General features: G+C 47.5%; 212 protein-coding genes, 2 tRNA genes, 2 rRNA genes and 1 pseudogene (1 of these 217 cut by a window edge). 215 read left to right on the top strand and 2 right to left on the bottom strand.

All coding sequences use genetic code 11. The features are described from left to right. From PHR44_07450 to PHR44_06855, 120 genes and pseudogenes are all read left to right on the top strand, one after another. A protein-coding gene (locus tag PHR44_07450; GenBank protein ID MDD4910492.1) for a DUF3631 domain-containing protein crosses the window boundary here: on the top strand, nt 1–552 show its 3' portion. The gene continues 1,164 nt to the left of window position 1, outside the view; the window shows 552 of its 1,716 coding nt (coding positions 1,165–1,716); the start codon falls outside the window, past its left edge; it ends in the stop codon at nt 550–552. Nucleotides 553–955: 403 nt separating this feature from the next. Then, nucleotides 956–1,234, top strand: a complete 279-nt coding sequence (locus PHR44_07445; protein MDD4910491.1) for a hypothetical protein — start codon at nt 956–958, stop codon at nt 1,232–1,234. 166 nt (nt 1,235–1,400) lie between these two features. Next, the gene (locus tag PHR44_07440) at nt 1,401–3,044 is read left to right on the top strand and encodes a recombinase family protein (GenBank protein MDD4910490.1); all 1,644 of its coding nucleotides are present in this window, start codon (nt 1,401–1,403) and stop codon (nt 3,042–3,044) included. Then, on the top strand, nt 3,041–4,153 hold the full coding sequence (gene miaB, locus PHR44_07435) for a tRNA (N6-isopentenyl adenosine(37)-C2)-methylthiotransferase MiaB (GenBank protein MDD4910489.1): 1,113 nt from the start codon (nt 3,041–3,043) through the stop codon (nt 4,151–4,153). Before PHR44_07440 ends, miaB begins: the two co-directional genes overlap by 4 nt. Continuing rightward, the gene (locus PHR44_07430; GenBank protein MDD4910488.1) at nt 4,153–4,938 is read left to right on the top strand and encodes an SPOR domain-containing protein; all 786 of its coding nucleotides are present in this window, start codon (nt 4,153–4,155) and stop codon (nt 4,936–4,938) included. The genes miaB and PHR44_07430 overlap by 1 nt, the downstream gene beginning before the upstream one ends. A 7-nt stretch (nt 4,939–4,945) precedes the next feature. After that, nucleotides 4,946–5,899, top strand: a complete 954-nt coding sequence (gene miaA, locus PHR44_07425) for a tRNA (adenosine(37)-N6)-dimethylallyltransferase MiaA (protein ID MDD4910487.1) — start codon at nt 4,946–4,948, stop codon at nt 5,897–5,899. After that, nucleotides 5,883–7,217: a GTPase HflX gene (hflX, locus tag PHR44_07420; GenBank protein ID MDD4910486.1), complete on the top strand. Its 1,335-nt coding sequence runs from the start codon at nt 5,883–5,885 to the stop codon at nt 7,215–7,217. Before miaA ends, hflX begins: the two co-directional genes overlap by 17 nt. Before the next feature lie 11 nt (nt 7,218–7,228). Beyond that, entirely contained in the window at nt 7,229–7,564 is a 336-nt protein-coding gene (gene raiA / locus PHR44_07415; protein MDD4910485.1) for a ribosome-associated translation inhibitor RaiA, read from the top strand. Between the two features lie 99 nt (nt 7,565–7,663). Continuing rightward, a complete protein-coding gene (locus PHR44_07410) occupies nt 7,664–8,407 on the top strand; it encodes a DeoR family transcriptional regulator (protein MDD4910484.1) in 744 nt (247 codons plus the stop codon). A 15-nt stretch (nt 8,408–8,422) separates the two neighbouring features. Next, the gene (gene grpE, locus PHR44_07405; GenBank protein MDD4910483.1) at nt 8,423–8,923 is read left to right on the top strand and encodes a nucleotide exchange factor GrpE; all 501 of its coding nucleotides are present in this window, start codon (nt 8,423–8,425) and stop codon (nt 8,921–8,923) included. 113 nt (nt 8,924–9,036) lie between these two features. Further along, a complete protein-coding gene (dnaK, locus tag PHR44_07400; protein MDD4910482.1) occupies nt 9,037–10,935 on the top strand; it encodes a molecular chaperone DnaK in 1,899 nt (632 codons plus the stop codon). Continuing rightward, nucleotides 10,935–12,089, top strand: a complete 1,155-nt coding sequence (gene dnaJ / locus PHR44_07395; GenBank protein ID MDD4910481.1) for a molecular chaperone DnaJ — start codon at nt 10,935–10,937, stop codon at nt 12,087–12,089. The genes dnaK and dnaJ overlap by 1 nt, the downstream gene beginning before the upstream one ends. A gap of 41 nt (nt 12,090–12,130) precedes the next feature. After that, on the top strand, nt 12,131–12,388 hold the full coding sequence (locus PHR44_07390) for a zinc ribbon domain-containing protein (GenBank protein ID MDD4910480.1): 258 nt from the start codon (nt 12,131–12,133) through the stop codon (nt 12,386–12,388). Next, on the top strand, nt 12,381–12,746 hold the full coding sequence (locus tag PHR44_07385) for a VanZ family protein (protein ID MDD4910479.1): 366 nt from the start codon (nt 12,381–12,383) through the stop codon (nt 12,744–12,746). Before PHR44_07390 ends, PHR44_07385 begins: the two co-directional genes overlap by 8 nt. Beyond that, complete coding sequence (locus tag PHR44_07380; GenBank protein ID MDD4910478.1) at nt 12,743–13,801, top strand: radical SAM protein; 1,059 nt, start codon at nt 12,743–12,745, stop codon at nt 13,799–13,801. The genes PHR44_07385 and PHR44_07380 overlap by 4 nt, the downstream gene beginning before the upstream one ends. After that, nucleotides 13,802–15,079, top strand: coding sequence for a DUF1015 domain-containing protein (locus PHR44_07375; protein ID MDD4910477.1), 1,278 nt, complete (start codon nt 13,802–13,804; stop codon nt 15,077–15,079). A gap of 2 nt (nt 15,080–15,081) precedes the next feature. After that, the gene (gene accD / locus PHR44_07370) at nt 15,082–15,921 is read left to right on the top strand and encodes an acetyl-CoA carboxylase, carboxyltransferase subunit beta (protein MDD4910476.1); all 840 of its coding nucleotides are present in this window, start codon (nt 15,082–15,084) and stop codon (nt 15,919–15,921) included. 1 nt (nt 15,922) lies between these two features. Next, nucleotides 15,923–17,026, top strand: a complete 1,104-nt coding sequence (gene ugpC, locus PHR44_07365) for a sn-glycerol-3-phosphate ABC transporter ATP-binding protein UgpC (GenBank protein MDD4910475.1) — start codon at nt 15,923–15,925, stop codon at nt 17,024–17,026. Next, the gene (locus PHR44_07360) at nt 16,995–18,311 is read left to right on the top strand and encodes a sensor domain-containing diguanylate cyclase (GenBank protein MDD4910474.1); all 1,317 of its coding nucleotides are present in this window, start codon (nt 16,995–16,997) and stop codon (nt 18,309–18,311) included. The genes ugpC and PHR44_07360 overlap by 32 nt, the downstream gene beginning before the upstream one ends. Further along, nucleotides 18,304–19,311: a GGDEF domain-containing protein gene (locus PHR44_07355; protein MDD4910473.1), complete on the top strand. Its 1,008-nt coding sequence runs from the start codon at nt 18,304–18,306 to the stop codon at nt 19,309–19,311. The genes PHR44_07360 and PHR44_07355 overlap by 8 nt, the downstream gene beginning before the upstream one ends. A 43-nt stretch (nt 19,312–19,354) precedes the next feature. Next, on the top strand, nt 19,355–20,284 hold the full coding sequence (locus PHR44_07350) for an ROK family protein (protein ID MDD4910472.1): 930 nt from the start codon (nt 19,355–19,357) through the stop codon (nt 20,282–20,284). Continuing rightward, entirely contained in the window at nt 20,271–22,499 is a 2,229-nt protein-coding gene (gene lptD, locus PHR44_07345; protein ID MDD4910471.1) for an LPS assembly protein LptD, read from the top strand. Before PHR44_07350 ends, lptD begins: the two co-directional genes overlap by 14 nt. A gap of 17 nt (nt 22,500–22,516) precedes the next feature. Continuing rightward, a complete protein-coding gene (locus PHR44_07340; GenBank protein ID MDD4910470.1) occupies nt 22,517–23,809 on the top strand; it encodes a UDP-glucose/GDP-mannose dehydrogenase family protein in 1,293 nt (430 codons plus the stop codon). A 64-nt stretch (nt 23,810–23,873) separates the two neighbouring features. Beyond that, on the top strand, nt 23,874–24,353 hold the full coding sequence (locus PHR44_07335) for a dTDP-4-dehydrorhamnose 3,5-epimerase family protein (protein MDD4910469.1): 480 nt from the start codon (nt 23,874–23,876) through the stop codon (nt 24,351–24,353). A 47-nt stretch (nt 24,354–24,400) separates the two neighbouring features. After that, nucleotides 24,401–25,123: a sugar phosphate nucleotidyltransferase gene (locus PHR44_07330; protein ID MDD4910468.1), complete on the top strand. Its 723-nt coding sequence runs from the start codon at nt 24,401–24,403 to the stop codon at nt 25,121–25,123. After that, the gene (rfbB, locus tag PHR44_07325) at nt 25,120–26,076 is read left to right on the top strand and encodes a dTDP-glucose 4,6-dehydratase (GenBank protein MDD4910467.1); all 957 of its coding nucleotides are present in this window, start codon (nt 25,120–25,122) and stop codon (nt 26,074–26,076) included. The genes PHR44_07330 and rfbB overlap by 4 nt, the downstream gene beginning before the upstream one ends. After that, nucleotides 26,055–26,942, top strand: a complete 888-nt coding sequence (rfbD, locus tag PHR44_07320) for a dTDP-4-dehydrorhamnose reductase (protein ID MDD4910466.1) — start codon at nt 26,055–26,057, stop codon at nt 26,940–26,942. Before rfbB ends, rfbD begins: the two co-directional genes overlap by 22 nt. Next, nucleotides 26,927–28,216, top strand: coding sequence for a nucleotide sugar dehydrogenase (locus PHR44_07315; protein MDD4910465.1), 1,290 nt, complete (start codon nt 26,927–26,929; stop codon nt 28,214–28,216). Before rfbD ends, PHR44_07315 begins: the two co-directional genes overlap by 16 nt. A gap of 11 nt (nt 28,217–28,227) precedes the next feature. Further along, nucleotides 28,228–29,937, top strand: a complete 1,710-nt coding sequence (locus PHR44_07310) for a hypothetical protein (GenBank protein MDD4910464.1) — start codon at nt 28,228–28,230, stop codon at nt 29,935–29,937. A 2-nt stretch (nt 29,938–29,939) separates the two neighbouring features. Further along, on the top strand, nt 29,940–30,869 hold the full coding sequence (locus PHR44_07305; protein ID MDD4910463.1) for a glycosyltransferase family 2 protein: 930 nt from the start codon (nt 29,940–29,942) through the stop codon (nt 30,867–30,869). A 24-nt stretch (nt 30,870–30,893) separates the two neighbouring features. Further along, nucleotides 30,894–32,432, top strand: a complete 1,539-nt coding sequence (locus PHR44_07300) for a radical SAM protein (GenBank protein MDD4910462.1) — start codon at nt 30,894–30,896, stop codon at nt 32,430–32,432. 196 nt (nt 32,433–32,628) lie between these two features. Next, nucleotides 32,629–33,252: a winged helix-turn-helix transcriptional regulator gene (locus PHR44_07295; protein MDD4910461.1), complete on the top strand. Its 624-nt coding sequence runs from the start codon at nt 32,629–32,631 to the stop codon at nt 33,250–33,252. Nucleotides 33,253–33,298: 46 nt separating this feature from the next. Then, entirely contained in the window at nt 33,299–34,417 is a 1,119-nt protein-coding gene (locus PHR44_07290; GenBank protein ID MDD4910460.1) for a DegT/DnrJ/EryC1/StrS family aminotransferase, read from the top strand. Further along, nucleotides 34,414–36,114, top strand: a complete 1,701-nt coding sequence (locus PHR44_07285; protein ID MDD4910459.1) for a hypothetical protein — start codon at nt 34,414–34,416, stop codon at nt 36,112–36,114. The genes PHR44_07290 and PHR44_07285 overlap by 4 nt, the downstream gene beginning before the upstream one ends. Continuing rightward, nucleotides 36,111–37,127, top strand: a complete 1,017-nt coding sequence (gene neuB / locus PHR44_07280; protein ID MDD4910458.1) for an N-acetylneuraminate synthase — start codon at nt 36,111–36,113, stop codon at nt 37,125–37,127. Before PHR44_07285 ends, neuB begins: the two co-directional genes overlap by 4 nt. Beyond that, complete coding sequence (gene neuC / locus PHR44_07275) at nt 37,124–38,269, top strand: UDP-N-acetylglucosamine 2-epimerase (GenBank protein MDD4910457.1); 1,146 nt, start codon at nt 37,124–37,126, stop codon at nt 38,267–38,269. The genes neuB and neuC overlap by 4 nt, the downstream gene beginning before the upstream one ends. 11 nt (nt 38,270–38,280) lie before the next feature. Next, nucleotides 38,281–38,706 carry an acyltransferase gene (locus PHR44_07270; GenBank protein ID MDD4910456.1) on the top strand — a complete coding sequence of 142 codons (426 nt, stop codon included), beginning with the start codon at nt 38,281–38,283 and terminating at the stop codon, nt 38,704–38,706. Nucleotides 38,707–38,710: 4 nt separating this feature from the next. Beyond that, nucleotides 38,711–39,841 (top strand): DegT/DnrJ/EryC1/StrS family aminotransferase, encoded by a 1,131-nt coding sequence (locus PHR44_07265; GenBank protein ID MDD4910455.1) that lies wholly within the window; start codon nt 38,711–38,713, stop codon nt 39,839–39,841. Then, nucleotides 39,838–40,833: an SDR family NAD(P)-dependent oxidoreductase gene (locus PHR44_07260; protein MDD4910454.1), complete on the top strand. Its 996-nt coding sequence runs from the start codon at nt 39,838–39,840 to the stop codon at nt 40,831–40,833. The genes PHR44_07265 and PHR44_07260 overlap by 4 nt, the downstream gene beginning before the upstream one ends. Continuing rightward, nucleotides 40,826–41,749 (top strand): hypothetical protein, encoded by a 924-nt coding sequence (locus tag PHR44_07255; GenBank protein MDD4910453.1) that lies wholly within the window; start codon nt 40,826–40,828, stop codon nt 41,747–41,749. Before PHR44_07260 ends, PHR44_07255 begins: the two co-directional genes overlap by 8 nt. A gap of 2 nt (nt 41,750–41,751) precedes the next feature. After that, nucleotides 41,752–42,486 (top strand): acylneuraminate cytidylyltransferase family protein, encoded by a 735-nt coding sequence (locus tag PHR44_07250; protein MDD4910452.1) that lies wholly within the window; start codon nt 41,752–41,754, stop codon nt 42,484–42,486. Further along, a complete protein-coding gene (locus PHR44_07245) occupies nt 42,473–43,213 on the top strand; it encodes an SDR family oxidoreductase (protein MDD4910451.1) in 741 nt (246 codons plus the stop codon). Before PHR44_07250 ends, PHR44_07245 begins: the two co-directional genes overlap by 14 nt. Before the next feature lies 1 nt (nt 43,214). Beyond that, nucleotides 43,215–44,099 (top strand): imidazole glycerol phosphate synthase cyclase subunit, encoded by an 885-nt coding sequence (locus tag PHR44_07240; GenBank protein MDD4910450.1) that lies wholly within the window; start codon nt 43,215–43,217, stop codon nt 44,097–44,099. Then, nucleotides 44,099–44,743: an imidazole glycerol phosphate synthase subunit HisH gene (gene hisH, locus PHR44_07235; GenBank protein ID MDD4910449.1), complete on the top strand. Its 645-nt coding sequence runs from the start codon at nt 44,099–44,101 to the stop codon at nt 44,741–44,743. The genes PHR44_07240 and hisH overlap by 1 nt, the downstream gene beginning before the upstream one ends. Before the next feature lie 30 nt (nt 44,744–44,773). Beyond that, nucleotides 44,774–45,985 carry an N-acetyl sugar amidotransferase gene (locus PHR44_07230; protein MDD4910448.1) on the top strand — a complete coding sequence of 404 codons (1,212 nt, stop codon included), beginning with the start codon at nt 44,774–44,776 and terminating at the stop codon, nt 45,983–45,985. Nucleotides 45,986–46,017: 32 nt separating this feature from the next. Then, entirely contained in the window at nt 46,018–46,917 is a 900-nt protein-coding gene (locus PHR44_07225) for a radical SAM protein (protein ID MDD4910447.1), read from the top strand. Beyond that, nucleotides 46,895–47,767 carry a glycosyltransferase family 2 protein gene (locus PHR44_07220; GenBank protein ID MDD4910446.1) on the top strand — a complete coding sequence of 291 codons (873 nt, stop codon included), beginning with the start codon at nt 46,895–46,897 and terminating at the stop codon, nt 47,765–47,767. The genes PHR44_07225 and PHR44_07220 overlap by 23 nt, the downstream gene beginning before the upstream one ends. 8 nt (nt 47,768–47,775) lie before the next feature. Then, entirely contained in the window at nt 47,776–49,317 is a 1,542-nt protein-coding gene (locus tag PHR44_07215) for a lipopolysaccharide biosynthesis protein (protein ID MDD4910445.1), read from the top strand. 17 nt (nt 49,318–49,334) lie between these two features. Continuing rightward, a complete protein-coding gene (locus PHR44_07210; GenBank protein ID MDD4910444.1) occupies nt 49,335–50,099 on the top strand; it encodes an aldolase/citrate lyase family protein in 765 nt (254 codons plus the stop codon). Further along, nucleotides 50,096–51,277 (top strand): hypothetical protein, encoded by a 1,182-nt coding sequence (locus PHR44_07205; GenBank protein MDD4910443.1) that lies wholly within the window; start codon nt 50,096–50,098, stop codon nt 51,275–51,277. Before PHR44_07210 ends, PHR44_07205 begins: the two co-directional genes overlap by 4 nt. A 5-nt stretch (nt 51,278–51,282) precedes the next feature. Beyond that, nucleotides 51,283–52,347, top strand: coding sequence for a methyltransferase domain-containing protein (locus PHR44_07200; protein MDD4910442.1), 1,065 nt, complete (start codon nt 51,283–51,285; stop codon nt 52,345–52,347). After that, a complete protein-coding gene (locus PHR44_07195) occupies nt 52,331–53,032 on the top strand; it encodes an acylneuraminate cytidylyltransferase family protein (protein ID MDD4910441.1) in 702 nt (233 codons plus the stop codon). Before PHR44_07200 ends, PHR44_07195 begins: the two co-directional genes overlap by 17 nt. Further along, nucleotides 53,025–54,551 carry a radical SAM protein gene (locus PHR44_07190; protein ID MDD4910440.1) on the top strand — a complete coding sequence of 509 codons (1,527 nt, stop codon included), beginning with the start codon at nt 53,025–53,027 and terminating at the stop codon, nt 54,549–54,551. Before PHR44_07195 ends, PHR44_07190 begins: the two co-directional genes overlap by 8 nt. A gap of 6 nt (nt 54,552–54,557) precedes the next feature. Beyond that, complete coding sequence (locus PHR44_07185) at nt 54,558–55,502, top strand: class I SAM-dependent methyltransferase (GenBank protein ID MDD4910439.1); 945 nt, start codon at nt 54,558–54,560, stop codon at nt 55,500–55,502. Continuing rightward, nucleotides 55,490–57,226 (top strand): hypothetical protein, encoded by a 1,737-nt coding sequence (locus PHR44_07180; GenBank protein ID MDD4910438.1) that lies wholly within the window; start codon nt 55,490–55,492, stop codon nt 57,224–57,226. Before PHR44_07185 ends, PHR44_07180 begins: the two co-directional genes overlap by 13 nt. Nucleotides 57,227–57,238: 12 nt before the next feature. Beyond that, complete coding sequence (locus PHR44_07175) at nt 57,239–58,147, top strand: phosphoglycerate dehydrogenase (protein ID MDD4910437.1); 909 nt, start codon at nt 57,239–57,241, stop codon at nt 58,145–58,147. Nucleotide 58,148: 1 nt separating this feature from the next. After that, on the top strand, nt 58,149–59,033 hold the full coding sequence (locus PHR44_07170) for an NAD(P)-dependent oxidoreductase (protein MDD4910436.1): 885 nt from the start codon (nt 58,149–58,151) through the stop codon (nt 59,031–59,033). Continuing rightward, nucleotides 59,030–59,674, top strand: a complete 645-nt coding sequence (locus PHR44_07165; GenBank protein MDD4910435.1) for an HAD family hydrolase — start codon at nt 59,030–59,032, stop codon at nt 59,672–59,674. Before PHR44_07170 ends, PHR44_07165 begins: the two co-directional genes overlap by 4 nt. Next, the gene (locus PHR44_07160; GenBank protein MDD4910434.1) at nt 59,658–60,338 is read left to right on the top strand and encodes a cyclase family protein; all 681 of its coding nucleotides are present in this window, start codon (nt 59,658–59,660) and stop codon (nt 60,336–60,338) included. Before PHR44_07165 ends, PHR44_07160 begins: the two co-directional genes overlap by 17 nt. Beyond that, entirely contained in the window at nt 60,322–61,755 is a 1,434-nt protein-coding gene (locus tag PHR44_07155) for a cobalamin-dependent protein (protein ID MDD4910433.1), read from the top strand. The genes PHR44_07160 and PHR44_07155 overlap by 17 nt, the downstream gene beginning before the upstream one ends. Continuing rightward, on the top strand, nt 61,752–62,546 hold the full coding sequence (locus PHR44_07150; protein MDD4910432.1) for a class I SAM-dependent methyltransferase: 795 nt from the start codon (nt 61,752–61,754) through the stop codon (nt 62,544–62,546). Before PHR44_07155 ends, PHR44_07150 begins: the two co-directional genes overlap by 4 nt. A 14-nt stretch (nt 62,547–62,560) precedes the next feature. After that, a complete protein-coding gene (locus tag PHR44_07145; GenBank protein ID MDD4910431.1) occupies nt 62,561–63,685 on the top strand; it encodes a DegT/DnrJ/EryC1/StrS aminotransferase family protein in 1,125 nt (374 codons plus the stop codon). 5 nt (nt 63,686–63,690) lie between these two features. Further along, complete coding sequence (locus tag PHR44_07140) at nt 63,691–64,605, top strand: glycosyltransferase (GenBank protein ID MDD4910430.1); 915 nt, start codon at nt 63,691–63,693, stop codon at nt 64,603–64,605. Beyond that, complete coding sequence (locus PHR44_07135; protein ID MDD4910429.1) at nt 64,602–65,714, top strand: glycosyltransferase; 1,113 nt, start codon at nt 64,602–64,604, stop codon at nt 65,712–65,714. Before PHR44_07140 ends, PHR44_07135 begins: the two co-directional genes overlap by 4 nt. Next, a complete protein-coding gene (locus PHR44_07130; GenBank protein ID MDD4910428.1) occupies nt 65,711–66,649 on the top strand; it encodes a methyltransferase domain-containing protein in 939 nt (312 codons plus the stop codon). The genes PHR44_07135 and PHR44_07130 overlap by 4 nt, the downstream gene beginning before the upstream one ends. Before the next feature lies 1 nt (nt 66,650). Continuing rightward, nucleotides 66,651–67,352 carry a glycosyltransferase family 2 protein gene (locus PHR44_07125; GenBank protein MDD4910427.1) on the top strand — a complete coding sequence of 234 codons (702 nt, stop codon included), beginning with the start codon at nt 66,651–66,653 and terminating at the stop codon, nt 67,350–67,352. Beyond that, complete coding sequence (locus PHR44_07120) at nt 67,353–68,888, top strand: radical SAM protein (protein ID MDD4910426.1); 1,536 nt, start codon at nt 67,353–67,355, stop codon at nt 68,886–68,888. Beyond that, nucleotides 68,860–70,248 (top strand): radical SAM protein, encoded by a 1,389-nt coding sequence (locus PHR44_07115; GenBank protein ID MDD4910425.1) that lies wholly within the window; start codon nt 68,860–68,862, stop codon nt 70,246–70,248. The genes PHR44_07120 and PHR44_07115 overlap by 29 nt, the downstream gene beginning before the upstream one ends. Next, nucleotides 70,230–71,225 carry a GDSL-type esterase/lipase family protein gene (locus tag PHR44_07110; protein MDD4910424.1) on the top strand — a complete coding sequence of 332 codons (996 nt, stop codon included), beginning with the start codon at nt 70,230–70,232 and terminating at the stop codon, nt 71,223–71,225. The genes PHR44_07115 and PHR44_07110 overlap by 19 nt, the downstream gene beginning before the upstream one ends. Then, entirely contained in the window at nt 71,222–72,517 is a 1,296-nt protein-coding gene (locus PHR44_07105) for a glycosyltransferase family 39 protein (GenBank protein ID MDD4910423.1), read from the top strand. Before PHR44_07110 ends, PHR44_07105 begins: the two co-directional genes overlap by 4 nt. Nucleotides 72,518–72,526: 9 nt before the next feature. Then, nucleotides 72,527–74,281 (top strand): hypothetical protein, encoded by a 1,755-nt coding sequence (locus PHR44_07100; protein MDD4910422.1) that lies wholly within the window; start codon nt 72,527–72,529, stop codon nt 74,279–74,281. Continuing rightward, on the top strand, nt 74,238–75,596 hold the full coding sequence (locus tag PHR44_07095) for a glycosyltransferase family 39 protein (protein MDD4910421.1): 1,359 nt from the start codon (nt 74,238–74,240) through the stop codon (nt 75,594–75,596). Before PHR44_07100 ends, PHR44_07095 begins: the two co-directional genes overlap by 44 nt. A 7-nt stretch (nt 75,597–75,603) precedes the next feature. Continuing rightward, on the top strand, nt 75,604–77,181 hold the full coding sequence (locus PHR44_07090; GenBank protein MDD4910420.1) for a radical SAM protein: 1,578 nt from the start codon (nt 75,604–75,606) through the stop codon (nt 77,179–77,181). Beyond that, nucleotides 77,147–77,851 carry a glycosyltransferase family 2 protein gene (locus tag PHR44_07085; GenBank protein ID MDD4910419.1) on the top strand — a complete coding sequence of 235 codons (705 nt, stop codon included), beginning with the start codon at nt 77,147–77,149 and terminating at the stop codon, nt 77,849–77,851. Before PHR44_07090 ends, PHR44_07085 begins: the two co-directional genes overlap by 35 nt. A 13-nt stretch (nt 77,852–77,864) precedes the next feature. After that, nucleotides 77,865–78,797, top strand: a complete 933-nt coding sequence (locus PHR44_07080) for an NAD(P)-dependent oxidoreductase (protein ID MDD4910418.1) — start codon at nt 77,865–77,867, stop codon at nt 78,795–78,797. Nucleotides 78,798–78,805: 8 nt separating this feature from the next. Then, nucleotides 78,806–79,807, top strand: coding sequence for a kinase (locus PHR44_07075; protein MDD4910417.1), 1,002 nt, complete (start codon nt 78,806–78,808; stop codon nt 79,805–79,807). Then, nucleotides 79,807–80,538 carry a nucleotidyltransferase family protein gene (locus PHR44_07070; GenBank protein MDD4910416.1) on the top strand — a complete coding sequence of 244 codons (732 nt, stop codon included), beginning with the start codon at nt 79,807–79,809 and terminating at the stop codon, nt 80,536–80,538. The genes PHR44_07075 and PHR44_07070 overlap by 1 nt, the downstream gene beginning before the upstream one ends. Then, the gene (locus PHR44_07065; protein MDD4910415.1) at nt 80,523–81,995 is read left to right on the top strand and encodes a radical SAM protein; all 1,473 of its coding nucleotides are present in this window, start codon (nt 80,523–80,525) and stop codon (nt 81,993–81,995) included. The genes PHR44_07070 and PHR44_07065 overlap by 16 nt, the downstream gene beginning before the upstream one ends. Continuing rightward, nucleotides 81,995–83,011: a thiamine pyrophosphate-dependent dehydrogenase E1 component subunit alpha gene (locus PHR44_07060; GenBank protein ID MDD4910414.1), complete on the top strand. Its 1,017-nt coding sequence runs from the start codon at nt 81,995–81,997 to the stop codon at nt 83,009–83,011. Before PHR44_07065 ends, PHR44_07060 begins: the two co-directional genes overlap by 1 nt. Beyond that, the gene (locus PHR44_07055) at nt 83,001–84,065 is read left to right on the top strand and encodes an alpha-ketoacid dehydrogenase subunit beta (protein MDD4910413.1); all 1,065 of its coding nucleotides are present in this window, start codon (nt 83,001–83,003) and stop codon (nt 84,063–84,065) included. Before PHR44_07060 ends, PHR44_07055 begins: the two co-directional genes overlap by 11 nt. Further along, the gene (locus PHR44_07050) at nt 84,066–85,199 is read left to right on the top strand and encodes an NAD(P)/FAD-dependent oxidoreductase (GenBank protein MDD4910412.1); all 1,134 of its coding nucleotides are present in this window, start codon (nt 84,066–84,068) and stop codon (nt 85,197–85,199) included. A gap of 2 nt (nt 85,200–85,201) precedes the next feature. After that, entirely contained in the window at nt 85,202–86,416 is a 1,215-nt protein-coding gene (locus PHR44_07045) for a DegT/DnrJ/EryC1/StrS family aminotransferase (GenBank protein ID MDD4910411.1), read from the top strand. Further along, the gene (locus tag PHR44_07040; protein MDD4910410.1) at nt 86,413–87,363 is read left to right on the top strand and encodes a GDP-L-fucose synthase; all 951 of its coding nucleotides are present in this window, start codon (nt 86,413–86,415) and stop codon (nt 87,361–87,363) included. Before PHR44_07045 ends, PHR44_07040 begins: the two co-directional genes overlap by 4 nt. Nucleotides 87,364–87,376: 13 nt before the next feature. Continuing rightward, nucleotides 87,377–88,333: a glycosyltransferase family 2 protein gene (locus PHR44_07035; protein ID MDD4910409.1), complete on the top strand. Its 957-nt coding sequence runs from the start codon at nt 87,377–87,379 to the stop codon at nt 88,331–88,333. A gap of 7 nt (nt 88,334–88,340) precedes the next feature. Continuing rightward, entirely contained in the window at nt 88,341–90,251 is a 1,911-nt protein-coding gene (asnB, locus tag PHR44_07030) for an asparagine synthase (glutamine-hydrolyzing) (protein MDD4910408.1), read from the top strand. 16 nt (nt 90,252–90,267) lie between these two features. After that, complete coding sequence (locus PHR44_07025; GenBank protein MDD4910407.1) at nt 90,268–90,852, top strand: class I SAM-dependent methyltransferase; 585 nt, start codon at nt 90,268–90,270, stop codon at nt 90,850–90,852. Nucleotides 90,853–90,856: 4 nt separating this feature from the next. Continuing rightward, nucleotides 90,857–92,356: a hypothetical protein gene (locus PHR44_07020; GenBank protein MDD4910406.1), complete on the top strand. Its 1,500-nt coding sequence runs from the start codon at nt 90,857–90,859 to the stop codon at nt 92,354–92,356. After that, the gene (locus tag PHR44_07015; GenBank protein ID MDD4910405.1) at nt 92,340–93,575 is read left to right on the top strand and encodes a glycosyltransferase family 4 protein; all 1,236 of its coding nucleotides are present in this window, start codon (nt 92,340–92,342) and stop codon (nt 93,573–93,575) included. Before PHR44_07020 ends, PHR44_07015 begins: the two co-directional genes overlap by 17 nt. Further along, complete coding sequence (locus PHR44_07010; protein ID MDD4910404.1) at nt 93,572–94,666, top strand: glycosyltransferase family 4 protein; 1,095 nt, start codon at nt 93,572–93,574, stop codon at nt 94,664–94,666. The genes PHR44_07015 and PHR44_07010 overlap by 4 nt, the downstream gene beginning before the upstream one ends. Before the next feature lies 1 nt (nt 94,667). Beyond that, a complete protein-coding gene (gene asnB / locus PHR44_07005) occupies nt 94,668–96,563 on the top strand; it encodes an asparagine synthase (glutamine-hydrolyzing) (GenBank protein MDD4910403.1) in 1,896 nt (631 codons plus the stop codon). Further along, the gene (locus PHR44_07000; GenBank protein MDD4910402.1) at nt 96,564–97,277 is read left to right on the top strand and encodes a hypothetical protein; all 714 of its coding nucleotides are present in this window, start codon (nt 96,564–96,566) and stop codon (nt 97,275–97,277) included. Then, nucleotides 97,258–97,968 carry a glycosyltransferase family 2 protein gene (locus PHR44_06995; protein ID MDD4910401.1) on the top strand — a complete coding sequence of 237 codons (711 nt, stop codon included), beginning with the start codon at nt 97,258–97,260 and terminating at the stop codon, nt 97,966–97,968. The genes PHR44_07000 and PHR44_06995 overlap by 20 nt, the downstream gene beginning before the upstream one ends. After that, complete coding sequence (locus tag PHR44_06990; GenBank protein ID MDD4910400.1) at nt 97,926–99,173, top strand: glycosyltransferase family 39 protein; 1,248 nt, start codon at nt 97,926–97,928, stop codon at nt 99,171–99,173. The genes PHR44_06995 and PHR44_06990 overlap by 43 nt, the downstream gene beginning before the upstream one ends. A gap of 145 nt (nt 99,174–99,318) precedes the next feature. Next, nucleotides 99,319–100,080 (top strand): glycosyltransferase family 2 protein, encoded by a 762-nt coding sequence (locus PHR44_06985; protein ID MDD4910399.1) that lies wholly within the window; start codon nt 99,319–99,321, stop codon nt 100,078–100,080. After that, entirely contained in the window at nt 100,058–101,350 is a 1,293-nt protein-coding gene (locus PHR44_06980; protein ID MDD4910398.1) for a glycosyltransferase family 39 protein, read from the top strand. The genes PHR44_06985 and PHR44_06980 overlap by 23 nt, the downstream gene beginning before the upstream one ends. 92 nt (nt 101,351–101,442) lie before the next feature. Next, nucleotides 101,443–102,009: a winged helix-turn-helix transcriptional regulator gene (locus PHR44_06975; GenBank protein ID MDD4910397.1), complete on the top strand. Its 567-nt coding sequence runs from the start codon at nt 101,443–101,445 to the stop codon at nt 102,007–102,009. 34 nt (nt 102,010–102,043) lie between these two features. Further along, entirely contained in the window at nt 102,044–102,721 is a 678-nt protein-coding gene (locus tag PHR44_06970; protein MDD4910396.1) for a class I SAM-dependent methyltransferase, read from the top strand. 4 nt (nt 102,722–102,725) lie between these two features. Beyond that, nucleotides 102,726–104,516: an HAD-IIIC family phosphatase gene (locus PHR44_06965; protein MDD4910395.1), complete on the top strand. Its 1,791-nt coding sequence runs from the start codon at nt 102,726–102,728 to the stop codon at nt 104,514–104,516. Then, nucleotides 104,513–104,752 carry an acyl carrier protein gene (locus PHR44_06960; protein ID MDD4910394.1) on the top strand — a complete coding sequence of 80 codons (240 nt, stop codon included), beginning with the start codon at nt 104,513–104,515 and terminating at the stop codon, nt 104,750–104,752. Before PHR44_06965 ends, PHR44_06960 begins: the two co-directional genes overlap by 4 nt. Then, the gene (locus PHR44_06955) at nt 104,727–105,152 is read left to right on the top strand and encodes a MaoC family dehydratase (protein MDD4910393.1); all 426 of its coding nucleotides are present in this window, start codon (nt 104,727–104,729) and stop codon (nt 105,150–105,152) included. The genes PHR44_06960 and PHR44_06955 overlap by 26 nt, the downstream gene beginning before the upstream one ends. Then, nucleotides 105,142–105,858 (top strand): SDR family NAD(P)-dependent oxidoreductase, encoded by a 717-nt coding sequence (locus PHR44_06950; protein MDD4910392.1) that lies wholly within the window; start codon nt 105,142–105,144, stop codon nt 105,856–105,858. The genes PHR44_06955 and PHR44_06950 overlap by 11 nt, the downstream gene beginning before the upstream one ends. Continuing rightward, nucleotides 105,851–106,591, top strand: a pseudogene (locus PHR44_06945) (AAC(3) family N-acetyltransferase). The gene PHR44_06950 and the pseudogene PHR44_06945 overlap by 8 nt, the downstream one beginning before the upstream one ends. A gap of 69 nt (nt 106,592–106,660) precedes the next feature. Next, on the top strand, nt 106,661–107,914 hold the full coding sequence (locus PHR44_06940) for a DUF4910 domain-containing protein (GenBank protein ID MDD4910391.1): 1,254 nt from the start codon (nt 106,661–106,663) through the stop codon (nt 107,912–107,914). Nucleotides 107,915–107,916: 2 nt separating this feature from the next. Then, entirely contained in the window at nt 107,917–108,639 is a 723-nt protein-coding gene (locus PHR44_06935) for an NTP transferase domain-containing protein (protein MDD4910390.1), read from the top strand. A 24-nt stretch (nt 108,640–108,663) separates the two neighbouring features. Then, nucleotides 108,664–110,517 carry an asparagine synthase (glutamine-hydrolyzing) gene (gene asnB / locus PHR44_06930; protein ID MDD4910389.1) on the top strand — a complete coding sequence of 618 codons (1,854 nt, stop codon included), beginning with the start codon at nt 108,664–108,666 and terminating at the stop codon, nt 110,515–110,517. After that, nucleotides 110,508–111,218, top strand: a complete 711-nt coding sequence (locus PHR44_06925; GenBank protein MDD4910388.1) for an N-acetylneuraminate synthase family protein — start codon at nt 110,508–110,510, stop codon at nt 111,216–111,218. Before asnB (PHR44_06930) ends, PHR44_06925 begins: the two co-directional genes overlap by 10 nt. A gap of 2 nt (nt 111,219–111,220) precedes the next feature. Then, nucleotides 111,221–112,591: a glycosyltransferase gene (locus tag PHR44_06920; protein MDD4910387.1), complete on the top strand. Its 1,371-nt coding sequence runs from the start codon at nt 111,221–111,223 to the stop codon at nt 112,589–112,591. Nucleotides 112,592–112,616: 25 nt separating this feature from the next. After that, on the top strand, nt 112,617–114,461 hold the full coding sequence (locus tag PHR44_06915) for a hypothetical protein (GenBank protein MDD4910386.1): 1,845 nt from the start codon (nt 112,617–112,619) through the stop codon (nt 114,459–114,461). Between the two features lie 3 nt (nt 114,462–114,464). Beyond that, the gene (locus PHR44_06910) at nt 114,465–115,649 is read left to right on the top strand and encodes a Gfo/Idh/MocA family oxidoreductase (GenBank protein MDD4910385.1); all 1,185 of its coding nucleotides are present in this window, start codon (nt 114,465–114,467) and stop codon (nt 115,647–115,649) included. A 37-nt stretch (nt 115,650–115,686) separates the two neighbouring features. Then, entirely contained in the window at nt 115,687–117,168 is a 1,482-nt protein-coding gene (locus tag PHR44_06905; GenBank protein MDD4910384.1) for a radical SAM protein, read from the top strand. Nucleotides 117,169–117,174: 6 nt separating this feature from the next. Then, nucleotides 117,175–118,248: an Ldh family oxidoreductase gene (locus PHR44_06900; protein MDD4910383.1), complete on the top strand. Its 1,074-nt coding sequence runs from the start codon at nt 117,175–117,177 to the stop codon at nt 118,246–118,248. After that, on the top strand, nt 118,232–119,935 hold the full coding sequence (locus tag PHR44_06895; protein ID MDD4910382.1) for a radical SAM protein: 1,704 nt from the start codon (nt 118,232–118,234) through the stop codon (nt 119,933–119,935). The genes PHR44_06900 and PHR44_06895 overlap by 17 nt, the downstream gene beginning before the upstream one ends. After that, nucleotides 119,919–120,605: a hypothetical protein gene (locus PHR44_06890; protein MDD4910381.1), complete on the top strand. Its 687-nt coding sequence runs from the start codon at nt 119,919–119,921 to the stop codon at nt 120,603–120,605. The genes PHR44_06895 and PHR44_06890 overlap by 17 nt, the downstream gene beginning before the upstream one ends. Before the next feature lies 1 nt (nt 120,606). Further along, the gene (locus PHR44_06885; GenBank protein ID MDD4910380.1) at nt 120,607–121,626 is read left to right on the top strand and encodes a C-terminal binding protein; all 1,020 of its coding nucleotides are present in this window, start codon (nt 120,607–120,609) and stop codon (nt 121,624–121,626) included. A 1-nt stretch (nt 121,627) separates the two neighbouring features. Continuing rightward, nucleotides 121,628–122,632 carry a ketol-acid reductoisomerase gene (ilvC, locus tag PHR44_06880; GenBank protein MDD4910379.1) on the top strand — a complete coding sequence of 335 codons (1,005 nt, stop codon included), beginning with the start codon at nt 121,628–121,630 and terminating at the stop codon, nt 122,630–122,632. Then, nucleotides 122,629–123,378 carry an SDR family NAD(P)-dependent oxidoreductase gene (locus PHR44_06875; protein ID MDD4910378.1) on the top strand — a complete coding sequence of 250 codons (750 nt, stop codon included), beginning with the start codon at nt 122,629–122,631 and terminating at the stop codon, nt 123,376–123,378. Before ilvC ends, PHR44_06875 begins: the two co-directional genes overlap by 4 nt. Then, complete coding sequence (locus PHR44_06870) at nt 123,371–124,339, top strand: NAD(P)-dependent oxidoreductase (protein MDD4910377.1); 969 nt, start codon at nt 123,371–123,373, stop codon at nt 124,337–124,339. The genes PHR44_06875 and PHR44_06870 overlap by 8 nt, the downstream gene beginning before the upstream one ends. After that, nucleotides 124,329–125,684: a glycosyltransferase family 2 protein gene (locus PHR44_06865; GenBank protein MDD4910376.1), complete on the top strand. Its 1,356-nt coding sequence runs from the start codon at nt 124,329–124,331 to the stop codon at nt 125,682–125,684. The genes PHR44_06870 and PHR44_06865 overlap by 11 nt, the downstream gene beginning before the upstream one ends. Nucleotides 125,685–125,699: 15 nt before the next feature. Continuing rightward, a complete protein-coding gene (locus tag PHR44_06860; GenBank protein ID MDD4910375.1) occupies nt 125,700–127,613 on the top strand; it encodes a hypothetical protein in 1,914 nt (637 codons plus the stop codon). After that, nucleotides 127,585–129,117 carry a radical SAM protein gene (locus PHR44_06855; GenBank protein ID MDD4910374.1) on the top strand — a complete coding sequence of 511 codons (1,533 nt, stop codon included), beginning with the start codon at nt 127,585–127,587 and terminating at the stop codon, nt 129,115–129,117. Before PHR44_06860 ends, PHR44_06855 begins: the two co-directional genes overlap by 29 nt. On the opposite strand, the gene PHR44_06850 is transcribed toward PHR44_06855, so the two are convergent. Further along, a complete protein-coding gene (locus PHR44_06850) occupies nt 129,101–129,226 on the bottom strand; it encodes a hypothetical protein (protein ID MDD4910373.1) in 126 nt (41 codons plus the stop codon). The two genes, PHR44_06855 and PHR44_06850, sit on opposite strands and share 17 nt — an antisense overlap. Before the next feature lie 22 nt (nt 129,227–129,248). On the opposite strand from PHR44_06850, the gene PHR44_06845 reads away from it, so the two are divergent. The 91 genes from PHR44_06845 (at nt 129,249) to PHR44_06395 (ending at nt 224,424) form a co-directional block, all read left to right on the top strand. Next, nucleotides 129,249–130,901 (top strand): ABC transporter ATP-binding protein, encoded by a 1,653-nt coding sequence (locus PHR44_06845; protein MDD4910372.1) that lies wholly within the window; start codon nt 129,249–129,251, stop codon nt 130,899–130,901. A gap of 29 nt (nt 130,902–130,930) precedes the next feature. Continuing rightward, complete coding sequence (locus PHR44_06840; protein MDD4910371.1) at nt 130,931–131,968, top strand: polysaccharide pyruvyl transferase family protein; 1,038 nt, start codon at nt 130,931–130,933, stop codon at nt 131,966–131,968. Continuing rightward, on the top strand, nt 131,969–133,585 hold the full coding sequence (locus tag PHR44_06835; GenBank protein ID MDD4910370.1) for a hypothetical protein: 1,617 nt from the start codon (nt 131,969–131,971) through the stop codon (nt 133,583–133,585). It abuts the gene before it with no gap. A 19-nt stretch (nt 133,586–133,604) separates the two neighbouring features. Further along, on the top strand, nt 133,605–134,570 hold the full coding sequence (locus PHR44_06830; GenBank protein MDD4910369.1) for a glycosyltransferase family 2 protein: 966 nt from the start codon (nt 133,605–133,607) through the stop codon (nt 134,568–134,570). Then, nucleotides 134,570–135,283, top strand: coding sequence for a nucleotidyltransferase family protein (locus PHR44_06825; protein MDD4910368.1), 714 nt, complete (start codon nt 134,570–134,572; stop codon nt 135,281–135,283). Before PHR44_06830 ends, PHR44_06825 begins: the two co-directional genes overlap by 1 nt. 2 nt (nt 135,284–135,285) lie before the next feature. Next, nucleotides 135,286–136,281 carry a GDP-mannose 4,6-dehydratase gene (locus PHR44_06820; GenBank protein MDD4910367.1) on the top strand — a complete coding sequence of 332 codons (996 nt, stop codon included), beginning with the start codon at nt 135,286–135,288 and terminating at the stop codon, nt 136,279–136,281. Then, entirely contained in the window at nt 136,263–137,129 is an 867-nt protein-coding gene (locus PHR44_06815; protein MDD4910366.1) for an NAD-dependent epimerase/dehydratase family protein, read from the top strand. Before PHR44_06820 ends, PHR44_06815 begins: the two co-directional genes overlap by 19 nt. Before the next feature lie 132 nt (nt 137,130–137,261). Further along, nucleotides 137,262–138,005, top strand: a complete 744-nt coding sequence (locus PHR44_06810) for a class I SAM-dependent methyltransferase (protein ID MDD4910365.1) — start codon at nt 137,262–137,264, stop codon at nt 138,003–138,005. A 33-nt stretch (nt 138,006–138,038) separates the two neighbouring features. Next, on the top strand, nt 138,039–140,024 hold the full coding sequence (locus tag PHR44_06805; GenBank protein MDD4910364.1) for a hypothetical protein: 1,986 nt from the start codon (nt 138,039–138,041) through the stop codon (nt 140,022–140,024). Between the two features lie 14 nt (nt 140,025–140,038). Beyond that, nucleotides 140,039–141,892: a glycosyltransferase family 39 protein gene (locus tag PHR44_06800; protein MDD4910363.1), complete on the top strand. Its 1,854-nt coding sequence runs from the start codon at nt 140,039–140,041 to the stop codon at nt 141,890–141,892. A 119-nt stretch (nt 141,893–142,011) separates the two neighbouring features. Beyond that, a complete protein-coding gene (locus PHR44_06795) occupies nt 142,012–142,995 on the top strand; it encodes a radical SAM protein (GenBank protein ID MDD4910362.1) in 984 nt (327 codons plus the stop codon). Nucleotides 142,996–142,997: 2 nt separating this feature from the next. After that, on the top strand, nt 142,998–143,882 hold the full coding sequence (locus PHR44_06790) for a glycosyltransferase (protein MDD4910361.1): 885 nt from the start codon (nt 142,998–143,000) through the stop codon (nt 143,880–143,882). Next, on the top strand, nt 143,879–145,378 hold the full coding sequence (locus tag PHR44_06785) for a radical SAM protein (protein ID MDD4910360.1): 1,500 nt from the start codon (nt 143,879–143,881) through the stop codon (nt 145,376–145,378). Before PHR44_06790 ends, PHR44_06785 begins: the two co-directional genes overlap by 4 nt. A 2-nt stretch (nt 145,379–145,380) precedes the next feature. Further along, nucleotides 145,381–146,202, top strand: a complete 822-nt coding sequence (locus tag PHR44_06780; GenBank protein ID MDD4910359.1) for a polysaccharide deacetylase family protein — start codon at nt 145,381–145,383, stop codon at nt 146,200–146,202. Continuing rightward, complete coding sequence (locus PHR44_06775) at nt 146,195–147,325, top strand: GNAT family N-acetyltransferase (GenBank protein ID MDD4910358.1); 1,131 nt, start codon at nt 146,195–146,197, stop codon at nt 147,323–147,325. The genes PHR44_06780 and PHR44_06775 overlap by 8 nt, the downstream gene beginning before the upstream one ends. Nucleotides 147,326–147,330: 5 nt before the next feature. Next, a complete protein-coding gene (locus PHR44_06770) occupies nt 147,331–149,178 on the top strand; it encodes an ElyC/SanA/YdcF family protein (GenBank protein ID MDD4910357.1) in 1,848 nt (615 codons plus the stop codon). A 9-nt stretch (nt 149,179–149,187) separates the two neighbouring features. After that, entirely contained in the window at nt 149,188–150,435 is a 1,248-nt protein-coding gene (locus PHR44_06765; protein MDD4910356.1) for a DUF4330 domain-containing protein, read from the top strand. Then, a complete protein-coding gene (locus tag PHR44_06760; GenBank protein ID MDD4910355.1) occupies nt 150,432–150,869 on the top strand; it encodes a hypothetical protein in 438 nt (145 codons plus the stop codon). The genes PHR44_06765 and PHR44_06760 overlap by 4 nt, the downstream gene beginning before the upstream one ends. Continuing rightward, nucleotides 150,870–152,063, top strand: coding sequence for a glycosyltransferase family 4 protein (locus PHR44_06755; protein ID MDD4910354.1), 1,194 nt, complete (start codon nt 150,870–150,872; stop codon nt 152,061–152,063). Continuing rightward, entirely contained in the window at nt 152,060–153,022 is a 963-nt protein-coding gene (locus PHR44_06750) for a GDP-mannose 4,6-dehydratase (GenBank protein ID MDD4910353.1), read from the top strand. The genes PHR44_06755 and PHR44_06750 overlap by 4 nt, the downstream gene beginning before the upstream one ends. Beyond that, on the top strand, nt 152,994–154,823 hold the full coding sequence (locus PHR44_06745; protein MDD4910352.1) for a hypothetical protein: 1,830 nt from the start codon (nt 152,994–152,996) through the stop codon (nt 154,821–154,823). Before PHR44_06750 ends, PHR44_06745 begins: the two co-directional genes overlap by 29 nt. Then, nucleotides 154,813–156,057 (top strand): O-antigen ligase family protein, encoded by a 1,245-nt coding sequence (locus PHR44_06740; GenBank protein ID MDD4910351.1) that lies wholly within the window; start codon nt 154,813–154,815, stop codon nt 156,055–156,057. Before PHR44_06745 ends, PHR44_06740 begins: the two co-directional genes overlap by 11 nt. After that, complete coding sequence (locus tag PHR44_06735) at nt 156,054–156,800, top strand: glycosyltransferase family 2 protein (GenBank protein ID MDD4910350.1); 747 nt, start codon at nt 156,054–156,056, stop codon at nt 156,798–156,800. Before PHR44_06740 ends, PHR44_06735 begins: the two co-directional genes overlap by 4 nt. Nucleotides 156,801–156,806: 6 nt before the next feature. Then, nucleotides 156,807–157,748: an SDR family oxidoreductase gene (locus tag PHR44_06730; protein MDD4910349.1), complete on the top strand. Its 942-nt coding sequence runs from the start codon at nt 156,807–156,809 to the stop codon at nt 157,746–157,748. Further along, entirely contained in the window at nt 157,724–158,653 is a 930-nt protein-coding gene (locus tag PHR44_06725; protein MDD4910348.1) for an SDR family oxidoreductase, read from the top strand. The genes PHR44_06730 and PHR44_06725 overlap by 25 nt, the downstream gene beginning before the upstream one ends. A gap of 66 nt (nt 158,654–158,719) precedes the next feature. Then, nucleotides 158,720–159,136, top strand: coding sequence for a type II secretion system protein (locus PHR44_06720; GenBank protein ID MDD4910347.1), 417 nt, complete (start codon nt 158,720–158,722; stop codon nt 159,134–159,136). 153 nt (nt 159,137–159,289) lie between these two features. After that, nucleotides 159,290–160,309, top strand: a complete 1,020-nt coding sequence (gene pilM / locus PHR44_06715) for a type IV pilus assembly protein PilM (protein ID MDD4910346.1) — start codon at nt 159,290–159,292, stop codon at nt 160,307–160,309. After that, the gene (locus PHR44_06710; GenBank protein ID MDD4910345.1) at nt 160,306–160,878 is read left to right on the top strand and encodes a PilN domain-containing protein; all 573 of its coding nucleotides are present in this window, start codon (nt 160,306–160,308) and stop codon (nt 160,876–160,878) included. The genes pilM and PHR44_06710 overlap by 4 nt, the downstream gene beginning before the upstream one ends. After that, entirely contained in the window at nt 160,865–161,449 is a 585-nt protein-coding gene (gene pilO, locus PHR44_06705; protein ID MDD4910344.1) for a type 4a pilus biogenesis protein PilO, read from the top strand. The genes PHR44_06710 and pilO overlap by 14 nt, the downstream gene beginning before the upstream one ends. A gap of 1 nt (nt 161,450) precedes the next feature. Then, the gene (locus PHR44_06700) at nt 161,451–161,813 is read left to right on the top strand and encodes a hypothetical protein (protein ID MDD4910343.1); all 363 of its coding nucleotides are present in this window, start codon (nt 161,451–161,453) and stop codon (nt 161,811–161,813) included. After that, entirely contained in the window at nt 161,800–163,380 is a 1,581-nt protein-coding gene (locus PHR44_06695; GenBank protein MDD4910342.1) for a hypothetical protein, read from the top strand. Before PHR44_06700 ends, PHR44_06695 begins: the two co-directional genes overlap by 14 nt. 18 nt (nt 163,381–163,398) lie before the next feature. Continuing rightward, nucleotides 163,399–163,710 carry a TIGR03936 family radical SAM-associated protein gene (locus PHR44_06690; GenBank protein MDD4910341.1) on the top strand — a complete coding sequence of 104 codons (312 nt, stop codon included), beginning with the start codon at nt 163,399–163,401 and terminating at the stop codon, nt 163,708–163,710. Nucleotides 163,711–163,721: 11 nt separating this feature from the next. After that, nucleotides 163,722–165,173, top strand: a complete 1,452-nt coding sequence (locus PHR44_06685) for an Rne/Rng family ribonuclease (protein MDD4910340.1) — start codon at nt 163,722–163,724, stop codon at nt 165,171–165,173. Nucleotides 165,174–165,295: 122 nt separating this feature from the next. After that, nucleotides 165,296–165,607, top strand: a complete 312-nt coding sequence (rplU, locus tag PHR44_06680) for a 50S ribosomal protein L21 (protein ID MDD4910339.1) — start codon at nt 165,296–165,298, stop codon at nt 165,605–165,607. A 3-nt stretch (nt 165,608–165,610) separates the two neighbouring features. Beyond that, nucleotides 165,611–166,564, top strand: coding sequence for a GTPase ObgE (gene obgE, locus PHR44_06675; protein ID MDD4910338.1), 954 nt, complete (start codon nt 165,611–165,613; stop codon nt 166,562–166,564). Further along, nucleotides 166,539–167,612: a glutamate 5-kinase gene (gene proB, locus PHR44_06670; GenBank protein ID MDD4910337.1), complete on the top strand. Its 1,074-nt coding sequence runs from the start codon at nt 166,539–166,541 to the stop codon at nt 167,610–167,612. The genes obgE and proB overlap by 26 nt, the downstream gene beginning before the upstream one ends. Before the next feature lie 17 nt (nt 167,613–167,629). Then, on the top strand, nt 167,630–168,886 hold the full coding sequence (locus tag PHR44_06665) for a glutamate-5-semialdehyde dehydrogenase (GenBank protein ID MDD4910336.1): 1,257 nt from the start codon (nt 167,630–167,632) through the stop codon (nt 168,884–168,886). Beyond that, nucleotides 168,883–169,449, top strand: coding sequence for a nicotinate-nucleotide adenylyltransferase (nadD, locus tag PHR44_06660; protein ID MDD4910335.1), 567 nt, complete (start codon nt 168,883–168,885; stop codon nt 169,447–169,449). The genes PHR44_06665 and nadD overlap by 4 nt, the downstream gene beginning before the upstream one ends. 19 nt (nt 169,450–169,468) lie before the next feature. Further along, a complete protein-coding gene (locus PHR44_06655) occupies nt 169,469–170,863 on the top strand; it encodes a phosphoglucomutase/phosphomannomutase family protein (protein ID MDD4910334.1) in 1,395 nt (464 codons plus the stop codon). A 6-nt stretch (nt 170,864–170,869) separates the two neighbouring features. Beyond that, nucleotides 170,870–171,478 carry a lysophospholipid acyltransferase family protein gene (locus PHR44_06650; protein ID MDD4910333.1) on the top strand — a complete coding sequence of 203 codons (609 nt, stop codon included), beginning with the start codon at nt 170,870–170,872 and terminating at the stop codon, nt 171,476–171,478. A gap of 32 nt (nt 171,479–171,510) precedes the next feature. Continuing rightward, complete coding sequence (locus PHR44_06645; GenBank protein ID MDD4910332.1) at nt 171,511–173,061, top strand: 30S ribosomal protein S1; 1,551 nt, start codon at nt 171,511–171,513, stop codon at nt 173,059–173,061. Then, nucleotides 173,054–174,259, top strand: a complete 1,206-nt coding sequence (gene tyrS, locus PHR44_06640; GenBank protein MDD4910331.1) for a tyrosine--tRNA ligase — start codon at nt 173,054–173,056, stop codon at nt 174,257–174,259. Before PHR44_06645 ends, tyrS begins: the two co-directional genes overlap by 8 nt. Before the next feature lie 21 nt (nt 174,260–174,280). Beyond that, nucleotides 174,281–175,285 (top strand): hypothetical protein, encoded by a 1,005-nt coding sequence (locus tag PHR44_06635; GenBank protein MDD4910330.1) that lies wholly within the window; start codon nt 174,281–174,283, stop codon nt 175,283–175,285. A 100-nt stretch (nt 175,286–175,385) separates the two neighbouring features. Next, nucleotides 175,386–176,054 carry a polysaccharide deacetylase family protein gene (locus tag PHR44_06630; GenBank protein MDD4910329.1) on the top strand — a complete coding sequence of 223 codons (669 nt, stop codon included), beginning with the start codon at nt 175,386–175,388 and terminating at the stop codon, nt 176,052–176,054. A gap of 6 nt (nt 176,055–176,060) precedes the next feature. Then, nucleotides 176,061–177,890 carry a carbamoyltransferase gene (locus PHR44_06625; protein ID MDD4910328.1) on the top strand — a complete coding sequence of 610 codons (1,830 nt, stop codon included), beginning with the start codon at nt 176,061–176,063 and terminating at the stop codon, nt 177,888–177,890. Beyond that, nucleotides 177,890–178,279, top strand: coding sequence for an SxtJ family membrane protein (locus PHR44_06620; protein ID MDD4910327.1), 390 nt, complete (start codon nt 177,890–177,892; stop codon nt 178,277–178,279). Before PHR44_06625 ends, PHR44_06620 begins: the two co-directional genes overlap by 1 nt. An 11-nt stretch (nt 178,280–178,290) precedes the next feature. Continuing rightward, on the top strand, nt 178,291–178,449 hold the full coding sequence (locus PHR44_06615) for a DUF5989 family protein (GenBank protein MDD4910326.1): 159 nt from the start codon (nt 178,291–178,293) through the stop codon (nt 178,447–178,449). 13 nt (nt 178,450–178,462) lie between these two features. Beyond that, nucleotides 178,463–179,224 carry a DUF3108 domain-containing protein gene (locus PHR44_06610; GenBank protein MDD4910325.1) on the top strand — a complete coding sequence of 254 codons (762 nt, stop codon included), beginning with the start codon at nt 178,463–178,465 and terminating at the stop codon, nt 179,222–179,224. A gap of 15 nt (nt 179,225–179,239) precedes the next feature. After that, entirely contained in the window at nt 179,240–181,300 is a 2,061-nt protein-coding gene (locus PHR44_06605; protein ID MDD4910324.1) for a hypothetical protein, read from the top strand. Between the two features lie 3 nt (nt 181,301–181,303). After that, a complete protein-coding gene (locus PHR44_06600; protein MDD4910323.1) occupies nt 181,304–182,767 on the top strand; it encodes a radical SAM protein in 1,464 nt (487 codons plus the stop codon). Next, nucleotides 182,767–184,005, top strand: coding sequence for an O-antigen ligase family protein (locus PHR44_06595; GenBank protein ID MDD4910322.1), 1,239 nt, complete (start codon nt 182,767–182,769; stop codon nt 184,003–184,005). Before PHR44_06600 ends, PHR44_06595 begins: the two co-directional genes overlap by 1 nt. Continuing rightward, a complete protein-coding gene (locus PHR44_06590; protein MDD4910321.1) occupies nt 184,002–184,973 on the top strand; it encodes a glycosyltransferase family 9 protein in 972 nt (323 codons plus the stop codon). Before PHR44_06595 ends, PHR44_06590 begins: the two co-directional genes overlap by 4 nt. Continuing rightward, nucleotides 184,973–186,031, top strand: coding sequence for a glycosyltransferase family 9 protein (locus tag PHR44_06585; protein ID MDD4910320.1), 1,059 nt, complete (start codon nt 184,973–184,975; stop codon nt 186,029–186,031). The genes PHR44_06590 and PHR44_06585 overlap by 1 nt, the downstream gene beginning before the upstream one ends. Next, complete coding sequence (locus PHR44_06580; protein ID MDD4910319.1) at nt 186,028–186,795, top strand: glycosyltransferase family 2 protein; 768 nt, start codon at nt 186,028–186,030, stop codon at nt 186,793–186,795. Before PHR44_06585 ends, PHR44_06580 begins: the two co-directional genes overlap by 4 nt. Next, on the top strand, nt 186,792–187,829 hold the full coding sequence (locus tag PHR44_06575) for a GDP-mannose 4,6-dehydratase (protein ID MDD4910318.1): 1,038 nt from the start codon (nt 186,792–186,794) through the stop codon (nt 187,827–187,829). The genes PHR44_06580 and PHR44_06575 overlap by 4 nt, the downstream gene beginning before the upstream one ends. A 79-nt stretch (nt 187,830–187,908) precedes the next feature. Continuing rightward, nucleotides 187,909–188,463 (top strand): HAD family hydrolase, encoded by a 555-nt coding sequence (locus PHR44_06570; protein MDD4910317.1) that lies wholly within the window; start codon nt 187,909–187,911, stop codon nt 188,461–188,463. Then, nucleotides 188,460–189,569, top strand: coding sequence for a glycosyltransferase (locus tag PHR44_06565; GenBank protein MDD4910316.1), 1,110 nt, complete (start codon nt 188,460–188,462; stop codon nt 189,567–189,569). Before PHR44_06570 ends, PHR44_06565 begins: the two co-directional genes overlap by 4 nt. Next, nucleotides 189,532–191,388, top strand: a complete 1,857-nt coding sequence (gene priA, locus PHR44_06560) for a primosomal protein N' (GenBank protein MDD4910315.1) — start codon at nt 189,532–189,534, stop codon at nt 191,386–191,388. Before PHR44_06565 ends, priA begins: the two co-directional genes overlap by 38 nt. Before the next feature lie 6 nt (nt 191,389–191,394). Continuing rightward, on the top strand, nt 191,395–192,342 hold the full coding sequence (gene fmt / locus PHR44_06555) for a methionyl-tRNA formyltransferase (GenBank protein ID MDD4910314.1): 948 nt from the start codon (nt 191,395–191,397) through the stop codon (nt 192,340–192,342). 57 nt (nt 192,343–192,399) lie between these two features. Continuing rightward, entirely contained in the window at nt 192,400–193,422 is a 1,023-nt protein-coding gene (locus PHR44_06550) for a DUF4931 domain-containing protein (protein MDD4910313.1), read from the top strand. After that, complete coding sequence (galT, locus tag PHR44_06545) at nt 193,423–194,421, top strand: galactose-1-phosphate uridylyltransferase (GenBank protein ID MDD4910312.1); 999 nt, start codon at nt 193,423–193,425, stop codon at nt 194,419–194,421. It abuts the gene before it with no gap. Nucleotides 194,422–194,436: 15 nt separating this feature from the next. Further along, nucleotides 194,437–195,447: a type I glyceraldehyde-3-phosphate dehydrogenase gene (gene gap / locus PHR44_06540; protein ID MDD4910311.1), complete on the top strand. Its 1,011-nt coding sequence runs from the start codon at nt 194,437–194,439 to the stop codon at nt 195,445–195,447. Between the two features lie 102 nt (nt 195,448–195,549). Further along, a complete protein-coding gene (locus tag PHR44_06535) occupies nt 195,550–196,986 on the top strand; it encodes a hypothetical protein (GenBank protein MDD4910310.1) in 1,437 nt (478 codons plus the stop codon). A 28-nt stretch (nt 196,987–197,014) separates the two neighbouring features. Beyond that, nucleotides 197,015–197,707: a response regulator transcription factor gene (locus PHR44_06530; protein MDD4910309.1), complete on the top strand. Its 693-nt coding sequence runs from the start codon at nt 197,015–197,017 to the stop codon at nt 197,705–197,707. 3 nt (nt 197,708–197,710) lie between these two features. Continuing rightward, nucleotides 197,711–198,811 carry an ATP-binding protein gene (locus PHR44_06525; GenBank protein MDD4910308.1) on the top strand — a complete coding sequence of 367 codons (1,101 nt, stop codon included), beginning with the start codon at nt 197,711–197,713 and terminating at the stop codon, nt 198,809–198,811. 96 nt (nt 198,812–198,907) lie between these two features. Then, complete coding sequence (locus PHR44_06520) at nt 198,908–199,561, top strand: DUF2490 domain-containing protein (GenBank protein MDD4910307.1); 654 nt, start codon at nt 198,908–198,910, stop codon at nt 199,559–199,561. 88 nt (nt 199,562–199,649) lie between these two features. After that, nucleotides 199,650–200,504 (top strand): phosphate ABC transporter substrate-binding protein, encoded by an 855-nt coding sequence (locus PHR44_06515; GenBank protein MDD4910306.1) that lies wholly within the window; start codon nt 199,650–199,652, stop codon nt 200,502–200,504. Nucleotides 200,505–200,508: 4 nt separating this feature from the next. Further along, the gene (gene pstC / locus PHR44_06510; GenBank protein MDD4910305.1) at nt 200,509–201,372 is read left to right on the top strand and encodes a phosphate ABC transporter permease subunit PstC; all 864 of its coding nucleotides are present in this window, start codon (nt 200,509–200,511) and stop codon (nt 201,370–201,372) included. Continuing rightward, nucleotides 201,372–202,220: a phosphate ABC transporter permease PstA gene (gene pstA / locus PHR44_06505; protein ID MDD4910304.1), complete on the top strand. Its 849-nt coding sequence runs from the start codon at nt 201,372–201,374 to the stop codon at nt 202,218–202,220. Before pstC ends, pstA begins: the two co-directional genes overlap by 1 nt. After that, nucleotides 202,214–202,960, top strand: coding sequence for a phosphate ABC transporter ATP-binding protein (locus PHR44_06500; GenBank protein ID MDD4910303.1), 747 nt, complete (start codon nt 202,214–202,216; stop codon nt 202,958–202,960). The genes pstA and PHR44_06500 overlap by 7 nt, the downstream gene beginning before the upstream one ends. Further along, the gene (pstB, locus tag PHR44_06495) at nt 202,960–203,715 is read left to right on the top strand and encodes a phosphate ABC transporter ATP-binding protein PstB (protein MDD4910302.1); all 756 of its coding nucleotides are present in this window, start codon (nt 202,960–202,962) and stop codon (nt 203,713–203,715) included. The genes PHR44_06500 and pstB overlap by 1 nt, the downstream gene beginning before the upstream one ends. Before the next feature lie 17 nt (nt 203,716–203,732). Then, the gene (phoU, locus tag PHR44_06490; protein MDD4910301.1) at nt 203,733–204,401 is read left to right on the top strand and encodes a phosphate signaling complex protein PhoU; all 669 of its coding nucleotides are present in this window, start codon (nt 203,733–203,735) and stop codon (nt 204,399–204,401) included. Between the two features lie 159 nt (nt 204,402–204,560). Next, nucleotides 204,561–204,749 carry a DUF5678 domain-containing protein gene (locus PHR44_06485; GenBank protein ID MDD4910300.1) on the top strand — a complete coding sequence of 63 codons (189 nt, stop codon included), beginning with the start codon at nt 204,561–204,563 and terminating at the stop codon, nt 204,747–204,749. Beyond that, nucleotides 204,749–205,147: a hypothetical protein gene (locus PHR44_06480; protein MDD4910299.1), complete on the top strand. Its 399-nt coding sequence runs from the start codon at nt 204,749–204,751 to the stop codon at nt 205,145–205,147. Before PHR44_06485 ends, PHR44_06480 begins: the two co-directional genes overlap by 1 nt. A 421-nt stretch (nt 205,148–205,568) precedes the next feature. After that, nucleotides 205,569–206,096, top strand: a complete 528-nt coding sequence (locus tag PHR44_06475; GenBank protein ID MDD4910298.1) for a hypothetical protein — start codon at nt 205,569–205,571, stop codon at nt 206,094–206,096. Between the two features lie 105 nt (nt 206,097–206,201). Further along, a complete protein-coding gene (locus tag PHR44_06470; protein MDD4910297.1) occupies nt 206,202–207,425 on the top strand; it encodes an ATP-binding protein in 1,224 nt (407 codons plus the stop codon). A gap of 445 nt (nt 207,426–207,870) precedes the next feature. Beyond that, nucleotides 207,871–209,052 carry a phosphoglycerate kinase gene (locus tag PHR44_06465; GenBank protein ID MDD4910296.1) on the top strand — a complete coding sequence of 394 codons (1,182 nt, stop codon included), beginning with the start codon at nt 207,871–207,873 and terminating at the stop codon, nt 209,050–209,052. After that, nucleotides 209,052–209,819, top strand: a complete 768-nt coding sequence (tpiA, locus tag PHR44_06460) for a triose-phosphate isomerase (protein ID MDD4910295.1) — start codon at nt 209,052–209,054, stop codon at nt 209,817–209,819. The genes PHR44_06465 and tpiA overlap by 1 nt, the downstream gene beginning before the upstream one ends. After that, entirely contained in the window at nt 209,819–210,193 is a 375-nt protein-coding gene (gene secG, locus PHR44_06455; GenBank protein ID MDD4910294.1) for a preprotein translocase subunit SecG, read from the top strand. The genes tpiA and secG overlap by 1 nt, the downstream gene beginning before the upstream one ends. Before the next feature lie 31 nt (nt 210,194–210,224). Continuing rightward, complete coding sequence (locus PHR44_06450; GenBank protein ID MDD4910293.1) at nt 210,225–211,802, top strand: peptide-binding protein; 1,578 nt, start codon at nt 210,225–210,227, stop codon at nt 211,800–211,802. Then, nucleotides 211,799–212,776: an ABC transporter permease gene (locus tag PHR44_06445; protein MDD4910292.1), complete on the top strand. Its 978-nt coding sequence runs from the start codon at nt 211,799–211,801 to the stop codon at nt 212,774–212,776. The genes PHR44_06450 and PHR44_06445 overlap by 4 nt, the downstream gene beginning before the upstream one ends. After that, nucleotides 212,777–213,571 (top strand): ABC transporter permease, encoded by a 795-nt coding sequence (locus tag PHR44_06440; GenBank protein ID MDD4910291.1) that lies wholly within the window; start codon nt 212,777–212,779, stop codon nt 213,569–213,571. It begins immediately after the preceding gene. Further along, a complete protein-coding gene (locus PHR44_06435; GenBank protein MDD4910290.1) occupies nt 213,572–214,366 on the top strand; it encodes an ABC transporter ATP-binding protein in 795 nt (264 codons plus the stop codon). Further along, a complete protein-coding gene (locus PHR44_06430) occupies nt 214,363–215,124 on the top strand; it encodes an ATP-binding cassette domain-containing protein (protein ID MDD4910289.1) in 762 nt (253 codons plus the stop codon). Before PHR44_06435 ends, PHR44_06430 begins: the two co-directional genes overlap by 4 nt. Continuing rightward, on the top strand, nt 215,111–216,136 hold the full coding sequence (locus PHR44_06425) for a TraB/GumN family protein (GenBank protein ID MDD4910288.1): 1,026 nt from the start codon (nt 215,111–215,113) through the stop codon (nt 216,134–216,136). Before PHR44_06430 ends, PHR44_06425 begins: the two co-directional genes overlap by 14 nt. Before the next feature lie 61 nt (nt 216,137–216,197). Next, nucleotides 216,198–217,412, top strand: a complete 1,215-nt coding sequence (glgC, locus tag PHR44_06420) for a glucose-1-phosphate adenylyltransferase (GenBank protein ID MDD4910287.1) — start codon at nt 216,198–216,200, stop codon at nt 217,410–217,412. An 87-nt stretch (nt 217,413–217,499) separates the two neighbouring features. Continuing rightward, nucleotides 217,500–217,955, top strand: a complete 456-nt coding sequence (locus PHR44_06415; protein ID MDD4910286.1) for an N-acetyltransferase — start codon at nt 217,500–217,502, stop codon at nt 217,953–217,955. Nucleotides 217,956–217,966: 11 nt separating this feature from the next. Further along, nucleotides 217,967–219,118: an acyl-CoA dehydrogenase family protein gene (locus tag PHR44_06410; GenBank protein MDD4910285.1), complete on the top strand. Its 1,152-nt coding sequence runs from the start codon at nt 217,967–217,969 to the stop codon at nt 219,116–219,118. Between the two features lie 63 nt (nt 219,119–219,181). Beyond that, nucleotides 219,182–219,961: an electron transfer flavoprotein subunit beta/FixA family protein gene (locus PHR44_06405; GenBank protein MDD4910284.1), complete on the top strand. Its 780-nt coding sequence runs from the start codon at nt 219,182–219,184 to the stop codon at nt 219,959–219,961. Next, the gene (locus PHR44_06400) at nt 219,958–221,160 is read left to right on the top strand and encodes an electron transfer flavoprotein subunit alpha (protein MDD4910283.1); all 1,203 of its coding nucleotides are present in this window, start codon (nt 219,958–219,960) and stop codon (nt 221,158–221,160) included. The genes PHR44_06405 and PHR44_06400 overlap by 4 nt, the downstream gene beginning before the upstream one ends. Further along, nucleotides 221,161–224,424, top strand: coding sequence for an AAA family ATPase (locus PHR44_06395; GenBank protein ID MDD4910282.1), 3,264 nt, complete (start codon nt 221,161–221,163; stop codon nt 224,422–224,424). It begins immediately after the preceding gene. Here the strand turns inward: PHR44_06395 and PHR44_06390 are convergent. Then, nucleotides 224,418–225,578, bottom strand: a complete 1,161-nt coding sequence (locus tag PHR44_06390) for a diguanylate cyclase (GenBank protein ID MDD4910281.1) — start codon at nt 225,576–225,578, stop codon at nt 224,418–224,420. The two genes, PHR44_06395 and PHR44_06390, sit on opposite strands and share 7 nt — an antisense overlap. Nucleotides 225,579–225,913: 335 nt before the next feature. Here PHR44_06390 and PHR44_06385 point away from each other — a divergent pair. From PHR44_06385 to PHR44_06370, 4 genes are all read left to right on the top strand, one after another. Beyond that, nucleotides 225,914–227,472: ribosomal RNA gene (locus PHR44_06385) — 16S ribosomal RNA — on the top strand. Between the two features lie 160 nt (nt 227,473–227,632). Then, nucleotides 227,633–227,709, top strand: a tRNA-Ile gene (locus PHR44_06380). 91 nt (nt 227,710–227,800) lie between these two features. After that, nucleotides 227,801–227,873 (top strand) — tRNA-Ala (locus PHR44_06375). 155 nt (nt 227,874–228,028) lie between these two features. Continuing rightward, nucleotides 228,029–230,686, top strand: a 23S ribosomal RNA gene (locus PHR44_06370); the annotation flags it as partial.

The following is a 230,686-nucleotide window of genomic DNA, read 5'->3' as shown; positions in this document are numbered from 1 at the left end:
TTACAAAAGGACACCAGAGACCAGATGTATCAGTTTGTCCTTACTCATGCCGATGAAATCTATAAAAGGTATAACGAAGAGAAGCTGATTCGCGGCATTGAGCATTTAGGCAATCGCGACCTTGATATATGGGAGCCTATCTTTATCCTTGCAAACCTTATTGATGATTTGTCTAATTCTAAAGACCTCATTACTAAACAGATGACAGAATTTAGTTATAAAGCTATAGAGTCTAAGGCGGATGACGATATTGTACAGGATGAATTAACCAAAACATTGATTGTATTAAAAAACCTATTAAAAGATAAAGAACCATTTTTTCTTAAACCAAATCTCCGCGGATATAGGGCGAGCTATGTTTTGAGCTATTTTTCCAAATCTAAGGAGTTTAGTTTTGCATTGTTGCAAAACAAATTAACTCATATGCTGAAACAAATCGGTATAGTTTCTACCCAAAGGAGGTTTAAGGACGAGGGCCGGCAGAGAGTTTACATTTTTAATTTGGACAATCTTAGAAATTGGATTGAACGGTATCAAGTGCCACAGCCTTAACCCGGTTAATTTTTTAAGTCTTTAAGCCGTTATTCCGTAACCTATGTTTTTTGAAATATTTACAGTGTCTTAAAGTTGTCCGCGCTGTCTTGAAGATTTAAGACAGGTTGAGTCAACCTAACTTGCTATATAAAAGAGAGTTAAGCTAATTTGGCTTAAAAACTTAAAGATTGAAGAGGGTATGCAGAGGCCTTGGAAGAGGAGTCGATAAAAAGCTGGCAAAATAAAGAAATCTACAATTCTATCGTAACTTACTGATAGTAATCACTAACGAGGAGCGCGACAAATTGAATACAGGTGGAGGGCGGGGGGAAGGCCTCGGCTACAGATTTTTGTGGTCACGTGTGGGCTACTGTGGTCAATTTTGGCTCATTTGTAAGAGGGATTCAAGAGGGAGGGCAAAATGGGATTGTTTGTGCTGGGGCGCGTAGTTTGTACAAGAGGGATTAATGATGCGTTGGCCGACAACGCAAGCTTCGCAAAGTTTGTTACCGGCTGTCTGAAGCGGCATGTTTCGGGTGATTGGGGTGATATGGACGAACAGGACAAAAGAGAAAATGAATTCGCCATTGGCAAATACTTGCGCCTGTTTTCCTCGTACAATTATCGTGACAAAAAGATATGGATTATTACGGAGGCAGACCGTTCTTCAACTTGCGTACTGTTTCCGGATGAATACTAATTAAGGTATGAAATGCAAGCTACCATTGATACAGAACAAGGTGTTGAAATTAACGATACGGAATACCGGCTTGATGAGTTGGTGCATATTCTGCATCAGGCAGACGTACGGTTCCTCAATTTACTATTAGAAAAGATGCGAAAGAAAGACACTAAACAGGCCAAGAATGAAAGTTGCGATTTACATACGAGTTAGTACTGAAGACCAGGCAAGAGAAGGCTATTCCCTTGAAGTACAGGAGGAATACCTGTGTGGGTATGCTAAGCGTGAACAATATCAAGTGTATAAAATATACAAAGACGAGGGTATAAGCGGATATACAAAAGAGCGGCCTGCGCTTCAGCAGCTTCTTTCAGATGTTAAAAACGGAAAATTTGGTTTGGTAATAGTATATAAGATTGATAGATTTAGCAGACGGTTAAAAGATTTGATTTCATTGGTAGAGGAACTTGCAGAAAAAGAGGTTGCTTTTAAGTCAGCCACTGAGCCATTTGATACTTCAACCTCGGCTGGCAATTTAATGTTTCAGCAGTTGGGCAGCTTTGCTGAATTTGAACGGAACAGAATCAAGGAACGAGTTTTTCCCGGTATGATTAAAGGCGTAAAGGCCGGTCATTGGCAAGGTGCACGATTTGCACCGTACGGTTATCACTATAATAAGGAAAAGAAGCTGTTGGAAGTTGTGCCTGAACAGGCAGAGATTGTCAAAACTATCTATTCCATGTATCTGTTGGGCAAAACAACCTCAGAGATTACGGCCCATTTATATCACATGGGTTACAAAACCAGAACAGGGATAAAATTCCACAGCAAGTTAATCTGCGACATTCTCAAGAACAAGGTTTATACGGGCAAGTTGATATGGAACCGCCGGCATTACAGTAAGAAGGAAAAGACAAAAGGCGGTTATGGTAAAGGTTACCGTTATCTACCCGGAAAGGTCTCGGATACTGTTGAAGCCCAAGGCGCGCATACGCCCATAATAACCGATGAGGACTTTAAGAAGGTGCAGTTGCGTTTGGCAAACAACAGAAAACCAATTCGTAGAATTTTCAACAAGTACGAACATCTGTTAACGGGGATTTTAAGATGCGGAATTTGCGGAAGCAGCTATCTGGGGATGACGAATACCGCGAACCGAAAGACAGGGGAAAGAAAGAAATGGTACAGGTGCCGGCTTAAAGGCGAAACAAGAGGCATTGAATGTAATAACAGAAATATAGTGGCGGCTTCGTACGATGAATTTGCTCTTGAGGTATTAGAAAAGGCAGCAGCCCACAATGCCGTAAAAGAAAAGCGTTACACTGAGCTGCTTAAAGTGGCCGGAGACCCGTCCGATGAAATTATTGCGGCCTTTTACAATGCCCGCAAGGCCCTTAATGATAACCACGAAAAACAAAAGAAACTTACTGCGATTTATCTGGACGGTGGTATCAGTCAGGAGATTTACAAGGGGTCGCAGCAGCCCTTAAAGGACGAGGACGATAAATTAAAACGGCAAATCAGGGGTTTGGAAATGAAATTGATTGAAAAAGAAGCCTCTCAGGAATATAATAACCTCCTGACTTCTGTATTGAATAACCCCGCCAAAGCTCGGACTAATCTATCCATCTTTGAGAAGAAGGCACTCCTGAGATTGGTGTTTAAGAAAATCGTTGTGAAAGAAGGAGTTATAACAGAAGTTGATTTGTATGAACCGTTCAGAACACTATTGCCAAAGGAAGATATAGAATGTCTGTTAAGCCAAGTAAAACCCAAGATGCACATAAGGGCCTTAGAGTGTACGTACGCACGTTCGGGTGCCAGATGAATGCGAGAGACTCTGAAGTGATCTCCGGACTCCTGATACAGGCAGGATATCGGCTGGTTGAAGACGAAGCCGACGCTGACGTCGTAATCTTTAACACCTGCTCCGTGCGTCAGCACGCCGAGGATAAGGTCTGGAGCGCGGTGGGGAGTTTGGCCAAGGGCGGCAAAAAGATCATCGGGGTGGTCGGCTGCATGGCGAATTGTTACCGCGAGGGTATATTCAACCGCGCGCCGAATGTGGATTTTATAGCCGGAACGCGCGACATCGCGAAGATCCCGCAGATCCTTAAGGATTTAAACAAACACAGAGGATTGCTTGAGAAGAAGCGCTATGAATTGGACGGAGAATCGCGCGGCAACGAGATCTACCATACCGGTTTCCATCTGGACAAAGACCATGCCTTTGTTGTCATCAGCGAGGGCTGCGAGAATTTCTGCTCTTATTGCGTTGTGCCATATACGCGCGGGAAACTTACGCATAGGAACCCGCGGGATATCATTAAGGAGATAGAAGGAGATATTAAGGCCGGCATTACTAAAATTACGCTGCTAGGGCAGAATGTGAATCAATGGAAAGATAATTTGAAAACCGAGCCAATAAATTTTCCTCAGTTATTACGGTTAGTAAATGATGTAAAGGGGCTCAAACAATTTTCATTCATTACCAGCCACCCAAAGGACGCCGGCGATGACCTGTTCCTGGCGATGCGGGACTGCGATAAGCTCAAGAAATACCTGCACCTGCCGCTTCAGTCCGCCTCTAACAGGATCCTGAAGCTTATGAATAGGGGCTATACAAAAGAGCGTTATTTGGATATAATAACAAAATACAGGGAGATCGTTCTCGGCGGCGAACTGACAACCGATATCATCGTCGGTTTTCCCGGTGAGGCCGAGGCGGATTTTCAGGAAACATTTGATCTCGTAAAGAAGGTAAGATTTGATAAGGCGTATATATTCAAGTATTCAGCGCGGCCTCACGCGAAGGCGTCGCGGTTTCCCGATGATCTGCCGAGGTTAGAGAAAGAAAGGCGCCATAGAATGATCCTTGAATTGCAGAAAGAAATATCAAAAGAAAGTAAAAAGTTAAAAGTAGAAAGTCAAAAGTGATGAAAAGTAATTCAAGGCGGTTTAAAAAAATCTGTCTTATGTTTCTAAGTTTTACCTTTTTACTTTTTACTTTTACCTTTTCTTCTTATGCTCTGAACCTTGACAAGGCGGAAGTATATTTCTTAAGCGAGGACTATTTTTCCGCGATAGATGAGTGTGAGGCATTGCTCGCCCGGTATAAGGACCACCGCGAGCTGGACCGGCTCTATTATATTTTAGGTATAAGCTATATGAAGGCGGGCAACCTTCTCCGGGCGGGAGATATCTTTGATATCATAATAAACGAGTATCCCCAGAGCGAATTAGTCGCTGATGCCTGTGTTTCAAGAGGAGATGTGCATATGCTGGCCGGCGACCTGCGGAAGGCAAGGGAGAGTTACGCTTATATAGTCAAGGACCGCTCGGGCTCGGACATCAAGCCGCTTGCTTATTATAAGCTGGCGCAGGCCTGTATGAAACAAGGGGACTGGCAGGGATCCAGGACGTATTTTGACGCCCTAAGCCGGGATTTTCCTTTGAGTTTAGAATCGCGCCTTTCCAGGAGCGTTCAGGAGGGCAATGATTTTTTTACGGTCCAGGTCGGCGCTTTTCAAGGCAGCGCCAACGCGGAGAAGCTGAAGGGCGCGCTTAAGAAGAAAGGGTTCTCCAGTTACGTGGTAGAGGAGAACGGCGGTTCGGGAAAATTTTATAAGGTAAGGGTAGGCAAGGTAAAAAGCCGCAGCGAAGCCTTGAAACTGGAGCGCCAGCTCGCCGGACTCGGGTATCCTACCAGGATCTATCCCTGACCCTTAATTGGTAAAAGACATTATAAAAAAAGTAATATTTTTGATCGGCCCCACGGCAATAGGCAAATCTCATTTGGCCCTGCCGCTTGCCGGGAAGCTTGGCGCGGAGATCGTCTCCTGCGATTCAATGCAGGTGTATAAGGGCTTTGACATAATAAGCTCCAAACCTTCGCCTCATGACAGAAAGGCGTTTCCCCATCATCTGATCGATGTTGTTCCCGCGCGGCGCGCATTCAGCGTTTCCGATTACAGGAAAATGGCGCTTAAGAAGATAAAGGAGATACATTCCCGCGGCAAGATACCCCTTTTCGTGGGCGGCACAGGGTTATATATGAGCATACTTTTAGACGGGATATTCAAAGAGGCGGGAGGCGGGGGACAGGATATAAGGCAGGAATTGCTCAAGTCGGCGGAGAAAAGAGGCGGCGATTTTCTTTATAACAGGCTAAAGTCCGTTGACCCTTCTGCCGCCCAAAAGATCCACCCCAATGACCTGCGGCGCGTTGTCAGGGCGCTGGAGGTCTATGAGAAGACAGGCAGGCCCATATCTTACTGGCAGAAACAGCGCAAGGGCATTTACGGCGACTATGATGTAAAGGTGATCGGACTGGCCGCGGATAGAGGCCTGATCTATGAGAGGATAAACAAAAGAGTGGATTCAATGATCAGATCGGGCCTGGTTGAAGAGGTAAAGCGCCTTTTGGGAAAGGGGCTCAGCCGTACATCAGGGGCGGCAATAGGCATTACAGAGATAAAGGCGTATCTTGAAGGCGCGCTTACTCTTGACGAGGCGATAGAACTTATCAAGAAGAACACAAGAAGATACGCGAAGCGCCAGATGACTTATTTCAGGAAGGATAAGAGGATCAAATGGCTTACAATAAAAAGGCGGCAGCCAGCCGGCCGGATTGTGAGCGGTATTTTAAGGTTGGCGGAGAAGAATAATGAAAGAAACAATTGAGCTCAGGAAGAAGGAAAGGGCGTTGCTTGTCGTAGTGCGTTTTGATACTTCGACTGCGCTCAGTATCAACCCTGAGCGTAGTCGAAGGGTTGATACTGACAGGGACCAATGGCAGCCGGAGGATTACCTGGATGAGCTTAAGGAGCTTACCCGCACGACCGGCTGCCTGGCGGCGGGAGAGATGATAGTGGTGAGGGATAAGCCCACGCCGAATTTCTTTATAGGCAAGGGCAAGGTTGAGGAGATACGCGAGGCCTGCCTGAGCGGGGAGATCGATACCGTTATCTTCAGCCATAACCTGGGAGGGACTCAGCAGAGGAACCTCGAGGAGCTGATAGGTAAAAAGGTCATTGACAGGACGCAGTTGATCCTGGATATATTCGCCAGGCATGCCCGCTCTCAGGAGGGCAAGGCGCAGGTTGAACTGGCGCAGCTTGAATACCTGATCCCGCGGCTGACAGGCAAGGGCATAATGCTTTCGCGGCTGGGAGGCGGCATAGGCACGCGCGGGCCGGGCGAGAAGAAGCTTGAAGTTGACAGAAGGAGGATAAGGAAGCGCATAGAAAAATTAAGGGACGAATTAGGCCATATGCGCGATCAACGCGCCTTGATGAGGAAAAAGAGGCATGCATCCACCCTTGCCTCTGCCGCGCTGGTCGGCTACACCAACGCGGGTAAGTCCACCTTGATAAACTCACTTACATCCGCCGCGCAGGAGGTAAAGGGGCTTTTGTTTACCACGCTTGACCCTCTTTCCAGGGCGCTTACCCTGCCTAACGGCCAGCATATAGTCATTTCCGACACAGTGGGTTTTTTGCACCAGCTTCCGCACGGCTTAATAGAAGCGTTCAAGGCAACGCTTGAGGAAGTAATAGAGGCAGACCTGCTTATAAACGTGCTGGATATTTCCCACCGTCAGGCGCCGGAGCACAGAAAGGCGGTCCTTGAGGTCCTGGGCCTTCTTGGCTGCGCGGCCAAGCCGATGATCACGGCGCTGAACAAGATAGATAAATTAGACGACCGTTCCTGGATAGAGCGTTTTAAAGTGGAGTTTCCCGATTCCGTGGCCATATCGGCAAAGACAGGGGAAAATCTGGAAGGGCTGCTGCATAAGATCGAAGAAAAACTGTCTTTTATCCTCGCGCGGATCAAATTAAGCATACCTATGAACAGGTTGTCCGTATTGGATATGATCTACAAGGAGGGCAAAGTGCTCAGTGTTGAATACGGCCCTGAAGAAGCGATCGTGGACTGCGTGATCCCTGCCGTGGATGCCGACAAAATAAAAGGCCGGGCAGGGGTGAGGGTCATTAACTGATTGGAGGGTATATGCGGACTGATGTCATAACCAAGCGCCTGGAAGTCACGCCTGACGTGAGATCGTTCATAGAAGAAAAAAGCGGTAAGTTAAGTTGCCATCTCGCGCATTTTCCCGAAGACCTGCTGCGTCTTAAGGTATCGCTGGAGAGAAACCCTCATAAGGAGGAATATACCGCTCATCTCAATTTAAGCATGCCGCAGACAGTGCTTAAGTGCAGTGAAAATGCCGCGGACCTGTTCACGGCGACAAAATTCGCCTTTGAGGGCCTGATCAGGCGGGCCGAGAAATTGAAATCCAGGGGGCGGCAGGACAAGAAAAAGCTGGCCCATTTTAAGAGACAATAAGCTTAAAATTAAGTTTGACAAAGCATTGATTTATGCTAAAATCAAATTTTAGCATTCTCAACCCGAGAGTGCTAAAATTCCCTTACAGGGGAGGCGAGAATGCATAAATATGATTCTGACACGCGTAAATGGAGGGTGCTGGCCGCGGTTATCAATTCTTACATAAGGACAGCCATACCTGTAAGTTCGGACTCTATCTGCCGGAATTTTGACTATAGCCCCGCTACCATAAGAAATGTGCTTTCCCAACTTGAGGAAGACGGCTATCTGACCCATCCTCATACTTCAGCAGGCAGGGTTCCTACCGATAAAGGCTATCGTTACTATGTTGATTTCCTGCGTTCCCAGATGGACATCCTTAATGAGGAGAAGGAAAAGGTTTCAAGCGAAATAGACAGGATAGACAGGCGTATCAAGCGGCTTGAAGACGCCCTGGAGACCACTTCAGAGGCCATATTTCATATAACGCATACTACCGGGATCGTTTCTTCAGTTGACGACAGCGAGCATCTGTTTTTTACGGGCTTCAGCTGTTTCGCTGAACAGCCGGAATTCAGGAATATTGAGCGCTTAAGGGGCATCTTGAGAATATTGGAGGAAAAGCAGCGCCTCATAGACATACTTAACCGCGAGATAGAGGAGAACGTGAAGATATATATCGGCAGTGAACTTAATTGGCCGGATATGGATGAATGCGCGATAATCGTGTCAAAATACAACGTCAAGGACAAGCCGTCGGGAAGGATGGCGGTGTTCGGGCCGCGGCGCATGGATTACGAGCGGCTCATACCCACGCTTGGATACTTATCCGAGAGGGTGTCTGAGATATTAAGCCAATTTTAAGTGAGGACATAAGTTATGGAGCCCGTAGAAAAGACGGTCACCCTGAAAGAGGAAGAGCTCAACAAACTTAAAGAGGCCGCGTCTAAAGCGGAAGAGCATTACGATAAATTTTTGCGCCTTCACGCCGAATTTGACAACGCGCGAAAGCGCTGGGAGAAGGAGAAGGTGGAGTTTGCCAAATACGCCTGCGAAGAGATAGTTTTAAATCTGCTCAGCACCGTGGATAACCTTGAGCGGGCGATAGAGCTGGCCGAATCAAAGCATGAGGATTTTCAGGGTTTTTTGAAGGGTATGGAAATGGTGCTTGCCCAGCTTTATGAACTGCTCCGCGGCCACGGCCTGGCCCCTATAAACACAAAAGGCAGGCCCTTTGACCCCAATACCCAGGAAGCGCTTATGCAGCAGGAATCTAAAGACGTGGACGAGGGTGTCGTGATCGAGGAATTGCAAAAAGGATATATGCTTAACGGCAAGGTTATCCGCACTGCCAAGGTCAAGGTATCAAAGAAACCCTGAGAGTGTTGTGCTTCGACTCGTAAGAAGCATTAAAATTTTAAAGAGCAAAATTTTAATGCACTCGTCGAAGTTTCGCTAAATAAAAACTTAAGGTGCTCAAGGAGGTATAAGAAATGGCGCGTGTAATCGGTATCGATTTAGGAACATCAAACTCAGCGGCGGCTGTAATGGAGGCAGGCAGGCCTGTGATCATCCCTTCTGCTGAAGGCGCGGGCATTGCCTCGGGCAAGGCGTTCCCTTCAGTCGTTGCCTTTACCAAAGACGGGCAGCGGCTGGTAGGCGAGCCGGCGAGAAGGCAGGCAGCCATAAACGCGGAAGGCACTATTCAGGCGGCCAAGCGAAAGATGGGGGAGGATTTCCATTATAAGGTATTCGGCAGGGAATACACGCCGCAGCAGATATCCGCGTTCATCCTTCAGAAGATAAAGCAGGATGCTGAAAGCTATCTTGGCGATAAAGTGGAAGAGGCGGTGATCACCTGCCCGGCTTACTTTGACGATAACCAGCGCCAGGCAACGAAGGACGCCGGAGAGATCGCGGGCCTGAAGGTCCTGAGGATAATCAATGAGCCGACCGCCGCCTGCCTCGCGTACGGCCTTGATAAGGTCGGCAAGGAAATGAAGATCATGGTGTTTGATTTCGGCGGTGGAACGCTGGATGTCACCGTTATGGATATGTGGCACGATAAGGAGCATGGCGCCGGCGGATTTGAAGTCAAGGCCACCAACGGCGACACGCGTCTCGGCGGCACGGATATGGACAATGTGCTGATCGACTATATTGCCGATAAATTCAAGAAGGAAAGCGGCATTGATATAAGGAATGACAAGATGGCCCTCCAGAGAGTAAGGGAAGGGGCGGAAAAAGCGAAGGTTGAGCTCTCCAGCACGCTTACGACGGATATAAACCTTCCCTTTATTACCGCCGACGCGTCCGGCCCCAAGCATCTGACCATGTCAATGACGCGGTCAAAGCTGGAAGAACTGGTCGGCCCTATAATCGACCGCTGCAGGCACCCCGTAGAGCAGGCGCTAAAAGATGCCAACCTTACGCCTAATGATATAGATAAGATAATAATGGTAGGCGGCCCCACAAGGATGCCTGTTGTGCAGAAGTTCCTTGAGGATTTAGTGGGCAAGAAAATAGAGCGCGGCATAGACCCGATGGAATGCGTTGCTCTGGGCGCGGCAATCCAGGCCGCCATTATCAAGGGAGACGCGAAAGAGGTTCTCCTGCTTGATGTTACGCCTTTATCCTTAGGCATAGAGACCTTGGGGGGAGTATTTACAAAGTTGATCGAGCGCAACACAACCATACCCACGAGGAAAAGCCAGGTGTTTTCTACGGCCGCGGATAATCAAACAGCGGTTACGGTGCGGGTTCTTCAGGGTGAGCGCCAGATGGCCAACGATAATACTGAGCTGGGGAGGTTTGATCTGATAGGTATACCCGCGGCTCCCCGCGGCGTGCCCCAGATAGAGGTTGCCTTTGACATTGACAGGGATGGTATTGTGCATGTAAGCGCCAAAGACCTTGGCACAGGCAAGGAGCAGAGCATGCGCATAACCGCTCCTAAAAAGCTTTCCAAGGAAGAGATCGAAAAGATGGTCAAAGAAGCGGAAAAATTCGCCGCGGATGATACCAGGAAGAAAGAAGAGGTAGAGATAAGGAATCAGGCGGATTCCCTGGTGTATGCCACGGAAAAATCTTTAAAGGATTTCGGCGATAAGGTCTCTGCTTCGGATAAAGAAGATATTCAAAAGAAGTCCGATGCCCTGAAAGAGGCGTTGAAAGGGACGGATGTTGATAAGATAAAGAAGGGCACGGAAGAACTGATGCAGGCCTCTCATAAGCTTGCCGAGGAGGTATACAAGCAGGCTCAAGCCAAGCAGCAGGGCCAGGCGCAAGCGCAGGGGCAGCCGGAAGAGGCCGGCAGGGAAGAGCCGAGGCAGGACAAGAAAAAAGATGATGTGATCGACGCGGAGTATAAGGAAGAAGACGACAAAAAGTAATGTCTACCAAGCGTGACTATTATGAAGTGCTGGGCATAAACAAGGGCGCCTCTACCGATGAGATAAAGAAGGCGTATAGGAATCTCGCCTTGAAGCATCATCCTGACAGGGTGCCCGCGGAACAGAAAAAAGGCGCCGAAGAGAAGTTCAAGGAAATATCAGAGGCCTACGCCGTGCTTTCCGACCCTAATAAGCGCTTGCTTTACGACCAGTACGGCCACGCGGGAGTTGACCAGAAATATTCCTATGAGGACATATTCAGAGGGGCTGATTTCTCCAGTATCTTTGAAGGGCTTGGCGCCGGAGGCAGTATTTTTGAAGGGATATTCGGAGATCTGGGTTTTGATATTTTCGGCGCCGGCAGGGGCCGGCCGTCAGGCCGCCGCAGCAGGCGCGGAAGGGACTTAGAGTTCGCGGCAGATGTCACTTTAGAGGAGGCATACGAGGGGGTTGAGAAGGCGCTGGAGATCAGCCGCTATGAGCTCTGCGGCAATTGTTCCGGAAGCGGCGCCAAACCCGGCACTAAGAAGGCGAATTGCCCGAAATGCAGGGGCAGCGGCCGCGTCAGCGTCTCAAGCGGCTTTTTTCAACTGACGCAGACCTGCCCCAACTGCCGGGGAGAAGGCAAGGTTATTTCTACTCCCTGTTCAAAATGTTACGGAGAAGGCCGCGTAAAGCAGCAGCGTAAGATCAAAGTCAAGATCCCCGCGGGAATAAGCGACGGTTCTCACTTAAGATTAAGAGGCGAAGGCGAGGCGGGTGAGGCAGGCAGCGGGGACCTTTATGTGCTGGTAAGGATAAAAGAGCACCCCGTATTCAAACGTGACGATAACGACCTTTTCTACGAGGCGGCATTGACTTTGTCCAAGGCAGTGCTGGGAGGCGAAATAGAAGTACCCACTTTAAGCGGCATGGTCAATATGAGAATCCCTCCCGGCACGCAGAGCGGAAAGGTCTTCAGGTTGAAAGGCAAGGGTATGCCCGATGTCCACGGCGGCTCGACGGGAGATGAACTGGTCCGGGTGACGGTTGAAATACCCGCGCAGCTTAATTCAGAGCAAAGGCGGTTGATGGAAGAATTTGCCCGCGCCTCGGGCGAGAGCGTGGATACAAAAGAGAGTTTTACAGATAAGGTAAAGAAAGTGTTTCGGTAACTGATGGACCCCACACTTACGTGTGGGGAATTGGAGGAACAATGCCTACATACGAATATGAATGCGCAAGTTGTAAGCACAAATTTGAGGTTTTTCAGAACATAAATGATAAACCGATCGAGTCCTGTTCTAAATGCGGCAAGAGCGCCAGGCGCCTGATAAGCGCGGGAGGGGGTATAATCTTTAAGGGCAGCGGATTCTACGCTACTGATTACAGAAAGCCCGCGCCCCAAAAAGAAGGGGCGCCCGGTAAATGCCCTTCGTCTTCGCCTTCCTGCTCAAATTGCCCCAATGCCTGAGAATACATACGGCAGGTTTCTTCCCTGGCTGCCGGCATTAATATGGGCGGCCCTTATATTCTGCGGCTCTTCTATACCGGGCGCGGATATTAAGCCGTGGTTTGTTTTTCAGGACAAGGTGCTTCATACCCTGGTTTATCTGATTTTGGGCATATTGCTGCTGAGGGCATTCTATAAGGCCGCGCCGTCTTTATCAGATCAAAAGAAATACTTATTCAGTTTTATTCTGGTATTATTTTATGGCATAACCGACGAGTTACACCAGGCATTCGTCCCCCTGAGGGACCCTTCTTTCTTAGACGTCTGCTTTGACGCGCTCGGCGGTTTTTTAGCGGTCCTATTCTTTCACTTTAAATGAATTTTGACGTAAAACAATTCAGTTCCGATAAGATATTGAAACATCTGGACAGGGTGTCCGCCTGGACGAGAGGGGAGAACCCCCCTCCTATTACAGTTGAATTTGATATGTCCAACATATGCAACCATAGATGCCCGCAATGCAGCGGAATGTATTTCCGGGACAGCAAAAACGACTTACTTCCTGAAGGGCTGGCAAAGAAGATATTGAGGCAGCTTGCAAAAGCGGCGGTGAGAGGCCTGATATTTACCGGCGGAGGAGAGCCGTTATGCAACCCGAAGACAGCCGCCATGGTAGTGTTGTCCAGGAAGCTGGGCATGGATGTCGGCTTTATAACAAACGGCGCCCTGATAACAGAGCGCATAGCCGAGATCTTAATACAGAATTGCCTCTGGATACGCGTGTCGGTTGATGCCGCGAGCGCCTCCGTGTATAAAAAGACGCACGGGTCCGGCAGGGAGGCCTTTAACAAGCTGCTGAAGAAGATAAGAATGCTGGTAGAGAAAAAACGGCAATTTGCCGCCTCTGTCACGGTCGGCGTGGGCTTTCTTACCAGCAGGTACACCAGAAAGGACATGCGCAGGGCCGCGGAATTGTTTAAAGAGATAGGCGTGGACTATCTTCAATTCCGGCCGATGCAGATCCATAATAACGGCAGGTTTTACTACGATCTGCTGGACATAGAAAAAGAGCTGAATGAGGCGCTCAAAGAGGACTGTGAAGATTTCAGCGTTTTATTTTCCCGGCATAAATACGAGATGATGAAACATAAGGATTACGGCCGCAATTACGGCAGGTGCTTCGGCCACCAATTCGCGACCGTAGTGGGCGCGGACGGCAAAATGTACCTGTGCTGCCATATGAGGGGAAACCGGAAATATTGCATAGGCGACCTGAACAAGAGCGCCTTCAAGGATATCTGGAATTCGGAGCAAAGGATGAAGGCGGTGGGGCGCATTGATTTTGCCGATTGTATCCCGCTTTGCCGCGATAACACCTTTAATCAGATATTATGGAATATATCTCAACCCAGAGAACATAAGAACTTTCTTTAGATGGCCGACGTAAAGCCCTTTAGCGCTGTCCGTTATAATCGATCTAAGGTAAAAGACGCCGCCACGGTCGTCTGCCCGCCTTACGATGTTATCGGCCCGGAGGACACCGATACCTACCGTGGCCAAAGCCAATATAATATAATAAATCTTATCCTCCCCGGGGACAACGCTGCCGGAGATAAATATTCCGCCGCCGCCGGACAATTCAGCGAATGGTTAAGGGGCCGGGTGCTCCTCAAGGACGATTCCGAAGGGATATACTTTTTAAGGCAGACATTTTTGTTTGAGGGCAGGAAGGTAATGCGCGTCGGTTTTATCGCGCTGCTCAAGCTTTCGCAGGAACGGGGCATACTGCCGCACGAGCACACAAATCTCGCCCCGAAGGAGGACCGCCTTCAGCTGCTGAGAAAGGTGCGGGCGAACTTAAGCCCCATATTTATCCTGTTCAAGGACAAGGAAAAGATCATAGAGCGGGTATTTAATAAATGCGTTAGAAAGGGCAAGCCGCTTTTGAAGATCAAAGACAGAGAGGGCATAGAGAGCCAACTCTGGCGGCTTGAGGATAAGGAATCGATCGGTCTTGTAACCAGAAAGATGAGAAAGAAGCCGGTGTTTATTGCCGATGGCCACCATCGCTTTGAGGTGGCATGTAACTATCTGATGGAACAAAAGAAGGCCGACCCGGGGCTGGGAGACGATGCCCCCGTTAATTATATAATGTCTTATTTTACCGCCGCTGATTCAGACGGGCTGGTTATACTGCCTATTCACCGGCTTATCAGGGGCCTGGACAGGAATACCGTTTCCGGTCTGGAGGGGGCGCTTTCGCGTTACTTTGATATAGAGTCCGGCGTGAGCAGGCAGTCGGCGTTCTCGCTCCTTAGAAGATCACGCGATAATTGCTGCGCGTTTGTGCTGTATAGAAAGAATAAATTCTCCTATATTCGCTTGAAGGACGGGGTTATTTTAGATAGAATAATTGAGATCGATAAACCGAAGGAATTCAAGGGCCTGGACGTCACCGTATTTAATTACCTGATATTGAAGGGGGCGCTGGGCATTGAATTTACAGATTACGATAAGATATCTTATATGCATAGCGCGGATGAGGCGATAAACGCCGTGGACAGGGATGACGCGGAATTGGTTTTTATCCTGAATCCCATTAAGATAAATCAGTTATTAAAGGTGGCGTCAAAACTGGAGAAGATGCCCCCTAAGTCAACCTTCTTCTATCCGAAGATCCTGACCGGGTTGACTATCCATAAATTCGATTAGGCATGGCTCTATTCGGTAAACCGAAATATACCATAGTAAGATTCAAAAAGAAGGGTATTCCCGACGGGTTATGGACCAAGTGCGAGGAGTGCCAGCAGGCCATATATAATAAGGAATTGAAGGAGAATCTGATGGTCTGCCCCAAATGCGGCTATCATTTTCAGCTGGGCGCCTACGAACGTATTGAACAGATCTTAGACGCGGGGTCTTTCAAAGAATGCGACAGGGATATGGTCTCGCAAGACCCCCTGGATTTTAAGGGGCCCAAGACATATAAAGATAAGCTGGAGCAGGATGTCCAGGCGACGGGCTTGAAAGAGGCCGTGGTTACGGGCGAGGGCAGGATCAATGACAGGCCTGCCGTGATCGCGGTGACCGATTCGCGTTTTATAATGGGCTCCATGGGTTCTGTCGTAGGCGAGAAAATAACCCGCGCCATAGAAAGGGCGACGCAGATGAAGCTGCCCATGTTGATCGTGTCCGGTTCAGGCGGAGGAGCCCGTATGTATGAAGGGATGTATTCGCTTATGCAGATGGCAAAGACAACGGCCGCCCTTGCCCGGCACAATAAGGCGGGGCTGCTTTATATATCTTTGCTCACCGACCCGACCATGGCGGGGATCATGGCGTCTTTTGCCGGTATAGGCGATTGCATAATGGCTGAGCCGAAGGCGCTGATAGGTTTTACCGGGCCGCGCGTGATAGAACAGACAATACGCCAGAAGCTCCCCGAGGGTTTCCAGCGCTCCGAGTTCCTTCTTGAACACGGGCTTATAGATATGATCGTGCACAGGAAGAACCTTAAGGACACGGTCTCTCGGCTGATAGATTATTTAAGTTGATATGGCGCAGGTAAGCTTAAGAAATCTGACCAAGGTCTATCCGGGGAACATAGTTGCCGTAGACAAGGTGAATCTGGGCGTGGACAACAAGCAGTTTATGATCCTGGTCGGTCCCTCCGGGTGCGGCAAATCAACTATCTTGCGGATGATAGCGGGGCTTGAAGAGGCGACAGAGGGGGATATCTTTCTCGGCGATAAGATAGTCAATAATATGCCGGCCAAGGATAGGAACATAGCTATGGTTTTCCAGAACTACGCCCTCTACCCCCATATGACTGTTTTTGAAAATATGTCTTTCGGCCTGCGGCTGAAGCGTTACCCTAAGCAGGAGATAAAACAGAGGGTCAATGACGCGGCGGAGATCCTCGGCATAAAGAAGCTTCTGGACAGGCGGCCGAGGGAGCTCTCAGGCGGAGAGCGCCAGAGGGTTGCCGTGGGCAGGGCCATTGTAAGGAAGCCCCTTGTTTTTCTTTTTGACGAACCATTAAGCAATCTTGACGCCAAAATGAGGGTGCAGATGCGCACCGAGATCCATAAACTGCACATACGCCTGCAGACCACCATGATCTATGTCACGCACGACCAGGTTGAGGCGATGACCATGGGCGACAGGATAGCCGTAATGAAGGACGGGGTAATACAGCAGATAGACGACCCCGTATCCATATACGATTTCCCCAGGAATAAGTTCGTGGCGGGATTTATAGGTTCTCCCCCCATGAATTTTATGAACGGCCGTATAATCCAGAAAGACGGCAAGATCTATTTTGACGAGGGAAAGCTTCAGGTCAAACTCGTTGAGGATATGCATAAGAAGTTAACGCCGTATACAGGCAAGCAGGTGATTTTCGGCATACGTTCGGAAGACATATACGATAAGTTGTTCGTTTCGGAGGCGGCACCTGAGAATATCGTCAGGGTGAACTGCGAGGTGGTCGAACCCATGGGCTCCGAGGTATACCTTTACCTCAATACCGGCGTCCATACCTTTATCGCGCGCGTCGGCGCCCATGACCGCCCCAAGGTCAACCAGGATATGGATGTGGTTTTCGATATGAGCAAGGCGCACTTTTTTGATAAATATACCGAAGAAACCATTTGTTGATCTGCTTTACGGCAGAACCCCCCGCGCCGTAAGGGTAATCCTGGCAGTAAGTCTGGCCTTCCTTTTTTTCTTCTATCCCCTGCGTGCCGCGAACAATAAACCGGGCCTCTCGCCGTATATTCTTTTGATCTACGCGGCATTCCTCGCGTTATGCTATACCATCCACAGAAGAGAATCCGATAAAGACAGCCATCTTAAGGTAGAGCTGGAGAAATTTCAGGAAAAGAAGAATTATCTGGCCTCTGAATTCAATAACCTCACAGCCGTAAATACATCGCTTTATTCCAGGGTGGCAAGCTATGGATCGCTGAGGATGCTTGCTGAAAAGTTAGGCGGCAGCACGGATGTCGATGAAGTCATTTCCATTATTGTGGACAGCACTTACCGGATGACCGGCGGCAGGGGAAATTGTCTTTTGTACCTTACGGATATACGGAATCAGCAATTGGAATTGGTTGCCTCGCGCAAGGAATCAGCCGTAGTTATAAAGGCCAAGAAAGGGGACGTCTTTGACCGCTGGGTATTGAAGCATACCTCCGCCCTTATAGTGGAAGACATAAATAACGATTTCCGTTTTGACATAGAGGGCATGGGGCAGGAAGAACGGCGCGGCGTCACCTCGCTTATTGCCGCTCCGTTTATAAGCGACAGCAACGTAGTCGGCGTATTGAGGATGGACAGCGCGGCCGAAAGCGCTTTTTCTCTTGATGATCTGCGCCTGTTAAAGGCGATAGCCGACCTTGGGGCGGTGGCGATCGAAGACGCCCAGTTTTATCAGCAGACATTGCAGCTTGCGGTGCGCGACGGGCTTACAGGGCTTTACTTAAGGCGGTATTTGTCCGAGCGCCTGCAAGAGGAAGTAGATAAGGCCGCGAGAGGAAAAAGCGCCTTCTCCTTTCTTATGATGGATATAGATCACTTCAAGGAATATAACGACAGGTACGGCCATACAGCCGGCGATATAGTCCTCAGGCGGCTGTCCGAGATACTTCTGAGCGCCTGTCCACAAACCCAGGCGGTCGTATCGCGCTTTGGAGGGGAGGAATTCGCCGTTGTTTTGCCCGGTTCCTCCAAAGACGAAGCCGTAAGATTTGCCGAAGGCCTGAGAGAAAAGATATCTTCAGAGGAGGTAATCTTAAGAAGGGTACCTACGAGAGTAAGGGTGTCCGCGGGCGTGGCTTGTTTTCCCGACGACGCGGAAAGCGTGGAAGGCATAATAGAGGCCGCTGACCGCGCCCTTTACAGGGCAAAAGAACAGGGCAGGGACAGGGTGTGTAGTGCGTAACTTTATATTGCTGTTAATAGTATCGCTGTCCGGAGCGTGGCTGGTAATATTATTCCGGAGATACCGGCAGTCGCGCGGCATTAAGATCAAAAGCGAGATAAATGATCTGCGGGTATCCTGCGATGAGACAGGATCCAGCATAGAAGAGCTCAAGCGGGACAGCGCGCGTCAGGAGGAACGGCTTTCCTCCATAATAGCTCTTTATGACCTGGCCAGGGAGATAAATAAGTCCCTTAAGCCGCAGGAGGTCCAGGATACATTTAAAGAGCTGTTGAAGAGGCATGTTGATTACGGCGCTTGCGAGTTTGTCAAAGAATATTCGCCTGAAAAATACCCTCAGGCCCATGAGGTGTTTGAGCTTGAGTTGGGTACGGAGAAACAGGCGCTGGTTGTAAGCGGCATGGACCCGAAAAGCAGGGAGGCCTGCTCTATCCTTAAAAATCAGCTGGTCCTGGGCTTGAGGCGCGCCTACCTTTACGAAGAGGTCCAGCGGCTGGCGATCACCGACGCGCTTTGCGGTATATTCAGCAGAAGGTACGCGCTGGAGAGGATGGAGGGCGAGTTGTCGCGTTCAAAGAAATTTCAACTGAGTTTTTCCCTGCTTATGGCCGACCTGGATAATTTTAAACAGATAAACGATACTTACGGGCACCTGGCCGGAGACGCGGCCCTGAAAGAATGCGCCAGGATCATAAAGGATAACCTTCGTCAGGTAGACCTTATAGGCAGGTTCGGAGGCGAGGAGTTTGTGATCATGCTTACGGAGACCGCTACCGAAAAGACAAGGATGGTCTCAGAACGTATAAGAAAGGCCGTTGAGTCCACGGCATTCAAGGCCTACGATGAAAAGCTCAAGATCACCATAAGTATAGGCGCCAGCATATTTCCGGAGGACGCGGATAATCTCCATGATCTGATAGACAGGGCTGATTCTGCCTTGTATGACGCCAAGAGGTCCGGCAGGAACATAGTCCGCATATTCGGGCAGGATCAACGATAACTCTTGAAAATATTGGGGTTTTATCTTAAAATATAAAGTTAGGATGCCTAAGAAATTCATCTTTTCGGTTGACCTTGGCGGCACCAATTTAAAGTCGGCGCTTTTTGATGAACGCCTCAAACTGCTGGTAAAGACCGTCTATTCTACTTCCAGATACCGCAGCAAGGCCAGGTTGATAAATATAATAATTGAAACCATTAACAGTTTTATATCAAAGAGCGGATTATCAAAGGGTTCTCTTTTGGGTGTGGGGCTGGGGGTGCCCGGGCCAGTCGATTACGAAAAGGGAGTGGTGCATTTTTTCCCTAACATACCCGGGTGGAAAGATGTCCCTCTCGCGAAATTACTCAGCAGGAAGACAGGGCTGCCGGTGATCATAGATAATGACGTGAATTTGATGTGTCTTGCTGAAGGCCGGTTTGGCGCCGCTGCTTCCGCAAGGAACGCCTTATGTATTACATTAGGCACGGGCGTTGGCGGCGGGATCCTGATAGGCGGCAGGCTTTACAGGGGCAGCAGTTACCTGGCGGGAGAGATCGGCCATATGCCGCTGAATTTAGACGGGCCCAGATGCAACTGCGGCGGCAGGGCCTGCCTTGAGCGCTACGTAGGCAACAGGTATATAGCCCTGTATGCCAGAAAGGCCTTTGGCAGGCAGGTCTCCCTTGAGGAATTGAGTGTCCTGGGGAGGAAGGGCGACAAAAAAGCGATCAGGGTCTGGCGCGGTATCGGAGAATATCTGGGCGTTGCTCTCAGCAGCGCGGTAAACCTTCTTAATCCGGACACAATTGTCATAGGCGGCGGTGTAGCAGAGGCGGGAGAGGTTTTGTTCAAGCAGGTAAGAAGGATCATCGCGGAAAGGGCAATGCCTGATTCGGCAAAGGCGGTAAGGGTGGTCAGGGCCGAATTAGGCAGCGATGCCGGCCTTAAAGGCGCCGCACTATTAGTCAAAGATGAGCTTGCCAAAGTTTAGTTACCCGTTAATCATATTGTGCCTTGTTTCGCCTTTTGTTTTACTCCGCGGTATACGCGCCGCTGAAACAGAGGCCGCGCAGCCGGAGGCCGCGCAAGGACAGGGCGCGGAAGCCGCATCCGCGGCAAAAGAAACGCAGCCCGCCCAGGTCGAAAAAGAGGCGGTTGAAGTTAACGCGGATATGATTGAATATCAGGCGGCAAGCTCGGAGATAAAAGCAAAGGGGAATGTCGTCGCGATCTATAAGAATACGGTGCTCACCTGCGATAATTTGATGGTAAATAGAATGACAAATGACTGCATAGCCGACGGCAACGTGACAATAACGGATAAGAGCACAGATAGCGTGATAAAGAGCTCGGTAGTAATATATAATTTTGACTCAATGATGGGGACTATGCTTTCCGCCAGGATAAAATCCGATTTTATGTTCGGCAAGGGCCAGGAGATACAGAGGGCTTCGGAGAATCATTTTATAGTAGACAACGGATATATGACCTCCTGCAGTTTTGACCAGCCGCATTACAGGGTCACCGCCGATAAGGTGGACTTCTATCCCAAAGACAGGATGCGGCTTCAGAAGATCAGGATGAAGGTAGGCGAGCGGACCCTTATGTATATGCCGCGCTATCTTCATTGGCTTGACGATAAAAGGCCGCGCGTTACGGTGACCCCGGGTATGTCAAAGGACTGGGGGATCTTTGTCTTGAGCGCGTGGAGGTATTATGTCAACGAGAACATAAAGGGAAGATTCCATCTTGATTATCGCGAAAGAAAAGACCTTGCCTGGGGCCCGGACCTCAATTACGGCGATACCCCTTTCGGCAAAGGAAATCTGTCAACATATTATATGCGTGAGCGCAGTATCGCCACAAAACGCATTGTAAGGCCGGATAAGAAGAATTACGCCGAAAAGAGGAAGACCAAAGAGAGCGAGCGTTTCCGCGTACAGTGGCGGCATAAATGGGAAGTGGACGACAATACGAATTTATTGTTTGAGTACCATAAATTAAGCGACGCGAATATCATTAAGGATTATATCTACAGGGAATATGAGAAGGATTCCAATCCGCAAACGTACTTCTTAGGCACGCGTAGTATGACCAACGGCACGTTAAGTTTCCTGATAAAGAGCCGGGTGAATCGTTTTCAATCAATGACAGAGCAGCTTCCGGAGATTGCCTTTCAGAGCACGGAGCACAAGATAGGGTCAACCCCGCTCCTCTTTAATAACAGGTCCACATTTTCCAGTTTAAACAGCAAAGACGCGGCGCCTTCCGATGTGGATTATACCGTTAATAGATTAGATGAGTTCAACAGGTTTTCCATGCCGAGCAAAGTAGCGTTTCTTGAGTTTAAGCCCTTTGTTTCTTCGCAGCAGACCTATTATAGCAGGACCCGTGATGACGAAGAGGATATCTCTCCCCGCACCGTATTTTCCGCCGGAGGCGATCTAAGCACGAAGTTTTTCAGGATATTTGAGGTCAATACTAATGCCTTTGGCCTTGATATCAACAGGCTCAGGCACGTAATAACCCCCACCGCCTCTTACGCGTATACGCATGACCCCACGATCTCTTCAGAAAAATTGCGTTCGTTTGACGGCATCGACTCAATAGCGGGGGGAAACAGCATTTCTATCGGATTAACCAATAAACTGCAGACCAAGAGAGGGGAAAAGAATAAAGAAAAGTCGGTGGACCTGGCTACAATAGAGGTCAGTTCATCCTACGACTATCATCCCTCAACCGGCGCGGGGAGCAAATTTTCCGACTTCCTTTTTGACCTGGAGGTTATCCCTTACAGCTGGCTGCGCTTTGAGGCGGACACTACCTTTGACCATATATCCGACGAATTTGAAAACGCGAATTTAGACCTTTACGCGAAGGTAAGCAAATATACTTCTTTTGGTATAGGGCATCGTTATCAGAGAAAAGGGTCAAAGGAGTTAACCACCCAATTTACCCATAGAATAAACCCGAAATGGAAATTCAGCGTTTATGAGCGTTACCAATTTGCCAGCACGCATACAAAGGAATTTGCCGAACAGGAATATGTGCTCACGCGCGATCTGCACTGCGGGGAATTGGACATTACCTATAATGTGACCAGGAATAAGGGAGAGGCATTGTGGTTCATTTACAGGTTAAAGGCGTTCCCGGAAATGGAATTTGAATACAATAAAGAGTACCATCAGCCGAAGCCGGGGAGTTAGTTTTAATAAGGAGAGTCATGGATATCGCGATCGTCGGGACGGGTTATGTGGGCCTGGTTACGGGCGCCTGCTTTGCTCAATTGGGTAACCGTGTCATATGCGTGGACAACGATGAAAAGAAGATCAAGCGCCTGAAAAGGATGGATATCCCCATATATGAACCCGGCTTAGAAGAGATGGTCAGGGATAACGCGCGCGGCAGGCGCCTGTTTTTTTCTTCCAGCATCAAGGAGGCGGTAGATAGCTCGCAGGTAATATTTATAACGGTAGGTACTCCCTCGCGGGAAAGTGGAGAGGCGGATTTAAGCGGCGTGGAAAAGGTCGCGCGTAATATCGCCAAATATATGCGTTCCTATCGGCTCATAGTGGAGAAGTCCACGGTCCCGGTTGAGACAGGCAAATGGGTAGAGCATACAGTGGGGCTGAATAATAAAAGAAAGGTCAAGTTTGACATCGCATCCAATCCGGAATTCCTGCGGGAAGGCCAGGCGATATCCGACTTTATGCATCCGGACAGGGTCGTTATCGGCGTAGAATCAAAACGCGCGGAGAGGATATTAAGGGATCTTTATGAGCCGCTTGATTGCCCGATCATAGTAACCGATATCAAGTCCGCCGAGATAATAAAGCATGCCAGTAATTCTTTCCTGGCCGCGAAGATATCTTTTATAAATGCCGTATCGCAGGTTTGCGACAGGGTAGGGGCGGACGTGGTCAAGGTCGCGGAGGGAATGGGGCTGGACAGGAGGATAGGGCGCTCCTTTCTTGACGCCGGAGCAGGATACGGAGGCAGTTGTTTTCCCAAAGACGTTCAGGCATTTATCAATATCGCGCAGAAAATAGGGTATGACTTTGAATTATTAAAGGCGGTGGAACGGGTGAACGAGGAACAGAAGATAAATATCATGAAAAAGATCGAAAGTATGCTCTGGATCGTAAGGGGGAAGACCATCGCGGTATTGGGCCTGGCCTTTAAGCCGGACACCGATGACCTGCGCAACGCGCCTTCCATTGACATAATAAGGCGCCTTCAGAGCGAAGGGGCAAAGATCAAGGCGTACGACCCGCATGCCATGCGCAAGGCAAAGGATATGATCGCGGGCGTGGAATTTTCCCGCGACCTCTACGGTTGTTTCCGTTCCTGCGATTGCGCGGTATTTATTACGGAATGGCCGCAGTTTAAAGAGCTGGATCTCGCCAGGATAAAGAAACTTATGAGGCACCCCATAATTGTAGACGGGAGGAATATTTACGAACCCGATAAAATGAAGAAGATGGGGTTCCATTATTGCGGGATCGGCAGGAGATAGACCCCACACTTACGTGTGGGGCATGATGATACTACAGGCGTAAGCCTGTAGAGGAAATGAGCGTATGATAGAAGGCGTCAGGATTAAGAAGCTTAAGGTGATCTCCGACGAGCGCGGGCGGCTTATGGAGATATTCCGGGTATCGGAAACAGGTATCCAGCCGCGGCAGGTATATCTGACAACGGCATTTGAAGGGGTCACGAAGGACAAGGACAAGTTCCATCTGCATAAAGATCAGGCCGATTTCTTCTGCTGCATCAAAGGAAAGATAAAGCTCGTTTTAGTCGATATACGCGATAACAGCAGGACAAAGAACGAGCTCAACGAATTCGAGATCGGCGAGGGAAACTTTTGCCTTGTAGGTATCCCCAAAGGCGTGCTCCACGCATTTAAGAGTTTAGCGGGAGAGGCATTTATAATAAACTGCATTGATCCCGAGTACGATAGAAACAAACCGGATGAATTCCGCATAAAGAATGAATATTACGACTGGGATAATTTGAGGCCGTTACATCCGGACCCCACACTTACGTGTGGGGAATGAGGATTCTACAGGCGTAAGCCTGTAGAGGAAAATGGACGCGTGATAATATGAAAGGCGTAATTTTGGCAGGCGGGTTGGGTAAGCGTTTAGAGCCGTTGACCCGCATCACAAACAAGCACCTTCTACCTGTCTATTGCCGGCCGATGGTGTATTACCCTATCATGGCCCTTGTTGAGGCAGGCATTACGGATATCATGATCGTTACGGGCGGCAATAACGCCGGAGATTTCCTGCGGCTTCTGGGAAACGGTTCGGATTTCGGCTTAAAACATATTAACTATACTTATCAGCAAGGCGAGGGCGGGATCGCCGCGGCGCTGGCCCTTACGGAGCATTTTGCCGACGGAGACAAAATAGCGGTTATCCTGGGAGATAATGTCGTGGAGAAATCCATAAAGCGTTATGTTGAAAAATTCAGGCGGCAGAGAAGAGGGGCGAGGATATTGATAAAGAAGGCGCCGGACCCTGAACGTTTCGGAGTGGTGGAATTAAGGGGCAGGCGGATAGTTTCAATCCAGGAGAAGCCCAGGAATCCCAAGTCCGATTATATAGTCACCGGCATATATATGTATGATCCACGGGTCTTTGATATTATACGCACTCTCAAGCCGTCTAAGCGGGGCGAGCTGGAGATAACGGATGTAAATAATGCCTATATAGAGAGACAGGAGATGTTTTTTGATATATTAAGCGGATGGTGGACTGACTGCGGGACGCACGAATCGCTTCTCAGGGCCAATAATCTTATCGCGAGAAAAGAGCGGAAATGAGATATCTGATCACGGGCGGAGCCGGATTCATCGGCTCCAATTTTGTTAAATTCATATTGAATAAATACAAGGCGGCAGAGGTAATCAATCTGGATAAGCTTACATATGCCGGCAACATAGATAATATTGCCTCGCTTAAGGCCGATAAGAGGCACAGGTTTGTAAAAGGGGATATACGCGACAGGCGCCTGGTTACGGGATTGGCCGGGAAGGCGGATGTTATAGTTAATTTCGCGGCCGAGACGCACGTTGACCGTTCCATTAATGATTCAAGCTGTTTTATTGACACCAACATAGCGGGTGTGCGCAATCTGCTTGAGGCATGCAAGGGAAGCGGCGCCGGGCTATTCGTTCAGATATCTACCGACGAAGTCTACGGGAGCATAAAAAGGGGCAGGTTCCGTGAAGATTCTCCTCTTGCTCCGGGCAATCCCTATTCAGCAAGCAAGGCAGGAGCGGACCTGCTCTGCATGTCTTACGCCAACACCTACGGACTTCCCGTTATAATCACCAGGAGCGGCAATAATTTCGGGCCGTATCAATATCCTGAGAAGGTAATCCCGCTTTTTATCACCAATTTACTTAGGAACAAGAAGGTCCCGCTTTACAGCCGGGGGGAGAATATCAGGGACTGGATTTATGTGTACGATAACTGCGCCGCAATAGATACGGTTATCCGTAAGGGCAGGAAAGAAGGGGTTTACAATATTGCCAGCAATTCCGAGATTACCAATTTGAATCTCACAAAACTCATATTGAAGAAAATGAATAAGGGCCATAATATGATAAGGCGCGTGAAAGATCGCCTCGGCCACGATTTTAGATACAGCCTTGACACGCATAAAATCCGGACCTTGGGCTGGCGGCCAGAATATAATTTTAATGACGCGTTAAATCTGACTATAGGCTGGTATTCCGGAAATTTTGATTGGTGGAAAAAAAGAATAATATAAAGATACTGGTTACCGGGGCCGGCGGCCTTCTGGGCAGCTGCCTTACCAGCGCGCTTTCAGATAAATATATAGTAAAGGGTATCGGGCGCTCTGACTGCGATATCACGGATGCCAAAAAGGTACAAGAGGTATTTATCCGCGAGTCCCCGCGGGTCGTGATCCACGCGGCAGCGCTGACAGACGTTGATGCTTGCGAAAAAGACCCGCGATCAGCGTTCAATATCAACGCGGAGGGGACGCGTAACATAGCTCAGGCCTGCGCGGGATCAGGGACCGTACTTATATTCATAAGCACGGATTATGTTTTTGACGGTACCAAGCTGTCTGCCTATACAGAGGATGATGAGCCGAAGCCCATAAATGTATACGCGCAGTCAAAATTTGAAGCGGAAAAAATATGCGCGATGACGCTCAAGGAGTATTTGATCATCAGGACAAGCTGGCTTTTCGGCGCGCGGCACAAGGACTTTGTAGATACCGTGATAAAGAAGATAAGGCAGGGCGCGGATTTTAATATAATAGGCGATAAATACAGCATTCCGACGTATAGCGTTGATTTGAGCGGCGCTATCGCCGGCCTCATAGGGATGCTTCGCGGAGGGCGCGGCGGTGATCCGCGGGGGATTTATCATATCACGAATTCAGGCAAGTGCTCCTGGTATGAATTCGCCTTGAAGATAAAGGAATTCTACGGGCATAACGGCGTGAATATTTCTTCAACCAGGCTGGATGAATACGGCTTTGCCGCGAAGAGGCCCAGATGCACGGTGTTGGAAAATAAGAGATTCGCGCGGGCGGCGGGTTACAGGCTGAGGCCGTGGCAGGAAGCGCTAAAGGAGTATATTGAGAAATGCTACGTGAATTAGAGAAGAAGATAGGGAATAAGAGCGCGCTTGTGGGGGTGGTGGGGTTGGGATATGTGGGCCTGCCCCTTGCCGTGACGTTCGCGAAAAAGGGCTTTAAGGTGCTCGGTATAGATACCGACAGGGGCAGAGTTGATAACATCAACGCGCGGGTAAACTATATCTCCGACGTAAAAGACGCCGACCTCAAGGCCGTGGTAAAGGCAGGCATGTTTCACGCTACGCAGGATTTCAGGCAGATAGGGAAGCTTGACGTGATGCTCATATGCGTTCCTACCCCCCTTAAAAGAAAATACCACCCGGATATATCTTATATTTTGAAGGCGGTGCGGCAGATAGCCGGATACCAGAAGAGCGGGAGCCTGGTGATCCTGGAGAGCACCACGTATCCCGGGACCACCGAAGAGGTGATACAGCCCATACTTGAAAGCAAGGGGCTTGTTTGCGGCAAGGATTTTCTGCTGGCATTTTCTCCCGAGCGTATCGACCCGGGCAATAAAAAATTCCACGTAAATAAGATACCAAAGGTTATCGGCGGCACTACTATTGAGGCCACCCGCATGACCCGGTTATTTTACGGCAGCGCCCTTGCCAGGACAGTGCCGGTATCCTCGGCGCGGGTTGCCGAGATGGTGAAGCTGCTGGAAAATACCTTCCGGTTGGTGAATATCGGGCTTATAGATGAGCTTGCGATGATGGCGCACAAGATGTCCATTAATATCTGGGAGGTCATTGATGCCGCCAGGACCAAGCCGTTCGGTTTTATGCCGTTTTATCCCGGCCCCGGCGTAGGCGGCCACTGTATCCCAAAAGACCCCCTGTATCTTTATTGGAAGGCGAAGAAATACGGATTCAAGTCAAAATTCATAAAATTGGCGTCAGACATAATAACATATATGCCCAGGTACGTGGTTGAAAGGACTCGGGAGGCCGTCGGAGATTTAAAAGATAAAAATATTTTGATTATCGGTGTGACGTATAAAAAAGATGTCAGGGATTTGCGTAAGTCCCCTTCGCTTGACGCGATCGAATATTTCCAGAAGGCAGGCGCAAAGGTTGCCTATTACGATCCCCTCATCCCTTTCCTGAAAATAAACGGCATCAATTTAAAGGCAAAAAGATTGACCGCCGGATTATTAAGATCGCAGGATATGGTAGTTATAGCGACTGATCATTCGCGGATAGATTACGGTTATGTCCTGCGACATGCGAAGAGGATATTCGACTGCAGGAATATCTACAATAATCTTACCGATAAGAAGTTATCCAGAATCTAAGGCCTCCGGATATGGAGCATTCAACCGTTACCCCGTTTAAGACCGCCGTAGTTATACTGATAGTCCTGGGCGCGCTTGCGCTAAGCCTTCTCAGCCATTGGGAAATAAGCGGGGAAGGATGGGGATACTGGTTGTCTGCCAGGATGTTCGCTGAGTCAGGCAGGTTTGTCGTTCTTGACAGAAGCCCGCTTTACGCGCTATACCTGAACCTTTTCAGCTGGCTGGGATATCCGCTTTCGGTAACAAGCGAATACTTTATAACCACATTAATTACAGCCATAGCCCTGATTGTATTATTCAGGCCATATCTGGGGCCTTATTTATCTGCCTTTGCAGTCCTGCTGTGGATCCCTTTCCTGCAGAGCGCGGAACCCCCTGTGCAAAAATTGGCTCTGGCATTTAGCTGCCTGGCTATCGCAGCCAGAAGGGAACAGGCAGGCAGGTTCCGGCTGGCAAGTTCATATGCCTTGTTTGGCCTGGCGTATATGTTCCGCTGCACGTACATAATTTTTATCTTTATATTTGTAATATGGGATACCTTTAATTTTTTAAGACAAAAAGGCGCGAAGAATTTATTCGCGCAATTGATTCCCCGGCATTCCGATTGGCCGGTCATTCTAGTAATGGCGTTGTCGGCATATTTTATAGGTATGCAGTCAACGCACCGTTGGAACAATACATCATTGTTTACCGGGACGTGGTTTCCCGGAGACAACAAGAGGCTCTCAGACGGCGCCTTTATTCAAAACTATAACGAGGAATTCATCCGGCTCAAATACGGAACATGCGCTGATAAGGACATTTATTTTACAAATCGGGAGATCTTTGGCGGGGCCGCGACCATTACCGGGGCCATCCGCGCCAATCCGTCATTTGTAGCGGGGCAGGTCATAAGGAATATCAAATATCTTGTTCCCATAATAGCCGGCATGACGGAATTTCCCCGGACCGCGCGCGCGGGTATTTTCTTGAGGGTTGTCAGCTGGCTTTGCTCTTTATTTATGGTTGCGCTGGTCCTGTATGGCGCGTTTCGCGCGGTAGGGGGCAGCAGGCCGATGCTGCTGTTTTTACTCGGCAGTATTTTGCTCGTTGCCAGCACGGTTATCTCTATGCCAAAGACAAGATATATGGTGCCCGTTATCCCCGTGTTTATCATCGGCGCCTCCTGGTATGGCGCTAATTTGCGTAACGCCTTCTCGAAGAATAAAATGGCCGCGTCTCTGGGGTGTTTAGCCGTGCCCATAATGCTTTTTTTCTTTTCTAACGCGGACGGTTATTCACGCCTGAGGATAAACCTGATAAAGGATCTTGTTAAGGACGTCCGTCAAGGCGATCTTCGCCTGATGCAGAACTCCGCTTATCCGATGAAGGCCTCTTTTGAAATGCTTGGCCCTCTGGTAAGGGATTGCAGGGGGATAATGTCGCTTGAGCACACATTCATCGGCGCATTTATGGAGCTGCCTTTAGACAGGGTATACGATATATGGGAGATCCCGCCCTTCGGTTCTCTGGAAACTCCGCATTATAATGGGCTGCGGCCTGAGCGCGTTGACTGTGTTCTTGTATCCCGTAATCTGGCCGAAAATTCAGGATGCGCGACGAATTTCGGTATACGCTACCGGAATTACATAAAGCCCTATGTCAAACTATTACAGAAGCAGGGGGCCGGCGTATATGAAATACCGGGCCTGGGAACGCTGGTTAAACTCGGAGGAGATTAAGAATGCCTGAACATAAGATTTCTATCCTGATACCTTGTTATAATGAAGAGCCGGTGATCCGGGAAACCTACGTAAGGGTCAAGGGGGTCCTGGACGCCAACGGTTACAACAGCCGCGAGATCATATTTATCGACGATGGGAGTAAAGACGGCACGCCGGGTATTTTAGAACAGATAGCGGCGCAGGACAAGGGCGTAAAGGTGATCAGTTTTTCCAGGAATTTCGGGCATCAGGCCGCGGTATCGTCCGGCATTAAGAATTGCAGCGGCGACATAGCCGTCATTATAGACGCGGACCTGCAGGACCCTCCTGAGCTTATCCCTGAGATGATAAAAAAACATGATGAAGAGAAATGCAATGTGGTATACGGGGTAAGGACAAGCAGGAAGGGGGAGGGTTTTTTTAAGAAATTTACGGCAAAGTTCTTTTACAGGATACTTAACAGCCTGTCTGAGGTAAGGCTGCCCTTAGATACCGGCGATTTCAGGTTGATCGATAGAAAGGTGATCGAAGAATTCAAGAATTTACGGGAAAAGAATAAATATATCCGCGGTTTAATAAGCTGGGTGGGGTTTAAACAGGCCCCGATCTATTACCAGCGTGATCTGCGCGCCGCAGGCAGGACAAAGTATCCGTTCCGCAGGATGGTGAAGTTCGCGGGGACAGGCATATTTTATTTTACCAAGAAACCCCTGCAGCTGGCCATGGGAATGGGGTTTGCCAGCATAATCTTGTCTTTTTGCCTGGTCGCTTATGTATTTTTATCTGATTTCAGAAGGACCTCCGGCTGGGCCTCTACTTTGGTCATAATCATTTTCTTCGGCGGGATCCAGCTTTTGACCGTAGGCATATTGGGGTCGTATATTGGAAGTATCTTTGATGAAGTAAAGGGCCGTCCTGAGTATATAATAGAGAAAAAGGTCAATTTCTAGAATATAAACGGGGCCGCAGCGCTTATGGACATAACGCTTATCAATCCCGCGCAATTTTCTTCCCCTACGCAGGTTACCGACGGGGTCACACCTCCGCTTGGCCTGCTGTACATCTCATCGATTCTTAAAAAAAATAATTTTAGAGTGCATCTGATCGACGGCCTTGGCGAGAATCCCGGCCAGTATTATAAATATAAAGGCAGCGCCTATAGGGGCTTGCGGCCTTCGGAACTTATAGAAAAGATCCATCCTGCAACCAGGGTCATAGGGATCTCCTGTTTATTCTCAATAGCGCACGCGTTTGTAATGGACCTATGCAGATCGATCAAAGAGAGGCTGCCTAAGGCGGTCCTGGTCCTGGGAGGGGCGCATGCATCGGCCCTGCCCGAATACATGCTGATGTCCGGATGCGTTGATTTTGTTTGCGTGGGAGAGGCGGAGATCACCTTCCTTAAGCTATGCCGGGCATTGGCTGGAAATCAATGGGAAGTCGATCTTTCTGATTTGAAGGATATCCCCGGGTTATGTTTTAAGCATGGTTCCGGGCTTATTATCAATAAGGATATTGAGTTATTGCAGGATGTGGATTCCCTGCCTTATCCGGATTGGGATGCCGTTCCCATGAATAATTATTTCAGGTTCAGGGAGCCGCACGGCTGCACGAGGTCTGACAAGTGGACAGTCATGTTATTTTCAAGGGGCTGCCCCTATGATTGTTCATTTTGCACCACCCCCGGGATCTGGAGAAGGAAATGGCGCCCACGGGACCCTAAAAAGGTGGTTGAGGAAATAATATTCCTGCAAAAGAAGTACGGGATCGAAGAGGTCCACTTTGAAGATGAGAACATGAATACTGAGCCGGGCAGATTGCTGGCATTTTGCGATGAGCTTATCAGGCAGGGGGTTAAGATCAACTGGCAGCCGGCAAACGGAATAAGGCCGCATAGGATGAACGCGGAGATCATCTCCAGGATGGTTGAGGCAGGATGCACCAATATTATCCTGGCTCCGGAATCCGGCTCAAAAAGGGTGCTTGATGAGATCATCGGCAAGTCCCTGGATCTGGAGGAGATCATCAAGGTCGCCAGGATCGCGAATAGGGCCAAGATCAAGACGTCGGTATACTTCATTATGGGGTTCCCCGGAGAGAAAAAAGGCGATATTTTTAAGACATTAGGCTTGATGATGCGGCTGGCGAAGAACGGCGTTGATGAATGTGTGGCAGGGCTGTTTGCCCCTTTGCCGGGAGCAAAATTGTTTGATAAACTCCGCAAAGCAGGAAAAATAAAGGTAGACGAGGCATTCTTCGCCTCATTGATATCAATGGGCGACATCGGTAAGGCCAGGTCCTGGTCAGAGGATATCGCTGATTGGGAATTAAAGGTCTACCAGATCTCCGGTTACCTTTTGTTCCATGGAGTCAAGGCGGCCTTCCATCCGGTTAAAACCGGCCGCGTGGTATTGAATGTCCTGTCAGGCAGGCAGGAACTAAAAACGGAAAGGTTTATTTTGTCCAAATTCAGAAAGATCAAGATCCTCAACCGCCTTATGCAGCGCGCTTAATCCCGCCTTTTCTACAGGAGCAAAACCAATTGCATTTGAAGAAGATACGAGCTTAAGATAGCGGCTTTTTCCGGCTGATTTGAACGCAGAAGTCACTTGACAAAGCAGGGCAAAAGCCGTAAAATGGTAATCGTTCATTTTTAGAACGCCACCCCCCGGAAAACTCGGGTTTTTCAGGGCAACAGGCCAAAATTACATGCCGGAATTGCAAGACAAGTTTTTAAAACCTACCGAAAACTTACGCAATCTTCAGTTATTGGAGGAGATAGCTAAGGACTCCACTGTTTCACAGCGCAAACTTTCCCAGCGTTTAGGCGTAGCCCTGGGTGTGACCAATGCCTGCCTGAAAAAGATGGTCAGCAAAGGGCTGGTAAAGGCCCAAGGCATTAATCACAAGCGGATAGGTTACTATCTTACCCCTAAAGGTTTCAGCGAAAAAGCCAGACTGGCCTATCATTTTCTTCAACACACCGTCAGCTATTATTCCGCCTTAAGAGATAAGGTAACTGCCAGCCTTAACACGCTTTCTACCGCGGGGCATAAGCGCATAGTATGCTATGGGGCGGGCGAGGTCTTAGAAGTGGTGTTTATTATTATAAATGGCTCTGGTTTTGAGTTTTCGGTTTTAGGCATAACAGATGATGATGAAAATAAGCATAACAATAAGATGTTCGGATTTATTGTGCAGCCCCCGCGGATCATAAAGGAATTAAGGCCGGACGCGGTATTGGTTACGTCAATAAGATATAATGACGAGATCTTACACAGGCTCAATAACGACAAGGAGTTGTCAGGGATCAGTTTTTATTCAATGGCGTAAAATATTGACGCCGGAGAATGTGCTTTAGAGAAAGGAGAGGTTAGCGATAATGATTCCGCCGCTGGATTTAAGACTGCAATACCAGAGCATTAAAGGGGAGATAGACGGGGCTATCCAGAGGGTGCTGGATAGCGGCTCATTCATTTTAGGGGAAAATGTGCGGCGCCTGGAAGAGGAGGTGGCCTCTTTTCTGGGCGTTAAGTTCGCGGTAGGGGTCGCATCCGGCACAGACGCGTTGGAATTGGCCCTCAGGGCTTTAAATATCGGTGAGAATGACGAAGTCATTACTACGCCTTTTACCTTTCTTGCCACCTCCGAGGCAGTTTGTTCGGTGGGCGCGCGCCCGGTCTTTGCCGATATAGACCTTGATACATATAATATTGACCCTGAGGAAGTAAGGAGGAAAGTCACCAAAAAGACAAAAGCCATAATCCCCGTGCATCTTTACGGCCAGCCCTGCCGGATGGATGAGCTGATCAAGATCGCCAGGGATCATAATTTGATGATCATTGAGGACTGCGCCCAGGCAATAGGGGCCGAATATAAGGGCAGAAAAGTCGGCTCTTTCGGCGACTGCGGCTGTTTCAGTTTTTACCCCAGCAAGAACCTTGGCGCTTACGGAGACGGCGGAGTAGCGGTCACAGACAATCAAGATATCGCCGACAGGCTGCGCGTGCTGCGTGTCCATGGCTGCAGGGAGAGGTATTACTGTGTTACCCGCGGCCGCAACAGCCGCCTGGATGAATTGCAGGCGGCGATCTTACGCGTGAAATTAAGATATCTGAATAAATGGAATGAGCAGAGGATAGAGAAGGCCGAGGTATACAATGAGCTTTTCAAAAAGTCCGGCCTGTCTGAGGAGCTGGCCATTCCCGGGACGATCAGAGAAGGCAGGCATGTTTTTCACCTTTACGTTATCCGGCTTAAACAGAGGGACGAGCTCCTCAAGTTCTTAAAGGCGAAAGATATTATCGGCGCGGTTCATTATCCCCTGCCTTTGCACCTCCAGGAGATATATAAGGAGCTGTCTTACAAAAAGGGCGATCTGCCTAACGCGGAATTAGCGGCAGAGGAGGTTATTTCTCTGCCTTTGTATCCGGAGATCACTAAGGAGGAAATTACTGCGGTTGCGGAAGCGGTGAAGGAGTTTTGCTGCCGGTTATGATGTCTAAAAGAGGCGATTTTTATACTCCGGTATTTATTGTATTTCTGGCGCTGTTAAGCTACGGCAGGTTATATTTGTTCCATAACGCCGCCTGGGACGATAATTGCTGGCTTATATCGGCATATTCAAGCGGCAGCCCGGGTGAATTTATCAATATGGGTTTTGCGCAGATGAGAAGGATACCGCAAGGCGCATTCCTGTATTATCTTTTTAATCTTCATAAGGTATCGGACCATGCTTATATGATATGGCATTCCGCCGCCATATTCATAGAGGTCGTGTCAGCGGCCTTTATTTATATTTTTATCAGGGGTCTGTCCGGGAAAAGCCGCCTTTTGGCCTTTTTGGCTGCCGGTTGTTTTCTGGCATCCCCTTTGGATAGCTCAATGCCTGTTTACGCCAATCTTTATTATCGCCTGGGTGTATGCTTGAGCGTCATTTCCTTTTATTTGACATACAGGGCATTTACAGGCAGCGGGCGGCTGCGGTTTTTGTCCGCGGCACTGGGGATTTCAGCGGTTGCCTATCTGCTTATGGAGGGGACAGTGGCTTTGGAACCGGCAAGGTTTATTTTGATATGCCGCCTGCTTGCCCTGGATACAGGGAGCTGGAGAAGGTCACTGAAGAAGGCGATGACCGCCTGGTCGCCATTTCTGTTGTTGTGCGCACCCTTGGTCGTATATAAATTAAAATTCAGCCCCTACGGTATCTACGAAGGGGCATACGCGGGGAATTTTTCGGGGATGCTTAATTTAGCCAAATATCCGCAGGCGTTAAAATATCTTTTATTCCAGAGTTGGTATATTTTCGCAAGGCATTTTCCGTCTGTAAACGGCTGGTCGGTGCTATTGGGGGTAACTGCCGGAATTTTGAGCTTTTATGCTTTGAGGCGGATAATTATTGCAGAGCAGCGCAAGGATGACGGTGGTTGGTTCGGGTTTTCTATGTTGTTTGGCTCTGTATTGCTGGTCTTTCCGATGATTATGTATTTATATGTCGGCAATGCCGGTGCCCCTGGCTCAAGCTCAAGGCATGGCATAATACTGCAGTTTGGCTGGTCTGTTTTAGCCGCCGCCTTTTTATACTTGATATTCAGGGCGTCTGCCGGCTCAAATATCAGGGCGAGGCTGTATCGTGTTTTTCTGGCGTCTTTTTTCGGGTTGGGCGTCTTTTTCAACAATGTTAACCTTGACTTGTATTTCAGGGGATGGCAGGAAGAAAGCAGATTTTTTCAGGCGTTTAGGGAGCGTTTTCCCGCCCTTCCGCCGGAGGCGATGTTCTTTGCGGACGCCCAGGCCGCCATACCGTTTTTTAATATGGAGAACGGCTATTTTTATGCCGACCTGAATAATTATTATGATTTTGAGTTTCCCCTGAACCTGTTGTATGCGGCATCAGGGCAGCCGGAGTCATTCCGGAGATACAAGGTATGCACTGCCGCCGAACTTAAAAAGAGAAGATTGCCCGGCGGCCCGGATGACGGCAGATTGAGGCGGCTTTCGCATTGGGGAGAGGATGCCTTTGATTTCAGGAAGTTGATATTCATACATTACAGGGAAGGGGAGTTATTGGTAAATCGGGAGATCCTTTTAAAATATCCCGACGTCCCCTATCGTAGATGGCTTGATAAAGGTTTGCCTGAATTGCCGGCTGTTTCTTTTTATCCCTTGAGGCATAAATTTGAAGGCCGCTTATGAGTAAGGTTTTTATAATAGCAGAGGCAGGGGTTAACCACAACGGAAGCGTTAAATTGGCCAAACGGCTGATAGACGCCGCTTCTTATGCCGGAGCCGACGCGGTCAAATTTCAGACATTCCGGGCGCGCCGGCTGGCCAGCAGACTCGCTCTGAAGGCAGGGTATCAGCTCCGGGCCACAGCCAGAAATGAATCGCAGCTTCAGATGTTAGAAAAGCTGGAGCTTGGCCTGGATGCCCACAGAGAACTTATCCGTCATTGCCGGCAGAAACGGATAGCGTTTTTATCAAGCCCGTTCGATTTGGAGAGCATAGACCTGCTTAACGGGCTGGGGCTGAGGATATTCAAGATACCTTCGGGAGAAATAACGAATATTCCCTATCTAAGAAAGATAGGAGGTATAGGGAAAAGGGTCATTGTCTCTACCGGCATGGCAGACCTGGACGAGGCCAGACAGGCGTTAAATATTCTGGTGCGTTCAGGTGTTTCTAAAAACAATATAACCTTTTTGCACTGCACAACGGCTTATCCGGCTGCCTATAGGGATGTCAATCTTCTGGCCATGCTTACCATAAGAGACGCCCTGGGTGTCAACGTGGGATATTCCGACCATACGGAAGGCATCGAGATCTCTATCGCGGCAGTTGCCCTGGGCGCCACAGTAATAGAGAAACATTTTACCTTAGACAGGAATATGAAAGGGCCGGACCACATGATGAGCCTTGAGCCGGACCAGTTAAAGAGCTTGGTGGATGGGATACGGAATACCGAGAAGGCCATCGGTAACGGGGTCAAGGCGCCCACCAGGGATGAGAAAAGGATCAAAAGACATGTCAGGAAAAGCATAGTGGCGAAAATAGATATACCCAAGGGCGCCAAGATAACGAATGACGCGATCGATATTAAAAGGCCGGGCATCGGAGTCGCCCCAAAATACTTAGATAGAATAATAGGCAGAGAAGCCAGAAGGGGCCTTAAGAAGGATTCCTTGATAAGGTTTCATGATTTAATATGAGAAATATCCTGTATGTTTCCGGTACGCGGGCTGAGTATGGACTGATGAGGAATACATTGTCTGCCATTAAGGGGCATCCCGGCCTTAAGCTGGATATCGTTGCCACGGGCATGCATCTGATGCCGGAATTCGGCAAGACGGTTAACGAGATAAGAAAGGATAATATTCCCGTCCACATAATCAGGGCGGTATACAAGGGCAATGATAAGCGGTCCATGGCCGGATTTATAGGCGATTTTACCTCAAAGTTTGCCAGGGGTATCGGCAGGATCGCCCCCGACATTATTCTTATATTGGGAGACAGAGCGGAGATGCTGGGGGCGGCGATTACAGGCTCCTATATGTCAATACCCGTGGTCCATATTCACGGAGGAGAGGTTACTTCCACGGTTGACGAGACCGTCCGGCACGCGATAACTAAACTTTCTCATTTTCATTTGGCGGCTACCCGCCAGGCAGCCGGGAGGATAAAAAGGATGGGGGAGGATGCCTGGCGCATAAATGTTGTGGGCGCGCCTGGCCTGGATAATATCGTCAACGGCAGGTTCGCGACTTCCAGGGAGGGCCTGCCGCGCAGGTATGATCTGGACCTCTCTAAGCCGGTTATTTTGGCGATCCAACATCCGGTTACTATGGATGTTGATAATGCCGGGCGTCAAATGAAACAGACAATGGAGGCCCTCAAAGAATTGGGGCATCAGACGATCGTAATTTACCCTAACGCGGATGCCGGCAGCAGGGACATTATAGGCATTATTGAAAAATATAGAAGGTATCCCTTTATACGGATATTCAGGAGTATCCCTTATGGAGATTACCTGGGGCTTATGGGTCTGGCAGGCGCCCTGGTCGGGAATTCCAGTTCTGGGATCATTGAGGCCCCGTCATTTCATCTGCCGGCAGTTAATGTAGGCGCAAGGCAGCAAGGCAGGGAAAGGGCGGCTAACGTGATAGATACGGGGTATGATAAGAACGAGATCAAGTCCGCGATTAAGAAGGCGATTTTTGATATGAATTTTAGAAGGCGGCTTATGAAGGATAGGAATCCATACGGCGACGGCAGGGCGTCTGAAAGAATAACAAAGATCTTGAAAGGGCTCAGGATAAACAGCAGGTTATTAAACAAAAGGATTTCTTATTGATGAGGAGCGACATGGGCGCAAGATTCAAGGATTGGAAATACCCGAAAATAGAAGAAGGCAGGCCTACGAAATTCAACTGGTTGGTTCAGCATAAGGGCAATTTTAAGTTGGGTTACAAGACCGATATAGGGGCCTATACGTATATTAACGCCAAGAAGGGCGTGGCCATAGAGGATTATGTCCAGATAGGGTCTCATTGCTCCGTATACTCCGTTTCTACTATTGACAATAAACAGGGGCCGGTTACCTTGAGCAGGAATTGCAGGATCGGCAGCCACAGCGTGATAATGCCGGCGGTAAAGATCGGTGAGAATTCGGTCATCGGCGCCTTCAGTTTTGTAAATAAAGATATACCGGCCAATGTGCTGGCCTACGGGGTTCCGGCAAAGGTAGCGAGGAAATTGACCAGGAAAGAAATAGAAACATTTTCAAGGTAGGGATATGAAGCAGAAGGTGCCTTTATTTAAGATAGATTGGAATGAAGACGATGTAAGGGCTGCTGCCTCTGTTATCAGGTCAGGGATGTACTGGGCAGAGGGGCCGGCTATAAGGGCGTTTGAGAATGAGCTGGCCCGGTACATCGGCGTTAAGTATTGCCTGGCCTTCAATTCCGGCACTTCAGCTCTGCACGCCGCTTTATTGGCTTATGGGATCGGGGAGGGTGATGAGGTTATCGTCCCTTCTTTTACATTCATTGCTACAGCCAACGCCCCGCTTTTTGTCGGGGCCAGGCCGGTATTCGCGGATATAGAAGAGGAAACCTTTGGCCTGGATCCGGAGGATGTCAAGAAGAGGATCACTCCCAGGACCAGGGCGATAATCCCCGTTCATTATGGCGGCTGCCCTTGCGGCATAGAGGAATTAAAAAAGATATCAAAGAGGCGCGGCCTGTTCCTTATAGAGGACGCCGCCGAATCATTCGGCGCGATGGCAGGCGGTAAAATGGCCGGCGCCTTCGGCGATTGCGCCATGCTTAGTTTCTGCCAGAATAAAATAATCACCACGGGCGAAGGCGGCGCGGCTCTGACAGATTCTCCTAGGATATATGAGAAATTGAAACTTATAAGGTCGCACGGCAGGTCCGGGGCGGGCAATTATTTTGCTTCTTCAGAGTCGTTTGACTACGTTTCCCTGGGTTATAATTTCAGGATGTCAAGCATCGCGGCGGCAGTCGGCATGTCCCAGTTGAGAAGGGCCGCTAAGATTATCGCGCTGAGGCGGCAGAAGGCCGAGTATATGTCCGGCGGATTAGGACAGATCGAGGAGATCGCTGTCTTTGAGCCGCCGAAGGGCCATTTTAACGTATATCAACTGTACTCCGTGATAGTCAAAAGGCGCAGGGAGCAGCTGAGGGAATACCTTGCTTCAAAAGGTATCGCCACAAAGGTATATTTTGATCCTGTGCACCGTAGCCGCTTTTACGCGGGCCGTTCAAAACAGGCGGCCCGGCTGCCGGTTACCGAGAGGATATCAAGGCAGGTCTTGTCGCTGCCCATACATCCGGGATTATCCTGCGAGGAAATGGATCATATTGTAAAAACAATAAAGACATTTTTCAGGAGGAATAAATGAAGAATTTTTATGAAAATAAGATGATCCTTGTGACCGGCGGAGCCGGCTCCATAGGCAGCGCGCTTGTCAAGAAGCTGCTGGAGTACAACCCAAATACCGTAAGGATCATGGATACGGATGAGACAGAGCTGTTCCACCTTGGGCGTAAGCTGCCACGCGATAAGATACGGCTTCTGATAGGGGACATCAGGGATAAGGAGCGGCTGAGAAGGGCTGTTGAAGGCATAGATATAGTATTCCACTCTGCAGCGCTCAAGCACGTGCCGTTATGCGAACTTAACCCCTTTGAGGCGGTTCAGACAAATGTCTTAGGGACCAAGAATCTGATAGAAGCCGCTATGGATGAAAAGATCGATAGATTCATCACTATCAGCACGGATAAGGCGGTAAACCCGATCAACGTCCTGGGCGCGTCTAAATTGCTTGCTGAAAGGTTAACAGTATCGGCTAATTTATACAAGGGGGAAAGGCGGACGGTTTTTTCCTGCGTGAGATTCGGCAACGTCTTGAATTCCCGGGGGTCTGTCCTGCCTTTGTTCAAGGAGCAGGTAAAGAAAGGAGGCCCGGTCACTGTTACCGACGGGTCAATGACCAGATTCGTGATGAGCATTGATAAGGCCACCGAGCTGGTGCTTAAGGCAGCGCACATCTCAAAAGGGGGAGAGACATTCATACTGAAAATGCCCGCCCTGCTTATTCAGGACCTGGCTAAAGCGGTCATTGAGGAATTCGCCCCTAAATACGGGCGCGGTAAGGAAGAGGTCAAGATTGATTTCATCGGCAGGAGAGACGGGGAGAAGATGCATGAGGAGTTGATGAATGACGATGAGGCGGCGATAGTGAACGAACTGGATGATATGTACATTCTTTCCACGCTAAATCACGGCAAACACAGCGATAAAGGCAGCCGTATCGTATATAGATCCAATGAAGGCAAGGTCATGGCGGCCGGGGAAATAAGGGAATTGTTGAAAGAGGATATTTGTGAATAGGCGCGTTGAAGTTTTAGTGGCCGGTTACGGCTCTGCAGGGAAGCGTCATGTCGGGAATCTAATGTCGCTGGGGATCAATCCTTACGTGCTGACGAGGCATCCCGATGGATCAGGCGCCAGGTTTGTTGACAGCATCAAGGGCCTCACATCCAGAGATATCAAATATTGCGTTATTTCTTCCGTCACGTCCAGGCATTTGGCTGATTTTAAAAGTTGCCTGCGTAATTTGAAGCGGCTGAAGGGCGTGCTCATTGAGAAGCCGGTTGAATCCTCGGCCTTAAAAGGCAGAGAGATAAAAAGGCTGGCAGCCGGCTCAGGCGTCGGGGTATTTGTCGCTTACAATCTGAGGTTTCTCAGGGCATTTGACATGATCGCCGATTTTATAGCAGGGCAAAGGCGTAGCATCAAGATCGTTGAAATAGCGGCCGGGCAGGACTTGAGGGAATGGCGGCCGGGAAGGGAAACAGGGGATTCTTACAGCGCGCACAGGCGCCTGGGGGGAGGCGTTGATCTGGACCTTTCCCACGAGATCGACTACGCGTTATGGCTATTTGGCAGCGCCTTCAAGAAAAGGTTTTTATACAGGGCTAAGATCAGCGGCCTGGATATCCACGCGCCGGATACCTTTAAATTGATCTTAGATTACCGTGAATTTATTGTGGATATAACTCTGGATTATATAAGAAAGCCGGCTGAGAGGTATTTAAAGATAATCTGCGATAACTCCAGGAATCTTTATTATGACCTTATCACCGGCCGGCTGGAGATATCGGGAAAGACAGTCCTGAGGAATGATGCGATTGATGGATCCTACATCAGTATGCTCAGGGTATTCCTGGGCCTTGACCGCCGGTTGAAGCCCAGGCTGTGCTCTCTGGATCAGGCGTTGGATGTGTTAGGAGTTTTAGGGGTGTAGATATGGCGGCAGGCAGGCCCAATATATTATGCACGATTTGCGCGCGAGGCGGGTCCAAAGGGCTCAAGGATAAGAATATCCGCCCTTTAATGGGTAAACCGCTGATCGCCTATACGATAGAGCAGGCATTGAGATGGGGCGGGGCTGGGCGGGTTGTCGTGTCTACCGACTCAGAAAAGATATCTGATATCGCGAAGGATTTTGGGGCGCAGGTGCCTTTTATGCGGCCGGATAAGTTGGCCGCGGATAGCGCCCCCAAGCTTTTGAGCATAAGGCACGCGCTTGTCCAGAGCGAAAAGATATTCAAGGAACGATACGATATTGTCGTGGATCTGGATGTTACGTCTCCGATCAGGAGGATCAAAGACCTGGATGAATGCCTGAAGTTATTTCTTAGAAGTAAGCCCGCGATACTTTTCAGCGTGGTCAGGGCGCACAGGAATCCGTATTTTAATATGGTTGAAAGGAAAGGGGACGGATCGGTCAGGCGTTGTAAGGCCCTGTCCAGGAAGGTTTCCGGCAGGCAGGCGGCTCCTGAGGTATTTGATATGAATGCCTCGATATATTTTTACTCCAGGGATTTTCTGCTTGATACCAGGCATTCCATGCCTTTTGCCGGCAGGACGGAGATCTATATTATGGGCGCGTTGTCACGATACGACATAGACAGCGAGATGGATTTTAAATTTATTGAGTTCCTGATCAAGGAAGGACTGTGGAAAAATGAAATACGATGATCTTTTCTGCCTGAAAGGCAAGGTAGCGGTTGTAGCGGGGGGCGCGGGGTTGATTGGAAAGGAAATAGCGCGCGGCCTGTCGGCATTTGGCGCCTCTGTTGTGGCCGCCGATATCAATAAAAACGCCGGCCGGCATGTGGATATCGCCAATGAGCGGTCGGTCTCTTCTTTGATCAAGTTTGTGGATAAGAAATATGGCCGTATGGATATATGGGTCAACAGCGCTTATCCCAGGACCGGCGATTGGGCCTTGAAGTTTGAGGATGTGCCGGTATCGTCCTGGAGAAAGAATATCGATACGCACCTTAACGGGTATTTTATCTGCTGCCGGAATGCCGCCGAGTATATGAAAAAGAAGGGAGGCGGGTCCATTATTAACCTTGCTTCTATTTATGGCATGGTCGGGCCGGATTTCTCTATTTATAAGAATACCAAAATGACCTGCCCCGGAGCCTATTCCGCTATTAAGGGCGGAATAATCGCTTTCACGAGATACCTCGCTTCCTACTACGGCGGGCATGGGGTCAGGGTTAATTGTATTTCTCCGGGCGGTGTGCGCGACAGGCAGGCGGATGCCTTTGTGAAAAGATATTCAGACAAGACCCCTCTGGGAAGGATGGCAAAGGCGGTTGATATAGCGGGAGCGGCAATATACCTGGCATCCGACGCGTCGGGCTATGTAACGGGGCACAACCTTGTCGTAGACGGAGGGTGGACCGCGGTCTGATATGGCTAATGTGAGGATTATACCGAGACTGGATATCAAGGGCCCTAACTTAGTCAAGGGCATTCATCTGGAAGGCCTGCGCGTTTTGGGAAAGCCGTGGGATTTCGCCTGTAAGTATTATCTGGACGGAGCGGATGAGTTGATCTACATAGACGCGGTTGCCAGCCTTTACGGAAGGAATAATCTTTTAGAGATCGTAGAGAAGACCGCAAAAAATATCTTTATTCCTCTGACAGTAGGCGGCGGCATAAGGTCGATTGAGGATATCAAGAGGATATTGCGCTCCGGAGCCGATAAAGTCGCTATCAATACGGCGGCCATCCATAACCCGGATTTTATCCGGGAAGCGGCCGAGACGTTCGGTTCTCAGTGTATCGTGGTATCTATTCAGGCAAAACTGATCAATAATGCATATATAGCCATGACCGACAACGGAAGAGAGGCGAGCGGCAAAGAGGTGTTTAATTGGGCAAAGGAAGTAGTCGCCTTGGGCGCGGGAGAGATCCTTTTGACTTCCCTTGATAATGAAGGCACCGGCTTAGGGTATGATTTAGGTCTGGTAAGCCCGATAGCGAAAGAGTCGCCCATACCGGTCATTGCCTGCGGAGGATGCGGTAAATTTGAGCATATCCTGGAGGCCATAAGGCATGGGCATGCCGATGCTGTAAGCGCGGCGTCTATTTTCCACTATCAATATATGGAGCGGGATATCGACCCCGTTGATTTTAAAGAAGAAGGCAATATAGAGTTTATAAAGAGGAGCAGAGGCAGTTTGAATTTTATGCCTAACAGGATCAAGCCCGATTCTATAGCAGAAGTGAAAAAGAGACTGAGCGAAGCAGGGGTCAGTTGCAGGTGCATGCTGCAGGGAGCGGTTAATCCATAATGAACAATAATAAGGCCACCATAGTTGATTATGGAATGGGCAATCTCTTCAGTATTGAAAGGGCGATGGCCTATATCGGAGGCGAAACCGAGATCACCGGCGACCCTGTGAAAGTCCGCTCCGCGCAAAGATTGATATTGCCGGGAGTGGGCGCCTTTCGTGAGGGGATGCGCGAGTTAAAAGACAGGTCCTTAAGCGATGCGATCTGTGAATTTTCTGGAAGCGGCAGGCCATTATTGGGTATCTGTTTAGGTATGCAGCTGCTTATGAGCGAAAGCGATGAATTCGGTCTTTGCAACGGCCTGAATTTAATAAAGGGAAGAGTCCGGATCCTGGAGAAACCGGAAAAGGATAATTCGTTTAAGATCCCTCACGTTGGCTGGAGAGAAATTTATTTTAAGGAGGGCGCTTTGAATCCGGGCAGGTCTATTTTAAGGGATGTTGCCGACGGGAGCCATTTCTATTTCGTGCATTCTTTTATCTGTTCGCCGAATGAAGATAACAACATAATAGCGGAGTCGGAATATGGCAAGGATAGATTCTGCAGCGTACTTTGCAAAGATAATATATGGGGATGCCAGTTCCATCCGGAAAAGAGCGCCAGAGGCGGTTTAAAAATATTTGAGAATTTCCTTAAGATGTAGTTTTTTTATCCGGCACATTGGAGGCAGGGCATGTTATTCAGAAAAACGTTAGATAAACAGCTGGGCAGACTTCCAAAAGAGACCAGATTCTGCAAAAGCTGCGTTGTTTCGAATCAGAGGCCGAGGATCACTTTTGACGAGAATGGCGTTTGCAGCGCCTGTCGTTATGCGTACTTGAAACATAACACGATAGATTGGAAAGAAAGAGAGAAGATGCTCGTTGATCTGCTGAACAGGTACCGTTCAAAGGACGGGAGCTATGATTGTATTGTCCCCGGCAGCGGAGGCAAGGATTCCGGTTACGTCGCGCACCAACTGAAATATAAATACGGCATGCATCCTTTGACCGTGACCTGGGCCCCTTTTGAGTACACGGATATCGGTTGGCAGAATTATTTGAGTTTTAAAGATTCCGGTTTTGATAATTTATTATGCTTTCCCGATGGTGTTTTACATAGAAAATTATCCAGATTGTCCTTCGAGCTTCTGGGTGACGCGTGGGAGCCCTTTGCCTATGGGCAAAAGGCATATGCGTTTCAGATGGCGGTAAGGTTTAAGATCCCTTTGATGTTTTATGGCGAAAGCGGAGAGATCGAATACGGCGGGTCCAGCAAAAATATCAAGAATGCCTATGAGAGGCCTGAGGACTGGCAAGAACTTTATTATAAGGGTTCCGGCATAGACGATCTGATCCGGCATGGCTTAGAGGCGGGGGTCTTCAAGAAGGAGGAGATAAACGCTGATTCATTCCGCTTGTATAGGCCGCCGGAACTGGAAGAGTTGAGCAAGATAGGGGCGCAGATGCATTGGTTTTCCTTTTACAAGAAATGGGTCCCGCAGGAAAATTATTATTATTGTGTAGAGAATACCGGATTTAAGCCTAACCCCGAACATTCAGAAGGGACCTATTCCAAGTATGCCAGCCTGGATGATAAGCAGGACGGTTTCCATTTTTATCTTGCTTACATGAAGTTCGGTATCGCCAGGGCCACCTCGGATGCCGCGCATGAGATCAGGGACGGCCATATTACCCGCGAGGAAGGGGTTGCCCTTGTCAAGCGTTACGACGGGGCTTTCCCGAAGAAGTATTTTCAATGGTTTTTGAGATATCTCGGTATAACCGAAGAAGAATTTCACGAAGTAGTCGATTTTTACAGGTCGTTATCGCCTCATGTATGGACCAAGGTCAACAATGAGTGGGGGCTAAGGCATACGGTCTGGGGCGGCGGCGTAGACGATTGAGATGATGGCGGCACAACCAAAAAGGGGCGGGCATGATTCCTATTTACAGAGTTAAAACCATACAAATTGAAGTAACAAATGCCTGTAATATGCAGTGCGCGAATTGCACCAGGTTCGTAGGCCACCATAGCAAACCATTTTTCATGGATCTGGACATGGTCAGAAAGGCGATAGATTCGCTTGAGGGATATGAGGGCAATATAGGGCTGATGGGCGGCGAGCCCACCCTGCATCCGAAATTTCCCGAAATATGCGATATTTTTAAGGAAATGATACCGGATAAAGGACACAGGCAGCTTTGGAGCAATGGATACAAGTGGAAAGAGTATGAAGACAAGATTTACGATACATTTTGTCCGGAGAACATAGTATATAACGACCACAGCAGCCCGGCAGGGGCGCATCAGCCGCTGTTGATAGCCGCGGATGATATAATAGAAGATAAGGCGCTTATGTGGAGGCTTATCGGAAGCTGCTGGATCCAATACAGGTGGTCCGCTTCCATTACCCCCAAGGGAGGGTTCTTCTGCGAAGTAGCCGCGGCAATGGATCATCTGTTTGACGGCCCTGGGGGCTATCCTGTTGAGAAGAGGTGGTGGGATAAGAATCCGGAAGAATTCGTAGATCAGGTTAAACGGCATTGCCCGATGTGCGGCGCTGCCATCCCCATGCCCCGGCCGAGCAGCGGCGCGGCATCCGATATGGTATCGAAAAGCAACGCCTTAAGGATGGAAAAGGCCAAGGCGCCAAAATATCTGCAAGGTAAGGTTAATATCTTTGACAAAAAGATCACCGAAGAGGATATCCAAAAGGCCGTTAAAAAAGGCTGGACCCCGTGGAGCCATAGGGATTTCAAGCAGTGCACTCCGGAGCTGTGTTTAGACGAGAATAACCAACTGGTTAACATAAATGATCGTAAGAGAGAAAAATAATTCCGGTATAAGGCCTGTTAAGCGCAAACGGGGCGTTGAAGACAGGTTGATCAGCATGAGGGATTCGCTGTATTATGGCTTCGCCGAGCCGATAAGGCTGAGGATCGACCGCATACGGTACGGAAACCTGTACGCATCTATTAAGGAGGATCCGCTTATTTCTGTCTATGTCCCCACTTATAATCGCGGCTCCCTGCTTATGGAAAGGGCCGTATCTTCGGTGTTGAGCCAGACATATAAGAATTTCGAATTCATAATTGTCGGGGACTGTTGCACGGATAATACCGAAGAGCTGGTTTCCAGGATCAACGATCCCAGGATACGGTTCTATAATTTATCCCGAAGGCGGTATAGATACCCGCCTACGGCCGAGAATCATTGGCTTGCCGGCCCTGTTGTGCCGGCCAATAAGGCGCTGGAGTCCGTCAGGGGCAGGTGGATCGCCCGTATAGATGATGACGATACGTGGACGGCCGACCACCTCGATGCCTTACTGCGTTTTGCCCGAGAAGGAGATTATGAATTCGTGTCGGCCGCTTATGTGGAAGAGCGCCGCGGCAACAGGATGGTCAATAACGCCGCTAATGAGAACCCAAGGATCGGCGGGACCCAGACGTGGCTATATCGTTCTTATTTGAGGTTTTTCAGATACAATATTAACTGTTGGAGAAAAAACTGGAATCGCGTTAACGATACCGACTTGCAGGACCGAATGTTTCGCGCCGGAGTGCGTATGGGATTTCTTGATAAAGTAGTCGCTTATGTTTTGCCTCGCCCGGGCGAGGCGACCATAGGATTAGAAGCGTATAAACTTACGGAGGAAGATAAGTTGGCGCATTTTAAATTTTGATTTTAAAGATGGATTCATTAAATAAGAGATATTTTTATAAACTTTCAACCAATATCGCGGGATTTATTTTGAGTTTTGTCACCGCCGCTATTGCGCCGAGAGGCCTGGGCCCTAAACTATACGGTAACTTCAGCTTTTTGACTAATTTTTTCTCCCAGATCACCGGCTTTCTCGATATGGGCACATCCATGTGTTTTTATAATAAGCTGTCACAAAGGCCGAAGGATCACAGCCTGGCCGCCTTTTACAGGTATTTTATGGCATGCGTCACTTTGATCACATTGGCTTTTGTGGCCTTTGCCCATTTGACTTCGCTGCATATTAATCTCTGGCCCGGGCAGAAAATATTCTATATCTATCTGGCCGCTGGATGGGGCATCTGTAATTGGGCCGTCAATTTATTCAATAAGATGACGGATGCCTACGGCCTGACCGTTCCCGCGGAGAAGGCGAGGATCGTGCAGAAATTCTTAGGGGCTATTTTATTGATACTTCTGTATATTTCCGGCAAATTGTCTTTGAGCAGTTATTTTTATTATCAGTATTTTACCTTGATATTTATAGGCGCTGTATTTATCTGGATCATGGGGTCGAACGGATACTCTTTCAGGCAGGGCTGGAGGATCGGATCATTAAAACTAAAACAGTACTCAAAAGAGTTTTATCATTACAGTCATCCGCTTTTTATGACTTCCATAGTCGGTTTAGCCGTGGGCATATTAGACAGATGGTTATTGCAGGTTTTCGGGGGCAGCATACAACAGGGTTTCTATGGCTTCGCCTATCAGATAGGCACGCTCTGTTTCCTTTTTGTCGGGGCGATGACGCCGCTGCTTATGAGGGAGTTCGCCATCGGATTTGAAAATAAAGATTTAGGGCAGATATCTTCGCTTTTCAGGAAGTATGTGCCCTTAATGTATTCTATCACCGCGTTTTTTTCCTGTTTCCTGGCCATACAGGCGGCCAAAGTAATATATATAATCGGGGGGGATAAATATTACCAGGCGTTGATCCCGGTAACGGTCATGGCCTTTGCCCCCATACACCAGACCTACGGACAGATAAGCAGTTCTGTCATCCTCGCGGCAGGAAGGACTAAATTGCACAGGAATATAGACGTAATATTCATGTTGATCGGATTGCCGATCACATATCTTTTGATCGCCCCCAGGCATCTCTGGGGTGTTGATGCCGGCGCCACAGGCCTGGCCGTTAAGACATTATTGATACAGTTGATCACAGTCAATACCTATCTGTTCTTTAATATGAAACTCATCAAGATAAATTTTTGGAAATATCTGGAGCATCAGATAGCGAGTATCGTGTTATTTGTTCTGGCCGCTGTATTGGCGACTGCCTGTATAGACAAAATATTGTTGAAGGGCAGCGAAGCCGTTATTCTCAGGTTTTTATCCGCCGGTTTTCTATATTCTCTGATAGTTTTAGCCGTTATTTATTATTTTCCCCTTATTTTTGGCATGAATAAACAGGATGTGCGGATTTTAATATCAAGGGCCACTAAGGCCGTGAGCAGCAAGCTGGGGTATTAAAAATCAGGAGATCAGAGATGATAGACCTAAAAGAGAGATTAAGAAAAGGGCTTCTTACCGTGGGTTCCTGGATCACCGTGGGCCATGCTTCAATCGCGGAGATCATGGCCAGGGCGGGCTTTGACTGGTTGACAGTAGATATGGAGCACAGCGCGATAACACTTGATCAGGCCCAGGCGCTTATCCAGATAATCGAATTGTCCGGCTGCCTGCCTCTGGTAAGGGTGGGCGAAAACAACCCGGTCCTTATCAAGCGAGTTATGGATGCCGGTTCTCACGGCGTGATCGTCCCTATGGTAAACAGCAAAGAGGACGCGGTTGCGGCGGTAAGCGCCGTCAGATACCCTCCGGAAGGAAGAAGAGGGGTGGGCCTTGCCAGGGCTCAGGGGTATGGGATGGGATTTGAGAAGTATAAGAATTGGGTTAATAAGGGCAGCGTGGTGATCGCGCAGATAGAGCACATCAAGGCGGTGGATAATCTGGAGGAAATACTGAAGGTTGAAGGCGTGGACGGGTTTATCGTCGGACCCTATGACCTTTCAGGTTCTATCGGCAGGCCTGGAGAGTTTGAGCATCCGCGGGTTAAGGCCGCCCTGGCGCGCATTATGAAGGTCGCCAGGGATATGAAAAAGACAGCCGGATTCCACCTGATACCTCCGCAGGCGGAGCTGCTTACAGAGAAGATCGATGAAGGATACAGGTTCCTGGCATTCAGCCTTGATACGTTATTCCTGGGACATACCTGCAGAGAACTGATCAAGAAGATAAAAAAGATTAAATGATAAAAAATATAATAATATTGGCCAGGCAGAACCTGAACGAATGGAATTTCCGGCGTTACGGCATAAAGACGCTGGAAGATAACGGTTTTAAGGTGGAGTATTGGGATATTACACCTTTCTTGCATCCGGAGCTCTTTAAGCAATACAAGGCCTCGGATTACGTTGACTTTAAGGGGACGAAGTTCTTTTACGACGCGAAGACATTATATGGCCAATTATTGGATCTGGATCAGGATAGCGTGATCTTTGACGCCATAACCTTTCAATTCAAGCTGCTCGATCTATACAGGGTAATAAGCAGGGCAAAGGCGGAATATATCGTGGCGCTGCTCAACGCCATGCCGGACGTGAGGGACATTGACCGGCTCAACGGGCATAGGCGCGCTTCCGTCATTATGAGAAAATTAAAGTCATTGTCGCGGCATACTCCTTCAGGGCTTTATAAGAGATTGATACTGCCCCTGCTGCCGCTTGGATTGTTCGGCGTAAAACCGGCGCGGTTTTTTATGGCCGGCGGCGAAGGCTCGGTCAACAAGCATCGGCTGCCGCTGGGTAAAAATACGGAATTGGTCTGGGGACACAACCTTGATTACGACGTTTATCTTGAGGAGTCAAAAAAGACATCGCGGGAGCGCGATATCGCGGTATTTCTGGACATCTGTCCGGCGCTGGACTGGAATTATTTTTATGAAGGCGTGAAGAGCAATTATGATATAGACAGGTATTACGGGCTTCTCGACGATTTTTTTGGCGCGGTAGAGAGGGACTTGAAACTCGAGGTTGTTATCGCGGCCCATCCGCGTTCCCGTTACGATGAACTGCCGGATTATTATAAAGGGCGCAAGTGTATCAAGGGCAAGACCGCAGAGCTGATAAGGGAAGCGAAATTGGTGTTGACCCAATCCAGCACCGCTGTCAGCCTGGCAAATCTTTTTCTAAAGCCGGTTGTCTTTCTCGCGTACGACGGCATGCAGGACAGCAAGTTTATTGAAGTGTTGGCCCAGTTGCACGGTAAAAGGGCGGTGTATATAGATAAGGAATCGAAGATCGACTGGGAAAACGAATTGAAGGTCAGCCAGCCGCATTATCGGCATTACCGGCAGCAATTTCTTAAGTGCGATTGGTCGGAAAATCTGCCCCTTTGGCAGATACTGGCAAATCGCCTGAAACAGGTATGATGGCAATGAAAGACAAAACGTCCGGACAGGCAGCGGTTGAATTTCCTTTTTATTACGGCTTTAAGCTGGACCCGAAAAGGCGCAGGGCCTATTTTACATTGTTGAAGTATATCTTTGACGGTAAATACCGCCTGGAGCACGTTAAGAAATGCCTCTGCGGCTCTGATGACCTTGAGGTCTTGAGCGTGCAGGACAGGTTCGTACTGCCATTCGGGACAAAGATCTGCAGGCAATGCGGCCTGATCCAGGTATCACCCCGGCTTTCTTTCAATGACCTGCCGGAATTCTATGAGAAGGTTTACTATGACCTGATATTGGGCGAGTCAATAAGGGACCTGATGACGGTCAAACCCGATTCTGCCGAAAAGATATACGAATATCTGGACAGATACGTTACGCGTAAAGAGGCGGGCAGGCGCCTTGAGATCATAGAGATCGGCTGCGGCAGGGGAGCTTTATTGGACAAGGTCAGGAACCTGCTGGAAAAAGACGGGATCGCTGTAGATGTATGCGGTTGCGAACCTTCGGAAGATGCCTCGCAGATGGCCCGTAGCAGAGGCATTGATGTTTATAAGGGGCTGGCAGAGTCATTAGCCGGGAAAAAGGCGGATATCGTGATCTTGAGCCATGTGGTTGAGCATTTCGGCGATATAAAAAGCGAGTTTAACAAGATCAAGCCCCTTGTCAAAGAGGGCGGGTATTTATATGTCGAGGTCCCCGGCGTCTGTTACTTAAAGGACTACGATTATAACTATATAGTTTATTCGGCCTTTGTCCATAATTATAATTTTAACCTTCTTTCCCTGCGTTCCGTCATAGAGCCGTTGGGTTTTAAATTCATCGCGGGTGACGAATACGTGCGCAGCCTGTTCCGGTGCCAGCCGTCTCATGTCTGCGGCCTCGATCTTTCAAATAATTATTTTACTATCATAAGTACGCTGAAACAGTTGGAAGAAAAACGCCTGAGCATGAACAAAAGCAGGGCAGGCAGGCTGATAAGGTCCGCCTCCAGAATAAAGAGCGGGCTCCTTAAATTATTGAAAAGGGGATTCCATGGCTGTGAAGATTAAGGTGTTGGTCCCGATGAGGGGACACAGCGAGAGGGTGCCGAATAAGAATATACGCGATTTCTGCGGAAGGCCGCTGTTCCACAGGATATTTGACGCGCTGTTGAAGGTAAACTGCGTTGAGGCGATAGTAGTGGATACAGACAGCGGGAAGATCAAACAGCTCATTAAAAGCGGCTATCCTTCAGTCCTGCTCATAGACAGGCCTGTCCGCCTTAGCGGCGACCATGTTTCCATGAATAAGATCATCGGCCACGATATTTCGCTGTTGGAGGGAGAGCACTTCCTGCAGACACATAGCACAAACCCGCTTTTAATGCCGGCCACAATAGAGGATGCTGTGAAAACATACTTTGCCTCTTTAAAAGACGGATATGATTCATTGTTTTCCGTGACAGAGCACAGGGCGAGGTTCTATGATGATGATTTCCATCCTCTTAATCATGATCCCCGCAGGCTTATACGCACCCAGGATCTTTCTCCCGTATATGAAGAGAATTCAAACTTTTACATTTTTTCCAGAAGCAGTTTTGAAAATAAGGGCCGCAGGATCGGCTTGAAACCGTATCTGTATAAAATGAACAGGATCGAGGCGATAGATATTGACGAAGAAGAGGATTTCCGGATGGCGGAATCGATCTTCAAGTCGGGGGTGCTTAAACGGCAAGCGAGGGTAAAAAATGGCTAAAGTCAGTTTGATCTTTTATACCTATCAGCTCAATACGGTCGGCATTACCAGCCTCAGCGCCTACTTGAAGGCCAGGGGCCACCAGGCGCAGATCATTTATATGCTTTCTCCTTATGACCGTTTTCTCGATATCTTCCCCGACAGCGTGTATGAACAGGTAATGGATGCCTGCAGTGATTCCGATCTGATCGGCCTGTCGGTGACCTCAAACTATCATTTAGAGGCGGCAAAGGCCACAAAGAAGATCAGGAAATTGGGTAAACCCATTGTCTGGGGCGGCGTGCACCCCAGCTTATTCCCGGAGGGCTGTATCAAAGAAGCGGATATCATTTCCCGCGGCGAATCAGAGGAGGCCCTGCTGGAGTTAATGGAGCGTGTTTCCAGAGGAGAGGATTACTCCGATATCAAGAACCTTTGGGTCCGCACACACGATGGTAACGGAAATGAGGCCATCAAGGAGAACCCCCTGCGTCCATTGCTGAAAGACCTGGACAGCCTGCCCTATCCTGATAATGATTTTCAGTCGCATCTGATAGTGGAAGAAGGGGCGTTAAAGCGGATAACGCCGGAATTGATGAAGAAATATATGACCAGCGGCAATACCTGGGGAGGCCGCATTGATTATTACGTGGCAACGTCGCGAGGATGCCCTTATCGCTGTGCCTACTGCTGTAATAACGGCCTGCAGCAGCTCTACGGCGGGATAAGTTCCAGGAGAAAAAGCGCGGAGAATGTTATCAGGGAGATCGAGGCGGTATTGAAAAGGCATCCCTTCATTAATTATATCTTTTTAAGCGATGAGGACCTTTTTGCCCAACCGCTGGATTTCATCAAGCAATTTGCCGGCTTATACAAGTCAAGGATCAACCTGCCTTTTAAAATAGAGTTTACCCCTTCGGCGTTTAATGAGGATAAGTTCAAATTATTGGTGGATGCCGGAGCCGTGGAATGCCTGATAGGGGTCCAGACCGCTTGCGACCGAACAAACAGGGATATGTATCAGCGGCATATGAAGATCGAAAAGGTCTATGAGGTGCTGGAGGTCATCAGGTCCTATAAGGATAAGGTAAGGTCCTGTTTTGTGCATTTGATCGTCTGTAATGAAATGGAGCCGGCAAGCAGCACGCGCGAAACACTGGATTTTGTTCACAGGATAGACCCGTTTTTCAATATCAGGTTTTTCCCTCTGGTCCATTTCCCAGGCACTGCCCTCTATGAAATGGCCAGGAAGGCAGGACTGATAAAGGAAGACACATATCTTCGCTATCTGGCTGGAGCCGGATTAAACCAGTTGGAAGAGATACACCGCGCTGATTATTACACGGTCTGCTCCATGATCATCTACTTTATGAAGAGGTCGCATTCGTTAAGGCGCTTTCATAATGCGTTCTACAGGTTCTTTACAAACAGGTTAGTGGTCTTTATAGGGAGGCGCAGGGTATTTACGCGGCTTCTGGCGTCATCTTACCTATTTATGCAGCGGCTTACGCGTTTGAAGGCGCCCGTACCTACGGAGTAAAAGATCATGCAGGATAAGATAGAGATACTTAGCGCTGACCTTATGAAAGATCACCCGGATAAACTTAAGCTGGTCGAATACTGGGCAGGCGTGACCCATTATCCGATGGGCTGGCATTATTGGCTGGATTTTATATGGATATTGGATCATTTAGAAAAGATCAAACTGCCCAGGGGTTCATGGATAATGGATGCCGGGGCAGGTAACGGCGTGCTGCAGTTTATTCTGGCGGCGCGCGGATACAACGTCATTAGTCTGGATTTCGCGGAAAGGGACCTGCCGCCCGCGGCAGGCATGATCTTCAATGTGGAACAGCGCAGGCACGGTCTGGATAATTTTGAACACCGTTATAGAAAATTTATAAGCCATAAGAAAAAGAAGCCGGATTGGGGTGTTAAGGGTATTATAAAATATCTCGTTTATGAATTCGCGCCCACCTATATTAACCTGAATATGTGGAAGGAGGCATTCAAGTCCAGGTTCGGCAGCAACGCCTACGGAAAGATAGTGCGTGTCCTGGGGGACTTTACGAATCTGAAGGAGTTTGCGGATGGGGAGCTGGATTGTATTATCTCCGTTTCCGCGCTTGAACATGCCGACCACGCGGATATCAGCAAGGCAGCGGGGGAATTTAACCGTATCTTGAAGAAGTCGGCGTATATGTTTTTAACCGTCAGCGCGGCAAAGGACAAGGACTGGTATTTTCATCCTGCGCGGGGCTGGTGTTTTTGCGAGGATTCCATAAGGAAGATATTCGCCTTAGACGGCTGTCCGGCAAATTTTGTCGATTATGACAACCTGTTTAAAAAATTAAAGGATTCCAACGAGATAAAAAAGAGGGTCTCCAGGTATTATCTCGGCACAGCCGATAGCGGTCTGCCTTTTGGGATCTATGAGCCCAGGTATCAACCGGTGGGTATCGCCAAACAGAAAGAAAAATGTTTACGCTGAAGATATTAAAAGACAGTCAGGATAAGCGCTATAGGGCCGTGGATATCGGCAAGATCAGGGTTTCCGATATCCCCTGCATAAAAGAGGACGATATATGGGAATACAATGATTTATTCTCTGAGGTCGTTGGCAGGAATAGCAGCGCCATAGAATATCTGGTATCGCCTACTCTTACCAGGATAGAGGGGATGACTTTGTTTTATGACAAGGTCTGCAGGTTCATCTATTGCCTTGAACTCATTGATAAAACAGGGGAGAACATCGTCTTTAATAATCTTGACTATAAAGTTATCAGGGCCTTGATCGCCTATGCCGCGGGCAGGGGCATCGAGGTCGGCTATAATCCATACCGTTTGAAGTTATTCGGCCTGGCCGCGGGCATGAAGTTTATCCGCGACGCCGTCAAGGTCATTATAGTCAATACCTTTGCCATCGTCAGTTCAAGGTTTTTCTTTAAGATACCGCATGAGGCGGCATTTGACTGCGCGTTTTATTCATTTTGCGATTACCGCTCTTATCAGGAGGGCGGGCACAGGGATGAATATTTTGACCCGCTCCTGAAATGGCTGGCCGCAAAAGGCAAGCGTATTATGGTATTCAATCAGATCATGCACCACAACAAGATAAATGTCATTTTACGGCATTATTTTGACATATCCAGAACCCGTACCCCTTACAGGAATACCGTGAATTACAGGTATTTGACATTTAAAGATTTATTTTTATCTTTGGTGTACGGAATTTCTAAAAGGCCGAAGATCGCAGGCGGGATGCTGTTCAAGGGGTATGATATATCCGCTCTGGCGCGGCTGTCCTTAAGGGAAGATTTTTACGGCCTGGGCTGGATCAAGGCGTATCTGGATTACTTTTTTGCCAAAGATATCTTAAGCAGGTTTTCAATAGGCAGGATATTCTATCCTTTTGAGAATCATCCCTGGGAAAAGGCATTTATATCAGCCAGGAATGAGATGTCTTCGCCTGTAAAATTGACCGCTTTTCAACATTCAAGCGTATCTTACAAGCTCCTGCAGTATTTTCCCGGCAGGCATGAAAAGGGGGCCGCCTTTATGCCGGACAAGATATTTACGGGGGGCAGGATATTGAAAGACACGATGGAGGCCAGGGGGCATTTTGCCCCCGGTATCGTGGAGGAGGGCTGCGGCCTGCGTTACCAGCATCTTTTCCGCGGGCAGCCGTTTACCGGCAGGATGGGCTCGGCTAAAAAGGTCGCCTACGCCTTCTCTTTCGATTTTAAAAATTATGAGACGATTTTATTTCATCTTATGCGGATCTTTGACAGCAGTGAATATACCGTCTATCTTAAATTTCATCCGGATTTTGTCCACAATATAGATTTCGGGCATATGCTGCCTGAAAACTTTATTGATGCCAGGGGCATCCCCTGGCAGGACATATTCAAAGAGATAGACATATTGCTTTATGACGATAATACCCTGTGCATTGAGGCGCTGAAACACAATATCACTGTGGGATATTTCGCGCTTAACGGGCAGATGTATAATACAGACCGTTTATTCGGTTATAAGCGGAATAAAATAGTGGTCAGCTCAGTGGAGGGATTCAAAGATTATTTGAATATATATTATAATCGGGATCCGGCAAAAAGCGCCGCGGAAACCAAAGAAACAGAGGATTACAACAGGGGTTATATTAGTGATTATTTTTCGGAGATCACCGATGAAAGACTGGCAAGCTTTCTCTGAGAAAGGCGCGGCATGAAAAAAGTGGCCATTACCACCACGACCTTTGGGCAGGGCAGCGAAGAGCCGGTCATCCTGCTCAGGGGCGGGGGTTTTCAGATAACGATGAATTCTTTGGGGAGGAAATTAAAGAAGGAAGAGATCGGCGGTATCTGTAAAGGCGCCTGCGGTATTATAGCCGGAACCGAGATGTTTGACGAGGAGGTCCTTAAGGGCTTACCCGGCCTTAAGGTCATTTCCCGCTGCGGAGCGGGCCTGGACAATATAGACACGCGCGCCGCACAACGGCTTAAGATCAAGATATACAACACGCCCGATGCGCCGGCTCTGGCGGTCGCCGAATTGACGGTTGGCCTGGCCATCGCCCTTTTAAGACGGATAGTTCCCATGGACAGCGCGATAAGAAGCGGCGGCTGGAAAAAGATAACAGGCAATCTGCTTTGCGGAAAAAAAGTGGGGATAGTGGGGTTCGGGAGTATCGGGAGCAGGGTGGCGCAGCTATTGAATGGCTTTGGCTGCGAGATAAGATATACCGATCCGCAGAAGGACGACGGCATACGCGGTTTTAAGAGGGCGGCATTGGATGAACTGCTCGCATGGGCTGATATCGTGTCCGTCCACGCCTCTTTTGCCGGGCAGATTATCGGCCAGGCGGAGATCCGGACCATGAAGAAGGGCTCATACCTGTTGAATCTGTCCCGGGGTGGGGCGGTGGATCACGACGCCCTTTACCAGGCGCTCAAGTCGGGATATTTATCAGGGGCGGCTATCGACGTCTTTGAGCAGGAGCCGTATACCGGCCAGTTAAGGGATCTTGATAACGTTATTCTTACGCCTCACGCCGGTTCCTACGCGCGGGAGGCAAGGATTGATATGGAGTTACAGGCCGTTAAGAATCTTATAAAAGGTTTGGAGGAGGAATAAAATGAAGATCGTGGTATTCGGCGGTTCGGGTTTCTTAGGCAGCCATGTCGCGGATATGCTTAGCGAAAAGGGGCATGAGGTCACGATATACGACCTGAAGAAATCCAGGTATTTGAATAAAAAGCAGCAAATGGTAGTCGGAGACATCCTGGATGAGGCGCTGGTCAATAAGGCCCTGGATGGCTGCGAGATCGCCTATAATTTCGCCGCCATATCCGATATAGACGAATGCGCGGTAAAGCCGCTGGAGGTGGCAAGATATAACGTCATGGGTAATTCCGTGATCTTAGAAGCGGCCAAATCAGCGAAGATCAGAAGGTACCTTTTCGCCAGCTCTAGCTATGTATACAGCAACTACGGTTCTTTTTACAAGAGCAGCAAGCAGGCCTGTGAGTTATTTATACACAGCTATCACGAAAAATACGGCCTGCCCTATACTATTTTGAGATACGGTTCGCTTTACGGAGACAGGGCCAACGCCGGCAATAGTATCTACAAGATCCTGAAGGAGGCGGTCTCAACCGGGAAGATAACCTATCATGGGAGCGGTGATGAGGTAAGAGAATATATACATGCCAGAGACGCCGCGGCGCTGAGCGTTAAGGTGCTCGCCCCGGAATATGAGAATAAGAATATCATGTTAACGGGCAATTATCCCATGCGCTACAGGGATATCCTGGATATGATAAACGAGATGCTGGGCAACAAAATAGAGGTAGTATATACCCGCAAAGACAACGAGACCCATTACAAGCTCACAAACTATAACTATAAGAAGCCTGAGCCGGGGAGGAAGCTGGTCAGCGACCAGTTCATCGACCTCGGAGCCGGCCTGCTTGAGTGCATTGAGGAGATATCAAAAGACGTCGGCGAGAAGGTGGCATGATTAAGGCGGTTATTTTTGACTTTGACGGCGTCATCGTGGAGTCGGTGGATATAAAGACGAGGGCGTTCGCTCATTTATTCAAGGATTATCCCCGGCACATAGACGCTATCGTTGAGTGGCACTTGCTTCACGGCGGCATATCGCGCTTTGAAAAGTTTGAGCATATTTACAAGAATATCCTCCGCCTGCCTTTTTCTGAAGGGTTGAGCGAGGAACTTGGCATTAAATTCAAGGACTATGTGTGCCAGGAGGTAATAAGATGCCCCTTTGTTAAAGGCGCTCAGGAATTTTTAGCCAAGTATTATAAAAAGATATCGCTGTTTGTTGTTTCGGGCACTCCGCAGGAAGAGATCGCCTTTATTGTAAAGGAGCGCGGATTGGAGAAATTTTTTTGCGAGGTCTTTGGTTCGCCCGCTAAAAAGCAGAACCTGATTTCTGGGGTCCTTGAGAAATACGGCTTAGCTGCGCGAGAGGCGGTTTTTGTAGGCGATTCCATAGATGATCATGAGGCGGCGCAAAAGGCGGGCATCAGGTTTATCGGCCGGGTACGGGAGGGACAACGTTTTTCAGGATTAGAGGCAGATTCGCTTATTAATGATATGTTTGATCTGGAAAAATTGATCAATGGCCGGAAAGTATAGATTGCTATCGTATCCATTAGAAGAGGGCATGCCCTTCTACGGCGGAGCCGGGTTATTTGAAATAAAACCGGACAAACAGATAAAGAGAAATGACTCCTGCAACACATTTGAGGTCGGTCTTTCAAACCATGCCGGCACTCATATTGACGCGCCCAGGCATTTTTATGATACGGGCAGGCCGATAGCGGAATTTCCAATAACCGATTTTATTTTCAGCCGTCCGCATATCATAGATCGCCCGAAGGATAAGGACGAGTTGATATCCGAGGATGATGTGCGCGGGATACCAGATGGATGCGACCTGGTTCTATTCAGGACGGGGTTTTATAAATACAGGAAGGATGAGAAATATATGAAGCATAATCCCGGCATATCCGCTGAAGCGGCAAGGCTGCTTAGATCGGAATATCCCTTTCTCAAGGCGGCCGGCATAGACGCGATCTCATTTTCCGCCTTCCAAAACCGCGAGGCCGGAAGGCAGGCCCACGGGATATTGTTAAAGGAAGATGGTTTCCCCGGCGGCCCATTGTTTTTAATAGAGGGCTTGAATCTTGAAGGCAGGTTTGATGATCTGAGGGCTGTATACGCGGTCCCATTATTTATAAAGGGCGTTGACAGCGCCCCCTGCACTGTTTTCGGTGAATTTTATGAAAAGACAAATTAAAAAGGTACTTTTATTTGTTCCTCCGGCGTTTACCTTTAAGGATGATCCGGATATCAATCCGCTTCCTCCGTTAGGGCTGGCATATCTTGCCGCGGTCCTGGAAAATGAGAACATAAAGGTGAAGATCGTAGATTGTTTAATGGAGGGATGGGATAACAGGGCAGAAATAAAAGATAACATCATAAGGGTTGGTTTGGGCTTTGATGAGATCGCCGGGTTTATCAAAGATTTTTCGCCTGATATAGTAGGGGTGAATAATCTATTCACAAGGCAGAGGGAAAACGGGCATGCCATTTACAAATTAGCCAAGAAAATAAGCGGGGGCATTATTACCGTTGCCGGCGGCGCGCACCCTACTGTTATGCCGGAGGCGGTCTTATCCGACAAGAATGTCGATTTTGTGGTGATCGGCGAGGGTGAACAGACGTTCCTTGAATTGATCAGGGCCATAGAAGGCGAGAAAGAGGTCTCGGGCCTTGACGGAATAGCATATAGAGATAACGGCAGCGTAAAACTTATACCAAAAACAAGATTTATACAGGATTTAGATGCGTTGCCTTTTCCCGCGCGCCACTTGCTGGCCATGGAGAAATATTTTGGCTTGAAGTCCTCGCACGGAATGAGGCGCTGTGAAAGGTTCTCTCCCATCATTACCTCCCGCGGCTGCCCCATAGGCTGCACATTCTGCAGCGCCCACAGGGTATGGGGAAAGATGTTCCGCAAAAGAAGCCCGAGGAACGTCATTGACGAAATGGCGGAACTGAAGAATAAATACGGCATCGAGGAGCTCCTGTTCGAAGATGACAATGTTACTTTGGACGTCAAACGCAGCAATGAGATATTTGACCTGATGATAAAGGAGAAGATGGGTTTTAAGTGGGATACCCCAAACGGGGTCGCTGCCTTTTCTCTGGATGAGCCCACGATCGATAAGATGCAGGCGGCGGGCTGCTATAAGTTGAATATCGCGGTTGAGTCGGGAAGCGAGGATGTCCTTAAGAACATCCTAAAAAAGCCGGTAGATTTAAAAAAGGTTAAGTCGTTAATCAAATATGCAAAGAGCATAGATCTTGATGTTAATATCTTTCTCATAATCGGCATGCCGGGGGAAACGATTCAGCAGATGAAAGAAAGTTATCGCTTTGCAGAAGATTTAGGTATTTACGATCCCTTTGTTTCCGTGGCTGCTCCCTATCCAGGTTCAGAACTTTATACTATTTGTTTGAAGAAGGGTTATATCAGTAATGATTTTTTGGACGATCTATATATTACAAGTTGCAGTATTTCTACGGATGCTTGGGATGGAGAGGATATCAGGAGAGTTTTTAAACAAGGTTACAATCGTCTCAGGCTAAAATTGTATAGAAAACACCCCGTATTGTTATTAAACAGACTCATTGAGAAGATTCTCCGATGAAAATAAAATATTATACTAAAGGTCATAATCTGGATCTACTCAGGCAGGTAGATAATAAAGGGGAGATATTCAGTGCCGAAGAACATGCCTATGTAATGGAGAAAGAGTTTGCCGATAGATTTAAATCAAGGGAGGGCCTTTTGTTTTGGGCCTTGTCCGGAGATGGCAAAAGGCTTTCTGACATAGGCTTTTTAATGGACTATATTAATAAAAAGGGATTTACGAATATCCTTTCGTTGGGCGCCGGCAACTGTATTTCGGAATATTTACTTAGATTCGGACTTCCTGGGAATTCCAAAGTTGTGGCGGCTGATTTTGACCCTTATTTGATTGATAAGGCAAAAGAATTGTTGCCCGGTATAACTCCTGTCAGGTTTGACTTTTTTAAAGATGACGTGAGAGAGATTAAAGATAAACTGCTGCCCGGTGGAATTGATTTGGCAGTTTTTTTAGGCTCTTCATACGTTATGGATGACGATAATTTTATCCTCCTGTTTAAGAGATTGAAAGAAATAGGGTGTAAAGAAATAATGGATTTTCAAGGAGGGGTAATCTGTTTAGACAAACTTTTTAATTCATATTTATTGTGGCCTCTTAAAGAATCTTCTTTTATTAGGATGATGTTGGGGAAGCCTCTGGTTAAAAAAGACAGTTATAAGGGGAAGTTCAGCGGTTATCTCAGGAGCCGCGGAGAATGCAGAAGACTCTATAAAAAGGCAGGCCTGAGAATATTTAAAGAGCTATCGGCGGGAAGTTATAGGTATGTATCTATATTGCATGGCAATCCGTAATTCTGAAAGGCACTATGTCAACATATAAGGATTTAATACCGATATCCAGGCCATCGATAGGCAGAGAGGAGATTAACGAGGTGGAAAAGGTGTTTGTCTCTCGTTGGCTAGGACTAGGGGCGTGGACATTGAGGTTTGAGGAAGAGTTAAAGCGGTTTTTAGGGGCAGACAATGCCATCGCCGTCAATACCGGTACAACCGCGCTGCACCTTGCCCTGGATTCCATCGGGATAAACAAGGGTGATGAAGTGATCGTGCCTTCGCTGACCTTTGCCGCCTCGGCCCAGGCGATTATCGCAGCCGGCGCAAGGCCGGTTTTCTGCGATATAGAAGAGGACACTTTTAATATGGACGTCGGCGATATGCAGCGTCGCATCAGCGCGCGCACCAGGGCGGTAATGCCCGTGCATTACGGCGGGCTTGCCTGCGATATGGACAGGATATTGGAGATCAGCCGCGAGAAGGGGATCAGGGTCGTAGAGGACGCGGCGCACGCGTTCGGCTCGTCTTATAAAGGGAAAAAGATCGGCTCTTTCGGCGATGTGACCTGTTTCAGTTTTGACCCTATCAAGAATATCACCTGCGGAGAGGGAGGGGCGGTAGTTACCGTCGACAAAGAACTTATGCAGGTTATGTATAAAAAACGCATCCTGGGAATAGATAAGGATACCTGGAGCAGGTATAAACATAAAAGGGAATGGTTCTATAATGTGACCACCTCGGGCTACAGATACCATATGAGCAATATCAACGCCGCGATAGGCCTGGTGCAACTCAGGAAGATAGAGGGTTTTATCGATAGAAAAAAACAGATAGTCCAGAGATACGATAACGAGTTCAGGGGTATCGCCGATATCCTCCTGCTTAAACGCGACTATGCAGAAACCGCGCCTTTTAATTATGTTTTGAGGGTAAAGAGAGAAAGGGACCGCCTGATAGAGTTCTTAAAAGAACGCGGCATTGATTCGGGGGTGCACTATATCCCAAATCATATTCAGCCGTTTTTTGAGCCCTATAAGTCGGTTTTACCGGTGACGGAAATGGTCTGGCAGGAAATGCTCACCCTGCCCTTATATAGCGAGATGAGCGAAGAGGACCTCAATAAGGTCGTAGGCGCAGTGAAGGATTTTTTTAAATAGGTATTATGGGCACAGATAACCCGAAGGTCAGCGTCTTGATACCGGCTTACAATGCTGAAAAGTTTATTCAGCGTACTATTGACAGCGTTCTGAATCAGACGTTCAGGGATTTGGAATTGATAGTGGTAGACGACGGTTCAAGCGATAAGACCGCAGATATCGTCAGGCAGGCAGGCAGCAGTGATTCAAGGATAAGTTATTTTTATCAGGCAAATAAGGGCTTATCGCATACCCGTAACCGGCTGGCAGCTTTGGCAAAAGGCGAATTTATCGCTTTTCTAGACCATGATGATGAATGGCTGCCGGAAAAGATTGGAAAGCAGTTGGGGCTCTTTGAAAAAGGCGGGCAAACAGGCTTGGTATTCTCCGACGCCTACATTAAGAAATACGGCAGGACGATCGCCACTTGTTTTAAGGAAAGAAGGCCTTTCAGAGGGGATGTCTTTTATCAGTACCTGTTTTCCGATAACTTTGCCCCTTTATTCACGGTTATGATGCCAAGAAGCATCCTCTATGAGTTTCTGCCGTTTAGCCCGGACTACGAAGTGAATGAGGAATTTGACATATTTCTTAAGGTGGCGCGTAAGTATAGGTTTGATTATATAGATGAGCCCTTAGCCGTCTATCATATTCATGGGGGCAATACGATCATGTCTAAATCTCAAAGATTCATAGAGGAGAGTTTCCGCATATTGGATGACTGGATAGCGAAAGATCCGGAAATACTCAGGCGGTATAAAAGGCAGTTAAGAAACAGATACGCGCAGCTGTTTTATAAAAAGGGCCTTATGCTTTTGGAGCGCGGTAATAAAGCAGAGTCCCGTAGGGCTGCCCTTGATTCTTTCAGGCAGAGGGCCTTTAACATGAACGCCGTTAAATTGAGCGTTAAATTGATCCTGGGGTCAGGCAGGGCAGGATGAAGGTATTGTATGTGCATAATTCTCTGGACCTGGGCGGGGTACAGTCCGTACGCTATATGTTTTTAAAGCACCTGGACTCAAAGGTCTCAGGCGTGGATGTATGTTGCCTGGGCCGTAAGGGAAAGATCGGCGAAAAAATAGAGCGCCTGGGCTATAGAGTGAAGGCATTAAATGAGCCGTATGGTTTATCGCGGTTTTCCACCACACTTAAACTGTATAATTATATAAAAAATAATCATTTTGATATCGTCCACTCCGCTCTTTTTTACGCGAATTATCACGGCGCCTTAGCCGCGAGAATGGCCGGAATACCTTTTTTGATCACCGAGGAGCACGGTGAACACTACCTGCATTCGGGCATAAGGCATTTTATCTATCGCGTTGTGGGGCAAAAGACGGCTCAAAGAAGCAGTATGGTTATTTGTTGCAGCGATTATGTTAAACAGGGAGTTCGGCGCACTTACGGCCTCAAGGGCGATAATATGATAGTGCTTAAGAATTTGATAGATGATAAAAGGAATGAGATCAAGCGCCCTAAAGAAGAAGTCAGATCCGGGCTGGATATACCTTTTGATGCGGTTGTCATCGGGACAATATCTTCATTATATTGGATAAAGAATCAAAAGATCCTTATTGACGCCGTCAGGGATTTAAATAAAAATAATCTTTTCCTGGTTATGTCCGGAGACGGTCCGTTAAAGGATGATCTGAAAAATTACGCGCAAAAACTCGGCGTCGGCAACAGGGTGCGTTTCACCGGGCCGCGCGATGACGTAGCCGATATGCTTAATGCTTTTGATATCTTCGCGCTCCCTTCATTGAGCGAGGGGCTGCCTATATGTCTGCTTGAAGCGATGTCAGCGGGGTTGGCCTGCGTTGCCAGCCGCGCTGGAGGCATAACGGAAGTAATAGAGGATGCGGTTACGGGACTGCTTTTCGCTCCCGGGGATATCGCGGGGCTGACCGGCGCTTTGAAACGGGTCATTGATGATGGTGATCTAAGGCGCGTGCTCGGTTCGGCCGCGCGCCGTCACGTATTAAATAATTTTAAGCCGTCTGACTATGTTAACAGGGTCGTGGCTCTATACAAAGGATTGCTGGGGCAATGAAGAAGGGATTGCTTGATCATCTGGTCTGCCCGGAATGCAAAGGCCCTCTGACGCTGCGCGATGAGGTCATGGAGCAAGCAGAGGTGAAAACAGGGCTTCTTATAAGCGGCTGCGGAAAGAAGTTCAACATAGTCGATTTCATCCCGCGGTTCGTTTCGGAAGACAAGTATGTGAAGAGCTTCAGTTTTGAGTGGCAGGTGCATAACAGGACGCAGGTAGACAGTTTCAGCGGATATGATATTTCATCGCGCCAATTCCAGGGCAGGGTTGATTTTCCTCTGTCGCAGTTAAAGGGAAAACTGGTTTTGGATGCGGGTTGCGGCACGGGAAGATTTTCGGAGGTGGCCCTTAAGAACGGAGCGACGGTAGTGGGAGTGGACTTGAGTTTTTCCGTAGATGTGGCATTTAAGAACATGGGCAGGCATCCTTGCGCGCATTTTATTCAGGCCGACCTGTTTAACCTTCCTTTTGCCGAAGAGGCCTTTGACTTTATCTTCAGTTTTGGCGTGCTGCATCACACGCCTGACGCGGCGAAGGCATTCAGGCACATAGCCGGATTAGTAAAGCCGCGCGGCGAAATGTCTATTTTTGTTTATAGTTCCTATAATAAAGGGATCGTCTACTCTTCGGCATTCTGGCGTTTTTTTACGACCAGGCTGCCGAAAAGGATCCTTTATTACCTGAGTTTTATTGCCGTGCCTCTTTATTATCTTTACAGGATCCCGGTTTTAGGCAGCATCTGCAAGATGCTGTTTGTCATACCCATGTGGAAGGACTGGAGATGGAGGGTCCTGGATACCTTTGATTGGTATTCCCCGAAGTATCAATCAAAGCATACCCACTGGGAGGTATTTCGCTGGTTTGAGGAATCGGGGTTCGGGAAGATCAAGATCCTGGAGAATGAGATAACTATGATGGGAACAAAGGGCGCCTGAAATGAAGATATCGGTTGTCATCCCCGTTTATAACGAAGTAAATACCATAAGCGAGGTCATCCGCAGGGTCAGGGACGTCGGCATAGAAAAAGAGATCATTGTGGTGGATGATTGCTCCGCAGACGGCACAAAAGAGCTGCTGCAGGGATTTAAGGAGGACGGGATAAAGGTGTTCTTTCATGATAAAAACAGGGGAAAGGGCGCTGCCTTAAGCACCGGCTTCAAGCACGCAACCGGCGATGCCCTGATCATCCAGGACGCGGACCTTGAATATGACCCTCGGGAATATCCGCGGTTATTAAGGCCAATCCTTGAAGAGGGCGCGGATGTCGTATACGGCTCAAGGTTTTTGAATAAGAATAGCTTGTTGTCATGCAGGCGGTTGTTTCATTTTACTCATCTTTTTGGCAATAAGTTTCTCAATTTCCTGGTCAATTTGCTTTTCGGCACAAAGATCACTGATATGGAGACATGTTACAAATTGATCAAGAGGGACGCGTTAAAAAAAATAAATTTAACGGCGCAGGGGTTTGAGATGGAACCGGAAATAACCGTTAAGCTGATCAAGAAAGGGTTCCGGATCCATGAAGTCCCGATTTCATATCGTCCCCGCGGATACAGGGAGGGCAAGAAGATCTCATGGAGAGACGGATTTATGGCGGTATTTGTCATATTGAAACATAGATTAGAGAGAGAGGGTTAGATGAAGGTGTTATTTTTTCACAGGAACGCTGAGTGGCTGGGCATAGAATATTTATCCAGCGTCCTTAAGAATGCCGGGCACCAGACAGAGCTGCTTTTTGACCCGGGTTCAGGGGACATAGAATACAGGTTTAAAGTCCTGGACAGGTTCTTTGACGTCGGCGAGAAGATGGTCAGAAGGGCCGAGGAGTATTCCCCCGATTTAATAGCCTTTTCCTGCCTGACCAATCTATATCCCTGGGTATCCAAAATGGCAGGTCTTATAAAGCAGCGTATGGATGTCCCGATTATAGTGGGAGGGATACATCCGACTATACTGCCTGCATATGTCATAAAAAACCCCAATATTGATATGATATGCGTGGGCGAAGGCGAGGAGGCGATGCTTGAACTCGTCAACGGCATGCAGAAGGGTGATGTGGACTATTCTACAAGAAATATATGGTTTAAGCGCGACGGCGAGGTCGTGCGTAATCCGTCGCGGCCGCTTATTCAGGACCTGGATTCGCTGCCGTTCCCGGACAAAGACGGCTTCAGGAAATACGGTTGCTTTTCCGACAGGTTATATGTGATGAGCGGCAGGGGATGCCCTCATCAGTGCACTTACTGTTTCAATTCGCACTACAGAAAGTTATTTAATATCAGCGGCAAACCATACGTCCGCCGCAGAAGCGTGGAAAACGTTATCAGCGAGCTCAGGTTCTTCAAGGACAGGTATAAGATAAAAGAGGTATTCTTCTACGATGACATATTCACCATAAACGAGGACTGGGTAAGGAGATTCTGCGAGATCTATAAAAGAGATATACGGCTTCCCTTCAAGATAATGGTGCACCCTCAGGCCGTGAAGAAAGACACGATGAGGCAGCTGGCGGAGGCCGGATGCATCTATACGGATATCGGCATAGAGTCGGGTAATGAAGAGCTCAGGCGCAAGCTGCTTAAAAGAAATATGAGCAACGAGGATATCGTTAATACGTCCAGAACATTGAAGGAGGTCGGGATCAGGTTCTGCACGTTAAACATAGTCGGTTTCCCGACTGAAACGCGCGAACAGATGTGGCAGACATATGATCTGAACAGGCGGATAAAACCCGACGGCACGATCATGACCATCTTTTACCCGTTTCCCCACACGGAATTGACCGATTTTTGCCTTCAAAACGGGTTTTTGCGTAAGGACATTTATGAAAGGATCTGTAACGGCGAAAGCGCCCTCAGGAAAGATACCGACCTTAGGAATATGAAAGAAGGCAGCCTGTTGCAGAATGTGGAGGTAGAGGAGGCCAAAAGGCTGCAGGTGTTGATACCGATACTGACAAAGACGCCGGATTTCCTGCATCCTTTGATAAAAAGGATACCCATCAATGCCTTTACCAGGGTAGTTTCCATATTCTTTTTATCTATCGGCAGGAACCTTTATATTCGCATGAAAGAATCGATAACCATGTTTATCAGATCGCAGTATATATATTCACTCGCGCAAGATAAGGCATTATCACAGAGCAATGAAGACGCTATTGGTAAAACCGTATAACTTAACCGACCATATACAACCGTCGCTGGGCCTGGGCTATCTGGCCGGAGCCATAAGGAGCAGGGGCGACGTCAGGATACTGGACTGTATAAAGGAGAATATAAAAATAGGTCAGTTTAAGAACGCGCTTAAAAGCTATAATCCCGATTTTGTGGGTTTCCAATGTTATACCTTTGACATGGACTTTATCAGAGAGGCATTGTGCGAGTGCAGGAGTTACAGGAGGGGGATTATTACGGCGATAGGAGGGCCGCATCCTTCGGCGCTTCCCAGGGAAAGTTTTGAGTATTTTAACGATTCTTTGGATTTTATTTTTGTGGGAGAAGCGGAAAGGGCGCTGCCGTTATTGCTTGATAAATTGAGCGGCAGTTCGTCGGCCGGCATCTCCGGCATTCCCGGGCTGGCCTTCAGGGACGACGGCACGATTAAGATAAACCAGCGGGAATTTGTCGACGATCTGGATACTTTAGGCATGCCGGCCTGGGACCTGATCCGGCCGGAAGAATACCCTGAGTCCCAGCATGGGGCGTTTTTCAAGAAATTCCCCATTGCCCCGATCATGCTTACGCGCGGATGCCCATTTGCCTGCACCTTTTGCGCGGGGCATATCGTATCGGGGAGGCGGATACGAAGACATAGCCCGGATTTTATAATTAACCAGATAAAATATTTGTATGACAGGCACAAGATCAGGGAGTTCCATATTATCGATGATAACTTTATTTTTGATAAGGTTTACGCCAAAGAGTTCTTGAGGAAACTTATTGACCTGGGCCTGGATATCAGCTGGGCTACTCCCAACGGGGTGCGTATCGACAGCCTGGACGAAGAATTGCTGAAGTTGATGAAGGAGAGCGGGCTTTATTTAATATCTTTAGGCATAGAATCCGGTTCCGACAGGGTCCTGGGCCTTATGAAAAAGAACGTAACGCTCAAGAAGATCCGCGAAGGCATAGAGTTGATACACCGCTTCGGTATAGATATAGCAGGATTTTTTATTATCGGTTTTCCCGGAGAGACCGTCGAAGATATAAAAAAGACGATACGCTTCTCATTGGACCTTGGCTTGATTCGGGCTAATTATTTCACGTATCTGCCGTTTCCCGGGACCGAAAGTTACAGCGGGCTGGTTTCTAGCGGCGAGATCAATAAGGTTAACTGGGACAGATTTTATTTTATGAGCGCCCCTTACAGCCATGGGGGATTATCCAATAAGCAGCTCAGGTCATTACAGCGATCGGCGTTCCTGAAGTTTTATACCAGGCCGCGCATAATATTGAAGAATCTTTTGGGGATCAAGTCCTTCAGGCATTTCGGGTTCCTCTTAAAGAGGTTCTTTCATTGGATAATAATGAAATGAAGAATATCAGGGTACTTTTAATGTCTTTGGCCTTTACATTTCTTTTCCTGTTTCTATTAGAGCTTTCAGGGAGATGGTATTTTTATCAAAAACACCATTTCGGTTATAAGGAATCCTTTCTTTATGAGGGCGATGAGGCCTTAGGTTATAAGATAAGCGCTCAATATAAAGGTAAGCATGGATTATGCTATCGGGGTATGAGAAAAGGCCATTTTGATATAAATAAAGGCAATAAGGTCAGGATCGTCTGCCTGGGAGAATCCACTACCTTTGGCCAGGAGCAGTTTGACAACGCGAAGGTCTGGCCGCAGATCCTGGAAGGGCTCCTTAATAATGGCTCGCAGCCGCCGGACTACGAAGTATTGAATGCGGGCGTCTGCGGCTATGGTTCGAGCAATCTGGCTGCCAGGTTGAGGAAAGACATATTGGCGCTTGAGCCGGATGCGGTGATTATCTTTACCGGTTGGAACCTGGTCGGCTGCCTGAAGTCGAAATACAGCTGGGTGCCGGGAAATGTCTACTTTAAAGGATTGCCCATTTCCGCGAGGGTTAACAATTTCCTGGTAGATAACAGCATTGTTTATTTAAAACTGAAAAACGCCATCGGCGGCCTGTTTAACAACAGACAGAACGCGTCCGGGGCGGGTAAATTTGATGAGGTCTATAAGGACCTTTTGCCGGTCTTTGCCGGAGATCTGAGAGAGATGATAATGATATGCAGGCAAAACAATATAATGCCCATAGTAGTTAAGTATCCTGCCAGGGATTATGATTCGCAGAGATACAGGGATACTATCGATATAATCGAGGGTGTCTGCGGGGAAAATAACGCCCGCCTGCTGGATTGTTCTTCATTTTTTGAATCCCTGGATTATGAATCTCGCTGTAAATATTTCAGCGATATCGCCCATTTCTCAGATCAAGGCAACGAAAAGATGGCGCAGATAATATATTCGGGGTTAGAAGGTATCTTATGACCATGAAAGACGCAAGGCTTATATTCGTGATCATCGTCGGCGCGTTCTTGGTAAGGTTGATTTTGCTTCTCCCCGTTTTACATATAACGCCGGGCGACGTGGAGGGGTATGGGGAATTGGCGCAGAATGTCCTTGATGGGCGGGGCTATTCGATCAACGGGCAGGCAACCTCATGCCATCCGCCGCTTTACCCGTTCTTTATCGCCTCGGTGCTTTATTCATTTAACCATAATTATTCCGCGTTGATAATTATCCAGATATTATCAGGGGCAGTGGTCTGCGCCGTAATATTCTTAATATCAAAGGATATCTTTAATACAAGGGTTGCCCTGATAAGCGCCTTGATCGCCTGTTTCAACCCGGGGTTTGTCAAGATTTCGCAGTACCTGAGAAATGAAAATCTTTTTACTTTTCTGCTCGTTATAGCGATGTTTCTTTTGCTAAGGCAGCTTCGGAAACATACTTTCAGGAATCTAGTCGTCCTTGGCATAGTATTAGGGCTTGCTGTTATGGTCCGCGATATGCTGGTTTTATTCCCCCTGTTTATTTTATCGTTATCAGGCAGGGCGATGTTCCCCAAATGGTATAATATCAGGCAAATTTTGGCAGGGGTACTTATTTTTGTGGCCTTTTTCCTGCTGCCGATATTGCCCTGGATAATAAGGAATTCTCAGCTGCATCATAGATTTACATTGATCACCAATAAGACGGGCATGGGCCTATACGGCTCATATGTTCCGCAGAACGGTAAATTATTCGGGCTGCACCCTAAGGACGATACGACTAAAAAGGCCGACCTGTTGGATTCCGAAGCAGAACGAAGCGACTTTCTGGCAAGGGAGGCGTTGAAATATATCAGGCGCAATCCGCTGAAGGTACTTAAGCTGGAGCTGTTAAAGCTCGGATTTTTCTGGTCTCCGTTTGACTGGGAGATCATCGGATACGGGATATATAATTTTATGTACGTTTTTATAATGCCGTTTTTTATCTATGGTATATTTATCACGCGCAGGAGGCTCAAGGAACTGCTGCCCGTGTATCTGCCTGTAATCTACGCCGTTTTCATCACATTGATCATGTACGGCTCTCCCAGGTTCCGCCTGCCGGTGGAGCCGTATATCATTATTATCGCTTCGGCGGGAATCTACTATTTTGTTTTAAGGTTTTCCAGGAGGATTTACGGTGTCCTGTTGACGGGGTCGTATCTTCTTCTGAATCTTTTCATATATTTTAACTCTTATCAGGCGAAGATATTCGCAAGGTCATTTATGGAAAAGATTCATTTATGGTGATCGATAGATATGCCGGGTAAAGGACTGCGGAAGATTGTATTATTGCTTGCGCTTGCGGCCGTGATCGGGTGCATATACATATATCCGGATATGCGGTTCCGTTATGAGCTGGGCGATGATTACCGCGGTATCTCTTTAACCACGACCTCTGATGAAGACAAATATTTAGGCAGGGTAAACGCCTTTTATAAAGGAGGTAATCCTACGCTTTCCGGCTTTGACAACTATGAACACGTCCGGCAGCCATGGACATTCGGCTTTCTCCCGGAGGCCTTCTCAGGGGTTGTGGGCAGGGTTTTGGGCCTCTCTGTTGTCCGGGTGGACATTTTGTTGAGCTTTATTTTGCCCGCGGTCCTGTTTTTGTTAATTTACCGTCTCATATTTGAACTTTGCGGTTCGCAGAACCTTGGCATTCTGGGTTCAGCCGGTATATTGCTGGCCTATCGCTTCTTTACGGGGAAAATATGGATACTAAAAGAGTTATTAACCTTGAAATATGCTGAACCATTGTGGTTTTTAAGGCCGGTTTCCCCGCAGTTTAATCATGTTATGCTTATTTTATCCCTTCTTTTGGTATATAAGGCGCTTTATTCACGAGGCCGCCTCATCCCGTGGGCTGCCGCAGCTGCGGTAGGGTCGTTATTTTACGCGTTTATATATTATTGGACGTTTATTTATGCCGGCCTGTTTGTGTTAATGATATTGCTCGCACTAAAGAAGGAATACGCTTTGTTACGAAGAATGATGCTGATAATCGCGGTATCGTTTATAATATCGATTCCTTACTGGCTGAATTTACGGCAGGTTATGCATCATCCTCATTACGATGCCTTGCGATATTTTAACGATGTTGTGTATTCCCGCAAACTGATATTGCCGGCTTTCTATTTAATTCCGACATTGCTTATCATGTCATTCTACAGAGAAAAAAGGAGCATCCGATTTGCTTTCATTGTTTCTTTCCTGGCTGGAGGATTGATCTGTTCGAACCAGCATTTGATTTCCGGGATGACTTTATTCCCCGGGCACTGGCTCGGTTACAGCAATAAGACATTCTTGATAATCGCGCTGTTCTCATCCTTAAACGGCCTGAGGCTGCCGGCAGGGATAGTTAGCAGCAGGTTATTGCAGGAATTGTCATTTAGAGTGATATTGGTTCTTATGGCTGTATCCGCGCTTAGCCAACAGACCCACTATTATCATGTGTATAAGGCGAGATACGCGCAGAGACAATCCTTATCAGCGCCGTTTTCCTGGCTAAAGGAGCATGCCGGCCAAGATGATGTCGTGCTTGTTGATCCCTTCAATGAATTGAAGCAGGCAGACCCGACACCAGGCGATATACTCCTTTATACAAATAATTTTATATTCCTACCGTTATTTATCGGGACCATAAGATCTAAAGAAGAACTGGAGGACAGATATTTTATCGCTTTATCGCTGTTTGGTTATGACAGCAGAGATGCCGAGGAATTTATCCGACATGGTAACGGGGCGCATTTTGTTTGTATGGGCGCTATCAAAGAATATGGGGGCAGAGGCATAGATCAGGAATATATCGATTATCTCAAGGGAAAATCTAAGCTGTTTCTGAACGGAAAGTATCTGGCAGATAAATTAAGTAAATACCGTCTTAATCACATCCTGGTAAGAAATGAGGAAAGAAAATCCAGGGTTGAAGAATCTGTTTTAAGAAATAACATAGGGATATCAGAAGTTTATGATGATGGTAAATTCAGTATTCTCAAATTGGACAAGATATAGGAAGCGGCTTTTGTTGTTAATTTTCGTTGCCGCCTTATCTTTGCGCATAGCGGCTGTTTTGAATCTGCCGCGATACCTGCAAAAACCGGGAGCTGATGCGCTGGATTACGACACTATAGCCGTCAATTTAGCGTCAGGCAATGGTTATTCCATGGATCCGGAAAAGGGGCCGACATCTTTGCGCACCCCTTTATATCCCTTGTTTCTGGCATCTATCTATCGGGCCTTTGGCCATAATTATGTCGCGGTAAGGGTCATTCAGAGCATTATGGGCGCTTTATTGTGCGTTATTATCTATTATATCGGCCGGAAGATCTTTGATGAACGCATAGGGCTATTGTCGGCACTTATACTTGCCTTTTATCAGCCGTATATATCTTATGCCTTTTATGGCGGCCCGGGATTCCTGTATTCGGAGAATCTGTTCAACATTTTGTATGGTTTATTTGTATTATTCCTGATAAGCGGTTTCTTCGTAAATCTTAAGATGAAAGGAGCGGTTATATCCGGGGTTTTTCTGGGCCTGCTTGCCTTAACAAGGCCGTTTAATGCCTTTTTCCCTCTATTTTTGTCCGGATTGTTGATATACCGTTATCCGCTTAAGCTCGCGTTAAGAGGGATATTGGTTATGTGCGCTGTTTTCACGCTGACTATTTCGCCATGGGCATTTAGAAATTATCTTGTGCACAGGGCGCTCGTCCCTTTTTCCACAATGGGCGGAGGCGCCCTGCTTAACAGCAATAACCCTTATGCAAAGGGGAGCTCCTTCGGCGATTTCAGCCGGATATTTACGAATGAAGAAATGAAGCAGATCAGCCGGATGAACGAAGTGGAGCAGGATAAATTCTATAAGAATACCGCCATTAAATTTATAGCCGCTGATTATAAGCGCATGCCGAAATTGCTGCTTAAGAAAGTATTGTGCCTATGGGATGTATTTCAGACGCATTATAATAACGGTATGCAGAGGATATATAATATCTGGTATTCAATTATTCTTATGTTCGGTATAGTCGGCATAATCAAAGCCGTGAGGCCCGGGTTGAACGTAAACACCGCATTACTGCTGTTATCATTTTTGTATGCCAGTTTTATGGTTATGATCTTTTCAGGCGACACCAGGCATCGTTACCCTCTGGAGCCATATTTGATAATATTCGCCAGCCTGGGTATATTTACTATCTGGGGCAAGTTCAAAAATAAATACCTGTCATTGGCAATAATAGGCGTTATTATGGCGTTGAACCTTTTATTCTATGTGATGGCCGTCCCGATTCTGAGCTGGGTCAGGAATAATCTGGCCTTTATTCTTTAGGAGAGCTATGCAGGAAAATAAAGCCGCAGATGTAGTCCTTGTTTATCCCAAGACAGGGATGGATTTCGGCTCAACCGTTGCCGTGCCGCATTCTCTTTTAACCATAGCCGCGCCGCTTCAGAAGGGCGGTTATAAGGTCAGTATAATAGACCAGCGGGTGGATAAGGATTGGGGCCGCAATTTAACCGAGGCATTGAAGTCCGGCCCCGTATGCGTAGGCATCTCTTCAATGACAGGCACGCAGATCCACTTTGCGATTGAAGCGGCAAAGGTCGTGCGAAGGGCCGCGGGCGGCAAGGTCCCGATAGTCTGGGGCGGGCCGCATCCGTCTATACTGCCGGAGCAAACCCTGATGAGCGAATACGTGGATATAGTCTGCGTTGGCGAAGGCGATGTTACCTTCCGGGAGTTAGTAGGGGCGCTGGCCTCAGGCGGCTCGCTTTCCGGGATAGAAGGCATTGCCTACAAGGACGGCGGCAGGGCCGTAAGAAACCCGGATCGGGCATTGATTGACGTTGAGGGATTATTGCCTGTCCCATGGGGATTGATCGACGTGGAAAAGTACATACATCCCGATATGTATTTAAAGGAAAGTTTAAGGACCCTTGACATAGGCCAGACCAGCAGGGGGTGCCCGTTTAACTGCGGCTTTTGCAGCAGCGCAAGTTTGCGAAAGAGGAAATGGCGCGATATGTCTGTTGAAAAGAGCCTCGGGATCATCGTAGATACGGTGAAGAGATTCGGGCTCAGCGGCATCTGGATAAGGGACGATGAGTTCTACATCAATCGGGAAAGGGCCCAGAGGATATGCGAAGGGATCATCCGGAATGACCTGAAGATCCATTGGTATACATCCGGAACCCGGGTAGATGTTTTTAATAAGGCCAGCGATGAGCAGACGGCGCTTCTAAAAAAGAGCGGCGCCTATGTTCTGAAATTCGGCGCCGAGTCCGGTTCAGACAGGGTGCTGGAGCTTTCCAATAAGGGCATAAAGGTAGAAGATACGATCAGGGCCAATCTCAAGGCAAAGGCCGCGGGGATCACTCCCGCCTTTGCGTTAATGATCGGTTTTCCCGGTGAAACATTTGAAGATATCGATAAGACCATAGACCTTTCTTTCCGCCTCAAAAGGGATAATCCCAACGCCCTGTTTGAGACCATGGCCATTTATACGGCCCTGCCGGCGACGCCAATGTATGAGTCGGCGCTTAAAAACGGCCTCAAGGCGCCCCGGCAGCTGGAGGGGTGGATCGACTGGATTTACGATGATTATGATCTGGAAGGCAGAAAGAATCCCTGGTTTGATCGTAAGGACAGGATACGGCTGGGAAATATATCCTATATGAGCATCCTCGCCAATGCCGTGCCTAATGTCATCAATTCTATCAGGAACGCCTTCTTAAGGGCTGTGTTGAAGATCGCCTATGTGCCGATAAGCCGTTATTACAGATTCAGGCTGAAGAATAAATACTACACGTTCTTCGGCGATCTGGCGATTATTAAGTACCTGAGAAACAAGATCTTTTATAAATCAGACCGGAGGAGTTTTAATGAAGACAACCTTACTTGTATTGACCTTGAATGAGATAGACGGCATGAAGCAGATCATGCCGCAGATTAAAAGGGAATGGGTGGATGAGATTTTCGTGGTGGATGGAAGATCCACCGACGGAACCGCTGAATACGCCATGAAGAACGGTTATTCAGTTATCGTCCAGAAAAAACCCGGTATAAGGAACGCCTACATTGAGGCGTTGGGCCGCATAACAGGGGATGTGATCATTCCATTCAGTCCGGACGGTAATTGCAAACCCGAGGTCATACCCCAGCTGGTTAAGAAAATGGAGGAAGGATATGATATGGTGATCGCCTCCCGATATTTAAAAGATGCCAGGAGCTACGATGACAGTTTAATAACTTCGTTCGGTAATTGGATGTTCACCTCTTTGATTAACGTGCTTCACGGAGGCAAGTATACAGACGCGATGAATATGTTCCGCGCTTTTAAAAAGGAGTTGATACGCGACTTAGAGCTTGACAGGGATGAAAATTATTCCCGGGAGGAGGCATTGTTTCATACAAAGATATGTATTATGCCTCTTCTTTCGGTTAGGGCCGCAAAGAGAAAATTAAGGATTACCGAGATTCCTGCTGATGAGCCGCGCAGGTTATGGGGTAAGCGAAAATTACAGATAGTGCGCTGGGGCTCGGCTTATTTGACTCAGGTTTTAAAGGAGGTATTTGTTTGGCGTTAATGGGAGGAAGACCATGAAGATATTGGTAACTGGAGGAGCGGGTTATATAGGTTCTGTATTGGTCCCGCAATTATTGGCCAATGATTTTGAAGTGACGGTTATTGACAATTTCATGTATAATCAGAGCCCTCTGTTGGATTGCTGCCATTACGGTAATCTGGCCATAATCAGGGGCGATGCGCGAGACAGGGATTTGATATCTCGTCATCTAAAGGGGGCGGATGCCGTCTTTCCCCTGGCCTGCCTGACCGGCGCCCCGCTCTGTAAGATGCGCCCTATCGAGGCCAGGACGATTATCGTGGATGCGGTGAAGACAATACTGGGTTTGCGCAGCAGGGAGCAGATTGTTATTTACCCTACCACTAACAGCGGATATGGGGTGGGAGAAAAGGGCATCTTCTGTACCGAAGAGACGCCCTTACGTCCGGTTTCCCTTTACGGTAATTTGAAGGTTGAGGCGGAGAAGGCCATATTGGACGCGGGCAACAGCATCACTTTGAGGCTGGCTACGGCATTCGGCGTCAGTCCCCGCATGCGGCTGGACCTCTTGGTGAATGATTTTACTTATCGCGCGGTAACGGACAGGTTTCTGGTTATTTTTGAGGCGCATTTTAAAAGAAACTATATTCACGTGCGGGATGTTGCCAAGGCATTCATCCACTGTTTGAATAATTTTGAACGGATGAAAAATCAAACATATAATGTGGGTTTAAGCAATGCCAACCTTAGCAAGCGGGAGTTGTGCGAGGAGATCAAGAAACAGGCGCCCGATTTTTATTTTACCGAGGCAGAGGTAGGCGAGGATCCCGACAAGAGGGATTATATCGTAAGCAACGGAAAGATCAAAGGCACAGGATATAAACCCGATATTTCGCTCCCAGAAGGTATTTCAGAATTGATCAAAGGATACCAGGTCGTAAGAAGAAATCAGTTTTCCAACGTTTAAGGAGAGATATGGTTATCAGCCGAACGCCTTTTCGCATTTCTTTTTTTGGCGGGGGTACGGACTATCCCGTATGGTATAGAGATAACGGCGGAGCCGTATTGGCTACGACGATAAATAAGTACTGCTATCTTAGCTGCAGGCATCTGCCTCCTTTCTTTGAACATAAGTCAAGGATAATATATTCCAGGATGGAATTCGTAAAGGAGATCGATGAGATCCAGCATCCCTCCGTCAGGGCCTGCCTGAAGTTTATAGGCATAGATAAAGGGGTGGAGGTTCATCACGACGGCGATCTGCCCGCGCGCACGGGTATGGGGTCGAGTTCCGCCTTTACCGTTGGCCTGCTTCACGCGCTTTACGCGCTTAAGGGCGTCATGCCGACTAAGCGGCAGCTGGTATTGGATGCCATTCATCTTGAGCAGGAGGTTATGAAGGAAAACGTCGGTTCGCAGGATCAGGCGTTAGCCGCCTTTGGGGGGTTTAGCCTTATAGAATTCGGAGGCAAGGATCATATTCAGGTCAGGCCTGTGACTATAGACGTCGAGCGCCTCAGGGTATTCCAGTCCCATTTGATGCTTTTCTTTACCGGGTTTTCCCGCACGGCATCAGAGATCGCCCGGGAGCAGATAGAGAAGACGCCGCATAAGCAGAAAGAACTGCGCGCCATGTATGGCTTGGTAGATAAGGCCTTGAGCATATTAAACAGCAACTCCGATTTATCGGATTTCGGGAAACTTTTACATGAAAACTGGATGCTGAAACGCAGCCTGTCAAGCAAGATAGCCACGCCCTTAATAGATGATATCTACTCTGCGGCGATCAGGGCAGGCGCGCGGGGAGGAAAGGTATTAGGCGCAGGCGGCGGAGGATTTATCTTGTTTTTTGCCCGGCCTGATGCCCAGCCAAAGATCCGCGAGAGCTTAAAGGATCTTTTACATGTGCCTTTCAGGTTTGAGAATTTAGGCAGCCAGATTATATTTTACAGCCCGGGGGATTCATTGACAACATAATGAGCAAAAGGCCGGCATTTGAGGATATAGACGCGGTAATACTTTGCGGGGGAGAAGGCAGGCGCATCAGGCCGGTTGCAGGGGATTTGCCTAAACCGATGATAGAGATCGGCGGCCGTCCTTTTCTGGATATTCTTATCGATTATGCCGCGCGTTTTGGATTCAGGCGTTTTATTCTCTGTATAGGGTACGGGGCTGAATTTATTAAACGATATTATAAGGGCGGAAAGGGCAATTATGATATTGTATTCTCTGAGGAGAAGGCGTTAATGGGCACCGGGGGGTGTATCAAAAATGCCTCCTCAAAGATTGGAAGCGATATATTCCTGGTTATGAACGGAGATTCTTTCTGCGACGTAGATCTGGGCAAGTTTTTAGAGTTCCATACCCGGAAGAAGGCGTACTGTTCCATAGTCGTTTCGCCTGAATCAGACAGCAGCGATTATGGCAGTATAATTTTGGGTGAGTCGCAGCGTATCAACGCGTTCAGCGAGAAATCCGTTAAGGGCGATGGTTTTGTCAACGGCGGCATTTATTTGTTCCGCAAGGAGATATTGTCTGAAATGCCGGAAGATAAGAACTTTTCTTTGGAGAATGATTTTTTCCCGGTTATGGTGAAGAGGGAGTTTTACGGGTATTTGGCCGAGGGCGGTTTTATAGATATCGGAACTCCGGAAAGGCTTAAGCAGGCTGAGAAGATCCTGAGGAGGACTTTGTGGATAAGCGGTTAGACCTATTGCTGGTAAACCCCGGTAATCGCGCTCAGATGTACGGCAGATTAGGCGAGTCTCTGGCCGGCATCGAACCTCCTCTGTGGTGCGGGTTGATCGCCGGGTTCATCCGCGAGCAGGGATATTCTGTAGGGATCATTGACGCGGATGCGGAGAACTGGAGCCCGGAATACACGGCAGAGAAGATCGCCGAGTTAAATCCGCTTTTGGCCGGTATCGTTGTTTTGGGGACCAATCCATCCGCTTCTTCCACGCCTAAAATGACCGCGGTGAGCGAACTCCTGAACGTCCTGCATAGCAAGGGTAGCGCTGTGAAAACGATCCTTTCCGGGCTTCATCCTTCCGCGCTTCCTGAACAAACCATCAGGGAGGAGAAGGTAGATTTTGTATGCCAGGGCGAGGGATTTTATACCTTTCTTAAAACCCTGGAGGCATTAAGATCCGGGAAAAGGCCGGAAGATTGCGGAATAGAAGGGCTTTGGTATATGGATGATACCGGCGTAAGAGCGCCCGCGCCCGCATCTTTGATCGAGGATCTTGACCGCCTTCCTTTTGCCGCCTGGGATCTTTTACCTATGCATAAGTATAAGGCCCATAACTGGCACTGCTTCGAGGATTTAGACAAAAGAAGCCCCTATGCGGTGATCTTCACCAGTTTGGGATGCCCGTTTAATTGCAGCTATTGTCCCATACATGCCTTCTATGGTAAATGCGGCATTCGTTTTCGCAGCCCGGAGAAGGTAATAGAGGAGATAGATATTTTAGTTAAAAATTATAATGTGCGCAATATCAAGATCCTTGATGAGTTGTTTGTGATCAAGAAAGAGCGCCTTACGCGTATATGCGAGCTTATTATCCAAAGGGGGTACAGGCTCAATATCTGGGCATACGCGCGCGTTGATACGGTTAGCGGCGATATACTGCCGGCGATGAAACGGGCGGGGATCAACTGGCTTTGCTTTGGCGTTGAGTCCGCGAGCGGCGGTGTCCGTGAAGGTGTCGCAAAAAGGATATCCCAGGATAAAATATCAGAGGCCGTTGATATGACAAAGCGCGCGGGTATTCATACGCTCGGCAATTTTATATTCGGGCTGCCTGATGATACTCTGGAATCCATGCGGAAGACCCTGGATATGTCAAAGGAGCTTAATTTTGAATACGTGAATTTTTATGTAGCCATGGCCTATCCCGGGTCAGACCTGTACAGGGATGCCGTAAGAGACGGCAGAGAGCTTCCGGGGCAATGGCATGCGTATGGCCAGTATGCGGAAGATACTTTGGCGCTGGCGACCAAGCACCTTTCATCCGCGGAGGTTCTGCGCTTCAGGGACAGCGCCTTCCGTGAATATTTCAGCGATCCGGCATATATAGAAATGATCCGGAAAAGGTTCGGATCGAAGGTTGTGGATCATATCAAAGATATGTTAAGGACAACAATACGCAGGAAATACGCGTAATGGAAAAAGGCCCCATGATCAATTACGATAAGAATATCGGGGATATCCCCCGGGAGCATTTGGTCCGGCTTTATAAACAGATGTTGAGGATAAGAAAGGTGCAGGTCAGGATAGAAGAGGAGTATCCCAAAGACGAAATGAAGACGCCGGTTCATCTCTGCAAGGGGCAGGAGGCAATACCTGCCGGTATGTGCGCCCATCTGGATAAGGAGGATTACCTTCTTAGTAATTACAGAGGGCACGGCCATTATCTTGCTAAGGGCGGGGACTTAAAATCGCTTATTGCCGAATTATACGGCAGGGAAACCGGTTGTTCCCGCGGCAGGGGCGGCTCAATGCATTTGATCGATAACTCAGTGGGATTACTGGGTTCTTCTTCGATCGTAGCCGGCGGTATACCTATTGCCACAGGGGCCGCCCTCGGTTCTTTGTTGCAGGGAAATAAGCGGGTGACGATGGTATTATTCGGCGATGGGGCGGTTGACGAGGGCGTATTATATGAAAGTATTAATTTCGCGATGCTTAAAAGACTGCCTGTGATATACGTCTGTGAGAATAATCTTTATGCGGTATGCTCTCACAGGAGTAATCGTCAGCCTTCCAAAGATATATATGAGCGTTTTGACGGCTTCGGTATTTCGCGTTACAAGGCGGACGGCAACAATGTGGTCGATGTTTACTGCGTAGGCAGAAGGGCGGTTGAGGACGCGCGCCGCGGTAAAGGGCCTTCTTTTATAGAATTTTGCACTTACAGATGGTGCGGGCATTCGGGGGGCGGCACCGATATAGAGTTGGGGTACAGGACACAGGAAGAATTGGACGCCTGGATGGAAAGGTGCCCGCTTAAAAATTTTGAGCTCTTCTTGCTGGATAGACAGGTAATAAGCGGATCAGATATCACTTGTTTTAATCAGGCCTTTGATAAAGAGATAGACGAGGCATTTGAGTTTGCCCGGAATAGCCCGTTTCCCGATGAGGCGGAAGTATCAAAATATCTTTATAGCGATGGCGAATAGATCAAAAATAAGTTTTGACTGGGACAAGAAGAGTATAGAAAAAGAGGAGCCCGGCTTTGATCATAGCGGTAAATCAGAGGCCAGGAACATACCTTATACACAGGCCATTTATGAGACGCTTGAACAGATACTTGCCATAGACAGCCGTGTTTTTATAATGGGGCAGGGGGTGGACGACCCATCGGGCATGTTCGGCGCGACATTGAATCTGCATAAAAAATACGGCTCACAGAGAATATTTGATACGCCTTTGTCAGAGGACGCGTTGACAGGGGTCGCGGTAGGGGCGGCGCTTGTAGGCATGCGCCCGATTTATATGCACAACCGGCCCGACTTTCTTCTGTTGGCGATGGATCAGATCGTTAATCATGCCTCAAAGTGGCGTTATATGTTCGGAGGCAGGAGCAATGTCCCGATCGTAATATGGGCGGTCATCGGCCGCGGCTGGGGCTCGGGGGCGCAGCATTCCCAGGCGCTCCAGGGATTATTTATGCATGTGCCGGGGCTTAAGCTTGTTATGCCCAGCACCCCCTATGACGCGAAGGGCCTATTGGTGTCAAGCGTACTTGATGACGATCCGGTAGTGTTCATCGAACACCGATGGGCGTTTAAGCATACGGGTTACGTTCCGGATAAATTATATGCCATACCTTTCGGCAAGGGAGTTATAAGAAAAGAGGGCGGCGACGTTACGATCGTAGGCGCTTCTTATATGGTCATAGAAGCATTGCGCGCGGCAGAGGAGCTAAGAACCAGGGGTATTGAAGCGGAGGTCATAGATTTAAGAACGTTGAACCCTCTGGATGAGGATATTATATTGACCTCTCTGAAGAAGACAGGAAGGCTTATTATAGTTGATACCGGATGGAAGACGGCAGGGGTTACAGCTGAGATCGCGGCGATGGTATCTGAAAAGGGGCTGAATTTTCTAAAGAAGCCGGTTAAAAGGATCGCCGCGCCTGATATCCCTACCCCGTCGGGATACGTCCTGGAGCGTAAGTTCTATCCCGGCGTCCGGGAAGTCGTGAATGCGGCGGTGGAGCTGGCAGAATAGATGGAGCGTGCAGGTATAGTTATTATCGGAGCGGGCGTTGTAGGTTTAGGTATAGCCGCAAAGGTTTCTGAACAAAATCGGTCGGTCTACGTTTTAGAACGGCATAAGTCTTTCGGTCAGGAGACAAGCAGCCGCAATAGCGAGGTTATTCACGGAGGTATATATTATGATCCCGGCTCTTTAAAGGCAAAGGCGTGCGTTGAGGGGAATAGAATGCTTTATGAGATCTGCGCAAAAAATAAGATCCCTTACAGGCAGACGGGAAAACTGATCGTAGCAGTAAATGATAAAGAGACGAGCGCGTTGGAAGAGCTTTTAAAACAAGGCGGCGCCAGCGGCGCCAGAGAGCTTAAGATCTTGACAAAGACCGAAATCGCGAGGATGGAGCCGAATATTAAAGCCGAGGCGGCATTATTCTCTCCTGCGACGGGAATAATTGATTCGCACAGTTTAATGAAGTATTTTGTTCAGCGGCTGAAAGATAACAGGGGGGATATCGCTTATGATTCCAATGTGGCCGGCCTGCGCAGGTCAACCGACGGTTATGAGGTTGCCATAGAGGGTTCTTCAGGAGATACTTTTAAATTTCACGCCAAGATCGTGATCAACAGCGCCGGCCTTGAATCAGATAATATAGCGAAGATGGCGGGGATCAATATAGAAGACCGGGATTATAGATTGAAATATTGCAAGGGACAGTATTTCAGGGTGAATTCCCCGCAGAAATGCGGATTAATTAATCGTTTGATATACCCTGTGCCGGAGAATAACGGCGGACTGGGCGTCCATGCTACATTGGATTTAGCGGGAGGCCTGCGGTTAGGGCCTGACAGCCGCTACGTTGAAAGAGACAGGTTTGACTACAATGTTGATGTCGCGGAGAAGGGAAAATTCTTAAATTCCGCGGCAGGGTTGCTTCCTTTTTTAGAAGAGCAGGATTTAGTTCCTGACACCGCGGGCATCCGGCCAAAACTTCAAGGTAAAGGCGAAGGATTCCGTGATTTTGTAATCCAGGAGGAGAGCCGGATCGGGTTTCCCGGCCTTATCAATCTTATCGGCATAGAGTCCCCGGGCCTGACAGCTGCCCCTGCCATAGCTGAATACGTTGAAGATATTGTTGAAAGGATAGGTTAGAAATGATCAAAGAAAGAATGAGGGTTGCCTTCGGCACAATATCTATTACCCGGAGATCAAAAGATCTAATAAGGGATATCCTTGATTCAAACCGCGTTTCAAGCGGCAAATATGTGAGGGAATTGGAAAAGAGGTTTGCCGGGCTCATAGGTACAAAAGAAGCGGTAGCGGTAAGCAGCGGCACGGACGCGGACGCCCTGGCGTTGGCAGTTTTATACGATTTCGGGGCAAAGAGAAGCGATGAGATCATAGTTCCCGCGCTGTCTTTTGTTGCCACGGGTAACGCGGTACTGCAGGCCGGATTTACCCCTGTATTTGTTGATATCGGCAGGAATACGTTGAATATCGAACCGGAAAAGATCGAATCCGCGATAACCGGAAAAACAAGGGCTATAATGCCGGTTCACCTTATGGGAAAGCCGGCTGATATGGATACGATAAATTCCATAGCAAAAAAACATAAATTATTTGTCATTGAGGACGCGGCTGAGGCATATGGGGCGGTGTATAAGGGCAAGCCGGTAGGAAGGCTCGGCGATATGGCGGCATTCAGCCTTTATGTGGCGCATATGATCACCACTGCCGAGGGAGGGATGGTCACCACCGACAGGGATGATTTCGCGGAGATCCTGAGGTCTTTGCGCTCTCATGGGCGCGCCTGTAAATGCGAGAGCTGTCTGTTGAATACCGCCTCCGGCCATTGCCGGAAACGTTTTCAGCAGGGCGGCAACAGGGATATACGTTTCATATTCGAGCGCGTTGGATTTTCGGCAAAAATGAATGAGCTGGAGGCGGCGATCGGTTTAGGCAATATGGAAATATACCAGGATATCTTGAAAAAAAGGCGCGGAAATCTTCTGTATATGATGAAGCGGTTCAAGGAGTTTGAGCCCGAGCTTTATACTATTAAAGAGGGCCCTGATGAACAGATAGGCCCTCACGCCTTTGCGATCATATTGAGACAGGGCGCCGGGTTTAAAAGGGATAAACTGGTCTGTTATCTGGAGGAGCACGGGATCGACAGCCGCAATCTTTTTCTTTCCATGCCCACGCAGTGCGCCGGCTTTGATCATCTCGGGCACAAGATCGGAGATTTTCCCAACGCGGAATATATGGGCGACAATGGGCTGCATATCGGGATCCATCAGGATATGGGCAGGAAGGAGCTGGATTATGTGCTTAATGTCATACGGGATTTCTTATCGGAGAACAAATGATTAAAAGGGATTCCAGGATCTTGATCGCGGGCCTCGAGGGATTAATAGGCAGGGTTCTGGCAGATTATTTTAAGAGAGAGGGTTTCAAGGGATTAATGCTGGTAGAATCATCCGGGGTAGATATGTCTGATCAGAAGGCGGTATTGAATTTGTTTAAAGATTCCAGGCCGGAATATTGTTTTCTTGCCCACGTAAAGGAGGGCGGTATCGGAGCCAATACAAAATATCCGGCAGAATTAATGTATCAAAATCTTATCGCCCAGACGAATATGATACATTGCGCGTACATGAGCTCCGTGAAAAGGCTTATTTATTTTGCCAGTTCTTGTGTCTACCCCAAGGATTGTCCTCAGCCGATGGTTGAAGAACAGGTTTTAACCGGTCAGTTGGAGCAAAGCAGCCAGTCCTACGCGCTTGCTAAGATCGCCGGCATAAAGATGTGCGAGGCATATAACAAACAATATGGGACAGATTTCCTCGCCGTTATCCCCGCGACGGTTTATGGGCCGAATGACCGCTATGATGAGGAAGACAGCCATGTCTTGCCTTCATTGATAATTAAATTTCATCAGGCCAAGACCGATAAAAAGCCGGAAGTGGCTATTTGGGGGACAGGCGCGCCGCGCCGTGAATTCATTTATGCGGATGATTTAGCTAATGCCTGCGTATCCCTGGCAGGCGGTGATATTGGGTTTAAGGTCATAAATATCGGCACAGGGACGGATATCGCGATCAGGGACCTGGCGGAGTTGATAAAGAAAATAGTCGGCTATGAGGGAAAGATAGTTTTTGACAGTTCCAGGCCGGACGGACCCCTCAGGAAACTTTTAAATAACGATAAGATCAGAAAATCGGGATGGGAGGCATCGGTGCCTTTAGAGGAAGGGATAAGGAAGGCCTACGACTGGTACAGGCAAAACACTAAAATGGCCGCTCCAACTAAATAAGGAAGAAAAAGCCATGGAAGAAGCTGGTTTTAAGATTTTATCTGTAGTGATGCCGGTCTATAATGAAAAAGATAACATTGAAGAGTGTCTTGAGCGCTTGAATAGCGTTTTGACCGGCCTGGGTAGTAGTTTTGAGGTAATATGCGTTGATGACGGCTCAACCGATGGAACAAATGAGATCCTGAGCGTCTTGGCAAAAAAATATCCCTATATGCGCGTGCTTCAATTTAAGAAAAACTTTGGCCAGACAGCCGCCCTATCCGCCGGTTTTGACCACGCCAAAGGCGATCTGATCGTTACCCTGGATTCAGATCTGCAGAACAAACCCGAAGATATCCCGGCGTTGATAAAGGCAATGGGGGCCGGATACGACGTAGTTTGCGGCTGGCGAAGAAAAAGAAGGGACAAATTGATAACCCGCAGGATCCCTTCCCGCATAGCCAACAGCATTATTTCTTTTGTAACGGGGATAAAGCTCCATGATTACGGCTGTACTCTCAGGGCTTATCGGGCAGAATTAGTTAAACAGGTCAAACTTTACGGCGAAATGCACAGGTTTATACCCGCGCTCCTGGGTTGGAATGGGGCCGTTATCGCCGAGGTAGAGGTGGATCATGCCGCCAGGACAAGGGGAAGGTCAAAGTACGGGATCCTTCGCACATTTAAGGTTATTCTGGACCTGGTAACCGTTAAGCTGCTTACGTCCTATTCCACAAAGCCCATCTATATGTTTGGAGGCCCTGGATTGATCTTGTTATTCTTCGGGTTTATATCCTTCCTGATCGTGGCATACAGGGCCATCTTATTGCACCGGCTAAGCGCCACGCCGCTGATATTCATAATGGTTGTACTTTTTATTTCAGGTATCCAAATGGTCCTTACCGGTTTATTGGCAGAAATAAATATCCGGACCTTTTACGAGGCCCAGAATAAAAAAATTTATATTATGAAAAACAAAATACACCCGTAGGCCGTATATGTGCGGTATTTGCGGTATATTTAATGTTGATGAGAGCAGGCAGGTATCTTCAGATATATTGATAAAGATGAGAGACGCGCTTGTTCATCGCGGCCCTGACGATGCGGGAGAATTCGTTCAGGGGAACGTAGGGCTGGCAATGAGGCGCCTGGAGATCATAGACCTGCAAACAGGCCGTCAGCCGATCCACAACGAGAACAACAGGATATGGATAGTATTTAACGGTGAAATATATAACTTTTTAGAGTTGAGGGAGGGATTGATAAAGAAAGGGCATAGATTTTACACAAAAAGCGATACAGAGGTCATCGTCCATCTTTACGAGGAAGAGGGTATTCGCTGTGTCGATAAACTTAACGGGATGTTCGCCTTCTGCATATGGGACAGCGCGGAAAAAAGGCTCTTTCTGGCCCGCGATAGAATGGGGCAAAAGCCCCTGTACTACAGATTCAAAAACGGGCAATTGCTCTTTGCGTCTGAAATAAAATCTCTTCTAAAGCACCCTTCGGTATCAAGAGAGCTGGATCAAAATTCTTTGAACGAATATTTGACATTTGAATACGTGCCGGCCCCCAAGAGCATTTTTAAAGACATAAGCAAGCTTCCCGCCTCTCATCTGATGGTTGTGCAGGGCGGGAAGGTGTCGCTTGAGAGATACTGGAATATACGTTTGGGGTGGAGGGATAATATTGATGAAGTTGAGGCATCAGAGAGGCTTTTTGACCTGTTGGATAAGGCGGTAAACAGGCATTTGATCTCAGATGTCCCCTTAGGTATATTTTTAAGCGGAGGCATAGATTCTTCGGCTATCGCGGCCTTTGCCGCCAGGCCACTGGGCAACAGGATGAAGACATTTTCCGTCAGTTTTGATGACAAGACATTTGATGAGTCGCCATACGCGGAACTCGCGGCTGATCATATAAAGTCGGAGCATTATCAGATGAAATTCAGCGCGAAAGACTGCCTGGAGATCATCCCCGATATTTATGACATTATTGATGAGCCCTTTGCCGACGCGTCGCTCTTGCCGACCTATATTCTTTCAAGATTCACCAGGCAACACGTTACGGTAGCGCTGGGCGGCGACGGAGGAGACGAGCTGTTTGCCGGGTATCCGACTCATATCGCCCATCATTTTGCCGATAAAATATACCTGAAACTGCCTTATTTTATAAGAAAAAGGATATTAGAGGCCGTAGGCGGTAGATTGCCGGTTTCCTTCAATAACTTCAGCCTTGATTTTAAGGTAAAGAAATTTATATCCGGAGTCGGCTTCCCCGCGGATGTCAGGCATCAAATATGGATGGGGGCATTCTCTCCCGCGCAGAAGCTGGTCCTGTTTCTGCCTTCCGTAAGAAACGGCCTGGCAGGCAGGGATGGGCTGGAGCCGTTGTCTGAGAATTTTGAGGAGTTGGCAGGATCAGATGAAAGGCATGCCGACAATCATCTGAAGATACTGTTTTCCGATATGCGGTTATATCTTCAGGATGACATTCTGACCAAGGTTGACCGCGCCAGCATGGCGAATTCTTTAGAGGTGCGTTCGCCGTTTCTGGACAATGATTTAGTCGAATTTGTGAATAGCCTCAAATTTACCTTGAAATTCAGATATCCGCATACCAAACTAAATTTCAGAAAGCTGCTTCTTGCGAGAAAGATATTGCCGCCAAAGATTATCAATCGCGGAAAGAAGGGCTTTGGTATACCGGTGGCAAGATGGATACATAATGAGCTGCGGCAGATAATCTGTGATTTCCTGAGCGAAGACAGAATTAAAAATGCCGGCCTGTTTAACTACTCATATATTAAGCAAATGCTGAAGGAACATTTTGAGCGCAGGAAGGACAACAGGAAATTGATCTGGGCATTATTTATGTTTGAATTATGGAAGGAACGGTTTTTGGATTAGTCGGCAACAGAGGAAGATGAATATACTGGACAATCCCTATGGTTATCAGTTAAGCGCCTTGACGATTTTTAACATTAAAAAGGTCAAGTCCCTGCTTTCTGAACGGCTTGGCCTGAATGCCGGCCAGAGGACCCTGGATATATGTTGCGGCACCGGAAACTTTGCCGATTTGGCCAAAGGGGAGTATATTGGATTTGATATAAATGAAGGATATATAAAGTATGCGCGCGGCAGGTTTAAGGGAGATAGATTAAAGCGTTTTCTGGTTTCAGACATAAATGATTTTGAATTCATCCCGGAGCATTTCGATATTGTTCTGCTGATCGGCGTCCTGCATCATTTTTCCGACGACGCGGCATCAGGCCTGTTAGAGAAAGTTAATATGACCGCGAGAGACAGGATAGTCATAATCGACCCCGCCGTAGAAACGAGGAATCCCGTCAGTATGATGCTTAGATCATTGGATCGGGGGCAGTTTATCAGGACGCTTGATGGGCAGTGCAAACTTATTTCCTGGAAGCTGAATATCCTCAGGTATTATAACTTGAATTTCGGAATGAATAAAATGAACGTAATAATCTGCGGGCCCAAAAAACCATAGCGCTATGAAGGCCTTATTATCAGCCGTTTTTCTCGGGGTATGGTCGTTTTTCTCTCCGGCCACATTATTTATTGTGATACTGGCGATATTGATGCTGAGGCTGTTTAGCCGGTTTTCAGGCGATACCGCAGACAGGCGGTTTATTATAAAGGTCTGTATATTGGCTTTGTCCCTGAGGTTCATCCTGTCGTTTTTCCATTATTATGCTGTCTGGGGTACGCAAAAGGGCGCCGATTTTATAGGGGATGCGCGGGCATATTCGGCAAGCGGGCAATATATAGCAGAGGTAATTACTCAAAAACCGGCGTTGAACATAGATAATAATGAGGTTGACTGGGTAAATAACATGCGCGACGCATATCAGGGTTTATTGCCGGGTATAGGTTACAGGACCGATATATTTGTCAGATATATCGGATTTATCTATTCGGTTTTTGGGTACAATCCCGTAATCATAAAATTAATAAATAGTTTGCTTTCGGTCCTTACCGGCATTCTCCTGTTTATATTGGTAAGAAGATCCTTTTCGTTAAGGGCGGCAAAAATAGCCTTAATACTGACTTTATTCTGGCCTTCAGTATTGTTATGGTCGACAACAGGGTTGAAAGAGTCACTTCTGATATTCCTCGTTGTATTGAATATCTTCATTTATTTAATGTATCTCAAGGAGAACATGAATACGCTGTGGTTTATGGCGTTGCTGCTGATCCTGGCATATTCTAATTATATTATATTATTGTTGTTTTCTTCCCTATTCTGCCTGTCAAGATTTGCCGGGAGATGGAAGGCCAAATTTACCTTTAACAAAGGCATCATCGCGTTCTTGGCATATATCGCGGTTATGAAGCTTTCATTTACCTTCCTGGAGTTATCCAGGCCGCATCTGCTTTCCCTTTTGTTGATATCGTTTCTCTTAGAAAGGATCCTGCTGTTCAATAAACGCGTTCTATCCTGTATGACGATCTTGATCTGCGCGGGAATACTTTATTTTCATCCGTATGAATCCAATATTAAAGAACGCTATGATCATTTTACCCGGATGTTGATCAATCGTCAGGAAAATCAGTTGGACGCGGCATATACCGCCTACAAGATATATCCCGAGAAATATTATAATTCAAAGCTAAGCATTTCATATCCTGATCTGGCATTTTCTTATTTTAAGGGCCTAAGCTATGTCCTATTTTCTCCTTTTCCGTTTTCGGTTCTCCGTAATACCTCCGGATTGCTGGGTTTAATGCAGGCAACTCTATTTTATATATTATTTCCATTTATTGTTATCGGGATCATTATCGCGTTGAGATACAGGTACGGCAACGTGCTGCTCCCTCTGTTGTTTACATTTATCATATTGAGCGCATACGCCCTCGCCGAAGGGAATATAGGGACTGTATTCAGGCATAGGGATACGGCAGCAGTTTTTTTACTTATGTTTGCGGCCATAGGCATTAATCACTTGTTGGGAGGCGGCCGGGGAAATATTATTTATGAGAAAAATCAGTAATATCCTGTTTATTTCCTATGACGGTTTTACCGAATATCTAGGCCGGTCGCAGGCGCTGTCTTATATATCGGGCATAATGAAGGAAAATAAGGGAGATTTTAAGATCGCCGCCCTGACTTACGAGAAACCGGAATTAATGGCCGATAAGTTGATGGCCGGCCGGCTTAGACAGGTTATCTTGGACTCCGGAATACAGTGGAAAAGCCTCAGGTATCACAAAAGCCCGAAAATTTTATCTACGATTTTTGATGTATTTTCAGGTATCGTTGTCAGTATCGGGCTGATCAGGCGGTATAAAATCGGCATTGTGCACGCCAGAAGTTACGTGCCTGCCTTAATAGGGCTTTTTCTGAAAAAGTGCCTTAAGACGCGGTTCATATTTGATATGAGGGGTTTCTGGGCCGACGAAAGGGTTGAAGGGGGCATCTGGAAATGCCGTCTTTTATACAGGGCCGCTAAATATTTTGAGAAAGAATTCCTGCTTAACGCCGATATGGTAGTGACCCTGTCAGAAAGCGCGAAGGATGAAATCCGCTCATTCAGATACTGGAAAAAGGGGGATTCCGGCATATCTGTTATTCCCACGTCAGCAGATTTGAAGGCATTTAATCGCGGCAATAACGCAGGCATAGAGCGGCGTTTGAAAGAGGCATTAAACGGCAAATTTGTGTTTATCTATGTTGGCAGCTTAGGCGTATGGTATGAGACAGACGGGATCTATGATTTCTTCCGTACGGCCAGGCGTATTATTAATAACGCGCATTTGTTGATCCTCACAAGGCAACGCGCACTGGCGGAATCAAAGGCCAGGGAAAAGGACCTGGATCCGGCGCATATAACGATAACTCGGGCCGAGCACGAAGATGTGCCGGGATACTTAAATAACGCGGACGTCGGCCTGGCATTCTATAAGCCGGGCTATTCCCGTAAAGGATGCTGCCCTACAAAAGTGGGAGAGTATTTAGCATGCGGCCTTCCAGTGGTTATTAACGAAGGGATCGGGGATATGGACCGTATAATTGAAGAAGAGTGGGTTGGGAGCGTTATCTCCGGCTTCAACTCCTTTGAATATGCCAGGGCAGTTAACAGTATGCAGGGGCTGTTGGGAAAGGCCGATGTTCTAAGACAGAGATGCAGAGCGGCAGCGGAGAAGTATTTTTCCTTAGAGCAGGGTACCGAGAGGTATATAAGGATTTATCGGGAGTTATTAAAGGCGTGAAGATATTATTCTGGTCGCCTTATCCTTCGGAAGGAGCAAGCAACAGATACAGGATAGAGCAATACCTGCCTTATCTTAAGTCTGCCGGGATAAAATATGACTTACATCCGTTCTGGAGCAGTAAAGCGTATAGCCTGCTTTACAAAGAGGGCTATTATTTCAGAAAACTCTATTATTTTTTATTGGGGACTTTCTCCCGGATCAGGGATTTAATATTTATTTTTCAATACGGGATCATTTTTATTCACAGGGAGGCCTATCCGATCGGCGGCATGTTTTTTGAGACGATCTTGTCATTCCTGGGGAAAAGCATAATCTTTGATTTTGACGATGCGATATTCCTGCCCGCAAGCAGCAGACCCAATTATTTCATTGAGAGATTTAAAAGGCCGAACAAGGTATCTAAAATAATCAAACTCAGCCGGCATGTGATAGCCGGCAATAATTATCTGGCTGATTTTTCCCTGCGTTATAGCAACGCCGTCTCCGTGATCCCTACGCCCATTGATACGGATAAGTATTATCCGCGACATAAGGATTACAGCAATGAATTGGTTATAGGATGGATGGGAAGCATTACTACCGTAAGTTTTCTTGAGATGTTGGAAGATGTCTTCATTTATCTTTCCGGAAAATTTAATAATCTCAAGTTTAAAATAGTAGGCGGCCACTTTTCTATAGGCGGCCTCTCTAATATTCAGAGCAAGGAATGGTCCTTGTCGGAAGAGAGGGAAGACCTGAAGACATTTGATATAGGGATCATGCCGATGCCGGATAACAAATGGACGAGGGGTAAGTGCGGTTTTAAGGCAATTCTATATATGGGCATGGGTATACCCTGCGTTTGTTCTCCGGTAGGCGTCAATAAAGCGATAATAAATGACGGAGAGAATGGTTTCCTGGCAGATACCGACGCCGAATGGATTGAGAAGCTTTCTTTGCTGATTGAGGGCCCGGAGCTTCGCGGGAAAATCGGAATGCAGGCAAGAAGAACAGCCGAAGAGAGATATTCGGTTAAGGTTAACGCACCCAAATTTATCAAGATAATACGAGGGGCTATGCCGGGGGGAGAGGGGTTTCAGGTTCATTAAGATGTGCGGTATTTGCGGAATTATAAAATATAATGCAGGGGAAGGCGTGGACAGGCCGGTCCTGGAGAAGATGCGCGATGCAATGCGGCATAGAGGGCCGGATGATGCCGGTATATTCATAAATAACGGAGACAAGGTCTCTCTGGGCCTGGGGCACAGGCGGCTTAGCATTATTGACCTTTCATCCACGGGGCATCAGCCAATGTCAAATGAAAGTGGAACCGTTTGGACTGTTTTTAACGGAGAGATTTATAATTATAGAGAGTTAAGGGCCGCGTTAGAGAAGAAAGGGTATAGATTCAGGTCGCAGTCAGACACCGAGAGCCTTTTGTATTTATATGAGGAGTACGGCGAGGATTGCGTGCGGTACCTGCGCGGTATGTTTGCTTTTGCGATATGGGATAACAGCCGCAGGCAGCTTTTGCTGGCCAGAGACCGTCTGGGCAAGAAGCCGTTGCTTTATTACAATAAGAACGGAAGATTCTGTTTTGCCTCTGAATTTCGCTCTATTCTGGAGAGCGGGATGATAACAAGGGAAGTTAATTATGAGGCGATCAATTACTACCTGACCTTTGGCTATATACCGTCCCCTTTGACGGTGTATAAGGATGTTTTTAAACTGCCGCCGGCACACATTCTTACCTTAAGGGATAACGATATGCGGATTAAGCGGTATTGGCAGCTCGACTATTCAGAGAAGATCAGCATATCCGAAGAAGACGCTCAGGATGAAGTCATAAGGCTTCTCAGGGAGGCGGTAGATATAAGGCTGCGCAGCGATGTTCCGTTAGGGGCGTTTTTAAGCGGGGGGATAGATTCCAGCACGGTTGTGGCCTTAATGAGTCAATTGTCGGACAGGAAGGTCAAGACATTCTCCGTCGGTTTTGAAGAAGGGGATTACGATGAACTAAAATACGCCAGGCGCATCGCGGAGCGATTTTCTACCGATCACAACGAATTCATTGTGAAACCGAAGGCGTTGGATGTGCTGCCGTTGCTGGTGGAGCGGTACGGCGAGCCGTATGCCGATTCTTCCTGTATCCCGACGTATTATGTCTCCCGGGATACAAGGCAGTATGTTACCGTTGCCCTGAGCGGAGACGGGGGGGATGAGTCCTTCGCGGGTTATGAACGCTATCAGGCAATGCTGGCAGCGCAGGCCTATCAGGCAATGCCGGGAGCCGTTAAATATGCGGTCGGGGCGGTAGCCGCTTTCCTGCCGGACTCACTAAGCCATAAAAATAAAATAAGGCGGATCAGGCGGTTTCTTGATGCGGCGCCGTTATCTGCCGGCAGGCGCTACCTGCGCTGGGTAAGCGTATTTGATGATGGCCTGAAAAAAACAACCTGTTCAGATGATTTTCTAAATATGGTCAGGACCGACAACCCCATCAAATTAATCGAGTCATATATAGGCGGCGCCAACAGCGCGGGGTTCATCGACAGGCTGTTGATGGCCGATGTCAATACCTATCTTCCCGAAGATCTTCTTGTTAAGATGGATATAGCAAGCATGGCAAATTCTTTAGAGGCGCGTTCGCCGTTCCTGGATCATAAACTAATGGAGTTTGCGGCTAAATTACCGGAGCAATACAAAATAAGAAGATTTACTAAAAAATACATATTAAAGAAGGCGATAGGCGGCGTGATCCCCCGGGAAAACATCCATAGGAGTAAGATGGGCTTCGGCCTGCCGGTGGGAAAATGGTTCAGGGGAGAGCTGAAGAGGTTTCTTAAGGAGACGTTGTTATCTCCGTCGTCATTTAAAAGAGGGTATTTCAGGCCAGAAGCGATTAAAGATATGGTTGACGCGCATATTAATCAGAAAAAAGATTACGCATTTCAACTCTGGTCTTTGCTGATGCTTGAGCTTTGGCATCGTCAATTCATAGATTAGATGAGGAAATATAAATCAAAGTTAATTATTCTTACCGCTTTCTCCATTATTCTTATATGCCTGTTTATCTTTCTTAATATAAAGGTCGGCAGTAAACAGGGGATTAATGGAGAGGTAAAACTTATTAAGGTCCCGTTGTATCTTAAAATCCTGGATTTTTATGACAGGCATTATAATTATAAGTGGTTAGCCGACAGGGTGGCCGGGGATGCATATAGCGATAAAGAAAAAGCCCTTAGATTATTCGAATGGACGTATAATAATATTCTGAAGGTTCCGGAAGGGCTCCCTGTCATAGACGACCATGTCTGGCATATTATTGTAAGGGGCTACGGCGCATCGGATCAGGCATCGGATGTTTTTACCACGCTCTGTAATTATCTCAATCTTGACGCATTCTTTATGGGGGTGGGCCCAAGGAGGATTGCTTTGTCCTTTGTCAAATTGGATAATAAATGGCGCGTATTTGACCCATACCGCGGAGTTTATTTTAAGGACGGTAACGGCAACATCGCGGATATCGATACATTAAAATCTCTTGATTGTAATATTGTATATTTAAAGGAGCTGCCAGGCCTGGATTATTCGGAACTTTTCCGCAACTTTCCATATCCGGAGAGCGTGGGATTCACAAGGGCCAATATTCAATCGCCGATGAACCGGTTGAAGTATCAGATACAAAAATGGGCGGGCAATGGAAAAAGTCGTGAATAAGGCCTCGGTTATATTTCCGGCATACAACGAAGAAGGCAATATCAGGGCCTGCGTCAGCAATGCCCATAATACACTCAATAGAATACTGAGGTCTTTTGAGATAATCATTGTAAATGACGGCTCTACGGATTCAACTGCCAAGATCTGCCATGAACTGCAAAATGAATTCGATAAAGTCAAGGTTATATCTAAAAAGAAAAATGAAGGATATGGTTATGCCTTAAGGGACGGGATTAAAAGCGCCTCTTTTGACCTTGTGTTCTTCTCCGATGCCGATATGCAGTTTGATATGAGGGAGTTAAGCGGCCTGCTTGAATATATTGACGATTATGAAGCGGTAGTAGGGTACAGGGAGAAGCGGTCCGACCCCGTTCTCAGAAAGATTACAGCCGCCATATACGGCATGATCGCGCGCAGAATCTTTAAGGTTTCCGTAAAAGATATTAATTGCGCCTTTAAGCTTTTTCATAAGAGGATTTTTGATAAAGTCCAGATTACATCTAAGGATTATGTGGTAAATCTGGAGATTTTTGTCAAGATGCATAAGCTTGGTTTACGTGTTAAAGAGGTCCCGGTCTCTCATTTTCGCCGGATGCAAGGTAAATCCAAAGTGAGGTTATGGGATATAATTAGAACGGTCAAAGGGATATGGAGATTATCAAAATCAGAAAAGATATACCCGGGAAAATAGCCATTCTGGCGGTTTTGGCCTTCATTCCGCGGGTCGCGGCCATATTGATTTTAGGCCGTCACATTAACCCTGAGGCATGGGAATACGATGTGATGGCGCTGAATATCCTTTCAGGTAAAGGGCATGTATTTAATTACCTGGGGACAGACCATTACTTTTTCGGCTCATCGCCTCTTTATGTTTATTTTGAATTATTGATCCATTACCTTACCAACTCCAATTATTTTATATTGGAGTTGGTGCAAGCCGCCGTAGCTTCCCTGGTTATTATCCCGCTGTTCAATTTAGCGAAATACCTGTTTAATGAGAAGACGGCAACAATTGCCGGGTTGTTATATTGTCTTCATCCCGGGCTTATTGTCTATGCTACAAAAATTCATGAGTTGTCATTAGTGGTGCTCTTTATTGTCATTATCATGTATCTGTTGACTTGTTGTGTCCATAAACCCGGACATTTTTTCGCCGCGAGTATTTTGACAGGGTTAGGGGTATTATTGCGCCCCACCATGATTTTTATTATCCCGTGTTATGCTGTCTATCTTCTTGTGAAGAGAGAGCATTTATCCAGGATCATTGCCAGGTCCTTGACGATAGTTTTATCTGTTGTGGTCTGCATATCTCCCTGGGTATATCGCGGGTATAAGATCTATGATCGTTTTATCTTTGTGACTACGACCTCCGCGGAACATCTCTGGAGAGGCAATAGCCCTCTTTCCTCAGGGACATCATTAGATATAGACGGCAGGAACATGATTGAGCTGTCGGGAGCAGATTTTCAGAGAAGGCTTTCAGGCCTCGATGAGATAGGGCAGCGCGATCTATTTAAATCCGAGGCATTAAGATACATTAAGAATGATCCCGCGCTGTTTTTTAAGAATACTGTTAAGAAATTCATCTACTTTTGGTCTTTCGCGCCGCAGACAGGCGTGCTTTACCCGGGAGAATGGCTTCTGCCGTATCAGATTTTATACGGCGTTATGTCGTCATTCTTCCTGATCGGGATATACTTTATCAGAAGGAATAACATAGATCCCGCCCCTCTTGTTTTTCTGTTTCTTTTCTTTATGACAGTATCGCTTGCCAACAGCATTTTTTATATAGAGATAAGGCATCGCTGGATGATAGAGCCATTGACAATGATGATATCGGCATACGGTATCCATATTTTCTTCCAACTTGTGAATCTGCGTAGAAAGACTCGGTAATTATTCAATATTTCAAAGTAAATGACATTCAGGATAACATATATTCCAACATTTTCAAGATTAACGAAGAGGGCACCTTATGGGCATGGGTTTGTCGCGGGGATATTAGAGAAATACATCAGGGGAATTCCGGCGGGGTAATGATATGTTAATGAATAAGAAGATCGTTGTAGTTATGCCGGCATATAATGCCGGCATGACGATAGAGAAGACATACAGGGAGATCCCGAAAGATATAGTAGATGAGGTCCTCGTTGTTGATGACCACAGCCAGGATGACACCGTGGAGACGGTAAAGAAATTGAACCTGGATGTTTATGTGCACGGTGAAAACAGAGGTTATGGCTCCAATCAAAAGACCTGCTATGCAGAGGCCTTAAGGCGGAATGCCGATATCATCATAATGCTGCATCCGGATTATCAATATTCTCCCAAGCTTATACCCGCAATGGCCGGTTTATTGACCTCGGGTATGTTTGATATAGTGTTGGGTTCCCGCATATTGGGAGGATATGCCTTGAAAGGAGGCATGCCTCTATACAAATATATCTCCAATAGGGCGCTTACCTTCATAGAAAATGTATTTTTGGGCGCTAAGCTCTCTGAATATCATACCGGTTTCCGCGCCTTTACCAGAGAGGTTCTTCTGATGCTGCCTATACTGGAAAACTCGGATGATTTTGTGTTTGATAACCAGATCCTGGCGCAGGCGATATATTTTGGTTGCAGGATAGGGGAGATAAGCTCCCCCTCAATGTACAGCAAGGATTCATCTTCTATTAATTTTAGAAGGAGCATTGTTTACGGTATTGGTGTAATAGCAACTGCCTTAAAGTTATCGCTGCAGAGATCCAAAATAGCCAAATTCCCGATATTTAATCCCGATGGAAAAAAAATACAGGTATAACCTTAATTTAATAATATTGCTGCTTTTTATTGTTGCCTGCGTGGTCCGCATATCTACAGTGGTGGTAATGGCGCACGACGCGCGATATGATCCCTATGAGAACCTTGTGGGCAATAGGGCCGACTATGTTAATCTGGCGAAAAGTTTACAGCGCGGCTCTTATCTGAATCCGCAGCCGACCGCAGACAAACCGCCCGTATATCCTTTATTTTTAGCCGGGATTTTCAGCGTGTTCGGAGACGATCTAACTCTTGTCTTATACATTCAGGCGATGATAAGCGCTTTTTCAACGCTGCTTGTCTATGGCATTGGTAGGCAGATCGGTTCGCGGAAGGCGGCTATGACCGCGTATGTGTTCTCCATATTTTATTATCCCTTTTGGTATAGCGCGGGCACCCTGATGAGAGAAACATTGATGGTTTTCCTGATCCTTTTGTTTATCCATGCCCTTATCAGATGGTTTAACAGCGGCCATTACGCGGGCAGCGGGTTTTGGGCGGGCCTGAGCGCGGGCGCGGCCTCCCTTATAAAGTCGGTTGTCCTGCCGGTCATTCCTTTATATCTCTTCATATTTCTTAAGCAGAAGAAGTCGTTCAGGGGGGCGTTTGCCTTTGCGGTGGGGGCGGCCTTGATCCTGGCGCCCTGGGGTATGAGAAATTATCTGCGGTCAGGCCGTTTTTTTCTGACCAGCACAAACGGCGGATATCATGCCCTTTTGCTTTATAACGCCCACAGCCGGGACTTCGCGCTCTATAAAAGAGACCCCGGATTTATCAGCGAGGATTATCCCGGTATCGATGCGTTATTATCAGAATTAAAGATTAACCCAACAGAGTCACACGTGCTTACCGAATACTTGCAGGGCAGGGCCTATATGAAACATGCAGTCCAGTTTATCAAAAGCCACCCCGGGCATTTCTTGAGGGCGGTTCCCGCGACCCTCTGGAATATGTGGAGGGTAGGCTATCCGAATGAGCGGGTTATAGGCAAGACAGGTAATCTGGCCTGGAATAATCTACCGGTTTATTTCTGCCGCGTAAATGACATGATATTATACGCCGCAATGCTGCCGTTTTTCTTAATAGGGATTTACACCGCCATAAGAAAGAGAAGTGAGCCGGCGCTCTTAGTCGCCGTATTTATTATTTCTTTTGTTGTCCTGCACTCCTTTATCCCCGCAATGATACGTTACCGCCTTGCAGTTATGCCCTTGTTTTTCCTGCTATCCGCCTTAGGCCTATGGCGGAGAGAACTAACAAACAAAGTATAAATCAGAGAAGTAAGTATTTGACAGTAGGGCAGTTATGTGCTATATTTAGAACATTCTAAACGTTCTAAATGAACAATATAAAGGAGAATATTATGGAAGATAAGTTGACGCAGGCGCAGAATGTTTTCATGAATAAGATAAACCAGATATGCAGTAAATTTGGGCTGAATAATATAATGGCACAGCTTTACGCGCTTCTTTATCTTAACGGCAGGGTAATGTCTCTTGATGAGATGGCAGAGGCCCTGAAGATCAGCAAGGGGAGCGTCAGCGTTAATATACGGGCGCTTGAAAGATACGGGGCGGTAAAGAGGGTCTGGATGAGGGGTTCAAGGAAGGACTATTATGAGGCTGAGAGTGATATTTATAAGGTGATCATGGAAAGAGTGAGGTCATTAGTGCAGGGCCGCTTATCAGAAGTGGAAGATATGATAGGTTCAGCAGACAGTGTGTTTGAGTCGGCCGGCCCGGATGGCAATAATGGAGATGAGGAGTCGGCAAAGATCTTCAAGCAGCGGCTGGTAGAGCTCAAGGGTATTAAAGAGAAGGCACAGAATCTGTTTGACTTATTTAACTCGGGATTGCTGAGCAACGCCCTAGCTTCACAAAGAGGCAGTAATAAGGATACAGAAGAAGAAAGTCTGGTTATCCAGACCTAATCTAACAGCGCTAAATAGGCCGGGGGGGTCTGAAGTGAGCCGGGATTTGAAGGTCATTTATCATAAGAAATGGATCAAAGAGAAGGCCAAAGGCGACAATATGTCTTTGAATCAGAGGGTCTTCTCTACGATGGAGATTTTCTTTGATTTTGTCCTTCACCGTAAGTTTCGGGGGAAGATACTTGATGTGGGGCAAGGGGACGGCAGTTTTGTTAAATGTTGTCAAAGGGCGGGTATTGAGGCGGCGGGAATTGATATAAACGACGATGTCAATTTTGAACATGATAAGCTTCCTTACGAAGACGGACAATTTGATATCGCCTTCCTATATTCCGTTCTGGAGCATATAAGCGACCCCTCAAACCTATTAGGTGAGATAAAAAGGGTCCTGGTAAATAACGGCATTGTTGTCATTATAACTCCTAACATTGACCAGGTTAAGTTCGGTTTTTTTGATGACCATACTCACGTAAGGCCCTATAATCCCAGAAATATTGTCTGGCTGATGGATTCTTTTGATTTTAAGAAAGCGTTCGTTGGCCTGTGGACGGTAAATAAATCGCCATATATATGGAGGTTGCCCGAAGGGCTACAATTTCTTTATGGGCGTATTCTTCCTTTTACGGGACTGAACAAATTCGCGCCCCCTTTTCTCAGGGGAAGATCAAAGACCATGCTTTGCGCATTCTTATCCCAAAAGACAGAGAGATGATGGCATGTCCGATAGCAAAGGATTAGCAGATTATTTCAGTTTGTACAGAACAATAAAGAAAGAGATTGAAGGCGGCGGCACGCATAACAAGAAGAATATCAGAATCGCCATACTGCCGAGCTTTACTATCAACGGCATAAAAGAGATCCTGTTCGTAAAATGCTGGCAGTCAGGGATCTATCCTGAAATATACGTTGCGGGATATAACCGGTACGCGCAGGAAATCTTAGATAAAGATAGCGGCCTCTATGGCTTCAATCCCGAGATAACAATTATCTTTACCGATATCAGGACGGTTATGGGGGAGCGTTATTTGTTGCCTTATCAGGTTTCCGCTGACCGCAGAAAGAGATGGGTTGAGGAAACATTGGAAGAGATACAATCCCTGACGCACATAATAAAAGAGAGGTCTTCCTCCAATATTTTATTGCACAATTTTGATCTGCCGCTGTGCTCTCCCCTGGGCATACTGGAAAACAAGCAGGAATTCGGTTTTGTAGAGTCCGTAGAGGCGCTTAATATCAATTTGAGGGACACCTTCAAGGGCGATAGCCGCGTATTTGTCTTTGATTACAATTCTTTTTGTTCAATGCTTGGGAAGAAAGAGATCGTTGACCACAAATTGTATTATCTAGGAGACATAAAATTAGATTTACAATACCTGCCGGAGCTGTGCGACGGGTATTTGTCATACATAAAACCCATGGCTTCCATTGTAAGAAAATGCATAGTATTAGACCTTGATAATGTGCTGTGGGGCGGAGTTATCGGGGAGGATGGTCTGGAGGGGATCAAATTGGGCCCTACTCCGGAAGGGAGGCCGTTTCTGGAACTGCAAAAGCGCCTTCTTTCTTTCTTTAATCGAGGCGTAATACTGGCTATAAACAGCCAGAACAATTATGATGACGCATTGAAGGCGATGAGGGACCATCCGTATATGGTCCTCAAGGAAGAACACTTTGTAACAATGCAGATAAATTGGGATGATAAGGTATCAAATATGAGAGCCATCGCTGAGGAAATAAACATAGGGCTGGATAGCCTTATATATATAGATGACGATAAACTGAACAGGGAAATAATGAGCGATGCCTTGCCGGAGGTACTGGTTGTTGATTTGCCTGAAGACCCAGCACTGTATTTAAAGACGCTTGAGGAGATAAATGATCTGAATGTGCTGCAAATAACCGAAGAGGACAGGCAGAGGGGCAGGATGTACGTTGCCCATACAGAAAGAAGGCGGTATAAAAAGCATTTTACCGACATTACGGAGTATCTACGCGGGTTAGAATTGCTTGTGACGATTCAATGCCCCAACCATTTTAATATTGCGAGGATTTCGCAGCTTACGCAGAAGACAAATCAGTTCAATATGACGGCAAAAAGATATTCGGAAGAGGACATCGGGAGATTTTCAGAGGATAGCAGCGTTTTACTGTTTTGTGTAGACGTGAAAGACAAGTTCGGAGAGAGCGGAATAACAGGGGCTGCTATAGTGAAAAAGAGGGATACTGAGTGGCTGATCGATACCTTCCTGTTGAGTTGCAGGATCATTGGAAGAAAAATTGAAGATTCCATGCTCGCATATATCGTAGAGAAGGCAAGGCAGGCAGGCGCGGAAAGGATAGTGGGAGAGTTTATCTCCTCCAGAAAGAACAGCGCAGCCAAGAATTTCTATCGGGAAAGTGGTTTTAAGTTGGAGGGCGAGGAAGGCGGAAGGTCTATCTGGGTCTTGACGCCTCCCTATAACGCCAAACATCATGAATTTATTAAAGTAGCAGATGGAGGAAAATGAGCAGATTAAAAAGAATATTATCCAAGGTGCTGAACATCCCGGAAGAGAGTATCGGTGACGAGACCTCTCCGGCAAAGGTTGAGTCCTGGGATTCTTTTAACGCCCTTCTTATCGTTTCTGAGCTGGAAAGCAGTTACAGCATCTCATTTACCATGGAGGAAGTAACTGGTGTAAAATGCGTTGCCGACATCAAAAGGCAGCTGATAAGGCATGGTATTCATGAAAGTGAAATATAGCGATTTCAAAATAGGGGACACCTTTAGCTTTAAAAAGGTCATCACATTATCAGATGTTGATTACTTTGTCGGCCTTAGTGGAGATTTCAATCCTATCCATATGGATGATGAATTTGCGCGCGACAATGGTTTTGAGAGAAGGATAGTCCACGGTATGCTTTTGGCCGGCCTGTTTTCAAGATTGATAGGTATGCATTGCCCCGGTAAATACGGCCTTTACCTGAGTCAGACCCTTAATTTCAAGCATCCCGTATTTTGCGGCGAAGAGGTTGCTGTGCGGGGAGAAATAACGGGAAAAAACGATGCGATAAGGGTAATGACCTTAAGAACGGAGATAGCGCGTGGAGAACAGAAGGTTGTTACCGGAGAGGCCAAGGTGAGGGTGCTATATGACGGATAAGAGGATTGTGGCTGTTTTTGGCGGTTCCGGAGGGATCGGTAGTGCGATATGCAAACTGCTGTCGGCAGATATGACGGTATATGCTACTTTTTATGAGGATAAAACAGAGTTGGACAACGTCAGGTTTGAAAATTGCGATGTATCAAAGGAGGCAAGCGTAGAGTCCTTTATACGGACGGTAATTGATTCGGAAGGAAGGGTGGATTGCGTGGTTAATGCCGTGACATCCGGGCTAAAACTGTTGCCTTTTGATAAACTTGGTTATAACGATTACCTGGATGCGCTTAAGGTTGATGCCTTAGGGGGAATTAATATAATAAAACATGCCCTGCCTTATATTAAGCAGAACAGAGGCCTCATTGTAACCATGCTGTCAACAGCCGCTGAAGGTGTCCCGCCTGCCAGGATGTCCGCGTACATTACGTCTAAATATGCGCTTAAGGGATTCATAAAATGTGTACGGGCTGAATTAAGAGGGGATGATGTAAGGATAATAACGCTGTCGCCGTCTTTTGTGGAAACGGACCTTATCTCCGTATTTCCTAATAAGTTACTGGATATTGAGAGGGCGAAACTTCCGGGTAAGACCTTTATTCAGCCGGAAGACCTAGCCAGGCTTATTAAAAGGATGATTCAGCAACCTGTCCTGTTTACACAGCAGGACGTGGTTATTAATAATAGAGAGGATGTCCTGAAATATGTCTGATACGAGAATCCCCGATTATCTATTTGAGCACGAAGGAAAGAAATACCATTATGAAGATGTAATCGGCTCTTTCAAAAGCGCCGGGCTCAAAAAAGGCGACAGAGTATTCGTGCATTCAGACCTGAAGACGTTCGGCAAGATAAACCCGCAGATTACGAAAGAGGCGTATACCGGCACTTTTATTGATGCCTTGAAGGATGTAGTCGGCGATAAGGGTACGATAATAATGCCTGTCTTCTCATATTCTTTTTGCCGTGGACAGGATTACGATCCGGATAATACGCCGTCATCCGTCGGTATTCTTACGGAGCGTTTCAGAAGGATGGATGGGGTAACAAGGACGGCCGAACCGATATTTTCTGTGGCGATATGGGGGCAGGACAAAGACCTCTATAAAGATATAGGGTGTGATTGTTTTGGGGAAGGGTCCATATTCCATAAAATCTATCTTGATGATTTTAAGATACTGTTCATCGGCGGCACCTTTGACATTACCTACATGCACTTCGTGGAACAGGCGCATAATGTGCCTTACCGCTACATAAAAAGATTTAAAGGACGTATGTTGATTAATGGGGAAAGCAAGGAATGCGCCTTTGATTATAATGTGAGATTTCAGGATTCAGACGTGCATTACGACTTGGAAAAAATATCTGATTTTCTGGAATGTAACGGCGTATTAGAGAAGGTACGGCTTGGTTATTCGCAAATCAGAGTTGTTGGGGCAAAGGATGCCTATCGGGCAATAAGCGGCGGGTTTAAAGAGAATATCAGAGTATTATTGAAAGATTACGGTAAGGAGATGTATTCTATGCTAAAACGACTTTTCCCCCTGTGCAGAAGCATAACGGGAAACGGGGTAAGGGAAAGCCTGAGGATTCTTCAGGAATATATCCCCTTAAGGACTTATGAGGTTCCGACCGGGACAGGGGCATTTGATTGGGTAGTGCCTAAAGAATGGAACATAAAAGACGCGTATGTTATGGATGAGAACGATGTCAGGGTGATTGATTTTAAGAAGAATAATCTTCATATAATGGGATATTCCGTAGCCGTCGATAAAATGCTGACCCTTCCGGAACTACAGGGTCACCTGTTTTCTTTCCCAGACCGCCCCGAGGCCATACCGTACGTGACTTCATATTATAAAGAAAGATGGGGTTTCTGTGTTTCCGAAGACGTGAGGAGGAATCTTAAAGATGGCATATACCGGATTTTTATTGACAGCGAACTGAAGGAAGGATCTTTGACTTACGGCGAACTTATCATACCGGGAGAATCGGCAAAAGAGGTCTTCATTTCTGCGTATATATGCCATCCCTCTCTGGCGAACGACGGATTGTCCGGCGTCGTAGTAGCTGCATATTTAGCCAGGTGGATCATGAGCAGGCCCAGACGATACACCTATCGCATCATATTCATTCCCGAGACAATAGGCTCTATCGTTTATTTGAGCAGGAACCTGGAGGTGATGCAAAAGAATGTGATCGCCGGATTTAATATATCATGCGTTGGTGATAACGGAAGATATTCTTATGTCCCTACGCGTAAGGGCGATACCTATGCCGACAGGGTGGCGTTAAACATTCTGTCATTTAAACACCCTGATTTCATAAGATATTCTTTCCTCGACAGGGGCAGTGATGAGCGTCAGTATAATGCTCCCGGTGTTGATCTTCCGGTTTGTTGTCTGCTTAGAAGTAAATACGGCGTATATCCTGGATATCATACTTCGCTGGATAATCTTGATTTTGTTACCGCGGAAGGTTTATCCGGCTCTTATGAAGTATTAAGGGAGTGCCTTAAGCTTATTGAAGAGAACCGCAGATATAAAATAAATTGCCTGGGGGAGCCGCAACTGGGAAGAAGAGGGTTGTATCCGACGATCAGCAAGAAATATTCCGCAGATAAGGTAAAAAAGATGATGGATTTTATTGCCTATGCTGATGGAGTAAATGATATTATAGATATCAGCAATAAAACAAATATTCCAATCTGGGAATTGTATTCGGTCATAGAAAAATTGACGGAAAGCGGCCTGATAACTGCGGTTTGATTATGGTTGTCGGATGTAATGAGATAAACAGGTGTGCGATTATTATACAGGCGAGGATGTCATCCCGCAGGTTTCCTAAGAAGACCATATCCCGCCTTGCCGGCATGCCGCTCATTGAATATATATATAGAAGATGCAAAAGCTCATCAATAGGAAATATTTTAGTCGCCACATCGCATGATAAATCTGATAACGAGTTATATGTTTACTGCAGGGATAATAATATCCCTGTGATGAGGGGCAGTTTGGATAACGTCTTGGAGAGATATGTCCTGGCAGCAGATTCAATAGGCGCGGATTATATCGCTCGGGTCTGCGGCGATACCCCTCTTGTGGATATTTCTTTAATGGAGTCAATGTTGAATGCGTTGATTGAGGATAAGCTGGATTATATTTCACCCGACAGGGAGACCTGCGCCAGCGGGTTTTATTCAGAGGCAGTTGCTCTGCGGGCGCTTAAGAAGGCGGCTAAATCAACCAATGTTAAAGAGGATCTGGAGCATGTTACAAGATTCATTATTGAGAACAAAGATGAATTCTTAACCAGATTTATAGACGCGGAGTTAAACCCGGAATCTGCCAGGCAGACGCGGCTCACAGTAGATTTTCCGGAAGACCTGCCGATGGTCAGCTCAATTATCGGCGAATTACAAGATAAGTTTGCTTTTACCTCTAGAGATGTCTTGAATATATTGCGCAATAGAGCGAGGTATCTGCGGGCGTAGTGACGTATAGGGGATTCTGAGTGTATGTGTGGCATTGCGGGTTATAAAGTAACCAGGCCAGTTGACCGTTCGGTGCTGGAGGCGATGATCAAGGCGCTCTATAACAGAGGGCCCGATGCCGCAGGGTTCTATGCATCGGGAGATTATCATGCCGGTATGAGAAGGCTCATGATAAACGATCTGAAGACAGGGAACCAGCCGCTTTTTAACGCCGATAAATCCGTAGTGCTTTTGTATAATGGCGAGATTTATAATTCACCTGAATTAAGAAGGGAGCTTGAGGCGAAAGGATATAGATTCCGTACGTCTTCAGACGGCGAGGTTATTTGTCATCTCTACGATGAATATGGAGACGGATTGTTTGAGAGGTTAGACGGCATGTTCGCTGCGGCGCTTTGGGTGGAGCGTGAGAAGAAATTGATTTTGGCAAGAGACATACCCGGAGAGAAGCCGTTATATTTTTCAAAGATATCAGACAGGGAGATCGTCTTTTCCTCTCAGGTCAGGAGTGTTAAATTATTCCCGGATCTGGACCTGGATTTGAATTACCAGGCGATTTGGGACTTGCCTACTTTTCTCTGGATTCCCGAGCCGCAGACGATTTATAGTTCGATCCAGTCACTGCCTCCAGGGCATATACTTATCGCAGATGATTCCGGAATAAGAATAAGACGCTATGGCAATAAGTTTAATAGAAATGCCATAGTTTGTAATGATGATTCTATAATCTCTGAAACAAGAAGGGTGGTGGAGGAGGCCGTAGTCAGCCGTTTGCTTTCGGATGTTCCCGTGGGGGCATTCTTGAGCGGAGGACTGGACAGCTCAATTGTAGTTGCGCTTGCGGCGCGCCATTTAGACGGCCTGACCACTTTTACCATAGGGTTCGAAAATTTAGCCGATCCTTATCACGGGCACACAGATGAATCATCTTATGCTGAGGCCTACGCAAGGCAATTAGGTACCCGTCATTGTACTATCAGGGTGGCTGCCGACACGTTCTTAAAGTCACTGGATGATTTCTGCAGATACGCCGATCAGCCATTTTCCGTCTCTTCCGGTCTGGGGCTGTTGGCGATAGCGAAAGCTGCCAGGGATGCAGGGATTAAGGTCTTGTTGTCCGGAGACGGCGCAGACGAAAATTTTGGCGGATATTCCTGGTACAGCCACATACCGGAAGGTATCGGCATTGCGGGGCCGGACGCCCCGGGCGGGCAAAGTATTTCATTTCAGAATCTCGGAATGTCCCTTGATGAAAGGATGGCCGTTTTAAGATTTTATAGCCCGCAGGAGAGGGCATGGGCCTGGCATTATTACGCCTCAGAAGGTGAAAAGAGGCAGTTGTTTTCACAGGATATTTTTGACGGCGCAGGTTCATCTCTGCGTTTCTTCCATGAATTTAACCCGCATAGTGAATGGCAGGGCATTGATTACATAAGGCAGGACAGGATATTTTACCTCCCCAATGAAATGTTGAGTAAGGTGGACCGTATGACTATGGCTTATTCCGTTGAAGGCCGCGCTCCGTTTGTGGCCCCAAGCGTGCTTTCTCACGCTGAGAAATTACAGTATCACCATTTGATAAGGGGGGGCGTCTTAAAGTGGGCTCTGCGAAAATCGTTTGAAGATATTCTACCGGATGAGATCATATCCCGTCCAAAGCACGGCTTTAACGTTCCAATAGATCATTGGCTTAAAGATAAATGGTCCTTTATGATTGAAGAGGCCTTCTCCCGCGATTCAGCACTATATAAACAGGGGATAATTCATGAAGGCAGCCTGGTTAAGGCGAGAGAAATGATGCTTGATGATGTCCGGCTAAACGGCCACACAATTTTTACGTATATAATGTTAAACCACTGGTTGGAACTATGCAATTGAAATCAGAAATTATTGCCGAGATAGGGCAGAATCATAACGGCGATATGCGGCTTGCCTGCGATATGATCGGTTCCGCTAAAAAGAACGGTGCGGATGCCGTTAAATTCCAACTGTATAATGCGCGAGAGCTGTTTTCCGTGGAAAACAACCCCTGGTTTGACTATAACCGTAGAACAGAGCTGTCGCGGGAACAGGTAATCATGCTTTCCGGAGAATGTAAAAAGGCGGGTATTGAATTTTTTGCCTCCGTATTTGATACAGAACGCGTTGCCTGGCTGGAGGACATCGGGGTGAGGCGTTACAAGGTGGCTTCGCGCTCTATTTATAATAAAGATTTGCTTGATTGCCTGTGTCGTACCGGAAAACCCCTCTTGGTTTCTTTGGGGATGTGGAAGGGTGAGGGTTTCCCCCGTATCGATAATGAGGCGGGGGTAGATTTTCTTTACTGTATCCCTAAATATCCGGCCCCCTTCTCAGAGGTTAAACTCGGCAGCGTGGATTTCATGAAATACGCGGGGTTGAGCGACCATACTAAAGGGCTGTCGTGCGCAATCGCTGCCTTATCCCGTGGGGCTAAGATTATCGAGAAACACTTTACCCTGAATAGGGACATGTTTGGGCCGGACCACGCTTGCAGCATGGATCCGGATGAGCTTAGAACGCTTAATTATTTCAGGGACGACCTAGAGGAGTTATTTTAATCATGAATAAAACAAAAATAAGCGTTTATATCCCGTCACATAATTATGGCAGGTATCTGCAGGAGGCGATAGAAAGCGTTTTGCGTCAAACTGTGGATAACTGGGAATTGATCCTGATAGATGTTAATTCCTCAGACAATACAAAAGATATTATGGATCTATATAAGGGCGATAAACGAATCAGGGTTTTTCACTCTAAGGATACGAGGCTTGCGCAGGTTGCGAATTTTGCACTGAAGCAGTCAAGGGGCGAATATATCATGCGCCTGGATGCCGATGATGTGTTGGATGAGAACATCTTATTGGTTATGGGTAATTACCTGGATCTATTTCCAGATGTCGCCCTTGTTTCCCCGGGTTATTTCTTAGTTGACGAATATGGAGAGATTATCAGATATGAGGGAAAACAGTCCATCCACCATTCCGCTCATTCCCTGGATGCCCCGCCGAACGGGGCATGTACTATGATCAGGAGAAGCGCGCTGAGAAAGTTAGGTGGTTATAGAGAGGATTTAGACGCACAGGACGGGTTTGACCTATGGATGAGGATCTTGCGTGAATATAAATGCGCCGGCATTAATCTCCCGTTATTTTATTACAGAAGGCACGGGAAAAACCTTACTCAGGACCATGTCCGGATACTGAGCGCCAGAAGGATAATCAAGAAGGACGCCTGTGCCGTCAATCTGGATAAATTCAGGCCGATAATCGCGGTCATACCCTGCCGTAGAAATTACGATATTTATCCTGATCTCTGGAATAAGAAGCTTAACGGCAAGACGCTTCTGGGTATTGCCATGGAGACCTGCCTGTCTTCAGATATTTTTGATAAGATCGTTGTTACATCGGATAATAAAGTTGTCCACAGGGAGATTTCAAGATATGGGGACCGGCGTCTCTGTTTTGTGGAGCGCAGCAAGGAAAGCACAATATCATCGCGTTCAATTTCATATACCTTAGAGCGGATTGTCAAATCGCTAAAGATCGGTTATACCGGTATAAGCATTCTTTCGTATATTCAGACCCCTTTTACTTCAAGGGCTACGCTGGAAGAGGCTATCTACACGCTTGTTCTGAACAATACCGATTCCGTTTTTGGCGTGCGGGAGGTAGAGGACGACCTGTATATGAGGGCCATCCACGGCTTGACGCCAATAGGCCCTAAGGAGAAAATGAAGTCAGAGTTTGACGTGGTTTACGCCAGGACATTTACGGCCACAGCGATAAAAAACAACAATTTAGAAACCGGGAATCTATCAGGCGGGAAGATATCTTACTTTATTGTCCCCAGGGAAGAGGCATTTTTTATCCGCGCTAAGAGGGACTATGAAATTGCCGGGATGTTGGCAAGGCGCAGTTTGAGGCAGGTATAATTATTGCAAGAGGGAAGCGGCGGTTATGTTAAAGTATGAATTAGGCGAAATGAGAGACGGCAATGGCGCTGTCTTAAAATATGAGACAATGGGAAAGACGTTTGAATATGTTGAGGAGATTACAGGCCTGCTTACGGCTTCCTCTGTTTATAAGCAGCTGCAGGAGAGGTTTCCAAGCGACTACTTGATAGGTTATTTCAGGTCCTGCTTGAGAACGGAGATATATCCATTTATAAGGCAGGCGTGTCTGATTGAATGGTATAAACGTAATGGAAGGCCGATAAGTGTAAATGATTCCATTGTCTTCGTGCCCGAAGAAGGTTGTTCCTCTTTGCTGAAGCAGGTATGGGAATTCAAGGATGCCCCGATAGAATTATTGCATCCTTTGCGGTTTGCGTTAATGTTCCCGGGTTTGACATTTAGACAGGTAAATATACGCTGCAGGCAGCGCATAAAATCAATCTTAGAGTCATTAAGGTGTATTCGCAGGACCCCTGCGCCAATAGGGCGCAGCGATAATGCCATGATCGCCTGCCACTATACCGAAGGGATTGATGCGGAGAGAAGAACCGACCTGAACTGGTATTACGAAAGCGGGATCAGTCCGGAGAGGATTATGATATATCTGGACTCTCGCCATGCTACCTCTGTTCGTTTTCGCCGCGGAAAGTTAATAAGCAGAGATATAGTTCAGGAGATACGGAATAAGGGCTTTAGGTGGGTGGCTATAGAGAGGAATGTGGCTGAAGGGCGTTCTGTTTGCTGGCATCCTCCGAAACCGGAGAGCGGACTGTTTATAAGAAATAAGTCCGGCCAAAGTAATGCGGAAAAATGGCTGACCGCACAGGCCAATAAGTTATTGTGGGCCGTCCACTACTGGCGCTGTTTTTACGAAGAGTTTAACATCAAGATAAACTATATTCCCGAAGAGGTATGTCCTGAAAGCTTTGCGCAGGCAATAGCGTTTGATATTATTAAGGATACAAACGGCGTTTTGGTCGGCAAGCAGAGATCAGAGTTGTTCCAGCGTAAATGGATCTCTGACCGTTGTCCCCGGCACATATTATTTACCTGGAATCAGAGGTCAAAGGGTTATTTAGTCTCAAATCATGAAATAATCGGGACACTTGTCGTGAGCGGCTATCCAAATAATATTCTTCAAATTGCCCGGGCCGGTCATTACTCCGGTATATCAAGGTCCAGAGGGGCTAATTTTGTAATCGCGTTATTTGATAACGTCTCCGGTCCGGATAATCAATTCTCAGAAAAGGGGATGGCAGAATTCTACAGGGCATTCTTACAATGGGTCATTGATGATCCAGCCGTAGGATTGATAATCAAGCCGAAAAAGCCGCGGGCGATTGACAGGTTAACTTCGATAGCGCCTTTATTGGGCAGTGCTGTCAAAACCGGACGCTGCATAAGGATAGCCGATGAAACCGGGAGGTTTCCGGCTGAGGCATCTCGTGGCGCGGATATGGCCGTAGGTATCGGTATTTCTTCGGCGCTTATGGAGTCCGTTATTGCCGGATGCAGGGGAATCCATTATGATATAACAAATCTTAAAAGCCACGAATTTTATGAATGGGGATACAATGCTATAATATTTAATAACTTGGACTTATTAATGGAGTCGTTAAAGGCATATAAAGCCGATAGAGGGCTCAACCCCGGCCTGGGTGATTGGTCCAGTTTTATGGATAGATTGGATCCCTTTTGCGATGGAAAGGGAGGGCAGAGAATGGGGGTCTATATGCGCTGGCTGTTGGAAAGCTTCGATGCCGGCGAGGGAAGGGAAGAGGCGATACAATATGCCAACAGCAGGTATGCCCAGAGTTGGGGGGCAGATAAAATAGCCAATATGGAGTAACATATGAAACCACTGAATATTCTTGTTATCGGTAGTGGGATGTATGTATGCGGGCGGGGGACAAACGGATACGGAACCATAATGCCGGCGATATGCGAATGGGGCAGAGATAACTGTCTCGGTAAAGTTATTATCATGGGCAAAAGCGCCCGGGGGCTTAAGCTGGCCGAGGCAAAGATCAGGAGATTAAAGAAGATTACGGGGGTTAATTTTGATGTCTCATATTTGCGGATCGGCAAGAGGGTCTTGTCAGATGGTTGCAAAAATACGCTGATCGGACGGCATAATTATTCTTGTGCTGTTATCGCGGTGCCGGATAACCTGCATGGGCGGATTGCCGCGGCCACTATTTCCAGCGGTCTGCATACGCTTGTGGTCAAGCCGTTGGTGCCTACGGTTAAGCAAGCCAAGTCATTGATCAGATTACAGAGAAAGAAAAATGTATATTGCGCGGTCGAATTTCATAAACGCCTGGATGAGGCGAACATGAAGTTAAAAGACGCTGTTGCGCAGGGATTGATAGGGGATCCTCTGTATTTTGCAATTGAATACAGCCAGAGGAGGGCTATTCCTTTAAGATATTTCAGGAAATGGATCCAGGAGACCAACGTCTTTCAATACCTGGGTATCCATTACGTTGATATTATTTATACCGCGACAAATGCCGTTCCCAGGAGGGTGTTGGCTATAGGGCAAAAGAACCTGTTGGTTTCCAGAAAGGTTGATGCGTACGACTCTATTCAGGTGATTATTGAATGGGAAGCGCCCAAGGGCAACACCTTCAGTTCATGCATAATGACAAATTGGATTGACCCCGAAAGGACCTCCGCGATGTCTGATCAGAAGATTAAAGTAGTCGGCACAAAGGGGAGATTTGAATCCGACCAGAAAAATCGCGGGATATATATTGTGACGGATAAAGGCGGGGTAGAAGAGCCAAATCCATATTTTTGCGCATCTTATGGCAAGGCGGGAAGTGTTTCATATCAGGGATACGGCATAGACAGCGTAGGCCAATTTTTAAGTGATGTGGTGCAGATTGAGAGAGGCGAGGCTACGATTGAAGAATTGCAGGATAAAAGGCCCGCCTTCAGCCAATCTGTAGTCCCTACATTAGTGCTTGAGGCGGTAAACACGAGCCTTAAAAATTCAGGCAGTTGGGTAAACGTCGGTATCAAAAATGTCTAACGGAAGAATAGTATTACTTAATCCGCCCAGCGCAGCTATGTCCGGACAGATAATTCTGGGGCTCGCCTATTTAGCCGCGAATCTAAGAAAATTTGGGCATGAAGTAAAAATTATAGATGCCACAGCCCCTTATAAACAAGGCACCGCCAAGCAAATAAAAGATTTCATTGGTGATTTCAAGCCGGACTTTATCGGCATCACATTGACGATAGATAATATTTTCCAGACATATTCATTTTTGCGGGATTTGAGAGAGATAAATATTCCTATAGTAGCCGGCGGACCCCACGCGAACGGTCTTCCCGAAGAGGTTCTAAAAAACGGCGCCGACATCGTTGCTATAGGCGAAGGAGAAGAAACCATAGTTGAGATAACGGAGTATTTTTTAGGTAGACGGGCATTAGGCAGCATAGACGGGATCTGTTTTTTCAATGCCGATAGGGAAATAACCTTCACAAATAAGAGAAGGCCTATCGCAGACCTGGACAGTTTACCTTTCCCGGATTTTAATGATTTCCCCATACGCAATTATACCGGAGTTGATGATGTGAATTCCAATCCGATATTCTGGAGCATTGTTACAAGCCGGGGCTGCCCTTTTGATTGTTTGTTCTGTTCCAGCAATAAAATGTTCGGCAGGCAGGTGAGGATGCGGTCAGCCGAGAATGTCTTTGAAGAGATTAAGCTTCTGGCGGATACATTCTCCGTGCGGCATATCGCCTTCCAGGACGATGAGGTATTATGTTCCAAGGAGAGATTTATAAGATTATGCGATTTAATCAGTCGCTCTAAATTAAATATTAGAATATCTATGCGCACCAGAATCGATAGCATCGATAAGGACATTCTTTCAAGGGCGAAAGAAGCGGGAATAACCAGGATGAGCTTTGGAATTGAGAGCTGGGATAATGATACCCTTAAAAAGATAAGGAAGAATTATACCGTTGAGAGGATACTGGAAAAATTCAAGATTATAGAAGAAACAGGGTTTCCCTTCGTCTCATTTAATAATATCTGCGGCTTTCCCTGGGAAACAGAAGAACATTTCTCCAGTTGTTTAGCGGCAATAAGCAGGATCCCCCGAAGGATAAAATATTTCACATCTCTTGTTACGCCGGTCCCTTATCCAAAAACAGAATTATATGAGTTATACCATAAGGAGTTCCGTTTCACGGACTGGTGGTTAAGTGACCAGGGTAATTTCAGGCTTCCCGAAAAGCCCCCGTTTTTCTTAAAACTTTTCGCTCATCCCATGCATCCTTTGTATATCAAGCCCAAGTTCTGGAATTATGATAAATCGATTGAAAGGTCTATGGTTAAATTCGGCTGGCGTCTTTTATGGCTCGTTTTTTCCCGACACTATAAGTTTCCGCTAAATCTTGTTATATTCTCGGTATGTATAATATCTTATAGCTTATGGAAAGTTTCTCCTGGGATTGAACAGAGGCTTTTTAAGTTTCTTTTGTGTAAGAAGGTCTTTGATTTAAGGGAGCGTTTAAATTTCGTAAGTAAATATTGATTGTAGATGAAAAAAATTATTGTGCCGGTAGACACGTTAAGGGGTTTTGTCAAAGATATTTTATTAAAGGCCGGGGTGCGTAATGATGTTGCCGAATACGTTACCGAGGGGCTTATACAGACATCGGTCAGAGGCGTGGATTCGCATGGGGTTAGGCTGTTGCCTCACTATCTTGAAGCGGTTAAAAAAGGCAGGATTAATCCCGACCCAAAATATAAGTTTAAAAAGACATCGCCATCCACGGGAACTTTAGACGCCGACCACACATTCGGCCATGCAGCAGGAATGGAGGCGGCTAAAAAGGCGATAGAGCTTGCCAGTGACTCCGGCACAGGCCATATTGCCGTTTATAATTCCAGCCATTTCGGCGCCGCCGCTTACTATGCCTTGGAGATCGCTAATCATGATATGATCGGAATGAGCTTTACAAATACAGATGCCCTTATCAGAACTTATGGCGGCAAAAGGGCATTCCTGGGTAATAACCCTATTTGTTTTGCGGCACCCTGCAAGGACGAAGAGCCGTTTTGCCTGGATATGGCAACCAGCGTTGTCACCTTTAATAAGATCAGGCAGCTGAGGGAGGAGGGCGCCAGAAGCCCTGAGGGGGTTGGAGCCGATAGCGATGGTATCGAGACCACAGATCCTGATGCGGTAACAACACTGTTGCCCATAGGCGGTTATAAAGGATATGGTCTCAGTATGGCCATTGAGATTCTATGTAGTTTGCTTACGGGTATGCCTTACGGGCCGCATATACCTAAGATGTTCGAGGCGCCTATGCATCAAAAACGGTGCCTGGGGCATTTTATTTCGGCCATACGGATTGATTGTTTTCAGGATAAGGATTCTTTCAAGGAGCGCCTTTCTAAGATGGCGCAGGAAATACGCAATGAGCCCCGTCTGAATAAAGATACACCGATCCAGATCGCCGGAGATCCGGAAAGGGTGAGCGCTAAGATAAGAGAGAGCAAGGGCATCCCTGTTAAACCCGTAGAATCCGAGGCATTTAAAAAGATAAGTGTTGAATATGGCGTGACTCTTAAATGGGAAGATACGCAGTATGCTGCCGAAAAATAATGAAGCTGTAGATTTGTTGATAATCATCCCGCCATCGCGTTCTAAAAATACGCACTGGCCTCCATATGGCGCTATGTATGTTGCCGGCGCGTTAAAGAAAGAAGGGTTTGTCCCGAAGATCTTAAATGTTGATGCCGAGAGGATAGGCAATAAAGAGGTTATAGAGAGGGTCAAAGAGATTAATCCCAGATATATCGGTTTTAGCGCTATGGTAGCGACTTCCTATAAATATATAAAGAATCTGAGCATTGAGTTAAAAGATAATTTCCCGGATAAGATCCAGATTTTAGGCGGAGGGTTATCAAATGCTGCCGAAGTTGTCTTAAAGAATACCGCCGTAGACATCGTTGTTTTTGGAGAAGGAGAGGTAACTGCATGCGAGCTTATTAATTGCCTGAAGGCAAAATGCGATGATCCAGGTAATGTATCGGGGATATTTTACAAGAAAAATTCTTCATATATAAATACAGGCAACAGGCCTTTGATAAGGGATTTAGACGCGCTTCCTTATCCCGCTTTTGACCTGATAGATATGAGCCATTATCTTCCCGATGGTATTGATCAGCTTGATCAGTTTATAAGAACATCTGAAGATAGAAAGATATCTGATAAGAAGAGAAAAACAAAAATGATGAATATACTGACTACCCGCGGTTGTTTTGGCTCTTGTAGTTTCTGTGCCAGGCCGGATCCGGGATTTAGAATGCATTCGGTAAAATATATATTTGATCTAATCGAGCATTGTATCAGGGAATTTAATGTAGGTTTCTTTTATTTCGGAGATGAGTGCTTCGTGCCTAATAAAAAGCGAAACTGGGAATTTATCGAAGAATACAGAAAAAGAAACCTGGATATAATCTTTAGAATATTGGGCCTTAGGGTTGATACGGTAGACAAGGATATCTTAAAGGCCTACAAGGAAATCGGCTGTTGTATAATCAATTATGGCTTTGAATCGGGCAGTCAAAAGATGCTGAATATTATAGATAAAAGAGTAACTGTCCAGCAGAATATAGACGCGGCTTTATGGACCGAAGAGGCTGGTATATGTTTCCCTGTGCAGTTAATACTAGGTATGCCTGGGGAGACTAACGAAACGATTAAGGAAACGATCAGCTTTTTGAAATCAATAAACTATCTTTCCAAGCAATGTAAGTGCACCTATGCGCTTCCGATGCCGGGCTCCGCTTTGTACGATTATGCGAAATTGACACAAGCGATAGAAAATGAAGATGAGTACCTTTCTCACATTGGAGAAATTGACGGCACGCAGGGGTTCCATATAAATCTTACCGAGGAGGAGGACAGCGTTGTTGCCGGCTGGAGGGCGCAAATAAACAGGGGATTGTATGATTTTTATTTTGAAAAAAAGTATAAAATTAATAACCGTTTTATTAGAGCGGTCATCCATTTATTTGAATCGTTCGCCTTGCATGTCCGAGAAAAGAATCTATGGTCGGTTGTAATATCCAGGAGATTAAAATTGTTTCTCTATTCTATTTTGAATATGCGTTGCAAGAAGAGAGCTACCCAGCAGATAAATTGCCGGTTCAGGAGAAAGAAGAATATAAACATTGAAGATTTTCTCGAAGGCAATGATATCCTTTTATTAAATCGGGATATTACCTTAAGGAAGATAAATGAAAAGATTGCGACAGGAGGGCGGTCTTATGAAAAAGGTGGATAGCCAAGTTGTAGTTGTGGTTCCGGTCAGGGAGGGTTCCTCCCGCATTAAGGATAAGAACTTTATACCTTTTGGCGGGTATCCCACCTTAGTGCATAATAAAGTATCGCAATTAAAAGAAGCCGGTTGTTTTGACCATATATATATATCCAGCGATAGCCGGAAAGTAAAGGAAATAGCGAATGAATGCGGCGCGGAGTATCTGGATCGCGACCCCTATATGTGTACAAACAAACCGCGCTGGGATGAGGTGGTGGATTCTATTTTAAATACGATTCCCGGCAATCCTCACGTTGCCTGGGCAATGGTAACCAGCCCTCTTTTTCTCAGATACGATGAAGCCGTAAAGCAGTATCTTTCGCGTTTGAATGAATATGACAGTTTGGTGGGCGTCAAGCCAATCCATGAATATCTCATAGATGATAAGGGGCGGCCGTTGTTTTATTCTTTTGGTGTATGGCACCCTTATTCTAATGAACTTCCATCGCTGTACGCGATCAATGACACGATATTCATCGCAAGAAAGTCAGATCAGCTCTATTGGAAGTACTGGATAGGCCGCAAGCCGTATCTGTTTCATTGTCAATCAGGGGAATCAATCGATGTCAATTTTCCGGAGGATCTGGAAATGGCTGTTTTAGCCCAACAGATGAAGGACAATAAGGTTAAGTAATATGAAAGCTGCTATTGTAGAAGGGCTCTGCCCTACCTTGATGCCTGAGGGGCCTATAATTGAACGTAAGATTCTCGGCCCGGATGTCAATATAACCATGTATGGATCGCTTCAACCCGAAGATTATGCACCGGCCCTTGAAGATGCAGACGCGCTGATTATCCGCCCCGGAGCTGAATTCCCTCGGGAGATGATGCTTTCAATGAAGAAGGCGCGGGTGATAGTTGTTCTGGGAGTTGGTTACGACAATATTCCTTTAGATCTTGCCGCAGAGAAAGGTATTCTTGTCTGCAATATACCGGATTATTGCACTAAAGAGGTTGCAGATGTTACTGTTGCAATGATCATGGCGCACCAGAGGAAGGTGTCGCTTTTTAACTATTCCTGCGGAGCAGGCACTTTAGATTGGGATTGGCGGATAAATATACCCATTTTAAGTTCCAGCCAGGCAAGGGTCGGGATTATCGGATTGGGGAGGATCGGCACAGCGGTTGCTTTACGGCTGAAACCATTTGGATACAAGATATCCTTTTACGATCCTTATTTGCCTGAAACGTCCGCAAATGGCCTGGGGTTGATTAAGTTAGATAGATTAGAGGAACTTATCATTTCTTCTGATATCGTGACTATTCACACGCCTCTGACGAGAGAAACAGAAGGCATGATCAATGAAAAGTTTTTAGCGTTTCTGAAATCCGGGGCCATTCTGATCAATACTGCTCGCGGAAAGATATTCCAGGACACGCAGGTCATATACAAATCCCTGAAAGAGCGGCCGCAGCTGCGCATAGGTTCTGACGTCTGGCCGGATGAGCCGCCATTGGAACATCCTCTGCTTACTGCCTGGAAGGACCGAGAAAGCTGGCTGGCAGACCGGCTGATCCTTTGTCCACATACGGCTTTCTATTCGGAAGAGAGCTTGCGTAATCTGAGGGTTTCTGCCGCGAAGATCGTTAAAAAAGTTTTTGACGGGGCTAAACCGGATCATGTTGTTGATCCGGTAAAAGAGACTGGTGTTTAATATGGGAAAGATATATTACGATAAAGACGCGGACCTAAAATGGCTGAAGAATAAGACAGTAGGTATCATCGGCTACGGTATTCAGGGCCGCGCACAGGCGTTGAATATCAGGGATTCGGGTATCAAGGTATTGGTCGCAAATCGTAAAGACCGTTACGCCAAACAGGCAATTCAGGACGGTTTTAAAATACATAAGTTTAATGAATTAGTGAGTAGATCGGATGTTATCTTGTTTCTGATCCCCGATCAAGCGCAGGCCCATGTATTTAACAGGCATATAAAGGATTACTTAAAGCCAAAAAGCATGATTGTATTTGCCCACGGGTATGCCTTGCGTTTTAAGACCATAAAACTTCCCAGTGGTATTGATGTAGCAATGCTCGCGCCGCGTATGCCGGGGCGTCAAATCAGGGATTACTTTTTAAGAGGGCGCGGGGTCCCGGCCTTCGTAGATGTTGCCCGGAATGAGACCGGTTCTGCCTGGCAGATATTGCTTGCGCTGTCCAGGGCAGCCGGATTTACCAGGGCAGGTGTCATGAAGGTGGACTACAAGACCGAGGCAGAGCTGGACCTCTTTATCGAACAATTTCTCGTATCCGCTATAGTTAAGGCCATTCATACAGGTTTTAAGGTTTTGGTGGATGAAATGCATTATCAGCCGGCAGCGGCGCTTATGGAGTTATATGCTTCAGGCGAGCTCGCAGAGGTCATCAGGATGGCTTCAGAGGCGGGTATCGGAAAGGTGTTTCAGGAAAACGCATCTCCTACATGCCAGTATGGGATCGCCGCTTATTTTGATACGGCAATAGGCAAAGAAGCCGAAAAGAAGGCGCGAAAGATTATCAGCAGGATAAAGAGCGGAAAATTTGCAAAGGACTTGGATAAGGAAGGCAGCTCCGGATACCCGGCCGTAAGCAAATTGTGGAAAGAAGTAAATAGCGGGAGTCTGATCGATGCCCATAATTGGATAAACAGGTCATTCAAGCGAAAGGAAGAAAAGGAATGAATCTGGAGGATAAGGTAGTCCTGGTAACTGGTTCAAGCAGGGGCATAGGCAGGGCGATCGCTCTGCGCCTTGCCGTAGAAGGCGCGGATATTATTATAAACGCCTCTAAGTCGGATAGGGAGGCAGAAGAGGTATTGTCGCAGCTGCCGGCGGATAAAGGACAGCGCCACCGCTATATACGGGCCGATATAAGGTCCTCAGCCCAGGTCTGCGAGATGATGGGACAGATTGAGGCGCAATACGGCCGCCTCGACATCCTCGTCAACAATGCAGGGTCAACGCATTTCATTGAACATCATAAAGTGGATGAGCTGACAGAGGATATCTTCGATGAAATGTATGAGTTACATTTGCGCGGTTATTTTCTTTGCATACAGAAGGCGTTGCCCTTATTGCGTAAATCCAAAGAAGCCTCAATAGTTAACATTGCTTCTATCGCGGCGATCACAGCCGTAGGGAGTAATATCGCCTATTGCGCCATGAAGGCAGGAATAGTCAACATGACTAAATCTCTGGCGAGGGCGTTGGCTCCGGATATACGGGTAAACGCAATAAGTCCGGGCCTGACGGAGACCGCGTTGATCAAAGATTGGAAAGATTATAAAGCCGAACAAATAAAAAGGACCCCTTTAGGCAGGTTGGGTGCCTGCGAAGATACTGCCAACGCGGTGTTTTCTTTGGTGGGGCCCTTAACTTACGTTACCGGACAAAATATAGTTGTAGACGGAGGCAGGACGCTTGAATAAAAGATCGAAAGCTTTTACGAAATACAGGATCCTGATTACGCCTAAAGAGGCCTGCGAATCATTAAGTCGCTTGCCGGATTCACTGCTGGAAGATATTGATCTCACGTCTACTTATGGGCGCGTGGATGAACCGGGAAAACTTATCAGTTTTCTTCAAGACAAAGACGCGGTGGTCCTTGACCTTGAACCGATCACATCCGGTATGCTTGAATCTTGCCGCGGCCTTAAGGTAATTTCAAGATTTGGAGAAGGCTGCGATTCTATCGATCTGGAATCTGCGAGGAGATTTGGGGTAAGGGTTACCAGGACCAGGGCAGTAAGCTCTACTGCTGTTGCCAGGCATACGCTCGCCCTTATTCTGTCTTTAACCCATCGCATAACGGAAAACGACAGAAATCTTAAGAAAGGGCTCTGGCTGCGAAAGCCCAATATCTCCGAAGAGGCTATTACTCTTGGCGTTGTTGGTTTTGGCAGGATCGGCCAGGCATTGGCAGATTTAGCCGCCATGCTGGGTTTTAAAATCTTATTGTATAACCGGACCACAAAAACGGATAAATATCCATGCGCCCATGGCTTAGAAGAGATAATAAAGCTTTCCGATATCATATCTCTGCATTTACCATTGACGGCAGAAACCAGCAATATCATATCCGGAGATATATTAAGAGAACTGGCCGGTAAATATTTAGTTAATACGGCCCGGGGAGGATTGGTTGATGAGGGCCTGTTGTTAGAGGCCTTAAAAAGGGGCGAGATCGCAGGCTACGCTACCGATGTTTTTTCTAATGAGCCGGTTTCTGATATCTCAAGAGAATTAGCCGGGCATCCCAATGTTGTCTGTTCGCCACATATAGCAGCCCTGGATAAGATTACCGCCATTAATATGACTAAGCGCGCCTTGGAAAATGCGGTTAATTGTCTGAACAATAATCATGAAAGGGTAAATCTTTATGTTGAGTGATAAGAAGGTCTCCGTAATTGTAAGGACCAAGAACGAGGAGCGTTGGATTGTCTCTTGCCTAAATGCGGTTTTCAGTCAAAAACATAAGAATTTTGAGGTTATTATAGTGGATAATGAAAGCAGCGATAAGACGCTGGAGAAGGTCAGGCAATACCCCGTTAAGAGGGTTGTTACCTGCAGGGATTACCGGCCCGGCAAAGCCCTTAATATGGGTATAAGGGAGGCAGAAGGGGAATATATCGTGTCTTTGGCCGGCCATTGCATACCGGTAAATGACCAATGGCTGAATAAGCTTTTGCTTAATTTTGACGATCCTAAGGTAGCGGGGGTTTACGGCAGGCAGGAGGCATTGGATTTCACCTCTGACGCCGACAAGAGGGACCTGGCTTTGGTATTCGGGCTTGACCGCAAGGTCCAGCTGAAGGACAGTCTCTTTCACAATGCCAATAGTATGATCCGCAGAGATATCTGGCATGAGGCTCCATTTGATGAGGGTATAACTAATATAGAAGACAGGGTTTGGGCGCAGAATATATTGCAGAAGGGATTTAAGGTCATATACGAACCAGAGGCCAGCGTGTATCATTACCACGGTATACATCAGAACGGCGATGCGGAAAGATGCACGAATGTAGTGCGGGTATTGAAATCTTTGCATTCGGATTATACTTATAAGTCGATTGACGTAGATAAACTTAATATTGCGGCATTGATTCCTGTCAAGGGTCCGGCTCAGTACTTAGATAATAAACCTCTTTTGTCCTATACTTTAAAAAGGGCATTTGAATCAAAATATATTAAGAAAACAATCGTTTCTACGGATAATATCCAGTTGGCTGATTTAGCCAAAGATTTAGGCGCCGAGGCACCGTTTATCAGAGACGCCTCTTTTTCCAAGGAGTCCGTTGATTTGGCTAAAGTATATCAATACTCTTTGAATAAAATTGAAGATTTAAAAATACTCCCTGATATAGTTGTATGCCTCGAGATCACCTTCCCCTTCCGCCCAAAAGGCCTGATAGACGATATGATCTTGCAGCTTGTGCAGGATGGCCTTGATAGCGTGATAGCCGCAAGAAGAGAGAATAAAGCAATGTGGCACCAGAAAGAGGGCAGTATACAGCAAATTGTCGAAGGGCTTACCCCCAGAGAATTTAAAGACCCCACATTTATGGAACTTAAAGGAGTCGCCTGTGTCACACATCCGGAATTTATCAGGCAGGGAAACCTTTTAGGGAAGAAGATCGGCATTTATGAGCTTAACGACCCTTATTCTCATTTAGAGGTAAGGAATAAGGAGGATTTTGGATTGGCCTCTCTTTTAATTAACACGTGGTGGAAATAGGAGCGGGAATTGATAATGCAGAAGCTGATTTTTGTCAGTAAGAATTCACAGGTTGACAGGTATCTGCATAGTGACCTGCAAGACAACGGTTTAGCCGGTAGGGGTATTTTATTTATTGCCCTGAGTCCGGCTGTTTACTCATATCTGAAGCGGTTGAATATTCCCGCGCACAATACACTCCCATATTTTACAACCGAATCCCACAAAAGAGTGCTGGATAAGTCCAGGGCCCTGACAGGTTGGCTGCGGGAAAACGTAAAGATCGCCGAGTCTGAATTCGGCCATCAGCATGCCTGCAGGGAAGCGTTTGTTTTCTTATCCCGTCTGAGGATGCACTATTCATTAAAATTAATAGAGATAGTTTATAATGCCGTTGATGTTCACCACCCTACGGTCATTGCGGCCAGCCTTTCTGAGAAAAAATATTACCCGGATGAAATGAACAGTTTCCCGGAGAATTATGCAGGCCAGATCGTTAAATCAGTCAGCCAGGAAAAATCTTTACGGTTTGAAGAGATCGGCGATTATAAAGATGGCAGCTTTGCGCGGATAAAGCACAATGCTAAAAACCTGTCCAGATTTTTATTCAGATGGTTTGAATTTTCATTATGGTCAAGAAAACGGCTATTAGAAAATCTGCTGAATAACAGGAGTTTTATTTTATTGACTACGAAACATTATAATATGGATAAACTCGCTGAGAAGATCAAGGGTGAATACGGAAAGAACAGATTATTCTTTCTGAATGATCCCGCGATACCTGATTGCTGTTTACCGGATTTTATTATTCGTATGTTAAATAATAAATTGAGAACAATCATTAAGGATCAAAGGAAGTCATTCAATGAGTTAGTTAAGAAAATCAATGCTGATTCTGCGCTATTTTCATACAGAGGAATCATGCTGGGTGTTTTCTTGGCTCAAGATCCCCGGAATAATATTATGAATTATATTATCTATCTTTTTGTTTGGTTAGTAAGACTGAACAACTTTATTAAGCCAGCAAAGCCGATCGCAATCTTAAGCTGCGGGAATCGTCCTGATGATGTTGCCCTTGCCGAGATGGCCGATAGTAATAATATCCCGCTTATTTTCATCAGCCATGGTTCTCATGTGCAGCCGAAGAATGATTATGAGATGATTGAATGGGGAGAGCAGGGCAGGATGTTTTTAAGCGCTCCCTTTTCTTTGCTCGCCTTACAAACCCCGCTCGCAGAAGGATACCTTAAGGTCTTTCCTTCGGAAAGTAAAATCATAAGAAGCGGCCCCTTAATATGGGGAACTCCGGTGGATCCAGCTAAAAGTAGAGCACTATATGAAGGCATGTTCAGTAAGAAATATGATCGTAAGAAAACAAGGATTGTTTTGCACGCCGGTACCTCAAAAATATACTCGCGGTTCTATGTGTATGAAACAGGCGACGAATACCTTCAATCATTAGTCGATCTGGCCGCCAGTGTGGAGAAAATACCGGATACGGTCCTTATAATAAGGATTCGTCCGTCTTTTGAGATTACCCTGGATACCATTAAAAGTATAGTGCCTTTTTCAGAAAAAGTTATCTTGAGTACTGAGGGAAGATTTATTGATATTCTGGGGATAGCCGATTTATTGGTAAGTTTTTCGTCTACAACTATTGAGGAGGCATTGCAGAATAGGATCCCGGTCCTGCTGTATGGCGGAATGGGGCGCTATCAGCATATCCCGGCCTATGCAATAGAATCGGGCAGCCATTTACCGCGCAGGGCGCTTTATCATGTTAAGGAAAGCAGGGATTTAGAATACGCAATAAGTAATATTCTTAATTTAAGTATGGACAGGGAGCGGGACAGTCATTTATTTGATCAGTATATTTATACGGAGAATGAACGGCAGTCCATTTTTGATTTAATTAATTCATATGCGAAAAAACAAGGTTATTTTAGTTAATCCTGGAATTCATTTTCACAGGCGTCCGGATTACGGCCTTTATCCGAATACGGCAATAATGATATTGGCTACTATTCTGGACAGGGCCGGATTTCAGGTCAAGGTGATTGACGGCACTTATCTGGATATTGGGGATGCGACAAAAGCTATACTGTCCGAGATTGATGAAAACCTGGCGTTTGTAGGTTTTTCCGTGATGACGATACAACTGCCTTGGTCGTATTTTGTATCACGGGCCATAAAGGCAAAGTTCCCCGATGCAGCGGTTGCCTGGGGAGGGGTGCATCCGACACTTTTCCCCGAGCAGACAGTCGAAGACCCTGCGGTTGACATAGCCGTTGTCAACGATGCCGCTGCTACCATTGTTAAATTGGGTGAAACCATTTCCCGCGGAGATGATCTCTCTTGCGTCCCCGGGATATTTTATAAAACAGGCAGGCGCATAAAAGCAAATGAAGAAAATAAATGCAAGGACGATTTTAGTAACACCCCTTTTATTGATTTTTCATTACTAGACCATGAACGATACTCCAGAAGGAATAGCGTTGCTATCGAGGATTTCTATAGCGGGCAGTACAAAGATACCAGGGCCTATCCCATTGTAACCGCGTTGGGGTGCCCTTACCAATGCACCTTTTGTATTAACGTGATAGTCAGAAAGAAATGCTGTTTTCGCGAGGCGGGAGAGATCGTAGAGAGGATTAAATTTCTCAAGAGCAATTACGGCGCTGATTTCATCCAGCCATTAGATGAAAACTTCTTTGTTGACAGGAAAAGAACATTTGAATTCCTTGATCTGTTAGAGAAGGAAAATTTGAATATCAAGTGGCGGCCTCAGACAAGGGCGGATTATTTCAGCGATAATTATGTCGATTTTGAGACAGTAAAGAGATTAAGCCGTTCAGGCATGGTTGTTGCGGCGATGGGAGTGGAGAGCGCCTCACAGTCAATGCTGGATAAATTGAAAAAAAATCTTAAGGTTGAGCAAATTATTAAAGCGGCTGAGATGCTGTCCAGAGCCAACATCATTCCTAAAATGAATTTTATGGTCGGGCTTCCCGGAGAGACAGAAAGGGATATTGAAAATACTTATCGTCTTGCATTGAAAATCAGGAACATGGTAAAGATAAGCTGTGTTTCTGTTACTCCTTTCAGGCCATACCCAGGGTCACCGCTTTATAAGGAAATCGTGGATAATTACGGCTATTCTCCGCCTCGCAGCCTTAAAGAGTGGGCAAAGCTTTCTGAAAGGGAATTTGTAGATAGCTTTGGTTATGAATCATTTGATAATTATAAATGGATCGATAATCCCCGCAGATTGAATGCAATGGTATATGCCTATAGGCAGATCGCCTTCTATAATCCCAGTTTTAAAGGGAGGATAAGGGAGATAGTATCTTCGTTTAGAATGCGCTTCAATTTCTTTCTCTTTATCTCTTTAGAGAGAGCGGTATTTGAGAAATTGTCCAAAATCAAAGGTTTTATCATTAAGAGATTATCATGAAGTTCTTATCCATCACATTAAAATATCTAAGAAGATATCCTTTATTGAGTTGGAGCGCCCTATTCTCAATTATGGCATCGTCCTTCTTTGAAGGCGCCAGCTTCGGCATGCTTATCCCCCTTATTCAGAGCATGATAAGCAATAAAACAGGTTTATTTCAAGAATTGCCATTTTTAAAAGGATCAGTTATATCATTTGCGTCCTTAAATCAGTCAGACGCAATACTGCTGATTTTCATATTTATATTTCTGATGCTGGTTATGAAAAATGTCTTTTTATATCTTTCGAATATACTGATCGCTAAATTAAGATTTAGCACCATCAGGGATCTTAGAATAAACCTTATGGGTAATCTCATAGAGTACGATATACAATTTTTCCACGGCGTAAAGACGGGCAATATCATAGGGGTCATTAATGCCGAAACAGAGCGTATGGGTGATTTTATATTGGCCGTGCTTACCTTCGTTGCGGTTCTTGCCAGAATACTGGCATATGTGATTATTTTGTTCTTGATATCGTGGAGGGCAAGTATAATAGTTTTTCTTTTGACCGCAGCCGTTTTAATGCCCATTGAATTAATTATGAAGAACATTAAGCGGATCGGAAGAAGCATATCAGAGTCAATCAAAGAGTATAATCATAAGTTAATGGAGATATTGGGAGGCATGGCGCTGATAAAGAGCTGCAGCACAGAAGATCTGGAGAAGGGCAGATTTAATAATGCGACCAGGAAGCTGTATCTTTTACACTATCAGACCAATAAAAACATACATCTCATCATACCTTTATCCGAAGCGCTAATTTTTGGACTGATCTTCTTATGTTTCCTTGCGCTTATCAATGTAATAAAGATTGATATGGCGCGATCATTCCCTTTTATTGCCACATATTTGCTAGTTCTCGCGAGGATGCTAACTCAATTAAACAGCTTGAATACATACCGTTCTACGGCGATAAGCAGGCTGGCGGCTTTCGAAAATTACGAAGATATGTATGATAGGGAGGGAAAAAGAACGATAATCAGCGGACAGAAGAAGATTGATAAGGTGCGTGATTCCATAGAATTCAGGGATGTCTATTTTTCTTACGATAATGCGGATAGATATGTTTTAAATAAACTGAACATCAAGATTCCCATGGGAAAAATGACCGCATTCGTGGGGGTTTCAGGCGCAGGTAAAAGCACCATAATTAATTTGATCGTCAGATTCTACGATGTGGAGTTGGGGCAGATACTGGTTGACGGAGTGAATCTGAAAGCGCTTGATCTGAGGGTTTGGAGGAGAAAAATCGGTTTTGTGTCTCAGGACACCTTTATTTTCAATGCCAGCGTTAAGGATAATATAGCATATGGGCATGATGGCATACCTGATACGGAAATATTCAGGGCCGCAAGGGCGGCTAATGCACATGAATTTATAACAGGGCTTCCCAGCGGCTATGATACCGTACTGGGAGAAAGAGGCGTCCGGTTGTCCGGCGGACAGAAACAAAGGATTTCCATCGCAAGGGCAATAATACATAATCCTGAGGTATTGATTTTAGACGAGGCCACCAGTTCCCTTGATACCGAGACGGAAAGATTAATTAAGGAGGCGATTGACGAGCTGGCAAGAGAACGTACGGTCATAGCCATCGCGCACAGGCTTTCAACCATAGTGCACGCGGATAATATTATTGTTTTAGAAGAGGGCAAGGTGGCAGAGTCCGGAAGGCACGCGGAACTGCTGGAGAGAAACGGGTTATACAGAAGGCTATATGATATCCAGTTCAGGATTTAGGGCGGGATGAATATCGGCGCAGGGAAATTATGAAAAAGAGGGCTGTAATATTAAATGATACTTTTTTTGAAATGGAGCATGGATGCCGGCTTGTGATGAAGAATATCAGATATTTATTACATAAAAAGAATATTGATGTTATAGATACAAATCCAGTAGGCGTAAATTGGGAATGCAATACGAGATTTATCAGGAATGTCAGGAAAAGCGATATTGTGATAGTTAACGGCGAAGGGACCATTCATCATAACCAGAAAGAAGGGTTGTATTTGGTTAAGGTCAGCGAATATTGTAAGAAATTAAACATTCCCGTAGTATTGATAAATGCCGTATATCATGCTAACAATGAAGAGTGTGCGGGATATATGAAGAATTTTGATTTGATATTTGTCCGAGAGAGTTTAAGTAAGAGAGAATTGGATAGATTAGGCGTTAATAGCGAGATAGTCCCCGATATGACGCTCTTCAGCGATGCAAAAGATGCCCCCCAGAGAAGAAGGTCGGACAGAATAGGATTTACAGATAGCGCTTATATACACCTTTCTCAAAAGATGTACAATTATTCCAAGAGGTCAAAGCGTTTTGTTTATCTGCCTTTAGTAAGGCCCTACAGATTGGAAGGGGTATTTAATCCTATGAAACTTTTTCAAAAAATAAAGTATGAAGGGCGAAATGCAATGACTTTTCTACAAAACAGGGTTTTAGGATATGCTTTGGACCATGCTTATGAAAGGAGGCTCTATTATGTTAATTCTTGGAAGGACTATATTGAAATAGTCGGCAATTTAAGGATGCTGATAACTGCAAGATTCCATGCGCTTTGTTTTGCCCTGACGACAGAGACGCCTTTCTTGGCCTTGAGCTCAAATTCGCATAAGATTGAAGGTATAATGCAAGATATCGGTTTAAACAATAACAGGCTTGTAAATTTCGAGAGTCTAAACGAGCGGATGATTTCTCAATATGACAGTTTTAGCGATGATGAGTTATCAAAGGTTTCTGACTACACGCAGAGCGCAGTAAAGAAGATAGAAAAGATGTTTGATAAGATTAAAGGAATATCTTAGATGGGCAAGGTCTTGCTTTTTAATCCGGTGAGCATTGTGCATGCAAGAAATATGGGGATATTCAGAGAATTCCTTCCGGATTGGACGATAAGATGTATTTACAACCGCAGACTACCCTGGTTCTCCGATATGGACAGGGGTTCTGCCGATGAGGTTTTTTATTTTAAGGGAAGGTATTTTCCCAAGTTGCCGCAGGGTGTTTTTGATGGGGTTTCTGCCCTGGTGCTTTTTACTTCCCAGCCGCGTATCCCGCCGTGCCATTTAATACAAGAGGCGACGCTGAGAAGGATCCCGGTTATAGCGATTGAAGAGGTGTATCAGATGATGCTGCACCAGGGCTTGTTGAATAATTATCTTTTGCCGGTGGATCGTCTTCTCGTGGCTTCTGATTATGAAAGGTTGAAGTTTATTGAGACAGGCATTGCTCCCGAGACAATAGAAACCACTGGATGCATTTCCGGATATAGCAGGCGTAAGCCGCCAAGCCAGCTGAATAAATTAAAAGGCATATTTGGTCTATCCAACCGTAAACATACTGCTACGTTGTGCCTCGATGCCATATCTTCCGATGCAAACGCTGGGGAAGTATGCAGTAAATTAATTGCCTGCGTAACTCAGGGGTTGCCGGAAAGTTACGAGTTGCTTATCAAGCCGCACCCTGAAGACCGTAAGGATGATTTTGCCGTTTCGCTAAGGCGGCACTCTCCGCGCGCCAAGATTGCCGATTCGCGCATGCCTATTGATGAGATACTGGATATCACGGATATATTGCTTAACCGCGGGAATTCCCAGGTAATTATTGATGCTTTGCAGAGAGATATTCCCGTAGCCGTTATCCCTTTAGGCAGGAAGACATTTTTCCATGGTTTATTGGACGAGGCGATAATTAATGACCACAGAGATCTGGAGAGATTATTAAAGAAGATAGAGATGAACAGCAGGGATTTATATACGGCGGTACGCGATAACATATCGTCATTTTCCCCGAGAGAATCCCTTGAAAGAGTCGTTTCATGCATTATCCGGATTGCCGCCGGAGAGGAATTATACAGGCCTGAAGAACGCCTGATAGAACTGGCATTTTTCTGGGCCTGGATGGGTTACGCTTCCTATGCCGAAAAAACCCTGTTTCAGGCAGAGGGCGGTTGTGCCGATAAGGATTTTATCGGCAAGGCCCATAGTTTGGTGCGCTGCAGGGACGGGCGGGAAGATTTACCCGCCCTAAGAGAGTGGGCGGGGAACGGCTATCGGGAATGGTTAATTCAGAGTTTATGGGTTAAATCGCGCTATCTGAATCGTGACAGGCTTAGTCGTCGGGACAGGGAGTGGTTAATAGATTTTCCCCCCGTCATGGAGAGGTCGAGATTCCTTGATTACGCTGTGCTTTTATACTGGTGTTATCTTGATTCCGGCATGAAGGATGAGGCGGATATGCTGATGAGCAGCCTTTGCGGTGAATTCAAGTCAACGGAATCCTTGCGAAGGCTTAACGCGCTTAATTTAACTGAAAATGGAGCCTTGATTTTTAATATCAGATATCTAATTTCGCGCCTTAAGTATAATAGCGCGCTGGCTTTAAAAGATCCGGTTTTACGAAACCTGCGATTTATAAATTGATAACAATGCGAGGTATGACATGCAAAATGAAAGTCGTTTAATTTCCGTAGTGTTCCCGGTATTTAACGAAGAGGGCAACTTGGAAAAGTTATATGAGGAAGTGAGGTCTGTATGTATTCAACACGGTATCAATTATGAGATGGTGTTTGTTGATAACGGTAGCAGCGATAATTCACTGGTAATATTAAAGGATCTCAATAAGCGGGATAATAAAGTCCGTTATATTTCACTTTCCCGCAATTTCGGCCACCAGGGCGCCCTCTTTGCCGGTATGACTTATGCAAACGGCGATGCGGTTATTACTATGGATGCCGACCTTCAGCATCCGCCATCGCTGATACCCGAGATGCTTAAATTCTGGAGCGAGGGGGCAGAGGTAGTCTATACTATAAAAAAAGATCCCAATCTTAAGGGGCAGAGGCGACTTTTTGTTAAAGGGTTTTACTGGTTGATATCCAAGATATCCGGATTAAATCTCAATTTCGGACAGTCCGATTTTCGCCTGCTTGATAAAAAAGCCCTGGAGGCGCTTCTCAAGATCCCGGAATATCATAAATTCTTAAGGGGCCAGGTAGAGTGGGTAGGCTTTAAGCAGAAATACCTGTTCTATAATGTTGATGGGCGATATAGCGGGCAATCCAAATTCTCATACAAGGATCTACTGTCTTTTGCATTGGACGGTATTTTTGCTTTCTCCAGAAACCCGCTGCGTTTAATAACTTTGGCCGGTGTCATAATATCGGCTTTGTCATTTTCTTATATTCTATTTGTTATGGTACTATGGTTACTGCAAAGGTTTGGTATCGCGATGAATATCGTTTTACTTCCGGGTTGGGCGACTTTGGTAGTCGCGGTATTTTTCTTGAGTAGTTTACAGCTGGCGGCAATGGGTATTTTAGGCGAATATATCGGCAGAGTTTATGATCAGGTTAAGGGGAGACCCGTATTTATCGTCCGTGAGATATCTGGTGAGAGGCATAATTGATGAATAAAGATAAGGTAGTTATTTTATGCGGCGGCAGAGGAAGAAGGTTGGGTAAATTAAGCAGGGCATTGCCAAAGCCGTTGATACCGCTAGGGGAGAAACCAATTCTCCAGCATATTGTTGAATTCTATATGAGTCATGGTTTCAGGGAATTTATTTTGTGCACCGGTTATTTGTCGGAGTCCATAGAGGCGTTTATCTCCCGCGGTAATCTTGGCGCCAAAATTGAAATTTCTAATGCCGGAGAAGATGCGGGCATGCTTAAAAGGCTATTTTTGGTAAAAGACCTGATAGGGAATAGGGCAATAGTGACCTACGGAGATACCTTTGTCAACATGGACCCGAACCTGGTATTAAAATGGCATATAAAAAGCAGGAAGAACTTAACCATTACAATAGCAGATATACGAAGCCCTTTTGGCATCGTCAAGTACGACAGAGAGCAGCGCGTTACTCTTTTTGAAGAAAAGCCTCTCTTTTCGTATTATATCGGCAATTTTATTACGGATAAAGCCGTCTTGGAGGATCTTGATAATAACCTTATTTCTTTGCCGGATGGAGAAGGCTTAATAGGGCTCTTTAATAATTTGATTGATAAAGGGGAATTGACTGCTTATAAACACAAAGGATTTAATATTACCTTCAATACTGCGCAGGAATGGGCAAAGGCAGAAGAGGATTTTATTAAATTCTTCACACAAGAGGAAGGATAGAGATGGAGCGATTTAAAAATAAGAGGGTACTGGTAACCGGAGGCAGTGGTTTCATAGCTTCTCATTTATGCAGGAGGCTGGTAGAGAATGGGGCGAGGCTTTTTATCTTGACGAAATATAATAGCATTATTGATAACATCCGTATTGTGAACATATGGGATAAGATAACAATGGTTGAGGGTGATATACGCAATCCCGACTCATTGAGGCAGATCAAAAGCATTAGGCCGGATTTAATTTATCATTTCGCGGCATATAATCATGTAGGCGACAGCTTCATGAATATTTCTGAGGCCATTGACGTAAATTCTAAAGGCACAGTGAATGTAATTGATGCTTATGAGGACTACGAGAGATTTGTCTACATATCGTCTTCGGAGGTATACGGTTTTCAGAAATGCGTGCCTTTTTCAGAGGATATGGTGCCGTTTCCCGTCTCCCCTTATTCTGTAGGGAAATATTCAGGTGAATTATATGTAAGGATGAAATCACGTGTCTATAAGAAACCCGTAGTTATATTAAGGCCCTTTAATGCCTTCGGCCCATTCCAGAGCCCAAGGGCGGTTATCGCCGAGATCATCATTAAGTGCCTGAAAGGAGAGGATGTTATAACTACTGAAGGTATTCAGACGCGAGAATTCAATTACATAGAAAATTTAGTAGACGCATTTATTATGGCCGGGATTAAAAAGGAAGCTATAGGAGAGACTATCAATATCGGAACCGGTCAGGAGATGCCCATCAGGCTTCTGGTGAGAAAGATACATAAACTTACCTCTTCCCGTTCACGTTTGTGTATAGGCAAGATATCGTACAGGCCAACAGAGATATGGAGGATGGCTGCCTCAAATAAAAAGGCCAAAATGATATTGGGGTGGGAGCCGAGGATCAGTTTTGAAGACGGTTTGATTAAGACGATTGAGTGGTACCAGAAATTCAATCACCTGTTTTTTGAAACAGATTCTCCATTATATCGATTATGCCAGGAAACAGATTAATAAGACAGTTGCAAGACCGCAGTATCTTGATTACCGGTGGAGGCGGTTTTCTCGGGGGTTATCTTTTTCGCCGTTTAAGACAGATGTGCAGACGGGTTTCTCTGTACAATGGAGATGTGAGAGATATAGGTAATTTCAGGGAAAGATACGATTTAGTCTGCCATCTCGCAGCTGTTAATAAGACAGTTCTTAGCGGAGGAATCGGCGAGCTATTTGAAATTAATACAAATGGGACCCTGTCTGTAATGCGCTATTGTCTTCGTAATGGAGCGAGATGCTTATTTGCCTCTTCATCTGCCGTCTATAAGCCGGCTAGGCAGAAGGAATGGCTAAGCGAACATTCCCCCATTATCCCCCAATCCTTATACGGAGTCAGCAAAATGCTTGCCGAAGATATCTGCGAATATCACGCAAAGAACTTTGGGCTCGGCGTTATTGCGTTTCGCATATTTAATATGTACGGACCGGGACAAAAAGCCCCATTCTTGATACCGTATGTCCTGAGGCAATTATCCAGAAGACAACCGGTAGTATTGAAATCTCCTATGGCAGTCAGAGACTTCGTGTATATTTCTGATGTAGTTAACGCCTTCGTTCTGTCTTGCGCTTTAAAGTTCAAAGGTTTTCTGGCCTTGAATATCGGTTCAGGCAAGGGCTTGAGTGTTTATGGCCTGGCAAAAAGATTAGCTTTGCTTAAAGGGGTAAAGTATAAGATCGATAGAGTCAATAATAGCGACCATAAGAGGAGTTATATAATTGCTGATTTAAAAAATACGAGAAAAACCCTGGGTTGGAGCCCGGAGATCGCGTTGGATAATGGACTTATGGAAGTGGTGCGCTTATCTTAGAGAAGCAGATACATAAAGAGGGATTGATCTATGTCGAGTGCATGCTGTGTCTGTCATAGCAGAGACAGTAAATCTTTATACTCCGGGTTAAAAAAATGCCAGGAGTGCGGCCATGTTTTTTTCGATTTACATTTGAGTGACAATGATACATCCGCAATTTATAGTAAAGAATATTTTTTGGGCAGTGAATATAACAACTACTTAGCGGACAAAGAGATCTTGCAGAAAAACTTCGGGCTACGTCTAAGAATGCTGCAGGCCTTTATGGAACCAAACCGCCATAGGCACCTTCTTGAGATCGGTTGTGCTTACGGTTTTTTCCTTGAGTTGGTAAGAAAGCAGTTTGATACAGTCTTAGGTCTCGACATATCTGGAGACGGAGTTCTCTATGCCCGCGAACAGTTAAAGGTAGATGCTGTTAAGGCGGATTTTCTAAAATATGATTTAAAGGGTCGTAGATTTGATGTAGTTTGTATGTGGGACACTATCGAACACTTGTCCAGTCCAGATCTGTATTTGGAAAAAATCAGCAATAATACGAAAAGCGGCTCATTGGTCGCCCTGACCACAGGAGACATAGATAGTTTTAATGCGCGATTGAGAAGAGGAGGATGGCGCATGATACATCCACCGACGCATATACATTTTTTTTCCAGTAAGACTTTAACTAGAATGCTGGACAGGTTCGGATTTGATGTAGTTTATAATAGTTACTGCGGATTTTATCGCGGTATTGATTATATGGCTTACAGAATGTTTGTATTGAATAAGGGGAACTCCTTAATTTATAATCTGTTGCGTAAATACGGTTTAACCAGGGTTAGATTTTATTTAAATCTGTTTGATGTAATGTATGTTATAGCCCGTAGGCGTTAGTCGCTCTTAAAATTAACCACTGGAGGTTGTAAGATGTGCGGTATATTCGGTATAACTATAAGAGATAAGAAGTCGAGTACTCATGATACATTGGAGCATGACATCAAGTTGTTATTTCGGCTTTCCGAGGTCCGTGGCCAGGATTCAGCGGGAATGGCCGTGCTCTCGCATGATGAGATCCGGATTTTTCGCAGGGTAGTAAAACCGTCCGTTTTCTTGAAAATGCCCGAATTCAGAAACACGCTCAAATCCGCATATTTTGACCATAATAATCCCGCAGGAATGCGACTATCTTTAGCGGTAATCGGCCAATGCCGCCTCGTGACCAATGGCTCCCATGCTATTTACGACAATAATCAACCTGTGAGGTCGGGGAGTTTTGTAGGCGTTCATAACGGACTCATTTCAAATGCAGAAAATTTAGTCAAAGACGAATATAATCTTAAAAACAGTTCTAAGGGCAGGCTCTCTATCAGCGCAGAAGGAGGATTGGTTCAGAGTGATACAAGATTATTTCTATCGCGGCTTGATGCCGTCTATCAGCAAACGGGCAATTTTGTATCTTCTGTTTCACAAGTATTTGGCGAAATCGAGGGCTCGGCTTCCCTCGCGCTTATGTGCAATTCAGAAAGGAATCTTGTCATTGCCACTAATACCGGTTCGCTCTATTACCTGGAGGACATTGAGTCCGGGAACGTTGTATTCGCTTCCGAGAATAGAATATTAATGGATTTTATGAAGAAAAGCGATATATTTGATTCTTCATTGAGTTCGAATATATTACAGATTAAGGCGGGATACGGGGCGCAAATTGAAGATGGTACAATAAAGAAGTTCAGGTTAAATGAGCAAATCAATGCTCCGGGTAACCAGCCGGAGGCCAGGGGGAGTATATTCTATATCCGTGAGACCAGGCCTGATACCGCAGGTTTAAGGCGATGCACGAAGTGCGTCCTTCCTTCCACATACCCTTTTATTTCATTTGATGAAGACGGTGTCTGTAATTTCTGCAGGAGGTATGAAAGGCAGAGATTTAAAGGCAGTGAAGAGCTGGAAAGAGTTCTTGAGAAATACCGTTCAAAAGACGGGAGCCCCGATTGCCTGGTCGGCTTAAGCGGGGGAAGAGACAGTTGCTACGGTCTTCATATCCTCAAGACAAAGTATGGTATGAATCCGATAGCCTATACTTATGATTGGGGTCTTACCACTGATGCATCCCGCCGTAATCAAGCAAGGATCTGCGGTAAACTTGGGATTGAACATATTATCAGGTCACCTGACCTGCAGAAGAAGAGGCGCCATATAAGAAAGAATATTTATGCGTGGTTAAAAGATCCGCAGCTCGGTATTGTCCCCCTATTTATGGCTGGCGATAAAGACTTTTACCATTTTGGGCGGCAGTTGCGCCGCGAGATCAATGCAGGATTGACTGTTTTTTGCTCTGGATATCTTCTGGAACAAAGGGAATTCTTTGTGGGTTTTTGCGGAGTAGACGCTAACGCGAACACTTCAAGGACTGCCAGGACATATCACTATAGCACAACTGTAAAATTGCGATTGGCGCTGTATTATATGCTCCAATACCTTAAGAATCCCCGCTATATAAATGAGTCATTTCTCGACAGCGTAAGGTCATATTTTACTACCTTTATACAGAAGGACGACTTTTTATATCTCTATGAGTATCTGCCGTGGAATGAAAGGCAGATGGAAGATGTCCTGAGAAGGGAATATAATTGGCAGGTCTATGAAGCCTATGGCCCGAATCAATGGAGGATGGGGGATGGACAGACCGCCTTTACAAACTATATCTACTATACAGTTGCCGGATTCTCAGAATTTGATAACTTCCGGTCTAATCAGATCAGAGAGGGCCTGCTTACTAGAGATGAGGCGTTGAGATTAGTAGGGATCGATAATCAACCTCGCTACGAAGTATTGGAATATTTCAGCTATTTGATAGGTTTCAACCTTGATGAAGTACTCGCCCAAATAGATTTAATTCCTAAACTTTATTAACAGGGACAGGCCTTATGAAAGGCGGAACAATAAACATTATAATCCTGGCCGTGATTTGTTGCGCGAGCTTTATATTGGCGGTGCCTACCATTAAGAATAATATAGATAACCCCAATCTAATTACTTACTTTAATAGTGATGAAGGTTATTTGATGGATCTTGTCTGGTATTATTACAACGGAGAAAAAAGGCCGAGTTATCAGATGGATGTTGATTATGGCCTGGAAGGGATGCTTGTTTCAGATTTGGCGCATACCTTGTTCTCTAAGTTTGTAGATTTTACTCCCGGTAGATTTGTTTTAGTATTGCGTTGGATTCATTTGTTGTCTTGGATCGCCGCCCTTATAGCGTTGTGGTATTTAATAGGGTATCACTTTGCAAGCGGCAGTCAACAAATTCTGGTGGTCCTATTGCTGGCTGTCAGGCCTAGCTTTGATTACCTTTTGAATAATCTTAAGCCCGAGCCGCTTGTGTTGTTATTAATGGTAGTAGGGCTTAATTATACGTTGAGAGTAATTGATAAACCTTCCTGGAGGGTTCTTTTGATTGCTATATTGTATGCTGTGTTTGCTTTTCATATAAAGTATGCCGGTGTATTCCTATTGCCGGCGATTATAGCTGCCATGTATTTTGGACAGCACAACCAGAGAATAGCGAATACAAATTACAATCCCGTATTTCCTGTTATTAAGAAATCGTGGTTTTTTGAATCTCTCATTGGCATAGCTATGATACTGTTGCCGGTAGTATATATTCTCTTGTATGTACGTAAGTCGACAGGGGCCACATTCTATCAGGAATATGGGATTTTAGGGAGCCTGTTTAAATACAAGGCAGCGATTTTTGTTATTATTGCTGGATCGGTCCTTACATTTTTACCCTTACTGTTATCGATCTTTAGTAAGCGTGGAAGACAGAAAAGAAGGGATATAATCGCTAAGCTCAATGAAATAAACTCGTATGTATTTATTGCCGGTGGCCTGTTCTTTGTCTTTCTATTGGTCTTTGGCATGCGCTGGCTGTTTTCGCTTGAAAATTTTCTCATTACCCATTCCTATAATTTATTTGATTTTACAGGTATAGCTGCAGTGAAAGGACTAGGGGAACGCAGCATATTCAGCGCATTCCTGCATTCTTTTGTGTATAAAATGAGGTCGTTTGATATATTGATCCTCATCTTATTTGTATTTTACTTGTTTGTTGAATTCTCTCCGAAATTCCGGGATCGCAGGATTGAGAAGGCTGCTTTTTATAAAAGAATGGTCATACTCGTTTTTCTATTGCCTTTCTTTTTATCTTTTTTCTCAATCGGAAGATTCACAGAGCATCATATGTTGCCTTTCTTTGTGGCTATTTGCATTTTATGTGTTCGGAGTTTGTATATGTTTATATCGGATTATAGGGGCAGAGGATTACTGAAATATCTGTTTATCATGGTATTGGTTTCATTGTTTACGGTTGATATCTATCTGAATGCCTATCGGCTGGCAGGGTCTCGGATATATCAATACCGACAGCGTGAAGATATCGCTTTCGAGATAGCGGATTGGATGTATGAACATATTCCTTTAGATTCACGTATAGTTAGCGATCAGCATACGAATGTATACGTGCCGCCGAAGTATCTCAATATCAGATCTTTGGCATTTGGAGAGCAAGACCGGACCAAAAGGCTGGCTTCTCTTGTTAGCGAGCATAATGCCGAATATCTATATTATAATGCAAATGAACGGGATAACCCATGGCCGCCTATTCAGGAGTTATTGCCCAATAAAAGGGTATTATTGATGAAGGAGTTCAATAATTCAGAATATTACTATCAGAGGAAGCCAAACGCCAGGTTTGTGCTGTATAAGGTGTTAAATTGATATTGAAACGGATTAAAAAGGCCGGCAGGTATATAACAATTGTTTTAAAAACAGATTCCTTATCTTTAATGCCGTTTTTGTATCGTTTTTTAGAGATTAGGCCCAGTTCCTGCACCATCATGATCACAAATAGATGCAATCTTAAATGCGTAATGTGCAGGCAGTGGAGGACGCCTGTGGCTAAGGAGTTGTCGACTGAAGAATGGAAGGGCATTATTCTGGATTTGAAAAGAAGCGGCATAAGGAACATGCATTTGACCGGCGGGGAGCCGCTGCTGCGCGAAGATATTACCGGGATAGTTTTTTATGGCAGCAATAACGGTTTTACGGTAGGATTGACTACCAACGGCATGCTGGCTACCAGAGAAATCTTAGAGAAACTTGTCGCTTCGGGCTTAAGGTCCATAGCCGTATCAATGGACGCGATCGGAGAAAAATATGACGCCATACGCGGCCTGCCGGGTTCTTTTATGAAATTGAGAGAGAACCTGGCCGCGCTGTCCGAGGTCAGGAAAAGGCGCAAGATAGACGCGTATATTAATTTTACCCTGATGAAGGCGACCATAGGCGAGTTGAAAGGCGTGAAGAGGTTCGCGGATGAGCTTGGCCTGCCGCTGGCCATCAATATAATAGATAAAGGGTCTTTCCTATTTGATCTGGAGGAGAACGGCAGGGATCTCTGGGTGAAGAGCGATAAGGATTTTGGATCTCTGCGGGAAGCGCTGGATTTTCTAAGAGATGAAAGATCAAGAAGGCCGCGTTCTTTAATAATCAATTTTCCGGCGATAGATTTTATAGAAGATTATTTTAAGGACCCCCGTCAGCACCGAGTGCCATGCGTGAGCTCACAGGACAGGGTGATCATCGACCCATACGGTAATTTGATGGGCGGCTGCATGTCAATGGGGACTTTCGGCAACCTTAAGGAAAGGCCGTTTGGCGAATTAAGGAAGGCGCAGAGGTATATGAAGGCGAAGAGGGGCATGTTCTATAAGGATTGCGCCGGATGTTCCTGCGGATATTTGTTCAACACACGGATGTTCCTTCCTCTCATTCTTAAGGATGCTATCAAGCGTATCGATCTTTCATTCCAGAATAAATAAGAATGTTTAACGAAAAATTAGCCGTTATTATCCCTACGAAGGACAGGCCGGAAGAACTGAGGCGCTGCCTGGAAAGCATAGAAGACCAGGGTTTTAAGCCGGCGCAGATCATCATTGTGGATGGCGGCAGCCGGGCCGTAAGCGGCGTAGTGGATAGTTTCAGCGGCCTCAATATAGATTATGTCAGGAAGACCCCGCCGTCCTTAACGGCTCAGAGAAACGCCGGTATTAAGATGGTCAGGGACGGGGTATCGCTTGTGGCTTTCCTTGACGATGACGTCGCGTTAGAGACAGACAGCCTGAAAAATATGATGAAGTTCTGGGAGGCAGCTTCTTTGGATACGGCCGGCGCCTGTTTTAATAATATGTCGGAGCCATTCAGGAGGCCGGCATTCCTTGAGAAGGTCTTTTTGGTGAATGCCGATATACCCGGAAGGATCCTGCCTTCCGGGTTTCAGAGCATACCTTGCGCCGTGGACAGGACGATGCGGATTGATTGGCTTATCGGATGCGCCATGGTCTTCCGAAGGAAGGTCTTTGAAGAATTTATGTTTGACGAGAAGTTTTCAGGTTACGCGCGTTATGAAGACGTGGATTTCAGTTACAGCGTCGGAAAGAAATACAAGATGTTTGTTGTGGCAGACGCGAAAATAAAGCATTTTGTAAAGCTGGAGAATGTGGGATACAGTTCTGCCCTGGGTAAAATGGAAGTAGTTAACCGCGTATATTTCGTGAAGAAGAACCCGGATCTGTCGGTCCCCTTATGTTATTGGGCATTATTCGGGATATTCCTTAATAACATTATTAAGGGGTTGCTTGGGTTTGACAGCAGATATAAACTAAGGGCAAGAGGAAATCTGGCTGGTTTTCTTGAGAGCTTAAAATGAGCCGCAAGCATACCATTATCTTATTTTACCCTAAGACAGAAAGGGATAATATAAACAAGAATATCCCGCTTCCTTTGCTTAAGATCGGCTCAGAGCTGAAAAACGCGGGATATAAAGTCGTCATTATAGACGAGCGCATGGAAGAGAACTATATCGATGGTTTAAAGCAGGCGTTGCCCGAGGCGTTATTCTTCGGCGTAAGTTCCATGACCGGATATCAGATAGCCGGCGGGCTAAGGGCCTCATCATTAGTAAAAAAAATAAACGGGGAATTGCCGGTGGTCTGGGGAGGGTGGCATCCGTCCATATTACCGGAGGAGACATTGGCAAATGAGAATATCGACATTGTAGTAATAGGCCAGGGAGAGGCGACCATCAAGGAATTGCCATATGCCTTGAGCCATGGTTTGGGCCTGGAGTCTGTCGACGGCATAGCATATAAGAGGCAGGGCAGGGTTGTGCGTAATGATCAGCGTCAATTCCGGGATATCAATGAATTCGGCCCCGCGGCATTTGACCTGTTTGATTTTGAGAAATATATATTTACGACCCCTTTAGGCGGCAGGACAATATTTTGGAATTCTTCCCAGGGCTGTCCCTACGCGTGCGGATTTTGCAGCACGCCGGAGGTTTATAAGCGCAGATGGAGCGGACTCAGCGCGGATAACTTATCAGCTCAGATAAATACGCTGGTCAAAAGGTATAAGATAGACGGCATCACATTCGCCGAAGATAACTTTTTCGTGGACCTTAAACGGGCGGAGGATATTTGCCGTAAGATAATTGACAGCGGTATCAGGATCAAATGGGCTACCGATGCCAGGGTGGATCAGATCAACCGCTTTCCGGAAAGCTTGATATCTTTACTGGAAGAGAGCGGCTGCGCCAAATTATATATAGGCGCCGAAACAGGGGATGAAGATGTGTTGGATCTTATAGATAAAAAGATAAGGCCCGGAGATATTGTCAAGGCCGCTGAAATACTGGATAAACACAGGATCGTATCCGAGTTTTTTATGATCGCGGGGTTTCCTCTTGACCCGGAGAAAGACCTTCAGCGCAGTTTGAAACTGATCAAGGATATAAAATCACGTTTTCCCGACCATCAGTTCACGCCTTTTCTCTATACGCCTTATCCCGGCACTCCGCTTTTAGATCTGTCTATTAAAAAAGGCCTCAGGGTCCCGGAGAAGCTGGAAGATTGGCAGGATTGGAGTATCCTTACGGTGAATACCCCCTGGGTAAACAACGCGTATCTGGATAAGATCAATATGTGTGTTAAATACCTTTATCCGTTGGCCTTTCCTTCAAAGTCACTGGAACGCAGGTTCAGTAATGGCTATAAGGGTTTCTTCTATAGAATGCTGCGCCGGATAGCCGCCTTACGGGTCAAGTACGATTTCTTTATTATGCCTTTAGAGTGGGCGGCGATAAAGATGTTTTACAGGTTGAAGACCAGATTCAATATCTTCGCAGGGTTTGATTCATTCAGGTGATTATGCCCGTAAAGAGAGCCATCAAAGACAAAATTTCTGACTGCCTGTATTCTTACAGGAAGGGCAGGGGCGCCGGGTTATCCGCGGAAGGGAAATGCAGGATCCTTTTGTACCATTCCATCCAGAGGCATGATCCCAAAAAGGATAAGATGGGCCTGGCGGTTCCGAACGGCACATTCTATATGCAGATGAAATACTTGAAGGAGAATAGTTTTCTTGTCCTGGGGCTTACGGAATTAGTCGACATTATTATTCATAACCGTCGGGTCCCCGGCAAATCGGCAGTGATCACCTTTGACGACGGTTATAAAAGCGTTCTGACAAACGCGTTGCCGGTGTTAAAAGAATTCGGTTTTCCAGCCACGCTGTTCGTCAATATATCCTTTATTGAAAATAAGGTTCCCGCCGGCTTGTACTGGCATGACTGGGATATGCTTAGTTGGGATGATGTCAAAGGGCTGCGTGAGGCGGGACTGTCCATAGGTTCGCACGCCTTAAGCCACAGGCGCCTTACCGAGATGAATGAGCAGGAGCTTGAATATGAGGTCTTAAAGTCCAAAGGCCTGATCGAGAGCCATGTAGGGGGCCAGGTTAATACGTTCAGCTATCCTCACGGCATATTCAATAAAAATGTCAAAGATGCCGTTAGAAGGAGTAAGTTTATCTGTTCCTGTTCCAGTATTGAGGGGCTCAACGACGCGGGCACTGATATTTTTGCCCTGAGGAGAACCGAGTTGAGCGCCTTTGATGATACCGATTTCAAATTCGCGAAGAAAATGTCCGGATGCTATGACTGGCTGGGATTCTTGAGGATGCATGGTTAAGATAAAGAGAATAGAAAAATTAGAGGATATCGGCAGGGATGCATGGTCTCAGGCCTTGAGATCATCAGGGCAGAGTTATATATTCCAGACATACGAATTTATACATTCATGGTGGGGTTGTTTCGGCCGGGGCAACAGCGGCAGGCAATTATTAGTGCTTGCGGTTGAGGACGCCGGTTTTATAACGGCGATAGCGCCTCTTATGATCACGAGGTCGCCGTTTCTTAACAGGCCGGTAATACAATTTATCGGAGATGATATCTGCGATTATATGGATTTTATTATCGGCCATAGGAATTACGACGCTTATTTATTAAAGATCTCCGAGTATTTATCAAATCTGGGTTTTTTAGAAATAGGCCTCAGGTATATTCCTGAGGGCTCAAGGGTCCTTAATAAACCGATAACGGAGCACCGCAGGATTTGCCGGATCGATTACTGCCCTTACGTCGTATTAAAAAGCGGATGGCAGGAGATCGAAGGCGGGCTTAAGAATAAATTAAAGCGTGAAGTTTATAATAGCGAGAAAAAGATGCGCCAGAAAGGCGATTTGATATTCAAAAGTCATCTTGAGGGGCCGCCTTCCAGGGGGGCGCTGGACGCGTATTTTGAGTTACATATCAAAAGATGGAAACATTATGGGAATAAATATAGCCAGTTTCAATACGCGCGTTGGCGGGATTTCGTATCTACTCTGTCGTCCGCGCTGGCGCAGAGGGGCTGGCTTGATTTCAGCTGCCTGGAGTTTGATAAAAAATTGATAGCGTGCCATTTTGGTTTCAGGTATAATAATAAACTCTATTATTATATGCCTGCTTTTGACCCTGAATTTGCCGCGTATTCGCCTTCAAAGGTCCTGATCATGAAAATGTTAGAGAGGTCAGCCAGGGAAGGATTGGAGGAGTTTGATTTCTTAAGAGGGCAGGAGCCTTATAAAATGGCCTGGACCCAATCCCGCAGGCCGCTTTACAGCATTTATTATTATAGCGCGCGGAAGTCCTTAAGGTATCCCGGGCTGATTTATCGGGCAGCAAAGGATTGTTACGCAAAGCATATAAAAGCCGGATTGAAGAAAATAAGGCCTTTAATTAATTTGTGGTATAGGTCAAGAGGGGATTCTTAATAATTATGCTGGAACACCAGGATATTATCTGCATATCTTCCATTGATTGGGATTTTATCTGGCAGGGGCATCAGGAGATAATGTCCGCCCTGGCTAAGGCGGGAAACCGCGTGCTTTTTATTGAGAATACCGGGGTGCGCCATCCGGGTATAAGAGACATACCCAGGATCCAGCGAAGGGTGAAAAATTGGTTAAAAGGGGTAAAGGGCATAAGGCAGGAGGGTAAGAATTTATATATATATTCGCCGCTGGTCCTGCCGTTTCCTTATTCACGCTTTGCGCGATGGGTTAATTGCCATTTGGTATTTTCCGTGTTGGATAAGTGGTTCAAGGTGATGAATTTCGGGGATCCTATTGTATGGACATTTCTGCCCACGCCCTTGAGTTCCGATATAATAGACAACCTGGTAAAGAAGCTCACTGTTTATTACTGTATTGATAATTTCAGGGCGAGTTCCGCATCGGCACGCAGGATAGAAAGATCAGAGGCGGATTTGTTAAAAAAAGCGGATCTGGTTTTTGTTACTTCTAATGAATTGCATAGATATTGTTCAAGATACAATAAAAATGTGCATTTTTTTCCTTTCGCGGTAAGCTATGAGAAATTTGAGAATATCAGGTTGAATGAATCCGCCGCGCCGGCTGAATTAGGAAATATAAATAAGCCCATAGTAGGATACGTAGGCGGCATGCACAAATGGGTTGACCAGCCGTTAATAAGAGCGGTTGCCCGGAGGCGCGGTGATCTGTCTTTCGTATTTGTCGGCCCTATCCAGGATGATATTTCCTCGTTGTCGGATTTGGATAATGTCCATTTCTTAGGCAAGAAGGAGCATGACAGATTGCCTTGTTTTATAAAGTCGTTTGACGTATGTATAATCCCCTATTCTCTGACCGATTACACAAAAAATGTGTACCCGACCAAGCTGAATGAATATTTTGCCATGGGTAAGCCCGTTGTTTCTACCGGGCTTCCGGAAATAATCTCCTTTAATGAGCGGCATAATAACATGGTGTATACGGCAGAAGGGGCAGAAGGGTTTACAGGGGCCATAGAGCGAGCCCTCAGAGAGGATAACAGCAGCCTGGCGCAAAGGCGCATAGATATCGCCCGGGAAAACAGCTGGAGTAATTCCATAGTCCGTATGAACGGGCTAATAGAAGATAGCCTATTAGAAAAGCAAAGATTGAATATTGATAGTCAGTGGATGGCCAAGCTGAGCCGTTTTTATAAGAAGGCGCGGAGGAGGACAGTGATATTCGGTATTGTTTGCCTTCTCATTTATGTCATTTTGTTCAAGTCGCCCTTTATCTGGTTCGTTGCCGGCCCGCTTAAGATCTCGGACGGGCCGCGGAAGGCAGACGCGATCGTCGTATTCGGAGGCGGGGTGGGCGAGACGGGCAGCCCGGGCAAAAGCACGATTGAAAGGGCAAGATACGCGGCAGGGCTTTATAAGCAGCAATACGCCGATAAAATAGTCTTTTCCGCGGGGTATACTTATAACTATAACGACGCGGAAAATATGATGCTCTTTGCTTTATCGGAAGGCGTTCCGCGGGATGATATAACTCTGGATAAGAACGGCAATAATACATATGAGAATGTAAAATTCACGGCAGAAATATTGGACAGGCAGGGATGGGACAGTATTCTGCTGGTCAGTTCGCCTTATAATATGGCCAGGGCGTCTTTGGTCTACCGGAAGATAGCGGCCGGGATTAAAGTGTCATATACGCCTGTCCCCAACCCTCAATTCTATAATCGAAGGTCAGGGTCAAGATTAGAGCAGATCAAGGCGATATTGCATGAATATTTAGGTATTCTCTACTACTGGTGGAAGGGATACATTTAGGAGGAAGAGATGAAAGTCATAGACGATAAAGGCAGATTATTCGGAAAAATCAATATCATTGATTTTTTAGCCCTTGTTTTCTTAGTTTGTTTGCTGCCGATATTTTATCTCGGATATAAGGTGTTTACCCAAGAGCCGATAGATACAGAGGCGAAAGAATTTATTGAAATAATGATAGATGTCAGATTTATAAAATTGCGGCCCGAAGTCGCAAAGGTCATTTCGATAGGCGATAAGGAATTTGATAACGATGGGCACCCGATAGGGGAAGTAGTCGAACTTGGTGATGACGAGCCCTATGTATATAAGTTCAACATCGGCGAGGGGCAGGCCATAACTAAAAAAGATGTAGTTTTGAGGCAGATTGAGGCAAAGCTTAGATTAAAAGCAGAGATACGAAAAGGGCTGAAACATACCATAGATGATGACAGGCTATTGTATAAAAATGATATAGTGGGACTGGGCCTGCCTTTAGAATTCAAGACCGGTAAATATGCCGTTACCGCCATTCCCCTGAGAAGGGAAGCGGTAGAGGGAGCGGTTATAGAAAGGACGATAGATCTTTATGTCACGCTGAAAGAGTTAGACGAAGATATTTTGAGTAAAATTGCTGTCGGTGATAAGGATATGGATGACAGCGGAAATGTTATTGCTGAGATCTTGAACGTAGGTAAGGTAGAAGGCAACTTTCTCGATTTGAATGTGGGCGGGGATAATTTTATAACAGGAGAGGTCAGCGGCAAGAAGCAGGCAGCTGTAAAGATGAGGTTGAAGTGCGAGTTAAAGGGCAGCAGGCTGTACTTCAAGGAAGAAGAAATATTATATAATACACCCTTTCACTTTAAGACAAACAAATATGAGGTAAATGCGGTTGTGGCCAAGACCTTTGAGGTGGTCACCCCCGTTAAAGAGAAATGGGTATCCTTGCGGGTTAAATTCTCCGAGATAGCCCCGGAGATCATTAGCATTATCCAAAAAGGAGATACAGAGAGGGATATTAATGACAGGGCGGTAGCAAGGGTAAACTCAGCTATCAACATCAGCCCTTCGCAGGTATTATCCGTAAAGGATGATGATCTTGTTATGCTTGGTCATCCTTTTTATAAAGATCTGGAGGTCTTCCTGGATGTGCTCTGCGTAGAAAAAGACGGGATATATTATTTCAAGAATTATCCTGTAAAGATGGGCAACAGCATTGTCTTTTCCACGGAACTATATTCCATGTCTGGTGTAATACGGGGTATTGAGATAAAATGAGCCGGAGAGATGCAAGCGTTGTCATAAAAGTGTGGGGGCAATTAAGAAGCAACTTCAAAGGCGTATATCGTAATAGTATGACGTATTGCCTGAGGAGGTCTTTCTCGGAGAAGGTAGTATGTTATTTCAGGCAGAGTTTTTTCGGAAGAATGACCGACCCAAGCGGCCCGGGGCCGGCGGTGTTCACGGTGCTGGAGAGCAGCCGGATAGCGCGATATTTCATCAGTTTCTCTAAAAGGTATAAACGCAGGGCAATTTATTATCTGGAGGATATTCCGGCATTTGCAGTGATGCCCGCGAGAGCGGGTATGGTTATAATTGCCGTAGTTGCCGTAAATACAGTTTTATCATTGATTTTCCAGGTGCAGACAGGCATATGGCACTGGTTAATGCGCGCGCTGTTCTTAGTTGCCGGCATAGCGTGTTTGTTTTGAATGAGAAAGATCAGGGTTTTAAGGATAATTACCAGGTTAAATATAGGCGGGCCGGCCATACATTCCATTTTGCTTAGCCAGGGGCTGAATAACGCCGGCTTTGAAACCGTCCTGCTTACGGGCACGCCGGGAGAAAAAGAAGGTGATATGTCATATCTGGCGGAAGAGAAAGGCGTTCATCCCGTGATCATCCCCGAATTAGGGCCTAACCTGAATATCCGGGATGATTTTATCGCTTTCTGGAAGATATTTGGCTTGATCAGAAAAGGGCGTCCGGATATTGTTCATACCCATACTGCCAAGGCCGGCACGCTGGGCCGTTTAGCCGGTTTACTTTATAATCTGATCTCCGGGAAGAGGAAATGCAAATTGATCCATACCTTTCACGGTCATGTCCTGCATGGTTATTTTGGTAAATTAAGGAGCGGGTTCTTTACCTGCATAGAGCGGTTTTTGGGCGCGTTCACAGATAAGATCATAACTGTCAGTGAAGGCGTAAAGAGAGAATTAGTTGATCTGAGGATATCGCGGCCGGGGAAGATCATCGTTGTTCCTCTCGGTTTAGAATTAGAGAAATACCTGCGGATCGTCCAGAACGGTAAGCCCCACACCGATGCCATAACTATCGGTATTATCGGCCGTCTCGTGCCGATAAAAAACCATAGGCTGCTTCTGGATGCTGTCAGGTTGTTAAAAGATACTTCGGATGCCGTAGAAAATACGCGTTTATTTATAGTAGGCGACGGGCCATTGCGCCGGGAATTGGAAGATCATGCCGTAAGTTCCGGTATTGCTTCCAGCGTATCTTTCATCGGTTGGAAGCGCGACCTGGCGCAGATATACGCTGATCTGGATATAGTGGCTTTGACTTCTTTGAATGAGGGGACGCCGGTATCCTTAATTGAGGCCATGGCAGCGGGCAGGCCCGTGATCGCCACTGATGTGGGAGGGGTTAAAGATCTGCTTGAGCCGGTCTGCCGCGGGGCAGGTATCCCCGCGGAAAGGATATTGGTAAGGCCTGATGACGCGGAAGGTTTCGCCCATAGTTTAGGCCTGTTGTTAAAAGACAGGGGCTTAAGGGAAAGATTGGGAGCGGCAGGCAGGGAATTTGTAAAATCGCAGTTTGCAAAGGAAAGATTGATTAATGATATGGAAAGGTTGTATAATAATATGGTTTGTCAGGTGAAAATATGAAGGTATTGATTACAGGCGGCGCGGGTTTTATCGGTTCTCATTTGGCGGAAGCCTACCTGCGGAAGGGCGATGAAGTAACCATTCTGGACGACCTTTCAACAGGCAGCTGGGATAATATTGCCTCATTTGAAGATAACCCGCGTTTACATGTTATGACGGGCTCCATACTTAACGGCCCGGTCGTAGAAAAATTGGTAGATAAGTGTGATGTGATATTCCATCTTGCCGCGGCTGTGGGGGTTGAATTAGTGGTAAAAAGGCCGCTGGAGTCGCTGACGACCAATATCAAGGGAAGCGAGATAGTCATAGATATGGCTTATCGTTATCACAAAAAGATATTGATCACATCCACTTCGGAGATCTACGGCAAAAACACAAACGGCCCGCTCAAGGAGACCGATGACAGGATCCTGGGTTCTCCTTTGAAGAGCCGCTGGGGTTATTCTACCGCCAAGGCGGTAGATGAGATGCTGGCTTATATATACTGGAAAGAGAAGGGCCTGCCCAGCATAATTGTGAGGTTGTTCAACACTGTGGGCCCCAGGCAGACCGGCTCCTACGGAATGGTGATCCCCAGGTTCGTAAAACAGGCCATAAATAATGAGAATATAACCGTCTATGGGAGCGGCAAACAGACGAGGTGTTTTTTACATGTCGGAGACGCCGTGAACGCGATCGCGGCCCTGATGGATGAGAAGGGCGCTGTGGGCGAGGTTTTTAATATAGGCAGCCAGGAAGAGGTCAGCATAGAAAAATTAGCCGAAAAGATCATTAAATTAACCGGCAGCAAGTCAAATATCGTATATGTTCCTTATAATCAGGCCTACGAGGAGGGCTTTGAAGATATGCAGCGCAGGGTACCCGACACGGGTAAGATCAACAAGCTGATAGGGTTTAAGCCCAGCTATAATTTAGAGGAAATTATTAACGATGTTATCGGGTTTTATCGCAGAAAATAAGCCGTTTATATTCGCGTTCCTGTCGGCCCTGGTTTTATCATTAGGGTTGACACCTGTTGTGCGGCTTGCTGCCTTGCGGCTGGGATTGGTGTCCAGGCCAAGGAGCGACAGATGGCATACCGTTCCCACAGCCCTATTTGGCGGCGTGGCGATCTTTTCCGCCTCCTTTTTAACCTTTCTTTTTAATCCCGCTGTTTTCTCGCAGGCAAAGGGCCTGTTATTTGGAGCGTCTTTTATATTCTTTTGGGGGGTTATGGATGATATGCTGGGCTTTCAGCCGTATATTAAGCTCCTGGGCCAGATGACAGCCGCCAGCATCACTATATTCTTTGGCGTTTCCAGTTTTCCCGTTATCGGCAATATTTTCCTCGCGCCTCTTATTATACTTTGGATCATCGGTGTAACTAACGCCTTCAATATGCTGGATAATATGGACGGCCTTGCCTGCGGGATAGCTGCCATCGCTTCCCTTATGTTGTTCGTTAACTCGGTTTTTATGCAGCATACTGCCCTGGCAATGATCGCGTTAGTGCTGGCAGGCGCGTCTTTGGGTTTTCTGCCGTATAATTTTAATCCTGCCAGGATATTTATGGGAGACAGCGGGAGCATGTTCCTGGGATTCAGCCTGGCAATGATAGCGATCATGGGGACCACCGGCTCTCTTTCTAATTTAATAGTCACAATGGCCATCCCGTTTTTAGTTATGGCCGTGCCGATATTTGATACCACGTTTGTTTCTCTTGTGAGGATGTTTAAGGGGCAGTCGATCGCCAAAGGCGGCAAGGACCATACCTCCCACAGGATCGTTTACCTGGGTTTAAGCGTGAGGAAGACGGTCTGCCTGTTTTATCTGATAAGCGCCCTGCTTGGCTTGATCGCGCTTTCTTACTCCAGGGTGAATATCTTTCTTACGGCGCTCCTCACGGTTGTCGCCGCGATCATTCTTTTATATTTCGGGTTTTTTCTTGCCGAAGTCAGGATCTCGGGAGAGGGCGTAGTGTCGTCTCAGAGATCCCGCCGGCCGGGGTCAAGTATGACCGTGTTTGACGGTATGCTGCTGCATAAAAGGCGGGTGGTAGAGGTATTATTGGATTTTATCCTTATATGCGCTGCCTACTATTTTGCGTTTTTCCTGCGCTATGAAGGCAATACCTCTCTTATCAATAGTTTATCAATGATAAAAGAATCGTGGCCTTTTATTATACTTATAAAGATGTCAGTATTCTTTATGTTCGGCCTTTACAGGGGCGTATGGAAATACATAAGTATATCAGACCTGACGAATATTTTTAAGGCGGTAAGCCTGGGCTCGGTCATATCGATAGCCGCCTTAACGCTATTGTTCAGATTCAGGGAATATTCCCGGGCGGTATTTTTTATCGACTGGTTGCTGCTTTTGTTTTTGGCGTCCGGCACGAGGGTGCTGTTCCGCCTGATCGGAGATTTTTTTGACCGGGCCAGGCCCAGAAGCATAAATATCCTGATATACGGCGCGGGCGACACAGGCGAGATGGCGTTAAGAGAGATACGCAGGAACAGGAATCTGGACTACAATCCCGTATGTTTTATTGATGACGACCCCCGCAAGCTGAACAACAAGATACACGGGGTCCCTGTCGCGGGAGCGAGAGACAGGTTATTTGAGATAATAAAGGCCCGTGATATTAAGGAAGTCATCATAGCCATCCCCGGGTTGGGCCCTTCCGATATTTCTCATATAGCCGGGATATGCGGCGAGGCGGGAGTGGAATATAGAAGGTTAGGCGGCTTACTTGATAAGGCAGGCGCGGATGCGTTTTGAAAGAGATAAGGCCATAGGTTTTCTGGATAGGGCTATCCTTGTTCTGATCTACATAGTCGTATATTTTTTGCCGATATCCACCGCCATTATAGAGACGGCAAGTATTCTGGCAATAGCGTTATATGTCTTCAAAAAGATCCTGCAGCGCAGCCTGCTGCCGGATACCTATATGAATTACGCGATCTTTGCCTACCTGGCTATTTGTTTCCTGTCGGTTTTCCTTAGCAGCAACCTGATAATCAGCGCGCACACCTTTTCATATAAGCTTTTACAGAATATATTATTTTTCTTTGCCGTAGTGGAAACCCTGAATAATCAACGCAGGGTCAGGAATGTATTTTATATCCTGTTCGTATCCGCCGCCCTTTTGGGAATAGACGGTATATATCAGCATTTTACTCACAAGGACTTCATCCGCTGCCGTAAATGGTGGGACATACCCAGGATCACAGCGTCATTCTATACGCCTAATGATTTTGGCTGCTATCTGGCCATGGTCATTCCTTTTGTGATCTCCGCCTTCGCTTTCTTCCGCCGCAGGTTTGCCCGCGCCTCGGTATTGGCCCTGTTCGTGCTCCTGTTTTCCTGTTTAATGCTTACCGTTTCCCGCGGCTCATGGCTTGTTTCGCTTATTTCAATATTATTTATGAGCTTATGGCTGAGGTATCTGGCTGTCTTTCTTGTCTTGGTGCTTATAGTAGGCACCGCGGCATTCTTCCTTTCCGGCAATACCTATTTGCAGGCGCGCCTGAAAGGCATGTTTGAATTGACCGATGCCGGCAGTATGGACAGGCGCCTGATCTGGCAGGGGTGCCTTAAGATGATCCTGTCCAAGCCGTGGATGGGTATTGGCCTGGGTACTTTCATGTTCAATTTCAGGAGATTTGTGGATTATCCCTACGGCCACGGTATACCCTACGCGCATAATTGCTACCTGCAGATAGCAGCTGAAACAGGGGTTATAGGGTTGGCGTCGTTCCTGTTAATATTGCTTGTTTTTTTCTACTACGGTATCAGATTTTTAAAGAAAGGCAGGAGGGATGTATATTGGTATACATCCCTGGCCAGCGTATCGGCCGCCATAGTATTTTGCGGGCATATGCTCTTTGATACCAGCCTGTATAATTTGAACCTGGGGATGTTCTTTTGGTTCGATCTCGCGCTGGGCGCGGCGGTCATAATAAAGGGCAGCCAGCTCTTGCCGGCTGATACAGCAGAGGGCGGGCTAAAGTGAAGCTGTCCGTGGTAATACCGGCGCATAATGAGCAAGGGTGTATCAGGCAGGCCATAGAGGATGTCGCGTCTGAATTGAGCCGCGCGGGCATAGATTACGAGATCGTTTGCGTTAACGATAACAGTACCGACGGCACGCGTGATATCATAGAGGGGCTGGCCGGAGTTAATCCGCGTATAAAACCCGTCAATCGTCAACAGCCATCCGGTTTCGGCAGGGCGCTCAGGGAAGGGTTGTCGCATACAACCGGCGATGCTGTCGCGGTAGTTATGGGGGACCAGTCGGATGACCCGAAAGATATTGTGCGCTGTTTCCGAAAACTGGAAGAAGGTTATGACTGCGTATTCGGTTCCAGGTTCGTGAAAGGCAGCGTTGTGAAGGATTACCCGCTGCTGAAACTTATGATCAATCGCCTGGCAAATACTTTTGTGCAGGCATTATTTTTATTGAAGGAAAATGATATTACGAACGCCTTTAAGCTCTATAGGGCCGATGTGGTAAACGCGATACAGCCGCTTCAGGCGCAGCATTTTAACATAACGGTAGAGATGCCGTTAAAGGCGATAGTAAGGGGTTTTTCCTTCGCGCAGATACCGATCAACTGGTACGGCAGGAAAAGCGGCTTGTCAAAACTGAGCATCAGGGCGTTAAGCAGGAAATATCTTTTTACGGTGCTGTATGTCTGGCTGGAAAAACTTCTTATCCAGGATGAACTGCATCGGGGGCGGGCCTTAAAGAGGTAGCGGGTGATGGAAAGATATCTTATAACCGGCGGAGCCGGTTTTATCGGCTCACATATAACCGAAAGGTTGATCAGGGAAGGTAATTACGTCAGGGTGCTGGATAATTTCTCTTCCGGCAGCAGAGGTAACCTGTCTCATCTGAAAGGCGCCAACCTTGAGATAATAGAAGGCGATATCCGCGACAGGGATACTTGCCGTAAGGCGGTTCAGTCCACGGATTACATATTGCATCAGGCGGCGCTAAGGAGCGTGCCCAGGTCATTTGAACAGCCGCATGAATATGATAAAGTTAATATAGGCGGCACGCTGAACATGCTTGAAGCGGCCGTAGAGAATAACGCGAAGAGTTTCGTATTTGCCTCTTCCAGTTCTGTTTACGGAGATACGGATGCCTTTCCCGAGAAAGAAGACGCGCCGCCTTCGCCTATCTCGCCTTACGCGTTGAGCAAGCTCGCCGGAGAATATTACTGCAGGATATTTACGAGGTTTTACGGGCTGAAGGCCTTTATCCTGCGGTACTTTAACGTGTTCGGGCCCAGGCAGTCACTGGATGACGATTATGCCGTTGTTGTGCCCAAATTCATAACATCCGTCATGGAAGGAAGGATGCCCCCGGTTTACGGAGATGGTAAACAGTCGAGGGACTTTACTTTCGTGGATAACGTTGTGGAGGCCAATATCCTGGCGGCGCGTTCAAAAAACGGCGCCGGCAATGTCTATAATGTGGCGGCAGGCCGGGACCATACGGTATTGGAGCTTTTAGAGTCAATATGCCGGATAATGGGAAAAAGGGCCGATCCTGATTTCAAGCCCCCGCGCAAGGGAGATGTGCGCAGGACGCTGGCGGATGTCTCGCGGATCGAGAAAGAGCTGGGATATAAGACGAAAACCGATTTTAAAAACGGATTAAAGAAGACGATAGAATGGTTCGAAGAAAAACAGCATTGATAACCGGAGGCGCCGGTTTCATCGGTTCGCATCTGTGCGATTTCTTGCTTAATAAGGGTTTTCGCGTGATCTGCCTTGATAATCTCATTACGGGCAGCCCCGACAACATAAGTCATCTCAAGAATAACGCTTCATTCAGATTTGTCAGGCATGATGTCGCTAAATATATAAATATAAAGGGCAAGATTGATTATATACTGCACTTTGCTTCTCCCGCCAGCCCCATAGATTATCTGAAGTTTCCCATTCAAACATTAAAAGTCGGTTCTTTGGGAACGCATAACGCTTTAGGCCTGGCGAAGGAGAAAAGAGCAACATTTATGCTGGCGTCCACCAGTGAGATATATGGCGACCCGCAGGTCCATCCGCAAAGAGAGGGATACTGGGGCCATGTGAATCCTATAGGCGTTCGCGGCTGTTACGATGAAGCAAAGCGTTTCGCGGAGGCGATCACAATGGCCTATAACCGGGTTCACAAGATAGATACAAGGATAGTCAGGATATTCAATACTTACGGCCCCAGAATGAGAGAGAACGACGGCAGGGCCATTCCTAATTTTCTTTCTCAGGCATTTTCCGGCAAGCCGATCACTGTTTATGGGAACGGCCGCCAGACGCGGTCTTTCTGTTATATAAGCGACCTCATAAACGGGATTTACAAGTTGCTGCTTTCAGGTTTAAACTGCCCTGTAAACCTTGGGAACCCGGCCGAATATACAATATATGACCTCGCGAAATGTATAGTAAAGATCACCGGCAGCAGCAGCAAGATCATATTTAAGAAGCTGCCTGAGGATGACCCCAGGCAGCGCCGTCCGGATATATCGCTGGCTAAAAAGAAATTAGGATGGAAACCCGGAATAGGATTGCGCGAGGGTTTAAAAAAGACACTTGAAAAATATTAAAGATATGATATATTGTTAACAATGAGGGTGGCGCACGGCCTAATCTTACCTTAGAGAGGAGGTAGAATGAAAATGAGAAAAGGTTTTACATTGGTGGAGATCATGATTGTAGTGGCCATTATCGCGCTTCTGGCGGCCATAGCCATACCCAACCTGTTGAGGGCGAGGGTTACTGCCAACGAGGCTGCGGCCCAGGCAACATTGCGGACGCTTTCTACTGCCTGCGAGACATACGCGGTATCTAATAACGGAAATTATCCCGATAACATAGCCGCTGATCTGGTAGGCGTAACCCCCAGTTATATGGGTAAGGATTATACGACCGGCGGGCCTTATCAGGGGTATACCTATGCCTGCGGCACTTTGGCTGCTACGGGTTATTCCTGCACTGCCACGCCTGGAACTTGCGGTACTACCGGAACAAAGACCTATACGATCACCACAGGCGGCGTGTTGACGGAAGCCGCTTGCGCAGCCGGTTAATATTTACTGCTACGTTTAAGAATGTCCCGGTTATCCTGAAAAAGGATGACCGGGGCATTCGCAAAATAAAATTGATGTATTATAGAGAAATGGCCATAAATTGAGCCCGGATATGGCAGTTGCCTCTGGAAAAAAGAGGCATTTTTTTTAAGGATGAGGAATTATTTCTTTAAACGCCTTTTCGCGAAACAGGACGCCTCTTACGCCCTTGATATCGGCACAGGCAATATAAAATTCCTGTCGTTGGAGAAAAGAGAGGGCGCGGCAGCGTTAAGGCGCTGCGTTGTCGTCCCCTGCGTGGATATCCCCGGCGCCTTATCGGATATGGTCAGGAAAAACGATATCGCGGGGATCGCCGTGAATATATCTTTTTCAGGCAGCGCCGTTATCAGCCGTTATGTCATTATGCCCGGCATGAGCCCTTCTGAACTCAAGAGCGCCTTAAACTTTGAGGCGGAAAAACATATCCCGTTTTCCATATCTGAATGTATAATAGACGCGGCGATACTTAAGAACGATCTGCCGGAGAAAAAGATGCTGGTTTTGCTTGCCGCCGTAAAAAAGGCCTTCCTGACGGAGAAGATCAAGGTGATCCGCGGCAGCGGGTTGGAGATAAATTCAGTCGGCATAGATTCCATCGCGCTTATCAACGCGTTTACGGAACGGTTTATTAAATTTCAAAAGGACTATAAATGCAGGGTATGCGCCCTGCTCAATATCGGGGCCTCTGTTTCCAGCTTGAATATCCTTGAAGGCAGCGTGCCGGTTTTTAACAGGGAGATCTCCTGGGGCGGCAATGTGCTTACGGAGAAGATAGGCTCTTCCTTAGGGATCGATCTTCAGAGTTCGGAAGAATTAAAGGCCGATCCCGCGGAAAAAATGTCATCAGTAAAGGCCGCGTGCGAACCGGCAATAAACAACCTGGCTAATGAGATAAGGGCTTCTTTTGATTATTTTGAAAGCCATAGCGCCGCGGGCGTAGAGAAGGTTTTTCTCAGCGGCGGAGGGAGCGAATTTACAGGCCTTGATGTATCGCTGGGGCAGGCGGCAGGTATTGAATTCGCGCGTTGGGATCCGTTGATCAACATGGAACTCGATCCCGCGCTTGATTTAAACGCGATCAATAAGCATAAACATAAATTGGCGGTTGCCGTGGGGTTGGCCATAGGATGATCAAGATCGACCTGCTGCCTGAGGAATCGGAGAGGGCGAAGAAGGGCTTTGGTCTGCCCGATAATCTTATTGTGACAGTATGCTACGCGGCCATTGCCGCGGCGGTGTCTTTGAATTTTATATTATGGGCGGCGCTTATTTTTAAGAATGTCCAATACAGGCAATACTGGGCGGCCTTTAGCGATTTGAAGCCGCAGATGGAAAAGGCGGATATATTAAGGACCGATATAAGGGACGCGGAAGCGAACAGAAATACGATAAGGCAGCTTACGGCAAGCAGATTGATCTGGGCAAGGAAGCTGAGTAAAGTAAGCGAGTACCTGCCCCGCGGAATGTGGCTGACTAATCTTGTATTCAACGACGGCAAATTAAACCTGATCGGAAATGTGATCTCTGAAAAAGGTCAGGATGCCGGCCTCATAAGGGCATTCCTCAACCAGCTTGCCGGCGACCGCTATTTTTCCGAGGGGCTATCCGCGCTGGAGCTGGATTCCATTACTAAAAAAGAAATAAAGGGTTTTGAGGCGTCGGAATTCGTTATCTCGGGAGAAGCGGATGCGAAGAAATGATGTCATCGCGCGATTAACAGCGGCCAGGAAAAAACTCATTTTGACCTGCGCGGCCGCGTTGGCGATACTGCTTTTGGATGCTAATTTGGCGCTTAAGCCTCAAATAAGCCGGCTCTCCGGGGTAAACTCCAATCTCAGGAAATTAAGGTCCGACATAATTAACGCGCGCAGGGATATAACTGAGCTGGAAAAATATAAGGCCGGGCCTGCCGGCTCTCCGGAGAGATCGGAAGACCTGCTGCGGAAGGTTATCAGCGAGGAGGAGATACCGGTATTAATAGAGGAGGTTTCAAAGATGGCGGAGGGTGCCGGCGTCAAGATACTGCAGATAAGGTCGGTTAAAAATGAACAGAATAAGCCCGCAGCCACTACGCTGCTTTCCAAATTCTTCGACATAAAGATCATTATTTCGGCGAGATCGGGGTTCCATGAGCTGGGTAAATTTATAAACAAGATCGAACTGTTCCCTGTTTTTATGGCGGTGGACGGTATTTCCATAGTCCATAGAGGAAGCGGTTACCCGGATCACGATATAGATATGGTATTGCTGGCGTATTTTATAGGAAAATAAAATGAGGGGCGTAAAGACAGCCTTGATCTGCCTGTTGTTCGCGTTCAGCGCTATTGCCGCGGAAGAAGAGTTTGTTTATGAAAGCGGACGGAAAAGAGACCCGTTTATCCCCCTGGTGACCCCTGAGGGGGCGCTTCTTAAGCTTGAGCCGTACGGCGAAGATTCCGAAGTTAAGTTAGAGGGCATAATATATGACAGGGAAGGGAATTCCCTCGCCATTATAAACGGGAAGGTAGTGAAGAAAGGCGACGTAATAAACGGCTGCGAGGTGTTCAAGATCGAGAAAGACAGGGTTTTCTTAATAAAAGAAGGCGAGATCCTGGAGGTCGGTTTGAATACAGGGGGAGTCAATGAAAAATATTAGGATATTTTTATGCGCCTTGGCGTTATCTTGTTTCGCGGTATTCGTTCACGACGGCTCCTCTTTTCTATTGGCGGATGAGGCCTCAGGCGACAGCCGGGCAGGCGGCGCGGAGGCCGAACTGATAACCCTTGATTTCAAAGAGGCGGATATTAAAGACGTGCTGCGCATACTTTCTTACAAGGCCAGGGTAAACATCGTGCCTTCACCCGAGGTTATCGGCCTGGTTACGATACGGCTGGTTGATGTGCCGTGGAAGAAGGCGCTTGAAACCATACTTAAAAATTACGGTTTCGCCTATGAGGCGCACGGCAATATCATAACCGTAGCCCCTATAGAGAAATTGACCGCGATGAAGCAGCAGGAGGTTGAACTGGAGCAGGTGCAGCAGACACAGTCACAGGTGTTTAAACTGAAATTCCTGGATGCCCAGGATGCCAAGCGGGCCATAGAGCCGCAGTTGTCGCCGCGCGGCAAGGTTACGGTGCTTGAGATGACAGGCCAGGCCGGCTGGAAGTTTGGCACGGGAGAGCTTGCCAAAAGGACCAGAGAAGCGGAACAGGAAAGAGGGCGTTCAAAGGTGCTGATAGTAAGCGATATCCCGCCTGTTCTGGAAAAGATAAGAGAGATCGTCGCCGATATAGATGTCGCGCCTAAACAGGTATATATAGAGACGAGGATAATGGAGGTAAGCAAGGATAAATTGAGGGATCTCGGCGTGGACCTCGGGACCGGCAGCACAGGGGTTGATTCTTCCACTATAACCAGCATACCCGCCGGCAAAAGTAGCACAGGCCAGGCGATTACAGAGATCGGCGGTCACACCCTTGGGTCTCAGGTAGCGCCTTCTTCATTCGGCCCGAAGGTAACGGATGTTACCGGCGTAGAGCCGTTCAATCTCGGTTTGCAGTTAGTTTATAAAAAGCTTAGCGGCAGCGCGTTTGAAGCCATGGTGCACGCGCTGGAAGAGGATGTGAATACCAATACGCTTTCAGCCCCCCGCATACTCGCCTTAAGTAATCAGGAGGCGGCTATCCTGGTGGGCACAAAATACCCGATCCTTAAGTCGGAGGAAAGCACGCAGTCATCATTTACGGTTACCCAGACCCTTGATTATTATCAGGATATCGGCATACAGCTCAATGTCCTTCCTCAAATAGGGGAGGAGGGCTATATAAACATGATCCTGCATCCGGCCATAACTTCCTATACCCAGACCGTAGGGACAAATCTGTATCCCATAATTAACACGCGGGAAGCGGAGACGCGGGTGTTGATGAAAGACGGCGAAACCATTGTCTTAGGCGGCCTGCTTAAAGACGTAAAGGGCAAGACAGTTTCGGGGGTGCCTTTCTTGAGGCATGTCCCGCTGTTGGGCCTTATGTTTCAGCGTACTACCCATGATTGGGAGAAAATAGACCTGCTTATTTTCATAACCGCCAGGATCGTTAAGGAAGGCGAGTTTACCGAAGATAAGATCGCGGCCTTAAAAGACGGCCTGGGTACTACGGAAGAAGAGTTCGGCGGCGGTATAGACGGGAAGAGAAAAAAGAAAAAGAAGAAAAGATAAATGACCCGCGCCTTATAAGTGGTTTATATCGCTCATTTCAAATTCTACAAGAGGGGAAAGATAAAATATATCTCGCATCTTGACCTGGTCAGGCTGTTCGCGCGCGCGGCAAGGCGGGCGGGGCTGCCGCTTTATTTAACTAAGGGGTTTTCTCCCCGCCCCAAGATCGTGTTCAAAAGGGCCTTGAGGCTGGGCCTTGAGAGCGATAACGAAGAATGCAGCATATATCTTAATGAGCCGATACGCGCTGATGAGTTCAAGGGAAAACTCAACGCGTGTTTGCCTGAAGGCGTAAACGTGCTTGAGGTGTTCGGCATTAATAGAAAATAAGGAAGGACGGTATGGGAAAAGAGATATTGATAAGCGTTGATATGCAGGAAAAGCAGGTGGCGGTCATAAGCGACGGGCATCTTGATGAATTCTATATTGAGAGGCCGCAGGACAAGACGGTGGTAGGCAGTATTTATAAGGGCAAGGTAGAACGCGTGATACGTTCGATCAACGCGGCCTTCGTGGATATAGGGCTGGCAAAGAAGGGGTTTTTATACCTGCAGGAGGGTATCGAGGCGCATGACCTTCTGGAACAGATGGAGCCGGCGCGGCTTCAGGAATTAAAGAAGGGCCAGGAGGTCACAGTGCAGGTGGTAAAGGAGCCGTTTGGGACAAAGGGCGCCCGGCTCTCAAGCCTCATAGGCCTGCCGGGCAGATTTCTTGTGCTTATGCCTAATTCGCCTACGAGGGGCATCTCCAGGCGCATTGACGATGATAAAGAAAGGAGCAGGCTCAGGGGCGTACTGAATGGCCTGAATATGCCCAAAGACATGGGTGTCATAATCCGCACCGCTGCCAGCGGGAAATCAAAAAAAGAACTGGAGAAGGACGTTTATTATCTTCTTAAGCAGTGGCATACGACTAAGAGGGTCAGTTCGCATAAGCAGGCGCCAGCGCTTCTGTTCGAGGACTACGACCTAATATTAAGGATTATAAGGGACTCTTTCACTGAAGACGTGGAGCGGCTTACGATCGATTCCAAGGCGGAGTTCAGGAGGATCTACGGCTTTGTCAGGGCCTTTGCTCCGTCGCTGAGGAAGAGGATCGCCCTTTATCAGGGGGATGCCCCGTTATTTGAAAGCAGGGGAGTGGATAAACAGATCAAGGACATATTCGACAAGAAGGTTTATCTTAAATCCGGGGCATACCTGGTGATAGAGCCCACCGAAGGATTGGTGGTTGTGGACGTTAACAGCGGCAGATTCAAAAGGCACCTTAATCCGGAAGAAATGGCATTCAGGGTCAACTGTGAGGCGGCAAAGGAGGCAGCCAGGCAGCTTAAGTTGAGGGATCTGGCCGGCATCATAGTCATAGATTTTATAGATATGGAACAAGAGGGCCACCGCAGGGCTGTTTTAGATGTCTTGAAACGGCACCTGAGCAGCGACAAGGCCAAGACAGACGTGCTGGGTATTTCCAAGTTCGGCCTGGTGGAGATGACCAGGGAAAGAGTGCATAGGACCCTTGAAACGATGACTTTTCAGGACTGTCCCTATTGTAAGGGCAAGGGGAAGACCAAGTCAGCGCTTACGGTCTCTATTGAAATAGTAAGGGCGTTAAGAGAACATCTTAAGGGCAAGGTCAGGCAGGAGCTGAATCTCGTTGTGCATCCGTCCGTAGCCAGCCAGCTATTGGAGGATAGTTCAGGGATCAGGGCTCTCCAGAATACATTCCGCAGCCGCATATCCGTCAATCCCGACCCCAGCGTTCATCTCGAGGAATTCAAGGTTATTCAAGTGTAACCCTATGCCCTCATTGTAATTAAATGGCGTATAAATGGCACAGGTTTATATTGACTGCCGTCCTTTTATATGTTATCATAAATGCCTGTATAAAACTTAAAGAATAAGGAGGAAGGCTCAAAATGTTTGCAATCATTGAGGTTGGAGCAAAACAGCTCAAAGTAAAAAAAGGCGATATTATCCAAACGGAGACGATCCAGGCAAAAGAAGGAAAGCCCGTGCATTTAGATAAGGTGCTTTTGATTTCCGATAAATCAGAGATCAAGGTCGGTCGGCCCTATATTAAAGGGGCGAAGGTAGACGCGGAAGTCATAGGGCATTTTAAGTCAAAGAAGGTTGTTTCCTACAAATACAAAAGGCGGAAATCCTCTCATTGGAAGAAGGGCCATAGGCAGCAGCTGACGCGTTTGAAGGTCAAGGAGATCACCGCGTAAGCAATGTTCATTGACAGCGCTAAGATCAATGTGAAGGCGGGGGCTGGAGGCAATGGCTGCCGCAGTTTCTACCGCGATAAATATACGCGCCAGGGGATCCCCGATGGCGGAGACGGCGGCAAGGGGGCGGATATAATAATCCTGGCGGACAGCCGGCTTTATACGCTTCTGGATTTCAGGTATAACCGCCATTTTCACGGCAAACACGGCGGCCATGGCTCAGGAAAGGATAGAAAAGGCGCCGGGGCCGAACCGGTGGTTATCCGGGTGCCGCTGGGTACTGTGATCAAAGACATCGCTACCGGCTGCGTATTGCGCGACCTGACCATAGATAAGGAAGAGTTTATCGCCGCCCGCGGCGGCAAAGGCGGCCTGGGAAACAAGCACGTCAAAGATCCGACGGAGGGAGAGCCCGGCGAAGAGAAGGACCTGCTTCTTGACTTAAAGCTTATTGCCGAAGTGGGGGTGGTGGGTTTTCCCAACGCGGGAAAATCAACTTTGATCTCGGCGGTTTCAAACGCCCGGCCGCGGATCGCCGCGTACCCGTTCACCACAAAGGCCCCTATTCTGGGCGTAGCCGAATCCGCGGGAAGGTCTTTCATTGTCGCCGATATACCCGGATTAATTGAGGGTTCGTCTTCGGGCAAAGGGTTGGGCGATAAATTTCTACGCCATATTGAACGTACCAGGATCCTGATCCACCTGGTGGATATTTCCGGTTTTGAAGGCCGCGACCCGGTAGAGGATTATAAAAAAATAAATAAGGAACTCGGCGCTTACAGCCGTGAACTTTCGCGTAAGCCGCAGGTTATCGCGGCCAATAAGATGGACCTTGAAGCGGCCGGGGCCAACCTCAGAAGGTTCAAGGGTATTATTAAGAAAACGGTTTACCCTGTATCGGCGCTGAAGAAAGAAGGATTGGAGGATCTGCTTGAAGCGGTCGTCAAAAAAATATAAAAGGATCGTGATAAAGATCGGCTCAAGCCTTTTTTATAGCGGCAGGAAGCTGGAATTGTCGCGTTTTTTTGAAATCGTTTCGCAGCTCAGCGAATTGATAAAAGCCGAAGGCAAAGAGGTCATCGTTGTATCTTCCGGCGCGATTGCCCTGGGGATGGAGTCGATGAAGCTGGCTGCCAGGCCGAAACAATTGCCCCTGCTTCAGGCGGCCGCGGCCATCGGCCAGAATGAGTTGATGGATAACTATAGGGGCCAATTTAAAAAGTTCGGCATTAACTGCGCGCAGGTATTATTGACCTGGGATGATTTTGACAGCCGTCAGCGTTACCTGAACGCCAGGAATACGCTTTTGGCGTTACTAAGATTAGGGCGCGTGCCCGTAGTCAATGAAAATGACACTATTTCTACAGACGAGATAAAATTCGGCGATAATGACCGGCTTTCGGCGCTGGTGGCAAAATTAGTGGAGGCGGACCTCCTGGTCATGCTCTCGGATGTGGACGGGCTGCTGGATAAAGAGGGGAGAGTCATTCGGATAGTGGATGAGATCGGCGCCGAGATAAAATCCCTGGCCTGCCCTACTAAAAACAGGACTTGTGTAGGCGGGATGATCACTAAGATCGAGGCGGCAAAGATCGCGGTGGATTCGGGCATACCATGTGTCATTGCTAACGGGTATAAGGAGCGAATAGTCGCTTCAGCCGTGATCGCGCCTCAGGATAACGGGACTTTGTTCGTGTCAAAGAAGGGCCTTTCGGCGAAAGAACACTGGATCGCCTTCGGGACAAAGCCGAAGGGAAAGATCGTCGTTGATGACGGCGCGAAGGCCGCGCTTATAAATAAAAATAAAAGCCTGCTTGCCGTGGGCATTATTGATGTCAAAGGTGAATTTGACGCTCGTGAAATAATAAGCATATTGGATAAGAACGGCGAAGAATTCGCGCGCGGCATATCTTCTTTTTCTTCTTCCGCGATCGCGGGAAATACTGGAAAGAAATTTGCCAGGGAAGTAGTGCACAGGAATGATTTGGTGATGCTACAGGCGTAAGCCTGTAGAGGGGAAAGATGGATATCCAGAAAAGAATACTCAAAATTGCTCAGGCGGCAAAGAAGGCGGCGGTTGATTTAGCCGCCCTTGATACCAACATCAAGAACAGGGCCCTGCGGAATATGTCTGCCGCGTTATCTTCCAACATCAAGGAGATCCTTGGCGCTAATCAGAAAGACGTTGCCCTGGCAGGGAAGAAGGGGCTTTCCGCCTCCATAATAGACCGGCTGTCGCTTAATGATAAGCGCGTAGCCGCTATGCGCGCTTCCCTTGAGCAGGTGGCCTCGCTTCCTGATCCGGTAGGAGAAGTGATCAAGGAAACATTGAGGCCAAACGGCCTCAAGATAAGGAAGGTGCGCGTGCCCATAGGCGTTATAGGGATCATTTACGAATCACGGCCTGACGTTACCGCCGACTGCGCGGGGTTATGCCTTAAGTCGGGCAACGCCGTTATTCTGCGCGGCGGCTCCGAAGCGCTGAATTCCAACCGCGCGATCTTTAACACATTGAATAATGCCGCGCTTGAGTCCGGCATTCCCCAGGGCTGCCTTAATATGATCTTATTCTCCGATAAATCGGCCGTAGACGCGATGCTCACTCTTGATAAATACATAGACCTGATCATTCCGCGCGGAGGCGAGGCGCTGATAAAAAAGATCGCCGCTAAATCCAGGATACCCGTGATCAAGCATTATAAAGGGGTATGCCATGTGTATATTGATTCAGAGGCGGATCTGAATATGGCGCAGAGGATCGCCTTTAACGCCAAGGTGCAGCGCCCGGGGGTCTGCAACGCGATGGAGACGCTGCTTGTGCACAAGGATGTCGCGGCGCGGTTCCTGCCCGGGATGATAAAACAACTCGCGGAGGCGGGCGTTGAGATACGCGGCGATGAACTGACGAGGAGGATCGTAAGGGGGCTAAAGCGGGCTCAGGAAAATGACTGGTCAGAGGAGTACCTTGGCCTGATACTGTCGGTAAGGGTGGTTGATTCCCTTGAAGAGGCCATAAGGCACATCAATAAGTACGGCAGCGGCCATTCCGAAAGCATTGTTACCGATGATGAGGAGCGCGCGCGGGTGTTCTTCGGCAAGGTAGATTCCGCCTGCCTTTACCTGAACGCCTCTACCCGTTTTACCGACGGTTATGAATTCGGTATGGGCGCGGAAATAGGCATAAGCACTGATAAGCTGCACGCCCGCGGCCCCATGGCGCTGGAAGAACTGACTACCTATAAATATACTATTTATGGCAGCGGACAGGTGCGGGCATGAAGATAGGCATTTTAGGAGGCACGTTTAACCCGATACATTACGGCCATCTATTGATGGCAGAGCAGGTCTTGCAGGGATTGGGCCTGGACAGGGTGATATTCATCCCTTCCAACCTACCTCCTCATAAGCAGGAGGATTCGATCGCCTCCGCGAAAGACCGGCTTGTGATGGTGAAGAAGGCCTTGAAACAAAATCCGCGCTTTTTTGTGTCTGATATAGAGATACGGCGCAAAGGCAAGTCCTATTCGGTTGAGACCTTAAGGCAGCTTAAAAAGATATATCCTGACGATAAACTTTTCTTTATAACCGGTTCGGACCTTATCAACTATTTAGGCGAATGGAAGGACGTGGATGAGATCTTTGCCCTGGCTGATTTTGTGGTCGCTAATCGCCCGGGGTACATACTCTCAAGCCTTCCGGAAAGGATAGTCAAGGTAAATATAAAATCCATAGACATCTCTGCCTATGAAATAAGGAACCTGATAAGGGCGGGCAGGTCGGCAAGGTATCTTGTTCCTGATGAGGTTCGCGGGTATATTGAGAAGAGAGGGCTTTACAGATAAACAACGGAGGCTTGTTTCAATGGACGACATACGTTCCCAGATAAAGTTCGGCACCGATGGATGGCGGGGGATAATAGCGGATAATTTCACATTTCAGAATGTGCGGATAGTGTCGCAGGCAATAGCCGATTATTACAAAGGCCGCCTGTCTTCCGGAGAGATTGTTTTCGCGGTCGGCTATGACACGAGATTCCTATCAAAAGAATTCGCCCACACGGTAAGCGAGGTCTTGAGCCAAAACGGCATCAAGGTCCTGCTTTCGGATAAATATCTTCCTACTCCAGCAGTCAGCCTTGCCGTAAAAAGATTTAAGGCCAGCGCTGGCATTGTGATCACCGCCAGCCATAATCCGTCCAGTTATAACGGGATCAAAATAAAGACCTCTTCCGGAGGCGCCGCTGGTTCGGAGGTGACTTCTGAAGTGGAGAAACTGCTTTCTCCTTATCGCGCGCGAGGAAAGGGTACGGGCCTGGTCGCGTATCGAGATTTTGTAAATGACTACGTTAAATTCCTGCGTTCCTACGTGGACCTTAAGCTCTTGAAGAAAGCGAAATTCAAGATCCTGGTTGATACTATGCACGGCAGCGGGGACGGCCTGATATCAGAGATACTTAAAGGAAGCAGTATAAGAATTGAATTCGCGCGCCGGGAATATAACCCTTCTTTCGGCGGATGCCAGCCCGAGCCCATACCGGAGAATTTAGGGCCGTCTATGTCTAAAATGAAAAAAGGCAGATTTAATATAGGGCTTGTGCTTGACGGTGACGCGGACAGGATAGCGGCTTTGGCGCCTGATGGAGAGTTTATCAGCCCTCAGAAGATACTGGCGTTATTGATATTACACCTTAAGCAGGACAGAGGCATGAAGGGGGCGGTTGTAAAGACGATATGCGGCAGCCGCGTGCTTGATAAGATAGCCGGGGACTTAGGCGTTGAGATGTTCGAGACACCTGTCGGCTTCAAGTATATTTCTGAACTTATGAATACGCGCGATGTGCTTGTGGGCGGCGAAGAGGCGGGAGGAATAGGGTTTAAGAACTACATACCTGAGCGTGACGGAACGCTGGCCGGCCTTATGCTGCTTGAGATGATGGCTTACCGCGGGAAATCAATAGATAAGATCATTGCCGATATGGAGAAGAAATACGGCAGGTATTACTATGTCAAGGACAGCATTGCCTTGCGCCAGACGGGTAGTTTTGATATTGACGGTTTTAAGAATACGGATATGGTGATCGGCAGGAAGGTAGTTGAAAGGAAGGACTTTGACGGCGTTAAGCTGATTTTGGATAACGACAGCTGGATAATGATAAGGGGCTCCGGCACAGAGCCGATAATCCGCGTGTATGCCGAGTCCAAGAGCCTTAAAGAAGCCAGGCGTTTACTTGAATACGGCAAGTCATTGGTTAAATAAAACATCATGCTGTATGTAATATTCAGGGCTATATGCGTATTGGTCCTTAGAATATCAGGCTGTAAAATAAAAGTCGCTGGAAGCGGGTACGTGCCGGATAAGGGGCCGTTTATATTAGCGAGTAATCATTTAAGCAACATAGATCCGGTCCTGCTCGGCACTATCAGCAAAAGAAAATTGAGTTATATGGCAAAGAGCGAGTTGTTCAGTTTCCCGCTTTTTTCCTGGATACTTAAGCATAGTAACGCTTTCCCCGTGAAGCGTAACACCGCCGACTCGGCTGCCATACGCCGGGCGGTAGAGATCTTGAAAGGAGGCAGGGGGCTGGTTGTTTTTCCTGAAGGCACGCGCGGAGCCGGCCTTAGAGACGATTTCAGGGTGAACCGCGGCATAGGCTTTTTAGCCAGGGTAGCCGGGGTTCCCATAGTACCCGCTTATATAAAGGGATCCGATTCAGCTATGCCAAAGGGGTCACAAAGGATAAGGCGGGCAGAGATCTTTGTTTGTTTCGGCGAGGCGATCAGGGCGGACAGGCAGAGTGGCAAAAGCGACCTTGAGGTTTCGCGGATGGTCATGGATGAGATCGGTAAATTGAAGGGAAATGTTCCAAATTAAAAAAATTCTATATTAAGGAGGATAAAAGGTAAATGATTAAAAAAACAGAAAGCAGTTCAGCGTTCGAGCGGCTTTATGAAGAAAGCATAAAGCCGGTTAAGGAGGGGGATATCATTAAGGGCAGGATAATCGCGATCACTCAGAAAGAGGCGGTTATTGACGTCGGATATAAATCCGAAGGGTTTATCCCGCTTGCTCAATTTGCCAAGGACGAGCTGGAGGTAGGCAAGGAGATCGAGGTTTTGGTGGAGGCCGTGGAGGATGATAGCGGCAAGGTTGTGCTCTCAAAGGAAAAGGCGTATAAGGCGCAGGGCTGGGATAAGATAACCCAGAAGTACAAGGAGGGCGATCTGATCGACGGCCGTCCGGTTAAAAAGGTCAAGGGAGGCTTTCTTGTTGATGTCATGGGCACAGAGGCGTTCCTGCCGGCGTCTTTATCCATGTTCAAGGGTGTGCCTGATAAAGACATTATCGGCCAGTTGTTCAAATTCAAGCTGATAAAGGTGGACAATCTGAGGAAGGGTTTGATAGTTTCCAGGCGCGAGGCGCTGCAGAGAGAAAGAGAGGATGCCAGGAATAAGCTCTGGGGGGAATTGAAGGTCGGCGAGATAAGGCAGGGATTGGTAAAGGCAATAACCGACTTCGGCGCGTTCATTGACCTGGGAGGCCTGGACGGGCTCCTGCATATAACCGATATGTCATGGTCAAAAATAGCCCATCCTTCCGAGATGCTGACAGTGGGGGATAAAATAGACGTGGCTATATTGAACGTGGACAGCCAGACGCACAGAGTATCTCTTGGGCTGAAGCAGAGGCTGCCCGACCCCTGGTCAGACGTGGAGTCCAAATTCTCGGTGGGTTCAAAAATAAAAGGCAAGGTGGTGAACATACTGCCTTACGGCGTATTTGTGGAGATCGAGAAAGGGATAGAAGGGCTGGTGCATATCTCGGAGATGTCCTGGACCAAGAAGATAACAAATCCGCAGGAGATCTTTGCCATAGGCGATATTGTGGAGGTGCAGATATTGAACGTGGATAAGGATAACCGCAGGATCTCCTTGAGCGTGCGGCAGCTGGAGGCGAACCCCTGGCTTGACGCGGAGAAAAAATATATCGTCGGCTCCAGATTATCGGGCAAGGTCAAGAGCTTCGCGGATTACGGCGCGTTTGTAGAGCTTGACGACGGTATCGAGGGGATGGTCCACGTCAACGATATGTCCTGGCTGAAAAGAGTGAATAATCCTCAGGACGTATTAAAGAAAGGCCAGAGAGTGGATGTGGTCGTGCTTCAGGTTGACGGCTCCAACCGCAGGCTGTCCCTCGGGTTAAAGCAGTTAGAGGAGAATCCCTGGGCCGGGATCGCCGAAAAATACGCCATTGATTCTTCCTGGGATTCCGAGGTAGTGAAGGTCACTGATTTCGGCGTATTCGTGAAATTGGAAGACGGCCTCGAGGGCCTGATATTTTCCAACGAGATCAGCAAGGAGGCGATGAGCGCCCTTAAGCCGGCAGATAAGATCAAGGTTAAAGTAATAAAGGTAGATATTGAGCAGGAGAAAATAGGTTTGAGCGCCAATGTTTAAACCGGTCGAAGAGCAGTTAAAGGCAATAAAGCGCGCGGCGGTTGAGATAATCTCCGAGGAAGAGCTGCTTAAGAAATTACGGCATAGTTACGACAACAAAAGGCAGCTTATCGTTAAGGCGGGATTTGACCCCACCTCTTCGGACCTGCATCTTGGGCATACCGTGTTGCTGGAGAAGCTCAGGGCATTCCAGGACCTGGGGCATAAGGCGGTATTCCTTATCGGTGATTACACGGCTATGATAGGGGACCCTTCCGGCCAGAGCCAGGCGAGAAAGATGCTTTCCGCCTCGGAGGTTGAGGTAAACCTCAAGACCTACCTGAAGCAGGCGCGCAAGATACTCAAGACGGACAGGGCGGTATTTGAGATAAAGAGGAACAGCGCGTGGCTTTCCTCTAAACGTAAGGGCAATATGCACATTGATCTTGACGGCTTCATGGCGCTTGCCTCAAGATGCACCATCTCACGGCTTATTGAGCGCGATGACTTTTCCAAGCGCCTGAAGGAGAATAAGCCCGTAAGCTTGCTGGAAACATTCTACCCCCTGATGCAGGCATATGATTCCGTGGTTTTAAAGGCGGATATTGAATTGGGCGGTATTGACCAGAAATTCAACCTGCTTATGGCCAGGGATCTACAGAGGGATTTCGGCCAGGAGCCGCAGGCGCTGATATTGATGCCGCTTCTTCTAGGCCTGGACGGAACGCAGAAGATGAGCAAGAGTTTCGCGAATTACGTGGGCATTGATGAGCCGCCGAAAGAGATCTTCGGCAAGCTCATGTCCGTTTCCGACGCGCTTATGATGAGTTACTATGAATTATTGACCGATGAAGATCTGTCTTTCGTAAAACAGATGCATCCCAGGGAGGCCAAAGAGCGGCTCGCGTTCATGGTCGTCGGTAAATATCATTCAAAAAAAGAGGCAGAGCGCAGCCGCGATGAATTCAAGCGCGTATTTTCCAACAAAGAATTGCCCGATAACATACCTGAATACAGGATCAGCGGCCAGGAGAATATTGTCAAGGTCATGACCGATTCCGGGATGGCAGGCAGCGGCAACGAGGCCAGGCGCCTTATCGCGCAGGGCGCGGTCAGCCTTGATGGGGGCAAGATCGTTGACGACAAGTTTTCCGTTGCAAGGCCGGGGATATTAAAGGCCGGCTCACGCAGGTTTTTAAAGATCGCAATACAGAGCTGAAAATCCATAAAATAAATATATATGGATAGAAGATCCATATCTAAAGTCATAATCGTGAACATAGCCGTTATTACCGCTATGTTTCTTATTTTTGAGGCAGGGCTGTATCTGTTCTGGGAAATGGGCCGTTTCCCCTGGAAGGCGAATATATTTCAGAAGAGTGATAACAAAATTTTACGGTATGAATTTAAGCCAAACACGTTCGAAGATTACAGAGACCGGGGTTATAAGATCGAGATCAACTCTGACGGCTTCAGGGATAAGGAGTACCCTCAGGAGAAGCCGCAAGGGGTGTTTCGTATAGTATTTATCGGTGATTCTGAGGCCTTTGGCCGGTTCCTGCCTTTAGAACATACTATCGCGAAACAATTAGAGGCATCTTTGAATAATAACTTTTCTCCCGCGAGGTTTGAAGTTATTAATATGGGTGTGGAAGGATATAATAGTTTTCAGGAGTTAGAGATGCTTAAAGTCAAGGGGATGAAATATAACCCCGATTTAGTAATTGTATATTATTGTTTTAACGACGCGGACGAGCCGGAGTTTTATTTTAAAAAGAATTTCCTTAATACGCATTCGCTTACGGCCAGGTATTTTCTTTACAGGTGGAAGAAATACAATATCCGCAGGCAAAGGCAGGCGAAGGGCATCCATAACGAGGTAGACCATAATCGATATCTATATTCTTCGGATGCCTTCAGCCAGGCGCGCGATACTATCCTGCGGATGGCAGATCTTACCGAAAATCACGGCATAAGGCTGGTTCTGGCAGTTGTTCCGGAGATGTGCGCTTCGGTCACGGATTTTAAAACTGGTTACCCTTTCTGGAATATAAATAAAAAGATCGGCTCAATAGAGCATCCCAATCTGGCCATAATTGATCCTGTATATTATCTGGCAGAGTTGAATCTTGAGCCGGATGATCTGGCCATAAATGAGATCGACAGGCATAAGAACCACAGGGCAAACAATATTATCGCGGATTATTTATCGGAAAAATTAGGCGAACTTAATCTTTTATCCTGAGTTTATGCGTTTGAAAAGAATACTATTTTCTGCGCTCCTGCTTAGCGTAGTTTTGCCTGGTTGTATATATATATTCCTTCCGCGGCAAACCCCGATCTTAATGTACCATAGCATCGGCTCTGAAGAAGACATGGGCACCCTTGACGTAACGACAGAGAACTTCCTGAAGCAGATGAAATTCATCGCAGAGCATAACTACAAAGTAATATCCTTAGATGAATACGCGGACGCGGCCCTGGAAGGCGAAGTCATCCCCGCGAAGTCAGTGGTCATTACCTTTGATGACGGATACGAAAATAACTACATAAACGCGTTCCCAATTCTCAAGGAACGCGGTTTTCCCGCGACTATCTTTGTGATAAGCAATTTTGTGGGGCGCGCCGGATATCTCTCCTGGGAGCAGATAGGCGAGATGATAAAGAACGGTATTTCAATCGGGGTTCATACCGCGAATAACGCCTATCTTCCGGACCTGACGGTTGAGAAGATACGCGCGGAGTTGTCTGAGTCCAAACAGGCGATTGAGCGCAATACAGGGGATACGGTGACGCTCTTATGCTATCCCACCGGTGGTTATACGCAAGACGCCATTGATATCGCCAGGGATCTGGGGTTCAAGGCGGCATGCACCACCAACCGGGGCAGGGGGGATAATATTTATGCGATAAGGCGGATAAAGATGACCAATGGCTCCGCCAATCCGATCGTGCTCCGGGCAAAGCTGTCAGGTTTTTATAATATGTTCAGGAAATACAAAGCGCCTAATTAAGCCGATATGAAGCCCACGTATATTCTGGGAATTTCGGCGTTCTATCACGACAGCGCCGCTGCCATACTGCGCGACGGAGAGATAGTTGCCGCCGCGCAGGAGGAGAGATTTACGCGCCGTAAGCACGATGCCGGTTTTCCCATTTGCGCCATAAATTATTGCTTGAAGGAGGCGGGGATTGAATCTGGCCGCCTGGACTACACGGGGTTTTATGACAAGCCGCTTATTAAATTTGAAAGAATATTAGAAACCGCCCTTTCCTACGCGCCGAGAGGCATTAAGACGTTCTATCAGGCAATGCCTTTGTGGCTTAAGCAGAAGATCTGGATACCGGAGATAATCAAGAAAGAAACAGGCTACAACGGCAAGATTTTATTTGCCGGCCACCATGAGTCCCACGCTGCGTCGGCTTTCTATCCTTCCCCTTTCAGCACGGCTGCCGTATTAACTATGGACGGAGTAGGAGAGTGGGGCACGGCCAGTATCGGCATCGGCGAAGGAGATCGGGTCAACCTGCAGTATGAGATAGATTTTCCGCATTCTTTAGGGCTGCTTTATTCCGCGTTTACATACTATACGGGGTTTAAGGTCAATTCAGGGGAGTACAAACTTATGGGGCTGGCGCCTTATGGCGAGCCGAAATACGCGGATTTGATCTTGAAGGAACTTATAGACCTGAAAGAAGACGGTTCTTTTAAGTTAAATATGGAATATTTTGGCTATTGTGATCAACTGAAGATGGTAAACAGGAGGTTTGAACGGCTTTTTGGAGGCCCGGCGCGTAAACCCGAAACAAAGATCACGCAGGCGCATATGGACCTGGCCAGGTCCATCCAGGTTGTTACCGAAGAGGTAATGCTGCGCGCGGCAAAATACGCGCTTAAAGTAACCGGTAAAAGCAAGCTTTGCCTCGCGGGCGGCGTGGCGTTAAATTGCGTGGGAAACGGCAGGATCCTCAGGGAGGCCGGGTTAGAAGATCTGTGGATACAGCCGGCAAGCGGCGACGCCGGAGGGGCGTTGGGCGTTGCCTTGTTGATCTGGCATAAGGTCCTGGGTAATAAGCGGCTTTGCGATGAGCGGCATGACAGCCAAAAGGGCTCATTTCTCGGCCCGCGTTTTAGAGATGAAGAAATAGAGGAGTTTCTTAAAGAGGAAGGCGCGCCATATCATAAGTTTAACAGCGATGAGGAACTGGCTAGGGGCGTCGCCGCTCTTTTGGCAGGCGGCAGTGTTATCGGCTGGTTTCAGCACCGTATGGAATTCGGGCCGCGCGCGTTAGGGGCAAGGAGCATAATAGGGGACGCGCGTTCCGCGGAGATGCAGTTCCGCATGAATCTCAAGATAAAATTCCGCGAGTCATTCAGGCCGTTCGCCCCGACCGTCCTCAGGGAGAAGGCGGCGGATTACTTTGAATTTGAGGGAGAAAGCCCGTATATGCTGCTTGTGGCGGATGTGAAGAGCGACAAGCTTCTGCCTATAGAGGATTCCCGGAGGGGGCCGCGGGGATTTGACAAGCTTAAGGTCAAGCGTTCGGTTATACCCGCTGTTACCCATGTGGATAATTCCGCCAGGATACAAACGATCACAAGGGAGCATAATCCGCTATATTATGATCTGATCAATGAATTTTACAAACTGACCGGATGCCCCGTGGTCATAAATACATCTTTTAATGTGAGGGGAGAGCCGATCGTCTGCACACCCAAAGACGCCTTTACCTGTTTTATGCGCACTGATATGGATTATTTAAGCATTGGCAGGTTTCTGTTGCATAAAAAAGAACAAAAGCCGGTTGAGCATGATTCACGCTGGCAGAAAGAGTTTGAGTTGGACTGATGGAAAAGCTGGATCTATCAAAGGCGGGTTTAAGAAAGTTCGCGGTAACGATGGCGGCATGCTTGCTGATCATCGGCCTGGTTATTTTCTTAAAACACAGGGAGATCAATAAAGCCCTGCTTGCGGCCTCGCTATTGTTCTTATCGGCCGGCATATTTATACCGGGATGTCTCAGGGTTATTTATATCCCCTGGATGCGCCTGGCAGAGGTATTGGGGTATGTTGTTTCGCGCCTCATACTGTCTTTGATCTTTTTGTTGGTCTTGACGCCCATAGGTATGATCTTAAAGATCGCGGGCAAGGATCTGTTAGACAAAAAATTGGGTAATTCTTCTACTTACTGGAAAAAGGTTGATCCGAAGTCAACCGATTATGAGCGGCAGTTCTAAAGGAGGGTATTATGGGTAAATTGTCGATCCTGAAAGAATTCTGGGCTTTTTTACGGGTAAGGAAGAAGTGGTGGCTGACCCCCATTATAATAATGCTTCTGCTTCTTGGTCTGTTGATATTTTTATCTTCCGGCTCAGCCGTAGCCCCGTTTATTTACACGTTGTTTTAACGCGGGGAGGCGTATGGTTAAGAAGGCGTTATTTTTTCTCTTACTGATAGCGTTATTCATCTGTGTATTCGCGGTGCTGGAGAATGACCCGCGTTCGGTAGTGGGGTCATTGATGAAAGAAGGCATTCCAGCCGCTACGGCCGTAAACTTTGAGGTAAAGCTTTTCGGATTCCTGCCTGTCGGGGATGCTATAGTGGAGAATAAGGGCATTACGGCATTCAGGGAAGAGAATGTTTATAATATCGCCCTTATCGCCAGGTCAAAAGACATATTCTCAAAGTTCTTTAAGGCGGAGCTCAAGGTAAGCTCGTATGTCAGCCCGGAGTCGCTGCTACCGGTATATTATAAAGAGTCCATAAAGATCAACGGTAACGATAAGGGCGTAAAGGAGATCTTATATAGTAATTCCAGGGGTATTATGATAGCCGACGGTGAGAGGATAGGGATACTGCCCGGCACCTTTGACCCGTTATCGGCCTTTAACTATGTAAGGCAGCTGGATTTTGATGCCGTAAAATATTTTGATCTGAACATAAACAGCAACCAGCGTAACTACATCTTTCGCGGAGAAGTTGACGAGATAATTTACAGGTTAAACAATAAAGATATAAAGGTATGGCGATTGACAGGCGATATCAGGAGGCGCGACAAAGACCCCGGCCATGCCTCGAAGGTAAAGATGTGGATCCTGGATAATAAGAACAGGACCCCGGTTTTCATAAAGATCGCTTCCGGCAGGATGTTTTACTCGGCAAGGGTATCGCATATAAAATAGGCGGGCCGCGTTATTATGGATTACGTTATATTTCTGATCGCTAATTATCTGGTCTTTCTGAATGTAAGGTTGATTATCCGTAGATTTTTCGCGGCGGAGGACGGAGAAAGCGGCCTTATCGTTTTCTTTATTCTGTATTTAGCCCAGGTCATTATCTCGCTGGAATTACTGGGGATATTGCGGATACTTTCTTTATTCAACGCCCTCATCCTGCATTCCCTGATTTTATTGACGGGCCTGGTATTCATAAGGCAGTCCTGCCCGGCAAAGATCAGTCATAAGCCCGGCATCGCTTTAAGCAAGCCGGCTGTATTTGTATTAGCGTTTATTGCCGGTTTCGCGATCGTGAAGATATTCATAAACTTGATAAACCCCCCGTTTGGCTGGGACAGTTTGAATTATCATTTTACCTTTGCCGTTGAATGGCTGAAGAACGGGAATCTTGATAATCCAATTGTAGTAAGCGACGATCCTTTTCCGGCTTATTACCCGATAAACGGCTCTTTGTTATTTCTTTGGCTTATCCTGCCTTTTAAAAGCGCGTATTTGGCGGACTTGGGCCAGCTGCCATTTTTTATCATTGCCTTTTTCGCCGTTTTCTCCATCGGCAAAAAGTTAAGATTGAATAATGAGCATTCTTTTTTTGCCTCTTCGCTTTTCGTAATCATTCCGAACTTTTTTAAACAACTACAGATCGGTTATGTAGATCTGATGCTGGCGGCGTTATTCCTGGTATCAATAAATTTTATTTTAGCCCTGAGAGAAAGATTCAACATTAAAAACGTTATTATCCTTGCCGTTTCTTTTGGAATATTCATAGGCGTCAAGACAACGGCCCTGCCTTACGGCCTTCTGGTCTTTATGGTATTTATATACCTGCTTTTTACGCAGAGGCTGATCGGATTAAGAAGCAGGCTCCTGTATATGGCTTTGTTTTTTCTGTTGATATTCATTTTTGGGTGCTTCGGCTATCTTAGAAACTTCATTTTAACCGCTAACCCTTTTTATCCATTGGAAGTCAAGATGCTGGGAACGACCCTTTTTAAGGGCGTAATAGATAAAGCGACTTTTATATCCCGCAATGAGCAGGCAGGATACTTTTTGGCCAAGCTGCTATTCCATGAGGGATTAGGCATACAATCGCTGCTCATCATCCTGCCTGCCGGGATCATGGCATTTCCGCTCTATTTATATAAAAACAGGAACAGGGATTCTGTTTTGGGCTGTTTTATGTTATTGCCTTTATTGCTTTATCTGATCTACCGGTTTATTCTGCCGATCCCAAACTCCCGTTATCTATATCCGGCGTTAGGCATGGGCATGATCGTTGGCTTCTATATTCTGGATTCCCTGCGGGTCCCCGATAGATTCATCAGGACGGCCTCTATAATAATCGTAATCGCTTCGTTGGCTGAGTGCGCGCGCCACTTAGAGCTGATCGTTTCTTTCGCGGCGGGTTTATTATTACTTATCGGCTGCGTGTTCTATTTAAGATCCGAACGATTAAAGAACATTTTATTCTCTAAGGCCAGGCCGGTTACGATCGTATTGATCTTTATTTTCTGCCTTGGATGGCTGTTCTCAGATTATAGAGAAAATGAATATGGACGTTACATTAAGAATTCGCGCTATGGGCCTGATGTTACTCAATCCTGGGCATGGCTTAATGAGAATACAAAAGGCGATAATATCGCGTATGTAGGCAAGCCCCTGCCGTTTCCTTTGTATGGGACAGGCCTTAAGAACAATGTTTATTACGTATCGGTTAATTCTGTTGACCCGATACATTTGCACGACCTGAAGAATTCTAACTACCGATGGCCAAGATGGACAGATGACGCCACGCAAATGCATAAAAGTTTCGAAGAGCCGGATAACTATCGCGGCGGGGCCGATTACGCGGCTTGGCTGCGCAATCTAAAAAAGAGGAATACAGATCTTCTGTTTATTTATTCGCTTCAACATACAAAAGATATGGTATTCCCTCTTGAAGATGGCTGGGCTGAAAATAACCCGGAAGAATTTAAATTGGTTTTTTCCAACGATACCGTAAGGGTCTACAGATTAAATATATAAAGATTGGACGATAAGACGCCTAAAGTAATACTGGTACAGCCGAAGGTAGGGGATTGGGATGATTTTCGCTCCCATCCGTCTTTGCCGCTGGCTTTGTTATCCTGCGCGAGGAGGGTTGCCAGGGAATTTGACGTCGTTTTAATAGACACCAGAGTGGATAGGGAATGGAAGAAGACCTTAAAACGCGAGATCGAGAAGGAACCGCTTTGCGTGGGGGTCACTTCCATGACCGGCAGGCAGATAGGCTATGCCCTTGAGGTTTCAAGATACGTTAAGGCGCTGTCCGATATCCCGGTTGTCTGGGGAGGCATACACTCCAGCATATTGCCTGAATCTACGCTTGAGAATAAATCCGTAGATATTGTCGCTATCGGCGAAGGAGAGGCGTCGTTCCTGGAATTAGTTAAAAGATTGGCAGCGAGATCCAGCCTGAAAGGGATAGAGGGCATCTGGTTTAAAGAGGCAGGGCGGGCCGTTAAGAATCCCGGAATAAAATTCGCGGATCTGGATGATCTGCCTGAACTGCCGTTGTCCCTGGTGGACTTGAATAAATACCTGCCCAGTTTTAAGGGCCGCAGGACATTTTATATAGAGACATCGCGGGGCTGCCCTAATCGCTGCGCCTTTTGTTACAATTACACTTATAATAACAGCACGTGGAGGGCTTTTTCCGCGGAAAGGGTCATACGCGACCTGAAATACCTGACCGGCCGTTATCATATAAACAGCTACTATGTGGTTGACGATAACTTTTTCGTTGATCTAAGGCGCAGTTTGAATATAGCACAGGGCATAATAGATGAGGGGTTGGATATTTTCTGGGAGGCGCAGGGGATAACAGTGAATTCAGCGTTGAAAATGGATGATGATTACATGGATGTGTTGTTGAAGTCAGGGTTGAAGAAGGTGCACTTTGGAGTGGAGTCGGGGTCTGAACGCGTGCTGAAACAGATAAATAAGAATTTGAAGATCAGTGATATAATAAAGGTCAATAGAGAATGGCGCAGATTTGACATTGTCATTCAATATAATTTCATGTGCGGCTTTCCCGAAGAAACATGGGAAGACATCCGTAAAACCAAGGACCTGGTATTTCAATTGATGGAGGAAAACCCCAACGCGCTCATTTCTCCGATCTGCCCTTATACGCCTTATCCCGGGACCATACTTTATCAGAAAAGCCTTGATGGCGGATTTATCCATAGAAAAAGCCTGGAGGATTGGCAAACCGCGGATTATGGAGATGATCTCTGGCAATCGCCGGAAAGGAAAAGAAACATTTCTTCCTTATTCTTTTCCTCCATGTTTTTAGACAGGCACCGCGCGAAGGACATGGTCAAGTCCAGGGTCGTCAGGTTCTTAATTGAGATCTACCGCCCATTGGCAAAATTCCGGGTGAGGCATCTTTTCTTCAGGTTTATGTTAGAAACGAAGATAAAGGGTTTTATGGAAAAACTGCTGAAATAATGAACAGAGAAAAGGTATATAAGCACGCGGACAGATTGACCGGGTTTTTCCTTTTGCTCATCCCTTTTGTGATCTCTTTTTCTTCCGCGGCGGTCACGGTAGTTTCCATATTCATGATCGTGGCCTTTTTGGTTAAAAGGATAGCGGGAAGGGATTTTTCTTTCAAGAGCATGCCTGTTAAATGGCCATTTTTACTGTTGATGGCCCTTTCGTTTGTTTCCATATTCAAGACGGTAAGCCCGCGGGCAAGCCTGCAGGGTATGTGGAAACTCGCTTATTTCGGTTCGTTGTTTACCGTGGTCTGCGAAGAGATAACCGGCAGGAAATACGCCAAAAGAATAGTTATTTCGGCTATGCTGGGGCTGCTGCTTTCGTCTTTAAACGGTATATGGCAGCTCCAATTCGGCTGGGATCTCTTCAGACAGAGGGCTTACGCGATACAGGCGGATATGGGCCTGCCCAGGATAAATTCGGCGTTTCCGCATACCAATATTTTCGCCGCTTATCTGGTTTCGGTGATCCCTCTGGCCGCCGCCATGCTCATATATAGCTGGAATAACGGCATAGTCCGGAGGTTAACTTATGCCCTGCTTATGATCGTATCTTTGTTTTGCCTTGCCTTTACCTTTGCCAGGGGGGCCGCTGTAGGGCTTATTGCCGCCCTGGTTTTGATCGGCCTGGCCAGGAGGAACAAATCAGTATTTATATTTTTAATGTGTATTTTTATTATTGGGGTGATATGCATGCCGGCAGGCATAAGGGATTGGTCCAGCAAGGCGGATTCGGTTTGGGATATATTACTGAACCCGGAAAGGATAGGCGACTATAGGAACGCCCTGAATATGATACGCCATAACCCCTTGCTGGGAGTCGGGGTCAATACCTATATCCTGCACATTGATAAATATAAGATCAGAGACGGCAGCGTATATATCGGCAATGCCGGTTACGCGCACAATATCTATCTTCATATGTGGGGGGAGATCGGGATATTCGGGCTGATCGCGTTCTTATGGCTGGCCTTCTCTTTGTTTAAATATGCCTGGAGCAGATACAGATATTTGAAAGATGATTTCTTAAAGATGGCCGCGCTGGGCATTACGGGCGGGATCCTGGCTTTTCTTATCAACGGATTTACGGAAACGGTCCTGTATTACCCTAAGGTCGCGGTGCTGTTTTGGTTTGAGGTCGGTGTCCTATTAGGCATTCTTAATCTGAAAGAAGCTCAGGGTGAATGAACAGGATCTTGATAATCAGGACAGACAGGTTTGGCGAATTCATTTTGAATCTTCCGGTGATAAGGGCGCTGAGACAGAGATACCCCTCTTCGTATATCAGCGTCATGGTCAGCCCTGTTGTCAAGGAGCTCATCGCGCTCAGCCGCGATATAGACGATATCATGCTTTACGATGAAAGATCGATGGGCGGATTATTGAGCGGGCTCAGATTATCAGGGCAGATAAGAAAGGAGAGGTTTGACGCGGCCATCATCCTGAATCCCAGAAAGATATTTAATATAGCGGTTTTCCTGGCAGGCATACCCGTAAGGGTGGGTTATGACAGGAAGTGGGGTTTTTTGTTGACCCATAAGATAAAAGATAGGAAACACCTGGGAGAAAAACACGAGGTAGAATATAATCTTGACCTTTTGGCCGCCATCGGGATAGAGCCGTCTGATAAGTCGCCGCGTATAGATACGGACAAGAATGATGAGGAGTATATAAAGTCGCTGTTGGCGGATTCCGGCATTTCCGACAGGGATATGTTGATCGCCTTGCACCCCTGGACATCAGACCCCGTAAAGCAATGGCCTGTGGAGAATTTCGCTTATCTTGCCGGGGTCCTGCCGGATATCCTGCGCTGCAGGGTGTTGGTTATCGGAGGCAAGGAGGAGGCGGAGGCAACTGAAATATTCTGCCAGGGGCCGGGACAGCCGGTAAATCTGGCAGGCAAATTGAGTTTAAGGCAACTGGCAGCCCTGTTAAAAACGTGCAAATTGCTGATATCTAACGACAGCGGGCCGGTGCATATGGCTGCCGCGGTAGGTACGCCTGTGGTGGCTGTATTCAGGAACGATATCCAGGGTAAGTCAGCCAGGAGATGGGGGCCATGGGGCGTCAAACACGCCGTGATCGAATCCGGTTCGCTTAGCAGCATCAGCCCTCAAAGCGTAATAGATGCTGCCGTGAATTTGTTATCGTCTTAATGAGATTTCTTATAATAAATCCTTTCGGTATCGGCGATGTGCTGTTTACCACGCCACTGGCCAGGGCGATAAAGAGAAGCGCCGATAATGTTTTTCTGGGTTATTGGTGCAATATCAGGGTAGAGGAGATCTTAAGGCGTAATCCTCACGTTGACAGGATATTCGCCATGTCCAGAGGCGATTTGAAAAAGCTGTCCTGGCCTGAGGGGGCGGCCGCCTTGCTGGATTTAGCCAGAGGTATCAGGAGGGAAAGGTTTGATGCCGCGGTTGATCTATCTTTGGACCATCGTTATGCCTTGCTTTGTAAATTAGCCGGGATACGTAAAAGGATAGGGTATGATTTTAAGAACAGGGGCCGCTTTCTTACGGACAAGTTCCCTCTTGCCGGATATAAGGATAAACACGTCATCGAGTATTACCTTGATTTGTTAAACAAGGCCGGGATCAGCCGGCAAGGCGAACACATGGAGTTGTTTACGGCGCCCGAGGATGAATTACGGGCGGATGATTTTTTAAGAACGCGTAATATAAAAAGCGGCGCCTTGATCATAGGGATCGCCCCCGCGGGGGGATTAAGCTGGGGGGAGAAGGCCCGCCTTAAATATTGGCCGAAGGAACACTTTGCCGGGCTTGCGGATAATTTGATCAAGAATATGGGGGCCGGCGTAATATTTCTGGGAGACAAGGGCGACGCGGGGCAGATAAGCGGTATTATGTCTTTAATGGAGAACCGGCCGGTCAATGCCGCGGGCAAGGTATCCCTCGGCTCATTGTCCGCGCTCCTTAAGAGGTGTGGATTATTGATTACCAATGACGGGGGCATTTTGCATATGGCCGTTGCCTTGGGGATAAAGACCGTTTCCCTGTTCGGCCCTACTGACGAAAGGGTATATGGCCCTTATCCTAAGTCCAGCAGGCACATAGTTATATCGCGGGAAACTGAATGCAGGCCATGCTATAATAACTTTAGGATAGATGAGTGTTTAAATGAGAATGAGTGTCTTAGGGATATAGATGTAAAAGATGTGTATGAGGCAGCGGAAAGGTTATTGTCATGAGGGTTCCGGTTTCCGTAGTGGTTCTTAGCAGGAATGAAGAGGCCCGTATAGAAGATTGCCTGAAGTCGGTCGCGGGCTGGGCCGACGAAATAATTGTAATAGATGATTTAAGCACCGATTCGACTGTGGAGATCGCTTCAAGGTATACCCATAAGGTCATAAGCAGGAAGATGGAAGTAGAGGGTACGCATAGGAATTGGGCGTATTCACAGGCAAGGAATGCCTGGGTATTGAGTTTGGACGCTGATGAGCGGGTCACGCCTGAATTAAGAGACGGGATCCAGAAGGCGCTGGAGGACAACGTCAGGTATACTGGTTTTAGCGTGCAGAGGAGAAATTATATCGGCGATTACTGGGTGAGGCATGGCGGCTGGTACCCCGGAGGGCAGCTGCGCCTGTTCATGAAAGATAAGTTCAAATATGAAGAGGTTGAGGTGCATCCGCGCGCGTTCCTTGACGGGGAGAGCGGCCACATCAGGGCCGATCTGATACATTATTCCTACAGGGATTTCGCGGATTTTGTTGACAAATTGAACTCTCAATCAGGCAGAGAGGCGTTAAAATGGTTTAAGGCCGGCAGGAGGATGACGCTTTTCCACGCGTTTTGGCGCGCCGTGGACAGGTTTTTTCGCAGCTATATCGGCAAGGGCGCGTACAAGGACGGATTTACGGGTTTTATGGTTTCTTATTTCGCTTCAATGTATCAGATCATGAGTTACGCTAAATTCTGGGAGATGAAAAGAAAGGAGAAGGAAACAAGATGAGGATATTGGTCACTGGCGGAGCAGGATTGGTGGGTTCGCATTGCGCGGAGCATTTTGCCAGGAAGGGCTATGATGTTGTCGCGTTGGATAACCTGATGCGCTCAAAGTTGTTCGGCTACGACAAGGATTCGGTGGAATTCAACTGGAACTATCTGAAACAATATAAGAATATAGAGAGGGTAAAGGGGGATGTGAGGAATGAACAGGACGTAAAGAAGGCGATAGGAAAAGGTGTTGACGCCTGTATACATACCGCGGGCCAGCCGGGAGTGCCTTCTTCGGTCAGGATGCCCCTTGAGGACTTCAGCATAAACGCCTTCGGCACGATCAATGTGCTTGAGGCCTTAAGGCAGAAGAACAAAGACGCGGCGTTTGTTTACTGTTCTACCAACAAGGTCTATGGAGAAAATATCGACAGCATACCGTTGAAGGAAGGCGGGAAAAGGTATACCTATGATGGCAGTGCCGGCATAAACGAATCCATGTGCACGGACCTGACCGGCCATACGCCTTACGGCGTGTCAAAGCTGACCGGCGACCTTTATACTCAGGAGTACGGGCATATTTACGGGATGAGGACAGGCATATTCAGGATGTCCTGTATTTACGGCGTCAGGCAGTTCGGCTTTGAGGACCAGGGATGGGTTGCCTGGTTTGTGATCGCCAATCTTTTCCGCAAGCCCATCAATATTTATGGTGACGGCAAGCAGGTCAGAGACCTGCTTTATGTCACCGATCTGGTGGACGCGTTTGACAAATTCATACATAGCAATATAAAGGGCGAGGTCTTCAACATAGGCGGAGGCCCCGCTAACACCGCGTCGCTTCTTGAATTCATGGATGAATTAAAAAAACAGACCGGTACGGGGACGGACATTAAATTCTGCGGCTGGAGGCCTTCCGACCAGAAGGTGTACATTTCGGATACAAAAAAGGTGGAGAAGGCGCTGGGCTGGAAGGCGGGGACGAGCGTGCCGCAGGGTATAGGCCGGCTCATTGAGTGGGTAAAGGAGAATGAGAAATTCTTTAGGTGATTACCCCACACTCACGTGTGGGGAATGGCAATTCCAAGAGAGGCAAAGGATACTACACGCGTAAGCGTGTAGAGGAAATATGAAAATTGTATTTTTGGACAGGGACGGCGTCATAAACAAATACCCCGGAGACGACAGCTACGTTACCTCCTGGAAGGAGTTTGTCTTTCTACCTGGGGCCATAGACGCGATAAAGAAACTGAACAAGGCGGGGTTCAAGGTATGCGTCGTGTCCAACCAGTCAGGCGTAGGCAGGGGCCTGTTCAGCCAGGACTCACTTAATGAGATAACTCAAAAGATGCTGTCAAAACTTAAAGCCGAAGGGGCTGTCGTAGATTGCGTTTCTTACTGCACGCATACTGCCGCGGATAATTGTCCCTGCAGGAAGCCCAGGACCGGCTTGATAGATAAGGCCGTGAAACTTTTAGCTGGAAAAAGTCAGAAATTGGATCTCTCCAGGTGTTTCTTTGTGGGCGATTCTATTGTTGACGTAAAGACAGGCAGATCCGCCGGGTTAAAGACGATCGTGGTATTTTCCGGCAAGGAGAAGCCGCGCAATAAAAGCGCCTGGGATGCTGCCCCGGATCACACCGCTTCCGACCTGCGGGAAGCGGTTGATATTATCCTGCGATGAAGATACTGGTTTGTTATGCCTCAAGCGGCACCGGCCACAGGAAATCGGCGGAGGCGGTACATAGTTATCTTACCCGCCATCACCCTCAGCATAGCGCCGAACTTATAGACATCCTGGCGTTCACCAACCCCGTTTTTAAAAGAATATATGACCGCGGCTACTTATATCTTATAACCCGGCTCAGGCCTGTCTGGGCGCTGTTGTATCATCTCTCTCATTTTTGCGCCAGTATCAGCAGCCCCTTCAGGTTTCTGGTCAACCGCTTAAATACCTCCGGGTTCGCGCGGTATGTTTTCCGGTCCAGGCCGGACGTGATCATCTCCACCCATTTTCTGATCAATGAGATCCTGGATTTTCTCATAAAGTATAGAGGCCTGCGCGCGCGCCTTTTTTGCGTGATCACCGATTTTGACGTGCACAGATACTGGCTGTTTGATTCTGTATATAAATTTGTGGTCGCCCTGGACAGCACCAGGGATGCTCTTATGGCGCTGGGTATAGACAGGTCCAGGATCATGGTCACAGGCATACCTGTTGCCGAAGAGTACCACCGTATTTACGATAAGGCGCTCATGAGGATGAAGCTTGGCCTGCGGAAAGACGGGTTTACTGTATTGATCGCCGGCGGCACGGTCGGCATGGGGCCGTTAGAGAGGATAGTTGAGCGGCTGCGGGGCAATGTCGATCTTATGGTTGTCTGCGGGCATAACAGGAAGATATTCCGAAAATTGAACGAAAGTAACCTTCGCGGCGTGAAGGTATTCGGATTTGTGGACAATATGTATGAATTAATGGCGGCGGCAGATGCGATAGTCACAAAGCCGGGCGGGCTGTCTGTATCGGAGAGCATAGCCATGGGCCTGCCGATGATCTTTATTTCTCCCATACCCGGACAGGAGGTAAGCAACGTCAGGGTATTAGCGCGCTATGGCGTAGGCGCGCTGGCAGATAGCGCGGAGGCGGTAAAAGAGGCGGTCCTGGATCTGAAGAATGATCCGGACAATGCTAGATCTGCCGCTGCCCGCGTGCGGCAGTTGTCCAACCCGGCAGTTTTAAGCCAGATATACGATGAAATATGCAAAAGTTGCCCTGGGGATCCCTCCTGAAGGCCCCTTTGATTATATTATACCGCGGGAACATTCTTTTCTTAAGGCAGGTTCGAGGGTCGTTGTCCCGTTTCGTAACCGCGCCCTCCTCGGTTTTGTAGTCGGCACCTGTTCTAAAACCCCCTTCAAGAAAATCAAAGAGATCGCCGGCGTATTGGACGGTTCCGCCGTTCTCAGCAGGCAATACCTGGAGCTTTGCAGGGAGCTTTCTATTTATTATTGCTCTTCCTGGGGAATGATGATCGAGACGGGCCTGCCGCGTTTTCTGGCGCGCAATAAGCCGTTTCCGGGAATAAACGGTTATCCTCCGGAAAACATCCGCGGCAGAAGCGCGTCCGTAGAACTCATATTTGATCCAGCCGGAGATAAGCGTTATTGGTATTTCAGCAGGATCAGGGATCTTATGAAGGAAGGTATGTCCGTGCTGATAGTCGTGCCGGAGGCGTCGGCATTATCAGACACAGAGGCGCGGATAAAGCAGGATCTGGGTATCGAGCCCGTGGTGATAATGAAAGAGGAATCCTTTAAGACAGGGGCGCGAAAATTAGAGCTGCTGGCCGGAGCGGAGCCGAAGGCGTTTCTTGGTATGCGTTCCGCGGTCTTCTCTCAGATCAAGAACCTGGGATTGATCATACTGGAAGACGAGTCAAACCCCGTTTACAAACAGGAGCAGGCGCCCTGTTATAACGCCAGAGAGGTCGCTCTGTTCCGGTCCAGGCTGGAAGGCGTAAGCGTGATACTGACATCGCAGATGCCTTCTTTGGAGGCGTATAATATGGCCTCGGGCGAGGCGGCTAAATTAACTGTGTTGGAACCCGGCGCCCCATTATGTGAGGTCTCCATTATTGATATGCGTAAGGAGTTTCTCAAGCATTTCCGCAAGAAGGGGGAGTACATTATTTCTCTTGAGATGGAGAGGCTGATCGGGGACGCGCTTTCTTCTTCGCGAAAGGTGATATTGTTCTCCAACAGAAGCGGTTTCGCGCAGAATATAAAGTGCCCTTCCTGCGGCTTCACATTTATCTGCGAACGCTGCAACCTGCCTCTGGTCTTTCATCTGGACAGGAACCTGTTCCTCTGCAGGCGCTGTAACTATAAGACGGAGGTCCGGAATATCTGCCCGAAATGCAACGCGGGGTATATGCATTATTTTAGTTTCGGCATTGAAAAGCTGGAAGGCGAATTGAGGAGGATATTCCCTCAAGCATCTATCGGGAGGCTTGACAGCGAGAGCCCGCGCCCGGACACTGATCGCGACATCCTTGTGGCTTCTCAGGTCGTCTTGAAGGCGCACCTGCCCCCCGTGGATCTGCTGGGAGTGGTATCGGTGGACAACCTTCTTAACCAGGCGGATTTCAGGGCGGCGGAGAAGGCGTTCGCTTTGTTGTTTAAATTAAAAAGATTATGCCGGGGCAGGATGGCCATCCAGACCATGAGCCCGCAGCATTATTGTTTTGAGGCCGTTAAGAAAGACGACTATGGGCTTTTTTATAAGAATGAATTTTCCACGAGAAAGCAGCTGAACCTGCCGCCATACAGGCATATTATCCTGGTCAACCTCAGGGGCAGGGAGCAGGATAAGGTGGAGGAGGCGTCAGGCAAGCTGTTTGACCTGTTGAAGGATAAGTTCGCTCCCTATAAACACACCAGTTTGATAGGCAGCGTCAGGAATACGCCTTTTAAGCTGCGGGGAAATTTTCGCCGGCAGATAGTCATAAACAGCAGCCGTCCGCGGTCAACATCTCCCAGGTTAAAAGAGGCCTTGAGGGATTTCCGTCCGTCGGGTATAATTGTGACTGTGGACGTGGACCCGGTGTGAGGTTGTATGGACATTGTATTTTTCGGAAGCTCGGAATTCGCGGTCAAGCCGCTTCAGGCGATACTGGAGAGCCGGCATAAGGTCGCGCTTGTGGTGACCCAGCCTGACAGGGCTAAGGGCAGGGGCCTGAAGGTCTCTGCTACGCCGGTAAAAGAACTGGCTGTGAGCAAGGGTATCGAAGTTTATCAGCCGGCCGCGTTGGACAAAAAGTGCCTGCGGGCGCTTAAGGAGAGGCAGGCGGATTTGTTTGTGGTAGTTTCCTACGGCAAGATAATACCTAAGCCGATACTTGATATACCCAAAACATTTTCTATAAATCTCCATGCCTCGCTTTTACCTAAATACAGGGGCGCGGCGCCCATAAACCGGGCGATAATAAGCGGAGAGAAGAAGACAGGGGTGTCCATTATCCGCATGAACGAGAAGATGGACGCGGGAGACATCCTGCTGAAAGACGAGACCGCGATCAGCCCGGATGATAACGCCGTAACGCTCGCGGGCAAATTATCTTCGCTGGGAAGCAGGAGATTGATCGAGGCGATCGAAAGCATAGATAAAGGCGGATTCAGCCTGATAAAGCAAAACGAGAAAGAGGCGACCTTCGCCCCTAAGCTGAAGAAAGAAGACGGGTTGATAGACTGGTCATGCGGCGCGCTTCAGATACATGATCTGGTCCGCGGCCTGGCCGGCTGGCCCTGCGCCTTCACATATTATATAGGTAAGAATCTGAAGATATTGAAGGCCGCCTTGTCGGAAAATGACTTTAAGGGGGCCGGACCGGCAGAAGTTGTCAGTGTCGGCAAAAGCGGCATCACGGTCAAGGCGGGCTCAGGCGCGGTTATCATCCAGGAATTGCAATTAGAAGGGGCCAGATCGATGAGCGCGCGGGAGTTCATTGCCGGGCATAAGATGTCCCCCGGTGAAGTCCTGGGCGGGAGAAATCTGTTGCAATAAGATATAAGGATGTTATAATAAAACTTCCAATTCTTTAAAAATATAATTCCCTGAAAGATGCCTGAATTAAGGAAAGACCCCATAATAGGACGCTGGGTTATTATTGCCACCGAAAGAAAGAAGAGGCCGGACTCATTCGCGCCTGCCACAGAGGCGCCGTCGGAAGGCGAATGCCCTTTTTGTGAAGGCAGGGAGGCAATGACCCCTCCTGAAATATACGCCGTCCGCGCGGGAGAGACAAAACCGAACAGCCCCGGCTGGCGCGTGAGGGTGGTCTCCAGCATCGCCCCTTTTCTTGAGGTCAAAGACGGGATAGAGAGGCGCGGCCACGGCCTGTATGACCTTATGAACGGGATCGGGGCGCACGAAGTCGTGATAGAGACAAACGCGCATATAGCCAATATGGCTGATCTGCCCCCGGAGCTCATAGAGGAGGTCATCAATACTTACATCAGCCGCATAAACGACCTGGAGAAAGACGAAAGGTTTAAATACGTCCTTGTTTTTAAAAATTACGGCTGGGCATCCGGCGGCGGCAGGATCAAACACTCGCGTTCTCAGCTGATCGCCACGCCGGTTACACCCAAGAGGGTGAAGGAAAAGCTGGTTGGCGCGCGGAAATATTTTGAATACCGCGAGCGTTGTGTTTTCTGCGATCTGATAAAGCAGGAACTGGATTCCGGCGAAAGGGTCATACTTGACCTTGACGGATTTGTGGCCATAAGCCCGTTTGCCTCAAGGTTCCCTTTTGAGGTCTGGATACTCCCTAAGAAACATTCCGCTGATTTCGCGAGCATAGAACCGCAGAACAGAAAATATCTGGCGTTGATGATAAAGCAGGTGCTGCAGAAGTTGAATATCGGGCTGGACAACCCGCCCTATAATTATATCATACATAGCGCGCCTTTCAGGAGGCAGAAGGCGGGTTACTGGAAGACCATAGACAGCGATTTCCACTGGCACATAGAGATCATGCCGCGTTTGACCAGGGTGGCGGGTTTTGAGTGGGGCACAGGTTTTTATATCTGCCCGCTGGCGCCTGAAGACGCGACTAAATTTTTGAAGGGGATAAAGATATAGATGGGTGAGTTAAGAAGGGACCCTGTCATAGGCAGGTGGGTCATTACCAACGTTGAGCGCCCTATGGGGCCCGGCGATTTTGAGAGGGAGGCCCACGAATGGAAGAAGGGCGAGTGCCCTTTCTGCAGCGGCAATGAGGGCCTGACGCCTCCCGAGATCGAAGCCGTGCGGCAGCCGCATACAAAGCCCAATACTCCCGGCTGGTCGGTGAGGGTTGTGCCTAATAAATTTCCCGCCCTGCGCATAGAGGGTGATTTAGAGAGGTCCGGCGTAGGGGTGTTTGATATGACTGCCGGCGTAGGGGCGCATGAGATCATTATAGAGTCGCCCGACCACCATAAGGAGCTCTCAGACCTGGATGTCCCGCAGATAAGGGATGTTATAGACAAATACTGCAGCCGCTGCCTGGACCTCAAAAAAGACAAGCGTTTCAAATATATACTTATATTTAAAAATTACGGCCCTTCTGCCGGCGCGTCTTTGGAGCACCCTCATTCTCAGCTTATCGCCCTGCCTATGGTGCCTAAGAACGTGATGGAAGAGCTTAGCGGTTCGGCTGATTATTTTGGATTTCGCGATAGATGCATATTCTGCGACATAATCCAGCAGGAACAGGAGGAGGAGGAAAGGATAATCCTTGAGACGGACAGGTTTATCGCCTTTTGCCCTTTTGTCTCCAGGTTCGCCTTTGAGGCCTGGATCGTGCCGAAGAAACATTCGGGCCATTTCCACTCTATAGATAACGGCGAGAAAGAGGCGCTTGCCGCGGTGTTGAAAGAAACATTGCTGAAGATCAAAAATGTCTTATCCGATCCGTCGTACAACTTTATCATACATACCTCTCCTTTAGGCGAGAGTGGAAGCGAGAGCTATCATTGGCATATAGAGATCATGCCTAAACTTACGCGCGTTGCCGGTTTTGAATGGGGGACCGGCTTTTACATAGTTCCTACGCCGCCGGAGCTGGCGGCAGGATATCTCAGGAAAATAAAACTATAAGAAGGAGGTAGTAAAATGGCAGTTAGAGTAGGCATTAACGGTTTCGGCAGGATCGGCAGGCTCGTTTACAGGGCAGGGCTCAATAATAAGAACATTGATTTCGTGGCGGTGAACGATCTGCCGGTAGGGACCAAGACGCTGGCGCATCTTCTGAAATATGATTCGACCTTCGGGATATTGAAAGAAGAGGTCAAGGCAACGGACAACTCGCTGATCGTCAACGGTAAAGAGCTGAAGATCATAAGTTATAAATTACCGTCTGAGATCCCCTGGAAGGACCTGGGGGTAGATATAGTCGTGGAATCCACCGGTATATTTACCGACAAGGAAAAGGCGCAGGGGCACATCGCGCAGGGCGCCAAAAAGGTCATAATCTCCGCCCCCGCGAAGAATGAGGATGTCACCATAGTCCTGGGCGTCAACGACAATATGTATGACCCGGCGAAGCATTCCGTGATCTCAAACGCCTCCTGCACCACCAACTGCCTGGCTCCGCTGGCAAAGGTCCTGCTGGATAATTTCGGCATTAAGCGCGGCCTTATGACCACGATACATTCTTATACCAACGACCAGAGGATCCTGGACCTGCCGCATAAGGACTTAAGGCGCGCCCGCGCGGCAGCGGTATCAATGATACCCACTTCAACAGGCGCGGCAAAGGCGATCGGCTCTGTCCTGCCTCAGTTGAAAGGCAAGATGGACGGCTTTGCCATACGCGTTCCCACGCCGGACGTATCATTGACCGACCTTACCTGCGAGCTGGAAAGATCCACCAGCGTTGAAGAGATAAACGCCGCCTTCAAGAAAGCCGCGGACGGAGCGATGAAGCGCGTCCTGGAATATTCCGAGGCGCCTTTGGTCTCTAAGGACTTTGTGGGCAATCCCAAATCATGCATATTTGACCCGGACCTTACCAAGGTCATAGGCGGTAATTTCGCTAAATTGGCGGCATGGTATGACAACGAATGGGGCTATTCCTGCCGCGTTGTTGACCTTGTTGAATTCATCGCCGGCAAAGGGTTATAGTAAGGTTAACCGCATCAGTTTCAAACAATGGGACAGGAAGCCGAAAGGCCGCCTGCCCCATTTTGTTTAATAAGGGGCGGTCATAAAACGAGGGGAGTTGTTATGAAGAGCTGCGTTGCCGCGGTAATATCTTTTCTCCTGTTGTCCGGCACGGCCTTTTGCGCTGATGTCAAATGGCAGGATTCGCTCGCGTCTCAGGTCAACAGCAAGGATATAAACCAGGTCATATTCGGAGGAGGAACGGGCGATCTAATAGCGGCTGCCACTGCCGAGGGGTTATATTTCAGCGATGACAGCGGAGCCGCGTTCAAGAAGATATTTCATTATTTTACCGAAGACAAAGGCGATACGCTATCCGCGGCATTAAAAGCCAACCTTATATTCGCCGGCACAAAGAACGGTTTATATATAAGCCATAATTCAGGCAAGAACTGGGTAAGGGCTTACGGCGGCCTTAGGGGAGAGGTATTTAAGGCGGTTGTTGCCGGTGAATATGTTTATGCCGTATCGGAAGAAGGTTTGTTTGTTTCAAAGGATGACGGCAGGTCCTGGGAGAGGATCTTTCTGGGAGGCATAAACCGCCCCGATGAAGAGGCGGACTCCGACGAACCCTCCGGGGACACGGAAGAAATGCTTCCCGGAGAGGTCAACGCGCTGGGTTTTATAGGCGGCGATGAGGCGGGGCTGGCGCTTGGCAGCAGGTCAGGGCTTTACACTCTGGAGTTCACAGGCAGCGGTATTTTAATAAGTAAAGTCGCTATTCTCAGCGGAATGGAGATAACGGGCATCGCGCCTTCAGGCGATGATCAATGCCTGTATGTTTCCGGCAGGAACACGGTTTATAAATTCTGGCACGCGAACAACGCGGTTGAACAGGTAGACAGCGGCAGGGAGTTTTATGAAATAAAAGGCCTTGCCTTTAACTCGGCCGTGAGGGAGTATTTTGTTATAGACAGGCAGGGTATCTACGAACAGCAGGCGCAGACCGGCAGCGTGGTTGGTAACAGTGTTATGTTTGAGCGCCTGAAAGTGTTTGGAATAGAGCCGACAATAGAGCAGCTGCACAGGGCTGCCATAGAGTACGCGGAGGTCAGCCCAGCCAAGATAACTCATTGGCGCAGGAAAGCCGCGAAGCGCGCCTTCTTGCCCACAATGAGCATCGGCTATGACCGCTCAATAAGCGATACATATGAGATCTATACCAGCGCGACCAAGGATTACATAATATCCGGGCCCAGGGACCGCACTGACGGCTGGGATGTAAATCTTGCCTGGGACCTGGGTGACTGGATCTATAATGAGCACCAGACATCCATTGACGTGCGGTCGCGCCTTATGGTAGAGTTAAGGAATGATATATTGGAGGATCTGGACCGGCTGTATTTTGAGCGAAGGCGGCTTCAGAATAAGCTGACCGGCGTCCCCGGTTCGCGGGACGCCTCATTTGATGATTTGATGCTCAGGATAGATGAGCTGACTGCCCGCATTGACTCTCTGACAGGCGGGTATTTAAGCAGATACATAGAGGGCCGCGGTTAAATCAGCGCCATAAAGGAGTTAAGACGGAATGAAAGAAAAGATATTGATAGTAGAGGACGAAAGAGATATAGTCAAGATGCTTGACTATAATCTCAAAAAGGATGGCTTCAGGACGCTTTCCTGCTATGACGGCGAAGCCGCATTAAGTTTAGCCAGGAGAGAGCACCCGGATCTGATCATTTTGGATTTAATGCTGCCGGGAATAGACGGCTTAGAGGTTTGCAAGATATTGAAGAAGGAAGGCAGGACCGCCATAATTCCTATAGTTATGCTGACTGCTAAGGCCCAGGAGGCGGATAAGATCCTGGGTTTGGAATTAGGCGCTGACGACTACATCACCAAGCCGTTCAGTCCCAGGGAGTTAATAGCCCGGGTGAAAGCGGTCCTGCGCAGGGTGCAGGATAAAGGGAATCTGCCGGAAGTGCTCAAGATAGGGGGTTTGACCATGGATTTTTCCAAGATCCTGGTTTCTGTCAAAGGCAGGACGGCAGCGCTTACTGCCAAAGAATTTGAATTATTGAAGACGCTGATCAAGGCCAAAGGCAGGGTCTTATCGCGCGATTATCTGCTGGATACCATCTGGGGGTTTGACCACGCGATTGAAATCCAGACCCGCACCGTGGATGTGCATATCAGGACTTTGCGCGCGAAATTAAGAACTGAGGCAAGGCGGATCATTACCGTGAAAAATTACGGCTACAGGTTTGAGGCGGAGGAGTAAGTTATGTTCGGGGACAGGGCCAGGATAAGAAAATTAAAAGAGGAACTGGATCACGCCTCTAAGGAGATGAACAAGCTGGAGGCGCGGTATAATTCTATCCGGACTGTGCTGGAGAGCATGGTAGAGGGGGTAATTATAGTCAACAGGGACACAAGGATAGTTTCCATTAATTCTTCGGCGGAGAAGATATTCGGCATCCTGAAGAGAGAAAGCGAAGGCAGATTTTTTTTAGAGGCGGTCCGCAATAACGACATCGTAGAGGTCATGCAGAAGGTATTAAAAAACGGGGATTTTATTTCTCAGGAACTTGATCTTGTCTGGCCTGTTCAGCGGATATTCCAGGTTAACGCTTCGCCCATACTTGAGAACGGCAGGGTAAGCGGCTGCCTGATAGTCATACACGACATTACCGAGATAAGGAAATTAGAACAGGTGCGCTCTGATTTTGTAGCCAATGTATCGCACGAATTAAAGACGCCGCTCACTTCCATAAAGGGCTTTGTGGAGACGCTCCTTGAAGGCGCGTTAGAGGATAAAGAAAACAGCCGGCATTTCCTGCGGATTATTCAGGATCACACCGACCGCCTGGATAGTTTAGTCAATGACCTGCTGGATTTGTCTTATCTGGAATCAAAGGCAGCGGCGCTTGAGAAAAAGGAAGTGAATATCAGGAAACTTGCCGACGACATATTGGCGGGTTTCAAATCTCACTTGAAGAAAAGATCTGTTTCAGCCGTCAATGATCTGCCTCCGGATTTATTAATCAAGGCGGATGAAGGTAAGATCAGCCAGGTCATGACTAACCTTATTGACAACGCGATCAAATTCAACCGGCAGGACGGCACGGTTAAAATATACAGCCGGTATTCAGGCGGCGAAATAAAAATATTCGTGGAGGATTCCGGGATCGGCATCCCCGCGAAAGATGCCCCCCGTATTTTTGAACGTTTCTACCGCGTAGATAAAGCCCGCTCCCGCGAACTCGGCGGGACCGGCCTCGGGCTTTCTATCGTTAAACACATTGTTGAGCTCCACGGCGGTTCAGTCGGCGTGGAAAGCACCGAAGGCCTGGGCTCAAAATTCCATTTTTCCCTTCCTGAATAACTCCAAAAACATTTTACCTGCATTTTACTTCTCCTTGAAGCGGATTTAATATGCCCATTGTATACTTATTTCAGGATTAAAAAAAAGGAGGGGAATATGAAGAAGGTTATTTTTATGATAACCAGCATGGTTTTAGTTTTAGCAGTAAAGGTTTATGCTTATGATGACGGTGACTTTCAAATATGGCATACAGAAAACCAGGAATTTAAGGTTAACAAAGAGTCAAAGATAACCCTGGAAGAAGAATTCCGCTGGGGAGATGATGCCGGTGATTTCTATTATCACCACTATGACGCGGGTTTTATATACAGCTTGAACAAGCATCTTGATTTGGGGATCGCCTACAGGCAGGCCTATGAAAAAAAGAAAGGTAAATTCAAAGATGAGAACAGGCCTCATTTGAACGCGGCGCTAAAATATGAATTATACGGATTTAAACTTGACGACCGTAACCGCATTGAGTACCGGCATTTCGATTATCAAGCTGATACCTGGAGGTACCGTAATAAGTTTGCCGTAAAGTTTCCCTGGAAATTGACAAAGTTTGAGATCCAGCCTTATGTGGCGGATGAAATCTTCGTTGAATTAGATGACGGCTCGCTAAGCAGGAACAGGCTGTATTCCGGTTTTGGCCTTGCCATTAACGGGAATATAAAAAGTGAGGTTTACTATTTATTGCAAAGCAGCAGGAGTTCAGGGGAGTGGAAAGACGCCAATGTGCTGGGAATTAAGCTAAAGCTTGTTTTCTAGATTTTACATAGATTTTACATTAACTTCATCTATATCTAATATAGATACGATATAATTAATAAAGAAAACAAAAAATAAGGAGGAAAATATGTTTAAAACATGGGCATTTGTTCTGATCGCGGCCATGTTCGCGGCTTCCGCGTCCGCGGCAAGGGATGAAAATTCCATACAGGTCAAAGGCTCGGATACGATGGTGAACCTGGGCCAGGCCTGGGCTGAAAAGTATATGGAGGATAACGCCGGCGATTTTGTGGCGGTTACGGGCGGCGGCTCAGGCACAGGCCTGTCAAGCCTGATAAGCGGCACCTGCGATATAGCCATGAGTTCCAGGAATATCAAGGAAAAGGAGATCGCCCTTGCCAGGCAGAAAGGCATCAATCCCAACGAAATAAAAGTCGGATTAGACGGCCTCGCGGTGATAGTGAATCCGGCTAATCCCGCCGCTAAACTTACCCTGGCGCAGCTGGCCGATATCTTTACCGGCAGGGTTACTAACTGGAAGCAGGTGGGGGGCGGGGATGAGAAGATAGTGGTGCTTTCGCGCGAAGTCAATTCCGGCACCCATGTTTATTTTAAGGAGCACGTATTAAGGAAGAACGACCCTGGCAGCAAAGAGGAATTTGCCCCTACGGCGCTGATGCTTTCATCTTCTCAGGCGATCGCCGATGAGGTGGCAGGCAATCCCGCCGCCATCGGTTATTATGGAATGGGCTATATTTCGCCTAAGCAAAAGCCGGTAGCCGTGGCCAAAGACGAAAAGTCGGAATATATTGAGCCCGCGATAGACAATGTTTTGAGCGGCGCCTATCCCATTTCCCGGCCCTTATTCATATACACTAACGGAGAGCCGGATGGGCTGGTCAAAAAATTTATTGATTTTATTCTTTCAAAAGAAGGCCAGGAGATCGTGCTGAAGACCGATTTTGTTCCGGTTAAAAAATAGGACTATGCGCAAGTTCAAAGAATCCCTTATTGAAAAACTTATATTCATCTGCGGCCTGGCTTCGGTATTCTTTGTGGCGCTGATTTTTCTGTTCCTGCTCAAGGAAGGGCTGGCGGTATTTAAGACCATAGGCCCTTTTAAATTCCTCCTGGGAAAGAGCTGGTATCCGATATCCGAGCCGCCGCAGTTGGGGATACTGCCTTTGATCCTCGGCTCTTTGCTGGTTACCCTGGGGGCGGCGGTAATTTCTCTACCGATAGGCGTGGGCTGCGCGATCTATATAGCCGAGATAGCCCCGTTAAAGACCAAAGAGACGCTTAAGGCGGGTATCGAATTATTGGCGGCCATTCCCAGCGTTGTCCTGGGATTTATCGGTATGGTAACGCTCGTCCCCCTGGTAAAGGCGGTATTTCATCTGCCGACAGGCCTGACCGCCTTATCCGGCTCAATAATGCTGGCATTTATGGCCATGCCCACGATAGTTTCCATCGCCGAAGACGCGTTGTATTCGGTGCCGAAGACATATAAGGAAGGCGCCCTCGCCCTGGGCGCTACACACTGGCAGGCGATATGGCGGGTGATGCTTCCGGCGGCATCAAGCGGCATACTCGCGGCGATCATGCTGGGGATAGGCAGGGTGATCGGCGAGACAATGGCGGTAATGATGATCACCGGCAATGCCGCGGCCATGCCCAACAGCATTTTAGCGCCGGTCAGGACTTTGACCGCCACCATTGCCGCTGAAATGGGCGAGGCGGTAGTAGGCAGCGAGCATTATTTTGCCTTGTTCGCCGTCGGCATAGTCCTGTTTGTCATCAGCTTTGCCATTAACGTGACCGCGGACCTCTGCCTGCATAAGAGGCAATGATGAGGAATTCCTACAGAACGCAAAATATCGCCTTTTTCTTTTTATTCCTGGCCACGCTGCTGATAGTTGTGCCGGTTGGCCTGATCGTTGTGGTCATTATCCAGAAAGGCCTGCCCGCGATCAACTGGCAGTTCCTTTCGGACATACCGAGGCAGGGTATGCGCGCCGGCGGCATATTCCCGGCGATCGTTGGGACGATATATCTGGTAGCGGGCGCCATTATCTTCGCCTTGCCCATAGGCCTTCTGGCAGCTATATACTTGAGCGAATATTCCAGAGATAACCATCTTACCCGCATCATAAAATTGGCTATCGTGAACCTGGCAGGCGTGCCTTCGGTGGTCTACGGGCTTTTTGGCCTGGCGCTTTTTGTGGTATTCTTCAAGTTCGGCGCCTCGATCATTTCCGGTTCGCTTACCCTGGGGATAATGATCCTTCCGGTGATCATCACGACCTCGCGCGAGGCGCTGGAGAGCGTTCCGCAGTCATTTCGGGAGGTGAGTTTGTCTTTGGGCGCCAGCAAATGGCAGACCATAAGGCACATCGTCCTTCCCAACGCCATACCCGGCATATTGACCGGGACGATCCTGGGGCTGGGAAGGGCCGCGGGAGAAACAGCCCCGATCCTTTTTACCGTGGCGGCATTTTATCTGCCGAAATTGCCCAATTCCATCTTTGACCAGGCAATGGCCCTGCCTTACCACCTTTACGTAATTTCCACGCAGGTGCCCAACGTTGATGAGAAGGTAAGGTATGGCACGGCGTTTGTTCTGCTGGCGCTGGTCTTGATAATGAATCTGGTGGCCATAATAATACGCTATAAGTTCAGGAAGAAAAAGAAATGGTAAAATTCGAGATACACGATCTGAATGTATGGTTTGGCCCGCTGCAGTCCATAAGGCATCTCAATATGGAGATCCAGTCCAATGAGATACTGGGCGTGATAGGGCCGGCTAACAGCGGCAAGACGACCTTCCTGCGCACGCTTAACCGCCTTAATGAGCTCAACGTCAATTACAGGGCGGCCGGAGCAGTAGAATTTGAGCGAGAGGATGTGCGCGGGATTGAAATAGAGGAACTGCGCCGCAAGATAGGCATGGTTTTCGCGCTGCCTCTGCCTCTGCCTTTATCCATATTTGAGAATGTGGCGTACGGTTTAAGGATACACGGGGAAAAAATAATGAGGAGATTGGAAGAGAGGGTGGAAGAGACCTTGCGGCAGGCCTATCTCTGGGAAGAGGTCAAAGACAGGTTAGGCGAATCAGCGTTCAAATTATCAGGGGGCCAGCAGCAGCGCCTTTGCATTGCCAGGACATTGGCGGTCGGCCCCGAGGTGATACTGTTTGACGAACCCTGTTCAGGGCTTGACCCTATCTCTACCGCCAAGGTGGAAGACGCCATGGTCAAGCTCAAGGAGAAATTCACCATTGTCCTGGTGACCAACAACGTGAAGCAGGCAGCCAGGGTCTCAGACAAGACAGCGTTCTTCTTGAACGGCGAGCTCGTTGAGCTGGACAATACAGACAGGATGTTCACCGCGCCGCGGGACAAGCGCACGGACGGTTACATCAGGGGAAAATTCGGATAATGGCAAAGATCGCCACGCGAGACCTGAACCTTTGGTACGGCAGCTTCCACGCCTTGAAGAATATAAACTCCGGCTTTGAGGCCAACAGGATCACTGCTATAATCGGCCCTTCAGGATGCGGTAAGTCCACTTTGCTCAGGGTGTTCAACCGGATGAATGACCTGATCGATGGCGTGCGCACGCACGGGCAGGTCCTGGTTGACAGCGGCAATATCCTGGACCCTGCCGCGGACCTGGTGGCCCTGCGCAAGAAGATAGGGATGGTATTCCAGCGGCCCAACCCTTTCCCGCTGTCGATCTATGAGAATATTGTTTTCGGAGAAAGGATACACGCGGAAAATATAACCAGGGACGGCCTGGACGAGATAGTTGAAACAAGCTTGAAAGGCGTGCTTCTCTGGGATGAATTAAAAGACCGGCTGGCTGAGCCGGCATTGCGCCTGTCTTTGGAGCAGAAGCAGCGCCTTTGCATAGCCCGCCTTATCGCTGTCAAGCCGGATGTGCTGTTAATGGATGAGCCCTGTTCTACCCTGGACCCGCAGGCGACCGCGAGGGTTGAAGAATTAATGCGTGAATTGAAGAATAGTTATACTATAATAATAGTCACGCATAATATGCAGCAGGCGGCGCGCGTTTCAGACGATACCGGCTTCATGCTTTTAGGCGAACTGATAGAGTTCGGGAAGACGCAGGAGATATTCACCGCGCCGCAGGACAAGCGCACGGAAGATTACATCACCGGAAGGTATGGATAAATGATCGGAGGTATAAAATGGAAAGGCATGTTGACCAGGAGTTGAAAGAACTGAACAAGGAGATCCTGAAGATGGCTGCCCTGGCAGAAGAGGCCATCTATAGATCAGTAGAGGCGCTGAAGGGCCGGGATAAGGATATGGTAAAGAGCGTCATAAGCAACGACGCCGATATTGATAAGCTGGAATTGTCCGTGGATGAGAAGTGCATTGATCTGATAGCGCGCTATCAGCCGATGGCAAAGGATCTTCGTTTTATCACCACCGGTATGAAGATAAACGCTGAACTGGAAAGGATAGCGGACATTGCCGTGGATATAGCGCAGCGGACACTTGAGATAGTGGACAAGCCGCTGTTAAAGCCGCTTATAGATATACCCAGGCTGACGGCTGTGGCGCAGAATATGGTAAAGATGTCCATAGACGCGTTCGTAAAAGGGGATATCGCCCTGGCAAAGCAGGTCCTGTTGTCTGATTCGCAGGCCGATCAGCTCCGCGATGTGATACAAAAGGAGCTCATAGAAGATTACATGGTCAAGGACGGCTCTACGGCCCCCAGGGCTGTCCAGCTGTTGCTGATAGCCCGTTTCCTGGAGCGCATATGCGACCACGCTACCAATATCGCCGAGGACGTGATCTATATGGTCCAGGCAGAAGTCGTCCGGCATCATCCCGAGAAATTGCAGTAAATCCCTCGCCCCAACTTGAGGTGCCAATTTGGCACCTCAAGTTTATAACCCCTGTGCTATGAACCCGTTGCTTTTCTCGCTCAAGAGAGGGGCCCTGCCTGTAGAAGAAAACCATTGGCAAATTAGCAAGATTGTTGTATAATTAAATTGGTGATAAAAATGATAAAGACGCTTATAAAAGGCAATAGATATAACGGCAGATATGTAGCGATGCGGGATTTTGATGATTCCAGGGTTATCGGCTACGGCGATACTGCTCAGGAGGCCTTTAAAAAGGCAGTAAAAAAGGGCTATAATAATCCCGTTGTGGTATTTGTGCCATTAAAAGGCATGGCGCAAATCTACTAATGGATATTGTTAATCATCCTTTTATTAAAATTGGCCATAATGATATACCACGAGTAGCCCTCCCTGTAACTATTATAAATCCTCATACAAATAAGAGATTAAGAACCTACGGAATAATTGATACTGGAGCGGACGAATGCGCCTTCCCAGCCGATTTTGCTGCTATTGTCGGTCATAATTTGCAAAAAGGGCATCCTAAAAAGGTAAAAACCGGCAACGGAGAAACGATTGCCTATGCGCATACAGTTTGCTTGCAGGTTTATGATTTTACAATTAAGGATGTTTTAATAGATTTCCTGCCAAATCTTTCCATTTCTCTGCTCGGCGTAAAGAGTTTCTTGAGTAAGTTTTTGCTTACCATAGATTATCCGAAGTTTACCTTTTCGTTAAAATCATAGCGAATTGCCGCTTCCGTCATTGCGAGCCCCGAAGGGGCGAAGCAATCTCTATGCAATGAACCCGTTGCCTTTCTCGCTCAGGAACACTTTCTGCGTCTGTCTTGGCTGTGTTTCGAGACAGCGGGTCCTGTCTTTGGACAGCCCCACCCCGTGCTCATTACTAATTCATCATAGGTGAACTCCGCGCGGGGCGGGGCGCCCCGTCCAAAGCCACCCACTGAGGCAATCACAGCCAAGCCAGACGCTACGAAATAATATAAAAGGTGGTCGCAATTTGCGACCACCTTTTATATTATATAAGTGGTAGGGGAGGTTTAAACCTCCCCTACAGTTGTGGATAACTCCAAATTCCATTTGAGCCCCGCCCGCGGGATGGTATAATAGAAAAGATGAACAATTAGTAAGTTATTCGGATTGTTATATGGCTAAAAGTCTTTATATAGAGATTATAGTTGATGGTATTTGTGGAGATATTAAAAAAGCGGAAAATAATGGTATTGTAGCTGGTTCAGTTATACTTACTCTTTCTGCAATTGACGCGATGGCTTTTTTAGCAATGCCATTGGCACAAAAGGAAGTTAAGCGAAAAGATTATATTAATTGGGTAGAAAAATATATGAAAACAGATTTACAGCAATCATATCAATATAGAAGTATAGATATATATGGAGCAAGGTGCGGAATTGTTCATAGATATGGAGTGGAATCACGTTTAAGTGAAACGAAAAGCTGTAAAATCTTTGTTTATCATAATGGTTCGGAACATATTTATAACCCCTCTAAAGAGAAAGATTTAGTTCTTATAAGCATACCACGTTTTACCAGAGATTTTTTTAAAGCAGTAAAAAAATTTATGATAGATATTGCTAGAGATAAGAATTTAAAACTAAGAACTGATAGCCGTATTACAAAGCTTTTTAAAGTAGGCAGCAGAGATGAATTACAATAGAAATATACGTGTAACGGGGACGGTTCTCATTGAAATAATTTCTTGTGGTAACGGAAGTAATGTAAAGCGGCTGGAGAATTTATTCTGCATAAAAAGGGAGGACTCATGGATCAACAAATCGACCCTAAGACAGAAAAACTTATATTATTAGATTCCATATTTTCACCATCCGCACCTATTGATAAGAAAGATTTATTTGCAGGGAGAATATCGCAAATTGATGCAGTTTATGCAAGCATAAACGAAAAAGGACGTCATGCTATTTTATACGGAGAGAGGGGGGTTGGAAAGACTTCTTTATCGAATATAATTAATGAGTTATTACCTGCTCAAATAGTTGTTAAAGTAAACTGCGTTACCAATGATGATTTTTCAGCTATCTGGAGAAAATTGCTTAAGCGGATATATATAACCTCAGAGCAGGCTAAGCTTGGCTTTGGTAAAGATACAGAGTTAAAATCCTTTTCTCTTAATGGCTTTCTTTCTCCAGATAAGCCAATAAATCCAGATGATGTTGTACATATTTTCGAGAAGATTTCGAAATTTATAATATTAATTATTGATGAATTTGATAGAGTAGACGATACTAAAACTAAGCGACTTTTTTCAGATATTATTAAAGCTTTTTCCGACAGTTTATTTAACGTTACTTTAGTTATAGTTGGCGTTGCACATAATGTAAATGAGTTAATAGGAGAACACGCTTCGATTGAAAGAAATCTTCGGCAAGTCTTTCTTCAACGTATGTCTCGTGAAGAACTCAAGGAGATCATAAATAAGGGTCTTAGTATTTTAGCGCTCAACATGAACGAGGAAATAAAAAATCGCATTGCAAGTCTATCTCAAGGATTTCCGCATTATACTCATTTGTTATCTAAATATTGTGCTAAACAAGCTATTATTAGTGAAAGAAATGAAATCACTTCAGCAGATTTTGAAATGGCAATAGAACAGGCCTTAGATGATACACAAGAAAGCATAAGAGATTTGTATCAAAAAGCAACTATAGCTTCAAAGAAAACAATGTTTAGCGAAGTTTTGCTTGCTTGTGCTTTGGCACCTGTAGATGATTACGGAACTTTCCGTGCAATGGATATTTTAGCCCCTCTTAAATATATAACCGAAAGGACGACGATGACTGTTTCTTATTTCGCGTATAATTTAAGTCAATTATGTAGTGCCGATCGAGGAGATGTTTTAGAAAAGATAGGTAAACCTAAACGATACAGATATCGATTTAAAAATCCATTATTAAAACCTTTTATCATTTTGAAGAATATTAGTTCTGGGATTATAGATATGACTACTGTTGAAAGATTTACCGTATAATCCTAATCGCTAATCCTTCAGGCGCTTTACGCAATCTAATTACCCCTAACGAGTTATAGAAGAAATATTAAGGTGTCACAAAATGTGACACTTATCGGCGCTGAGAAATTGGCGCCGTTTTGTTTTGGTGCCGACAGATTATTGTAGCGGATGGCTTGGCTGGGTTTCGAGGGACGTTGAGGATGTCTCGCTGATGTCTCAGCGGGTGGCTTTGGACGGGGCGCCCCGCCCCGCGCGGAGTTCTCCCGTCCGTTATGGTAATGAGCACGGGGTGGGGCTGTCCAAAGACAGGCCCCGCTGCCTAGAACGAAATGCTACCCCACACTTACGTGTGGGGCATGGTAAGCTTGGAAGATAGACGATTCTACACACGTAAGTGTGTAGAGGAGAAAGTATTGACAAAAAGACATATTGGCGTAAAATATGTTCTTTCGGAGGTATGACTATGGATAAAATGACTATTAGAGACATTGACCTGAAAGGCAAAAAAGTGCTTATGCGGGCGGACTTTAATGTGCCGCTCGATGAATCTTTGAACATCACCGATGACATCAGAATACGCGCGGCAGTCCCCACAATGAAATACATCCTGGACAAAGGCGCGGCAAAGTTAATCCTGATGAGCCATCTGGGCAGGCCAAAGGGCAAGCCGGAGGCAAAATACAGCTTACAGCCCGTAGCCGAGAGATTAAACAAACTCCTGAATATGCCCGTGAAAAAACTCAACGACTGCGTCAAAGTCAAGGCAGAAGTCGATGCCGCGAAAGAAAAAGTCATCCTGCTGGAGAACTTGAGATTCCACGCCGAAGAAGAAGCCAATGACCCTGCCTTCGCCAAAGAACTGGCAGGCCTGGCAGACATATTCGTCAATGACGCCTTCGGCACAGCCCATAGAGCGCACGCATCAACAGAAGGCGTTACAAAATACCTGCCTTCGGTAGCCGGCTTCCTGCTGGAGAAAGAAATAGAGTACCTTATCGGCGCCCTGGATAAACCCAAAAAGCCCTTCGTGATAATCCTCGGCGGCGCCAAGATCTCCGACAAAATAGGTGTGATCGAAAATCTGCTGCCCAAGGCCGACTGCATCATAATCGGCGGAGGAATGGCCTACACCTTCCTTGTTGCCTTAGGCAAGAATGTCGGCAGTTCCAAGCTTGAGCCGGATAAAGTAAATATCGCCAAGAAGATCCTGGACGACGCCAGGACAAAGAATGTGAACATAGCCCTTCCTGTAGACCATGTAGCGTCTGACAGGTTTGACGCCTCGGCAGAGCCCCACGTTATTGACTCCGAGGATATCCCCGAAGGCCTGATGGCCCTTGATATCGGGCCAAAGACAATAGAAAAGTTCAAGGCCGCCTTAAAAGGCGCCAAGACAGTAGTATGGAACGGCCCGCTTGGGGTTTCCGAATGGGATTCTTTTAAGAAGGGCACAGAAGAGATAGCCAACCTGATAGCCGCGTTGGGAGCCACCACGATAATCGGCGGCGGCGATACCGCGGCGGCAATAGCCAAATTTAAACTGGAAGACAAAATGACCCACATCTCAACCGGCGGCGGGGCATCTCTTGAGCTTATGGAGGGAAAAATCCTTCCCGGCATCGCGGCACTGAAGGACAAAAAATAATGAGAAGGCCGATAATAGCCGGTAACTGGAAATTGAATAAGACCATCGCCGAGTCGCTTGAGCTGGTGAATAACCTTAAGCGGCAGCTTCTGGACGTGGAAGAAGTAGAGCTGGTGGTCTGTCCGCCTTTTACGGCGCTGGCTGAGGTTGCCGAGGCGTTGTTTGAGACAAACATACAGGTTGGAGCGCAGGACTGCTATTGGGAAGACAGCGGCGCTTTCACGGGAGAGGTTTCCGCGCCGATGTTAAAGGACGCCGGGGCAAAATTCATCATTGTCGGGCATTCAGAAAGGCGGCAGTTCTTTTCCGAAACAGATCAGACGGTGAACAAAAAGGTGAAGGCGGTATTGAAAGCAGGGCTTACGCCTATTGCCTGCGTGGGAGAGAACCTCACGCAGCGGGAAAAAGGCCAGACCTTCGCCATCATAGAGAGCCATATAAAGGGCGCCTTTGATGGGATCTCCGCGGAAGACGCGGCTGGAATTGTGGTTGCCTATGAGCCGGTATGGGCGATAGGCACAGGCAAGACCGCCACCCCGCAGCAGGCGCAGGAAGCGCATAATTTTATTCGCAAATTGCTGGCAAAGTTGTATAATGATGATGTTGCCGGCAGCGTGCGTATTCAGTACGGAGGCAGCGTTAAGCCGGCTAATGCGCGCGAGTTAATGGCTCAAGCGGATATTGACGGAGCGCTTGTGGGAGGCGCCAGCCTTGAGGCAGAGTCGTTCGCGGCAATAGTCAACAATTCAAGAGGAGTGAGTAAATAATGTTAGGATTACTTACCGCGTTACACGTGATCATATGCGTATTGTTGATAGCGGTGATACTTATCCAGCAGGGCAAAGGAGGCGGCCTTGTTGAGATGGCTTCCGGCATGGAGTCGATCTTCGGCACAAAGACCAGCTCTTTTATCGCCAAGACCACCGCTATCCTGGCCACTGCCTTTCTCTGTTCTTCTTTGGTGATCGCCTTTCTTTCCGCGCGGCAGTCCCGTTCGCTTATGGAGTCAGCTGCCTCGGTAGCGTCCGCGGCTGATTCGTCTATACAGGATATAAGCAAGCCGCAGCCGCCGGCAGCCGTTCAGGAGCAGGCAGAGCCCGTTCCTCAACCTCAAGCCAGTGTGCCTGAGCAAGCAAAATAACCGGAACCCAAGGCAGGATTTTAGAGGACTATTGCTGATAGCGATAGTCCTTTTGTTTTCTCTGAACGCCGTATGCTATGCCGGGGATCAAGGCGATGCCTTTGTTTCCGTTTCCATCGGCGACGCGCGCACGCTCATACCCATACTTGCCTCTGATTCCTCTTCCGCTGAGATCTGCGGCTTGATCTTTAACGGCCTGCTTAAATACGATAAAGACATAAAACTGACCGGCGACCTGGCAGAGAGCTGGGATGTGCTTGACGCGGGGCTGACCATCGTGTTTCATTTAAGGCGCGGCGTCAAGTGGCATGACGGCAGGGAATTCACCAGCCGCGATGTTGAATTTACCTATAATAAGCTGGTTGACCCGAAAGTCAAGACGCCTTATTCCGGTGACTTTGAGAAGGTCGCTGAACTGGAAGCGGTTGACGATCATACGGTGAGGGTAAGATACAAAGAGCCGTTTTCTCCGGGCCTGAGCAGCTGGGGTATGTGGATCATGCCGGAGCATCTGCTTAAGAATGAGGACCTGGACATATCTGATTTTTCCCGCCGCCCCGTAGGCACCGGCCCCTATAAGTTCAAGAGATGGCTTACGCAGGACAGGATAGAGCTGGAAGCCAACAGCGAATACTTTGAAGGCAGGCCGTTCATAGACAGGTATGTCTACAGGGTCATCCCTGATACGGCGACGATATTCCTTGAGCTTCAGATGGAAAACATAGATTCAGCCGGGCTGACGCCTTTGCAGTACAGGAGGCAGACGGATTCCGGGTTTTTCCGGAGCCGTTTCTCCAAATATAACCTGCCCAGTTTTGGTTTTACCTATTTAGGTTATAATCTGAACAACGATCTATTCAAAGATGTAAGGGTGAGGCAGGCGCTGGACTACGCGGTTGATAAGAATGAGATCATTAAGATCGTGCTGTTGGGGCTGGGCAGGCCGGCTACCGGGCCTTTTGCCCCTGAATCATGGGCATACAATAAGGAGGTGTTGGCGCGCCACTTTGATCCCGCGATGTCAAAGAAGCTGTTGGCTGAAGCCGGTTGGCATGATAGCGATAATGACGGCTGGCTGGACAAAGGCGGCAGGGTATTTGAGTTCACCATCATCACTAATCAGGGCAATGAGCAGAGGATTCGCGTTGCCGAAATAATCCAGAGGCGCCTTGAGCCGTTAGGCGTAAAGGTGAAGCTCAAGGTCATAGAATGGAGCGTGCTGCTGGCGGAGTATATTGACAAGCGTGATTTTGACGCCGTGCTCCTGGGGTGGTCGCTGGGCCGCGAACCCGATATCTTTGATATCTGGCATTCCTCCAAGACCAGAGAAGGAGAATTCAATTTTATCGGCTATAAGAACGCTGAGGTTGACCGCCTGCTGAATGAGGCCAGGCGCGAGTTTGACATAGATAAGCGTAAAGGGTATTACCATAAGGCGCACAAGATGATTTATGACGACCAGCCGTATATGTTCCTCTACGTGCCTGATTCTTTGCAGGCGCTTCATAAGCGCTTCAGGGGCGTTGAGGCCGCGCCTTTGGGGATCGGCTGGAATTTTATCAAATGGTGGGTGCCTTTGAGTGAGCAGAAATACAGGATGAAGCAATGATCGCTTATATATTACGCAGGTTGCTGCATATGATCCCGCTTCTGCTGGGGATCACGGTAATCAGTTTTGCCGTGATACACCTGGCGCCGGGCAAGCCCACCACGATGACCGAGGCGATGAACCCGAAATTCTCTCCCGAAGTCAGGCAGAAACTGGAGCGGCTCTATGGCCTGGACAAGCCGCTTCATATCCAGTATGTGGACTGGTTCAAGCGGGTTGCCAAGCTTGATTTCGGCAGGTCGTTCCTGGATTCAAGGCCGGTAATGGACAAGATAAAGGAGCGCGTAGGCATAACACTGGCGATAAACATACTGGCAATATGCCTGATCTTGGCGGCCGCGCTTCCCATAGGCATAAGCAGCGCGGTGCGGCAGAATACGCTGTATGATAAATTCTTTACCGTGTTTGTTTTTGTGGGATTTGCCATGCCGTCATTTTGGCTGGCGCTGGCGCTGATGGACTTTTTTGGCGTGAAGATGCATTGGTTTCCCATATCAGGGCTGAAGTCGTTGAACTTTGAGTATCTGAGCTGGCCGGGAAAACTTATTGATATGTCCAGCCATCTTGTCCTGCCTGTGTTCGTTTCCGCGTTCGGCGGCCTGGCAGGGATGAGCCGTTATATGAGGCAGAATATGATACGCGAGTTGAAGATGCCCTATATTTATACGGCAAGGGCTAAAGGGCTGCCCGAGAAAGTGGTGATCTACAAGCACGCGATGAAGAACGCGCTGTTGCCGGTGGTGACAATATTGGGGCTTTCAGTGCCCGGGCTTTTAGGCGGCAGCGTGATCCTGGAAAGCGTGTTCGGCATCCCGGGTTTAGGCAAACTCTTTTTTGAGGCGGTAATGAGCAGGGATTATCCTTTGATCATGGCGGAGCTTGTAATAACCTCTATCCTGACCCTGCTGGGCAATATGCTGGCTGATATCTCTTACGCCTGCGTTGACCCGAGGATCAGGTATAAGAAAATATAGATGAGAGAAAACAAAGGTTTGTTTATAGCCGGGGCCATAATAATCTCCCTCTTCGCCATCCTGGCAATATTCGCGCCCGCGGTCGCGCCTTATGACCCGGGCAGCATAGACGCCGATAACCTGCTTATGTCGCCTTCAAAGGCGCACATCTTCGGCACGGATTCGCTGGGCAGGGACATATTCAGCCGTATGGTTTTCGGCGCGCGCATCTCGCTTTCCATAGGTTTTATCGCGGTGGGTATCGCGGTGTTGATCGGGGTGATGCTGGGCTCTATTTCCGGGTTTTACGGCGGCTGGCTGGATTCGCTGATAATGCGTTTCACGGATATAATGTTGTGCTTTCCCGCTTTTTTCCTGATACTGAGCGTCGTGGCTCTGCTTGAACCGTCAATATTCAATATAATGTTCATAATCGGCATTACCAGCTGGATGGGCACTGCCCGCCTTATCCGGGCGGAGATCCTGTCCTTGAGGCACAGGGAGTTTATACAGGCAGAGGTGGCAATAGGGGCCTCCAACTTCAGGATCATCTTCCGGCATCTTATACCTAACGCCATAGGCCCGGTGCTGGTAAGCGCTATCTTAGGCATTTCCGCCGCCATACTTCTTGAGTCGTCTTTAAGTTTTCTCGGCTTAGGCGTTCAGCCGCCCACGCCCAGCTGGGGCAATATGCTTATAGAGGCAAAGTCAACTTTGGGCGTGGCATGGTGGTTGATGTTATTCCCCGGTATGGCGATACTGCTGACTATACTGGGATTTAATTTTATCGGAGAGGGTTTAAGGGGGAGGTCCTGATTGGAAGATCTGCTCAGGATAGAGGGGCTTAAGGTAGATATCCGGATAGGGGATAAGGTGATCTCAGCGGTCAGGGAGGCCACCCTTGCTGTCAGGCCGCGCTCCATATTCGCCCTTGCCGGAGAGAGCGGCTCGGGCAAGACCATCACAGCCCTTTCCATCACCAATATCCTTCCGCCCTCGGCGAGGATCATCAGAGGCAGGGTATATTTTGACGGCTTAGATATATTTTCCCTGAGCCGGCAACGCTTGCAGGAATTGAGGGGCAGCGAGATCTCTTATATTTTTCAGGAGCCGGCAGCGTATCTTAACCCGGTATTATCCATCGGAGAGCAGGTCGGCGAATGCGTGGCGTTCCACCAGAAGACAGACAGGGCCGAGACAAGAAAGAGGGCCATTGAACTTCTCAGGATGGCGAGGATGCCGCGTCCGGAAGACGTGTTCGGGCAGTATCCTCATCAGCTTTCCGGAGGGATGAACCAGAGGGCGATGATAGCTACGGCGCTGGCAAGCAGCCCCAAACTTCTCATCGCGGACGAGCCGACCACCGCGCTTGACGTTAATACCCAGTCAGAGATATTGCGCCTTTTGCTTGACCTGAAAAATAAATTCGGATTTTCCGTTCTATTCATAACCCACGATCTGTCCATTGTGCGTAAGATAGCGGATGATGTGGCGATAATGTACAGGGGAGAGATAGTGGAGTCGGGCGGCAGAGAGCAGATCTTTTCCAGCCCGAAGCACGCGCACACCCGGGAGCTGATCAGCGCGTATGAGGAGCTGGCGGTTTTATGATCGCGCAGATAAAGGACCTGAAAAAATATTTTATGATAGAGGCGGGGCCGTTTAGCGCCGGCTCAAGGCAGGTAACGGCGGTTGACGGAGTGAGTTTTGTCATTAATGAAAATGAATCGGTGGGTCTTGTGGGAGAGTCGGGCTGCGGCAAGACAACGCTGGCAAAGCTCATTTTGAAGATCATCGCCCCCACTTCAGGCGAGGTGAATTTTGATCCGCGCAGCATCGCTAACCCGCGCAAAGACGCGCAGGTCGTGTTCCAGAATCCCTACAACAGCCTCGATCCCTTGATGAAGGTAAGGGACATCCTGTCAGAGCCGCTATTGATACACCGGATCGTACCCAGTGAGCAAGTCGTTGGGGAGATGAAGAGATTGCTCGATCTCTGCCAGATGGATGAGGGCGCGCTTTCCAGATACCCGGATGAATTAAGCCAGGGGCAGAGGCAGAGGATCTGCATTGCCCGCGCGCTGGCGTCTCGTCCGAAACTTCTTGTTTTGGATGAGCCGCTTTCCGCGCTGGACCTGACCATCCAGCGGCAGATCCTGCATCTCTTGCTTGATCTAAGGGAGAGGTTCTCCATTTCTTTTCTGTTCATTTCACACAATATAGCGCTGGTGAAGCGCTTGTCAGAGAAGATACTGGTCATGTATAGAGGTAAGATCGTAGAGGAGGGCGCCAGCGATATAGTGGTCTCGCAGCCTCAGCATCCATACACACGCAGTTTAATCAGGGAGGTGAAATTTGAAAATACTTAGGAGGTATATTGCGGCCGCAGCTGTTTTACTTTTATTCTCCTGGCCCGCATCTGCCGATAAGTTTATCCTTAAGTCAGGCGCCGAGATAGAAGGAGATATAGTAGAAAGAACAGACAGTTATACAAAGGTGGACATCGGCGGGACAGAGGTAACGGTCTTTAACGACGAGATCGCGCAGGAGGGCAGCGCCGCCCCATCAACAGGTAAACATTTTCTCTGGAAGGCCTCTTCAGGCAGCGATACTTGTTATATCCTGGGTTCCGTGCATTTCGCGAAAAAGGAGATCTATCCTCTGGACAGAGAGATAGAAGGCGCTTTTGACAGGGCGGGGGTTTTAGCGGTAGAGGTGGACGTCCTTAATATTGACCCGGTTGAGATACAAAGGATCACCATGGAGAGCGCCGTTTACCCTCCGGGGCGCACTCTTAAACAGGAGATATCTGCGGATGTCTATAATGCAACAGCGGCAAAGCTTAAGGAATTCGGGCTGGATATGGAGCAGTTCGAGATCTTTAAACCCTGGCTTTGCGCCCTGACCATAATCGGGCTTGAATTCCAAAAGCTGGGATTTAACCCTGAAGACGGGGTTGACATGCATTTTCTCAATAAGGCAAGGGGCGTCAAAAAGATAGTCGAACTTGAGACCTTTGATTTTCAGGTCAAGCTTTTAAATTCATTTTCAGACGAACTGCAGGAGCTGTTTTTATCGTCCACGATATTAGAGCTGAGTACCCTTGAGAGCGAGATGGGCAGGATAATGGATGCCTGGCTCTCCGGGGATACCCGTTCGCTTGAAGAGATAATGTTCGCGGAGCTGTCAGGGCACCCGGAGTTCGAGCCGGTTTACGAAAAGATGTTTTTTGAAAGAAATAAGAACATGGCTTCCAGGATAGAGGGGTTCTTAAACAGCGGCGAGACCCATTTTGTGATCGTGGGCGCGGGCCATCTGGTAGGAGAGAGAGGCATCGTCAAATTATTGGAACAGAAAGGATACGGCGTTGAGCAATTATAATTATGCCCTTGGCGCATAAAGTTATTGAAGATAAGGCAGAATTATAATAAAATAGAAGATTATGAGCAAGAAGGTGATCACCTTTATAATGGCCGGCGGCAAGGGGGAGCGGCTGCTGCCGCTTACCAAGGATCGCACTAAACCGGCCGTGCCTTTCGGCGGCATCTACAGGATCATAGATTTCACGTTGTCCAACTGCGTGAACTCCGGCCTGAAGAAGGTCTATGTATTGACGCAATATAAATCCGCTTCCCTTCAAAGGCATATAAGGATGGGCTGGAACATAATGCCCGCGGAGCTCGGGGAGTTTGTTGAGCTGCTTCCCGCGCAGCAGCGGGTCGGCGAGTCCTGGTATTTAGGCACGGCAGACGCCATATACCAGAATATAAATGTGATAGAGGGCGAACAGCCGGACGAGGTGGTGATACTTGCCGGCGACCACATCTACAAGATGAATTATTACAATATGATCAACTATCACCGCGAGCATAACGCCGACCTCACTGTCGGCATAGTAGAGATACCCGCGGATATAGCCGGACAATTCGGCATTATTGATGTTGACGCCTCCGGCAGGGTCAAGGGCTTCAGGGAGAAGCCGTCCAAGGCGGAGGTCGGGGATAAGAAGGTTTTCGCTTCCATGGGTATTTACATATTTAACGCCCGCGTACTGGAAGAGGTGTTAAGGGAAGACGCGGACAGGCATTCACAGCACGATTTCGGCAGGGACATAATACCGTTGATGTTAAACAAGGGCCTGAGCGTATTCGCCTACAATTTCCGCGATGAAAATAAAAGAGAGGCGCAGTACTGGAGGGACATCGGCACCATAGACGCCTATTATGACGCGAACATGGACCTGGTGGAGGTCAGCCCGCTGTTCAATCTCTACGATAAGGAATGGCCTGTAAGGACATACCAGGAGCAGTGCCCGCCGGTAAAGACGGTGTTCAGCGGCGAAGAGGACAAGAAAAGGGTAGGCGTTGTCCTGGATTCTCTGGTGTCCAGCGGCTGCGTCATAAGCGGCGGCAGGGTCCAGCATTCGGTGCTTTCGCCCAACGTGAGGATAAACAGCTATTCAGAGGTTTATGATTCTATTCTGATGGAAGGCGTGGACGTGGGAAGGTACGCGAAGATAAAGAGGGCGATCATTGACAAGGACGCGCGCATCGCTCCTAATTCGGTGATCGGTTATGATATAAAAGAGGATATGAAGAGATTCACGGTTACTGATTCAGGGATTGTGGTAGTTGCTAAGGGTATGGAGATCAAATAACCCCACACTTACGTGTGGGGAATCCAATCTTCTATAGTAGAATAGGGATACTACAGGCGTAAGCCTGTAGAGGAGAAAGAGCATAGGATGATACGCAAAGCCACCATAAACGACGTGAAGCAGATTCAGCGGCTGATAAATTCCTTTGCCGAACGTGATATGATGCTGCCGCGTTCGCTTAACGAGCTATACGAGAACATAAGGGATTTTTTTGTGCGCGTTGAAAGAGGCAGGGTCATCGGCTGCTGCGCCTTGCACATAGTCGGCTGGGAGGGGATGGCTGAGATCAAGTCGCTGGCGGTTGAGAAGAAAAGGCACGGCAGCGGCATAGGCAGGGGGCTTCTTTCCGCCTGCCTTGAAGAGGCGCGCCTGCTTAAGGCAAAAAAGATATTCGCGCTTACGTATTGCCCGGGGTTTTTTAAGAAGTTTGAGTTCAGGCCTATTGACAAATCAAAACTCCCGCATAAAATATGGGCGGAGTGCTGCGATTGCCCGAAGTTCCCCAATTGTAAAGAGACGGCAGTGATCAGAAACCTAAAATAGAGAGGAGAGAAATGGATTATCTTTTGACCGAAGAACAGAAAATGATAAGGGACCTCTGCAGGCAGATAGCGCGGGATAAGATCAAGCCGGTAGCGGCAAAGTATGACGCCTCGGAGGAGTTCCCCTGGGATATGATGAAGATCCTGGCGCAGTCGGACCTTTTTGCCATATTTATCCCGGCAGAGTACGGGGGCATGGGCGGAGGCGTATTGGACCTTTGTATCGCCACCGAAGAATTGTCCCGCGCCTGCGGCGGCATATCTGTATGCTATGCCGCTTCAGCGCTGGGGACGTTCCCCATCATCCTCTTTGGCACGGATGAACAGAAGAAAAAATACCTGCCTCCTCTGGCAAAGGGCGAGAAGATCGCTGCTTTCGGTATCACTGAGCCGGCAGCCGGTTCAGATGCCTCTGCCATACAGACCACGGCTAAGAAATCCGGAGATCACTATATATTGAACGGCACAAAGCATTTTATTACCAACGGCGGCGAGGCAGAGATATACGTGATCATTGCCATGACGGACAAGGCAAAGGGCGCCAGAGGCGCCTCCGCCTTCATCGTTGAAAAAGGCACGCCCGGGTTCACATTCGGCAAAAAAGAAGATAAGCTCGGCATCAGGGCTTCGGCGACCAGAGAGCTTGTCTTTACCGATTGCAAAATACCCGCGGCTAATCTCTTAAGCAAGGAGGGTATGGGGTTTATAGTGACAATGCATACATTTGATAAATCGCGGCCCGGGGTCGCGGCCCAGGCATTAGGCATAGCGCAGGGGGCTTTGGATGAGGCGGTAAAATACTCCACGGAAAGAGAGCAGTTCGGCAAGTCAATAGCGTCGTTTCAGGGCATACAATGGATGCTGGCGGATATGGCGACGGAGGTTGAGGCGGCCCGGGCGCTGGTCTATTCTGTCGCCCGCCACGTGGACGCCGGGGTGAAGAACGTATCAAAGGAATCCGCCATGGCAAAGCTGTTCGCTTCCGACGTGGCAATGAAGGTGACTACCGACGCCGTTCAGATACTGGGCGGTTATGGATACATGAAGGAATACCCCGTGGAGAAGCATATGCGCGATGCCAAGATCACCCAGATCTACGAAGGCACCAACCAGATACAGAGGAACATCATCGCGCTGCAACTGATAAAGGAAGCCAAGAGATAATGTTACCCCACACTTACGTGTGGGGAATAAGGATACTACAGGCGTAAGCCTGTAGAGGATACGATGAATATAATTGTCTGTATAAAGCAGGTTCCCGAGACCACGGAAGTCCGTATAAATCCCGAAACAAACACTCTTATCAGAGAAGGGGTGCAGTCAATAATAAACCCCTTTGATATGTACGCCTTGGAAGAAGGCATACGCCTTAAAGAGAAACTTGGCTGCAAGGCCATTGCCCTTACTATGGGGCCGCCTCAGGCGGAGAACGCGTTAAGGGAGGCGATATCCATGGGGATCGATGACGGCATACTCCTTACCGACCGCGCCTTTGCCGGCAGCGATACCTGGGCTACCAGCTACGCCTTGTCCTGCGCCATAAAAAAGATAGGGAATTACCGCCTGATCATCTGCGGAAAGCAGGCATCCGACGGAGATACCGCGCAGGTGGGCCCCGGCATCGCCACGCACCTTGATATACCCCAGATCACGTATGTGAAGAAGATCGAATCAATAAATGATAAAGAGATAAAGGCCTTCCGCATGACAGAGGAGGGCTATGAGATAATACAGTCGTCCCTGCCGGCGTTGATCACAGTGGTCAAAGAGATAAATGAGCCGCGCCTTCCTTCTTTGAAGGGCAAGATGCGCGCCAGGCAGGCAGTGATTACTAAGTGGAGCGCAGCGGATGCCGCGGCAGACCACAAATATTTAGGCCTCAGCGGTTCTCCCACGCAGGTAGTGAAGATATTTACGCCCGCCCCCAGGCAGGGCGGGCAGATCTTTGAGGGCGAGGCAGCTGACTGCGCCGATAAGTTAGTTGAATTATTAAAGAAAGAAATATGAGCATTCAGATCTCTAAAGAAAAATGCACCGGCTGCAAGCTTTGTATCAAGGTCTGCCCTTTCGGCGCCATAGCCGTTGTGGATAAAAAGGCGGTGGTTGACTTTGACAAGTGCAATCTATGCGGCGCCTGCGAACCGGTGTGCAAGTTCGGCGCCATAGTCATACTGAAGAAGAAGGCCGGCAAGCCGGCGGACTTGAAGGATTATAAAGGCGTATGGGTATTCTGCGAGCAGAAAGAGGGCAAGGTCCAGTCAGTCGCGTATGAACTGCTGGGAAAAGGCAGGGAGCTGGCGGACAAGCTAAAGACAGAGCTGTCCGCGGTCTTGATCGGCAATGATATGGACGGGCAGGTGGATGAGATCATATGGCGGGGGGCGGATATCGTCTATCTTGTGGAAGACCTTCGCCTGCTTCACTATATGGACGATGTCTACGCTTACTGTTTAACGAAGCTGATAAATAAGCACAAGCCGGAGATTGTGCTCTGCGGCGCCACCACCATCGGCCGTTCCCTGATCTCCAAGGTGGCGGTCAAGATATACGCGGGGCTGACCGCGGACTGCACAGGGCTGGACATTGATCTTAAAGAGAGGATGCTGCTTCAGACGCGGCCGGCATTCGGCGGCAATATCATGGCTACGATCATCACTCCTAATCACCGGCCTCAGATGGCAACGGTGCGCCATAAAGTGATGAAGCAGGCGGCGGAGGACAAAAAGAGAAAGGGCAGGGTCATACGGGAAGAGTTCACGCCGGAAGAGCTGGCGTCCAGGACGACCCTGCTTGACGTGGTTGAAGAAATAGAGTCATTGATAAATATATCTGAAGCGGATATAATCGTTTCAGGCGGCAGGGGCATGCGCGGACCGGAGAATTTTAAATTATTAGAGGGGCTGGCCTCTGTCCTGGGCGGCGCAGTCGGCGCATCGCGCTCAGCGGTTGATGCGGGCTGGATGCCTTATTCGCATCAGGTAGGACAGACCGGCAAGACGGTCTGCCCCAAGATCTATTTTGCCTGCGGCATATCGGGGCAGATCCAGCATCTTGTAGGCATGCAGTCGTCAAAGGTGATCGTCGCCATTAACCATGACCCCCATGCCCCCATATTTAAGGTGGCGACATACGGCATAGTGGCCGACCTCTTTGAGGCCGTGCCGCTTCTGACTAAAAAATTCAAAGAAATAAAAGGCGGGTGTTAAATGTATTTCAGGAAATTAGAGCTATGCGGTTTTAAATCGTTCGCTGACAAGACGGTCCTTGATTTTGAGCCCGGCATTACCGCCGTGGTCGGCCCGAACGGCTGCGGCAAGTCCAATATATTTGATTCAATACGCTGGGTCCTGGGCGAGCAGTCGGTCAAGGAACTGCGCGGCTCAAAGATGGAGGACGTTATTTTTAACGGTTCGGATACGAAGCCGAATTTAGGCATGGCAGAGGTATCATTATCGTTCTCCAACGAATCAAAGGCGCTTCCCGTTGATTCCGAAGAGGTGGTCATTACGCGACGGCTTTTCCGTTCCGGAGAGAGCGAATACCTGCTTAACAGCACGCAGGTCCGCCTCAAGGATATTCAAGAGATATTTATGGGCACAGGCATAGGCGCGGAGTCCTATTCACTTATCCAGCAGGGCAAGATAGACCTTATTCTAAGCTCAAGGCCTGAAGACCGCCGCCTTGTCTTTGACGAGGCAAGCGGGATAACAAAATACAAGTCGCAAAAGCGCGAGGCAATGCGCAAGCTTGAAGATACCGAGCAGAACCTGCTGCGCCTCAATGATATTGTCACCGAGGTCAACAGGCAGATAACCTCACTGGAAAGACAGGCGAACAAGGCAAGGCGCTACAGGGAGGTGTTTGATGAATTGAAGGGCTTGGAGCTGAAGTTGGGCGCCAGGCAGTTCTCTGACTTGAATGGCCAGCAGCTGCAGGTGCGGCTGAGCGCGTCTCAGTCGCGTGAGGAGTACGCGGTCAAGTCGGCCCAGATGCAGGAAATAAGCTCGGGCCTGGAAGAGCACAACAGCCGCTTAAGGCAGCTTGAAGAGAGGATCTCTTCATTGAAGGACAAGGTCGTGTCAATGGATAATACCATTGAGAGGGACCGCCAGATGATCGCGGTAGATACCGAGAGGATAGAAGAGTTGCGGTTGAGGGCGGAGAGATTGGCCGGGCAGAGGGCGCAGATAGAACTTAAGGCCAAAGACAATAAGCAGCGGCTGGATGATTTTGAGGGCGAATTTTCCAAGAGGCAGGCGGAGATAGAGGGCAAGAAGGCTTTACGCTCGGAAGCGGAGCGCCTTCTGGACGAGATCGCGAGCAAGGTCAAGGTGCTCAACGACGGCGTAAGCGCGGCAAAAGAGAAGATAATCGGGTTTGCCGGCATTCAGGTCAGGCTGCGCAATGAAAGCGTTGACGCGGACGTCAAGGCGCAGAATACATTCGCGCGCAAAAGGCGGCTGGAACTGGAGCGCGCGAAGCTGGCCCAGGAAAAGAGCGGGGTGGAAGAAGCCCTCGCGGCCGTTGCTTTGGAGGCGCGGCAGATACAGGGTAGATTTGATGAAATAAACTCCAGGGTCAGCTCTTCCGTGGAAAATCTTAATAACGAGAAGGCGATGCTCAAGAGGCTGGAGGAGGAGATCATCTCGCTTGAGAAGGATAAGATGGGCCTTGAGTCGCAGAGGGAGTTTCTGGAGAAGCTTAAATTGAAGTACGAAGATATAAGCGAAACGCACAGGGCGGTCCTGCTGCTGGATAAACTGCCTCAGGAGGAAATAAGCGGTTTTCTTGCCAAGGTGGGCAGCGTATCCGAGTCAGATGACGCGGCAGGCGGATTTTCTTTCAGGGCGGAATGCGAGGCAAAGCCCATTCCTCTGGGCACAAAGGAGATAACGGAAAAGATAGACGCTATGGCCCGGAATATTGCTTCTCTGCAGAATGCCTGCCAGGAAAAGCGGCTGTTCATTGAAGCGCTGGAAAACGAATTATCAAATCACAGGGAAGACCTCCATTCGCAGGAGGTGTCCTTGATAGACAAGAAGTCGCAGCAGACAGGCATAAGAGAGCAGCTGGACAAGTTGAATTCCGAGAAGGAGCTGCTTGATTTTGAGCATCAGGACACGGAAAAGGAGCTGGCAGGGCTGAAATTGCGCCAGGAGACCCTGGGCAACGAATTAAAGGATGTGGAGAACCAGCTCAAAGAACAAAATGACCTTATCGCTTCTTCACAGGAATTGATGCTGTCCCTGGGTTTCAAGAGAGAAGAGCACCTGCTGCAGTTTACGCAGTTGAAGTCAGAGATCGACTCTTTGACCAGATCGATGGATTCAGAGAACGAGACCCTGCGGATGCTCAGGACGACATATGAGCAGGACAGGCAGGCCCTGGGCGCGGCTGTCAAAGAGATAGAGGAGGCGGCCGTTAAGCAGGAAGAGCTGGCTTCCCAGATCAAGTCAATGCAGGAAGAGATCGGCCGCGCGCAGCAGGAGAGGCAGACAGACAGCGCCTTGATCGAGGACTTAAGAGAGCAGTTCAAATTACTGGACGGTAATCTTATTGAAGACAGGAAGCGCCACGCCGAGTTGGCCGGCAGTGTGGAGGAACTCAGCGCCCGGATGCATAAATACGAGATGGCTGATCAGGAGATCAATTTTAAGAAGGGCGCCATCAAAGAAAGGATGCTCCAGGCATACAAGGTAGACATAGATACGCTGCCTGTCGCGGAGGGCGACGCGCCTTTAGATATGGAGGAATGCGTTCAGAAGATAGAGGCGCTTAAGAAACGCGTTGATTCTTACGGCTCTGTGAACCTCGTAGCCATAGAAGAATACGACGAACTTAAGACCAGATACGATTTCCTCATACAGCAGCAGGCCGACCTGGTTTCCGCCAAGGATTCCCTGCACGAGGCGATCCTGAAGATCAACCGCACTACCCGCAAGATGTTCCTGGATACATTTTCCAGGATCACCGAGGAATTCAGGAATTATTTCAAGGTCCTGTTTTCCGGAGGCGACGCGCAGCTGTTCCTTTTAGACGAGAATGACCCGCTTGAATCGGGCATAGAGATAGTGGCCCGGCCGCCGGGAAAAAAGCTGCAGAACGTTCTGCTTCTTTCCGGAGGCGAAAAGTCAATGACCGCCATAGCCCTGATCTTCGCCATATTCAAGGTCAACCCTTCTCCGTTCTGCGTGCTTGACGAAATAGACGCGGCGCTGGATGAGGCGAATGTTGACAGGTTTTCAAGGGTCCTTCAGGAATTTTCCAAGGCCTCGCAGTTCATAGTCATAACCCACAATAAGAAAACCATAGCCAATGCCGGCGTGATGTACGGCATAACTATGGAAGAGTCGGGTGTCTCCAAGATCGTCTCAGTGAAGTTCAGTGAAAATGATAAGAAGGCCGCGGCAGTCAGCCGCGTGCGGCGCGCCGGAGCCGCGGATGAAGAAGTCCCCGCGCCGGCTCAATAGACGCGGTTTTTTCCTTCCTTTTTTGCCTTAAGCAGCATTTTATCGGAGTGTGATATCAGTTCGTGCGGGGTTTTGCCGTCTTGCGGGTAGGTCGCTATTCCGAAGCTGGCAGTAAGCTCTTTGCCGGGCATGATCTCTTCATGGCTGAATTTGTGCCTTATTATGGCTTCGCGCAGCCGTTCCGCCAGCCGTATGGCGTCGGCCTTATTGGCCTGAGGCAGTATAACGGTAAATTCCTCTCCGCCGTACCTGCAAACGTAATCCATCTTTCTTGAGTAGCTCTGAATAAGCCCGGCCAGGTCCCTGAGGATCTTGTCTCCTGTCTGGTGGCCCCAGGTGTCGTTATAGTCCTTGAAGTTGTCCATATCGATCATGATCAGGGATACGGCGCTGTTGAGGGCGCCGGCCTTTTCCAGCTCTTTTTGCAAGGTGTACTGAAAGTAGCCGTGGTTCCAGAGATTAGTGAGTGAATCCGTATGAGAGCGGATTATGGCGTTTTCGTAGAGCCGGGAGTTCTCTATGGCAAGCCCGGCCTGGTTTGCCAGCATCATCAGCAGGCGCAGGTCGTCTTTTGTTATGGGCTTTTTGGTAAATATGTTATCCGCCGTAATGATCCCGTTGACCTTATCCTTGCCCCTTAGGGGGACTATGGCTATTTCTTCAGTATCAAGCATGCGCACCAGAGGGTCGTTTTTATAGTTTACGATCGTTTCTTTTGTCAGGTGAAGGGGCATGGCGTCAAGCACTCCGATAGCAAGCAGATTATTGGAATTCGCTTCAAGGGGTATTTTTATATGGGTTATCTGCCTGTTCAGGGAGGATTCGATCATTCTATCCGATGCCTCATAGGCGCCTATCAGATCGTCCAGGTTCTTTTTCTCTTCTTCTATTTTTGTCCATATCCTGTTGGCCTCTTCGCCGGTATCAGGGCCTATGGCCATTTTCCCTTCAACGATCTTTTCCTGTTCGTTGACCAGGAACAATATGGCGCGGTTAAATCCCAGCCCCACGTGCGCGGTAACCCCGGTCAGTATGATATAGAGGATCTCATCCAGCTGCAGGGTGGTGCGCATCGCGTTTGATATCTCGTAGAGGACGTTAAGCTCCGACCTTGCCCTGTTCAGTTCTTCCTGTATGCTCTTGATGTTTTCCATCTGTTTTATCCTTGTTTTTTGATGTTGAATATATTTAGCATACTTTTGTTGTAAAGTCAAGATTTGCTGTAACTTAGTTTTCTGTTAAAAAATGCTTGACAAGGTTATGTTAGTTTGGTATATATAGTGTCACCCCAAAAGGGGGTATAATCTATATTGTGAAAGATATAAATATAGGTATTGATATCCGGTCCGGTTAAATAGCGGTGAAAATCTAAGGTGCGTATTTATGCGCCGATGGAATTCATCGGCGCAATTTTTTTTCTCAACAACCGCTCTTTTGAGAATCAATTAAATAGCCAAGTAATTGTGCGTGAGCCTCAAACTTTTCTGTTTTTTCGGAGAGTTTGATCCTGGCTCAGAGTGAACGCTGGCGGCGTGGATTAGGCATGCAAGTCGCGCGATGGTGTTTTATCAGCCATAGCGGCAAACGGGTGAGTAATGTGTGGGTAACTTACCCCTAAGTTAAGGATAGCCTGGCGAAAGCCAGAGTAATACTTGATGTGTCCTTGACAGCAAAAGCTGTTAAGGGTAAAGCAGGGGACCGCAAGGCCCTGCGCTTAAGGATAGGCCCACATCCTATCAGCTAGTTGGTAGGGTAACAGCCTACCAAGGCTTTTGACGGGTAGCTGGCCTCAGAGGGTGGTCAGCCACACTGGGACTGAGACACTGCCCAGACTCCTACGGGAGGCTGCAGTCGAGGATCTTTAGCAATGGGCGCAAGCCTGACTATGCGACGCCGCGTGAGGGACGAAGGTTTTCGGATCGTAAACCTCTTTCGATGGGGAAGAACATCCCGATAACGAATAGCTATCGGGACTGACGGTACTCAGAGAAGAAGCCACGGCCAACTCCGTGCCAGCAGCCGCGGTAATACGGGGGTGGCGAGCGTTACTCGGATTCATTGGGTGTAAAGGGCAGGTAGGCGGCCTGATAAGTGAAGGGTGAAATCCCGGAGCTCAACTCCGGAACTGCCTTTCAAACTATCGGGCTTGAGACCGGAAGAGGAAAGCGGAATTCTCGGTGTAAGGGTGAAATCTGTAGATATCGAGAAGAACACCAGTAGCGAAAGCGGCTTTCTGGTCCGGTTCTGACGCTGATCTGCGAAAGCTAGGGGAGCAAACAGGATTAGATACCCTGGTAGTCCTAGCCGTAAACGATGAGCACTAGGTGTTGGTCCGTAAGGGTCAGCGCCGCAAGGTAACCCGTTAAGTGCTCCACCTGGGGACTACGACCGCAAGGTTAAAACTCAAAGGAATTGACGGGGGCCCGCACAAGCGGTGGAACATGTGGTTCAATTCGACGCTACGCGAGAAACCTTACCAGGACTTGACATGCAGGAAGTAGTGAACTGAAAGGGGAACGACCCGTCAAATCGGGAGCCTGCACAGGTGTTGCATGGCTGTCGTCAGCTCGTGCCGTGAGGTGTTGGGTTAAGTCCCTCAACGAGCGCAACCATTGCCCTTTGTTGCTACCCTTGGCATTTCGAAAGGAATGCCTCGGAGCACTCTAAGGGGACCGCCTGCGATAAGCAGGAGGAAGGTGAAGATGACGTCAAGTCAGTACGGCCCTTATGTCCTGGGCTACACACGTGTTACAATCCCCACTACAAAGCGTTGCCAACCCGCGAGGGGGAGCTAATCGCAAAAAAGTGGGGCCAGTTCAGATTGGAGTCTGCAATCCGACTCCATGAAGCCGGAATCGCTAGTAATGGCGGATCAGCACGCCGCCGTGAATACGTTCCCGGGCCTTGTACACACCGCCCGTCAAGCGATGGAAGCCGAAGGTACCAGAAGTGGCTGAGACAATATCAGCCCCCAAGGTAAATTCGGTGACTGGCGCTAAGTCGTAACAAGGTAGCCGTACCGGAAGGTGCGGCTGGATCACCTCCTTTCTAAAATAATCCCTAGTCGACTCGCGACAGGGAGAATTTTAGTGGGTATGTTGGATGATGAGTTTCATCCTGCAAAGTCTGTTTAGTTATACAAAACAAAGCAATCTACACAATTACTTGGCTATTTATTTTATCCGCCATTGAGCTTTGGGAAACATTTGGGCCCATAGCTCAGTTGGTTAGAGCACAGCCCTGATAAGACTGGGGTCAGTGGTTCGAATCCACTTGGGCCCACCAAAATTTTCCGGCAAGGAAAATTTTGGTGGCACTAAAGCGAGCGTAAAAAACCGCGATAAGCGGTTTAGCGAGCGTAGTGCCTTCAGATTAGGGGGGCGTAGCTCAGCTGGGAGAGCACCTGCTTTGCAAGCAGGGGGTCGGCAGTTCAATCCTGCTCGCCTCCATTAATACGCATAAAATTTGTTTCGCGGCCAGTTCCGCGAACCTATGTTCTTTGACAATTTTATATTACCAGAAATCAAGGTCTTTAAGGCTTTGATAGTAGGGTAAAACTACAATAATAACCGAGAGAAAATAATCGAGAGAACCAGATTTAAGTTGTCAAGCTACTAAGGGTCAATAAAGGATGACTTGGCTAGTTAGAGCGATGAAGGACGGGGTAAGCACCGATATGCTCCGGGGAGCAGCAAACATGCTTTGATCCGGGGATTTCCGAATGGGGAAACCCATCCAGAGTAATGTCTGGATATCCTGCCATGAATACATAGTGGCAGGCGGCTACACCGGGCGAATTGAAACATCTAAGTAACCCGAGGAAAATAAATCGATGAGAGATTCCCCCAGTAGTGGCGAGCGAAAAGGGAACAGCCTAAACCCTGCACCGCAAGGTACAGGGGGTTGCGGGACCTTAATGTGGGATGCGGACGGATAGCAGAAGACGCCTGGAAAGGCGCACCAAAGAGAGTGATAGTCTCGTAAGCGAAATCCCGAAGCGCCCTAGAGGTATCCCAAGTACTACGGGACACGTGAAACCCTGTAGGAATCCGGGCCGACCATGGTCCAAGGCTAAATACTAAAACTAGACCGATAGCGTACAAGTACCGCGAGGGAAAGTTGAAAAGAACCCCGGGAGGGGAGTGAAATAGAACCTGAAATTATTGACCTACAAGCTGCAGAAGGGCTATGGGCCGCGCAAGCGGTCAACGCCTGACTGTGTACCTTTTGTATAATGGTCCGACGAGTTATTATGCGGTGCGAGCTTAACTCCTTAAGCGGAGGCAGGCGCAGCGAAAGCGAGTCCTAATAGGGCGACTTAGTACCGTATAATAGACCCGAAACTGAGTGATCTACCCATGGCCAGAGTGAAGCATCGAGAAATCGATGTGGAGGCTTGAACCCATCAGCGTTGAAAAACTGTGGGATGAGCTGTGGGTTGGAGCGAAAGACTAACCAAACTCAGAAATTGCTGGTTCTCCCCGAAATAGCTCTAGGGCTAGCGTCAGATAAATGAGTAGCGGGGGTAGAGTGCTGAATGGGCTAGGGACCCCACCAGGTTGCCAAACCCAACCAAACTCCGAATACCGCTATTTCTTATTCTGGCAGTAAGACGGTGCGGGATAAGCTGCATCGTCAAAAGGGAATCAGCCCAGACCGCAAGCTAAGGTCCCTGAGTATAGGCTAAGTTGTGAAGGATGTGGGATCGCATTAACAGCCAGGATGTTGGCTCAGAGGCAGCCATCATTTAAAGAGTGCGTAACAGCTCACTGGCCGAGCGATTCTGCGCCGAAAATAAGCGGGGATCAAGCCTATTACCGAAGCTGCGGATTGGCCTCGTCTTCGGACGAGGTCAGTGGTAGGGGAGCGTACTTTGGCGGGCGAAGCTGTACCGTGAGGAGCAGTGGACGCCAAGGTAGTGATTATGTCGGAATGAGTAGCGAAAAAACGCGCGAGAAACGCGTTCACCGAAAGTCCAAGGTTTCCTGGGGAAGGTTAATCCGCCCAGGGTTAGTCGATCCTAAGCCGAGGCCATTTGGAGTAGGCGATGGACAAGCCGTTAATATTCGGCTACCGGTTAAGTCGCGTTATTACTTCTTGAGTGACGCAGGAAGGACAGTTGTGCGGACTGTTGGATGTGTCCGTCTAACGCATCGTGAGGTGCGGGGGGAGGTTTAAGCTAAGGCTTAAGCCGAAGTTAACCGCTCCTACACTGCCAAGAAAACCTTAAGAAGAAGTGATTTAACCGCTCGTACCGTAATCCGACACAGGTAGACTGCCAGAATATGGTAAGGTGCTCGAGATAACTCTCGTTAAGGAACTCGGCAATCTAGCCCCGTAACTTCGGGATAAGGGGTGCCTTTGGCGCGAAAGCGACAAAGGTCTCAGTAAAGTGGCCCGGGTGACTGTTTAGCAAAAACACATCTCTCTGCAAACTCGAAAGAGGACGTATAGGGAGTGACACCTGCCCGGTGCTGGAAGGTTAAGGGAAGGAGTCATCCTGCCGCAAGGCGGGAGAAGCTTTGAACCGAAGCCCCAGTAAACGGCGGCCGTAACTATAACGGTCCTAAGGTAGCGAAATTCCTTGTGGGGTAAGTTCCCACGCGCACGAATGGTGTAACGACCTGGGCGCTGTCTCAACGAGAGACTCGGCGAAATTGTAGTGGCGGTGAAGATGCCGTCTACCCGCATCAAGACGAAAAGACCCCAGAACCTTTACTGTAGCCTGGTATTGGATTTTGGTCAAATATGTGTAGGATAGGTGGGAGGCTTTGAAGTCCGGGCGCTAGCCCGGGCAGAGCCGTCGGTGAAATACCACCCTTATTATACTAAAATTCTAACCTGCTTGTCTGAATCGACAAGGGAGACAGTGCCAGGTGGGCAGTTTGACTGGGGCGGTTCCTCTCTAAAGGATAACGAGAGGGCCCAAAGGTTGGCTCAAGCCGGTCGGCAATCGGCTGTAGAGTGTAAGCGCAAAAGCCAGCTTGACTGCAAGGACGACAGTCCGCGCAGGTACGAAAGTAGGGGCTAGTGATCCGGTGGTTGAATATGGAATCGCCATCGCTCAACGGATAATAGGTACTCTGGGGATAACAGGCTAGTCTGACTCGAGAGTTCATATCGACAGTCAGGATCGGCACCTCGATGTCGGCTCATCCTATCCTGGGGCTGTATAAGGTCCCAAGGGTCCGGCTGTTCGCCGGTTAAAAGGGTACGCGAGCTGGGTTCAGAACGTCGTGAGACAGTTCGGTCTCTATCTGAT

The sequence above is a fragment of the Candidatus Omnitrophota bacterium genome (genome assembly GCA_028707125.1).
Taxonomy (GTDB): domain Bacteria; phylum Omnitrophota; class Gorgyraeia; order Gygaellales; family JAQTUX01; genus JAQTUX01.
The sequence above is the reverse complement of the archived record's forward strand: the minus strand, read 5'-3'. Positions and strand labels throughout refer to the sequence as shown.

Coding starts and splice junctions, on each gene's coding strand:
- accD (MDD4910476.1), top strand. CDS start 15,082: ATGGCTCTATTCGGTAAACCGAAATATACCATAGTAAGATTCAAAAAG.
- PHR44_07015 (MDD4910405.1), top strand. CDS start 92,340: ATGAGAAAAATCAGTAATATCCTGTTTATTTCCTATGACGGTTTTACC.
- PHR44_06980 (MDD4910398.1), top strand. CDS start 100,058: ATGGAAAAAAAATACAGGTATAACCTTAATTTAATAATATTGCTGCTT.
- nadD (MDD4910335.1), top strand. CDS start 168,883: ATGAAGATAGGCATTTTAGGAGGCACGTTTAACCCGATACATTACGGC.
- PHR44_06440 (MDD4910291.1), top strand. CDS start 212,777: ATGAGAGAAAACAAAGGTTTGTTTATAGCCGGGGCCATAATAATCTCC.
- PHR44_06875 (MDD4910378.1), top strand. CDS start 122,629: ATGAATCTGGAGGATAAGGTAGTCCTGGTAACTGGTTCAAGCAGGGGC.
- PHR44_07140 (MDD4910430.1), top strand. CDS start 63,691: ATGGGCACAGATAACCCGAAGGTCAGCGTCTTGATACCGGCTTACAAT.
- PHR44_06760 (MDD4910355.1), top strand. CDS start 150,432: ATGAGCCGGAGAGATGCAAGCGTTGTCATAAAAGTGTGGGGGCAATTA.
- PHR44_07230 (MDD4910448.1), top strand. CDS start 44,774: ATGTTATTCAGAAAAACGTTAGATAAACAGCTGGGCAGACTTCCAAAA.
- PHR44_06935 (MDD4910390.1), top strand. CDS start 107,917: ATGGTTGTCGGATGTAATGAGATAAACAGGTGTGCGATTATTATACAG.
- PHR44_07260 (MDD4910454.1), top strand. CDS start 39,838: ATGAAGAATTTTTATGAAAATAAGATGATCCTTGTGACCGGCGGAGCC.
- PHR44_06405 (MDD4910284.1), top strand. CDS start 219,182: ATGAATATAATTGTCTGTATAAAGCAGGTTCCCGAGACCACGGAAGTC.
- PHR44_06890 (MDD4910381.1), top strand. CDS start 119,919: ATGAAAAAGGTGGATAGCCAAGTTGTAGTTGTGGTTCCGGTCAGGGAG.
- PHR44_06415 (MDD4910286.1), top strand. CDS start 217,500: ATGATACGCAAAGCCACCATAAACGACGTGAAGCAGATTCAGCGGCTG.
- PHR44_06885 (MDD4910380.1), top strand. CDS start 120,607: ATGAAAGCTGCTATTGTAGAAGGGCTCTGCCCTACCTTGATGCCTGAG.
- PHR44_07080 (MDD4910418.1), top strand. CDS start 77,865: ATGAAGATATTGGTAACTGGAGGAGCGGGTTATATAGGTTCTGTATTG.
- tpiA (MDD4910295.1), top strand. CDS start 209,052: ATGAGAAGGCCGATAATAGCCGGTAACTGGAAATTGAATAAGACCATC.
- PHR44_06465 (MDD4910296.1), top strand. CDS start 207,871: ATGGATAAAATGACTATTAGAGACATTGACCTGAAAGGCAAAAAAGTG.
- PHR44_07155 (MDD4910433.1), top strand. CDS start 60,322: ATGAAAAGACAAATTAAAAAGGTACTTTTATTTGTTCCTCCGGCGTTT.
- PHR44_07050 (MDD4910412.1), top strand. CDS start 84,066: ATGGAGCGTGCAGGTATAGTTATTATCGGAGCGGGCGTTGTAGGTTTA.
- PHR44_06910 (MDD4910385.1), top strand. CDS start 114,465: ATGAAACCACTGAATATTCTTGTTATCGGTAGTGGGATGTATGTATGC.
- pilO (MDD4910344.1), top strand. CDS start 160,865: ATGCGAAGAAATGATGTCATCGCGCGATTAACAGCGGCCAGGAAAAAA.
- PHR44_07250 (MDD4910452.1), top strand. CDS start 41,752: ATGGCGGCAGGCAGGCCCAATATATTATGCACGATTTGCGCGCGAGGC.
- pstB (MDD4910302.1), top strand. CDS start 202,960: ATGGCAAAGATCGCCACGCGAGACCTGAACCTTTGGTACGGCAGCTTC.
- PHR44_06730 (MDD4910349.1), top strand. CDS start 156,807: ATGGAAAGATATCTTATAACCGGCGGAGCCGGTTTTATCGGCTCACAT.
- obgE (MDD4910338.1), top strand. CDS start 165,611: ATGTTCATTGACAGCGCTAAGATCAATGTGAAGGCGGGGGCTGGAGGC.
- PHR44_07215 (MDD4910445.1), top strand. CDS start 47,776: ATGGATTCATTAAATAAGAGATATTTTTATAAACTTTCAACCAATATC.
- PHR44_07315 (MDD4910465.1), top strand. CDS start 26,927: ATGCTACGTGAATTAGAGAAGAAGATAGGGAATAAGAGCGCGCTTGTG.
- pilM (MDD4910346.1), top strand. CDS start 159,290: ATGAGGAATTATTTCTTTAAACGCCTTTTCGCGAAACAGGACGCCTCT.
- PHR44_07075 (MDD4910417.1), top strand. CDS start 78,806: ATGGTTATCAGCCGAACGCCTTTTCGCATTTCTTTTTTTGGCGGGGGT.
- asnB (MDD4910389.1), top strand. CDS start 108,664: ATGTGTGGCATTGCGGGTTATAAAGTAACCAGGCCAGTTGACCGTTCG.
- PHR44_07060 (MDD4910414.1), top strand. CDS start 81,995: ATGGAAAAAGGCCCCATGATCAATTACGATAAGAATATCGGGGATATC.
- PHR44_06550 (MDD4910313.1), top strand. CDS start 192,400: ATGCCTGAATTAAGGAAAGACCCCATAATAGGACGCTGGGTTATTATT.
- PHR44_06955 (MDD4910393.1), top strand. CDS start 104,727: ATGGTATTCATGAAAGTGAAATATAGCGATTTCAAAATAGGGGACACC.
- PHR44_07070 (MDD4910416.1), top strand. CDS start 79,807: ATGAGCAAAAGGCCGGCATTTGAGGATATAGACGCGGTAATACTTTGC.
- PHR44_06500 (MDD4910303.1), top strand. CDS start 202,214: ATGGTAAAATTCGAGATACACGATCTGAATGTATGGTTTGGCCCGCTG.
- PHR44_06845 (MDD4910372.1), top strand. CDS start 129,249: ATGATAAGCAATAAAACAGGTTTATTTCAAGAATTGCCATTTTTAAAA.
- PHR44_06615 (MDD4910326.1), top strand. CDS start 178,291: ATGGGTAAATTGTCGATCCTGAAAGAATTCTGGGCTTTTTTACGGGTA.
- PHR44_07330 (MDD4910468.1), top strand. CDS start 24,401: ATGAAAGGCGTAATTTTGGCAGGCGGGTTGGGTAAGCGTTTAGAGCCG.
- PHR44_07350 (MDD4910472.1), top strand. CDS start 19,355: ATGCCTAAGAAATTCATCTTTTCGGTTGACCTTGGCGGCACCAATTTA.
- phoU (MDD4910301.1), top strand. CDS start 203,733: ATGGAAAGGCATGTTGACCAGGAGTTGAAAGAACTGAACAAGGAGATC.
- PHR44_06410 (MDD4910285.1), top strand. CDS start 217,967: ATGGATTATCTTTTGACCGAAGAACAGAAAATGATAAGGGACCTCTGC.
- hflX (MDD4910486.1), top strand. CDS start 5,883: ATGAAAGAAACAATTGAGCTCAGGAAGAAGGAAAGGGCGTTGCTTGTC.
- PHR44_06820 (MDD4910367.1), top strand. CDS start 135,286: ATGGAGCGATTTAAAAATAAGAGGGTACTGGTAACCGGAGGCAGTGGT.
- PHR44_06695 (MDD4910342.1), top strand. CDS start 161,800: ATGAAAAATATTAGGATATTTTTATGCGCCTTGGCGTTATCTTGTTTC.
- PHR44_07225 (MDD4910447.1), top strand. CDS start 46,018: ATGATTCCTATTTACAGAGTTAAAACCATACAAATTGAAGTAACAAAT.
- asnB (MDD4910403.1), top strand. CDS start 94,668: ATGTGCGGTATTTGCGGAATTATAAAATATAATGCAGGGGAAGGCGTG.
- raiA (MDD4910485.1), top strand. CDS start 7,229: ATGCGGACTGATGTCATAACCAAGCGCCTGGAAGTCACGCCTGACGTG.
- PHR44_07085 (MDD4910419.1), top strand. CDS start 77,147: ATGAAGACAACCTTACTTGTATTGACCTTGAATGAGATAGACGGCATG.
- PHR44_07135 (MDD4910429.1), top strand. CDS start 64,602: ATGAAGGTATTGTATGTGCATAATTCTCTGGACCTGGGCGGGGTACAG.
- PHR44_06940 (MDD4910391.1), top strand. CDS start 106,661: ATGTATTCTATGCTAAAACGACTTTTCCCCCTGTGCAGAAGCATAACG.
- PHR44_06965 (MDD4910395.1), top strand. CDS start 102,726: ATGTCCGATAGCAAAGGATTAGCAGATTATTTCAGTTTGTACAGAACA.
- PHR44_06445 (MDD4910292.1), top strand. CDS start 211,799: ATGATCGCTTATATATTACGCAGGTTGCTGCATATGATCCCGCTTCTG.
- ugpC (MDD4910475.1), top strand. CDS start 15,923: ATGGCGCAGGTAAGCTTAAGAAATCTGACCAAGGTCTATCCGGGGAAC.
- PHR44_06895 (MDD4910382.1), top strand. CDS start 118,232: ATGCTGCCGAAAAATAATGAAGCTGTAGATTTGTTGATAATCATCCCG.
- PHR44_06720 (MDD4910347.1), top strand. CDS start 158,720: ATGAAAATGAGAAAAGGTTTTACATTGGTGGAGATCATGATTGTAGTG.
- dnaK (MDD4910482.1), top strand. CDS start 9,037: ATGGCGCGTGTAATCGGTATCGATTTAGGAACATCAAACTCAGCGGCG.
- PHR44_07095 (MDD4910421.1), top strand. CDS start 74,238: ATGATGATGGTAAATTCAGTATTCTCAAATTGGACAAGATATAGGAAG.
- PHR44_07040 (MDD4910410.1), top strand. CDS start 86,413: ATGATTAAAAGGGATTCCAGGATCTTGATCGCGGGCCTCGAGGGATTA.
- PHR44_06645 (MDD4910332.1), top strand. CDS start 171,511: ATGATTAAAAAAACAGAAAGCAGTTCAGCGTTCGAGCGGCTTTATGAA.
- PHR44_06470 (MDD4910297.1), top strand. CDS start 206,202: ATGGATCAACAAATCGACCCTAAGACAGAAAAACTTATATTATTAGAT.
- PHR44_07335 (MDD4910469.1), top strand. CDS start 23,874: ATGATAGAAGGCGTCAGGATTAAGAAGCTTAAGGTGATCTCCGACGAG.
- PHR44_07285 (MDD4910459.1), top strand. CDS start 34,414: ATGATGTCTAAAAGAGGCGATTTTTATACTCCGGTATTTATTGTATTT.
- PHR44_06665 (MDD4910336.1), top strand. CDS start 167,630: ATGGATATCCAGAAAAGAATACTCAAAATTGCTCAGGCGGCAAAGAAG.
- ilvC (MDD4910379.1), top strand. CDS start 121,628: ATGGGAAAGATATATTACGATAAAGACGCGGACCTAAAATGGCTGAAG.
- PHR44_07175 (MDD4910437.1), top strand. CDS start 57,239: ATGAAAAAAGTGGCCATTACCACCACGACCTTTGGGCAGGGCAGCGAA.
- PHR44_06765 (MDD4910356.1), top strand. CDS start 149,188: ATGAAAGTCATAGACGATAAAGGCAGATTATTCGGAAAAATCAATATC.
- PHR44_07300 (MDD4910462.1), top strand. CDS start 30,894: ATGGACATAACGCTTATCAATCCCGCGCAATTTTCTTCCCCTACGCAG.
- PHR44_07205 (MDD4910443.1), top strand. CDS start 50,096: ATGATAAAAAATATAATAATATTGGCCAGGCAGAACCTGAACGAATGG.
- PHR44_06610 (MDD4910325.1), top strand. CDS start 178,463: ATGGTTAAGAAGGCGTTATTTTTTCTCTTACTGATAGCGTTATTCATC.
- neuC (MDD4910457.1), top strand. CDS start 37,124: ATGAGAAATATCCTGTATGTTTCCGGTACGCGGGCTGAGTATGGACTG.
- PHR44_07270 (MDD4910456.1), top strand. CDS start 38,281: ATGGGCGCAAGATTCAAGGATTGGAAATACCCGAAAATAGAAGAAGGC.
- dnaJ (MDD4910481.1), top strand. CDS start 10,935: ATGTCTACCAAGCGTGACTATTATGAAGTGCTGGGCATAAACAAGGGC.
- PHR44_06770 (MDD4910357.1), top strand. CDS start 147,331: ATGCTGGAACACCAGGATATTATCTGCATATCTTCCATTGATTGGGAT.
- PHR44_06905 (MDD4910384.1), top strand. CDS start 115,687: ATGTCCGGACAGATAATTCTGGGGCTCGCCTATTTAGCCGCGAATCTA.
- PHR44_07000 (MDD4910402.1), top strand. CDS start 96,564: ATGAGGAAATATAAATCAAAGTTAATTATTCTTACCGCTTTCTCCATT.
- PHR44_07440 (MDD4910490.1), top strand. CDS start 1,401: ATGAAAGTTGCGATTTACATACGAGTTAGTACTGAAGACCAGGCAAGA.
- PHR44_07115 (MDD4910425.1), top strand. CDS start 68,860: ATGAAGACGCTATTGGTAAAACCGTATAACTTAACCGACCATATACAA.
- PHR44_06750 (MDD4910353.1), top strand. CDS start 152,060: ATGAAGGTATTGATTACAGGCGGCGCGGGTTTTATCGGTTCTCATTTG.
- PHR44_07410 (MDD4910484.1), top strand. CDS start 7,664: ATGCATAAATATGATTCTGACACGCGTAAATGGAGGGTGCTGGCCGCG.
- PHR44_06740 (MDD4910351.1), top strand. CDS start 154,813: ATGCGTTTTGAAAGAGATAAGGCCATAGGTTTTCTGGATAGGGCTATC.
- PHR44_07125 (MDD4910427.1), top strand. CDS start 66,651: ATGAAGATATCGGTTGTCATCCCCGTTTATAACGAAGTAAATACCATA.
- PHR44_06805 (MDD4910364.1), top strand. CDS start 138,039: ATGTGCGGTATATTCGGTATAACTATAAGAGATAAGAAGTCGAGTACT.
- PHR44_06485 (MDD4910300.1), top strand. CDS start 204,561: ATGATAAAGACGCTTATAAAAGGCAATAGATATAACGGCAGATATGTA.
- PHR44_06530 (MDD4910309.1), top strand. CDS start 197,015: ATGAAAGAAAAGATATTGATAGTAGAGGACGAAAGAGATATAGTCAAG.
- PHR44_07160 (MDD4910434.1), top strand. CDS start 59,658: ATGGCCGGAAAGTATAGATTGCTATCGTATCCATTAGAAGAGGGCATG.
- PHR44_07305 (MDD4910463.1), top strand. CDS start 29,940: ATGCCTGAACATAAGATTTCTATCCTGATACCTTGTTATAATGAAGAG.
- PHR44_06700 (MDD4910343.1), top strand. CDS start 161,451: ATGAGGGGCGTAAAGACAGCCTTGATCTGCCTGTTGTTCGCGTTCAGC.
- PHR44_07390 (MDD4910480.1), top strand. CDS start 12,131: ATGCCTACATACGAATATGAATGCGCAAGTTGTAAGCACAAATTTGAG.
- PHR44_06605 (MDD4910324.1), top strand. CDS start 179,240: ATGGATTACGTTATATTTCTGATCGCTAATTATCTGGTCTTTCTGAAT.
- PHR44_07245 (MDD4910451.1), top strand. CDS start 42,473: ATGAAATACGATGATCTTTTCTGCCTGAAAGGCAAGGTAGCGGTTGTA.
- PHR44_06855 (MDD4910374.1), top strand. CDS start 127,585: ATGCGAAAAAACAAGGTTATTTTAGTTAATCCTGGAATTCATTTTCAC.
- PHR44_07240 (MDD4910450.1), top strand. CDS start 43,215: ATGGCTAATGTGAGGATTATACCGAGACTGGATATCAAGGGCCCTAAC.
- PHR44_06975 (MDD4910397.1), top strand. CDS start 101,443: ATGGAAGATAAGTTGACGCAGGCGCAGAATGTTTTCATGAATAAGATA.
- PHR44_06620 (MDD4910327.1), top strand. CDS start 177,890: ATGGAAAAGCTGGATCTATCAAAGGCGGGTTTAAGAAAGTTCGCGGTA.
- PHR44_07380 (MDD4910478.1), top strand. CDS start 12,743: ATGAATTTTGACGTAAAACAATTCAGTTCCGATAAGATATTGAAACAT.
- gap (MDD4910311.1), top strand. CDS start 194,437: ATGGCAGTTAGAGTAGGCATTAACGGTTTCGGCAGGATCGGCAGGCTC.
- PHR44_06775 (MDD4910358.1), top strand. CDS start 146,195: ATGGTTAAGATAAAGAGAATAGAAAAATTAGAGGATATCGGCAGGGAT.
- PHR44_06850 (MDD4910373.1), bottom strand. CDS start 129,226: ATGCCGAAGCTGGCGCCTTCAAAGAAGGACGATGCCATAATTGAGAAT.
- PHR44_07210 (MDD4910444.1), top strand. CDS start 49,335: ATGATAGACCTAAAAGAGAGATTAAGAAAAGGGCTTCTTACCGTGGGT.
- PHR44_06960 (MDD4910394.1), top strand. CDS start 104,513: ATGAGCAGATTAAAAAGAATATTATCCAAGGTGCTGAACATCCCGGAA.
- glgC (MDD4910287.1), top strand. CDS start 216,198: ATGAGCAAGAAGGTGATCACCTTTATAATGGCCGGCGGCAAGGGGGAG.
- PHR44_06860 (MDD4910375.1), top strand. CDS start 125,700: ATGCAGAAGCTGATTTTTGTCAGTAAGAATTCACAGGTTGACAGGTAT.
- PHR44_06625 (MDD4910328.1), top strand. CDS start 176,061: ATGAAGCCCACGTATATTCTGGGAATTTCGGCGTTCTATCACGACAGC.
- PHR44_07340 (MDD4910470.1), top strand. CDS start 22,517: ATGGATATCGCGATCGTCGGGACGGGTTATGTGGGCCTGGTTACGGGC.
- PHR44_07170 (MDD4910436.1), top strand. CDS start 58,149: ATGAAGATCGTGGTATTCGGCGGTTCGGGTTTCTTAGGCAGCCATGTC.
- priA (MDD4910315.1), top strand. CDS start 189,532: ATGAAATATGCAAAAGTTGCCCTGGGGATCCCTCCTGAAGGCCCCTTT.
- neuB (MDD4910458.1), top strand. CDS start 36,111: ATGAGTAAGGTTTTTATAATAGCAGAGGCAGGGGTTAACCACAACGGA.
- PHR44_06920 (MDD4910387.1), top strand. CDS start 111,221: ATGAATAAAACAAAAATAAGCGTTTATATCCCGTCACATAATTATGGC.
- PHR44_07310 (MDD4910464.1), top strand. CDS start 28,228: ATGGAGCATTCAACCGTTACCCCGTTTAAGACCGCCGTAGTTATACTG.
- PHR44_06985 (MDD4910399.1), top strand. CDS start 99,319: ATGTTAATGAATAAGAAGATCGTTGTAGTTATGCCGGCATATAATGCC.
- secG (MDD4910294.1), top strand. CDS start 209,819: ATGTTAGGATTACTTACCGCGTTACACGTGATCATATGCGTATTGTTG.
- PHR44_06950 (MDD4910392.1), top strand. CDS start 105,142: ATGACGGATAAGAGGATTGTGGCTGTTTTTGGCGGTTCCGGAGGGATC.
- PHR44_07195 (MDD4910441.1), top strand. CDS start 52,331: ATGGCTGTGAAGATTAAGGTGTTGGTCCCGATGAGGGGACACAGCGAG.
- PHR44_07180 (MDD4910438.1), top strand. CDS start 55,490: ATGTTTACGCTGAAGATATTAAAAGACAGTCAGGATAAGCGCTATAGG.
- PHR44_07090 (MDD4910420.1), top strand. CDS start 75,604: ATGCAGGAAAATAAAGCCGCAGATGTAGTCCTTGTTTATCCCAAGACA.
- PHR44_07200 (MDD4910442.1), top strand. CDS start 51,283: ATGAAAGACAAAACGTCCGGACAGGCAGCGGTTGAATTTCCTTTTTAT.
- rplU (MDD4910339.1), top strand. CDS start 165,296: ATGTTTGCAATCATTGAGGTTGGAGCAAAACAGCTCAAAGTAAAAAAA.
- PHR44_07120 (MDD4910426.1), top strand. CDS start 67,353: ATGAAGGTGTTATTTTTTCACAGGAACGCTGAGTGGCTGGGCATAGAA.
- tyrS (MDD4910331.1), top strand. CDS start 173,054: ATGTTTAAACCGGTCGAAGAGCAGTTAAAGGCAATAAAGCGCGCGGCG.
- PHR44_07100 (MDD4910422.1), top strand. CDS start 72,527: ATGCCGGGTAAAGGACTGCGGAAGATTGTATTATTGCTTGCGCTTGCG.
- PHR44_07035 (MDD4910409.1), top strand. CDS start 87,377: ATGGAAGAAGCTGGTTTTAAGATTTTATCTGTAGTGATGCCGGTCTAT.
- PHR44_07375 (MDD4910477.1), top strand. CDS start 13,802: ATGGCCGACGTAAAGCCCTTTAGCGCTGTCCGTTATAATCGATCTAAG.
- PHR44_07055 (MDD4910413.1), top strand. CDS start 83,001: ATGGCGAATAGATCAAAAATAAGTTTTGACTGGGACAAGAAGAGTATA.
- PHR44_06585 (MDD4910320.1), top strand. CDS start 184,973: ATGAGATTTCTTATAATAAATCCTTTCGGTATCGGCGATGTGCTGTTT.
- PHR44_06635 (MDD4910330.1), top strand. CDS start 174,281: ATGGATAGAAGATCCATATCTAAAGTCATAATCGTGAACATAGCCGTT.
- PHR44_07165 (MDD4910435.1), top strand. CDS start 59,030: ATGATTAAGGCGGTTATTTTTGACTTTGACGGCGTCATCGTGGAGTCG.
- PHR44_07020 (MDD4910406.1), top strand. CDS start 90,857: ATGAAGGCCTTATTATCAGCCGTTTTTCTCGGGGTATGGTCGTTTTTC.
- PHR44_07220 (MDD4910446.1), top strand. CDS start 46,895: ATGATCGTAAGAGAGAAAAATAATTCCGGTATAAGGCCTGTTAAGCGC.
- PHR44_06580 (MDD4910319.1), top strand. CDS start 186,028: ATGAGGGTTCCGGTTTCCGTAGTGGTTCTTAGCAGGAATGAAGAGGCC.
- PHR44_06825 (MDD4910368.1), top strand. CDS start 134,570: ATGAATAAAGATAAGGTAGTTATTTTATGCGGCGGCAGAGGAAGAAGG.
- PHR44_06590 (MDD4910321.1), top strand. CDS start 184,002: ATGAACAGGATCTTGATAATCAGGACAGACAGGTTTGGCGAATTCATT.
- PHR44_06725 (MDD4910348.1), top strand. CDS start 157,724: ATGGTTCGAAGAAAAACAGCATTGATAACCGGAGGCGCCGGTTTCATC.
- PHR44_06800 (MDD4910363.1), top strand. CDS start 140,039: ATGAAAGGCGGAACAATAAACATTATAATCCTGGCCGTGATTTGTTGC.
- PHR44_06395 (MDD4910282.1), top strand. CDS start 221,161: ATGTATTTCAGGAAATTAGAGCTATGCGGTTTTAAATCGTTCGCTGAC.
- PHR44_06515 (MDD4910306.1), top strand. CDS start 199,650: ATGTTTAAAACATGGGCATTTGTTCTGATCGCGGCCATGTTCGCGGCT.
- PHR44_07025 (MDD4910407.1), top strand. CDS start 90,268: ATGAATATACTGGACAATCCCTATGGTTATCAGTTAAGCGCCTTGACG.
- PHR44_06390 (MDD4910281.1), bottom strand. CDS start 225,578: ATGGAAAACATCAAGAGCATACAGGAAGAACTGAACAGGGCAAGGTCG.
- PHR44_06525 (MDD4910308.1), top strand. CDS start 197,711: ATGTTCGGGGACAGGGCCAGGATAAGAAAATTAAAAGAGGAACTGGAT.
- PHR44_06480 (MDD4910299.1), top strand. CDS start 204,749: ATGGATATTGTTAATCATCCTTTTATTAAAATTGGCCATAATGATATA.
- PHR44_06430 (MDD4910289.1), top strand. CDS start 214,363: ATGATCGCGCAGATAAAGGACCTGAAAAAATATTTTATGATAGAGGCG.
- PHR44_07190 (MDD4910440.1), top strand. CDS start 53,025: ATGGCTAAAGTCAGTTTGATCTTTTATACCTATCAGCTCAATACGGTC.
- PHR44_06475 (MDD4910298.1), top strand. CDS start 205,569: ATGGCTAAAAGTCTTTATATAGAGATTATAGTTGATGGTATTTGTGGA.
- PHR44_07105 (MDD4910423.1), top strand. CDS start 71,222: ATGACCATGAAAGACGCAAGGCTTATATTCGTGATCATCGTCGGCGCG.
- PHR44_06900 (MDD4910383.1), top strand. CDS start 117,175: ATGAAAAAAATTATTGTGCCGGTAGACACGTTAAGGGGTTTTGTCAAA.
- PHR44_06565 (MDD4910316.1), top strand. CDS start 188,460: ATGAAGATACTGGTTTGTTATGCCTCAAGCGGCACCGGCCACAGGAAA.
- miaB (MDD4910489.1), top strand. CDS start 3,041: ATGAATGCGAGAGACTCTGAAGTGATCTCCGGACTCCTGATACAGGCA.
- PHR44_07445 (MDD4910491.1), top strand. CDS start 956: ATGGGATTGTTTGTGCTGGGGCGCGTAGTTTGTACAAGAGGGATTAAT.
- PHR44_06840 (MDD4910371.1), top strand. CDS start 130,931: ATGAAAAAGAGGGCTGTAATATTAAATGATACTTTTTTTGAAATGGAG.
- pstC (MDD4910305.1), top strand. CDS start 200,509: ATGCGCAAGTTCAAAGAATCCCTTATTGAAAAACTTATATTCATCTGC.
- galT (MDD4910312.1), top strand. CDS start 193,423: ATGGGTGAGTTAAGAAGGGACCCTGTCATAGGCAGGTGGGTCATTACC.
- PHR44_06570 (MDD4910317.1), top strand. CDS start 187,909: ATGAAAATTGTATTTTTGGACAGGGACGGCGTCATAAACAAATACCCC.
- PHR44_07045 (MDD4910411.1), top strand. CDS start 85,202: ATGATCAAAGAAAGAATGAGGGTTGCCTTCGGCACAATATCTATTACC.
- PHR44_07385 (MDD4910479.1), top strand. CDS start 12,381: ATGCCTGAGAATACATACGGCAGGTTTCTTCCCTGGCTGCCGGCATTA.
- PHR44_06745 (MDD4910352.1), top strand. CDS start 152,994: ATGTTATCGGGTTTTATCGCAGAAAATAAGCCGTTTATATTCGCGTTC.
- rfbB (MDD4910467.1), top strand. CDS start 25,120: ATGAGATATCTGATCACGGGCGGAGCCGGATTCATCGGCTCCAATTTT.
- PHR44_07265 (MDD4910455.1), top strand. CDS start 38,711: ATGAAGCAGAAGGTGCCTTTATTTAAGATAGATTGGAATGAAGACGAT.
- PHR44_06595 (MDD4910322.1), top strand. CDS start 182,767: ATGAACAGAGAAAAGGTATATAAGCACGCGGACAGATTGACCGGGTTT.
- PHR44_06710 (MDD4910345.1), top strand. CDS start 160,306: ATGATCAAGATCGACCTGCTGCCTGAGGAATCGGAGAGGGCGAAGAAG.
- grpE (MDD4910483.1), top strand. CDS start 8,423: ATGGAGCCCGTAGAAAAGACGGTCACCCTGAAAGAGGAAGAGCTCAAC.
- PHR44_06925 (MDD4910388.1), top strand. CDS start 110,508: ATGCAATTGAAATCAGAAATTATTGCCGAGATAGGGCAGAATCATAAC.
- PHR44_06400 (MDD4910283.1), top strand. CDS start 219,958: ATGAGCATTCAGATCTCTAAAGAAAAATGCACCGGCTGCAAGCTTTGT.
- PHR44_06915 (MDD4910386.1), top strand. CDS start 112,617: ATGTTAAAGTATGAATTAGGCGAAATGAGAGACGGCAATGGCGCTGTC.
- PHR44_06785 (MDD4910360.1), top strand. CDS start 143,879: ATGAGCCGCAAGCATACCATTATCTTATTTTACCCTAAGACAGAAAGG.
- PHR44_06790 (MDD4910361.1), top strand. CDS start 142,998: ATGTTTAACGAAAAATTAGCCGTTATTATCCCTACGAAGGACAGGCCG.
- PHR44_06535 (MDD4910310.1), top strand. CDS start 195,550: ATGAAGAGCTGCGTTGCCGCGGTAATATCTTTTCTCCTGTTGTCCGGC.
- PHR44_07130 (MDD4910428.1), top strand. CDS start 65,711: ATGAAGAAGGGATTGCTTGATCATCTGGTCTGCCCGGAATGCAAAGGC.
- PHR44_07430 (MDD4910488.1), top strand. CDS start 4,153: ATGAAAAGTAATTCAAGGCGGTTTAAAAAAATCTGTCTTATGTTTCTA.
- PHR44_06685 (MDD4910340.1), top strand. CDS start 163,722: ATGGGAAAAGAGATATTGATAAGCGTTGATATGCAGGAAAAGCAGGTG.
- PHR44_06650 (MDD4910333.1), top strand. CDS start 170,870: ATGCTGTATGTAATATTCAGGGCTATATGCGTATTGGTCCTTAGAATA.
- PHR44_06865 (MDD4910376.1), top strand. CDS start 124,329: ATGTTGAGTGATAAGAAGGTCTCCGTAATTGTAAGGACCAAGAACGAG.
- pstA (MDD4910304.1), top strand. CDS start 201,372: ATGAGGAATTCCTACAGAACGCAAAATATCGCCTTTTTCTTTTTATTC.
- PHR44_06795 (MDD4910362.1), top strand. CDS start 142,012: ATGATCACAAATAGATGCAATCTTAAATGCGTAATGTGCAGGCAGTGG.
- PHR44_06520 (MDD4910307.1), top strand. CDS start 198,908: ATGAAGAAGGTTATTTTTATGATAACCAGCATGGTTTTAGTTTTAGCA.
- PHR44_06835 (MDD4910370.1), top strand. CDS start 131,969: ATGGGCAAGGTCTTGCTTTTTAATCCGGTGAGCATTGTGCATGCAAGA.
- PHR44_07150 (MDD4910432.1), top strand. CDS start 61,752: ATGAAAATAAAATATTATACTAAAGGTCATAATCTGGATCTACTCAGG.
- PHR44_06575 (MDD4910318.1), top strand. CDS start 186,792: ATGAGGATATTGGTCACTGGCGGAGCAGGATTGGTGGGTTCGCATTGC.
- PHR44_06990 (MDD4910400.1), top strand. CDS start 97,926: ATGGAGATTATCAAAATCAGAAAAGATATACCCGGGAAAATAGCCATT.
- hisH (MDD4910449.1), top strand. CDS start 44,099: ATGAACAATAATAAGGCCACCATAGTTGATTATGGAATGGGCAATCTC.
- PHR44_06655 (MDD4910334.1), top strand. CDS start 169,469: ATGGACGACATACGTTCCCAGATAAAGTTCGGCACCGATGGATGGCGG.
- PHR44_06995 (MDD4910401.1), top strand. CDS start 97,258: ATGGAAAAAGTCGTGAATAAGGCCTCGGTTATATTTCCGGCATACAAC.
- PHR44_06815 (MDD4910366.1), top strand. CDS start 136,263: ATGCCAGGAAACAGATTAATAAGACAGTTGCAAGACCGCAGTATCTTG.
- PHR44_06755 (MDD4910354.1), top strand. CDS start 150,870: ATGAGAAAGATCAGGGTTTTAAGGATAATTACCAGGTTAAATATAGGC.
- PHR44_07295 (MDD4910461.1), top strand. CDS start 32,629: ATGCCGGAATTGCAAGACAAGTTTTTAAAACCTACCGAAAACTTACGC.
- PHR44_06630 (MDD4910329.1), top strand. CDS start 175,386: ATGTACCATAGCATCGGCTCTGAAGAAGACATGGGCACCCTTGACGTA.
- PHR44_07185 (MDD4910439.1), top strand. CDS start 54,558: ATGCAGGATAAGATAGAGATACTTAGCGCTGACCTTATGAAAGATCAC.
- PHR44_06780 (MDD4910359.1), top strand. CDS start 145,381: ATGCCCGTAAAGAGAGCCATCAAAGACAAAATTTCTGACTGCCTGTAT.
- fmt (MDD4910314.1), top strand. CDS start 191,395: ATGGACATTGTATTTTTCGGAAGCTCGGAATTCGCGGTCAAGCCGCTT.
- PHR44_07145 (MDD4910431.1), top strand. CDS start 62,561: ATGTCAACATATAAGGATTTAATACCGATATCCAGGCCATCGATAGGC.
- asnB (MDD4910408.1), top strand. CDS start 88,341: ATGTGCGGTATTTGCGGTATATTTAATGTTGATGAGAGCAGGCAGGTA.
- PHR44_06830 (MDD4910369.1), top strand. CDS start 133,605: ATGCAAAATGAAAGTCGTTTAATTTCCGTAGTGTTCCCGGTATTTAAC.